General features: G+C 41.9%; 217 protein-coding genes, 1 tRNA gene and 2 pseudogenes (1 of these 220 running past the window's edge). 125 read left to right on the top strand and 95 right to left on the bottom strand.

Features of this window, described 5'->3' with window-relative positions; all coding sequences use genetic code 11:
• Nucleotides 1–301, bottom strand: partial view of an SsrA-binding protein SmpB gene (smpB, locus tag AAEY98_RS02670; RefSeq protein ID WP_011636568.1) — the 5' portion only. 188 nt of this gene lie to the left of the window's left edge; 301 of the gene's 489 nt are visible here — the first part of the coding sequence; it begins with the start codon at nucleotides 299–301; its stop codon lies beyond the left edge, outside the window.
• A gap of 252 nt (nucleotides 302–553) precedes the next feature.
• On the opposite strand from smpB, the gene AAEY98_RS02675 reads away from it, so the two are divergent.
• Nucleotides 554–988 carry an SRPBCC family protein gene (locus AAEY98_RS02675; RefSeq protein ID WP_162022595.1) on the top strand — a complete coding sequence of 145 codons (435 nt, stop codon included), beginning with the start codon at nucleotides 554–556 and terminating at the stop codon, nucleotides 986–988.
• Nucleotides 981–1,316: an RnfH family protein gene (locus tag AAEY98_RS02680; protein ID WP_101085549.1), complete on the top strand. Its 336-nt coding sequence runs from the start codon at nucleotides 981–983 to the stop codon at nucleotides 1,314–1,316. Before AAEY98_RS02675 ends, AAEY98_RS02680 begins: the two co-directional genes overlap by 8 nt.
• A 115-nt stretch (nucleotides 1,317–1,431) precedes the next feature.
• Here AAEY98_RS02680 and AAEY98_RS02685 read toward each other — a convergent pair whose 3' ends face one another.
• The gene (locus AAEY98_RS02685; RefSeq protein ID WP_101085547.1) at nucleotides 1,432–1,941 is read right to left on the bottom strand and encodes an outer membrane protein assembly factor BamE; all 510 of its coding nucleotides are present in this window, start codon (nucleotides 1,939–1,941) and stop codon (nucleotides 1,432–1,434) included.
• A 318-nt stretch (nucleotides 1,942–2,259) separates the two neighbouring features.
• On the opposite strand from AAEY98_RS02685, the gene AAEY98_RS02690 reads away from it, so the two are divergent.
• The 6 genes from AAEY98_RS02690 (at nucleotide 2,260) to AAEY98_RS02715 (ending at nucleotide 11,746) form a co-directional block, all read left to right on the top strand.
• On the top strand, nucleotides 2,260–3,096 hold the full coding sequence (locus AAEY98_RS02690) for an SAM-dependent methyltransferase (protein WP_350999947.1): 837 nt from the start codon (nucleotides 2,260–2,262) through the stop codon (nucleotides 3,094–3,096).
• 313 nt (nucleotides 3,097–3,409) lie between these two features.
• Nucleotides 3,410–3,622: a hypothetical protein gene (locus tag AAEY98_RS02695; RefSeq protein WP_101085543.1), complete on the top strand. Its 213-nt coding sequence runs from the start codon at nucleotides 3,410–3,412 to the stop codon at nucleotides 3,620–3,622.
• 7 nt (nucleotides 3,623–3,629) lie between these two features.
• A complete protein-coding gene (locus tag AAEY98_RS02700; RefSeq protein WP_157822770.1) occupies nucleotides 3,630–5,375 on the top strand; it encodes a GGDEF domain-containing protein in 1,746 nt (581 codons plus the stop codon).
• A gap of 1,333 nt (nucleotides 5,376–6,708) precedes the next feature.
• Complete coding sequence (gene aceB, locus AAEY98_RS02705) at nucleotides 6,709–8,361, top strand: malate synthase A (protein ID WP_351014834.1); 1,653 nt, start codon at nucleotides 6,709–6,711, stop codon at nucleotides 8,359–8,361.
• 90 nt (nucleotides 8,362–8,451) lie between these two features.
• A complete protein-coding gene (aceA, locus tag AAEY98_RS02710) occupies nucleotides 8,452–9,768 on the top strand; it encodes an isocitrate lyase (RefSeq protein ID WP_351014836.1) in 1,317 nt (438 codons plus the stop codon).
• 523 nt (nucleotides 9,769–10,291) lie between these two features.
• Nucleotides 10,292–11,746: an HDOD domain-containing protein gene (locus AAEY98_RS02715; protein ID WP_162024296.1), complete on the top strand. Its 1,455-nt coding sequence runs from the start codon at nucleotides 10,292–10,294 to the stop codon at nucleotides 11,744–11,746.
• A 117-nt stretch (nucleotides 11,747–11,863) separates the two neighbouring features.
• Here the strand turns inward: AAEY98_RS02715 and AAEY98_RS02720 are convergent, their stop codons facing one another.
• The 4 genes from AAEY98_RS02720 to AAEY98_RS02735 all read right to left on the bottom strand — a co-directional run bounded on the left by AAEY98_RS02720 (nucleotide 11,864) and on the right by AAEY98_RS02735 (nucleotide 14,832).
• Nucleotides 11,864–12,469 (bottom strand): nuclear transport factor 2 family protein, encoded by a 606-nt coding sequence (locus tag AAEY98_RS02720; RefSeq protein WP_101085535.1) that lies wholly within the window; start codon nucleotides 12,467–12,469, stop codon nucleotides 11,864–11,866.
• Nucleotides 12,470–12,518: 49 nt separating this feature from the next.
• Nucleotides 12,519–13,343: a M90 family metallopeptidase gene (locus AAEY98_RS02725; protein ID WP_351014838.1), complete on the bottom strand. Its 825-nt coding sequence runs from the start codon at nucleotides 13,341–13,343 to the stop codon at nucleotides 12,519–12,521.
• Between the two features lie 360 nt (nucleotides 13,344–13,703).
• A complete protein-coding gene (locus AAEY98_RS02730; protein ID WP_351014840.1) occupies nucleotides 13,704–14,126 on the bottom strand; it encodes a hypothetical protein in 423 nt (140 codons plus the stop codon).
• Complete coding sequence (locus tag AAEY98_RS02735; protein ID WP_101085529.1) at nucleotides 14,086–14,832, bottom strand: AAA family ATPase; 747 nt, start codon at nucleotides 14,830–14,832, stop codon at nucleotides 14,086–14,088. The genes AAEY98_RS02730 and AAEY98_RS02735 overlap by 41 nt, the downstream gene beginning before the upstream one ends.
• Nucleotides 14,833–15,579: 747 nt before the next feature.
• Between AAEY98_RS02735 and AAEY98_RS02740 the strand changes: the two genes are divergently transcribed.
• Nucleotides 15,580–15,792: a DUF3820 family protein gene (locus tag AAEY98_RS02740; protein WP_041413444.1), complete on the top strand. Its 213-nt coding sequence runs from the start codon at nucleotides 15,580–15,582 to the stop codon at nucleotides 15,790–15,792.
• A 223-nt stretch (nucleotides 15,793–16,015) separates the two neighbouring features.
• Here the strand turns inward: AAEY98_RS02740 and AAEY98_RS02745 are convergent, their stop codons facing one another.
• The 4 genes from AAEY98_RS02745 to AAEY98_RS02760 form a co-directional block, all read right to left on the bottom strand.
• On the bottom strand, nucleotides 16,016–16,519 hold the full coding sequence (locus AAEY98_RS02745) for a GNAT family N-acetyltransferase (RefSeq protein WP_351014842.1): 504 nt from the start codon (nucleotides 16,517–16,519) through the stop codon (nucleotides 16,016–16,018).
• A 57-nt stretch (nucleotides 16,520–16,576) separates the two neighbouring features.
• Nucleotides 16,577–16,879, bottom strand: coding sequence for a hypothetical protein (locus tag AAEY98_RS02750; protein ID WP_059747853.1), 303 nt, complete (start codon nucleotides 16,877–16,879; stop codon nucleotides 16,577–16,579).
• A gap of 174 nt (nucleotides 16,880–17,053) precedes the next feature.
• The gene (locus AAEY98_RS02755) at nucleotides 17,054–18,790 is read right to left on the bottom strand and encodes a bifunctional metallophosphatase/5'-nucleotidase (RefSeq protein WP_182743951.1); all 1,737 of its coding nucleotides are present in this window, start codon (nucleotides 18,788–18,790) and stop codon (nucleotides 17,054–17,056) included.
• A gap of 221 nt (nucleotides 18,791–19,011) precedes the next feature.
• Nucleotides 19,012–20,061, bottom strand: coding sequence for a CNNM domain-containing protein (locus tag AAEY98_RS02760; protein ID WP_351015122.1), 1,050 nt, complete (start codon nucleotides 20,059–20,061; stop codon nucleotides 19,012–19,014).
• A 147-nt stretch (nucleotides 20,062–20,208) separates the two neighbouring features.
• Here AAEY98_RS02760 and rlmN point away from each other — a divergent pair, with 147 nt between their 5' ends.
• From rlmN to AAEY98_RS02805, 9 genes are all read left to right on the top strand, one after another.
• Entirely contained in the window at nucleotides 20,209–21,330 is a 1,122-nt protein-coding gene (gene rlmN / locus AAEY98_RS02765) for a dual-specificity RNA methyltransferase RlmN (protein ID WP_011636587.1), read from the top strand.
• A 31-nt stretch (nucleotides 21,331–21,361) separates the two neighbouring features.
• The gene (pilW, locus tag AAEY98_RS02770) at nucleotides 21,362–22,147 is read left to right on the top strand and encodes a type IV pilus biogenesis/stability protein PilW (RefSeq protein ID WP_101085522.1); all 786 of its coding nucleotides are present in this window, start codon (nucleotides 21,362–21,364) and stop codon (nucleotides 22,145–22,147) included.
• Nucleotides 22,147–23,124 (top strand): RodZ domain-containing protein, encoded by a 978-nt coding sequence (locus tag AAEY98_RS02775; RefSeq protein WP_192114488.1) that lies wholly within the window; start codon nucleotides 22,147–22,149, stop codon nucleotides 23,122–23,124. Before pilW ends, AAEY98_RS02775 begins: the two co-directional genes overlap by 1 nt.
• 31 nt (nucleotides 23,125–23,155) lie before the next feature.
• Nucleotides 23,156–24,271: a flavodoxin-dependent (E)-4-hydroxy-3-methylbut-2-enyl-diphosphate synthase gene (gene ispG, locus AAEY98_RS02780; protein ID WP_101085518.1), complete on the top strand. Its 1,116-nt coding sequence runs from the start codon at nucleotides 23,156–23,158 to the stop codon at nucleotides 24,269–24,271.
• A gap of 95 nt (nucleotides 24,272–24,366) precedes the next feature.
• Nucleotides 24,367–25,641, top strand: coding sequence for a histidine--tRNA ligase (gene hisS, locus AAEY98_RS02785; protein ID WP_350999927.1), 1,275 nt, complete (start codon nucleotides 24,367–24,369; stop codon nucleotides 25,639–25,641).
• Between the two features lie 26 nt (nucleotides 25,642–25,667).
• Nucleotides 25,668–26,288 (top strand): tetratricopeptide repeat protein, encoded by a 621-nt coding sequence (locus AAEY98_RS02790; RefSeq protein WP_182743949.1) that lies wholly within the window; start codon nucleotides 25,668–25,670, stop codon nucleotides 26,286–26,288.
• A 12-nt stretch (nucleotides 26,289–26,300) separates the two neighbouring features.
• Entirely contained in the window at nucleotides 26,301–27,536 is a 1,236-nt protein-coding gene (bamB, locus tag AAEY98_RS02795) for an outer membrane protein assembly factor BamB (protein ID WP_101085512.1), read from the top strand.
• 103 nt (nucleotides 27,537–27,639) lie between these two features.
• Nucleotides 27,640–29,106, top strand: coding sequence for a ribosome biogenesis GTPase Der (gene der / locus AAEY98_RS02800; protein ID WP_101085510.1), 1,467 nt, complete (start codon nucleotides 27,640–27,642; stop codon nucleotides 29,104–29,106).
• 109 nt (nucleotides 29,107–29,215) lie between these two features.
• Nucleotides 29,216–29,425, top strand: coding sequence for a DUF3565 domain-containing protein (locus AAEY98_RS02805; protein WP_350999924.1), 210 nt, complete (start codon nucleotides 29,216–29,218; stop codon nucleotides 29,423–29,425).
• Between the two features lie 16 nt (nucleotides 29,426–29,441).
• On the opposite strand, the gene AAEY98_RS02810 is transcribed toward AAEY98_RS02805, so the two are convergent.
• Both AAEY98_RS02810 and AAEY98_RS02815 read right to left on the bottom strand, forming a co-directional pair.
• A complete protein-coding gene (locus AAEY98_RS02810; protein ID WP_351010662.1) occupies nucleotides 29,442–29,681 on the bottom strand; it encodes a hypothetical protein in 240 nt (79 codons plus the stop codon).
• Nucleotides 29,682–29,954: 273 nt separating this feature from the next.
• Nucleotides 29,955–30,143: a hypothetical protein gene (locus AAEY98_RS02815; RefSeq protein ID WP_335690142.1), complete on the bottom strand. Its 189-nt coding sequence runs from the start codon at nucleotides 30,141–30,143 to the stop codon at nucleotides 29,955–29,957.
• A gap of 136 nt (nucleotides 30,144–30,279) precedes the next feature.
• Here AAEY98_RS02815 and AAEY98_RS02820 point away from each other — a divergent pair, with 136 nt between their 5' ends.
• From AAEY98_RS02820 to AAEY98_RS02850, 7 genes are all read left to right on the top strand, one after another.
• A complete protein-coding gene (locus tag AAEY98_RS02820; protein WP_101085505.1) occupies nucleotides 30,280–30,846 on the top strand; it encodes a cytochrome b/b6 domain-containing protein in 567 nt (188 codons plus the stop codon).
• Nucleotides 30,847–30,960: 114 nt separating this feature from the next.
• Complete coding sequence (locus AAEY98_RS02825; protein ID WP_351014845.1) at nucleotides 30,961–31,473, top strand: TlpA disulfide reductase family protein; 513 nt, start codon at nucleotides 30,961–30,963, stop codon at nucleotides 31,471–31,473.
• 4 nt (nucleotides 31,474–31,477) lie between these two features.
• A complete protein-coding gene (locus tag AAEY98_RS02830; RefSeq protein ID WP_162022608.1) occupies nucleotides 31,478–31,717 on the top strand; it encodes a DUF4266 domain-containing protein in 240 nt (79 codons plus the stop codon).
• Nucleotides 31,708–33,006: a DUF3570 domain-containing protein gene (locus AAEY98_RS02835; RefSeq protein ID WP_351014847.1), complete on the top strand. Its 1,299-nt coding sequence runs from the start codon at nucleotides 31,708–31,710 to the stop codon at nucleotides 33,004–33,006. Before AAEY98_RS02830 ends, AAEY98_RS02835 begins: the two co-directional genes overlap by 10 nt.
• 56 nt (nucleotides 33,007–33,062) lie before the next feature.
• Nucleotides 33,063–33,959 carry an FAD:protein FMN transferase gene (locus tag AAEY98_RS02840; RefSeq protein WP_351014849.1) on the top strand — a complete coding sequence of 299 codons (897 nt, stop codon included), beginning with the start codon at nucleotides 33,063–33,065 and terminating at the stop codon, nucleotides 33,957–33,959.
• Nucleotides 33,960–33,975: 16 nt separating this feature from the next.
• Entirely contained in the window at nucleotides 33,976–34,635 is a 660-nt protein-coding gene (locus tag AAEY98_RS02845) for a response regulator (RefSeq protein ID WP_101085497.1), read from the top strand.
• 86 nt (nucleotides 34,636–34,721) lie between these two features.
• A complete protein-coding gene (locus AAEY98_RS02850; protein ID WP_351014851.1) occupies nucleotides 34,722–36,125 on the top strand; it encodes an ATP-binding protein in 1,404 nt (467 codons plus the stop codon).
• A gap of 119 nt (nucleotides 36,126–36,244) precedes the next feature.
• Here the strand turns inward: AAEY98_RS02850 and AAEY98_RS02855 are convergent, their stop codons facing one another.
• The 4 genes from AAEY98_RS02855 to AAEY98_RS02870 all read right to left on the bottom strand — a co-directional run bounded on the left by AAEY98_RS02855 (nucleotide 36,245) and on the right by AAEY98_RS02870 (nucleotide 40,309).
• Nucleotides 36,245–37,765, bottom strand: coding sequence for a DUF3300 domain-containing protein (locus AAEY98_RS02855; RefSeq protein WP_351014853.1), 1,521 nt, complete (start codon nucleotides 37,763–37,765; stop codon nucleotides 36,245–36,247).
• 179 nt (nucleotides 37,766–37,944) lie between these two features.
• A complete protein-coding gene (locus tag AAEY98_RS02860; RefSeq protein WP_351014855.1) occupies nucleotides 37,945–39,273 on the bottom strand; it encodes an ATP-binding protein in 1,329 nt (442 codons plus the stop codon).
• Complete coding sequence (locus tag AAEY98_RS02865) at nucleotides 39,266–39,949, bottom strand: response regulator transcription factor (protein ID WP_059747866.1); 684 nt, start codon at nucleotides 39,947–39,949, stop codon at nucleotides 39,266–39,268. Before AAEY98_RS02865 ends, AAEY98_RS02860 begins: the two co-directional genes overlap by 8 nt.
• Nucleotides 39,950–39,952: 3 nt before the next feature.
• The gene (locus AAEY98_RS02870; RefSeq protein WP_242445092.1) at nucleotides 39,953–40,309 is read right to left on the bottom strand and encodes a PepSY domain-containing protein; all 357 of its coding nucleotides are present in this window, start codon (nucleotides 40,307–40,309) and stop codon (nucleotides 39,953–39,955) included.
• A gap of 341 nt (nucleotides 40,310–40,650) precedes the next feature.
• Here AAEY98_RS02870 and AAEY98_RS02875 point away from each other — a divergent pair, with 341 nt between their 5' ends.
• Both AAEY98_RS02875 and AAEY98_RS02880 read left to right on the top strand, forming a co-directional pair.
• Nucleotides 40,651–41,532 (top strand): choice-of-anchor H family protein, encoded by an 882-nt coding sequence (locus tag AAEY98_RS02875; RefSeq protein ID WP_351014857.1) that lies wholly within the window; start codon nucleotides 40,651–40,653, stop codon nucleotides 41,530–41,532.
• Between the two features lie 102 nt (nucleotides 41,533–41,634).
• A complete protein-coding gene (locus tag AAEY98_RS02880; RefSeq protein ID WP_162022615.1) occupies nucleotides 41,635–42,312 on the top strand; it encodes a YiaD family glycine zipper/OmpA-like lipoprotein in 678 nt (225 codons plus the stop codon).
• Nucleotides 42,313–42,564: 252 nt separating this feature from the next.
• Here AAEY98_RS02880 and xseA read toward each other — a convergent pair whose 3' ends face one another.
• Nucleotides 42,565–43,905 carry an exodeoxyribonuclease VII large subunit gene (gene xseA, locus AAEY98_RS02885; protein WP_101085484.1) on the bottom strand — a complete coding sequence of 447 codons (1,341 nt, stop codon included), beginning with the start codon at nucleotides 43,903–43,905 and terminating at the stop codon, nucleotides 42,565–42,567.
• A gap of 118 nt (nucleotides 43,906–44,023) precedes the next feature.
• On the opposite strand from xseA, the gene guaB reads away from it, so the two are divergent.
• The 3 genes from guaB to tadA all read left to right on the top strand — a co-directional run bounded on the left by guaB (nucleotide 44,024) and on the right by tadA (nucleotide 47,840).
• Nucleotides 44,024–45,490, top strand: a complete 1,467-nt coding sequence (gene guaB, locus AAEY98_RS02890) for an IMP dehydrogenase (RefSeq protein WP_101085482.1) — start codon at nucleotides 44,024–44,026, stop codon at nucleotides 45,488–45,490.
• 104 nt (nucleotides 45,491–45,594) lie between these two features.
• The gene (gene guaA, locus AAEY98_RS02895) at nucleotides 45,595–47,172 is read left to right on the top strand and encodes a glutamine-hydrolyzing GMP synthase (protein WP_192115363.1); all 1,578 of its coding nucleotides are present in this window, start codon (nucleotides 45,595–45,597) and stop codon (nucleotides 47,170–47,172) included.
• A gap of 188 nt (nucleotides 47,173–47,360) precedes the next feature.
• On the top strand, nucleotides 47,361–47,840 hold the full coding sequence (gene tadA, locus AAEY98_RS02900; RefSeq protein ID WP_206780909.1) for a tRNA adenosine(34) deaminase TadA: 480 nt from the start codon (nucleotides 47,361–47,363) through the stop codon (nucleotides 47,838–47,840).
• A gap of 315 nt (nucleotides 47,841–48,155) precedes the next feature.
• On the opposite strand, the gene mltF is transcribed toward tadA, so the two are convergent.
• On the bottom strand, nucleotides 48,156–49,586 hold the full coding sequence (gene mltF / locus AAEY98_RS02905; RefSeq protein WP_192115362.1) for a membrane-bound lytic murein transglycosylase MltF: 1,431 nt from the start codon (nucleotides 49,584–49,586) through the stop codon (nucleotides 48,156–48,158).
• Between the two features lie 355 nt (nucleotides 49,587–49,941).
• On the opposite strand from mltF, the gene purL reads away from it, so the two are divergent.
• From purL to AAEY98_RS02930, 5 genes are all read left to right on the top strand, one after another.
• Nucleotides 49,942–53,823, top strand: coding sequence for a phosphoribosylformylglycinamidine synthase (gene purL, locus AAEY98_RS02910; RefSeq protein ID WP_351014859.1), 3,882 nt, complete (start codon nucleotides 49,942–49,944; stop codon nucleotides 53,821–53,823).
• A 1,139-nt stretch (nucleotides 53,824–54,962) separates the two neighbouring features.
• Nucleotides 54,963–56,519, top strand: a complete 1,557-nt coding sequence (locus AAEY98_RS02915) for a cytochrome ubiquinol oxidase subunit I (RefSeq protein WP_351014861.1) — start codon at nucleotides 54,963–54,965, stop codon at nucleotides 56,517–56,519.
• A gap of 15 nt (nucleotides 56,520–56,534) precedes the next feature.
• Complete coding sequence (gene cydB, locus AAEY98_RS02920; RefSeq protein ID WP_351014863.1) at nucleotides 56,535–57,674, top strand: cytochrome d ubiquinol oxidase subunit II; 1,140 nt, start codon at nucleotides 56,535–56,537, stop codon at nucleotides 57,672–57,674.
• Nucleotides 57,675–57,691: 17 nt separating this feature from the next.
• A complete protein-coding gene (gene cydX / locus AAEY98_RS02925) occupies nucleotides 57,692–57,802 on the top strand; it encodes a cytochrome bd-I oxidase subunit CydX (RefSeq protein ID WP_011636618.1) in 111 nt (36 codons plus the stop codon).
• A 363-nt stretch (nucleotides 57,803–58,165) separates the two neighbouring features.
• On the top strand, nucleotides 58,166–58,615 hold the full coding sequence (locus AAEY98_RS02930) for a host attachment protein (RefSeq protein ID WP_192115360.1): 450 nt from the start codon (nucleotides 58,166–58,168) through the stop codon (nucleotides 58,613–58,615).
• A gap of 164 nt (nucleotides 58,616–58,779) precedes the next feature.
• Here the strand turns inward: AAEY98_RS02930 and AAEY98_RS02935 are convergent.
• The 4 genes and pseudogenes from AAEY98_RS02935 to AAEY98_RS02950 form a co-directional block, all read right to left on the bottom strand.
• Nucleotides 58,780–59,565: pseudogene (locus tag AAEY98_RS02935) on the bottom strand (efflux RND transporter permease subunit); the annotation flags it as partial.
• A 108-nt stretch (nucleotides 59,566–59,673) separates the two neighbouring features.
• Nucleotides 59,674–62,124 carry a 6-hydroxymethylpterin diphosphokinase MptE-like protein gene (locus tag AAEY98_RS02940; protein ID WP_351014865.1) on the bottom strand — a complete coding sequence of 817 codons (2,451 nt, stop codon included), beginning with the start codon at nucleotides 62,122–62,124 and terminating at the stop codon, nucleotides 59,674–59,676.
• A gap of 125 nt (nucleotides 62,125–62,249) precedes the next feature.
• The gene (locus AAEY98_RS02945; protein WP_351014867.1) at nucleotides 62,250–65,297 is read right to left on the bottom strand and encodes an efflux RND transporter permease subunit; all 3,048 of its coding nucleotides are present in this window, start codon (nucleotides 65,295–65,297) and stop codon (nucleotides 62,250–62,252) included.
• Nucleotides 65,294–66,415 carry an efflux RND transporter periplasmic adaptor subunit gene (locus AAEY98_RS02950; RefSeq protein ID WP_351014869.1) on the bottom strand — a complete coding sequence of 374 codons (1,122 nt, stop codon included), beginning with the start codon at nucleotides 66,413–66,415 and terminating at the stop codon, nucleotides 65,294–65,296. Before AAEY98_RS02950 ends, AAEY98_RS02945 begins: the two co-directional genes overlap by 4 nt.
• Before the next feature lie 244 nt (nucleotides 66,416–66,659).
• Here AAEY98_RS02950 and AAEY98_RS02955 point away from each other — a divergent pair, with 244 nt between their 5' ends.
• Both AAEY98_RS02955 and AAEY98_RS02960 read left to right on the top strand, forming a co-directional pair.
• Nucleotides 66,660–67,310, top strand: coding sequence for a TetR/AcrR family transcriptional regulator (locus AAEY98_RS02955; RefSeq protein ID WP_182757330.1), 651 nt, complete (start codon nucleotides 66,660–66,662; stop codon nucleotides 67,308–67,310).
• 106 nt (nucleotides 67,311–67,416) lie between these two features.
• Nucleotides 67,417–68,361, top strand: a complete 945-nt coding sequence (locus AAEY98_RS02960) for a DUF6268 family outer membrane beta-barrel protein (protein ID WP_182742828.1) — start codon at nucleotides 67,417–67,419, stop codon at nucleotides 68,359–68,361.
• A 122-nt stretch (nucleotides 68,362–68,483) separates the two neighbouring features.
• Here the strand turns inward: AAEY98_RS02960 and AAEY98_RS02965 are convergent, their stop codons facing one another.
• The gene (locus AAEY98_RS02965) at nucleotides 68,484–68,930 is read right to left on the bottom strand and encodes an LPP20 family lipoprotein (RefSeq protein ID WP_351014872.1); all 447 of its coding nucleotides are present in this window, start codon (nucleotides 68,928–68,930) and stop codon (nucleotides 68,484–68,486) included.
• Nucleotides 68,927–69,637, bottom strand: a complete 711-nt coding sequence (locus AAEY98_RS02970) for a FlgO family outer membrane protein (RefSeq protein WP_273057959.1) — start codon at nucleotides 69,635–69,637, stop codon at nucleotides 68,927–68,929. Before AAEY98_RS02970 ends, AAEY98_RS02965 begins: the two co-directional genes overlap by 4 nt.
• Before the next feature lie 269 nt (nucleotides 69,638–69,906).
• Between AAEY98_RS02970 and AAEY98_RS02975 the strand changes: the two genes are divergently transcribed.
• A complete protein-coding gene (locus tag AAEY98_RS02975; RefSeq protein ID WP_235781922.1) occupies nucleotides 69,907–71,115 on the top strand; it encodes a flagellar assembly protein FlgT in 1,209 nt (402 codons plus the stop codon).
• A 69-nt stretch (nucleotides 71,116–71,184) separates the two neighbouring features.
• Nucleotides 71,185–71,260, top strand: a tRNA-Arg gene (locus AAEY98_RS02980).
• 380 nt (nucleotides 71,261–71,640) lie between these two features.
• Here AAEY98_RS02980 and AAEY98_RS02985 read toward each other — a convergent pair.
• The 5 genes from AAEY98_RS02985 to AAEY98_RS03005 form a co-directional block, all read right to left on the bottom strand.
• The gene (locus AAEY98_RS02985; RefSeq protein ID WP_351014875.1) at nucleotides 71,641–72,474 is read right to left on the bottom strand and encodes a helix-turn-helix domain-containing protein; all 834 of its coding nucleotides are present in this window, start codon (nucleotides 72,472–72,474) and stop codon (nucleotides 71,641–71,643) included.
• An 84-nt stretch (nucleotides 72,475–72,558) separates the two neighbouring features.
• Nucleotides 72,559–72,954 (bottom strand): hypothetical protein, encoded by a 396-nt coding sequence (locus tag AAEY98_RS02990; protein ID WP_351014877.1) that lies wholly within the window; start codon nucleotides 72,952–72,954, stop codon nucleotides 72,559–72,561.
• A gap of 148 nt (nucleotides 72,955–73,102) precedes the next feature.
• On the bottom strand, nucleotides 73,103–73,294 hold the full coding sequence (locus AAEY98_RS02995; protein WP_351014879.1) for a helix-turn-helix domain-containing protein: 192 nt from the start codon (nucleotides 73,292–73,294) through the stop codon (nucleotides 73,103–73,105).
• Nucleotides 73,295–73,386: 92 nt separating this feature from the next.
• Nucleotides 73,387–73,896: a hypothetical protein gene (locus AAEY98_RS03000; protein ID WP_351014881.1), complete on the bottom strand. Its 510-nt coding sequence runs from the start codon at nucleotides 73,894–73,896 to the stop codon at nucleotides 73,387–73,389.
• Nucleotide 73,897: 1 nt separating this feature from the next.
• Nucleotides 73,898–75,175: a tyrosine-type recombinase/integrase gene (locus tag AAEY98_RS03005; RefSeq protein ID WP_351014883.1), complete on the bottom strand. Its 1,278-nt coding sequence runs from the start codon at nucleotides 75,173–75,175 to the stop codon at nucleotides 73,898–73,900.
• A 454-nt stretch (nucleotides 75,176–75,629) separates the two neighbouring features.
• Here AAEY98_RS03005 and AAEY98_RS03010 point away from each other — a divergent pair, with 454 nt between their 5' ends.
• The 13 genes from AAEY98_RS03010 (at nucleotide 75,630) to AAEY98_RS03070 (ending at nucleotide 87,040) form a co-directional block, all read left to right on the top strand.
• A complete protein-coding gene (locus AAEY98_RS03010) occupies nucleotides 75,630–76,823 on the top strand; it encodes a UDP-N-acetylglucosamine 4,6-dehydratase (RefSeq protein WP_351014885.1) in 1,194 nt (397 codons plus the stop codon).
• Nucleotides 76,824–76,831: 8 nt separating this feature from the next.
• Nucleotides 76,832–77,989 (top strand): LegC family aminotransferase, encoded by a 1,158-nt coding sequence (locus AAEY98_RS03015; RefSeq protein ID WP_351014887.1) that lies wholly within the window; start codon nucleotides 76,832–76,834, stop codon nucleotides 77,987–77,989.
• Between the two features lie 24 nt (nucleotides 77,990–78,013).
• Nucleotides 78,014–78,766, top strand: a complete 753-nt coding sequence (locus AAEY98_RS03020; protein WP_351014889.1) for a class I SAM-dependent methyltransferase — start codon at nucleotides 78,014–78,016, stop codon at nucleotides 78,764–78,766.
• Complete coding sequence (locus AAEY98_RS03025) at nucleotides 78,759–79,691, top strand: ATP-grasp domain-containing protein (protein WP_351014891.1); 933 nt, start codon at nucleotides 78,759–78,761, stop codon at nucleotides 79,689–79,691. The genes AAEY98_RS03020 and AAEY98_RS03025 overlap by 8 nt, the downstream gene beginning before the upstream one ends.
• Nucleotides 79,688–80,341, top strand: coding sequence for an HAD family hydrolase (locus AAEY98_RS03030; RefSeq protein ID WP_351014893.1), 654 nt, complete (start codon nucleotides 79,688–79,690; stop codon nucleotides 80,339–80,341). Before AAEY98_RS03025 ends, AAEY98_RS03030 begins: the two co-directional genes overlap by 4 nt.
• Entirely contained in the window at nucleotides 80,328–81,494 is a 1,167-nt protein-coding gene (neuC, locus tag AAEY98_RS03035; RefSeq protein WP_351014895.1) for a UDP-N-acetylglucosamine 2-epimerase, read from the top strand. The genes AAEY98_RS03030 and neuC overlap by 14 nt, the downstream gene beginning before the upstream one ends.
• Before the next feature lie 24 nt (nucleotides 81,495–81,518).
• On the top strand, nucleotides 81,519–82,190 hold the full coding sequence (locus AAEY98_RS03040) for a PIG-L deacetylase family protein (RefSeq protein ID WP_351014897.1): 672 nt from the start codon (nucleotides 81,519–81,521) through the stop codon (nucleotides 82,188–82,190).
• Complete coding sequence (gene neuB / locus AAEY98_RS03045) at nucleotides 82,187–83,263, top strand: N-acetylneuraminate synthase (protein WP_351014899.1); 1,077 nt, start codon at nucleotides 82,187–82,189, stop codon at nucleotides 83,261–83,263. Before AAEY98_RS03040 ends, neuB begins: the two co-directional genes overlap by 4 nt.
• A 10-nt stretch (nucleotides 83,264–83,273) precedes the next feature.
• The gene (locus AAEY98_RS03050) at nucleotides 83,274–83,897 is read left to right on the top strand and encodes an acetyltransferase (protein WP_351014901.1); all 624 of its coding nucleotides are present in this window, start codon (nucleotides 83,274–83,276) and stop codon (nucleotides 83,895–83,897) included.
• A 6-nt stretch (nucleotides 83,898–83,903) separates the two neighbouring features.
• Complete coding sequence (locus AAEY98_RS03055) at nucleotides 83,904–84,956, top strand: nucleotidyltransferase family protein (RefSeq protein ID WP_351014903.1); 1,053 nt, start codon at nucleotides 83,904–83,906, stop codon at nucleotides 84,954–84,956.
• The gene (locus tag AAEY98_RS03060; protein ID WP_351014905.1) at nucleotides 84,956–85,645 is read left to right on the top strand and encodes an acylneuraminate cytidylyltransferase family protein; all 690 of its coding nucleotides are present in this window, start codon (nucleotides 84,956–84,958) and stop codon (nucleotides 85,643–85,645) included. Before AAEY98_RS03055 ends, AAEY98_RS03060 begins: the two co-directional genes overlap by 1 nt.
• A gap of 274 nt (nucleotides 85,646–85,919) precedes the next feature.
• Nucleotides 85,920–86,399, top strand: coding sequence for a DUF2947 domain-containing protein (locus AAEY98_RS03065; protein WP_351014906.1), 480 nt, complete (start codon nucleotides 85,920–85,922; stop codon nucleotides 86,397–86,399).
• An 80-nt stretch (nucleotides 86,400–86,479) separates the two neighbouring features.
• Complete coding sequence (locus AAEY98_RS03070; RefSeq protein ID WP_351014908.1) at nucleotides 86,480–87,040, top strand: chalcone isomerase family protein; 561 nt, start codon at nucleotides 86,480–86,482, stop codon at nucleotides 87,038–87,040.
• A gap of 160 nt (nucleotides 87,041–87,200) precedes the next feature.
• On the opposite strand, the gene AAEY98_RS03075 is transcribed toward AAEY98_RS03070, so the two are convergent.
• The 3 genes from AAEY98_RS03075 to flgA form a co-directional block, all read right to left on the bottom strand.
• On the bottom strand, nucleotides 87,201–87,674 hold the full coding sequence (locus AAEY98_RS03075) for a flagella synthesis protein FlgN (protein WP_351014910.1): 474 nt from the start codon (nucleotides 87,672–87,674) through the stop codon (nucleotides 87,201–87,203).
• 101 nt (nucleotides 87,675–87,775) lie between these two features.
• Complete coding sequence (gene flgM, locus AAEY98_RS03080; RefSeq protein WP_011636631.1) at nucleotides 87,776–88,105, bottom strand: flagellar biosynthesis anti-sigma factor FlgM; 330 nt, start codon at nucleotides 88,103–88,105, stop codon at nucleotides 87,776–87,778.
• Nucleotides 88,106–88,179: 74 nt separating this feature from the next.
• Nucleotides 88,180–88,887 (bottom strand): flagellar basal body P-ring formation chaperone FlgA, encoded by a 708-nt coding sequence (flgA, locus tag AAEY98_RS03085; protein WP_335690240.1) that lies wholly within the window; start codon nucleotides 88,885–88,887, stop codon nucleotides 88,180–88,182.
• 369 nt (nucleotides 88,888–89,256) lie between these two features.
• On the opposite strand from flgA, the gene AAEY98_RS03090 reads away from it, so the two are divergent.
• The 6 genes from AAEY98_RS03090 to flgE all read left to right on the top strand — a co-directional run bounded on the left by AAEY98_RS03090 (nucleotide 89,257) and on the right by flgE (nucleotide 94,278).
• A complete protein-coding gene (locus tag AAEY98_RS03090; RefSeq protein ID WP_162022644.1) occupies nucleotides 89,257–90,177 on the top strand; it encodes a chemotaxis protein CheV in 921 nt (306 codons plus the stop codon).
• 72 nt (nucleotides 90,178–90,249) lie between these two features.
• Entirely contained in the window at nucleotides 90,250–91,083 is an 834-nt protein-coding gene (locus AAEY98_RS03095) for a CheR family methyltransferase (protein WP_101085440.1), read from the top strand.
• A gap of 136 nt (nucleotides 91,084–91,219) precedes the next feature.
• Entirely contained in the window at nucleotides 91,220–91,618 is a 399-nt protein-coding gene (flgB, locus tag AAEY98_RS03100; protein WP_101085438.1) for a flagellar basal body rod protein FlgB, read from the top strand.
• Between the two features lie 2 nt (nucleotides 91,619–91,620).
• Nucleotides 91,621–92,037 carry a flagellar basal body rod protein FlgC gene (gene flgC / locus AAEY98_RS03105; RefSeq protein ID WP_101085435.1) on the top strand — a complete coding sequence of 139 codons (417 nt, stop codon included), beginning with the start codon at nucleotides 91,621–91,623 and terminating at the stop codon, nucleotides 92,035–92,037.
• Between the two features lie 24 nt (nucleotides 92,038–92,061).
• Nucleotides 92,062–92,844 carry a flagellar hook assembly protein FlgD gene (gene flgD / locus AAEY98_RS03110; protein WP_351014913.1) on the top strand — a complete coding sequence of 261 codons (783 nt, stop codon included), beginning with the start codon at nucleotides 92,062–92,064 and terminating at the stop codon, nucleotides 92,842–92,844.
• Nucleotides 92,845–92,904: 60 nt separating this feature from the next.
• Complete coding sequence (gene flgE, locus AAEY98_RS03115) at nucleotides 92,905–94,278, top strand: flagellar hook protein FlgE (RefSeq protein ID WP_351014914.1); 1,374 nt, start codon at nucleotides 92,905–92,907, stop codon at nucleotides 94,276–94,278.
• Nucleotides 94,279–94,285: 7 nt separating this feature from the next.
• Here flgE and AAEY98_RS03120 read toward each other — a convergent pair whose 3' ends face one another.
• Nucleotides 94,286–94,408, bottom strand: coding sequence for a hypothetical protein (locus AAEY98_RS03120; RefSeq protein WP_351014915.1), 123 nt, complete (start codon nucleotides 94,406–94,408; stop codon nucleotides 94,286–94,288).
• Between the two features lie 121 nt (nucleotides 94,409–94,529).
• Between AAEY98_RS03120 and flgF the strand changes: the two genes are divergently transcribed.
• The 44 genes from flgF to AAEY98_RS03340 all read left to right on the top strand — a co-directional run bounded on the left by flgF (nucleotide 94,530) and on the right by AAEY98_RS03340 (nucleotide 139,188).
• Nucleotides 94,530–95,273, top strand: coding sequence for a flagellar basal-body rod protein FlgF (gene flgF / locus AAEY98_RS03125; protein ID WP_351014916.1), 744 nt, complete (start codon nucleotides 94,530–94,532; stop codon nucleotides 95,271–95,273).
• Between the two features lie 11 nt (nucleotides 95,274–95,284).
• Nucleotides 95,285–96,073, top strand: coding sequence for a flagellar basal-body rod protein FlgG (gene flgG / locus AAEY98_RS03130; RefSeq protein WP_351014918.1), 789 nt, complete (start codon nucleotides 95,285–95,287; stop codon nucleotides 96,071–96,073).
• Nucleotides 96,074–96,082: 9 nt separating this feature from the next.
• A complete protein-coding gene (flgH, locus tag AAEY98_RS03135; protein ID WP_101085425.1) occupies nucleotides 96,083–96,757 on the top strand; it encodes a flagellar basal body L-ring protein FlgH in 675 nt (224 codons plus the stop codon).
• A 10-nt stretch (nucleotides 96,758–96,767) separates the two neighbouring features.
• On the top strand, nucleotides 96,768–97,874 hold the full coding sequence (locus tag AAEY98_RS03140; RefSeq protein ID WP_351014920.1) for a flagellar basal body P-ring protein FlgI: 1,107 nt from the start codon (nucleotides 96,768–96,770) through the stop codon (nucleotides 97,872–97,874).
• A 17-nt stretch (nucleotides 97,875–97,891) separates the two neighbouring features.
• Nucleotides 97,892–99,049, top strand: coding sequence for a flagellar assembly peptidoglycan hydrolase FlgJ (gene flgJ / locus AAEY98_RS03145; RefSeq protein ID WP_351014922.1), 1,158 nt, complete (start codon nucleotides 97,892–97,894; stop codon nucleotides 99,047–99,049).
• Nucleotides 99,049–100,968: a flagellar hook-associated protein FlgK gene (flgK, locus tag AAEY98_RS03150; RefSeq protein ID WP_351014924.1), complete on the top strand. Its 1,920-nt coding sequence runs from the start codon at nucleotides 99,049–99,051 to the stop codon at nucleotides 100,966–100,968. Before flgJ ends, flgK begins: the two co-directional genes overlap by 1 nt.
• A 10-nt stretch (nucleotides 100,969–100,978) precedes the next feature.
• Entirely contained in the window at nucleotides 100,979–102,181 is a 1,203-nt protein-coding gene (gene flgL / locus AAEY98_RS03155; protein ID WP_351014926.1) for a flagellar hook-associated protein FlgL, read from the top strand.
• Nucleotides 102,182–102,263: 82 nt separating this feature from the next.
• Nucleotides 102,264–103,085, top strand: a complete 822-nt coding sequence (locus tag AAEY98_RS03160) for a flagellin N-terminal helical domain-containing protein (RefSeq protein ID WP_351014928.1) — start codon at nucleotides 102,264–102,266, stop codon at nucleotides 103,083–103,085.
• A gap of 277 nt (nucleotides 103,086–103,362) precedes the next feature.
• The gene (locus AAEY98_RS03165) at nucleotides 103,363–104,181 is read left to right on the top strand and encodes a flagellin N-terminal helical domain-containing protein (RefSeq protein ID WP_351014930.1); all 819 of its coding nucleotides are present in this window, start codon (nucleotides 103,363–103,365) and stop codon (nucleotides 104,179–104,181) included.
• Between the two features lie 112 nt (nucleotides 104,182–104,293).
• Nucleotides 104,294–104,686, top strand: coding sequence for a flagellar protein FlaG (locus AAEY98_RS03170; RefSeq protein ID WP_351014932.1), 393 nt, complete (start codon nucleotides 104,294–104,296; stop codon nucleotides 104,684–104,686).
• 82 nt (nucleotides 104,687–104,768) lie between these two features.
• The gene (fliD, locus tag AAEY98_RS03175) at nucleotides 104,769–106,133 is read left to right on the top strand and encodes a flagellar filament capping protein FliD (protein WP_351014934.1); all 1,365 of its coding nucleotides are present in this window, start codon (nucleotides 104,769–104,771) and stop codon (nucleotides 106,131–106,133) included.
• A gap of 12 nt (nucleotides 106,134–106,145) precedes the next feature.
• Nucleotides 106,146–106,472, top strand: coding sequence for a hypothetical protein (locus tag AAEY98_RS03180; RefSeq protein WP_351014936.1), 327 nt, complete (start codon nucleotides 106,146–106,148; stop codon nucleotides 106,470–106,472).
• A gap of 6 nt (nucleotides 106,473–106,478) precedes the next feature.
• A complete protein-coding gene (fliS, locus tag AAEY98_RS03185) occupies nucleotides 106,479–106,883 on the top strand; it encodes a flagellar export chaperone FliS (RefSeq protein WP_162022656.1) in 405 nt (134 codons plus the stop codon).
• A gap of 726 nt (nucleotides 106,884–107,609) precedes the next feature.
• Nucleotides 107,610–109,040 carry a sigma-54 dependent transcriptional regulator gene (locus AAEY98_RS03190; RefSeq protein WP_162022657.1) on the top strand — a complete coding sequence of 477 codons (1,431 nt, stop codon included), beginning with the start codon at nucleotides 107,610–107,612 and terminating at the stop codon, nucleotides 109,038–109,040.
• A gap of 383 nt (nucleotides 109,041–109,423) precedes the next feature.
• Nucleotides 109,424–110,653 carry a sensor histidine kinase gene (locus AAEY98_RS03195; protein WP_351014938.1) on the top strand — a complete coding sequence of 410 codons (1,230 nt, stop codon included), beginning with the start codon at nucleotides 109,424–109,426 and terminating at the stop codon, nucleotides 110,651–110,653.
• Nucleotides 110,646–111,995, top strand: coding sequence for a sigma-54-dependent transcriptional regulator (locus AAEY98_RS03200; RefSeq protein WP_351014940.1), 1,350 nt, complete (start codon nucleotides 110,646–110,648; stop codon nucleotides 111,993–111,995). The genes AAEY98_RS03195 and AAEY98_RS03200 overlap by 8 nt, the downstream gene beginning before the upstream one ends.
• Before the next feature lie 260 nt (nucleotides 111,996–112,255).
• Nucleotides 112,256–112,597: a flagellar hook-basal body complex protein FliE gene (gene fliE, locus AAEY98_RS03205; RefSeq protein ID WP_101085397.1), complete on the top strand. Its 342-nt coding sequence runs from the start codon at nucleotides 112,256–112,258 to the stop codon at nucleotides 112,595–112,597.
• A gap of 71 nt (nucleotides 112,598–112,668) precedes the next feature.
• Nucleotides 112,669–114,348: a flagellar basal-body MS-ring/collar protein FliF gene (fliF, locus tag AAEY98_RS03210; protein WP_351015125.1), complete on the top strand. Its 1,680-nt coding sequence runs from the start codon at nucleotides 112,669–112,671 to the stop codon at nucleotides 114,346–114,348.
• The gene (gene fliG / locus AAEY98_RS03215; RefSeq protein WP_101085394.1) at nucleotides 114,341–115,396 is read left to right on the top strand and encodes a flagellar motor switch protein FliG; all 1,056 of its coding nucleotides are present in this window, start codon (nucleotides 114,341–114,343) and stop codon (nucleotides 115,394–115,396) included. Before fliF ends, fliG begins: the two co-directional genes overlap by 8 nt.
• 162 nt (nucleotides 115,397–115,558) lie before the next feature.
• A complete protein-coding gene (gene fliH / locus AAEY98_RS03220; RefSeq protein WP_351014942.1) occupies nucleotides 115,559–116,842 on the top strand; it encodes a flagellar assembly protein FliH in 1,284 nt (427 codons plus the stop codon).
• Nucleotides 116,823–118,163, top strand: coding sequence for a flagellar protein export ATPase FliI (fliI, locus tag AAEY98_RS03225; RefSeq protein ID WP_101085390.1), 1,341 nt, complete (start codon nucleotides 116,823–116,825; stop codon nucleotides 118,161–118,163). Before fliH ends, fliI begins: the two co-directional genes overlap by 20 nt.
• Before the next feature lie 5 nt (nucleotides 118,164–118,168).
• Nucleotides 118,169–118,615, top strand: coding sequence for a flagellar export protein FliJ (fliJ, locus tag AAEY98_RS03230; RefSeq protein WP_011636660.1), 447 nt, complete (start codon nucleotides 118,169–118,171; stop codon nucleotides 118,613–118,615).
• A 306-nt stretch (nucleotides 118,616–118,921) separates the two neighbouring features.
• A complete protein-coding gene (locus AAEY98_RS03235) occupies nucleotides 118,922–120,415 on the top strand; it encodes a flagellar hook-length control protein FliK (RefSeq protein WP_351014944.1) in 1,494 nt (497 codons plus the stop codon).
• A gap of 93 nt (nucleotides 120,416–120,508) precedes the next feature.
• A complete protein-coding gene (gene fliL / locus AAEY98_RS03240; RefSeq protein ID WP_351011322.1) occupies nucleotides 120,509–121,030 on the top strand; it encodes a flagellar basal body-associated protein FliL in 522 nt (173 codons plus the stop codon).
• A 29-nt stretch (nucleotides 121,031–121,059) separates the two neighbouring features.
• Nucleotides 121,060–122,088 carry a flagellar motor switch protein FliM gene (gene fliM, locus AAEY98_RS03245; RefSeq protein ID WP_011636663.1) on the top strand — a complete coding sequence of 343 codons (1,029 nt, stop codon included), beginning with the start codon at nucleotides 121,060–121,062 and terminating at the stop codon, nucleotides 122,086–122,088.
• 11 nt (nucleotides 122,089–122,099) lie between these two features.
• Nucleotides 122,100–122,483, top strand: coding sequence for a flagellar motor switch protein FliN (gene fliN / locus AAEY98_RS03250; protein WP_011636664.1), 384 nt, complete (start codon nucleotides 122,100–122,102; stop codon nucleotides 122,481–122,483).
• A gap of 93 nt (nucleotides 122,484–122,576) precedes the next feature.
• On the top strand, nucleotides 122,577–122,978 hold the full coding sequence (fliO, locus tag AAEY98_RS03255; RefSeq protein ID WP_242445114.1) for a flagellar biosynthetic protein FliO: 402 nt from the start codon (nucleotides 122,577–122,579) through the stop codon (nucleotides 122,976–122,978).
• Nucleotides 122,978–123,739, top strand: coding sequence for a flagellar type III secretion system pore protein FliP (gene fliP / locus AAEY98_RS03260; protein ID WP_162022664.1), 762 nt, complete (start codon nucleotides 122,978–122,980; stop codon nucleotides 123,737–123,739). The genes fliO and fliP overlap by 1 nt, the downstream gene beginning before the upstream one ends.
• Before the next feature lie 12 nt (nucleotides 123,740–123,751).
• Nucleotides 123,752–124,021 carry a flagellar biosynthesis protein FliQ gene (fliQ, locus tag AAEY98_RS03265; RefSeq protein ID WP_011636667.1) on the top strand — a complete coding sequence of 90 codons (270 nt, stop codon included), beginning with the start codon at nucleotides 123,752–123,754 and terminating at the stop codon, nucleotides 124,019–124,021.
• Between the two features lie 3 nt (nucleotides 124,022–124,024).
• Nucleotides 124,025–124,828, top strand: a complete 804-nt coding sequence (gene fliR / locus AAEY98_RS03270) for a flagellar biosynthetic protein FliR (RefSeq protein ID WP_162022665.1) — start codon at nucleotides 124,025–124,027, stop codon at nucleotides 124,826–124,828.
• A 9-nt stretch (nucleotides 124,829–124,837) separates the two neighbouring features.
• A complete protein-coding gene (gene flhB, locus AAEY98_RS03275; RefSeq protein WP_351014947.1) occupies nucleotides 124,838–125,971 on the top strand; it encodes a flagellar biosynthesis protein FlhB in 1,134 nt (377 codons plus the stop codon).
• Between the two features lie 116 nt (nucleotides 125,972–126,087).
• On the top strand, nucleotides 126,088–128,187 hold the full coding sequence (gene flhA / locus AAEY98_RS03280) for a flagellar biosynthesis protein FlhA (protein WP_011636670.1): 2,100 nt from the start codon (nucleotides 126,088–126,090) through the stop codon (nucleotides 128,185–128,187).
• A 29-nt stretch (nucleotides 128,188–128,216) separates the two neighbouring features.
• Nucleotides 128,217–129,602, top strand: a complete 1,386-nt coding sequence (gene flhF / locus AAEY98_RS03285) for a flagellar biosynthesis GTPase FlhF (protein WP_162022667.1) — start codon at nucleotides 128,217–128,219, stop codon at nucleotides 129,600–129,602.
• A gap of 4 nt (nucleotides 129,603–129,606) precedes the next feature.
• On the top strand, nucleotides 129,607–130,488 hold the full coding sequence (locus AAEY98_RS03290) for a MinD/ParA family protein (RefSeq protein ID WP_011636672.1): 882 nt from the start codon (nucleotides 129,607–129,609) through the stop codon (nucleotides 130,486–130,488).
• A complete protein-coding gene (locus AAEY98_RS03295; RefSeq protein WP_101085378.1) occupies nucleotides 130,481–131,200 on the top strand; it encodes an RNA polymerase sigma factor FliA in 720 nt (239 codons plus the stop codon). Before AAEY98_RS03290 ends, AAEY98_RS03295 begins: the two co-directional genes overlap by 8 nt.
• 44 nt (nucleotides 131,201–131,244) lie before the next feature.
• A complete protein-coding gene (gene cheY / locus AAEY98_RS03300; protein ID WP_011919599.1) occupies nucleotides 131,245–131,628 on the top strand; it encodes a chemotaxis response regulator CheY in 384 nt (127 codons plus the stop codon).
• 13 nt (nucleotides 131,629–131,641) lie between these two features.
• The gene (locus AAEY98_RS03305; protein ID WP_101085377.1) at nucleotides 131,642–132,379 is read left to right on the top strand and encodes a protein phosphatase CheZ; all 738 of its coding nucleotides are present in this window, start codon (nucleotides 131,642–131,644) and stop codon (nucleotides 132,377–132,379) included.
• A 15-nt stretch (nucleotides 132,380–132,394) separates the two neighbouring features.
• Nucleotides 132,395–134,608, top strand: a complete 2,214-nt coding sequence (locus AAEY98_RS03310; protein WP_182743867.1) for a chemotaxis protein CheA — start codon at nucleotides 132,395–132,397, stop codon at nucleotides 134,606–134,608.
• Nucleotides 134,609–134,638: 30 nt separating this feature from the next.
• Nucleotides 134,639–135,835 carry a protein-glutamate methylesterase/protein-glutamine glutaminase gene (locus AAEY98_RS03315; RefSeq protein WP_182743866.1) on the top strand — a complete coding sequence of 399 codons (1,197 nt, stop codon included), beginning with the start codon at nucleotides 134,639–134,641 and terminating at the stop codon, nucleotides 135,833–135,835.
• Nucleotides 135,828–136,292, top strand: a complete 465-nt coding sequence (locus tag AAEY98_RS03320) for a membrane anchored protein in chemotaxis locus (RefSeq protein WP_351014950.1) — start codon at nucleotides 135,828–135,830, stop codon at nucleotides 136,290–136,292. The genes AAEY98_RS03315 and AAEY98_RS03320 overlap by 8 nt, the downstream gene beginning before the upstream one ends.
• 45 nt (nucleotides 136,293–136,337) lie before the next feature.
• Nucleotides 136,338–137,132, top strand: coding sequence for a ParA family protein (locus AAEY98_RS03325; RefSeq protein ID WP_351014952.1), 795 nt, complete (start codon nucleotides 136,338–136,340; stop codon nucleotides 137,130–137,132).
• Nucleotides 137,116–138,198: a chemotaxis protein CheW gene (locus AAEY98_RS03330; RefSeq protein ID WP_101085372.1), complete on the top strand. Its 1,083-nt coding sequence runs from the start codon at nucleotides 137,116–137,118 to the stop codon at nucleotides 138,196–138,198. Before AAEY98_RS03325 ends, AAEY98_RS03330 begins: the two co-directional genes overlap by 17 nt.
• A 2-nt stretch (nucleotides 138,199–138,200) precedes the next feature.
• On the top strand, nucleotides 138,201–138,695 hold the full coding sequence (locus AAEY98_RS03335; RefSeq protein ID WP_011636681.1) for a chemotaxis protein CheW: 495 nt from the start codon (nucleotides 138,201–138,203) through the stop codon (nucleotides 138,693–138,695).
• A 94-nt stretch (nucleotides 138,696–138,789) separates the two neighbouring features.
• Nucleotides 138,790–139,188: a DUF2802 domain-containing protein gene (locus tag AAEY98_RS03340; protein WP_059747932.1), complete on the top strand. Its 399-nt coding sequence runs from the start codon at nucleotides 138,790–138,792 to the stop codon at nucleotides 139,186–139,188.
• An 87-nt stretch (nucleotides 139,189–139,275) separates the two neighbouring features.
• Here the strand turns inward: AAEY98_RS03340 and AAEY98_RS03345 are convergent, their stop codons facing one another.
• Together AAEY98_RS03345 and AAEY98_RS03350 are read right to left on the bottom strand one after the other, a co-directional pair.
• Nucleotides 139,276–140,652, bottom strand: coding sequence for an RsmB/NOP family class I SAM-dependent RNA methyltransferase (locus tag AAEY98_RS03345; RefSeq protein ID WP_351014954.1), 1,377 nt, complete (start codon nucleotides 140,650–140,652; stop codon nucleotides 139,276–139,278).
• Nucleotides 140,653–141,095: 443 nt separating this feature from the next.
• Entirely contained in the window at nucleotides 141,096–141,767 is a 672-nt protein-coding gene (locus AAEY98_RS03350; protein ID WP_101087736.1) for a DUF2461 domain-containing protein, read from the bottom strand.
• A gap of 470 nt (nucleotides 141,768–142,237) precedes the next feature.
• On the opposite strand from AAEY98_RS03350, the gene AAEY98_RS03355 reads away from it, so the two are divergent.
• The 4 genes from AAEY98_RS03355 to AAEY98_RS03370 all read left to right on the top strand — a co-directional run bounded on the left by AAEY98_RS03355 (nucleotide 142,238) and on the right by AAEY98_RS03370 (nucleotide 146,666).
• Entirely contained in the window at nucleotides 142,238–142,669 is a 432-nt protein-coding gene (locus AAEY98_RS03355; protein WP_011636685.1) for an ATP-dependent zinc protease family protein, read from the top strand.
• Between the two features lie 3 nt (nucleotides 142,670–142,672).
• Entirely contained in the window at nucleotides 142,673–143,578 is a 906-nt protein-coding gene (rimK, locus tag AAEY98_RS03360) for a 30S ribosomal protein S6--L-glutamate ligase (RefSeq protein ID WP_101087737.1), read from the top strand.
• Nucleotides 143,578–144,591, top strand: coding sequence for a succinylglutamate desuccinylase/aspartoacylase family protein (locus tag AAEY98_RS03365; protein ID WP_101087738.1), 1,014 nt, complete (start codon nucleotides 143,578–143,580; stop codon nucleotides 144,589–144,591). The genes rimK and AAEY98_RS03365 overlap by 1 nt, the downstream gene beginning before the upstream one ends.
• 491 nt (nucleotides 144,592–145,082) lie before the next feature.
• Nucleotides 145,083–146,666, top strand: a complete 1,584-nt coding sequence (locus AAEY98_RS03370) for a methyl-accepting chemotaxis protein (RefSeq protein WP_182743861.1) — start codon at nucleotides 145,083–145,085, stop codon at nucleotides 146,664–146,666.
• Between the two features lie 106 nt (nucleotides 146,667–146,772).
• On the opposite strand, the gene AAEY98_RS03375 is transcribed toward AAEY98_RS03370, so the two are convergent.
• Entirely contained in the window at nucleotides 146,773–148,809 is a 2,037-nt protein-coding gene (locus AAEY98_RS03375) for a methyl-accepting chemotaxis protein (RefSeq protein WP_351014956.1), read from the bottom strand.
• A 372-nt stretch (nucleotides 148,810–149,181) separates the two neighbouring features.
• Between AAEY98_RS03375 and AAEY98_RS03380 the strand changes: the two genes are divergently transcribed.
• Nucleotides 149,182–149,874 (top strand): fumarylacetoacetate hydrolase family protein, encoded by a 693-nt coding sequence (locus tag AAEY98_RS03380; protein WP_351014958.1) that lies wholly within the window; start codon nucleotides 149,182–149,184, stop codon nucleotides 149,872–149,874.
• A 92-nt stretch (nucleotides 149,875–149,966) separates the two neighbouring features.
• On the opposite strand, the gene AAEY98_RS03385 is transcribed toward AAEY98_RS03380, so the two are convergent.
• The 21 genes from AAEY98_RS03385 to AAEY98_RS03485 form a co-directional block, all read right to left on the bottom strand.
• Nucleotides 149,967–150,224, bottom strand: a complete 258-nt coding sequence (locus tag AAEY98_RS03385; RefSeq protein ID WP_162022676.1) for a hypothetical protein — start codon at nucleotides 150,222–150,224, stop codon at nucleotides 149,967–149,969.
• Nucleotides 150,225–150,287: 63 nt separating this feature from the next.
• Nucleotides 150,288–151,916, bottom strand: coding sequence for an eicosapentaenoate synthase subunit PfaD (gene pfaD / locus AAEY98_RS03390; protein ID WP_351014960.1), 1,629 nt, complete (start codon nucleotides 151,914–151,916; stop codon nucleotides 150,288–150,290).
• A 20-nt stretch (nucleotides 151,917–151,936) separates the two neighbouring features.
• Entirely contained in the window at nucleotides 151,937–157,849 is a 5,913-nt protein-coding gene (locus tag AAEY98_RS03395; protein ID WP_351014962.1) for a hotdog fold thioesterase, read from the bottom strand.
• A complete protein-coding gene (locus AAEY98_RS03400) occupies nucleotides 157,846–159,939 on the bottom strand; it encodes a PfaB family protein (protein WP_351014964.1) in 2,094 nt (697 codons plus the stop codon). Before AAEY98_RS03400 ends, AAEY98_RS03395 begins: the two co-directional genes overlap by 4 nt.
• Complete coding sequence (locus AAEY98_RS03405) at nucleotides 159,936–167,894, bottom strand: SDR family NAD(P)-dependent oxidoreductase (RefSeq protein ID WP_351014966.1); 7,959 nt, start codon at nucleotides 167,892–167,894, stop codon at nucleotides 159,936–159,938. Before AAEY98_RS03405 ends, AAEY98_RS03400 begins: the two co-directional genes overlap by 4 nt.
• Nucleotides 167,878–168,759 carry a COG3415 family protein gene (locus AAEY98_RS03410; protein WP_350996342.1) on the bottom strand — a complete coding sequence of 294 codons (882 nt, stop codon included), beginning with the start codon at nucleotides 168,757–168,759 and terminating at the stop codon, nucleotides 167,878–167,880. Before AAEY98_RS03410 ends, AAEY98_RS03405 begins: the two co-directional genes overlap by 17 nt.
• Before the next feature lie 375 nt (nucleotides 168,760–169,134).
• Nucleotides 169,135–170,139, bottom strand: coding sequence for an AgmX/PglI C-terminal domain-containing protein (locus AAEY98_RS03415; protein ID WP_351014968.1), 1,005 nt, complete (start codon nucleotides 170,137–170,139; stop codon nucleotides 169,135–169,137).
• A 1-nt stretch (nucleotide 170,140) separates the two neighbouring features.
• A complete protein-coding gene (locus tag AAEY98_RS03420; protein ID WP_101087747.1) occupies nucleotides 170,141–170,674 on the bottom strand; it encodes an ExbD/TolR family protein in 534 nt (177 codons plus the stop codon).
• Nucleotides 170,671–171,237, bottom strand: a complete 567-nt coding sequence (locus AAEY98_RS03425; RefSeq protein ID WP_351014970.1) for a biopolymer transporter ExbD — start codon at nucleotides 171,235–171,237, stop codon at nucleotides 170,671–170,673. Before AAEY98_RS03425 ends, AAEY98_RS03420 begins: the two co-directional genes overlap by 4 nt.
• 5 nt (nucleotides 171,238–171,242) lie before the next feature.
• On the bottom strand, nucleotides 171,243–171,896 hold the full coding sequence (locus AAEY98_RS03430) for a MotA/TolQ/ExbB proton channel family protein (protein ID WP_351014972.1): 654 nt from the start codon (nucleotides 171,894–171,896) through the stop codon (nucleotides 171,243–171,245).
• A 153-nt stretch (nucleotides 171,897–172,049) separates the two neighbouring features.
• A complete protein-coding gene (locus AAEY98_RS03435; RefSeq protein ID WP_351014973.1) occupies nucleotides 172,050–172,403 on the bottom strand; it encodes a hypothetical protein in 354 nt (117 codons plus the stop codon).
• 1 nt (nucleotide 172,404) lies between these two features.
• Nucleotides 172,405–173,196, bottom strand: coding sequence for a tetratricopeptide repeat protein (locus AAEY98_RS03440; protein ID WP_351014974.1), 792 nt, complete (start codon nucleotides 173,194–173,196; stop codon nucleotides 172,405–172,407).
• A complete protein-coding gene (locus tag AAEY98_RS03445) occupies nucleotides 173,183–176,248 on the bottom strand; it encodes a tetratricopeptide repeat protein (protein ID WP_351014975.1) in 3,066 nt (1,021 codons plus the stop codon). Before AAEY98_RS03445 ends, AAEY98_RS03440 begins: the two co-directional genes overlap by 14 nt.
• The gene (locus AAEY98_RS03450; protein ID WP_351014977.1) at nucleotides 176,248–178,476 is read right to left on the bottom strand and encodes a tetratricopeptide repeat protein; all 2,229 of its coding nucleotides are present in this window, start codon (nucleotides 178,474–178,476) and stop codon (nucleotides 176,248–176,250) included. Before AAEY98_RS03450 ends, AAEY98_RS03445 begins: the two co-directional genes overlap by 1 nt.
• 6 nt (nucleotides 178,477–178,482) lie before the next feature.
• Nucleotides 178,483–179,043 carry an AraC family transcriptional regulator gene (locus AAEY98_RS03455; RefSeq protein WP_351014979.1) on the bottom strand — a complete coding sequence of 187 codons (561 nt, stop codon included), beginning with the start codon at nucleotides 179,041–179,043 and terminating at the stop codon, nucleotides 178,483–178,485.
• Nucleotides 179,044–179,097: 54 nt separating this feature from the next.
• A complete protein-coding gene (locus tag AAEY98_RS03460; protein WP_242445187.1) occupies nucleotides 179,098–180,252 on the bottom strand; it encodes a DUF3570 domain-containing protein in 1,155 nt (384 codons plus the stop codon).
• Nucleotides 180,239–180,499, bottom strand: a complete 261-nt coding sequence (locus tag AAEY98_RS03465; protein ID WP_137226525.1) for a DUF4266 domain-containing protein — start codon at nucleotides 180,497–180,499, stop codon at nucleotides 180,239–180,241. Before AAEY98_RS03465 ends, AAEY98_RS03460 begins: the two co-directional genes overlap by 14 nt.
• Nucleotides 180,500–180,503: 4 nt before the next feature.
• Complete coding sequence (locus AAEY98_RS03470) at nucleotides 180,504–181,007, bottom strand: TlpA family protein disulfide reductase (RefSeq protein WP_101087756.1); 504 nt, start codon at nucleotides 181,005–181,007, stop codon at nucleotides 180,504–180,506.
• A gap of 77 nt (nucleotides 181,008–181,084) precedes the next feature.
• Nucleotides 181,085–181,747: an outer membrane beta-barrel domain-containing protein gene (locus AAEY98_RS03475; RefSeq protein ID WP_220487248.1), complete on the bottom strand. Its 663-nt coding sequence runs from the start codon at nucleotides 181,745–181,747 to the stop codon at nucleotides 181,085–181,087.
• Nucleotides 181,717–182,457: an outer membrane beta-barrel protein gene (locus tag AAEY98_RS03480; protein ID WP_192115311.1), complete on the bottom strand. Its 741-nt coding sequence runs from the start codon at nucleotides 182,455–182,457 to the stop codon at nucleotides 181,717–181,719. Before AAEY98_RS03480 ends, AAEY98_RS03475 begins: the two co-directional genes overlap by 31 nt.
• A gap of 57 nt (nucleotides 182,458–182,514) precedes the next feature.
• Nucleotides 182,515–185,172: an HzsA-related protein gene (locus AAEY98_RS03485; RefSeq protein ID WP_351014982.1), complete on the bottom strand. Its 2,658-nt coding sequence runs from the start codon at nucleotides 185,170–185,172 to the stop codon at nucleotides 182,515–182,517.
• Between the two features lie 304 nt (nucleotides 185,173–185,476).
• Here AAEY98_RS03485 and AAEY98_RS03490 point away from each other — a divergent pair, with 304 nt between their 5' ends.
• The 5 genes from AAEY98_RS03490 to AAEY98_RS03510 all read left to right on the top strand — a co-directional run bounded on the left by AAEY98_RS03490 (nucleotide 185,477) and on the right by AAEY98_RS03510 (nucleotide 192,679).
• The gene (locus AAEY98_RS03490) at nucleotides 185,477–186,745 is read left to right on the top strand and encodes a hypothetical protein (protein WP_351014984.1); all 1,269 of its coding nucleotides are present in this window, start codon (nucleotides 185,477–185,479) and stop codon (nucleotides 186,743–186,745) included.
• A 2-nt stretch (nucleotides 186,746–186,747) separates the two neighbouring features.
• A complete protein-coding gene (locus AAEY98_RS03495) occupies nucleotides 186,748–189,186 on the top strand; it encodes a LamG domain-containing protein (protein ID WP_351014986.1) in 2,439 nt (812 codons plus the stop codon).
• Nucleotides 189,187–189,329: 143 nt separating this feature from the next.
• On the top strand, nucleotides 189,330–190,907 hold the full coding sequence (locus AAEY98_RS03500; RefSeq protein ID WP_182743844.1) for a general secretion pathway protein GspF: 1,578 nt from the start codon (nucleotides 189,330–189,332) through the stop codon (nucleotides 190,905–190,907).
• Nucleotides 190,908–191,887: 980 nt separating this feature from the next.
• Nucleotides 191,888–192,244 (top strand): hypothetical protein, encoded by a 357-nt coding sequence (locus AAEY98_RS03505; RefSeq protein ID WP_182743843.1) that lies wholly within the window; start codon nucleotides 191,888–191,890, stop codon nucleotides 192,242–192,244.
• A 111-nt stretch (nucleotides 192,245–192,355) separates the two neighbouring features.
• A complete protein-coding gene (locus AAEY98_RS03510; RefSeq protein ID WP_182743842.1) occupies nucleotides 192,356–192,679 on the top strand; it encodes a low molecular weight protein tyrosine phosphatase family protein in 324 nt (107 codons plus the stop codon).
• 496 nt (nucleotides 192,680–193,175) lie between these two features.
• Here the strand turns inward: AAEY98_RS03510 and AAEY98_RS03515 are convergent, their stop codons facing one another.
• Entirely contained in the window at nucleotides 193,176–194,219 is a 1,044-nt protein-coding gene (locus AAEY98_RS03515; RefSeq protein ID WP_140233305.1) for an IS110-like element ISShfr7 family transposase, read from the bottom strand.
• Nucleotides 194,220–194,698: 479 nt separating this feature from the next.
• Here AAEY98_RS03515 and AAEY98_RS03520 point away from each other — a divergent pair, with 479 nt between their 5' ends.
• From AAEY98_RS03520 to AAEY98_RS03540, 5 genes and pseudogenes are all read left to right on the top strand, one after another.
• Nucleotides 194,699–195,049, top strand: coding sequence for a hypothetical protein (locus AAEY98_RS03520; RefSeq protein WP_220487234.1), 351 nt, complete (start codon nucleotides 194,699–194,701; stop codon nucleotides 195,047–195,049).
• Between the two features lie 346 nt (nucleotides 195,050–195,395).
• Nucleotides 195,396–196,365 (top strand): annotated as a pseudogene (locus tag AAEY98_RS03525) (transposase).
• Between the two features lie 319 nt (nucleotides 196,366–196,684).
• A complete protein-coding gene (locus tag AAEY98_RS03530) occupies nucleotides 196,685–197,047 on the top strand; it encodes a hypothetical protein (RefSeq protein ID WP_351014989.1) in 363 nt (120 codons plus the stop codon).
• A 204-nt stretch (nucleotides 197,048–197,251) separates the two neighbouring features.
• Nucleotides 197,252–197,557 (top strand): hypothetical protein, encoded by a 306-nt coding sequence (locus AAEY98_RS03535; RefSeq protein WP_351014991.1) that lies wholly within the window; start codon nucleotides 197,252–197,254, stop codon nucleotides 197,555–197,557.
• Between the two features lie 4 nt (nucleotides 197,558–197,561).
• Nucleotides 197,562–197,693: a hypothetical protein gene (locus AAEY98_RS03540; RefSeq protein WP_351014993.1), complete on the top strand. Its 132-nt coding sequence runs from the start codon at nucleotides 197,562–197,564 to the stop codon at nucleotides 197,691–197,693.
• 596 nt (nucleotides 197,694–198,289) lie between these two features.
• Here AAEY98_RS03540 and AAEY98_RS03545 read toward each other — a convergent pair.
• From AAEY98_RS03545 to AAEY98_RS03655, 23 genes are all read right to left on the bottom strand, one after another.
• Nucleotides 198,290–199,030 carry a hypothetical protein gene (locus AAEY98_RS03545; protein ID WP_351014995.1) on the bottom strand — a complete coding sequence of 247 codons (741 nt, stop codon included), beginning with the start codon at nucleotides 199,028–199,030 and terminating at the stop codon, nucleotides 198,290–198,292.
• Between the two features lie 3 nt (nucleotides 199,031–199,033).
• Nucleotides 199,034–199,723 carry a hypothetical protein gene (locus AAEY98_RS03550; RefSeq protein WP_351014997.1) on the bottom strand — a complete coding sequence of 230 codons (690 nt, stop codon included), beginning with the start codon at nucleotides 199,721–199,723 and terminating at the stop codon, nucleotides 199,034–199,036.
• Nucleotides 199,723–200,223 (bottom strand): baseplate complex protein, encoded by a 501-nt coding sequence (locus tag AAEY98_RS03555; RefSeq protein ID WP_351014999.1) that lies wholly within the window; start codon nucleotides 200,221–200,223, stop codon nucleotides 199,723–199,725. Before AAEY98_RS03555 ends, AAEY98_RS03550 begins: the two co-directional genes overlap by 1 nt.
• A gap of 14 nt (nucleotides 200,224–200,237) precedes the next feature.
• Nucleotides 200,238–202,382 carry a phage tail-collar fiber domain-containing protein gene (locus tag AAEY98_RS03560; RefSeq protein ID WP_351015001.1) on the bottom strand — a complete coding sequence of 715 codons (2,145 nt, stop codon included), beginning with the start codon at nucleotides 202,380–202,382 and terminating at the stop codon, nucleotides 200,238–200,240.
• Between the two features lie 44 nt (nucleotides 202,383–202,426).
• Nucleotides 202,427–203,053, bottom strand: a complete 627-nt coding sequence (locus AAEY98_RS03565) for a hypothetical protein (RefSeq protein WP_351015002.1) — start codon at nucleotides 203,051–203,053, stop codon at nucleotides 202,427–202,429.
• The gene (locus AAEY98_RS03570; protein WP_351015004.1) at nucleotides 203,050–204,252 is read right to left on the bottom strand and encodes a baseplate J/gp47 family protein; all 1,203 of its coding nucleotides are present in this window, start codon (nucleotides 204,250–204,252) and stop codon (nucleotides 203,050–203,052) included. Before AAEY98_RS03570 ends, AAEY98_RS03565 begins: the two co-directional genes overlap by 4 nt.
• Nucleotides 204,252–204,593, bottom strand: coding sequence for a DUF2590 family protein (locus AAEY98_RS03575; protein ID WP_351015006.1), 342 nt, complete (start codon nucleotides 204,591–204,593; stop codon nucleotides 204,252–204,254). The genes AAEY98_RS03570 and AAEY98_RS03575 overlap by 1 nt, the downstream gene beginning before the upstream one ends.
• Nucleotides 204,590–206,338 (bottom strand): phage tail tape measure protein, encoded by a 1,749-nt coding sequence (locus AAEY98_RS03580; protein ID WP_351015008.1) that lies wholly within the window; start codon nucleotides 206,336–206,338, stop codon nucleotides 204,590–204,592. The genes AAEY98_RS03575 and AAEY98_RS03580 overlap by 4 nt, the downstream gene beginning before the upstream one ends.
• 45 nt (nucleotides 206,339–206,383) lie before the next feature.
• Nucleotides 206,384–206,506, bottom strand: a complete 123-nt coding sequence (locus tag AAEY98_RS03585; RefSeq protein ID WP_351015010.1) for a DUF6890 family protein — start codon at nucleotides 206,504–206,506, stop codon at nucleotides 206,384–206,386.
• A gap of 65 nt (nucleotides 206,507–206,571) precedes the next feature.
• Entirely contained in the window at nucleotides 206,572–206,835 is a 264-nt protein-coding gene (locus AAEY98_RS03590; RefSeq protein WP_351015012.1) for a putative phage tail assembly chaperone, read from the bottom strand.
• On the bottom strand, nucleotides 206,832–207,098 hold the full coding sequence (locus AAEY98_RS03595; RefSeq protein WP_351015014.1) for a hypothetical protein: 267 nt from the start codon (nucleotides 207,096–207,098) through the stop codon (nucleotides 206,832–206,834). Before AAEY98_RS03595 ends, AAEY98_RS03590 begins: the two co-directional genes overlap by 4 nt.
• Entirely contained in the window at nucleotides 207,098–207,667 is a 570-nt protein-coding gene (locus AAEY98_RS03600; protein ID WP_351015016.1) for a hypothetical protein, read from the bottom strand. Before AAEY98_RS03600 ends, AAEY98_RS03595 begins: the two co-directional genes overlap by 1 nt.
• An 8-nt stretch (nucleotides 207,668–207,675) precedes the next feature.
• Complete coding sequence (locus AAEY98_RS03605; protein WP_351015018.1) at nucleotides 207,676–208,224, bottom strand: glycoside hydrolase family 108 protein; 549 nt, start codon at nucleotides 208,222–208,224, stop codon at nucleotides 207,676–207,678.
• Nucleotides 208,221–208,421, bottom strand: a complete 201-nt coding sequence (locus tag AAEY98_RS03610; protein WP_351015020.1) for a TraR/DksA C4-type zinc finger protein — start codon at nucleotides 208,419–208,421, stop codon at nucleotides 208,221–208,223. Before AAEY98_RS03610 ends, AAEY98_RS03605 begins: the two co-directional genes overlap by 4 nt.
• A 15-nt stretch (nucleotides 208,422–208,436) precedes the next feature.
• Nucleotides 208,437–208,886, bottom strand: coding sequence for a phage protein (locus AAEY98_RS03615; protein WP_351015022.1), 450 nt, complete (start codon nucleotides 208,884–208,886; stop codon nucleotides 208,437–208,439).
• Nucleotides 208,887–208,917: 31 nt separating this feature from the next.
• Complete coding sequence (locus AAEY98_RS03620) at nucleotides 208,918–210,021, bottom strand: DUF2586 domain-containing protein (protein WP_351015024.1); 1,104 nt, start codon at nucleotides 210,019–210,021, stop codon at nucleotides 208,918–208,920.
• 2 nt (nucleotides 210,022–210,023) lie between these two features.
• The gene (locus AAEY98_RS03625; protein ID WP_351015026.1) at nucleotides 210,024–210,683 is read right to left on the bottom strand and encodes a phage virion morphogenesis protein; all 660 of its coding nucleotides are present in this window, start codon (nucleotides 210,681–210,683) and stop codon (nucleotides 210,024–210,026) included.
• Nucleotides 210,680–211,180, bottom strand: a complete 501-nt coding sequence (locus AAEY98_RS03630; RefSeq protein WP_351015028.1) for a phage tail protein — start codon at nucleotides 211,178–211,180, stop codon at nucleotides 210,680–210,682. The genes AAEY98_RS03625 and AAEY98_RS03630 overlap by 4 nt, the downstream gene beginning before the upstream one ends.
• Complete coding sequence (locus AAEY98_RS03635; protein WP_351015029.1) at nucleotides 211,177–211,632, bottom strand: head completion/stabilization protein; 456 nt, start codon at nucleotides 211,630–211,632, stop codon at nucleotides 211,177–211,179. Before AAEY98_RS03635 ends, AAEY98_RS03630 begins: the two co-directional genes overlap by 4 nt.
• 123 nt (nucleotides 211,633–211,755) lie before the next feature.
• Nucleotides 211,756–212,409, bottom strand: a complete 654-nt coding sequence (gene gpM / locus AAEY98_RS03640) for a phage terminase small subunit (protein ID WP_351015031.1) — start codon at nucleotides 212,407–212,409, stop codon at nucleotides 211,756–211,758.
• A 32-nt stretch (nucleotides 212,410–212,441) separates the two neighbouring features.
• Complete coding sequence (locus AAEY98_RS03645; RefSeq protein WP_351015033.1) at nucleotides 212,442–212,810, bottom strand: hypothetical protein; 369 nt, start codon at nucleotides 212,808–212,810, stop codon at nucleotides 212,442–212,444.
• 70 nt (nucleotides 212,811–212,880) lie between these two features.
• Nucleotides 212,881–213,888, bottom strand: coding sequence for a phage major capsid protein, P2 family (locus tag AAEY98_RS03650; RefSeq protein ID WP_351015035.1), 1,008 nt, complete (start codon nucleotides 213,886–213,888; stop codon nucleotides 212,881–212,883).
• 46 nt (nucleotides 213,889–213,934) lie between these two features.
• Nucleotides 213,935–214,837: a GPO family capsid scaffolding protein gene (locus AAEY98_RS03655; RefSeq protein WP_351015037.1), complete on the bottom strand. Its 903-nt coding sequence runs from the start codon at nucleotides 214,835–214,837 to the stop codon at nucleotides 213,935–213,937.
• 198 nt (nucleotides 214,838–215,035) lie between these two features.
• Here AAEY98_RS03655 and AAEY98_RS03660 point away from each other — a divergent pair, with 198 nt between their 5' ends.
• Together AAEY98_RS03660 and AAEY98_RS03665 are read left to right on the top strand one after the other, a co-directional pair.
• Nucleotides 215,036–216,829, top strand: a complete 1,794-nt coding sequence (locus tag AAEY98_RS03660) for a terminase large subunit domain-containing protein (protein ID WP_351015039.1) — start codon at nucleotides 215,036–215,038, stop codon at nucleotides 216,827–216,829.
• Entirely contained in the window at nucleotides 216,811–217,836 is a 1,026-nt protein-coding gene (locus tag AAEY98_RS03665) for a phage portal protein (protein WP_351015041.1), read from the top strand. The genes AAEY98_RS03660 and AAEY98_RS03665 overlap by 19 nt, the downstream gene beginning before the upstream one ends.
• Nucleotides 217,837–218,046: 210 nt before the next feature.
• Here AAEY98_RS03665 and AAEY98_RS03670 read toward each other — a convergent pair whose 3' ends face one another.
• The gene (locus tag AAEY98_RS03670) at nucleotides 218,047–218,892 is read right to left on the bottom strand and encodes a YEATS-associated helix-containing protein (RefSeq protein WP_351015043.1); all 846 of its coding nucleotides are present in this window, start codon (nucleotides 218,890–218,892) and stop codon (nucleotides 218,047–218,049) included.
• A 144-nt stretch (nucleotides 218,893–219,036) separates the two neighbouring features.
• Between AAEY98_RS03670 and AAEY98_RS03675 the strand changes: the two genes are divergently transcribed.
• On the top strand, nucleotides 219,037–219,288 hold the full coding sequence (locus AAEY98_RS03675) for an Ogr/Delta-like zinc finger protein (RefSeq protein WP_351015045.1): 252 nt from the start codon (nucleotides 219,037–219,039) through the stop codon (nucleotides 219,286–219,288).
• On the opposite strand, the gene AAEY98_RS03680 is transcribed toward AAEY98_RS03675, so the two are convergent.
• The 12 genes from AAEY98_RS03680 to AAEY98_RS03735 form a co-directional block, all read right to left on the bottom strand.
• Nucleotides 219,285–219,458 (bottom strand): hypothetical protein, encoded by a 174-nt coding sequence (locus AAEY98_RS03680; protein ID WP_351015047.1) that lies wholly within the window; start codon nucleotides 219,456–219,458, stop codon nucleotides 219,285–219,287. The two genes, AAEY98_RS03675 and AAEY98_RS03680, sit on opposite strands and share 4 nt — an antisense overlap.
• Nucleotides 219,459–219,632: 174 nt before the next feature.
• Entirely contained in the window at nucleotides 219,633–219,854 is a 222-nt protein-coding gene (locus AAEY98_RS03685; RefSeq protein WP_351015049.1) for a hypothetical protein, read from the bottom strand.
• Nucleotides 219,841–222,159, bottom strand: a complete 2,319-nt coding sequence (locus AAEY98_RS03690) for a replication endonuclease (RefSeq protein WP_351015051.1) — start codon at nucleotides 222,157–222,159, stop codon at nucleotides 219,841–219,843. Before AAEY98_RS03690 ends, AAEY98_RS03685 begins: the two co-directional genes overlap by 14 nt.
• Nucleotides 222,156–222,416 (bottom strand): hypothetical protein, encoded by a 261-nt coding sequence (locus AAEY98_RS03695; RefSeq protein ID WP_351015053.1) that lies wholly within the window; start codon nucleotides 222,414–222,416, stop codon nucleotides 222,156–222,158. The genes AAEY98_RS03690 and AAEY98_RS03695 overlap by 4 nt, the downstream gene beginning before the upstream one ends.
• Complete coding sequence (locus AAEY98_RS03700) at nucleotides 222,413–222,859, bottom strand: hypothetical protein (protein WP_351015055.1); 447 nt, start codon at nucleotides 222,857–222,859, stop codon at nucleotides 222,413–222,415. Before AAEY98_RS03700 ends, AAEY98_RS03695 begins: the two co-directional genes overlap by 4 nt.
• Nucleotides 222,856–223,167, bottom strand: a complete 312-nt coding sequence (locus AAEY98_RS03705; protein WP_351015057.1) for a hypothetical protein — start codon at nucleotides 223,165–223,167, stop codon at nucleotides 222,856–222,858. Before AAEY98_RS03705 ends, AAEY98_RS03700 begins: the two co-directional genes overlap by 4 nt.
• Nucleotides 223,164–223,406 carry a hypothetical protein gene (locus AAEY98_RS03710; protein ID WP_351015059.1) on the bottom strand — a complete coding sequence of 81 codons (243 nt, stop codon included), beginning with the start codon at nucleotides 223,404–223,406 and terminating at the stop codon, nucleotides 223,164–223,166. Before AAEY98_RS03710 ends, AAEY98_RS03705 begins: the two co-directional genes overlap by 4 nt.
• On the bottom strand, nucleotides 223,403–223,669 hold the full coding sequence (locus tag AAEY98_RS03715; RefSeq protein WP_351015061.1) for a hypothetical protein: 267 nt from the start codon (nucleotides 223,667–223,669) through the stop codon (nucleotides 223,403–223,405). The genes AAEY98_RS03710 and AAEY98_RS03715 overlap by 4 nt, the downstream gene beginning before the upstream one ends.
• A 2-nt stretch (nucleotides 223,670–223,671) precedes the next feature.
• Nucleotides 223,672–223,947 (bottom strand): hypothetical protein, encoded by a 276-nt coding sequence (locus tag AAEY98_RS03720; protein WP_351015063.1) that lies wholly within the window; start codon nucleotides 223,945–223,947, stop codon nucleotides 223,672–223,674.
• Between the two features lie 31 nt (nucleotides 223,948–223,978).
• Complete coding sequence (locus AAEY98_RS03725) at nucleotides 223,979–224,452, bottom strand: hypothetical protein (protein WP_351015065.1); 474 nt, start codon at nucleotides 224,450–224,452, stop codon at nucleotides 223,979–223,981.
• An 11-nt stretch (nucleotides 224,453–224,463) separates the two neighbouring features.
• Nucleotides 224,464–225,003 (bottom strand): phage regulatory CII family protein, encoded by a 540-nt coding sequence (locus AAEY98_RS03730; protein WP_351015066.1) that lies wholly within the window; start codon nucleotides 225,001–225,003, stop codon nucleotides 224,464–224,466.
• A 74-nt stretch (nucleotides 225,004–225,077) separates the two neighbouring features.
• Entirely contained in the window at nucleotides 225,078–225,287 is a 210-nt protein-coding gene (locus AAEY98_RS03735; RefSeq protein WP_351015068.1) for a DNA-binding protein, read from the bottom strand.
• 52 nt (nucleotides 225,288–225,339) lie between these two features.
• On the opposite strand from AAEY98_RS03735, the gene AAEY98_RS03740 reads away from it, so the two are divergent.
• The 4 genes from AAEY98_RS03740 to AAEY98_RS03755 all read left to right on the top strand — a co-directional run bounded on the left by AAEY98_RS03740 (nucleotide 225,340) and on the right by AAEY98_RS03755 (nucleotide 228,790).
• A complete protein-coding gene (locus tag AAEY98_RS03740; protein WP_351015070.1) occupies nucleotides 225,340–226,113 on the top strand; it encodes a helix-turn-helix transcriptional regulator in 774 nt (257 codons plus the stop codon).
• A 28-nt stretch (nucleotides 226,114–226,141) separates the two neighbouring features.
• Entirely contained in the window at nucleotides 226,142–227,032 is an 891-nt protein-coding gene (locus AAEY98_RS03745) for a BRCT domain-containing protein (RefSeq protein WP_351015072.1), read from the top strand.
• Nucleotides 227,033–227,054: 22 nt separating this feature from the next.
• Complete coding sequence (locus tag AAEY98_RS03750) at nucleotides 227,055–227,480, top strand: type II toxin-antitoxin system PemK/MazF family toxin (protein ID WP_351015074.1); 426 nt, start codon at nucleotides 227,055–227,057, stop codon at nucleotides 227,478–227,480.
• A gap of 278 nt (nucleotides 227,481–227,758) precedes the next feature.
• Nucleotides 227,759–228,790, top strand: coding sequence for a site-specific integrase (locus AAEY98_RS03755; RefSeq protein ID WP_351015076.1), 1,032 nt, complete (start codon nucleotides 227,759–227,761; stop codon nucleotides 228,788–228,790).
• Nucleotides 228,791–228,868: 78 nt separating this feature from the next.
• On the opposite strand, the gene AAEY98_RS03760 is transcribed toward AAEY98_RS03755, so the two are convergent.
• Entirely contained in the window at nucleotides 228,869–229,561 is a 693-nt protein-coding gene (locus tag AAEY98_RS03760; RefSeq protein WP_351015078.1) for a hypothetical protein, read from the bottom strand.
• A gap of 595 nt (nucleotides 229,562–230,156) precedes the next feature.
• Here AAEY98_RS03760 and AAEY98_RS03765 point away from each other — a divergent pair.
• Nucleotides 230,157–230,636: a hypothetical protein gene (locus AAEY98_RS03765; protein WP_123777028.1), complete on the top strand. Its 480-nt coding sequence runs from the start codon at nucleotides 230,157–230,159 to the stop codon at nucleotides 230,634–230,636.
• Nucleotides 230,637–230,686: the final 50 nt, after the last annotated feature.

Consider the following 230,686-nt stretch of genomic DNA (forward strand, 5'->3'; position numbering starts at 1 on the left):
CGGCAAGTTTGTCAATTTCACTGCGCTTTAATAGCAGTTTTTTGGTTCTGATTGGATCGCATATTACATGGGTTGAAGCGGTATTAAGTGGTTGAATAGTACAACCATGCATAAAGGCTTCACCCTCTTTAATATAGACATAACAATCAGATAAATTTACTTTACCCATGCGAATGGACTTAACTTCCCAGCCCATAAGTTGTAATCCCGCTTCGATTTTGTCTTCTATGCGGTATTCAAAGGTCGCGCGTTTATTGCGTGCGATGCTCGCTGAGGCGTTTGCTGATTTCTTTTTTACCATTATTATTACCGTTCTGATTGCCGTTATTGACCTGAAGGATGGTGCTGGACAACCCGCAGTGAGCCCATTTGATAAACTCTATTATGCTAATACTATTAACTAATAGATATGGGGGAGATTTTTGATATTTCAACGATTATACCCAGTTTCTTGGTGATTGTGTTATTTCCAACGTGATTTAACGCTCTCGGAGATGCCTTTTTTATTTAACGTGATAAAATCGCACTATTGTATTAACGATAGTGATGTCAGATGCCCAAGATTTCCAAAAGTATGCTGGTTAGATTTAGTGCCTTACAGATGTATGATTTAGTCAATGATGTTGAATCGTATCATGCTTTTCTACCGGGATGTGTCGGTGGTAAGGTGCTTGAGTTTGATGGTCAAACCATGGTGGCGTCGGTTGATGTTAGTAAGGCGGGGATCAGTAAAACATTTACCACCCGCAATCAAGTGATCCAAGCTAAATCGATTTCACTTGAATTGGAAAATGGCCCGTTTAAGTATATGCATGGCTTGTGGAAATTTACTGAGCTTACCGAAGATGCCTGTAAAGTTGAATTTGATTTAGACTTCGAATTTTCAAACATGCTGGTTGATATGGCGTTTGGCAAAGTGTTTAAAGATTTGATGTCGTCAATGGTAATGGCATTTACTGACAGGGCAAAGGTGATTTATCGTGATTAATGAAACAGAAAAGTTCTCGGTAGATGTTATTTATGCATTGCCAAAACAGCAGAAAATTATTTCGGTGATGGTGTCGCCAGGCACTACATTCATTGAAGCCGTTAAGCAAAGTGATATTGTTAAATTTTTTCCGGAGATTAACCTTGAAGAGGTTAAGCTTGGGGTGTTTAGTCGCCAGGCCAAACATGATGAGGTACTCGTTCCTGGGCAACGTGTTGAAATATATCGCCCGTTAATTGCAGATCCTAAAGATGTTCGTCGTAAGCGTGCCGAAAAAGCCAAAGACGAAGGTCGTATTAATAAAATCACCGGTGCTAAAGTCAATTAACTTACCACCAGTAAGGTGATGGATTAAGTTTTTAGGTGGTTATATAATAAAAAAGCAGGACTCTCGTTAGAGGTCCTGCTTTTTTATTGGCATAAATCACATGTTATCGTGTGGCTTATGTTGGTGCATTATCATTATCATTTTCGGCCTGGTTTTTTAACGCAGGACGTAGCTCTTCAACTAAAGGTTTCGCATCTGGACGAACTTCTGGTAATAAAGGCTTAAGATCCTGTTCGTTAACTGAAGGCAACGAGCTTTCATCAAGTGGAGTATTAAATTCTGCACTTAGGTCATAATCACCAGCAACACTTGAAATCTTGTCGCCATTAAAGTGAATGATCAACTCTTTATGAGTAATGCTAGCATCTCGACCACTTTTAAAATGGTACACATAATACCAAGTGTCATCGGAGAAGCTGTCGCGCAATACTGGACGACCTAAAATATATTCTGCTTGCTCTTTAGTCATGTCGACACGAAGTTTTTCAACTTGCTGTGTTTCCATGTAGTTGCCTTGTGGCACATCTGGCTTGTAAATCAACCAATCAAACACACTGCATCCGCTAAGAGATAATGAAAGCGCTACTGCGCTTACAAGGGTAAGACTTTGTTTTTTGTTTATCATTGTCTGCGCTACTTCCTAAATTCTGTCGGTCATCATACCCAAGCAGTCCCTATGCTGACAAGGGTCTATTAGAAGATGTTGTGGTTTTGAGTCAATTTAGCGGTTGAAGTTCCATTTTCTTCGATAAATAAATTTAGAGTAAATTTTCATTTTTATTTAACATTGTACAAAAAATGTTGGTAGGATGTTGCTCAATTTATGATTTAGATGCCCTAGTTAACGTTTAATAATGTCAAGTGCTATTAATGCATAAGTTATTGATAATTTTATTTTATGCTTTTATTTTGCGTTGTAATTATTTCAAAATAAGAAACCACGATGACGAGACAACAATCACCGATAGCAACATTAACCAGTGTAAAGAAAGGTAACCTTGTTTGTGTTGGCACGGGATTACAGCTTGCAGGGCAAATAGGTGCATTAAGTTTGAGTTATATAGAGCATGCTGATGTGGTCTTTTCGTTAGTGCCCGATGGTTTTTCTGAACGTTGGTTAATGTCGCTTAATTCAGATGTTCGCTCGCTTCAACCTTATTATGCTCAACACGATGAGGTAAAAAATCGTCGTGATACTTATGCCGAAATGGTTGACGCTATCTTAGACGAAGTTCGCTTAGGCAAGTTAGTTGTATGTGCCTTATATGGCCATCCTGGGGTATTTGCTTGCGTAGCGCATTGGTCGATTAAACAGGCCCGCAGTGAAGGTTTGGACGCTAGCATGTTACCGGGTATTTCAGCTGAAGCTTGTTTGTGGGCTGATTTAGGCATTGACCCAGGCAATAGTGGTCATCAAAGCTTTGAAGCGACTCAGTTCATGCTTTATCACCACGTTCCGGATCCTACAACGCATCTTTTACTTTGGCAGATTGCTCTTGCGGGTGAACATACCTTAACTCAATTTAGTAGCACTAAAGATAAATTACAGATTTTGGTTGAACACTTAAATCAGTGGTATCCGCTGAATCATGAAGTGATTATATATGAAGCAGCAAATTTGCCATTTCAATCACCTGTTATAGAGCGCATGCCGTTATATGTATTGCCAGAGGCTAAACTAACGACGATTAGCACATTGTTAATTCCTCCAGCGCGTCCAATGACGCTTAACCATGAGATGTTAGCCAAATTAGGTATCGCCGAAGCAGATATTGGCTAAGTATTTTTATGGCTGTTCACAAATGAGGTAATAAAGTAATAGTATGCTTTAAACCGCCGTACTTTTATCGACAAGCTATTAATGGTGATTATTGGATGTAAATGATTCAATCTTAGCGAAATTGATATAGTTTTTATTGATAAAAAGATGTTAATGGGCAATTTTGTGTAGAGATTTGCAATAAAACAATTGGTTACGACGTTTTTTGTCGACGGAACGACCCAGTAAAGTTAAAGTTGTTACCAATGATAATCACATAGATGTAAATTTAAGTCGCTAATTACAAATATAATCTAGAATATAAGGTTACGATATGTCTAACATGAATACATTTTTTACTAAGCTTGGAACGGACGCCGCTTTATTGGAAGCATATAAGCTTGATCCACGTGGTGTAATGAAATCAAATGGATTAACACAAGAAGAGATTGAAGCTGTGATGTCAGGAGATAAAGCACGTGTTAGCCAGTTGTCTGGTGATAAAGAAATGGCCATGTATATGATTATAAGTAATCCGACAGAGTAATTATTTTTTGCCTCAAATATTGATGTGTTTTTTTATTATCATCGTGTTGCTTTTTAGCCGCGCGGCGATAGCTGACAACATCGATTATGATAAAGAACTCGACACTATTGAACAATCTTTGAAGACTGATATTGGTTATGCCATTGAAAAGATTGATACCGCGTTATCCTCTGAATCGTTACTCACCTCACCACAGCATAGCCGTCTGTATATGTTGCTAGGTACAAAAGATCTTTATTTAGGTCATTTTGTCGAAGCAGATAAAGCTTTCGATGAAGCACTGACATACGGACCACTTGGTGAAGAACTCACCAATATTTATTTATTGAAAATCACTGCAAATATCGGCTTGAGTAATTATCAAAAAGCTTTTGCTCTTTTAGAGGATAACCTTTCTCGTATCGACAGTTATCAAGATCAAAGTATCAAAATAATGTCCTATATTCGCTTGATGAATGTGTATTTACAGCTTAACGCTTATGAGGAAATGCTACGTATCGCGCAATTAGCACTGAGTCTAAACCAAGGTAAAGACCCAAAAAGTGAATGTTTTTCGATGTTATATCATTCAGTTGCTCATTTAAAGCTAGCCCACTTTGATCAAGCCGAGACGTTCTTTAAAGACACTCAACTTTATTGTAAAAATCATGGTTTTCCATTGATTGAGATTATGTCAATTAAGGGGCAAGGTAATGTTTTGTTTGATAAGGGCTTATATGCTGAAGCAGAACCATTTTATCTAGTGGCTTTAGAGCGCTACCAGAAGTTTAAATTTCAAATTGAGATTAACGAAATACAGTCTTATTTGAGCTCGATATATTTCCATCTGGGTGATTATCAGCAAGCCGATATGTTTGCGCAGTTAGTTAATGCTTTACCCAATAAGCCCAGTAATATGCAGGTAAAAAAACGTGTTAGCGAAATACTGTCTTTAATTGCGGGTAAACGTGGTCAGTTCGATAAAGCATACCAATATCAAGTTGTTGCTTCTGCACTTGGTCAGCAATTACTTGATGAACAGAAAGTAAAAGAAAATGCCTACCAAATGGCCCGCTTTGATAGCGTTGAAAAAAATCGTGAGAATACCAGCTTGATCCAAGACCATGAACTTTTGATGAAACAAAAAGATTTATTCATGAAAGAGAAAAGTTCATCGATTATGTTTTCAACATTATTAGTTGGGCTTTCTGTTGGTTTATTATTGTTATTAATATCTGCTTGGATGCAGCGTAATCAATTTATGAAGCAAGCGCAGCGAGATGGATTAACAGGTATCTTTAATCGCCGTACAGGGCAAGAAATGGCAGAAAATGAATTTATTCAAGCTCAAATGCTTGGCGAGTCATTTTCTGTGCTGTTGATGGATTTAGACTTATTTAAAAATATTAATGATCAATATGGTCATGCTACGGGCGATTGGGTATTAAAAAAGGTCACACATGTGATTGGTGAAATGTTAAAGCCGACCCATATATTTACCCGAATGGGTGGGGAAGAGTTTGCTATTTTTATGCCAAAGCAAACTGAAGATATCGCGGTTGAATTTGCCGAACAGGTTCGCCATGCCGTTGCCAATATTAACACCCGTTTCTCAGGGCACGATTTTACTGTCACAGTAAGTTGTGGTGTGAGTAGCGTCGATAAGGATGACCTAAGCCTCGACCCGTTAATTCGCCGTGCCGATTTAGCGCTTTATAAGGCTAAACATAACGGTCGAAATTGCGTCATCTGTTATAACGACGCCATCAAATAACGATAACCCTCTAGCTGACTGTATATCCCTCCCGTGTATTACCTTGAGTAAAGTAAATCAACATATGCTAAACCAGCTTGTGATAGCAGCTAAACGCTGACACTACGGCAGTTGTGAACGTTACAGTGCACTGGACAAGGAAAGTTAATCAAAGCTTTTTTATCAGCGTAATTTGCGCTATTAATTTATCACAGACACGCCATAAGTGCGCCTTGTTAGTCGAGCAACGAGTAAGTTGGATAGTGCAGATTTGAAACAATCTCTTTTTATCGCGCAACCCCATCGTTTATTCTGAGTTAATATTATGCATTTATGGTCTGCACCAAATTGCTTCAAGGTAAAATCCTCCGCTACAAATGCTAACGCTATGTCCGTCTCATTTATCACTTACAACATGTGTTAACTCCATACATTCATCACCGTTTGCGTTACCTTGTTGGCCACTCTATTTGAGCTAGAGCTGAATCATTAGCGATTTATCAATAAACGACAATTAACATACTGTGAGCGAAGCTTGGTTATTATTGGCATATTCCGCCCAGAGCAGATCACCGTTTGTTACTTGTTGCTGCACCATTTTGGTTCTCTATTGCCCCATTTATGAAGTTTTTTCAATTATTTTTAAAAAAATTGAATTTTATTTAAAAAAAACCAATCTACTTGAGCTTGTTGATCGGGTGACGTAACTCACATTTTAAGCCGTCGCGGCGGCTTATTTTATTCCGTTTACGTAAACGTAAATTTAAAACAGTTGTTTAAATTTAATGGTTAATTACCTAATTTTAACTATCTGTTTTTAAAGATTAAAACCTTATTACGTATAGGTAAGCTAGAAACGTTACAAAATTGTTTAATTCAATAGCATAGACTAAAGTTTTGTAAATATAATTATACACCAAGTAATAATATTACAACCTTTTTTACCATTATCATTTGCTGGTCAATTGGTAAGATGAATTTCAGATGGCCAATTTAAAGTATAAGCTCTATTTTATTATTGTGTTTAATATCATTTATTTAAGTATGTATTTCTCGGTTGGTAAGACCATTTTATGTGATCTGTAACACTGGTTTTTAAGTCGTTTTGGTAAAGTGAAGACTGTTGCAATTACAAACGTTTTTGGTTAGTTTTTAGTACGAAACAGACATTTGAAAGTTTTTGGTAAACAGTCAGCTTCAGTTAAATGTTATTAGAAATGGTTTATTTGAACGCGAATATATACGCCGATGAGTTGGTATAGATAAGCGTGATAAGTAGACAGTAGATAACGTCACTACACAGTGAAGCATGACAACCGATATCAAAACAGACAGCATTTAGGGAGCCATTATTATGACGGCAGAACAATTAGTAGCTCAATACAGTAAGTCCACAGCAAATGCTGATGATTCGATTAAAACCGATCTCACGTTTATTGGTCCCACTGTCAACGGGCAAGAAGACGTTTTTAACTCTGGCGCTGTGGCTTTCCTTGATTCATTATGTGCAAAGTTTGTTGATGAAGTACCTGAGCTATTAGCTAAGCGTAAACAAAAACAAGCTCGTATTGATAATGGTGAGTTGCCTGATTTTTTACCTGAAACTCGTGCAATACGTGGTGGTGATTGGACTATCCGTGGCATGCCTGATGATCTCACCGACAGACGTGTTGAAATTACTGGCCCCGTTGACCGTAAAATGATCATCAATGCTTTAAACGCCAATGTAAAAGTGTTTATGGCAGACTTTGAGGATTCATTAGCACCGAGTTGGCAAAAAATTGTCGAAGGACAAATTAACCTTCGTGATGCCGTTCGTGGCGATATTGAACTAACCGTTCCTGAAACCGGTAAGCATTATTCGTTAAACCCTGACCCTGCAGTGTTAATTGCTCGTGTACGTGGTTTGCATCTTATTGAAAAGCACATTGAATACAAAGGCAAACCTATTCCTGGTGGGTTAGTCGATTTTGCTATGTACTTTTACCATAATTATCGTCAACTTTTAGCTAAAAAATCTGGACCTTACTTTTATATTCCTAAGTTAGAAAGCCATGTGGAAGCGCGTTGGTGGGCAAAAATGTTTGCCTTTGTAGAAGAGCGTTTTTGCTTACAGCCTGGCACGATTAAATGTACTTGTTTAATTGAAACATTACCTGCGGTATTTGAAATGGAGGAGATTCTTTATGAACTTCGTTCAAACATTGTCGCGCTGAATTGTGGTCGTTGGGATTATATATTCAGCTACATCAAAACCTTAAAGAACTATCCGGACCGTGTACTACCCGACCGTCAAGCGGTAACGATGGATACTAAATTTTTAAGTGCTTATTCACGTCTATTGATAAAAACTTGCCATAAACGTGGCGCATTAGCCATGGGCGGTATGGCAGCATTTATTCCTGCTAAAGATGAAGCGACTAACGAACTGGTACTGCAAAAAGTGCGTGGCGATAAAGAGTTAGAGGCTCGCAATGGCCATGACGGTACTTGGGTCGCACATCCTGGTTTAGCCGACACCGCAATGAAAATTTTCAATGATTACATCGGTGGCGATAGAACCAATCAATTACACATTACTCGTGATGTCGATGCACCAATTTTAGCCAGCGAGTTACTTGAGCCTTGTCAAGGCGAGCGAACTGAAGCAGGCATGCGTTTGAACATTCGTATTGCGTTGCAGTACATCGAAGCGTGGATCCAGGGCAATGGTTGCGTACCGATTTACGGTTTGATGGAAGATGCTGCCACGGCTGAAATATCGCGCACTTCTATTTGGCAATGGATCCAGCATGGTAAAAGTTTATCCAACGGCAAACTGGTCACTAAAGCATTGTTTAAAGACATGTTGAAAGAAGAAATGGCCAACGTGAAAGAGGAACTTGGTGCAGAGCGCTTTAAAGCAGGTGAGTTCGTCAAAGCGGCAACATTATTTGAACAAATTACTACCTCTGATGAGCTAGTCGATTTCTTAACATTACCAGGATATGAACTGTTAACGGCGTAATGTCGGATAACGATATTAATTACAACACTACTGAATTAGGCAAAGTTGAATGATTCACTTTGCCACCTTCATACAGTAAGGATCGACATTATGACTACACAACTTACTCGTCAGCAACAGGTTGATACAATTAAGAAAGATTGGGCTGAAAATCCACGTTGGAAATCGGTTAAGCGTCCTTTTACTGCAGAAGAAGTTGTTGCTTTACGTGGATCTGTTGTACCAGAAAACACCATTGCTAAAATGGGTGCAGCAAGATTGTGGGAATTGGTTAACGGCGGCGCTAAAAAGGGCTACGTAAACTCATTAGGTGCGTTAACGGGTGGTCAAGCAGTACAACAAGCAAAAGCGGGTATTGAAGCGATTTACTTATCAGGCTGGCAGGTAGCTGCTGACGCTAACTTAGCGGGCACTATGTATCCAGATCAATCACTTTACCCAGCAAACTCAGTGCCAGCAGTAGTGAGCCGTATTAATAACTCATTTCGCCGTGCTGACCAAATTCAATGGGGCAAAGAAGTAAATCCTGGTGATGACAACTACACTGATTATTTTCTACCTATCGTTGCTGATGCAGAAGCCGGTTTTGGTGGTGTATTGAATGCATTTGAACTAATGAAGTCGATGATTGATGCTGGTGCTGCAGGTGTTCACTTTGAAGACCAATTAGCGTCTGTTAAGAAGTGTGGTCACATGGGCGGTAAAGTGCTCGTACCAACTCAAGAAGCGGTGCAAAAGTTAGTTGCTGCACGTTTAGCGGCAGATGTTAGTGGCGTTGATACCTTAGTTATTGCACGTACTGATGCTAATGCTGCTGATTTAATGACTTCTGATTGTGATGAATATGACCGTGAATTTGTTACCGGTGAACGTACTAACGAAGGTTTCTACCGTGTTCGAGCTGGTTTAGACCAAGCAATCTCACGTGGTCTTGCTTATGCTCCTTATGCTGATTTAATTTGGTGTGAAACAGCTAAACCTTGTCTTGAAGAAGCGAAGAAATTTGCTGATGCCATTCATGCAAAATACCCCGATCAACTATTAGCTTATAACTGTTCACCTTCGTTCAACTGGAAGAAGAATTTAGATGATGTAACGATTGCTAAATTCCAGCAAGAGCTGTCTAACATGGGTTATAAGTATCAGTTCATCACGTTAGCGGGCATTCATAACATGTGGTACAACATGTTCGATTTAGCCTATGACTATGCACGTGGTGAAGGCATGAAGCATTATGTTGAAAAAGTACAAGAGCTTGAATTTGCTGCGGCTAAGAAAGGTTATACCTTCGTATCGCACCAGCAAGAAGTGGGTACAGGTTACTTTGATCAAGTGACAACGTGTATTCAAGGCGGTAAATCGTCAGTAACAGCGCTAACGGGCTCTACTGAAGAAGAACAGTTTTAATCGTTAGTCCCAACCGTTTTACAAGTTTGGTCACTTTGTGACTGTTGTAACCCCGTGCGGCTCACCTACAGGTCGTACGGGATTTTTATCCTCATATGATGGTTTATAAGCGAATGCTTAGTTGTTAAACCTGATTGTTTGGATACTTCCTACCCGTAAGTTTTTTCCAACCACACTATTGTGATTGCGGCTCTTGTGAGCCGTTTTTTTTTGCCCAATATTTATCGTTTATGTAGATGTCACTTTTGCGCCCAGATGAATCCCATTTATTTCGAACCACACTTGCTCAAAAATCGCTATTCCTGAATAAAGTGATGTAATAGCGATGTAACATGTCGCTTACTTGTTGTACTAGCATCAGCGAGATTAATTCATCAACCAGTAGGCGCTAGGATATGAGTATTGTTGTTTTGCTTTGATACGTGAGCTAGCTTGAGTGAATAGCAATATCTACAAGACACTGTGATGAAATTGAGTATACTGAAAACAATGTTTGTTATATTTAGGTTAATTTTTGAAGGCGATGACTCAGCAAAAAGGGGCTGATTACTGGACCAAGCGGATTAGTGATCAAGAAATGCCTGCATTATGTTCAACTGTGCGTGATTTAGAAAAGTTGGCAAAAGACGATGTGTCTTCGTTATCTTTGTTAGGTCGAAGTGTCATGCACGACAATGCACTCACCTCGCGTATTTTACGAGTGGCAAACAGCGCCACTTACAATAAAGGTATTAATCCTGTTTCGACCGTTAGCCGTGCAGCGGTAGTATTAGGTTTTGATACTATCCGCAACATATGCATTACCGCAAAACTACTCACCAGTTTACTTGAAAATAAGCACCTGAGCGAAGGTGTCTATCAACGTTTATTAAAACTGATGGCGCAATCTTTTCAAGCGGCGATGCTCGCCAGAATGATGATGAGCGACCGTGGAGAATCGCTACGTGAAGAGGTGTTTATTGCCTCGTTATTGTATCGAATAGGCGAAAGCGCTTTTTGGAGTATGGGCGGTGAATTGACCGAACAGCTTGATAATAAGCTGTTAGCCATTGACAATAAAATTGAACAAAACTCATTGATTCGAGCTGAACTAGGCACCTCTTTTACCCAGCTGACCCAAAGTATTGCCAGAAGCTGGGGCTTAGGTGAAGTGCTGATTAAGTCTTTAGCACAACCCGATGAGCGCATGCCTGAGATCCGTTGTATTTTTTTAGCCGATAAGTTATCAGAAATTGTGTCGCAGCCTAAAGTTAACCCTGAAGAACTGCATAAGCGCCTATCTCAAGCCGCAGAAATGCTAGACATCAGTGTGGATGAATTTACTGAAAAATTTATCGATTGCAGTAAAATAACCCATAAATTAGCCATTGAATATGGTGCCAAAGCCATAGTGTCTTATTTACCGAATACCGCAGACGTATTAGAACATGTCGACTCTCCTGTTGAGCCCACTGAAATTCGGCTAACCAATCAAGGTTATCAGTTAAGTAAATTGAGACAATTAACCCACTATGCAGTGGTTAAAACTGATTTTAATCAAATAATGCAAACCACATTAGAAGGGATGTTAACCGGAGTTGGCTTAGACCGTTGTGGTGTACTGTTACTCTCTCCAAGCCGTAAATTATTACAACCTAGGGTGATGATGGGGGATGGCGCTGAATTGTTGAAACAAGCCTTTGTGATTGAACTAGACGATCCTCGATCGGTTTTCACTCAATGTATAGGGCAAAAAAAGAGTGTGTGGGTCAATGCACCCACCAGTAAAGAATGCAAAGTACAAATTGATGATGTGCTAGTTGAACGCTTTTCTCAAAATGGCTTTTTATTAGCACCACTCTTTGTTGGCCATAAAGTGTTGGGATTATTTTATGCGGACAGGCAGGGATCTGGACGTTGTTTTGAGCAAGAGGATTTCGACAGTTTTACTCACTTTAGTGAACTCGCTAACGTGTGTTTTGGGGTGTCGATGACATAAGGTGGCTATTGAATAGTTTCCAATTCGCTACAATCTGTCTAGTGTCTAGTGAAGCGTTAACTATTCACTATTATGGCGGTCATCATACTCGACAATGGCCACCATATTGTTTAATGGCTATTGCATAATTAAGCTGGTAATACGTTTGGCTTTATCGTTTGGAATTGGAAAACTCAAATGATATTGCGCTATTTTCCATCCTTCAGAAGTTTGTACCAACGCACCAGTACCCCGGCTGATGCCATACGCCGGGCTATAGAGCTGCTCGTCAAATACAATGGTATCGTCAATTTGTAACAAGTGACGTGACTTTAAATCGTAACGCCAGCCTTTAGTGGGTTTGGCATAATGCTCAAATTCAACCATATTCCAACGCTCTGAATCATCGGTACCAATAAACACCGCTTGTGGATGATAAAGGCTAAAATAAGTGGTCCAGTCAGCAGCAGCTGCACTTTCATGTAATAAATTTAACAAGGCGCTGACTTCTTGGTTGTCTTTTTCTGATAAGCCTTGGCTATCAATTAACTCATTTTTTTGGCTAATGTCTTTTATAACAGCTTCACTTTCGGAGCTCACTTGCTGACTAACTTGTTTGTTTTTAGGCTCAGTTTGGCTCTGTTCAAGTGTTGATTCTTCGGCTTCACTTGCGTGTAGATCGAAGGCTGCCACTGTCGTCATTAACACGGCAATAAAACCGAGTCGGTGAATGATTGATTGCATAGTATTCCTGTTAACCTAGTAAATTATTATTATGTGTTTTAATACTTTTTTAATGCCAATTTATTGGATCTAGCTGATAAAACTGGCTCAATTCTTTATACAATTGTTGATGCTGTTGGTTAAACTCCACGGGTCGTTCAAAAAACGTTTCACTTATCACTGCAAAAAACTCCGCCGGATTGGTCGCGCCGTAATAGTTAAATAATGACGGGATATGGTGTTGAGCGCAATACTGAAGTTGCTTAAATTCTTGCCCCAATGTGCTAGACCATGAACGATATGAAGTGATATCGCGCAGTGGTGGTGCACCATTAGCTGTTCCATCTTCTTGATCAAGCTGGTGAGCGAATTCGTGTATAACAACATTGCTACCATCAAACGGATCGGCAGCGCCTTCTATAGTGCTGTTCCATGACAATACGACTTTGCCATATTCCCAAGATTCTCCAAGCAACACATTGCGTTGGTTTGATTGTACCCCAGCTAGATCCGTGCGGTTTTTCTCAACGATAAACGCGCTTGGATAGACTAAAATTTGTTTAAGTTTTGGGTAATAGTCAGTTTTACGGTTGAGTAATAATAAACATGCTTGGGCTGCAATCGTCACTTTTACTTCGTCATTGATTTCGAATCCGTCACAACCGATAAATTGTTTCTCATCAATAAATATCTGAATATGCTTTTTGAGTTGAAGTTGCAAATCCGTCGGCATGGCTTTGAAATAAGGAAAACGCTTTTTTAATATATGACGCCATTGAGTGGGAAATGGTTTGCTGGCGACAATGCTACGTTGACGGTTGAGGCGCCATTGGCTACTGACAATCCATGCCACAGCTGTTATTGATATAACGAGTAATATTACAATCGCGATCATAGAAGTGTCCTGGTAGTCGAAGAGGGCGTTAAGATTGTTATCTTAAGCTTATGTATTATCTGAGCTTGCAATTTTTAGCATGGCTCATTTATTTCATTCGCTAGTCGCTGTTTAATACCATGAGTATTTAATGGGGCAGTTTGTTAGCAAATTCAAGCTTTAGGAAAAACTAAATAGCAGTGGGAGCCATAAGTGATAACGTAGTTTGCTTAACGTGTAGGTTGGGATTTTGGTTAAATAAAAGCACTGGCTAGCAAATATTAGTCTCATATTTACTGCCAGTGAAAGGGCGGGGATAAAGTGGTCGTCGTTGTGTTTGGTTAAATTTATGTTCAATTAACTATTTGTCTGCAAAATTAACTATTGGTCTGTAAAGCTAACATCTAACCGTTTTTGTTGTTGTGGAGATAGACTAAAATATTGTGAAATCAACTGCCTGATAAGTTTTGATTTTGCAACTCCTCCCTGCTGACTGAGTAATGCGAGCTGGCTTATTGCCGTTTCACTTAAGGTATAGGTACAACGTCTAAAAGGTTGCGGTTTACTTTTATTGACCGATTTTATTGGCTCTACATGCTGTGGATATTTTCGTTGTAAAAAATCGATTATATTGTTTTGCTTACCTGCATCGCTTGTCATTAGCGTTTGCTTTTCCTCATGTTGAGGACGGTCTTGACCAGCAGCATATAAATCGGCTGCTGCAATAAAGTCATCAATTGATACTGCAATGTTATTGGTGCTTTTACATAACGAAGCGTTTTTCTTGAGATCGGCTAGTCCCATAATTTCCTCTCATCGTGGTCACGTTCGATGCAGTATTGCGCTGTTCAATGAGTTGCTTTGCATCAGTAATGTCGAGTAATTCACAGGCAATATTGCGCATTTCTTCTGCAGCTTTACCTTGGGGTTCTAACTCAAATACTGATAAGCCAGATTCTTCACTGTCGTCGTAAATATTGCGACTGTAGTTAACGGCATCTAATACATTAATGTCATAAGTACGACAGACATCTTTTGCTTCAGTAATTCTGCTTGCCTGGTTCGGTAAACTTGGGCATTGAGTGATCACAAATGATGCTTTCATTTTTGGGTTTATCATCAAACAAGTTGAGACGATATCGTCCATATGGCTGACGGTTTTTAAATCTCGTCGTTTTGGGCGCAATGGCATTAATACATAGGATGCAACTGACATGGTTGCTCTAAGCGCTAGATTATCTTGGCCACCACAATCGACAATAACATAGTCATAATGTTGCTCTAAGCTGAGCAAGTCATTACGAATTTTGCCATACAGCTGCACGCAGTTAATGGCCGGCAATTTTGGGTTGTTGTTCCGAGCTTGGATCCAGTCTGATGTGGTTCGTTGTGGATCGCAGTCGACCATAATCACGCTGGCTTGAACTTCATTGGTTAGGAAGACTGCAATATTTTGCGCAAGGCAGCTTTTACCACTACCCCCTTTTTCACCACCAACTAATATGATCATGGATGTTGCCCTCTCAATATGACTAACTTACACCGTTAAATGTAATTGATACTACACTGTAATAATGGTTATAGATTTAGTCAATTAGCTGATTTTTGACGGTTTTTTATTAATGTCTTTGAGGCGGTAATTTGACTATTTTGACCATAAAGGCAGAAAATTGACAGCAAAGGTTTGCATCCGCCAATGTTAGTGAAAGGTTAAATTTAATAATGACTTGCAGCTGTTATGTGCAAATAACATCGTTGTTTTATGAGGTGTTTTCAATGCATATAAAATATGAATACGTGTTTTATATGCATTAAATGACTATAAATCTATTTTGATATAGCTAATTGATATATTTTAGGGATGCAGCAAAACGAGTTATGTTAAGCTTATATTTGATTCAATCGGTTATTTTACGCTAACCAGTGGTCTTATTATTGTCCGATATAGTCAGTTACAATCGCTTTTGAACTGAGCCTGGGGTGAGTTTGAATAGAGGCGACGATTCATTCAGCATGAGTTTACTCAGGGTTGGTTGATTAATGAGCCGCTAACCTCTCATTAATTAACCCAGTATCAATCATTGTGCATTTCACTCGTTGTACTTTTTTGATGGCCCGTAATGTCAATCGCGTGCATTGTCAGTTCACTTTGCTTAACTTAAAGCAGTTTTGATAAAGGCTTTGAACTGATAAAATAGTTAATGTAATCGGTATTACATTAACCTAATCGATAAACAAAGGCGTGGAGCCATAAGTGATGAATGAGCAGCAATTGTTAGAAGCGATTAATCAAACCATGCCATTTGGTAAATATGCTGGTCGTAAATTACTGCAGTTACCAGAACCTTATTTGGTTTGGTTTCACTCTAAAGGTTTTCCTGAAGGCAAACTTGGTGAGCAACTAGCATTAATGTATGAAGTGAAGCTCAACGGATTGGAAGAAATGCTACAACCTCTGTTAAAGCGGTGAAGCTAGGTAGTAAGCGATGAAGCTGGTAACAAGCGATAACGAACGTAACAGCCTAGAGGCTAGATCGCTACGCTGCTAAATAAAGCGGTCAAAGCGGTCGCTCGTTATCGTCCTAGCTCTACCGCTGTTATAGAATCTAGCCGCGAAGCGTCTTAGCTCCTAGGCTTTTAACGCTCGTTATCGTTTTTATAGCATTCTCGCAGGACTAAGCCCGCCCTAGTAGCTAGTCTATTAACCGTTTTTTCATGTAAAAGCCGGTAAACGTTTGGCCACACTTTTGTTGATAGCTTGTTTGTTGCAAAACAAATCCCATAGCTTCAAACAACGGTTTAGATAAGTATGATGCATCAACACTGAGATAAGGATATGGTTGCTGAAGAGCCCAATGTTGTAAGTGTTTATAGAGTGCGCGGGCGATGCCTTGCTGCTGATAGTCGGGGTGAACGTATAAGCAGTCAATATACCCCTGGTGCTTAAAATGAGTTTCTAGACTAATAAAACCAATAACCTTTTGGTTATCAAGTGCTAACCAGGCTTTATTTCGTTTGTATCGTAGTTGCCAAAATTTAGCCGAACGGGGCGCTGATGACCACGCATTGAGTTTTAAGGTCGGGTATCTTGGATGAATAATGCCTTGTACAGCCGTATGGTATAATTCACTTATTTGAGTTGCATAGGATGCAGAAAAATCAACGATTTGATGAGGTTGATTTATTGAGTTTTTCATAAAAAAGACCAATCGATAAGATTGGCCAATTATGTAAGTTTTTTACGATAAAACGTACTATTTTTTATTAATATTGCCAACAAACATGATTTTATCAAAGGTTCTGTTTAGGCTTGAGCTTTTAAAGTCGCTCATCCACATTTGTTCAGACACTTCTACCTTATCGCCTTTAGCCACTTCAGTTTGCGGACCCGCAGCCCAATATGTTTTGTCAGCTTCTTTTAGTTGAACGTAGGTATAACCGCCACCATTCATGGTGTCGAGTACTTCGCCTTGATGCAAAGCACCTTGTGCCCATACAGAAGAAACACCCATAGCCAAAGTGGCAGCGGCAGCAAATGCAATTAATTTAGCTTTCATGTATGTATTCCTATTTTGCCAAAAATGATAATTAATGAGGATATTAATTCAACCTTTGAACTATTTAACCATCTCTGCTCATTATGGTCTGTGATCTACCGCGAATTATTGTCTTCTATCTGCTGTTAGGTGGTTTCTTTTAGGTATTGTCTTCTAAATATATGAAGTTGCCGTTTAATCGCGATGGCTAATGTAATGTACATTTGTAAACAGTTGTCCCGTAATGAGATGGCCATGTTGACTAACAAAATCGATAAAGGCTTCTGGCAGCGTTTGATTGCTCATCGGTTGCTGCCAGTGGGCATGCAATAATGCATCATAACCTTCCTTACCTGCTGCGGTATAAGAACTTGATACGCCAATATACAACTTATTAGATTCAAGAGTTTGCCATTGATCCTGCTTGTAGATATCAATTTGAGTGATCCGCTGGCCTTTAACTCGCTTACCATCATAGAAGTAGCGTAATCCATAGGGGTAGGGGAAACTGCCCGCACCTGTGCCGACAATACCATTATTGGTAGCGCTATTGATGGACGATTCTAAAGCTTCAATAATATGTTTACCCATAATTTGATACAAGGTTAGGGGTAATTCGAATGGCAAAATGCGGCCAATAACATCGGCAAGTGATAATTGCCCTTTATTGAGTGATTGCCTTACACCTCCCGCATTATGGAGTGCAAAATCGATATTTGGCTCAATGTATTTAGCCGCTTTATACATGCTACGACTCACCCAAGGGGCTATTTCACTGCCATGAGGCAGCTGTTTGCTGGGCAACCTAGTGTGGACAAAGTTTCGAGGTATATGAGCCAGTATTTGGTTTTCTAGCGCATCTAATGATGGGCGGTATTGGCTGTGAATCACCTGATGAATAGCATCATCATGCTTAGCGTCTTTTATGCTTGGGTGATTGAACAACTGCTCGATTAAATCTGCGGCAATAGTACTATCGGCAGGCTGTCCGTCTTTGGTGCTGACATGAATATTGTCATCAAGCATAAAATAGTTATTACCGATAAGTTCGGTTACTTTGCCATTTGAATCAAAATTGATTTGAGCAATACCCAGCGTTTCTGCATATTTTCCGGCATGCAAAATAGGCGTTGAGTTTATGGTTTCTGCGTAAGGAATATCGCTTAAGCCAATGTTGCTCATATTACCTTGGAGAGTATGAGAATGTCCGCCGACAATTAGACTTATGCCGTCGACACAGGCAGCAAGTTCTTGGTCTTGGTCTAAACCTAGGTGGCTTAGTACAATAATATGGTTAATGCCTTGCTGTTTCAGTTTTTGAACTGTTTTACGGGTAGTGTCGATAGCATTAACAAAGTGGGTATCGGGATCCGGCCTAGCAATTAAATGCATTTGATCTAAGGTAATACCAATAATAGCCATTTGGATATCGTGAAATGGCTTTATCAATACTTTTGCTGTCCCGGTGCTGTCATCAAAGTCGTACAACATCGGGTGGCCGTATAATCGACCTGTTTTCTGCCTATCTTCTGCGCTTAAATCCATATTTCCGGCTAATACCGGAAAGTCGATACGGTTCAAAAAGGCCTGCACAGGGCTGTTACCTGCATCGATTTCATGATTACCCAACACCATGGCATCAGGTTTGAGTAAGTTAAGAAGGTGTGCATTGGCCGCACCTTGAAACTCCCTAAAATATAAAGTGCCCTGAAAGCTATCGCCGCCATGTAAAAATAGAAATGGAGTTTGCTCGGCTGCGGCTTGCTGCCTTGTTTGTTCAATTTGGTAACCTAAACGCGCATAGCCACCTGAATGGCCTTCAAGTGTATAAGTGCGTTGCTGGGCTGTCAGGCTAAACTGGACTGGACTAGGTTCGAAGTTAGAATGAGTGTCATTAATATGAGCTATAGATAAACGATAAATATGTGACATTTTTTTCCTCAATATAATGTCACCATCTTATACTAATTTAGCTAAACATGTCATCACTGCGCGTTGTTGTGATCTTTATATTGCAGCTCAAACAACGGAAATGATGGTACTAGTTGGCTGGATATAGCCAATACAGTTTGTATTAAAAAATGCGACCAACAGAATGTTAATAATTGATTTTTTGATTATGTATCCGTGCGCAAGTGGCTTAATTAACCAAGTTAATTATCATCGTATATAACTAAACCTTTATTCTTGATTCGTCGTTGCCACAGCTTACGCGCCAGAGCTTGCATGTTGGGAGCTAAATCCTTTGAATCAACGATTTCTAAACCAATTAAGGTTTCGATGATATCTTCAATTGTCACTATCCCTTCACTTGAGCCATATTCATCAACCACTAATGCCATTTTAGCATTACGTTTTATCATTAATTGAAACAGTGGCAATACTCTTACGGAAGAGGGGACTACAAGTAACGTTTTTAAATGAGTGCCAATTTCGGTATCTGGTGCTTGGCGAGACAGAAGGATAATGTCATTACGATTGACATAACCAATCACATTATCTCGGTCACCTTGGTAAATCGGAAAACGAGTAAACGGGCTCGACAAATATTGGTCGATAAATTGCGCATGAGTGATGTGAGTCGATAATTTAAATATTACCGTTCTGGGGGTCATGATGTCGCTGACGTGCATGTCTTTCATCGATAACATTTGGGTTAAAATTTGTGATTCTTGTTCACTTAACTCACCACTGTCTTTACCCATTTTACTCATCGCGCCGAGCTCTTGACGAATGTATTGACCGTTATTATCTTTGCCTAACAGATTGGTGACTTTTTGAGACATCCAAATTAAAGGCATGGTCATTTTTTCCATCCAGAATAAGCATACCGATACCGATGGCGCCAATTTACGCCAATGATTAGCCCCTAGTGTTTTAGGGATGATTTCTGAGAGGAACAAAATTAAAAAAGTTAGAACAGCAGAGAATACCCCAAGCATTTGACTACCAAACACAATAGCCGCCTGTGCGCCTGCAATAGAAGCACCCATGGTATGTGAGATGGTATTTAGCGTTAGGATAGACACTAAAGGAGAGTCAATATTTTGCTTTTGCTTATCGAGCTGCGCAGCAATAAAGGGGTTAGTTTCTTTTAGGGTTGCGATATAACTTGGAGTGACAGATAAGAGAACTGCTTCAAAAATACTACACAAAAAGGAAATCAAAATAGCAAAAGAAACAATCAATAAAAGGGTTAACATAGTGTGAGTAAAAACTTCCTCGTAGAAGGCCATATAGCCTGCAGTAATACTAACATATCACTAGATGCAGATATACTGGCTAAAACGTGATGCTAACTGTATAATTCGCCGCCCTGTTACAGGTTTTGGTGTTTTGAGGTTAGGCGAATGAGTGTAAAGAAAATCAATTTATTAGATCTTGATCGTAAAGGACTACGGGCGTTGTTCAGTGAGATGGGCGAAAAACCGTTTCGTGCCGATCAGTTAATGAAGTGGGTTTATCACTTTGGTGTTACTGACTTTGAAGAAATGAACAACATAAACAAAGTGTTGCGTACCAAACTTGCAGCGAAATGTGAAATTGTTGCGCCTGAAATTGCGAGTTTTCAAAAGTCGAATGATGGCACTATTAAATTTGCTATCAATGTTGGCCAAGGCCAAGAAGTTGAAACCGTATATATTCCTGAAGAAGACCGCGCGACCTTGTGTGTATCGTCACAAGTCGGCTGCGCTTTAGAATGTACCTTCTGCTCAACGGGCCAACAAGGTTTTAACCGTAATTTAACGGTATCTGAAATTATTGGCCAAGTTTGGCGTGTATCGCAATTTTTAGGTTTCCATAAAGACACTGGCGATCGACCAATTTCTAACGTAGTGATGATGGGGATGGGTGAGCCTTTGCTGAACCTTGCTAACGTGATCCCTGCGATGGATATTATGCTGGATGATTTTGGCTTTAGTTTATCTAAACGTCGAGTGACGTTATCAACCTCTGGTGTAGTACCTGCACTTGATAAATTAGGTGACGCCATTGATGTCGCATTAGCGGTAAGTATTCACGCACCAAATGATGAACTGCGCGATGTGTTGGTTCCAGTTAATAAAAAATATCCATTACAAGAATTTTTAGCGGGTATTCGTCGTTATTTAGAAAAGTCTAATGCAAATCGCGGCCGCGTGACGGTTGAATATGTCATGCTTGATCATATTAATGACAGCACAGACCAAGCGCATGAACTTGCAATTCTAATGAAAGATACTCCATGTAAGATTAACTTAATTCCGTTTAACCCGTACCCTGGTTCTCCTTACGGTCGTTCTTCTAACTCACGCATAGATCGTTTTTCTAAAGTGTTGATGGAACACGGCCTAACTGTGATTGTTCGTAAAACTCGTGGTGATGATATTGATGCTGCTTGTGGCCAACTAGCTGGCGATATTCGTGATAGAACAAAGCGATTAGCAAAAAAACAAATGCAACAGAATCAGATTTCAGTCACAATGGAATAACTCGTTGTTTGCATAGATAATAGGCTTATAAATGAAGCACGGAATGCAAAAGGTTGTTCTGATTACTTTAGTGGCTTTGTCCGTCACTGCTTGTGTTACTGAGCGTACTTACAGTGGTACTGATACCCCTGTAGCAGAGCGTCGGTTTGATAAGCAGGGGGCCGCTAGAGAACGAATGCAACTTGGGTTAACTTATCTAAATCGTGGAAATAGTGAACAAGCCAAGTACAATTTAAATAAAGCTGTTGAATATGCACCGAATATCAGTGAAGTTCATATGGCAATGGCTTATTATTATCAAACAGTTGGTGATATAGAGCGAACAGAAGAGTCATATAAAAAAGCCATTAGCTTGAGTGATGTTACTGGTGATGCACGGAATAACTTTGGGGTGTTTTTGTGTCAGCAAAATAATTTTGTTGAGTCTGAGAAAATGTTTCTTGCGGCGATTGAAACACCTAAATATACCCGTACCGCATCGAGTTATGAAAACTTAGGCGTATGCAGCCGTAAAGCCGGTGATAAAGAAAAAGCGCGACAGTATTTTAATATGGCGTTAAAGTATGATCAAAGACGTAAAGTAACGTTATTAGAATTAACCGAGTTAGCCATGGAAGATGCTGACTACGGCAATGCGCGCGAACAACTCGCAAGATACCATCGAGTTGCTAGCGAATCAGCAGAAAGTTTAGCCTTAGGGATTAAGATTGAGCGGGCGGCGAATGATATAGAAGCCGTAAAACGATTTGGCATTTTACTTATTGCTAAGTTTCCTGCATCTCCACAAGCCAAAAATTATAGAGCTAACTTGAATTAATGACTAAAGAATTCGAAGTAGAACAAGACGTAGAAGAAACGTCATTGTTAAAGGATGTTGTTACTGCTGGCGCCATTTTAAAAGCGGCTCGCGAAGCAAAGGGACTCTCAATTGAGACCGTAGCAACCCAATTGCATTTACGTCCCAAGATTATCAATGATCTTGAAAATGACATTTTTGTTAATATTGCCTCTACCACATATGTTAGAGGTTATATTAAAAATTATGCCCGTGTTGTGAGTGCTGACATTAACCAAATTCAACAATGCTTAAGCCATCAGTTGCCTGAAATTGTTGCGCCTGCGATGCAAAGTTTTTCACGTAAAACGACTCATCAAGCTCGTAATAGTCGTCTTAATTTAGTGACTTATCTTATCGTTGCCGTATTGATTGCCATGTTAGTGTTGTGGTGGGTACAGAAATCATCGTTACTAACCAATGTTGATTTATCGCAGCCTACCGTTGAAGAGATTGCTGCTGAAAGCAACATGCCTGAACCGCAACAGATCATTCGAAGTGGCTCAGTGCAATCTACTGCTAATGATTTAGGTAACGAAGGCAATGATAGTGCAACAGATTCGGCTAACAAGGCAGCAATAGAAGCCGAAGATAAGCTGATTCAAACGGCACAAGATGCAGCCAGTACTGCACAACAATTAGCGGCTAGCAGCAGTGTTACAACTGCTAGTACTGAATCTTCATCAACAACAGACACCAGTTTAACCAGTGGCGAAAGTGTATTAACCATTGAGCTTACCGGTGACTGTTGGGTTAACGTGACTGATGCTAATGGCAAAGTGATGGTTGATGGCGTGAAGAATTCGGCACAACGAATTGAAGTTCGTGGAATAAAACCTTTTAAAGTGATTCTGGGTGCTCCTCAAGTAGCCAGCATCAGCCTCGATGGCAATAATGTCAGTTTAGCTGAGTTTGCCAACGGTCGAGTTGCAAGATTAACCCTGCCTAAAGCGTCATAATGCTTTAGCAACAGCAGTAGAGCATATTTGCATGTATAACGAATCCCCAATTATTCGCAGACCATCAACACGTATCTATGTGGGCAATGTCCCTATTGGTGATGGTGCACCGATTGCTGTTCAATCGATGACGAATACTAAAACTACCGATGTTGCGGCCACCGTGGCGCAAATTCTAGCATTAGAAAAAGTGGGCGCTGATATTGTACGTATTTCAGTACCGACAATGGATGATGCTGAAGCCTTTAAAATTATCAAACAGTCTGTCAATGTGCCATTAGTGGCCGATATTCATTTCGATTATCGTATCGCGCTTAAAGTGGCCGAATACGGTGCAGATTGCCTGCGTATTAACCCAGGTAATATCGGCAATGAAGAACGCATTCGCAGTGTGGTTGAGTGCGCCCGCGATAAAAACATTCCCATCCGTATCGGAGTGAATGGTGGCTCGCTTGAAAAAGACTTAATGGACAAATATCGTGAACCAACACCTGAAGCATTATTTGAGTCAGCGATGCGTCATGTGGATATTTTGGACCGTTTGAATTTCGATCAATTTAAAGTCAGCGTTAAAGCGTCAGATGTATTCCTGGCTGTCGCATCATACCGTCTGCTGGCTAAACAAATTCGTCAACCATTACATTTAGGTATTACCGAAGCCGGTGGGATGCGTGCGGGTTCAGTTAAATCAGCTGTCGGTTTAGGCATGTTATTAGCTGAAGGCATTGGTGATACTTTACGTATTTCGTTAGCGGCCGATCCGGTTGAAGAAATTAAAGTTGGTTTTGATATTTTAAAGTCATTACGTATTCGTAGCCGTGGCATTAACTTTATTGCTTGTCCTTCTTGTTCGCGCCAAGAGTTTGATGTGATTAGTACCGTCAATGAACTCGAACGTCGTCTTGAGGACATTACCACTGCAATGGATGTGTCTATTATTGGTTGCGTAGTCAACGGTCCAGGTGAAGCGTTAGTGGCTGATATCGGCTTAACTGGCGGCCATGCTAAGAGCGGTTATTATGATGACGGAGTGCGTCAAAAAGAGCGCTTTGACAATAAAAATATTGTCGATGGTTTAGAAGCAAAAATCCGCGCTAAAGCCAGCATGATGGCTAATCGCATCGCGATAATCGATAAAACTGAATAATCTTAATCCTGTGCATGGCAACCAAGAGTTGTCGATGTTGAGGGTATATTTACATTTTATTAGCGCAAGCTAATCAAGAAGTGGACACGTTAACAGTGGCAAAGCAAATCCAAGCTATTCGTGGAATGAATGATATTCTGCCTACTCAAAGTCCTTTATGGCAAAAAGTCGAAGCTGTATTGCGCTCATCAGTTAGTGCATTTGGTTACAGTGAAATTCGTACTCCTATTGTAGAAAGTACCGATCTTTTTAAACGCTCTATTGGTGAAGTGACCGATATTGTTGAAAAGGAAATGTACACCTTTGAAGATCGTAACAGTGACAGCTTAACCTTACGCCCTGAAGGCACAGCCTCAACAGTGCGTGCGGGTAACGAACATGGTCTGCTTTACAATCAAGAACAACGTTTATGGTATATGGGACCCATGTTTCGTCATGAGCGCCCGCAAAAAGGTCGTTACCGTCAATTCCACCAGTTTGGCGTTGAAGTTTACGGCATTGGTAGCGCCGATATTGATGCTGAAGTATTAATGTTATCTGCCCGTTTATGGGACTTGTTAGGCATTAAAGAACACGTGGCACTTGAGCTTAATACTTTAGGCGATCCGGCTGAACGTGCCGCTTACCGTGATGCCTTAATTGCATTTTTAGAGCAGCACAAAGACAAGTTAGATGAAGATAGTCAACGTCGCATGTATTCCAATCCATTGCGAGTGCTAGACAGTAAAGATCAGCAAGTGCAGACTCTTTTAGCTGATGCTCCCGCATTGATGGATTATCTTGGTGAAGAGACCAAGACACATTTTTCAACTTTATGTGAACTCTTAGACGCTGTTGGTATCCAATACACCATTAATCCGCGTTTAGTCCGTGGTTTAGATTATTATAACCGCACTGTATTTGAATGGGTTACCACTAGCCTGGGCTCTCAAGGTACAGTATTGGCGGGTGGGCGCTATGACGGCTTAGTCGGCCAACTTGGTGGTAAAGATACCCCAGCTGTTGGTTTTGCAATGGGCCTTGAGCGTATTGTACTATTGCTTGAAACACTTGAGTTAACCAGTGATATTGCCCCAGAAGTTGACGTTTATGTCACTGCAATGGGTGAAAATTGCGTCGTTGAAGCCATTAAAGTGGCTCAAGAGTTGCGTCAACAGTTACCAACACTTAAAGTCATGAGCCATTGCGGTGGTGGCAACTTTAAAAAGCAAATGAAACGTGCCGATAAAAGTGGTGCTCAGTTTGCGTTAATTATTGGTGAAAACGAAATGGCTAATAGCCAAGTCGCTATTAAACCGCTAAGAACAAACGATGAACAACAATTGGTTACGCGTAGTGAACTCGTAGCTAAAATTGCAGAACTGATTTAAGAACAGATTTTAAAGGGGAAGTGCAAGTGGAAATTTATAGCACAGAAGAACAACAAGTAGATGCTATCAAGCAGTTCTGGAAAGATTATGGTACCTCAATTATTGTGGGTGCCGTAGTAGGCCTTGGCGGTCTATATGGTTGGAACGAATATTCAGACATGAAAGTGGCGGCGGCTGAAGAAGCTTCAGAGTCGTTTCAGTCTATCGTGACACAGTCGGCTAACCCTGCTGCGTTATTGGTTCAGGCAGAAAGCTTTGCATCAGAACATGATCAGCAAGGTTATCAAGCATTGCTTGAATTGATGGTAGCAAAGTCAGCGGTTGAAGCGGGTGATTTAGCTAAAGCTGAAGCCTCATTTACTAAGATAATTGCTGCCCAACCAGGTTCTGGTTTGGGTATGGTAGCGATGATTCGTTTAGCACGTATTCAAGCAGAACAAAACAATATAGGCATGGCGTTAGCGACGTTAGATCAAGTGACTGATAAAGCATTTGCTTCACAACGTGAAGAATTGAAAGGCGACTTTTTAGTGCGTCAAGGTGATTTGGATAAAGCCAAATCAGCTTATCAAGCAGCAGTGGATAATGGTGGCGCGTTAGCCAGTCCAGCGCTGACCATGAAATTAGACAATCTAAACAAGGCATAAGGAATTTAGCCGATGAAGTCGTGGTGTAAAAATCTACTTGCCGTTGGGTTAAGTGTTGCTCTTATGTCTGCTTGTTCTTCAAGTGATGTTGAAGAAGAGCCAGTGAGTGAATTAGTTGATATACAAGCAACCGTGTTTCCTGAGATTACTTGGGATACCAGTGTCGGCGACGGTGTAGGGGATTATTACTCTCAACTTCGTCCTACCGTTCGTTACGGCAAGGTGTTTGTCGCCGATCGTAGCGGTATTGTGGTTGCCTTTGATGAAACAACCGGTGATGAGCTTTGGAAAAAAGACTTCAATGATGTCTTTGAAGATAAGCTTGAAACCAAAACCAAGGGTATTCTTTTAGCTGCAGGTGTTACCGCTGCACGTAATAAAGTGTTTGTTGGTGGCGAAACCGGTTTATTGGTTGCGCTTGACGAAGCAACGGGTGACGTTGTGTGGTCTGCGCAAGCAAATGGCGAGTTATTATCGGCACCAACAGTGGCAGAAGATGTTGTCGCGGTAAATACCAGTAAAGGCGCATTTGAAGCATTTGATATCGATAATGGTAAAAAGTTATGGACCTATGAAATGCAACTGCCAAATCTTACCTTAAGAGGTACAGGTTCTGCTGCGTATGAAGCGGGCGGGTTCTTTTTGGGAACAGCTGACGGTAAAGTCGCAGTTGTCGTTAAAAGTAATGGCCAAGCTGCTTGGGAACAAGCCGTTTTTAGTCCAACCGGTGCAAATGAGTTTACCCGGATGGCTGATATTGATATGACGCCATTAATACTGGGCGAAAATCTGTATGTTGCTAGTTACAATGGTAACTTAGTCTCTATGGAACTTCGTAGCGGTCGCGTAGTTTGGTCGCGTAAATATTCAAGCTTTAATGATTTAGCCGCTGCAGGTATTAGCCTGTATTTGGTCGATGATCATAGCCGTATTTACTCTGTCGATCGCCGTAATGGTTTAGAGTTATGGAGCACTTCAGTCCTTAAAAACCGTGAGTTAACAGCCCCTGCAGTAATTGATAATTATATTGTTGTCGGTGACTTTGAAGGTTACTTGCATTTTATTGACCGTAACAGCGGCGATATAGTTGGCCGAGTTCAAGTTGATAGTGATGGATTATATGCCCAACCTTTAGTGGTGGGTGACAAAATCTATGTTCAAGGCCGTAGCGGCAAAGTCGCGATTGTTACGTTGAACAAAGAAGAGCAAATGAATGTTGAGGAAGATACTGAAACTGATGCGGAATAAGTCATAGCACTATTTTTGCGTTAATTAAGGTATAATGTCCTTACTAGAGCCCCTGGAAGCGTTCCGGGGGCTTTTTATTGAAAAGTTTTTTAGAGGCAAAATCATGATCCCTGTTGTGGCCCTTGTAGGGCGACCGAATGTCGGCAAATCGACATTATTTAACCGTCTTACTCGTACTCGTGATGCGTTAGTCGCTGATTTCCCAGGTTTAACACGTGACCGTAAGTACGGCCGTGCATTTTTAGCTGGCTACGAGTTTATCGTTGTAGATACTGGCGGTATTGATGGCAGCGAAGAAGGGATCGAAACCAAAATGGCTGAACAGTCATTGGCCGCGATTGAAGAAGCTGACGTCGTATTATTTATGACCGATGCTCGTGCTGGTATGACCGCTGCCGATTTAGCGATTGCTCAGCATTTACGTAGCCGTGATAAAGTCACTTTTGTGGTTGCCAACAAAGTTGATGGTATTGATGCCGATTCAGCTTGTGGTGAATTTTGGTCTCTAGGTTTAGGTGAAGTCTATCAAATGGCTGCCGCGCAAGGTCGTGGTGTAACCAACATGATTGACTACGCACTAACGCCTTATGCCGAAGCTATGGGTATTGTTCGCGAACTCGACGAAGAAGGCGAGCAAGTTGAACGTGAATATACTGAAGAAGAAGCGGAAGCAGAACAAGAACGCCTACAAAACTTACCGATTAAGCTCGCCATTATTGGTAAGCCTAACGTGGGTAAATCAACACTGATTAACCGTATCCTCGGCGAAGAACGTGTCGTCGTTTATGACGAGCCAGGTACCACTCGTGACAGTATTTACATTCCAATGTCACGCGAAGGTAGAGAGTACGTGTTAATTGATACTGCTGGTGTTCGACGTCGCAGTAAAGTAAATGAAGTTATCGAGAAATTCTCGGTAATTAAAACCTTGAAAGCGGTTGAAGATGCTAACGTAGTATTATTAGTTATCGATGCACGCGAAGGTATTGCAGAGCAAGATCTTGGTTTATTAGGTTTTACCTTAAACGCAGGCCGTGCATTGGTGATTGCGATAAACAAGTGGGACGGTATTGATCAAAAAGTCAAAGACCGTGTTAAAAGCGAACTTGATCGCCGTTTAGGCTTTATCGATTTTGCTCGTATTCACTTTATTTCGGCATTACATGGCACTGGCGTTGGTCATTTATATGAGTCAATTGAAGAAGCCTACGACAGTGCGACACGTCGCGTAAGTACATCAATGCTAACGCGCGTTATGCAAATGTCGCAAGATGATCACCAACCACCATTGGTGAATGGTCGTCGTGTGAAGCTTAAATATGCTCACGCTGGCGGTTATAATCCACCAATCGTGGTTATTCATGGTAACCAAGTTAAGAAACTACCTGATTCGTATAAGCGCTATATGATGAACTATTTCCGTCGTTCATTAAAAGTAGTCGGTACGCCAATTCAGTTACGTTTCCATGAAGGTTCTAACCCGTTTGAAGGTAGAACTGAGAAGTTGACCGTGGGTCAAGAGCGTCGTCGTAAGCGTGCAATGAGCCACATTCGCGATCGTACTAAGTAACCTCGTTGTTATTTAAGTTACTTATTACTCAAAAAGCCTGACTTGTTCAGGCTTTTTTGTAGGTGTTTACCGTCTATTAGAATTGGTATTAAAGATTGGGTGAATTAGGATGCAGCAAAAAATTACCGGTTATCATTTGGATGAAGAACATCATTGGGTGGCAGAATTAGGTTGCGGCCATTTTCAACATGTACGCCATAATCCACCTTGGACTGTTCGCCCTTGGGTAATAACAGTAGAAGGTCGGCAACAGCAATTAGGAATGATCCTTATTTGTAAAAAATGCGATGTCGCGGCACCGCCAGATAGTCTTGGCTAAATTAAGTTTGCTTAGCTTAAGACGTTAAATCTGAAGTGGTTCGACAAAACCATAAATAAGCGGCGATGTAAGCACATATAATACTGTCCATTACCATTGATAGCCAAAAGCCATCGACAAAAGATTGATTGGCATTGCTCAATACTAGGCTAATAAAAAATAGCTTTTCAATTAGCGCAATGCAAAACAGTGGTTTTATCCAAGTTGAACGCACCATCGCAATAAAAAAGCTACACCCTACTAATACCAATTCCATTAATTATGTGCTCAATCAGAGCCACTCAGGTTTCCAGTTTGAGGCGCATTGTTGAAAGAATGGTTGTTCCCTTGTAAAACAATGCAACAAAGAAATGGAAACCCTGAGTAGCTCCCGCAGGGCGGGTTTCTGCACCTTCTATGCTGCTTATTGGCGTACGACTGCAAGGACGCAGGAGATAGAGCAACGCAGGAGCTGTTGCCGAGAACAACTATGTCTACAATCCTATTACTTGCCTAGAAGGCGCAGAACTTCCGCTGAATGACCAGATAATTATTGGAGTTGGTATTGCACCATAAATCCCCAATGCTGAATAAATATTGTGTCACTGGAGTGATAGGTTAACTGGTTAAGGTTTTCGACAGCCCACTGTGGGAATAAAGTATAAAGTCCGCCCAATGAAGTTCCTAAACCTGCAAGGAATAACGCCATTTGTCGGGTATTGTGCAGAAAATGAGTCATGTGTGAGTTCGTTCAAAGTTATTTTATCGCCATAGTGTCATGTTTTAGATTCTTTTTCGATTATTGTTATCCATAAGTGATTGTTAAGATTCCGGCGTGATAATGGCCCCATCATCGCAATCCTACCGAGGTTTATATGCAAACACAGACAACTTATCCATTATTCCATCGTCTTATTCATTGGGGGTTGGCCTTGACCATGATGGTGATGTTATTAACCGTATTACTAAGGCTTGGGTGGATGGAAAAAAACCATATGGCCGCCATAATTCACCAAGGCTTAGCGAAATTAGATGTCATTATTACCGATAAACAAGCGGTGAGCATTGCTAAAAGTATTCGTGGCGTTATGTTCCAGTGGCATATTTATTTTGGCTATGCGGTGGGCGTATTTGTTTTTGCTCGGTTTGTTTATATGGCTAAATTTGGTCTGCATTATCCGTCGCCTTTTTCGCGCCAAGCTACGACAAAGCAAAAGTTTCAGGCATGGGTGTATTGGGTATTTTATGCTGGCATAGCGTTCTCTGTAATAACAGGTTTGTTACTCAAGTTTGGTCCAGAGGCAATAGAAGAACAGGCTGAAACAATTCATAAGTTGGCACTGTGGTATTTCATCCCTTTTATAAGTTTACATTTAGCAGGGATTTTAGTGGCCGAGTCTGGTAACGATAAAGGCATCGTGTCGAAAATGATTGGAGGCTAATGTTATTTTCTTTTTTTAATGGCATAAATTGTCTTTACGATATCTTTACAATGCTTAAGTGAATCTTAAGATTGGTGGACTATGTTGTTTGCAATATGTTTATTAGGTGAAAATATGATGTCAATTGGGTTATTTTGTCATTTTCGTAACATTAAGTTTATAGCGTTAAGTTTAGCGATAGGGTTAGGTGTTAATGCCCAAGCTCATGCTGCTCCGTCATTAGAACATGATGTGTTAGATCAACAAGGTGCAAGTGTCAGTCTGCAACAATTTGCTGGCAAAGTGGTTTATGTCGATTTTTGGGCGTCTTGGTGTGCTCCATGCCGTAAATCATTTCCGTGGATGAATGCCATCCAGGCTAAATATCAACAGCAAGGTTTAGAGGTAGTCGCAATTAACCTTGATGTTGATACCGCATTAGCCCATGAGTTTTTGAGCAAACTGCCGGCAAAATTTAATCTTCGTTTCGACCCTGAAGGTGATATTGCCCAAGCCTTTGAGTTACAAGGTATGCCAAGTAGCTTTTTGTTCAATCGTAAAGGTGAATTAGTGCAAACTCACATGGGTTTTTTTACCGAAAACATTCCCGCCTATGAACAAGAAATCCAGATGTTGTTACAGGAGTAAATTGATGACAAAAGCATTTTATCAACCCTTTGCCAAAGCTGTGGTGGCATTAGCCATTGTCAGTAGTTTGGTTGGCTGTTCGAACTTAGGTGTACAACCTTGGGAAAAAGATCAATTAGCTCGTGCTGATATGGCGTTGAACAGCGAAAAACTTGATCTCGCGTTAGATGACCATATTTATTTTAGTAAAGAAGGTACTAGTGGTGGTCGCTCATTAGCGGGCGGAGGTTGTGGATGCAACTAACATCTAAGCAAAGTATTGCCAGTGCGTTGGCCATAGCAAGCTGTAGTTTATTAAGCCAACAGGCCAGTGCTGCAGAACCGATTCCTGCCAATGATGATTGGAAGGTTGATGCTGCCATTATGTATTATGGCGAGCAAGACCGTGTTCAAGCTGCAGAAGCGATTGGTAATGTACAAAAAGCCTTTGGTGACAGTTCGTTATTGGACCTTAAAATTGTGGTCGACAGTTTAACTGGTGCATCAGCTTCTGGTGCCGTTGCACAAAGTGACAGTCAAACTTTCACGCGTCCGTCAGGTGATGGCCAATATACTGTCAGTGCTGGCGAAACACCGCTAGATGATACCTTTCATGATACTCGTGTTCAGCTTAGCGCTAACTGGCAAGAAGTGCTTAATCAAGATTGGACCGGTAACGTAGGTGTGTACGGTTCAAAAGAGTTTGATTATCTTTCGATGGGCATTAACGCGGGTCTTGAACGTAGTTTTAATAAAAATAACACTACGTTGTCGTTATCGGGGGCATTTACCAATGATGTGGTTGACCCTGTTGGCGGTCGTCCTGTGGCAATGTCAGAAATGGTGTTTCGTGGCGATTATACCAGTGATGCCGATTATCAAGCAGCCTTTGATCAAACGCGTTTAGCGGGTGATGATACTAAACAAACCAGTGATATTATGTTTGGTGTGACTCAGATTATTAATCGTAATTGGTTGATGCAAGCTAACTATGGTTTATCAAGTGTGTCAGGTTACATGACCGACCCGTATAAGATCCTTAGTGAGGTCGATGTTAACGGTCAAACACAAGCTTACCGTTACGAAAATCGTCCAGACTCACGCCTTAAGCACAGTGTGTTTTTACTCACCAAAGGTGCACTGGATTCTGGCGTAGTCGATTTTTCATATCGCTATAGTACTGATGATTGGGATATTCAATCGCATACTTTAGAAACGCATTACAGATATAATTTCAGTCCAACTATGTACGCACAATTGCACTTACGTTATTACCAGCAGCAAGCCGCTGAGTTTTATCAACCATTCTTGATGAGTGGCGATGCAATACCAGAGTATGCCAGCGCCGATTATCGCATTGGTGATATGACGGCTTACACCATAGGACTTAAATTTGGCCAGCGTTTATCGGGTGGCCATGAATTAAGTTATCGTATTGAGTATTATCAGCAAAATCCTGAAAATAATGGTACTGAGATACCTGGTCAGCTACAAAACTACGATTTATTCCCAGCGGTGAAAGCGATAGTAGCTCAAGTGAGTTATTCGTTTTAAGATGAATGTGTCATCAATAAACAGAGTAATTTAACTTGCTTGAACCACTAACAACAATGTCAAAAGCCCCAAAAGTGATGAGCTTACAGCCTCGTCCTTGGGGCTTTTTAGGTTCATTTAATGCTATGGCTAGCCCATGTGAATTATTAATGGCAGTTGATGACGAGTATATTGCGAGGCAAATGCTGACTATTGCTTATGACGAAGCAAAGCGTATAGAACATAAATTCAGCCGTTTTACTGAAGCTAACGTGGTGTGGCAGTTAAATCATGCCCAAGGTGAAACGACCCCGATTGATGCCGAGACAGTGCATTTATTGCAATTTGCTCAACAATGTTTTCAATTAAGTGAATCAGCATTTGATATCAGTGCCTGTCCATTAATGGCGTTATGGCGTTTTGATGGTAACCATCGTGTGCCGTTACAAACTGATATTGATGCCGCTTTGCTTAAGGTGGGTTTTGATCGCATTGCATTGACGGATAAGACCGTTTGTATGCCTGCAGACATGAGTGTCGACTTTGGCGGTATCGGTAAGGAATATGCGGTGGATCGCACTGCACAAATATTAGCGAGTCGTTGGCCAAAGCAATCGGTATTAGTCAACTTTGGTGGTGATATTGCTTGCCCGATCACCAAAAGCGATGGCTGGCAGGTGGGGATTGAAAACCCTCATAAGCTTGATAACGCTGCGGCACTGTTAACCATTCGCCAGGGGGCGTTAGCCACTAGCGGCACTACTCGGCGCTATATAGAGGTGGACGGTAACCGTTATGGGCATATTATTAATCCTAAAAAGGGTTACCCTGTAGAGCAAGCGCCATTATCGGTCACTGTGCTTGCGCCCAATTGTGTTATGGCAGGAATGTTGGCCACAATGTCGATGCTAAAAGGAGCTGATGCTGAAGGTTTTTTACAGCAACAAGGTGTCGATTTTAAGGTGTTTCGTTAATGAATAAGGGTACTGAATGCGGGTGTTATTAGTAGAAGATAATAAGTTGTTAGCACAAGGCATCGTAATGAGCTTAGCTAAATCAGGTATTCAGGTCGATCATTTAGCATCATATAATCAAGCCCAAATCGCCTTAGAAAATGAAGATTTTAGCGCCATTATTCTCGATTTAAGTTTACCCGACGGCAATGGTGCAGACTTATTAAAACAGTGGCGTAAAAATGGTATCTCATTACCTATTATTGTATTAACAGCCAACACCGATTTCGACACCCGCTTAATGTGTTTAGATATTGGTGCCGATGATTATTTAAGTAAGCCTTTTGATGTGAGGGAATTAATTGCTAGGCTTAAGGCGATTATTCGACGCCAACATGGCCTAGATAATAACCAATTTAGCTATGGTGCTCTCAACATCGACTTTGCCCGTTGTGAAGTGCATTTTCGCGATGTGTTAGTGTCGCTTTCACGCCGTGAATATCAATTGTTACTCGAATTTGCTCAATCAGCAGGTCGCGTATTAACCCGTAATCAACTTGAACAGCTAACTTATGGCTGGGATGAAGTGGGCAGCAACTCGATTGAAGTGCATATTCATCATCTACGTAAAAAAACGGCCACTGAGCTGATCAAAACCGTGCGCGGTATAGGCTATATTTTAACTGAAACGGTATAGCTTTATTATGAGTTAGATAGGGTAGATGAAGTAAATGCTGGGCAGCCAAACAGCGGCTTAATTACACTTAATACAATAAGGATATTATGTTTTCATTACGATTATTATTAAGTTTGATTATGCTGGTGGGGATTGTTCTTACGGTAACTTTTTCGAGCATACTCAGTACGCGTGATGCTATGCATGAAGTCGAAGAATTGTTTGATGCGCAGATGGTGCAAACCGCCAAAATGTTGGAACAGTTTTATGTCGAACATTTAACAGAAGCTCAACTGGCACAATTGCTCCAGCAGCCAAGTTTGTTCCATGTTGCGGATTCAAAAATAGAAACCTTTGCTGATCAATCTAATCCTGTCACCTTGTCTTATGAGCATAAATTATCATTTCAATTACTATCCAGCTCGGGGCAGTTACTCGCGTATTCTGATAGTTCTGGCGAGCAACAACTAACCAATTTCATCCAAGGCTATGACACTCGTAGCATCGATAATGAGTTATGGCATGTGTACAGCTTTTTCTCATCGTCGCATCAGGTATGGATTGTAACCGCACAGCGTGATGATGTTCGACGAGAGATCGTGTCATTAATTATCAGCAACACTTGGCGCTCGCCGTTAATCATTACTCCTATTATGATGTTTTTCATGTTGTTGTTAATTTATTACTTATTTAAACCGGTTAAGTTATTAGAACGTCATTTAGATAACCGCTCAGCCCAAGACCTAACCCCTATCAATTTCACTTTACCGAAGGAGTTAGCATCAACGCAAAAAGCCCTTAACGGCTTCTTGCTGCGCATTAGCGAGACGATGATCCGTGAACGTCGTTTTAGTGCCGATGCCGCCCATGAACTTAAAACGCCATTAGCGATTATTAAGTTACACAGCGATGGCTTAAGCGATGTATTGTCTAGCCAAATGCCACAAATTCAGCAGGCAACGTTGCCATATATAGAAGCCATAGGCGAGGGTGTAAACCGCATTAGCCATACAGTGGAGCAGCTGTTGTTGTTATCACGAGTGGATGCGATAGAGGCGTTAAATAAAACCGATTGTAAGCTACAAGATATTATTGAGAATGTGATAAATCAGCTAGTACACGTCATTGCCGATTACGAGTGGTATATCGTTGTTCCTAAAGATATGAACATTAATGCCGATCCGTTTTACATCGAATTAGTACTGAAAAATATTATCGAAAATGCCTGTAAATACAGTCCTAAAGAATCCTTAATAACCATTAAGGTTACTCAGGACGAGCAACAGACAAAAATTTATGTGCTTGATCAAGGCCGGGGCATGTCAGATGAGGAAATCAGCTTAGCCAAAAACCGCTTTTATCGTGTTGATGAAAACGCTTCACATGGTGCGGGTTTAGGCTTATCAATTTGTCAGCATATTATCAGTTTACATCATGGTGAATTGACTTTTAGCCGAGTAGAACCTCATGGCTTAAATGTCTGTATTGTATTACCCCATGCTCAGGTTTAGCGTGAATACTGGCAATTTTATTGATTTTATATAGACAAAAAACAACATGAGAGACAAGACCTACTCATGTTGTTTTTGTTGTAGTTCGCGGCTTTTTTTTACTGTTTACTGTTTACTGTTTACTGTCTTTCTCTAGACGGTTTTTCTCTTGAAGGTCCGGTGTCTCTCGATTGGCTTGCACGGCGTGATGATGCATTATCACGTTGCTGACTCATTGATCGCGAAGCTTGCTGAGGCGTGGATCGAGTTGTTTCGCGAACTTGCTGCTTTTGTGGTTCACTCCTGCGTATTGGTTTCACTTGCTGTTGTGGATTGCGCATCGCGTTAACTTGCGGCTGGCGCGATGTTTCAACTCGAGTGTTACGTTGAGCTTGTTGTAATTCTTGAGTGCGCGGCTTGCTTGTTATGTTCGCCACTGGTTTTGTCTCATATTTAGGCTTAGTTTGGGCCACATCGCGTTGGCGACTGTAGTTTGACTTCATCGGCTCACCTTTGCGCTCAAATGATTTTACTTGTGCTGCTGGTTGACGTTGCTGGCTTAACTCGCGTTTTAGCTGGCTACTTTTGTGCTCAATCGGCTCATTGCGGCCTACACTTCTTAACGTTGATTTGTCACTACGCTTATCCTGCTTGCTGCTATGGTTTATGTCTTTACGCTGATCATTCACCTTGGTGGAATAATGACGAGGTTCATTGGCTTGCTGGCGTTTGGCTTCGCGTGAATAACTTACCTGCTTGTTACGTTTCTCATAATGGCCATTATAACGTTTGCTGATCACTTGGCTGTGGTAAGCCACACCTTTGCGATGCTTAGGTTTATGTTGCCAATGTTGGGCACCATGGCTGTAGCTTATTTTTCGTGGTGTGTAGTAACGGTAGTTTTGACGTACTGGTACCGCAATTACACGGCGATCATGCCAATGAAAACCACTAAAAAAGAAGTTAAAGCTAATACGTACTCCGCTATCCCAGTAAATAGCACTGTGGTTAGGGCGATAATGTACATAAGCAGGTGCATTCCAATAAACCGGTGGATAACGATTCCAGCGCCAGTTGCCATAAACGATACGGCTGTCGTAATAAGGCACGTAAACAATTTCTGGGCGAACTGATTCAATAATAATCCGGCGCTCAACCCGCGACACTTTTACTTGCTCAAGGTCGGCTAAGTTGTTGGCTTCATCAGCTTGTTGTCTTAATGATTGAATGGTGTCTAGCATGCGGCCTTCATCTTGCAAAAAGGCATCGCCTACGCTTTGAGTCCACGCTAAATCATCATTTAAACGCTGCAATACATTGGGAAATGCTACCAAGGCTTTTACACTTGGGTCCCAGTCTTGCGACTCTACCTCGGTCATAATTTGGTTGGTGTCGCGGTTACCTTGGTTTGATAACCAGCGTTTGGCTTGGACAATTTCTAATGGGTACGTTGATGCAATTAATATGTGGGTTAATAAACTGTCTGGATATAGCGCTATTGGCGCGAGCATTTGTGCCAACTCAGCATCACTCACTACATCATCTTCTGCTGTATAAGTGTATGAATTAGTTGGTTGCGCCGCGTGCACATTGGTTAATGGCATACAGACCAAGGCTAAGGCGAGCAATGCCTGAGCGGGTACGTGAATGGCTTTTTTCATGTTATCTCCAGCGTCATTGATGACTGTTAGGTTCATCATAACGGGCCGAAGATGAACATAAGCTGAAAGCTCATAACGGAAGTTAATACGCTAGAACTATGCGAGAGGAGTAAGCAAGAGCAATAAGCTAGATAGATAAACTAAACAAATAGAATATAGCGGCAATCTAAAGCAGGTGTTTATTGTTGGAAAGTAAACTCAAATTGAGCGCCACCCAATGATGCCGATTGGCCAACAGTAAGTTTACCGTGATAACTGTCGACAAGGTCTCTAACGATTGCCAGTCCGATCCCGTGGCCTTGAGTGTAAGTGTCTGCACGGATCCCCCGTTCAAAAATATGTTGCTGTTTATCTTTCGGAATACCTTCTCCATCATCTTCAATTGTCATGCATAGCTGACTATCTTGCTGTGTAAGGGTTAATGTCACTTTTGTTTTCGCGGCTTTGCAGGCATTGTCGAGCACATTACCAAGCATTTCTGTTAAGTCTGCTTCATCGCCTTTAAAGCGGGCTTGTTCGTTGGGGTGATACTCAATGGTGAGGTTTTGATGTTGGTATATCTTACTTAAGGTTCTGACTAATTTAACGGCAATACTGTCAACATTAACCCCTAAGTGCCAAGCACTGCCCGCCGCGCTTTGTGCCCGCTTTAGTTGGTAAGCAATAATTTGGTTTATACGGTTAATTTGTTCCATCGAGGCGTCGCTTAAATCAGCTTGAGTTTGGATTACCGCTAAAGGTGTTTTTAAACTGTGGGCTAAATCGGCTAACGCATTACGGTAGCGTTTACGTTGATTTTGTTCGGTTTGTAATAAGGTGTTTAACTGTTGCGCTACTTTTTGCAATTCCACAGGGTAGCGGGTACTGAGTTGCATTGATGTGCCTTGTTCTACCGCACTGAGTTCTTGGCTAAATTGGCCTAAAGGTTTTAGGGTCCATAGCAACCAGCTGAGCTGTACAATAACCAATAAGGTGGTTAACACTAGCAACCAAGTCCATAAGGTGTTAGAAAACTTTTGGATTTGTTGTAGGTATTCTTGTTGGTTTTTTATAATGTGCAGCGTCATGGTAAAAGGCTGTTCGCTGGTGGCAAAACTCACGCTAAAACTGTATATCAGCTGTGGCTTGTCATTAATCAATATCGAGTCGAAGGTACTTCTACCGGTTACGGGCTTGGGTAAGTTAATCGGGGTGTTGAGGCCGAGAAATGAGTTTGAGGTCCACAGTAGCTGATTATCTTTGGTGGTGATTAACGCATAAAGACCTGAACCAATCACATTGAATTGGTTTTCAAGTAAATGAGACGGCATTTGTAATTGGTTATCTTCCACTTCTGCCATGGCTAAAACAGAGTAAACATAGGCTTTTAACTGGTTTTTTGCCGCGACATTAATTTGGGTTTCAAAGGCGTTATTAACGGTTATGCCGATAATAGGCAATAATACCAAAATCAGTAATAACGCACTGATCACAATGCGGACTTTAAGCGAGCTGAGTAGTTTACGCATCAGGGTCTAATTGACGCAGTCGATAGCCCTGACCACGCAGTGTTTCAATTAATTGATATTGATTGTCGGGGTCGAGTTTTTTACGTAAACGACGGATAAACACTTCAATCACGTTGGAGTCTAAATCAAAATCCTGATCATAAATGTGTTCAATTAAACTGCTTTTGGAATGTACCGACCCTGGGTGCAGCATCAGGTATTCAAATAGTTTGTACTCAGAACCACTAAGGTTAATTATTTGCAGGCTCTTTTTAATTTCTAAACTGCGGGTATTAATGCTAAAGGGACCATTTTGAATCACTGGACTGGCTTTACCTGCGGAGCGGCGAATTAATGCATTAATTCGTGCGACAAGTTCTTCTAGCTGAAACGGCTTACTTAAGTAATCGTCTGCGCCGGCATCTAAACCGACCACTTTATCTTGCCAACTGTCTCGAGCGGTTAAAATAATGATCGGGTAGCTAATGTCTTGCTCACGTAACTTACTGATTAATGACAAGCCATCAAGCTTAGGCAAACCGACGTCGATAATGGCGACATCGTATTGATATTCTTGAGCCTGAAATAAGCCTTCTTCACCATCGCTGGCGACATCAACAGTATATTGCGCGTCGATAAGGTGCTGTTTGATGTTTGCTTGTAGGGCTAAATCGTCTTCGACCAGTAATAATCTCATGAGCTAGTTCCTTGTAACCGAGCCATTAGTGGCATCGACTAACACATAAAAAATGACTCCATCATTGGTGAGTAATTTAATTCGATAACCAGGATGTCCATTGACGTTAGCTGATTGCACTTTTAATACTTTACCTGAATAACTTCGTTGAGCCATTTGAACAGCTTGTTGAGCGCTATTAACCACCAGATTACTGTTCTGCTGGTTATTGTTTTGACGATTATTATTGGGGCCTGGGGAGAACTGAGCACCTGCTGATGAATGTAATGCAGCAGCATAGGACGGCACTGAGCACGCTAGTGAAAGTACCGCTAACATCAGGCCTAACATGGTGGCATTTACGTTGAGCATACGCTGCATATTGTGTTCCCTAATAACCTCATTATTGCCAGTGTAAAAGATCCCTTTCTATATAGAAACATCTACTTAATCTTATTGAGTAAATAGCCGTAAACGAAACATAAACGCCCGTAAGATATCAGTAAATGCCAATGTATCGATGATTTGACTTGGCAGTATAAGGGGGAGCAGATGAACATTAACTGAATGGTTTACCTCTATGGGATGTTTTCGCGGTATTGATTTATAACAGTGGCACTAAAGGGTAGCGATAACGGAAGTCTACCTTATTGCTATGTTCAGCTTACGTTCATTTTGATTAGGGTTAAATGGCCTCAATATCAAGACTGTGAGGAACTAACATGAAACATAATACTGCCAAGACAGCTAATCTATCGACAATTAATACCCAGCTAAAATGGGGCGTAAGTTTATGTATTGCCAGTGCACTCTGGTTAAGTTCGCCAACAGTACAAGGCGCCGAACGGATCTCTGAACAAGCTTTTGGTACATACAGTCAAGCAAGAGTCATTAATCCGCAAACGCCAGAAACTGAAGCGGACAAGCAGGCTAGGGTGAGCGCTTTACATGAGCAAGCTAAGTTGCAAGGTACCGTTACAACCCTGAATAAAAAAGTCACCCGTGAACAAGTGATGGCTAAAAATCAAAAAGCTGCCGCGACAACGGCCAACCAGCAACAACGAGCGTTGGCGCAGCAAAGTCAAGTTGTTTATTACGACTTTTCTTTCTACGGTGCAGATTCAAGTTTATTTGATGACTATGATTATGATGGTTTTTATCAAACCTTTAGTGTGACCTTTGATGCTGATATAACCAGCAGTGCGGGCGACATTCAGGCTGATGTATTTGCCGAGTTATATTTAAGCCAAGATGGTGGGCCGTGGATCCATTATTACTCAACCGACGTATTCACCCTCCACGCAGATTCTAGTAATGATGATTACGAAGTGCTCACTACGTTAGCCAGTGGTTATCAAGCCGATCACTATGATGTGTTGATCGATTTATATGAGCTAGGTTATGCCGATCCGGTTGCGACAATAAGTAGTGATGAGTCCAATGCCTTGTACGCGTTGCCACTTGAAAGTAGCGACCGTGATGCGGTCTATGTGGAAGAGGTGTATATCGAAACTGAACATTCAGGCGGGGCGTTATCTTGGTTAAGTATTGGCTTACTCGCCGGAGTGATGGGGTTTCGTCGACGTTTGATTAATAAAATATAACGTAAAATTTATGCTTATGTACCTTAGATCTACGTTAGAATGACGATTTTTGATTTTGTCAGTTTTTACTTATCCATATGGGATAAGTAGTTAGGAGTGTGTATGTCAGTAAAGTTAAATGCATCATTGTTATGCAGTTCATTAATCGGTTCGGCGCTGTTGTTGTCTGGTTGCCAATTACCTAATCCTTATACGGGCGAATCAGAAAATGCTAAAGCCACAAATGGCGCTATTATCGGTGGTCTTTCAGGCGCAGCCATTGGTGTACTTTCATCAAGTAAAAGCGACCGCGGTAAAGGTGCATTAATTGGTGCAGCATCTGGTGCGGCTCTTGGTGGTGGTATTGGTTATTACATGGATGTGCAAGAAGCAGAATTGCGTAAACAGTTAAAATCAACTGGCGTGAGTGTGACGCGCAACGGTGACAATATTGTACTGAACATGCCTAATGAAGTGACTTTTGCGGTTGATCAAACTGTCTTAAGTTCACGCGCTAAATCAGTGTTAAACAGTGTTGTATTAGTGGCTAAAGAATATGATGACACTCGCTTAAATGTGATTGGTTATACCGACAGTTCGGGTTCAGATTCTTATAACCTGCGTTTGTCACAAGTACGAGCGAGTGAAGTTGCGCAATATATGACGAGCCAGAAGGTTAGCGGTTCACGGGTATCTTCAACTGGTATGGGCGAGTCAAGCCCAATTGCCAGCAACTCTACCGAGCAAGGTCGTTCGCAAAATCGTCGTGTAGAAATTGTATTAACACCAATGGGTAAATAGTTTTATCCGTGAGTGTGGTTAACAAGCAATGCTTGTTAATCTGTAAATAAAAAAGCCATCGAAAGATGGCTTTTTTTGCTTAACCGATAACGGAGTTAGTGAACAATAATCTAGATGACTACATGTATTTGGCACAGATAATTTGGTATATATGGATGGTAAGTGATCTAAATAACAAGCATATATAATCGATAATCTATCCGTTTCACGTTACGTCCTTTTGCCACATTTCTATCATCGAAATCATGCTTGTTATTTAGTTGAAACATCTGTCACGGTGGAGGTGACACTTCCTTGCTTTAACCGAGTATGAATTACATCACCATTGCTTAATTGATTGGCATTTTCGATAACATGCTCATTGGTACTTGTGATTGAGTAACCTCGGCTCAAGGTTGCCAGCGGGCTGACGGTATCAAGTTTATGGGCGGCCTGTGAAACTCGTGATTCAGCCTGTTTAAAATAATCTTTACTGGCGTCGTTAAAGCGTTCAATTAAATACCCAAGCCGTTGTTTTTCTATGGTTAAGGTATTAATTGGTGAACGTTGTTGCAAGCGATTATGTAATTGCTGGTGGCGTAAGGTTAGGCGACTGAGTTTATGCTGTAAGGCATTTTCTAAGCGCATTTGCATTTCGTCAAATCGTTGTTCAAATTGCTGCAGTTTATGTTGCGGCTCATGGCGTTGGAGTTGGTGAGATAACTGAGTTAATCGTCCATACTGCTGCAATTGGTAATGTTTCATCCCTTGCTGTAAACGCGATAGCAATAGCGCCAACTTTTCAGCTTTATTGCCTTTGTCTTTCGATAATAATTCAGCACCGGCTGACGGCGTAGGGGCGCGTACATCGGCAACATAATCACTGATAGTGGTATCTATTTCATGGCCAACAGCGCTCACCACAGGCAGTGCGCTGTTGTAAATCGCATGGGCTAAATGTTCGCTGTTGAAGCACCATAAATCTTCTAACGAGCCACCACCACGGGTAAGCAACAGTACATCAACTTCCATGCGTTGATTGGCAGTAACAATGGCTTGGCAGATTAATTGACTGGCTGTAGCACCTTGAACTTGAGTGGGGTACACAACCACTTCGATTGAGGGATCTCGGCGTGCTAATACATGCAAGATGTCTCGCAACGCCGCACCCGTTGCCGATGTGATGACACCAATTCGTTGGATATTAGTTGGAATAGGGCGTTTGGTTTCTAGGGAAAATAGGCCTTCAGCGGCCAATTTTAGTTTTAATGCTTCAAATTCTTGTGCGAGTAGTCCATCACCTGCTGGCAACATTGACTCAAGTAGCAGCTGATAATCGCCACGAGGCTCGTAAACACTGATGGCGCCTTTAATCAACACTTGTTGACCATTGACGGGTTTAAAGCGCACAGATTGATTACGGCCCTTAAACATGGCACAGCGAACTTGTGAATGAGCGTCTTTTAAGGTGAGATACCAGTGCCCTGAACTTGGGGCCGAAAAGTTTGATATTTCACCATTTAGCCAAATTTTGCCGATTTGACCTTCAAGAATATGCCTCACTTCGCTATTTAATTGCGAAACACTATAAACATTGTTTTTTGTGGCACTCATGAGAGTTCTCATTCTAACGTTAATAAAAATCCATTTTCCATTTACCAACTGCAATATGCAAGGTATAATCTCGCCGCAATATTTCACCTCAAATCCTACTTACTAGGGAGATGTTGCCATGCTACGTTTACTGAAAGATGCACTAACCTTTGATGATGTGTTGTTGGTTCCTGCCCACTCGACCGTACTCCCTAATACCGCTGTTCTTAAAACTCGTTTAACGACTAAAATCGAATTAAATATTCCACTTGTGTCTGCTGCTATGGACACTGTGACTGAATCTCGTCTTGCGATCGCGATGGCGCAAGAAGGTGGTTTAGGATTTATTCATAAAAACATGAGTATTGAGCAACAAGCCGAAGAAGTCCGTAAAGTTAAAAGTTATGAAGCCGGTATTGTTCAAGATCCCGTTACTGTTACACCTACCACAAGCTTAACTGATTTACGTTTATTAACTGAACATAATGGTTTTGCTGGTTACCCTGTAGTCAATGATGCACACGAACTAGTGGGCATTATTACAGGTCGTGACGTGCGTTTTGTGACTGATTGGAGCAAAACCGTTGCCGACATGATGACCCCTAAAGATCGTCTAGTCACAGTAACTGAAGGTACTAAGTTAGATGAAGTACAAAAACTAATGCATTCTCATCGTATTGAGAAAGTCTTAGTGGTTGATAAAAACTTTAAACTTAAAGGCTTAGTCACCGTTAAAGATTTCGAAAAAGCTGAACGCAAACCAAACGCATGTAAAGACGAATTAGGTCGTTTACGTGTGGGCGCTGCAGTTGGCGCGGGTCCTGGCAATGAAGAGCGTGTTGACGCGCTCGTAAAAGCCGGTGTTGACGTGTTATTGATTGACTCATCACATGGTCACTCAGAAGGCGTATTGCAGCGTATTCGTGACACTAGAGCCAAATACCCTGATTTACAAATTGTTGGCGGCAACGTTGCCACCGCATCTGGTGCAATTGCGCTAGTTGAAGCGGGCGTTAACGCCGTTAAAGTCGGTATTGGCCCTGGTTCAATTTGTACCACTCGTATTGTAACGGGTGTCGGTGTACCACAAATCACTGCGGTATCTGATGCTGCTGAAGCAGTACTCGCCTTAGGCATTCCTGTTATTGCTGATGGCGGTATTCGTTTTTCTGGCGACTTAGCTAAAGCATTAGCTGCAGGTGCATCATGCATCATGGCGGGTTCTATGTTTGCTGGTACTGAAGAAGCGCCGGGTGAAACTGAACTTTACCAAGGTCGTGCTTATAAGTCATACCGTGGTATGGGATCTCTGGGCGCTATGGGCCAAACTCAAGGTTCATCTGACCGTTACTTCCAAAGTGACAACGCAGCAGACAAACTCGTACCTGAAGGTGTTGAAGGTCGCGTGCCGTACAAAGGTAAGTTGAAAGAGATCATTCATCAACACATGGGCGGCTTGCGTTCATGCATGGGCTTAACCGGTTGTGCCACGATTAAAGAGTTAAATGAAAAAGCACAGTTTGTAAGAGTGACTTCAGCAGGTATGGGTGAGTCACACGTTCATGACGTGACTATTACCAAAGAAGCACCAAACTATCGTTCGTAATTATGATAAGGGCGACGTTATGTCGCCCTCGTTTTATTAGCGTTAATTTGACCGCATCAATTGGATGCGAGTTATTACACTTAATTAATATGTAAAGGTTATTCATGAGTAATATTCACGATCATAAGATTCTAATCCTCGATTTTGGTTCTCAGTACACTCAACTTATTGCGCGTCGTATCCGTGAAATTGGTGTGTATTGTGAGTTATGGGCGTGGGATGTGAGCGAAGCGCAAATTCGTGAGTTTGCCCCAAATGGTATTATTTTAGCCGGTGGCCCTGAAAGTGTCACAGCAGACAATTCACCGCGTGCCCCTGAATATGTGTTTACTGCTGGTGTACCGGTATTGGGTATTTGTTACGGCATGCAAACCATGTCAGAGCAGCTGGGTGGCAAAGTGATTCAAGGCGTTGGCGAAGGTGAGTTTGGTTACGCACAAATTGAATTGCAAACCACATCAGCTTTGTTTAAAAGCATTGAAGATGCCGTTAGCGAAGAAGGCAAACCTTTGCTTGATGTGTGGATGAGCCACGGCGATAAAGTGTCTGCTATCCCTGAAGGTTTTGTGACCGTCGCTAAAACAGCAACTTGTCCGTTTGCTGCGATGGCCAATGAAGATAAAGGTTTTTACGGCGTACAGTTTCACCCAGAAGTGACGCATACTCGCCAAGGTCAGCGTATGCTAGAGCATTTTGCGCTAGACATTTGTGGCTGTAAAGCCAATTGGAAGCCATCATCAATTATTGAAGATGCTATTGAGCGTTTAAAAAAGCAAATTGGTGATGACGAAGTTATTCTGGGTTTATCTGGCGGGGTAGATTCATCGGTTGTGGCGATGTTATTACATCGTGCGATTGGCGATAAACTAACGTGTGTGTTTGTTGATAACGGTTTGCTGCGTTTGAATGAAGCGGATCAAGTATTAGAAATGTTTGGCGATCATTTTGGACTCAAAATTGTTCACGTCGATGCTGAAAACCGTTTCTTAGATGCGATGGCTGGCGAAGCAGAACCAGAAGCCAAACGTAAAATCATTGGCCGTGTGTTTGTTGAGATTTTCGACGAAGAATCAAAGAAATGCGCTAATGCCAAATGGCTAGCCCAAGGTACTATTTATCCTGATGTTATTGAATCAGCGGGCAGTGCAACGGGTAAAGCGCATGTGATTAAGTCGCACCACAATGTTGGCGGTTTACCTGCCAATATGAAGATGGGTTTAGTTGAGCCATTACGTGAATTATTTAAAGATGAAGTGCGTAAAATCGGTTTAGAGTTAGGCTTGCCTTACAACATGCTTTATCGTCATCCGTTTCCAGGACCTGGTCTAGGTGTTCGTGTACTTGGCGAAGTCAAAAAAGAGTATTGTGATTTATTGCGCAGTGCCGATGCTATCTTTATTGAAGAACTGCATAAAGCTGATTTGTATAATAAAGTCAGCCAAGCCTTTACCGTTTTCTTACCTGTTCGTTCGGTAGGCGTAATGGGTGATGGTCGTAAGTATGATTGGGTTGTATCGCTGCGTGCGGTAGAAACTATCGACTTTATGACTGCGCATTGGGCACATTTACCGTATGATTTCTTGGGTCGCGTGTCGAATCGTATTATCAATGAAGTCGATGGTATTTCACGTGTGGTTTATGATATTTCAGGTAAGCCACCTGCAACAATTGAATGGGAATAACGCTGTAGCGTGACTCCTTACTTTAAATAAAAAGACGCTGCGGCGTCTTTTTTATTTGCTAGAATAGCCGCGTATGACAATTACCTAGGTTTTATAGAGTGACAGATACCCCAAAAAAACACGTTTCCAGCGATACTTGCCCACTTTCTAATGCGCACAATGAGAAATCGAATCAGCTTCAGCGCGCCATTGATGAAAAGTGGATGCGTTTAGCGATGCAACTTGCCGAGCAAGCCGAGCTAAAAGGCGAAGTGCCAGTGGGTGCCGTATTGGTTAAAGACGATGTATTGATTGCCAGTGGTTGTAATTTAAGTATTGTGAATCACGATCCAACCGCTCATGCCGAGATGGAATGTATTCGTCAAGCCGGCAAGGTGTTAGAGAATTATCGTATGCTCGACACGACTTTATATGTCACGTTAGAACCCTGCACTATGTGCGCAGGTGCCATGGTGCACAGTCGTATTGCGCGGGTTGTTTATGGTGCAGATGATTTAAAAACTGGCGCGGCAGGTAGCGTGATTAATTTATTACAACATCCAGTTTTTAATCATCAGCTTGAAGTCAGTTCAGGTGTGTTGGCAGCAGAGTGTGGTGCGCAGCTAAGTGCATTTTTTCAACGACGTAGAGCAGAAAAAAAAGCACTCAAACAGTTAGCTATAAAATAGACTGATTGAGTGACTGGTTTTTATGTGGTTAACGGAAGATTAATTTTCAGTTTGTACCAATAAAAAATGAGCTCGTTGACGATTTTGAATGCGGCTTTTATGTACTTTAAGCATGACGCGACGACGTGACATGGTGTTGCTTATAGCTCTTCTTCTCATACCGTGATCCCTTAATATTGGCTAACCTCATCGAGGTTACTGATAAACCGCATACTTTAGCAGAATGCTTTCTTACGATAAATTCAGCACCATAGTACCTTATATTCGTGACAATTATCGGTCAGGTTTATGACGATAATCGTGTCAGCACAAAAATTAGTGTGCTGCTTCATGGATATTTTTTGAAGCGTCTTCAGCAATGATTTCAATTTGTTGAGGTTCTTCAATAATCTCCAACTTTTGGGTTTGATTATCGATCCACACTAAGGTGTCGTAATAACGACGAATACTGTCAACATAATGAACAGCTTCGCTACCACGGGCATAACCATATCGAGTTTGTTTATAATATTTAGATTGTTGCAGCAAAGGTAATACTTTTTTGACATCACGCCATGCGCTAGGATCCATTCCCATTGATTCAGTTAATCGTCGTGCATCTTCAACATGACCTAAACCGATATTATAGGAAGCCAGTGCGAACCAGATCCGTTGAGCTTCAGAGATGGTGTCAGGCAATCTCTCCATCATGTCTTTTAAATAAAATGCCCCACCACGTATGCTTTGTTCTGCATCTAAGCGATCATCTACACCAACATAAGCCGCTGTAGGTTGGGTTAGCATCATCATACCTCTCACCCCTGTTGGTGAGCGAGCACTCGGGTTCCAGTGTGATTCTTGATAACTAGCAGCCGCTAATTTACGCCAATCTAACTCTCCAGAATACTGCTCGAAAAAACTACGATATTCGGGCAGAATATTATCAATTGCGCGGATAAAGGCACGAGTATCAACGTAATCAAAACGCTTAACATGGCCAAAATACTTCTCGTTTAAATGCTCCAGCGTACCCGCACGCCTTTCTTTATGCCAAAAAGCCAATAGTTTACTCATTAAACGGTCGCTGTTATTCGGCGGTAATAGCCACACCACTTCGACCTTTTCTTCTAAAATCATCCCCGCGCGTAGTTCAGGTAAAAAACGCTGATTGATCAATAAACTATTTGAATCTGAAATGGTGTAGTTCAATTCACCGTTGGCAATTAATGCAAACAGTTCTTCATTGTCTTTGTCGTTGACTTGATTCCACATCAACTCAGGATAGTCTTTTTGTAATTTGGTTAAGGTATTGACTGAAGATGAGTTAGCCATGACAGTAATTTCACCTGACAGAGTGCTAATGTCTTTGGGCTCCGGAGTGCCTTCCTTATAAACCAATACTTGGTTGACTTTATATAAGGTGGGTCCGAGCTTAAATTGTTGACTACGGTTAGGGGTTTTAGCGATGCCAGCCGCAATAATATCAATCTTGTTTTCTTTTAATGCCGCGAATAATTGCTTGCGATTGGTGTACGGGATCATTTCTAAAGGAACGGCTAAATAGTCAGCAAAGCGCTGCGCCATTTCGAAGTCGAATCCGCTTTCACCCTGTTCTGAATTAAGATAAATCTGCGGGCCATATAATGTCCCTACCTTTAATACGGTACGCTTAGGTGCGGGGGCAGCAATATCAACATTTTGAATATCAACAGGTTGACAGGCGGATAACATCCCGCAAAGTAAGATTATGAATAAGGTTTTGATCATATTTATTAATTGGTTATCTTAAGTTGTTTCGTTAATGTCACCAGAGTGATGTGTAAAAACGAATGAAATACCGGTTGAATAGCCTTTAAATATGTAGGGGAGTTAGCTTATTTTTTGCTTACTTTATCAGTAGTTTTCCTAAACGCCTATAGTTGAGTAAATAAGCAGCATTTAGTGGTTGTTTTTTGTTAAAAGGTAAAGTGTTTATGTTATTCATTTTAGCATTACTTGAGTGGGATATTTTCCCTATCAGGAAACACTGTTTTCACCTGCGCTTGAAGGTGATTTGTAGTGTGCAATTCCCTATAATAGCGCCAATTCTGATCCTCCTATATTATAAAGGTGAATAGACGTGATGGAAATCATTCGCGGAGCCCCAGCACTATCTGCATTTAGAGTTCAAAAACTCATGGAGGCTTGCGAAAACGCAGCGCTTCCTGTATCGCAAATTTATGCTGAATATGTACATTTAGCCAATTTGAGTGAACCACTAGATGATAATGAACGTCTACAGTTAGAAACTATTCTTACTTATGGCCCAGCTATTGAGTCTCATGCCCCACAAGGCACTTTACTGTTTGTTACTCCTCGTCCTGGCACTATTTCTCCTTGGTCTTCTAAAGCAACTGATATTGCCCACAACTGTGGCTTAGGCAAAGTTAACCGTCTTGAGCGTGGTATTGCTTATTATGTTGAAGCGTCAGTATTAACAGCCGAGCAGCAAAAACTACTGCAAGGTTTATTGCATGACCGCATGGTTGAAGTCATGCTGCCGGCGTTTGAAGCTGCTGAAATATTATTTGCTCGTACAGAACCAGCAAAATTTAGCAGTGTGAATATTCTTGCTGAAGGCCGCCGCGCCTTAGAAGTGGCCAATATTAAGCTAGGCTTGGCCCTTGCCGATGATGAAATTGACTATTTAATTGAAAATTTTGTTCGTTTAAAGCGTAACCCTAACGACATCGAACTAATGATGTTTGCTCAAGCAAACTCGGAACATTGTCGCCACAAAATTTTCAATGCAGACTGGACAATCGATGGCGAAGTACAGCCAAAATCATTGTTCAAAATGATTAAAAACACTTTTGAAGTCACGCCCGATTACGTGTTATCAGCTTACAAAGATAATGCCGCAGTGATGACGGGTCCGGTAGCGGGTCGTTTTTTCCCTGATCCTGATGGTGTTTATAACTATCACACCGAACCAATGCATATATTGATGAAAGTAGAAACTCACAATCATCCAACCGCTATTAGCCCATATCCTGGCGCTGCTACTGGTTCTGGTGGTGAAATTCGCGATGAGGGTGCTACTGGCCGAGGTTCTAAACCTAAAGCGGGTTTATCTGGTTTTACTGTTTCTAACTTGAAAATTCCTGGTTTTGTACAACCATGGGAAGGGGATTACGGTAAGCCAGATCGCATCGTCACTCCGTTAGAAATCATGCTCGAAGGCCCTCTTGGCGGCGCAGCATTTAACAATGAATTTGGTCGTCCTGCCATTACCGGTTATTTCCGCACCTACGAGCAATTAGTCTCTAGCCACAATGGCGTTGAAGTGCGTGGTTATCATAAGCCGATTATGATTGCCGGTGGCTTAGGCAATATCCGAGAAGAACACGTTCAAAAAGGTGAGATTACCGTTGGCGCTAAGCTTATTGTGCTTGGTGGACCGGCAATGAACATTGGCTTAGGTGGCGGCGCCGCATCTTCTATGGCGTCTGGTCAGTCTAGCGAAGATTTAGATTTTGCCTCTGTACAACGTGAAAACCCAGAAATGGAACGTCGTTGTCAGGAAGTTATCGACCGCTGCTGGCAGTTAGGTGACACCAACCCAATTCAATTTATTCACGATGTGGGCGCTGGTGGATTATCTAATGCGTTCCCTGAGTTAGTGAATGATGCTGATCGCGGTGGGGTATTCAATTTACGTAATGTTCCTTCTGACGAGCCAGGCATGAGCCCGCTTGAAATTTGGTGTAATGAATCTCAAGAGCGTTATGTGTTATCGGTTGCACCAGAGAACTTACAACAATTTGCTGATATTTGTGCCCGTGAACGTGCACCATTTGCGGTGGTTGGTGAAGCGACTGCAGAGATGCATTTAACGCTTGCCGACAGTCACTTTAATAACAAGCCGATTGATTTACCGCTTGAAGTTTTATTAGGTAAAGCGCCTAAAATGAGCCGTGATGTGGTGACAGCCAAAGCAGTATCGCCAGCGTTAGATCAAACTAAAATTGAGCTAAAAGATGCCGTTAAGCGCATTTTAACCTTGCCAACCGTGGCTGACAAAACCTTCCTTATCACCATAGGTGATCGCTCCGTCACTGGTTTAGTTAATCGCGACCAAATGGTGGGTCCATGGCAGATTCCGGTTGCCGACTGCGCAGTAACCGCATCAAGTTATGACAGCTACTGCGGTGAAGCGATGTCGATGGGTGAGCGTACTCCGTTAGCCTTACTCGATTTCGACGCCTCTGCTCGTATGGCAGTTGCCGAATCGATTATGAACATTGCTGGTACTGACATTGGCTCGTTCAAGCGTATTAAGCTTTCTGCTAACTGGATGTCTCCAGCGGGTCATCCAGGCGAAGATGCGGGTTTATACCAGGCGGTTAAAGCGATTGGTGAAGACCTTTGTCCTGAACTCGGTATCACGATTCCTGTCGGTAAAGACTCCATGTCGATGAAAACCGCATGGGAAGAAAATGGTACTCAGAAAACTGTCACATCGCCTATGTCGTTAGTTATTACCGCCTTTGGTGTGGTGCAAGACATTCGTAAAACGGTAACGCCACAACTTCGCAGTGATAAAGGTGACAGCGCATTATTAATGCTGGACTTAAGCAATGGCCAAAATCGTTTAGGCGGTTCTTGTTTAGCGCAGGTTTATAGTGAGTTAGGCGATATTGCACCCACATTAGATAAAACCGCCAACTTAGCGGGCTTTTTTGAAGTGATGCAGCAGTTAGTCGCCGAGCAAGCGGTTATGGCTTATCACGATCGTAGTGACGGTGGTTTATTTACCACCTTAGTGGAAATGGCCTTTGCCGGTAATACCGGGTTAATGATTGATTTAGCCAGCTTGAATGGTACTGATTTAGAGCGTTTATTTAACGAAGAAATTGGTGCTGTAATTCAAGTCAGTGCTGTTGATGCCAAAGCCATTGCCGCACAATTTGAGGCTAAAGGTGTCACGTGTCATCACATTGGTGGCTTACAAGCGGCAAACAAGATTAGCATTAACGATGGCGAGCGAGTGATATTTGCTGACAGCCGTACTGCACTGCGTACCTTATGGTCAGAAACAACCTATCGCATGCAAGCGCTACGTGACAACCCAGAATGTGCGCGTGAAGAGTATGAGCTTAAACAACAAGCTGATGCGCCAGGATTAACGGTTAAATTAGGCTTTAATCCAAGTGAAGATGTGGCTGCACCTTATATTCTTAAAGGCGCTGCCCCTAAAATGGCTATTTTACGTGAGCAAGGCGTTAACTCTCATGTTGAAATGGCAGCCGCTTTTGACCGTGCCGGTTTTGAAAGCCGCGACGTGCACATGTCGGACATTTTATCTGGCCGTATTAGCCTTGAAGAATTCCAAGGCCTAGTGGCTTGTGGCGGATTCTCATATGGTGACGTGTTAGGTGCTGGTGAAGGTTGGGCTAAGTCGATTCTGTTTAATGACCGTGCTCGCGATGAGTTTAGCCGTTTCTTCGAACGTGATTCAAGCATCGCCCTTGGCGTGTGTAATGGTTGTCAGATGTTATCTAATCTGAAAGAAATTATTCCAGGAAGTGAGCATTGGCCGCGTTTTGTGCGTAACCGCTCTGAGCGTTTTGAAGCTCGATTCAGTTTGGTTGAAGTGCAACAAAATCCATCGGTATTTTTTGACGGTATGGTTGGCTCTCGTATGCCTATCGCTGTATCGCATGGTGAAGGCTTAGTGGAATTTGCTAATGCTCAAGCGTTAGCAAATGCAGAAGCATCGGGCACTATTGCACTGCGTTATGTTGATGGTCATGGTCAAATTGCGACCCAGTACCCAGAAAATCCAAATGGTTCTGCCAATGGCTTAACGGGTATTTGTACCACTGATGGTCGCGTAACCATTATGATGCCGCATCCTGAGCGAGTATTCAGAACTGTTGCTAATTCATGGCATCCAGATAACTGGGGTGAAGATAGCCCATGGATGCGCATGTTCCGTAATGCACGAGTGAAAATCGGCTAATCGCAAATTAAATTTTTAGTTTAGCTAAAGCACTTGATTTAGCTAAAACACTTAATTTATAAAGCAAAAGGCGACTCCTTTGAGTCGCCTTTTTTATTGGTTTCAATTTGTTTACCGCTGCTGATTTTATGTTGTCGTGATAAAGAAAAACCCCATAGATTTATTCTATGGGGTTTTCTGATTCGTTATCCTTGGATCATAACGATTACCGCTTAATATTATTTCTGCGCTAACAAAAACATTTACTAAACACGGTATAGATAAAAACGTGAGCTCGCTTATTTCACTTCTTTAGCAGTAAACATTTCAGTAAAAACACGTTTGTACAAGTTGGCAATATGTTCGAATAATTGAGTCATAGCACATTCTCTCTAGGTTAGGTCACTGGAATTAAGACAACGACTCATTGCACTACTTAGTGTTCGTCTTCTTAATTGTGCGCAAATTATACAATTGAACTAATGTATGCTCAAACGAGAAAAAATGATGTTTGACATTAGTTTATTTAATGAATTATTGTATTTTTTTAATTTAATTTTTAAAATAAATTTACTTATACTCAATACAAACAGTGAGTTATGTATTTCTTGGTGTATTGTTAATTGTAGAAATATTTATCTAATATTAATTTTTTGTGTATTTAACTACTTTTTATTAACAATCTGAGTGAGTAGGGTGTTTTGTCAAAAATAAGACATGCTTGCTTTTTATTCCTAGCAATTATCCATTTTTTGTCAATACCTCAAGATAGGGTGAAGATGGTTGTACAATTTTTATTACAACGAATACCACAAGTTTCTTGTTGAGTTGTGATCCATCTGACATCAAATGTGTATCGAATAGGTGTGAGATCGACTGTAAAGGACTGATTTTTTAAGTCAAAAAATTATTCATGCAAAAAATCTAATGCTTATCACATTTTTGACTAAAAAATATGATCTACAAAGTGAATTTGCCGTAAGATATAGGGCGTTTAGGACTGGACTTGAAAACACAGGCAAATAGATTAATTTATCATTTTTCACTCTTTGGTGAGTTGTCCACTGCTTCAATATTACCGTTTTCAGGTATAACATCATCATTATGGTAACCGAGTGTTGCTATGTCGTATTTGGTTGTACTGAAGTAAGGAGTCGCCAATGATTATCGAAGAGGTCGTTGAGCTATCGCGTTTTCAATTTGCGCTGACAGCCATGTATCATTTTTTATTTGTTCCACTCACCCTAGGTTTAGCCTTTATTCTTGCGATTATGGAATCACTGTATGTGATGACCAATAAGCAAGTTTATAAAGACATGACTAAATTTTGGGGTAAGTTGTTTGGGATTAACTTTGCCTTAGGCGTAACAACGGGTTTAGCGATGGAGTTCCAGTTTGGTACTAACTGGTCCTACTATTCTCATTACGTAGGTGACATTTTTGGCGCGCCTCTGGCGATTGAAGGCTTAATGGCGTTCTTCCTTGAGTCTACGTTAGTCGGGATGTTCTTTTTTGGTTGGGATCGCTTCAGCAAACGCCAACATTTAGTCGTCACTTGGCTTGTCGCTCTTGGCTCTAATATGTCAGCTTTATGGATTTTGATCGCCAATGGTTGGATGCAAAATCCAGTGGGTTCGGTGTTTAACTACGAAACTATGCGTATGGAAATGACTAATTTTGCCGAAGTGGTATTTAACCCCGTCGCGCAAGTTAAGTTTGTTCATACCGTCGCATCTGGTTATGTTGCCGGTGCCATGTTTGTACTTGCCATTAGCTCATATTACATATTGAAAGGCCGAGATTTACCTTTTGCTCGTCGCTCATTCGCTATTGCAGCAAGCTTTGGTATGGCATCCATTTTATCAGTCATCGTGTTAGGCGATGAATCGGGTTATGAAGTCGGTGAAGTGCAACGTGTTAAATTAGCGGCAATTGAAGCTGAATGGCACACTGAACCTGCACCAGCAGCCTTTACGGCATTTGGTTTCCCTAACCAAGAAACTATGCACACGGATTACGCCGTTAAGATCCCATATGCGATGGGTATCATTGCGACACGTTCTTTAGATGGAGAAGTAACCGGTATTAAGGATCTTATTAAAGATCACGAAGTACGAATTCGTAACGGTATGATTGCGTATGCTTTACTTGAAAAATTACGTGCAGGTGATAAATCGGTTGAGGTTAGAGAGCAATTTGAAGCAACCAAAATCGACCTAGGTTATGGTTTCTTGCTTAAGCGTTATACCGACAAAGTGGTGGATGCGACTGAAGAGCAAATTATTGCAGCGTCTTATGACTCAATTCCTACCGTGGCGCCTATGTTCTGGAGTTTCCGCTTAATGGTTGGCTCTGGGATGATAATGCTATTGGTGTTTGCTGCCGCCTTCTGGCAAAGCACTCGTCATCAAATCGCCGAGAAAAAGTGGGTACTTCGTGCTGCTCTTTACAGTTTGCCACTTCCATGGGTAGCCATTGAAGCTGGTTGGTTTGTGTCAGAGTTTGGTCGCCAACCTTGGACCATTTCTGAAGTGCTGCCAACATTCATGTCGGCGTCTAGTTTAACGACGGCGGATCTTTGGTTCAGTATTATTTCGATTACGGTGTTCTATACCATCCTGTTGGTGATAGAGGCTTACTTGATGTATAAGTTTGCTCGTCTTGGTCCAAGCAGCTTAAAGACCGGCCGTTACCATTTCGAAACCCAAGATGCTTAATCTGAGGACCTGATTATGTTTGATTATGAAGTATTAAGATTTATTTGGTGGGCGTTAATCGGCGTGCTGTTAATTGGTTTTACCGTGACAGATGGCTTTGATATGGGCGTAGGTATATTGTTACCCGTTATTGGTAAAGATGATACTGAACGCCGTATTATGATTAACACTATCGCACCACATTGGGACGGTAACCAAGTATGGCTAGTGACGGCGGGTGGTGCATTATTTGCTGCTTGGCCTATGGTCTACGCAGTATCGTTTTCGGGCTTTTATGTGGCAATGATGCTAGTACTATTTGCATTGTTTTTACGTCCAGTCGGTTTTGATTATCGCTCTAAAATTGAAGATCCAAGATGGCGTAAGTCATGGGATAGAGCATTATTTGTCGGCAGTTTTGTACCACCGTTAATCATTGGTGTGGCATTTGGTAACTTGCTTCAAGGCGTACCATTTAACTTTGATGAATATTTACGCGCCACTTATCATGGCGGTCTGTTGGGTTTATTGAATCCGTTTGGCTTATTAGCCGGTCTTGTGAGTGTCACTATGGTGATAATGCAAGGCTCTACATGGTTACAAATGAAGACCGACGGAGAGCTGCGCGTTAGAAGCGCTAAAGCATCGCAAATTTGTGGTGGTCTATTAGTGGTTCTGTTTGGTGCTGCAGGGGTTTGGCTTATAAACGGTATTGATGGTTATGTTATTACCTCAGCCCTCGACCTTGCTGGCCCGTCAAATCCAACTACTAAGACAGTGGCGGTTGAAGCGGGTGCTTGGTTAACCAACTATGATAAATATCCTCTTACCATGTTATTCCCGGTGTTAGGATTATTAATGCCAATATTGGTGATTTTTGCCAGTCGTTTAAATCGTAGTGGATTTGCGTTCTTTTTCAGTTCGCTTGCGGTTGCTTGTGTCATTTTAACCTGTGGTGCAGCAATGTTCCCATTTGTTATGCCTTCATCATTAGAGCCTAATGTGAGCTTAACAATGTGGGATGCTACAGCCAGTCAAATGTCACTAAAAGTGATGACCGTTGCCGCTATTATCTTCGTACCTACAGTATTAAGTTACACCATTTGGACTTACTACAAGATGTACGGCCGCTTAAATCGTGAGTATGTTGAAAACAACAAAAGCTCACTTTACTAAATTAAGGAGCAACGTCTATGTGGTATTTTGCGTGGATTTTAGGGGTATTGTTAGCGTGTTCATTCGGTATCATCAACGCGTTATGGCTTGAGAATACTGAAAATATGGATCGTAACAACGAACTATAAACGTTATATCGTTTGATATAAAAAAACCGCTTTAGTAATAAAGCGGTTTTTTATTGGCTACTCATCTTGTTTACAAAATTAAAATCGACCGGTTTTAACTTATGACTCAATCTAGCACTCATTAGCTTGTTACTTAGTGGCTGTTAACAAAGCCAATTTTATGTTCAGTCGCCGCCTTTTAAAAAGCCCAAAAAATATGTAGTACGCTCGCCACTGCTAAGTAAGATTTTTATTCAAAGATACCAGGAAATACAGCTCAATTCCCAAGTGTTAACAGAAATATTGTCTATAATTAATTAACGCTAATTGTTTGTTTTTTGAACATGGCAATTTGTTAATAATGCACTTAACGGGAGATATATAATGAGCAGTTGGATTTTAGTCGCGGATAGCGCACATGCACGTCTATTTAACGCAGAAACAGCAAAATCTACATTAATTGAGATTAAGAGCATGATCCATCCCGAAGCACAGCAGCATGAACAGGAACTAACCTCAGATCTACCAGGCCGTCAGGCTGGAGGAGCAACCAATAGTCATCATTCTGTCGGGGGGAAAACAGAGCCTAAAAAGAATGAGGCTGTCGAATTTGCCAGGGAGATCTGTCGATACCTTGAGGCTGAATATAATGCGCACAAATTTAGCCAATTGATTGTTGTTGCCGCGCCTCATTTTCTAGGTAACTTACGCAAAGAAATGAGCACTAATGTCACTAAAATTGTTACGCTGGAAATAGATAAAGATATTGTAAAGCAGGACATCGACTCGATTAGAGGTCAGCTGCCAATTATCTTACCTAGCTTAGCCACATAAGCTGAAATTTAGATAATTAGGTTCGTTTATTAAGCTGTCATCATCATTACTCGTATGTCGGCAGCTTAATGGGGTATTTTTGTTTTTTTGTCACTTTCATTAAACTGCTGATTGTTAATTAGTCGCTAATCGATGTAATTAAACTATGCGATTAAGCCATGTAATTAAACCTGGGGGGTTAATGCCATATTGGCTCCAGCTTTCGGCTTCATCAATAAGGTATACATTACCGGCACCCAAATCAGTGACAACATAGTAGCTAATAGCGTACCGCCTGCAATAGCGATAGCAAAGGGGGGCCAAAAGCCGCCACCGGCAATAATTAGCGGTAAAAAGCCGCCTATGGTGGTGATAGTGGTTGAGCCAATATGACGCCCACAACTGCTCACCGTACTAATGATTAGGGCCAAATTGCCATCGCGCGCCTCGGGAATATCCTCAAGTTCTGCCAAAATAACAATTGCGGCATTAATGGCTAAACCCATCAATCCCAATAAACCGATAATGACGGTAAACCCAAACGGATAGCCAAATACATACACGGATAACAAGCCTAAACCGGCCGATTGAAAAGCACTCAGTAAAATGATGGCGGTTAATCTAAACGAGTTAAACGACAACACCACTGTAGCTAATAATAAAGTGACTACGAGCACAATGTTTGACAATAAATTACCTACCGCCTCATTACGTTTTGCGCTTTCACCACCTATTTCGAGATGATATCCAGCTGGAATGGACAAATTAGCAATAGCATCTTTAACCTCGTTGAGTACTTGTGCAGGCAATACACCACTGGTGATATAAGCCTCGATGGTATTGACGCGTTCACCATTTCTGCGGGGGATTGCACCGCGACTGACATTGATTTCGTTATAAGACAATGCCGATAGTGGAATGCCTGACCCCGATGGTGACCCTGACCCTGAAACTAGATTAATCTCGGCTAAAGGCTGTAGAGCCCTACAATCAAAACCTTGACAGAACCAACGTCTGGAGTAGATATTAGATTATTTAAATGTTTAGTCTCCTGCAATGATGTAAAATTAATTAATGAGTTAATCTTTTAAATTATATTTTGCAGTGTGGTTTTTTGGATCGATACTTAGTACCTGCATAAACACAGACTTTGCACTTTCTACTTCGCCTACAGTCATTAGAAATGAGCCTAACTTAAGTAATGCAGGAATATCTTCAGGATACTTATCCAGATAATCTAAATATATATTTAATGCTTGTTGGTTTTTTCCTTGCAAAGTCATTATATGTGCATATTGAGGTTGATATTCATCATTTAGTTGAACTATTTTAGAAAGATATAACTCCGAAATTGAAATTTTATTTAACTTTAAGGTTAGTACAATGATGTGCTTAAGCACATTCTCCCTCATTAAGTCTTCAGGTATTTTTATTGCGGCAGCCAAAGAGGAGTTGAACTCATTGTTTAAATAATCTCTATAGCTGACCGCCAAGTAATAAATTTCAATATTTTCTTTATTTTTAGATGATTCAGTGTACTGTATCATTTTTTCTATACCAGTTATAAATTTTCTTTGAAAAAAATAATTCAATTTTAAGTAAGCTTTGTCATTTGAGCTATCTTCTTGGATTTCTTTTTCTTTTTTGTTTTCGTTTTTGAGAAGTAGAAGTTTAAATTTTTCAATATGGGATTGAATTTTTATTATATCATCTGTACTTAAGTTTTCTACAGCCTCTGTTTTGTTCTCAAGTAATAATTCTGCTCGTCCAAATTGTTGATCATCAGTCCACTGCTGTAATAGAGCCGTTACATTTAATGGAGACTCATGTTCTAAAATTCTACTCTCTAATCTATTTTGAGCATTTAAAAAATGTTGATTCAAAATTTTAGCTATATCATAATAAGTTTGATAGTAAAGTAAAGTTTGATTATTCAGGTATTCTTGGTCCCAATCATCATTTTTTTTAGTTGATAAGAACTTTGTAAACTCATAATACCCATAAAATTTAACTAGATAAGAAGCAGTTTTAAATTCTTTATTTACGAAATTTTCAATAGAATCTATTTTTTTGAAAAGTGAAATTCTATCGCCCCTATTTTTTTTGATTTTATGACATATAATAATAGCATTGTTTATTTTTTTTATTATTTTTTTGAATGATAATAATACTAATTCTATTTCATCACGTTTATTTAACAATTTTTCAATAGTAAATATTGATTTAATGTTGATTGGTGATATGGAATTTAGTTTATTTATATCAATAGGTTCAAGAATTATATTAGAACTATCTATGTGCTGGATACCTTCAACTCGTGCAGCATTAACCGATAAGTTAATATATTTTATATTAGAACTGTTTGCTACTTGAGCCGTTAATGATACTAATGCTTGGACAAGTTGATAAGGTGTTTCTGCCATATCACCTGAATATGTTTCAACCCATTCGTAAATAGAGCCAATACTATGTCCTTTTGGGATATATGTTCCAGTAGTATGTGACATACCTGACTTAGAATGACATAAATCAACACCAGATAAGATTATCTTAGAAAACCCCATTTCTTTTGCAATATTAATAGCTGAATTTGTAACCGTTGGACCGACTGTTGAAATATTATTTAAACTTAAGTTGTCATTTATTAACATATCGCCAGTGAACAGCATCGCACCCTTCCATTGAGATATAATATTTGAGTTTGTATAGTTAGAATGTATTAGTAAATTATTTTCACCTAAAAGCATTAGATCTTTATTTGCATCAAAACTTATATCGTGAGGATCTACCGTTACTATTATGTCAGATTCAATGCCGTTTGAAATTAGTTTGTTTACAATTCTGGACACTGAAATTACAAATAGGTTTTTCCGGTTTTTTTTTATCCAGTGTATATTATCATCTAATGAAGGTCCTCCACCCAATACAATACAGTTTTCTCCATTAAAAGTGTTTTTAAGTATCGATGCGGGCGTTATATTTTCCGTAATGTTTTTTATTTCATTAGTTAGGAATATTTTGTTGGTAAACAATACGTGACTATCAAATCTTATATGTTCAATTGATGTTTCAACTCGATAGTTCAATGATGTGTAGTCTTCATGCTCATTACCGGAAGCCGCTAATGAGTAATGTGTTTTATATTTGTTTTTTACTATATACAAATTCACTTCGGTACTTTTTAAAATAGTTTCTAGTTCGATTTCAGTGCAGATAAAAATATTTTTTTTTAATTTTTCAGGAATTGTTATAGATAATAACTTTATAACTTCAGGCAGTTCAATGAATAGATATTTGCTTCCCGATGTTATTTTTGATTTTATTATGAAGTTGACTAGTAGACCTGAGTCCATTCCTATAAAAATATGTAAGGTATCAGTGTTCTCTAGTTCTTTTGATTTAAATTTATTTGTATAAATTGTGGTCGAATCCATTTTTTCAAATATAAATTTATTTACGCTAGGTAAATAGTATTCATTATATGGGCTGATAGCGAAAATGTTTTTAATAGTTGATTTAGGTGAATTCATTTCTCTCTCCATTCTTATGTCTAAAAGTCCTAGAAGGAATAATTATGTGTCAATATTTTGTCATACATAATTATAACCACGTCAATGTTCAATCTAAGCATTTTTGGTGCCAATTTTCTTAATGGCTATATTGTTTTCACAGGTTTCATCAATAAGGTATACATTACCGGCACCCAAATCAGTGACAACATGGTGGCTAACAGCGTACCGCCGGCAATAGCGATAGCAAAGGGTGGCCAAAAGCCGCCACCGGCGATAATTAGAGGTAAAAAGCCACCGATGGTGGTGATGGTGGTTGAGCCAATATGACGACCACAACTGCTCACTGTACTAATGATTAGGGCTAAATTACCATCGCGCGCCTCAGGAATATCCTCAAGTTCAGCCAAAATAACAATGGCAGCATTAATGGCTAAACCCATTAATCCCAATAAACCGATGATGACGGTAAACCCAAACGGATAGCCAAATACATAAACAGATAACAAGCCTAAACCTGCCGATTGAAATGCACTCAGTAAAATGATGGCGGTTAATCTAAATGAGTTAAACGACAACACTACCGTGGCTAATAACAACGTTACTACGAGCACAATGTTTGACAATAAATTACCTACCGCCTCATTACGCTTTGCGCTTTCACCGCCTATTTCGAGATGATATCCCGCAGGAATAGACAAATTAGCAATAGCATCTTTAACCTCGTTGAGTACTTGTGCAGGTAATACACCACTGGTGATATAAGCCTCGATGGTATTGACGCGTTCACCATTTCTGCGGGGGATTGCACCGCGACTAACGTTGATTTCGTTATAAGACAATGCCGATAGTGGAATACCAGAACCTGAAGCCGAAACCAGATTGATCTCGGCTAAACGAGTGGCTTGTTCTCGGCTGTTGTCGCCTAAACGAACCCGTATTGGCAGTGATTCTGTTTGCTCTAAAATGCTGCCGCCAATGATACCGGTAGTCGCCATTTGAATTTGATTGGCAATATCACTCAAACTTAGCCCACTCATTAAGCTGGCATCTTCATTGACTTGCAACCACACTTTTGGCGCGCCAGAACTGAGCGTGGCACGGGTGTGGATTACATCTGGTGTGGCGACTAAAATCCCGCGTACTTGTTCGCCTAATGTTTTCAGGGTATCAAGATTAGGGCCATAAATACGCAGCTCAACCGGAGCGTTAAAGGGAGGCCCTTGTTCCAATTTTCGCACCAAAATCTGTGCTTGTGGAAATTGGGCATCAAACTCTTTTTGTAATTGTAAAATCAACCGATTGGCGGCGACGTAATCCGTCACTTTAATCATTGCTTGGGCGTAATTGGTTGCCCCTTGTTGCCGTTGAGTTAAGTTGTAATAGAAAGAGGGCGTATTACCGCCAACAACCCATGTAGCTGCAATAATATCGTCAATCTGTTGCAGCTTTTTATCAATCAGTTTGACCTGCTCGAGAGTGTTATCAATACTGACATGAGGTGCCAGGTAGACTTCAATTTGGAACATGTCTCGATCAGACGGAGGGAAAAATTGTTCAGTCATTTTGCCCGCGGCAAAAAAGCCAGCTATCGGTAATATTCCAATTACGATGGCGGTCAGTATTGGCCGAGATAACGCAAACTGTAAACTGGCGGTAAATGCTTGGCTAATTCTTGGGAATGCCATCCCTTGCTGATACCAAGCCGTTGGTTTTTCACTGCGACTGAATCGACCCGCAAGGCCAGCAATAATGGTATGAGAAATAATATATGAGCCGAGTAAGGCGAACATGACCGAAATGGCGATGCCACCCACAAACTCGCCCGCAGCGCCAGGCATTAATACAATAGGTGCAAAGGCTAGCATGGTGGTAATAGTCGACCCTGCTAGTGGTAGCCATAAATGGTGTAAGGTTTTTGATACCGCTTCCAGTTTGCTCATACCTTGTTGACGGCGTTGCGCAATGGCATCAACAATCACAATCGCGTTATCGACCATAATCCCCAGCGCAACCACTAAACCTGTTACTGACATTTGGTGGATCGGTAGTCCAGTATATTTCATGCAGGTGAGGGTAAATAATGCGGTTAATGGTAATGATATCGCCACAATCACTGCATTGCGCAGTCCTAATGTTAGCATCAGAACCACTAAAATAATCACAAATCCTTGTAGCAGATTAATCACTAAGTCACCTAATCGGTCACTGGTATAGCTTTGTTGGTCGAATAACCATTGCACCTTAATATTGGCCGGTAAATTAGCTGAAAAATCATCTATGGCGCTGCTTACATGCTGTTGCCACACATCGACTCGATTATTGTTGAGCATGCGTGCAGACACCAAAACGCCTTGCTGACTGTCGATTAAAGCGATACTCGATGCCGGAGTCTTGGCTTGGCGGCTAATATTGGCCACATCCCCTAAGCGAATAATTTGACCATAGTCGTCTACTTTTAACGGCACTTGGCGGATACGATTCTGCGAATCTAACTCACCAGAGACTTCAACTAAGGCTCTAAATTGGCTGTTATTAACTTCACCGGCTGAAATTTTGCTGTCGGCATTATTTAAAATAGCGGCAATACTGGCGGGGGTTAAATGCAATTGACTGATTTTATTGCCATCTAGCTCAACTAAAATCTCTTCTTGTGGTGCGCCATAAAGTTTAACAAAATCAGTACCACTGAGCAGTCTTAGACGGCTTTGTAATTCTTTGGCATAACGATTTAGAATATCGGTTCTTACAGGGCTATCGTCAGCCCAAACAAGTCCTAAAATGGCGGTATTGGCATAACCTAGTTGATCATCTAATACACTATTTTGTGCTTCTACTGGCAACAATGATTTACTGTCGGCGATAAGATCTCGAGCGCGCGACCACACCGGATCCGTCTCTGTGACCGTGTCTTTTAATTCTAGCTGGATAACCGAAATCCCGGGGCGAGAGGTCGACTGGACTAGCTTTAAATCTTCTAAACGGCGTAATTGATTCTCTAATACCTCAGTCACAAGTGCTTCAACCCGCTCTGCAGATGCACCAGGATATTGAGTGATAACAGACGAAAATCGGTTCGTAATATGTGGATCTTCGGTACGCGGTAGGCTTGAAATGGCACCTAATCCGGCAACAATTAATAATGCGATAAATAAACTGGTCAGGCGGCCATTTTCTAAAAATGCTTTAATCATAATGCCCCCGCTTTCTCAGTTTGAGCGAGAGTGACTTTCTGGTTAACGACCAATTTATGTAATCCTTGCGATACAATTAAATCGGTTGGTTTTATGGCACCTTGAATATACGCTTGTTGCTCATTGGTATAGATAATCTCTACATCGCGACGTTCAATAGTATAAAAACCTTGTTCAGCCTCAACTAAGGCAAACACATTCCATAACCCGCGCACGCCATCGGTTAATGCCGACATAGGCACCCAATAACCAGGGGCTTGCACGTCTTGTTGATAAGCCAAATAAGCTATTTCGCCATTGATTACTCTGGCTGAGTCGGGCAAATGAATACGCAACTGCACCGTGCGACTAATGGTATTGACCTCGGCACTAATACCGGCAATTTTAGCGGTAAAGGTTTGTTTACCTACACGGACATCTACCATCTGCTCGGCGGCTAACTGCTGTGCAATATCAATTGGTACCCCAATATAAGCTAAAGGCTCACTGTTACCCACTAAGGTAAAAACCGGACTGCCTAGCGCAATCACTTCGCCGACATTATGAAACCGCTGACTGATAGTGCCATTGAATGGAGCTAACAATGTCGATTTTTCAATTTTTAAATGGGTGGCACTTAAGCTGGCTTCTATGCGCTTTTGATTCGCTTGTAAGCTAATGACTTGTTGCTGGGTTTCATCAAGCTGCTGTTCAGACACATAATTTTGTTGTTTTAGTTTTTGAGTTCGAACTAAGGTGCTTTTGGCTAAATCGATGTCCGCTTGGGTTTGTAATAAACTGGCTTGCAGTTGCTGTTGTTCGGCCGTTAATAACTCGATATCAAGTAGGGCTAATGTTTGACCTTTAGTCACAGTATCGCCACTGTCGACTGAGATATTGTTGAGCTTACCCGCAAGCTCAAAGCCAATACCTGTGGTATTGGCTGAGCGAATCGTCCCAGTATAGGTTTGCATATGCTGGTAATGGTCATTTAACACTAAGCTTTGCGATAACACCGCTTGATAGTCAATTGTATGCGAGTGTTCTTTTACCTCAGAGCCACAACCGCTTAAAACGATTAAGCTTAAACTTAGCGCCCAGTATCGAATGATGGCAGTGAATGTCTTTGACGCGTTCATAAGTTTATTCCTTGCAAAGCAATTAATAGTGTCAATGTTGATTTATTTTTCGCCGTTGGCATGAAAGGCAATAAGCGCATAGATTTTCAGCACAACATAAAATGTAACTTTAATGTTAACTAGACTCGATAGTCTAATTTTATAAAACTAGACTGTCCAGTCTATTTTTGGTTACTATTAGGCTAAATGCTGATCAGCAATGCAGAGGCTTGATTTGCTTAATAAGCTAATTTATGGAACCAATATGACAAAACAACACACAGCGCTTAATCCCAGCGGGCAGATCCACATCAGCCGCAGTGAACAAAAGCGTGCTCAGGTGCTCGAGTCTGCGATTGATCTTTTTTGTCATCATGGTTTCCCTAATACCAGTATGGATGAAGTGGCCAAGCATGCCGGTGTATCAAAACAAACTGTTTACTCCCATTTTGGTTCTAAAGACGATTTATTTGTGTCTGCGATTGAATCGAAATGTGTTGTGCATCAACTCACCGATGATGCCTTAATTGATGCCAGCCAACCACAACAGGTTATTTTGTTATTTGCACAGCAGTTTGGCGAAATGATTGTTAGCAAAGAAGCCATGACAGTGTTCAAAACCTGTGTTGCTCAAGCCGATACTCACCCAGAAGTGTCTAGATTGTTTTATAATGCAGGCCCTAAGCATGTACTAGGATTGGTTCGAAACTACCTAACAAAAGTCAATGAACACAACGAATACTTTTTTGAAAACCCTCATGAAAGTGCGGTTAGATTGTGTTTAATGTTGTTTGGTGAGCTAAAATTACGCCTAGAGTTAGGCTTAGAAATAGAAGATTTAATCGTCACCAGACAACAATACCTGCAAGATACCGCCGACATGTTTTTACGAGCACATAAAGTGGGCGTAAAATAAACTCAACCTCAAGTTGAACTTAATTGGCCATATAGCAGTATTACTTGAGCAATTAAGCCAAAGTAATATTCAGTTTATTTCATTATTTGAAGGGAAGCAGATTAGTATGACGCTTTACAACACTAAGGTAATTTCTTCTCCGGCACAGAGTAAGTCACTGAATTTATCTGTACGGTCATTATTGTGCGTATCGGGTCTGCTGTTAAGTCAGCATGCTTTAGCGGCACCAGAACGATCACCGTTTTCACTCACTGTTGCTCGTACATCAACGGGCACCGCTAATGTAGGCGCAGAGAGTGCTAACCCTAATCAGTTGCAACGAGATACATGGAAAACCAGTTTTTCGGCAAACATGCCACTTAATCGTCAGTGGTCTATAGGGGCAAACTTAGGCTACGATAATCTCGATTATGACTGGGATATTAACCAAAACAGCCTGTTACGCAGCAATACTCAACCTTGGTCAACCATCCATCAGTACAGTGCCGGTTTATCACTATCGTATCGCTTAGATAATCATTGGATGTTTCTCATCGCACCCAAATTACAGTATGCCTATGCTGATACGGCATCATCTTCAAATGCACAAAGTTATGGTGTCGTCGCCTCGGGGATGTACCGCTTTGATTCGGGTAATATGCTTGGTTTCGGTGTGGCATATTTAAATGATATTTCAGAAGTGCGCACCTTGCCTTATTTAGCCGTGCGTTGGCAGATAAGCGATAAGTGGGTACTTGCTAACCCGTTCCAAGCTGGTTTTAGTGGCCCTGCAGGATTAGAGTTAAGTTATCAATATAATCGTGACTGGGATTTTGGCGTGGGCAGCTCAATGCGAACAGAGCGTTTTTTAATTGCTGACGATGACAAAACCATTGAAGTTGAAGAATGGGTAGGCTTTGCTCGCGCAGGTTGGCAAGCAACGACTAACGTTAGCCTTAATGCTTATGCTGGTTACTATTTTGGCGGTGAAATGCAGTTAAGTTATCCCGATGTCACTGAAGACATGGAGAACCAAGCCGCATTCGGTTTAGTGTTTAAACTGAACTTTTAACGATTAGTGGTAAACCATATAATAAAAAATGCCGCTGATATCAGCGGCATTGTTGTAAAAGCTAATCTAGCAACTCAGCATTTATCTAATTAAATCGTCTGAACTGCTAATGTGAATCGGCCCTAGAAGTAAGTCACTTCCTTTACCCTCTTAGGGCGATTTTGTTGCTCGTATAACTGCCATACTTGTTTAAAATCAAGTGCTAACTCAGTGATATAAAACTCACCGGCTGGGTAGGTTTTTACCACTTTAGCGCCGCGAATAATGCCACTAACGCTAGACTTAACGTTGTCGTCAGTTAATAACCACTCACTCACGTCGCTGTTTGCGGTAATCTTTTGGCCATACACTTGCTCTGCTAACTCGCGATATGCAGCAATTTTTGATGCTTGCATTGCCATTAAAATACGATGCGATGGTTCTTTGCTTGGCTGAGTCGCTAAGGGTGCATAACCAATTGCGGTTAGGGTAGGGAACGAGGCTGGAGCTTCGGTTTCCCACTGAACATATTTATCCTTGCTTACACAGCCAGTTAACAGTACCAGCACAATTAACATTAACGACTTCATAGCTTATCTCCTAATACGGTATAACGACTGTCGCCCTTATTTTCGTGGCGATACAGTAAACCATTACGCGATTCAATCATTTCAGAAGGTTGTAAATAACCCGATAAGCTCGACGCCGCCACAAATGATTGCACCGCAGAAACCACTCTATTATTGGTCACATTCACTATTCGGCCGTTAAAGACTATTCCTTCAGGTGTTAAGGTCATGGTTGATACCAAAACGTGCGCTACCGGTAAATCGGAACGCAACAGCTCCCAGTTTCGGCTCAACATAAATTCACCTTGCTCTGTTGCACGTAAATTGGTTGCGACGTTTAAATCAACCAAATTAAACTCATGGGCATGGAATGCAGCAAGCAATCCTTGCTGTAATTGAAGGCCTAACTCATTGGATGTATTTAAATTGCTGGCCATTACCGGCGTAGAAATGAGCAGTGGTTCATCTGGGCGAAGGGCATCATTTTGCAATACTAATTCGTTGACTAACTTTTCTGCCCACACATTGACCTGGCCCTTAGGCGATATTCCAACAGCTTGTATATCATAAGCTAGCTTGTGCTGATAAACCTGATCTTCATCGACCACTTTGACAAATTTACCGTTATTACTAAAGGCAAGATTATTGGCAGCATTAGGCGTTTGGGTGCATGCAACTAACGTCAATGACGCCAGTATGACCGTGGGGACAACAAGCCTATTAATCATAATAATTCCTCTTACAAAAATGCCGCAAGTCTTGGTATAAATGAGCCATTTTATCGCCTTATTTATCGGTAACTAAGGTCAATTTTTTACTCTTTAATATTCGTTCCTTTATATCGGCAAATGCGTTAGAAGCTTTACTATAATTACCCTACATCTAAAAAAAAACTATTAAAGCGGTTATAGGCACAATTTTTGCTTTGTAAAATATAGAGTAAGCTTAATTCATTTTATTAGGCCAAATAGACGTTTTTTTGACATTAGGACATCGTATGCTGATCCGACACAGCCCTACTAACCGAGCTAATCCCTTTAGTCATCTTGCTGTCATAGCCATATTATGTGCAAGTGGCTTGCTAGTGACAATGTCTGCATTTGCTGAACAAATTGAAGTGACTGGCAAAGCCAAAATTGTTAATGGCGATATTGATAAAGCTCGCGAAGACGCTATCAGCCAAGCATTAAATTATGCCAGTTTAAAAGCGGGAGTTAACTTCTCTAGCGAACAACAAATTAATCAAGGACGGCTTACTCAAGATACTTTTCAAATGCAGCGTATGGGCTCGGCCAATAATGTTGAATTAATGAGTGAAATGATAAGCGAGCATACTATTACTGTCATTTTACAGCTTGAGCTTAGCGAACAAGAGTCCGATGCCCAATGTAAAAGCCAATCACTCAAAGCTGCGATTATGCTGCCTCAAGCTTATTTACAAGAACGCGAACAATTACGCTATGGTCAATTAGCCCACTTTGAAGAGCGCATCACCGAACAATTAGGCAAAGCGATTAACGCGCAATCGCGTTACAGTTTTGCCAGGCTACATGCAGATGAGAAAATTGATAATACCAATCAATTGGTCAATTTTAGAGGTAACCGCATACCCAGTTGGTTAGGTGAACTCACCGACAGCCAATATTTGCTGCAGCCCGAAATTATTGATATTTCAACTGAACCAGTACAAAGCAGTTATTTGGGCTTTGTAGAAGATGATCCACTGAGGCAATTTATCCTTAAATTAACCCTTTATCATGGCATTAGCGGTGAAGTGGTCTGGTCGGAATCATTTGCGACATCAGCGCCTTGGGAATTTGAACGACAAGAAATAGTGTCACCAGCTAATCAACGCTTTTGGCGATCATCTTATGGCCAGGCGATCAGTGATATTTTACAACAAAGCGTTATGTCGTTAGATAAGCAACTCAATTGCCGACCATTACTAGGCCAAATTGTCGCAAGAGATGGTGATCGCATTATCATCAATTTAGGCCGTAAAAATGGCGTTAAAATGGGTGATAAGTTCCAAATCGTCCTACAGAAAAACATCCCCGACAGATTCAACTCTATGCGCGCTATCGCGACTAAAAGTCGGGCGAATGTGGTTATCGAACAAGTGACCGAAGACAGTTCAACGGCAATCTTTGACGGTATCGACAGTGCTTATAATATTCAAGTGAATGACATTGCGATTAAGAACTAGTTGGTTGTTAATTAAGCAATTAAATTTAAAAGGTTTAATTCAATTATAAACTCAGTATAATCACTGGGTCTCTCTATAGCTCAACAGGATAGAGCAGCCGCCTCCTAAGCGGCCGATCGGGGTTCGAGTCCCTGTGGGGAGACCAGTATTAAAATAAATCATTTTAAATCAGTGTTTTATATATCGCCCCAGGAATTTAACCACCTATAAACCACCTTGAGAGTCATTAGAATAAATTTAGTGATTTATTTTGATATTGCTAATGGTGCTTAAACCTTGCTCTAACCTTGACTCGACCTAACCAGATTTATCATAAAATTAGCTATCATTGTGAATTGCTTGCTTTACGTTATTTGTGTGTATTTCATAGTGAGTTCTTAGTGTTTAAATGGTTTTTACAGCCCCTAAAGATTGGCATTTGAGTTTGAACGTCTAGTTTTGTCAGCTTTTAGTTAAATAACCGCACCATAACCTACCTAATAACGCCCTATGATTTGTTTGATTGGGTAGGGGATTATTATTACTTCATTTTTCAGCTAACAATTTTACTTTTTCATTAGTCCAGCGTTCGGCATAACCTTCTGAACTAAGAATTCCATTTCTTTCTAAGTCGTCCATCTCTGAGCACATCAGCCAGCTAAGATTAACGGGCTTATCTCTTTTAAATACCTTTCGTTCTTGGTAGCGTCCATCAAGAAACTCTACAACCTGCTTTCTATTGGTAAAGCCTGCCAAAGTATCATTGCATAACAGCAGTTGAATAATTGAAGTGTTAGGCTTCTCAGGTATGGTTACATTGCTGACACACTCTGCCCATTGGCTTGCTATGTCATAAAAATTAAAAACCATATCATCAGGTTCAATATCTAGGTCTTTAGCTATCAATTCTTTTAAGTGATTCTTATAGAAAACTTCGGCATCATTTTCAAATGATGTTGCAGTTAAAACTTTATTATTAATAGCTTTACTATCCACTTCATTATTGGGTGACTCTGGTGTCATACCTGCCATGACATCTATGTCACTCCTAGGCATGACATCTATGTCACCCCTCAAAATTGCTAATGTGTTTGGGGTCGGTAATAGCTTTCTGCTTGTCCCATTAGTTGATTTTGACTTGTTCACATAAAGCCACCCTGAACACTCAAGTTCTTTTATGTATCGCTGTATTTGTCGAACACCTTTCCCCATTTTCTCAGCAAGGTAAGCATTGGAAGCGTGAAAGTCTCTTTTCGCTTTAAAGTAGGAAATTGCTGTGCTGACAAGCCACACATGATTCATTTCAAGTCCGTTTTGAATTACTGCTTGCTCTATTGATTCTGGTAGCCATGAGCCTTTTTCTTTTTTACTTTCTTTCATATAAGAGATACTCTTAAGAAATGGATAGCGGCTTAGTCGCCAAACTTGTACCGCTATCCATAGTTTTATGTAAAGGCTTTGAGCTTACTCCTCAGAGCCTTTTTGCTTTTCAAAGCTGTCATCATTTGCCGCTTGTTCATTTATTCGATTAATAAGCCAGTTAAGACCGCGCCACTTGATAGCTTTCTTTAGTTCTCGGTCAAGTCTTACCGTTTTCTTAGCGTAAAAATACGACTTTTCAGCCGCTATTTGTTCATCCCTGCAATGGTAATAACGGGCTATTTCGATTTTTGGAATAAACCAAGTCGTATCATTAGCTGATTGGTCGCATTCCCAAGGGATATAGGACTTTCTTAATTCGTCCATAACTCTACTTTGCTGCTCCCCAAAGCTAAAAAAACTGATTTGTTCTGCCGTTAATCGTTCACCATTTAGTAAACGTTTTAGTACCATTGATGTGCCGTATTTTCTATTGCTCATGATGTAACCTCGATTGTTGATTGACTTTAATATGTCGTTTGTTTCACTCGTTAAAGTGGTTAATAGGTGGCTAGATTTAACCTGATAAAATTAATAGCAATTTATTCGGGCAGTTTGATGCCATGTGTTATCCCTATAAGAGATAAAACTAAGCGGTTTTGGTTTGGGTTCTGCTATCTAAGAATGTGTTTAAGTCATTCAGTCTGTAACGCACTAAACGACCAACTTTTATGAAAGGGATTTGATAGCGCCCAGTAGAGCGCCATACCATCATGGTGCCCTCTGTAACGCCCAAATAAGCTGCTGCTTCGGAATTGTTTAGTAGATTTTGATTTTGCATGATATTCACCAGTTAAGTTTGATTTATTCTGGTAAGTATTACACTTTAGTTTATGTCGAATAAGTGGTGAAAAAGTATATTTTCTCAGATACTTATTCACCACCCCCTTTGTTTTCAATCCAATATTTGCTCATACCTTGTAGAATCTCTTCCAATTCGTGTGAGTCATGTATTTCACTTTTCATATTTAACAGATCTTTGTCAGTTAATTTAAATAATAATGCTACCTTTTTAATCCGACTTCTAATAGCACTGCGACTTAAGCCAAATTCTCTCCCCGCAGAACTGATCCCATTAGCCCTAGCAAATAGTAGAATTGTCACAGACTCATGAATATTAGATCGTGGTCTGTGGTTGTTTTTTTTTGTTGGTTTGTATCTTTTTGAAACTTTAGCAAAGGGGCTATCTTCACTAAGAACCATCTTCATAACAAAGTGCTTTGCAACGATCTCTTCATGTGTTGAGCTTTTCTCATCTGACCACTTCACAAGAAGTGATTGCAGGTTCCATGCAAGTTCCATTTCATCACTTGATGCAGCATCATTTTTGGGCTGTTCTCTCCAAATTAGGTTGACTAATAATCTGACTTTTTCTTCATCCATTCTAAAAGCCTCCTAGCAGTTCTTTTCGTTGTTCTGGCGTAAGTGCCTTTAACTGTTCTTTTAAGGTGTCTATCGTTGCTGGTGGCTCATTTCTGATATGTTCAAGACCAGCACGAACCTGACTTAAATCATGGTGAGCATAAGTGCGCTGTGTAATCGCTATTGAGCTATGACCAAGTGCCTTTTGAATGATTGCTAACTCAATGCCTGCTCTCGCCATTCTGGTGGCGGTAGAACGCCTTAAATCATGAAAGGTGAGGCGTTGTGCTTTGTTGTCGGAATATAGCCCTGCACGCTTTGTTACGCGTCTCCAAAACGAACCTTGCCCCGTTTTCTCTGTCACATAACCTAATTTGCTGCGCTTGTTTGGAAAAACAAACTTCTCGCCTTGTTCCGCTTGGCTGCTTCTTCTTTGTAGTATTTGCATAGCCTCTGGAATTAACGGAACGACTAAGCCTTTTTTTGATTTAGCTTTGCTTGCAGGTATTGCCCATATACGTTGCTGTGGGTCAACTTCTTCCCATTGCATAGATAGAACACAATTCTTTCGCTGACCAGTCATCAAAGCGATTAACACAATGTCTTTGTATATCTCTGGTTCATCATCAAGTGCCACCAGCAATCTAGTTTCTTCATCTGCTGTTAGGACTCGCTCTCTTGGTTGTTCTGCAAATTTTTTGGCAACAGCAAAGTGATTATCAGATATAAGACCTTCTTTTTTTGCGAAGTTAAAAATAGATTTGATTTGAGTTAAGCATTTATTACTGACGGCAGGGGTCTTTGCTGTTTTAAGGTCAGCAATGATTTTTCGCGCTTCATCGTTGGTTAGCTCTCGAACATCTTTCTTTTTGAATAGCGGGTTAGTGTGAAGCTTAAAGATTGACTCAGCATCTTCTAATGATTTTGGTCTACGTTCGCCAGCTTTAATTCTGACATTAAAATCAGCTTTATAGACCATGAATAGATCAGCAAAGGTGAAACTGCTTAGCCTACGGGCTTTCTTTGCAGCCTTTTGGGTATTAGGGTTTACGCCTTTTCGCATTAGCTCAAGGTTATCTAAAGCGGCAGTGCGCGCCTTTTCAACGGTCATTGATTCGAAGCTACCAAGGCTTACCGTGACCTTCTTACCTTCAAACTTTTTAATCAGCTTAAAAAATTGACCACCTTTTGAAGTGGTTTGAAAGCATAATTCTTTTATTTCGGAATCACTGCACCATACCGCAACACCTTTGTTTATAAGGGCTTCAATGCTTTTCTTAGTAAATTTTACTCGTTCCATTTAACCACCCCATAAACCACCTATAGACCACCCGAGAGATAAATAAAGGGTCATTTTGGTAGATATTCATTAAGGTTATCATAGCACCTGAAACGGCTTAAAGTCTTGCTGTATATAGATTTAGTAAGGTTTGTTAAGATAGGTCTATTAGTTAGGCTTATCCCCTGTGGGGAGACCATATATTTATCCTTTCTCATTTCATGTTTCAGTCTTAGTCTCTGTTTCGTTTATTTGACCTACTTTTACTGCCCCATTTATTATCTGGTTTATACTCATATAAGCGATATATTTACTGTACAATCAAGTAGTAAATTGTTTTCTAGTTTCTTATAGTATCTTTATCTTCATGTATTAATTACTTGGAATAATTATTGCTACATTTCAGATGTGATAATTTTTTGGCAGTGAATGTTTATAAACACGTCGGCTTTTGATTCAAAAAGGAGATCAACTAATGCAATTGTTTGATTTATCGTTAATTGGAAGAGAGTTTCCTTTACTAGATAGCGATGTGTCGAGATTAGCTAGCCAGCTAAACGCTATGGTTGCAAATTCACGTTTTTTGGTTTTAGGTGCTGCGGGTACCATTGGCCAGGCTGTGACAAAAGAAATTTTTAAAAGACAGCCAACTAAATTACATGTTGTTGATATTAGTGAAAATAATTTAGCTGAATTAGTCAGGGATATTCGAAGCACTTTTGGCTATATCGCGGGTGATTTTCAAAGCTTCGCGCTTGATATCGGTTCTCTTGAGTATGATGCATTTATCAAGGCTGATGGTCAGTATGATTATGTGCTTAATTTATCAGCCTTAAAGCATGTACGCAGTGAGAAAGATCCTTTTACTTTAATGCGTATGATAGATGTGAATGTGTTTAATACAGATAAAACCATTGAGCAGTCTATTCAATCCGGTGTCAGAAAATATTTCTGCGTTTCAACAGATAAAGCCACTAATCCAGTGAATATGATGGGGGCTTCTAAAAGAATTATGGAAATGTTTTTAATGCGCCGTAGCCATCAAATAAACATTTCTACTGCGCGATTTGCCAATGTTGCCTTTTCTGATGGCTCACTGTTGCACAGTTTCAATCAGCGTATTTTAAAGCGACAACCTATTGTTGCCCCTAATGATGTTCAGCGCTATTTTGTGACGCCGCAAGAGTCGGGTGAGCTTTGTTTAATGTCTTGTCTTTTAGGTGAGAATCGCGACATTTTTTTTCCTAAACAAACCCAGGCTTTACCATTAGTGTCATTCGCCGATATCGCCGTTAAATATTTAGTTCAGCTAGGTTATGAACCTCATCTTTGCCAAAGTGAAACCGAGGCAAGGGAGCTAGTTCATTCTTTACCTAACCTGGGGAAATGGCCTTGTTTGTTTACTCAAAGCGACACCACAGGTGAGAAAGATATTGAAGAGTTTTTTACCTGCAATGATGAACTTGATATGACACGTTTTACTCATTTAGGAGTGATAAAACCGCCTGTTGATTATGATGAGCCACTTTTGCAGATGTTTGGACATGAAATCAGTGCCATGAAACGCGAACAAGCTTGGAGCAAAACACAAATTGTTGCGCTGTTTAATAAAATGTTACCTGAGTTTGACCATAAAGAAACGGGCAAATACTTAGATGGAAAAATGTAGGAAACTAGATGAAAGCAGCTAATATTTGTCAGTTTATTCGAGATATTTATCAAACAGATCAGTTTATTCCTTTGCATGCCCCAACGTTTGCTGGCAATGAAAAACTCTATGTGGCAGATACCATTGACAGTACTTTTGTTTCGAGCGTTGGTAAGTATGTTGATGAGTTCGAAAACAAGATAGAACACTATACCGGTGCAGCTAAAGCGGTTGCGGTTGTTAATGGAACCGCTGCATTGCACACTGCACTTTACATGGCAGGAGTCAAACGTGGTGATTTTGTGATTACCCAAGCTTTAACTTTTGTGGCTACATGTAACGCTATACATCACATGGGAGCCGAACCTATTTTTGTTGATGTATCACCTGTGAGTTTGGGACTTTGCCCCAAAGCAATGGATGAATTTCTCTTTCAATATGCACAAGTGTCGGAATATGGTTGCATACATAAACTGAGCGGACGAGTAATAAAAGCGGTTGTTCCTATGCATACATTTGGACACCCTGTAGAGCTTGATGAGCTTATGCTGGTTTGTCAAAAGTGGAATATTGCTTTAGTTGAAGATGCAGCAGAAAGTTTGGGTTCGTTTTACAAAGGCCAGCATACTGGGACTTTTGGTGATTTTGGTGCTATAAGTTTTAATGGTAATAAGGTTATTACCACCGGTGGCGGTGGAGTGGTTTTATGTAAAACAGCAGAGCTTGGGGCACAAACAAAACATATAACGACGACAGCTAAAGTTCTACATCCATATGAATTTTCACATGATGAAGCTGGATTTAATTATCGAATGCCAAATTTAAATGCGGCTTTAGGTTGTGGGCAAATGGAAGTACTAACAGATTATATAACGCAAAAAAGGAAGCTAGCAAATCATTATAGAGATTTTTTTATGCTTAGTGATTATCAATTTTTTGTTGAACCCAAGTATGCCAAATCAAATTACTGGTTGAACGCAATTGTATGTCCATCAGTTGAAGACCGTGATGAATTACTTAAAATCACAAATATTACTGGTATTGTGACAAGACCCATTTGGAAGTTAATGCATCATTTACCGATGTACAAGAATGCTATACGGGGGAGCCTTAATTACTCTGAGCATTTCGAATCATTATTATTGAACTTGCCCAGTTCGCCAAGTAAAAAGTTAATTAATTTATAAATTGTTCAGTTTTGGAGAGCGTAAATGAAAATAAATGATAATGGCGAAGGTTTTATCCGTAGTGAAAAGGAATCAGATAGTTTGGATCGCCTTAAAAACATCCACTTGAATCTATTGCCAAAACTTGATGAAAATTGGAATCAACATTCCTTAGTAACTATGAGAAGACAGAGTATCTCTAGAGTTTTATATTTTGATTGGTTATACAAAAAGTTGATTGGTAAACCTGGCGTTATTTGTGAGTTTGGAGTTCAATGGGGAAGTGGGTTGAGCATATTACAAAGTTTGAGAGGAATGTATGAACCCTATAATCATCAACGTAAACTTTATGGGTTTGATACATTTGAAGGTTTTTCTAACGTTTGCGAGTTAGATCCTTTTGCAAATGTTGGAGATTATTCTACGGAAAAAGGTTATGAGAAGGTCCTTCAACAAATTCTAGATGAACATGAAAAACAAAGTCCACTCAGTCACATAAAGAAAAATTATCTAGTTAAAGGGGATGTATCAATCACGATCTATAAATGGTTAGAGGACAATCCTGGATTGACTATAGGAATGGCCATTTTTGACATGGATGTTTATAAGCCTACACGTGATGTATTGGAGGCTATTAAACCCAGACTATTTAAAGGCTCAGTTCTTGTTTTTGATGAATTTAGTTGCGGTCATTGGCCTGGGGAAACTATAGCTGTTAATGAAGTTTTAGGTATTAATACTTTGAGGTTTGAACATTTCCCTCACCAACCAAATTGTGCAGTTGCTATTTATGAGTAAGCCCAAAAGCTATTTTGTACAAAAGAGGTTTTTATTAGAGGCTTCTGGAAGTCCTGTTAGTGCTTACTTGATTAAGGCGATACAAAAAGCAGGGCATACTGCCGTCGCATCTGATATTTCTAATGATTGTGCCGCAAGCATATTTGCCGATGAATTAATTATTTTTCCTAAAAAAGAAGATCCTCAACTTTGGAATAAAGTTGAAAAACTATTAATTGAACATGCTATCGATATCGTTATTCCTTCTTTTGATGAAATGCTTTTGGGGTGGTCAGAACGAAAAGAATCACTTGCTGATAAAGGTGTTAATGTACTTATTTCATCAACTGAAACCATTGAAGTTTTTCAAGATAAATGGTTAACTGCGAATTTTTTTGAAGAGCATAAACTCCCTTGTGCTAAATCATCACTTGAACCTATTTACCCACTAGTAAAACCGAGAATCGGTCGAGGAAGTGTAGGTGTCTATATCGAACAAAACTCTCAATTACGCAATGATAATTTTAAGTTAGGAGATATCTCTCAAACGGTCTTGGATGGTGAGGAATATACCGTCGATTGCCTTTTTGATCATCAACATCATCCCATTTATATTATTCCTAGAAAACGACTTGGAGTCGTAAATGGTAAGTCCACGGGTGGTATTGTTAAGCAAAACAAAATAATTGATGAGGTTGTTATACGGCTTTCAAAGTTAATTAAATTTGAAGGTCCTATTAATGTGCAGTGTTTTGTTGATAAAGATGAGGTATTTTTAGTCGAAGTGAATCCTCGAATTGCCGGAGGTATGGCTTTGGGATTTGCATCAAGTTGCAACTGGATACCACTGTTTATCAATATTCTTGATAAACAAGATATTACTCCGACATCAATACAGTGGGGAATGAAGATGTACCGCACATATCAAGAGTTCTTTCAGTTATGACGCATTTCGCAAAAAAACATTTAATTATTTGTGATTTAGACGACACTTTATATGATGAAAGTCATTATTTCTCAATTGTTTTTGAAGCGTTTGAGATAGCTAAACAAGTTCAAAGTGGTAGCTTGATGCATTCTTATTTGTTGATAGAACGCAAAAAAAGCGCTGATATTTTAAAAGATGTTTTAATGGGGTGTGGGCTTTTTTGTACCAGTAACCATAATTTTTTATTTGATATTTATACCAATATAAAGCGAGCAATATCATTACCACAAGCAACATTATTGTTTTTACATCGCTTAAAAAAAGAGGGATGTACTATTGCAGTATTAACTAACGGTGTAGTTAAGGTTCAACAAAATAAAGTGACTTTATTAGGTATAGAGCCCTTATGTGACAAAATATTTTACGCTAGAGATAATCATCAAGGTTATGAAAAGCCTGATCCCAGGTGTTTTCAATTTGTTTTAGATACTTTTCAATGTTGTGCTAGTGATGCAATTGTTATAGGTGACCATTACGACAATGATGTAAAAGGGGGTCAATCTTGCGGTATAGACTCACTGTGGCTTGGTGGTTTTGGGGCGGTAGGGATCGCTAAATTAGCAGACGCACTCCCCTATATTTTGGACACTAAAAATGAAAAAAATTAAACGCGTTATTGCCGTAACAGGTATTCGCTCTGAATATGATATTTTGTATCCAGTGATAAAACGTCTTAATGAACGTGATGATATTGAACTCAAAATAGTGGTCGCAGGTGCGCACTTATCTGACTGGCATGGAAATACTATAGAGTCGATTAGACATGATGGTTTTGTCATTGCCGACCGTATAGACACATTATTTTCGACAAACCGAACGACACAGCGTAGTAAAGCAGTAGGACAATTAATAACCGGCTTAACGCAAACAGTCGAACGTGAACAACCTGATTTATTAATAGTAGTGGGTGATAGAGAAGAAAGTATTGCTACTGCAGTAGTTGGTAATTATATGGAAGTCTTAGTCGCTCATATTGGTGGTGGCGACCCGGTTTGGGGAAATGCTGACGACCCTATAAGAATGGCTGTTAGCAAACTAGCACATATCCATTTTACGACAGCTAAACCTTATTCTGATAATTTGCTTAAAATGGGTGAGGATGATTGGCGTGTTACGTTTAGTGGTACTCCCGGTCTGGATAATATAAAGCATGAACCAGAATTAGATATTGGCCAAGTATCTAAATTTATAGGTACAGAATTAGATAATTTTATTGTTGTATTGAAGCACCCTTTATCTTCTGAGCATGAAAGTGCATATGAGCAAATGAAAGCAACGCTAACTGCAATTGATAGCGTTTGCCGAGCTAAAAATATGAAAGCTATTTGTATTACTCCAAATAGTGACCCTGGTTCCTTAGACATTGTCAAAGCATATAAGGAATTTGAGTCAGACTATATTCTACTAAAATCAACTTTGCCTCGTCATATTTTTATTAATTTATTACGTAAAGCTAAGGCATTAGTGGGCAATTCTAGTATGGGCATTTTAGAGGCGCCAATGTATAAACTACCTGTGGTGAATGTAGGGCATCGCCAACGAGGCAGACTCAATGCAGGAAATGTAAAGTTTGTTAGCTACAAGGTGGAAGAGATTGTTGAGGCAATTGAACAAGCTGTTTTTGAACCTACGTATCGTCATTTTGTTGCTCAATTAGATAATCCATATGGAACTGGTAATGCTGCAGAAATTATTGAGACATACTTAAGTCAAATTGATTTGGACAATCCTAAGTGGGCGGTTAAAAGTAAATTGATATAATCCTCATTTTTAACGGACTTTAAGATGACAAAAAATATACTAATAGTTGCTCCACATGCCGATGATGAAACTTTAGGTTGTGGTGGATCCATACTTAAGTTTGTTCAAGCTGGTTATGAGGTTCATTGGCTTTTGGTGACTGGGATGAGTAAATCTTCCGGTTTTACAACAACTCAAATTGCTACGAGAAAAAAAGAAATTGCGGCAGTAACGTTAGCTTATGGATTTTCATCTGTTCATGAGTTAATGCTACCATCTGGTAAGTTAGAGACTTTACCTATGCGCAATATCATCGGGCCTATTAGTGATGTTATTTCAAAGATTAAGCCTGAGCAGGTCTTCACTGTTTATCGAAATGATGCACACACTGATCATAAAATTGTATTTGATGCGGTAATGTCGGCCACCAAGTCATTTCGTTACCCGTTTGTCAAAAAAGTGCTGGCTTATGAGACTTTATCTGAAACAGATTTTGGTTTAAAACCTGAAGATGGAGGCTTTAAACCCAATGTCTTTATTGATGTGAGTTTACAGCTTGAGAAAAAATTAACTATTCTTGAAATGTATCCATCTGAAATCGCACCATTCCCCTTTCCTCGTTCACGTAAGGCTCTAGAGTCTTTAGCGTATGTTCGTGGTGTTCAAGCGAATGTTGAAGCTGCTGAAGCATTTGTACTCATCAAGGAAATACTATGACTCTAGTGATTGCAGAAGCCGGGGTTAACCATAATGGTTCGCTCGAAATGGCATTTCAGTTAGTCGACGTGGCCGTTAACGCGGGTGCCGATATTGTAAAGTTTCAAACGTTTAAAGCGACAAATTTAGTAACGGCAAGTGCCAGTAAAGCTCAATATCAAATTGAAACAACAGGCAATGATGAGTCGCAGTTATCGATGTTGACGCGTCTAGAGCTTAGTTATGGCGCGCACCATCAATTACTCGAATATTGTGCTTCAAAAAATATTGAATTTTTATCAACAGCATTTGATTTTGAAAGTTTAAATTTTTTAGTTGATGAAATTAAAGTGAAACGGCTGAAAATTCCTTCTGGTGAATTAACCAATAGCCCGTTTGTGTTAGCGCATGCTAGAACTGGATTAGATATTATTTTATCAACGGGAATGGCGACCTTAGAAGAAGTCAGAAACACCTTAGCAGTGATTGCTTTTGGTTATATTGCGCCACTTGATAGTCAACCTTCATTAGCTAACTTTGAACTCGCATTTCTATCTGATGTTGGTCAGCAAGTACTATCCGAAAAAGTGACCATTTTACATTGCACCACAGAATATCCTGCACCGTTTGATGAAATTAATTTAAATGCCATGGATACACTTAAACAAAGTTTTGGCTTATCAGTGGGCTATTCTGATCACAGCCAAGGAATTGCCATTCCAATTGCTGCAGTGGCTAAAGAAGCGGTGATTATTGAAAAACATTTTACGCTAGATTGCTCCTTACCTGGTCCAGATCATCGTGCCTCTATCGAACCTTTGCAATTAAAAATGATGGTAGAATCGATCAGGCAAGTTGAAAAAGCCTTAGGTAACGGTGTAAAAAAGCCCACTATTTCTGAGGCTAAAAATATAACTATTGCCCGAAAAAGTATTGTGGCACAAACAGATATAAAAAAAGGTGAGCCTTTTAATGTCAACAATTTGACAATAAAAAGGCCCGGAAGTGGTATGTCTCCGGATATGTTTTGGCAGCTTACTTCTGGCCAAGTTTCATCAAAATGCTATCAGCCAGGGGATTTAATCGATGAATAAGCCATTAATCATGATTGGTTCTGGTGGCCATGCAAGCGTATTAATGGATTTACTCCAGCTTAACGGCTGTAATGTTATTGCATATATTTCACCTGATAAAAATAATAATAATCAGATATTTGAATCAATACAGTACTTAAGTGATGATGACGATATAAGTCAATTTAATCCCGATGATGTGCTTTTGGTGAATGGGCTGGGTAGTTTACCTAAACAAAATAACCGAGTAAAAGTGACAGCGTTTTTTACTAAATTAGGTTTTAGTTTTGCAACGGTTATATCACCACACGCGATTGTATCTTCATCGGTATATTTGGCACAGGGTGTGCAAGTCATGTCTGGAGCCATTATCCAAACGGGTGCGTATATTGGCGAAAACAGTATCATTAATACTGGCGCTATTATTGAGCACGACTGTAATGTTGGTGCGAATAATCATATTGCACCTCGCGCGACACTTTGCGGCAATGTAACTACGCAAGATGATGTTCATATAGGCGTGCATGCCTGTGTTATACAGGGTGTTGATATTGGTAAAAATGTTGTTGTTGGTGCTGGCGCTACAGTTGTGACAAATGTTGAAGAAAAATCAGTTGTATACGGGCATCAGGCATTAATAAGAAAAAAGGAATGAAACGTTATGAAAAAGCATTGGAAAGATGTTGCTTTAGCACCGAAGCAGTCCATTCGTGATGCTTTAGAAATCATTAACCTTCATGCTCTGCAAGTTGCTTTGGTTGTCGATGAGAATGACCGATTACAAGGCGTGGTTACCGATGGCGATATTAGACGTGCTTTATTAAATAATCTTACGCTTGATCAATCTGTGGTTCTTGTTATGAACAAGAATCCGATTACGGCTGTTTTTGATATCCCAAAACATCAATTAATTCGTTTAATGGAGCAAAATAGTATTCTTGCTATTCCATTGATTCAAAATGGAAGTGTTGTAGGACTCCAAACGTTAAAGCAGGCTTTAAATCAACCTTACTATGATAATCCTGTACTGATTATGGCCGGAGGGTTTGGAACTCGTTTGCGTCCTCTGACTGATAATTGCCCTAAGCCAATGCTGAAAGTAGGTAACAAACCTCTTTTAGAGATGACGATTATTAACTTTGCTAAGGCGGGCTTTGTCAATTTTTATATTTCAACTCACTTTATGCCTGAGCAAATTACAGAGTATTTTGGTGATGGTAGCCGATTAAATGTCAATATTTCCTACATTCATGAAGATGAACCGTTGGGCACTGGGGGAGCACTCGGTTTATTGCCTGATGATATCCCACAACTGCCGCTTATTATGATGAACGGGGATGTGTTAACACAAGTAGATGTTCAGCGTTTATTGGAGTTTCATAATGAAAATAATGCCCAGGCCACTATGTGTGTGAGAGATTATGAATACCAAATTCCTTATGGTGTGATCAATGGTAACGGCAATGTTGTGGTCAGTATGGAAGAAAAACCAATACAACGTTTTTTTGTTAATGCTGGGATTTATGTAGTCTCTCCCGAGATTATTAAGCAAGTAAGTGTAAATCAAGTTGTTGATATGCCAACGTTATTAGAGGATAAAATTAAAGTCGGAGGTAAAGTGCTAATGTTCCCTCTACATGAGTATTGGTTGGATATAGGCCGATTAGATGATTTTAACCGTGCTCAAACTGATGTTAGTGTTTTAGGAATGTAATGATGATAGCAGGTAAAAAAGTGTTGGCATTAGTACCTGCAAGGGGAGGGAGTAAGCGTTTACCCAGAAAAAACATTCTTCCCTTAAATGGTAAACCTTTGATCAATTGGACTTTAGAATTGGCTTTATCTTGTAATGCAATCGATGAAGTGATTCTTAGTACTGATGACCATGAGATCGCTTCCGTAGCGAGCTGTGGCGTTAATATCCCAGAACTTCGCCCAAGTAAACTTTCAACGGATAACGCGACTACACTCAGCGTTTTGTTATATACCATTGAAAAATATGGGACAAACTATGACATTTTAATTGTTTTGCAGCCGACATCACCTTTGAGGTTGATGAAGCATATTGAAGAGTCTTTAAGTTTGTTTGTAGAGAGCGAAGCATTTTCTGTTGTATCTGTTACCCCTTGTGAACACCCACCTATTTGGTCAAATCATTTACCGAAAAGCGGTACTCTAGATGGTTTTATTAAACCTGAAGGGTTGAAAAGATCACAAGACTTGGGGGACTTTTATCGTTTAAATGGTTCAATATATATCTATAATATTCAGGAGTTAATGAAAGTGAGGCATGTTAATTTCACACAAAAAAGCTACGCTTATAAAATGGATAATTTATTTTCTGTTGATATAGATAATCAAATGGATTTAGATATGGCTGAGTTTTTCTTAACAAAAATATAGCATTAAATATTGCCATTGAAATTGCTATTAATCTATAAGACTTAGTTAATTTTAGTATCATAAAAGTAAAAATGATAATTGCAACAACATACTCAATTTTAAACAGTTTAGAAATAGTTGCTTAAAATGTTATTAATGCTTATGCACCTGAATTTCATCAATTAATTCAACAAATTCATCATTAAATCGTTCTCATTTTTCTCTCTTGCTATCGCAGTGTGCCTACCTTTAACGCTATAATTATAAATCATATTAAGTTGCTAGGAGCAGTTGTTTGTCACATTCATATATTCCGTTTGATCTTTATAAGCGTAAGTGGATTTTTACCCATAAAGATTTGCCTGTATCAGATGATGATAAGGCCTTTATTAAGCCATTGACCGAAAAAAGTGCCATGGAAGTGTGGGATAAGTGGATAAGCAATAAGAGCAGTCGTGCGGAATTGTTTGAAAAAGGTGATTGGCCAGCAAAGCAAGATGCTTGGACGGCAACTGATCACTGGCAATCTGCATGGGATTCTAATGACAATACATTACCTGATGCGATTATTGCGCATATTCAATGGCCTGATGATGCGGTGGTGTACTTTTGCTATGAAAAATACCAAATAGTTGAAACTCGCTGGGATGTGTTTGTGCGTAATTGGAAGTGCTTTTTATTTTTTGATGATGGTCCAATTTTAATCTCGCCAAAGCACAAGCAAGCATTGATGTTTCTACAGAATGGCCAATATAAATTAGGCGTTCGCGGTTAAATTACCCGACTTGAGTTGCGGTTGTTGGTTAAACGGCTGATGGTGTAGTCGTTGATATTGCAGTTTTTTAGAGAGTTTATATGAAATTATTAGCTTCAATTGGATTGAGCTTATCGTTAATGATGCCGTTGTTGGCGCAAGCTAGCATGATTGCAGATGTTGATGTAGCAGAGCAATTTACAGTAGCAGAGCAACCATTGATATTGAATGGCGCTGGTGTACGCAGTAAGTTTTTTATGGATTTATATGTGGGCAGTTTATATCTGCCGACAAAAGTGCACACTCTAGAAGATGTGCTTACTCAGCCGATAGCGGTGATCCAGCTAACGATTACTTCTGGGATGATCACTTCAAACAAAATGCGTGATGCCATTACTGACGGTTTTGAAGCTGCTACCGACAATGACACACACTCAATTGCCAAAGATATTGAACATTTTACCCAATTGTTTGCAGATGAAATTGTCGACGGTGATCAATTTACTTTTGTCACCCAAAAAGGCAAGGGTGTGAGCAGTATCAAAAATGGTAATGCTCAGGGAGATATTGCTGGAGAGGCATTTCGTCAGGCTTTACTTAAGATTTGGTTAGGTGAAACTCCGGTACAACAAAGTTTACGCCAGGCAATGCTAGCTCAATAAATCACCTGCTAGGTTCTAGGGCAGACTACTAGGTTCTAGGGCGGACTACGTCCTGCTAGGGTCGCTGTGCTTCTAGGGACAGCTGCGCTGCTAAGATTTTATAGCCTCTAGCCGCGAAGCGTCCTAGCAGCGTAGCGCTCTAGGCTGTCGCTAAGTTTTATTAGGCTGAAAAGTCATTGCCCAGCGTTGAAATGGTGGAGGTTTTACCTTTGTCATTGTAGGTCAAGCTTGAGGCATTGCGGCTGGCTTGTAATGCCTGGGCAAATCGATTGAGGCTGGCGATATTGAGCTCAATCAAGCTGGCATTCTGGCTGTTGATGTCTTTGCACTCGGCGAGAATAGCTTTAGCTCGTGAGACTTGTTGTACCAGTTCAGTATCGGTGGTGAGCAGATTGTGCTGTGGGTGGCTTGCCAGTTTTTCGTCAGTGGCTTTCATATTGAATAAGCACTGGGTTTTATCTTTGGAAAGCGCCAGCAGTTTGTCAGCATCTTGTTTGGATAATGCCGCTTTCTCTTCAACAATAAGCGATTTCAGCTGCATTAATGTCTGATTTTGACTATCAAGCAGTTGGTGTAGCTCTTTGTGTTGATCTTCGCTTGCTTGCTTGTGTAATGGCTGGTTTAACTCTGTCATAAATTACTCTTAGGTTTTTTTAACTAACACTTCTCTATGGTGCAAGTTTGCACCTATTATCTGTGTGTCGTTAAAACAAGTTAAAGAGTAACGTTTAACGGTTACTCTCTGTCAAACGATAAACCGCCTAGCTCTGCTTCAAAGCTGGCAATATTCGCTGCAAGCTTTTCTGGATCGACTTTATATCGTCCCTCAGAGATTGCTTGCTTAATTTCAGCGACCTTTTTTTGGTCTACTTCTGGTAACGATGCCATTTTTGTTTGCGCGCTCTGAAGCTGTTGAGCTTGAGAGGTAATGCTAACGGAATCTGTTTTAACCGGTGCAGCTGATTTAGGGGCTGCAGTAGTTGTAGATTGCGTAGCAGACTGCGTGTCACGTGCAGTGCGCATTTGTGTATTGGTAGCAGTGTTATGCTTAATATCAATTGCCATGGGAGGCTCCAGCGTAATGAATCAGGTTTTCCAATCAGGCTATCGGCACCCCAGGAAAAAACTTTAACGCTATTTTACATTCTTACTTCAACTTCGCCAACGCCAATTACAACCGCATCGAATTGTTTGCTAGTGTTACTGTTTTTTACTCTGATAACCTCATCGATATTGCCATCACGCAATGCTTCTCCAAGGGTTTTTATTTCTACATTAGTGGTTTTAGCATAAATAGAAACAGTGTCACCTTTGCAAACAAAGCACAGGTTATTACTTAATACTGGAGAGTCTTTCGCTACCCGACGTTTCACCCGCGAGCCGATTAATGTCGTGGTGTCGGAAAAAAACTGACCTTTTAAGCTATATTGGTCAACATACATGACTTGTAAATGATGTTCGCCAATAATTTGGTCAGGGGACAATAGTTGGTTAGCCACCACAACAGGGTATTGGATTTCGACTCGAACAGAGAGATACATTTGCCATGGATAGTCATAGTCTGGGCTATTACAACTGAGTTTTACCATGTTATTTCGACTAATAGCCCTTTCACTGGCAAGTTCGACATTAATCGGTGGGTAACAGGCTGGTGGACTGATTCTGCCCTCAAGGTTTTGTGGGGTTATTTGCACTTTAGCTTTTGAGTCAGCATCAATTTTTTTGGCTACCGCCTCTTTAGCTAACGCATAAATGGTCGATAGTGAAGGTGTGATAATTTCTTCGCTAGCAAATGCAGGCAAAGAAAATGTTATTGAACACAAAAAACATAAAAAAAATACTTTCATAATGAAGATACTAGCTTGTTTTGCCAGAATGCACCTATACTTTGAAAAACGAAAAATATGCGAGTAATCTCTGCATACACAATAAGCTAAAATAAATGGGCTAGGGGACATAAGAATAACATTATCCCTTCGTCAAAAAAGTGTCAGTTCACAGTGCGAGCTAATTTATACAAAATTAAAGCAAGTTGCATGCCCACTTTTTGATTCATTAAATTGAGATGTATTTGTTACATTGGTGATGGTTTACACTCAAATTGAGTGACCATCAGTAAAATATGTACTAACCGTATTATGCTAAACCAAGGTTTACTATAATTTCAAAGAACAATTTTTATCCTTTTGGGTGACAGTTAACTACAAGGCCTTGTTATGTCGAGCATTTTAGATTCAGTAAATAAACGTACCCAACTTGTCGGGCAAAACAGACTCGAGCTGCTATTGTTTAGGCTTAGCGGCCGTCAACGGTTTGGCATTAACGTGTTTAAAGTGAAAGAGGTTTTGCAATGCCCACCACTGACTACGTTGCCTAAATTAAACCGTTTTGTTAAAGGTGTTGCTCATATTCGTGGCTCAACCATTTCCGTTATCGATTTAAGTGCCGCAACGGGTGGACGCCCACTGACATCAACAGAAAATTGCTTTATTATCATTTCTGAATATAACCGAAGTATTCAAGGCTTTTTAGTCAGTTCAGTTGAACGTATTATCAACATGAATTGGGAAGCCATTATGCCTCCACCGCAAGGTTCTGGCCGCTCTTCTTATTTAACTGCTGTGACAGAGATTGAAGGTGAGTTGGTTGAGATTCTAGACGTTGAAAAAATTCTTGATGAAATTTCACCGGTTAAGACTTCTATCAGTAAAGAGCTCAATGAAGCATTAACTATTGATAGAGAACAGCATTATCATATTATGGTTATTGATGATTCTGCTGTAGCACGTAAACAAATTATTCGTTCGTTAGAGTCATTAAATCTGCAAATCGATACCGCTAAAGATGGTAGAGAGGCGCTGGAAAAACTGAAAAGTATTGCCGCAGAAATGGATGATGTTTCAGTTGAAATTCCGTTAATCATTTCTGATATTGAAATGCCTGAAATGGATGGTTATACCTTAACGGCTGAAATTCGTAATGATCCAAAATTAAAGAATATCAAAGTAGTATTGCACACATCATTAAGTGGTGTATTTAACCAAGCGATGGTACAAAAAGTAGGGGCTAACGACTTTATTGCTAAGTTTAACCCCGATGAGTTAGCCGCAGCGGTTAACAAACATTTAAGTTTATAAACCTTTTATTATTGCAAAATATTGCAAAATATTGGAGGTTGAGTTCATAGGCTTACCTATTAGGAAGATAATGTGACAGATAAATCACTTGCTGAAGCAGAGTACAATCAATTTAGGCTGTTTTTAGAACAGCATAGCGGTATTGTGTTAGGTGAGAACAAACAATATTTAGTCCGCAGTCGTTTAGCGCCTTTGATGGGGAAGCATAATTTGCCTTCTTTGTCTGAGGTAGTTAAAAAGTCGATGAAACCGATAGAACGACAACTGCGCGCTGAAGTGATAGATGCGATGACCACCAATGAAACGTTATGGTTTCGAGACCGTTATCCATTTGAATTACTGCACAATACTCTATTGCCTGAATACAGTAAGCTTGGCAGACCATTAAAAATTTGGTCGGCTGCGTGCTCTTCAGGTCAAGAACCTTATTCGTTGGCCATGACGGTGTTGGAATATCAACAACGTAAACCTGGTGCTTTACCAGGAGGCGCGACAATTCAGGCAACAGATTTATCACCTTCTATGCTAGATCGTTGTAAAAATGCTGAATATGATGGTTTAGCACTTGCTCGTGGTTTGTCTGAAGAACGTAAACGTCAGTTTTTTGATGCTTTACCTTCGGGTAACATGAAAGTTAAAGATAATGTGAAGCGATTAGTTAACTTTAGAGCCCATAATCTACTTGAAAGTTATAGCCTATTAGGTAAATACGATATTATTTTTTGCCGCAATGTGTTGATTTACTTTGCTCCTGAGGCAAAGGCTAAAATTTTGCGGCAATTTGCTGCCGCACTTAATCCTAAAGGTATTTTATTTTTGGGTGCGTCAGAATCTCTTGCGGGATTAACCGAAGAATTTAATATGGTTCGCTGTAATCCTGGAATTTATTATCAAAAGAAAACCTAGATAATATAATAGCTTAATCTATTTATCATGCCGGCATTCGTCGGCATGTTTGTTTTTATCTTTTATTCCCTCATAAATTAAATTGTTGGCATAACCTTTGCTTTATTTCTACCAGTTAGCTGATGGAGGCAATTTTATGGCGATTAATTTCGATAATGCATTAGGTGTTCACCAATACTCTTTGGGCATTCGAGCTCAAAGAGCAGAAGTGATTTCAAGTAATATCGCCAATGCCAATACTCCTCATTATAAAGCTCAAGATGTCAATTTTGCTTCTGCTATGCAAGCGGCAAGCTCGCATCAGACAGGCTTGAGTATGAGCCAAACCACAGAGAAACATTTTGATTTAACGGCGTTAAGTCAACAGCATGTTCAATATCGTATGCCAAATCAAGCTGATACTGGCGATGGTAATACTGTCGATACGCAGAAAGAGCAAGCAGCATTTATGCAAAATGCGCTCGAATATCAAATGTCATTAGGCTTTCTTGAGGGAAAATTTAGTGGCATGCGTAAAGCATTGCGAGGTGATTAATTATGAGTTTATTCAATATATTTAATGTTTCTGGCTCCGGGATGTCTGCACAATCTGTCAGGCTTAATACCACCGCCAGTAATATTGCCAATGCTGATTCTGTGTCTAGCAGTGTCGATAAAACCTATCGCGCGCGTCATCCTGTTTTTGAAGCCGAAATGCTAAAAGCCAATAGCCAGCAAAACAGTTCGCCTGGCGTAACAGTTAAAGGCATTGTCGAAAGTAATAAGCCATTATTAAAAGAATACTCGCCAGACCATCCCATGGCGGATGGTGATGGTTTTATCTATAAACCTAATGTCAATGTGATGGAAGAAATGGCGGATATGATTTCTGCATCGCGTTCTTACCAAATGAATGTTCAGGTAGCAGATGCCACAAAATCAATGCTGCAACAAACGCTCAGAATGGGTAAATAGTTTTGATTTTTCAAGGAGGCAGCTATGAGCCTAATTAATTCTTACAGTCAGTCTTTACCACAGACCTCTAGCAGTGTGTCAAATACTAGCGCAGTAACCAAGAGTTCAGTACAGAGCACTACTACGACAACAACGGGTAATTCGTTTCTTGATTCTATCCGCTTACCTGCAGAGAGCAGTGTTCCTGAAGCAAATGATCAGCTGTTAAAGCAGGAGGATTTCTTTGCTTTGCTCAGTCAACAGTTATCAATGCAAGACCCTTTTGAACCAGTAGACAATGACCAAATGATTGCTCAAATGGCATCATTCTCTACCGTTGATGGTATTTCAAATCTTAACGATGAGATTTTAAACCTCAATACGGTGATGAGCTCAAGCCAGGCATTGCAAGCATCGGGTCTTGTTGGTCGTAAGGTGTTGATCCCTTCTGACACAGGTGCTATTTCAGCTGAGAGTCCGACTATGAATGGGGTGATTAGTACGCCATCTGCCATCGACACGATTACCGTGAGTGTGCAAGATGCATCCGGACAGCTCATTAAAACCTTTAGTGTTGATGGCAGCGCCGGCGGGAACGTGGATGTGTCTTGGGATGGACTGGATAAAAATGGCTCGCCAGTAAAAGAGGGAATGTACTCTATTAAGGCGAACGGAAAAGTCGATGGCGAAGCCCAAGACTTAGCGGTATCTACTTATGCTCATGTTACCAGTGTGTCATTAGGCACTGTAGCAACTGGAGCAATATTGAATTTGCGCGGTGTCGGCGGTATTAAGTTATCTGACGTACTCGCCGTATCTGAAACTTAACATCATCTGTAGTTTACTAAATAAACTTGTTGATTATGAATAAAACCTTTGAGGTGAATTATGTCATTTAACATTGCATTGAGTGGTATCTCTGCCGCGCAAAAAGACTTGAACACAACGGCAAACAACATTGCCAACGTTAATACTGTCGGTTTTAAAGAGTCGCGTGCTGAATTTGCCGATGTGTATGCAAACTCAATTTTCTCTAACAGTAAAACTGCAGTGGGCGGTGGTGTAACCACTACTCAAGTTGCACAACAATTTCACCAAGGCAGTTTAGCCTTTACCAGTAACTCATTGGATATGGCAATCAGCGGCGGTGGATTTTTTGTTACCTCATCTGGAGTCGGTACACAAGATTTGTCATACACTCGCGCCGGTGCATTTAAAGTCGACTCAGACAACTACATGGTCGATGCTGCAGGTAATTTTTTACAAGGCTTTCCTGTAGATGACGATGGTAATTCAACCTCGGTTAGCTTAACGACTACTCAACCAATCCAAATCCCTGATACTGCAGGTAGCCCTGTTAAAACCAGCCTTGTTGAAATGCAAATGAATCTAAACGTAGGTGACGAAACTCTCGACCCTGCTAATTTTGATCCCGATAATTCTGACACCTACAATAATGCTACGTCGGTAACCATTTATGACTCATTAGGTGAGTCGCACATTATGACCACTTATTTTGTTAAACCTACAGGGGGGTCATATACCGGTGAAAGTAACTGGGTGGCATTTTATGCTGTTGACGGAGAACCCGTTGATGTCACCACTGCTGGAACTTATAGTACTGATACCACTGGTGATGGTGCTTCCGATAGTACCGCTACTGCAAGTGCAACAAACCCAGTAGATGGTACTGCCTGGAATGGTGCTGTGATTAAGTTTAACTCTGTTGGTGCTTACACTGGAAGCGACCCTGTTACGATTACAACAGAAGCTCTTGGAACTGCTGGTGCAGGTGTTTTAGACCCTGGTGCCGACGGAACCCAAACCCTTGAAGTTAGATTTGATAACCCAACTCAATACGCTTCGCCATTTGAAGTGACATCATTAAGCCAAGACGGTATTACCGTTGGCCGTTTAACCAATGTAGGCATTGGCTCTGATGGGTTAATTACGGCCAGTTACAGTAATGGCTCAACCGTGCCGTTAGCGCGTGTTGCGTTAGTACGTTTTGCTAACGAGCAAGGCTTAACTCAGGTGGGTAACACCTCATGGAAAGCCAGTTTAGATTCAGGTGAAGCGTTAGCGGGTGAAGCTAATAGCGGTACCTTTGGTAGCATTCAGTCTTCTGCGCTTGAACAATCAAACGTTGATTTGACCACAGAATTGGTTGATTTGATTACCGCTCAGCGTAACTTCCAGGCGAACTCGCGTACCCTAGAAGTGAACAACACTCTAAACCAAACGGTATTGCAGATCCGATAATTATTCATTACTCACCGTAATCGATAAGCAAGGTGTTGCCGTTGTCGGCAACACCTTGCCATTTAAGTAATATACCGCCACTACCACCATAAAACTCCTGTTTTTTTGACTCTAAATAATTCCCTTTCACTACCTCTACTCCTTTACATTCAGTGTGTTGAATATAACTCTCCTGCAATAAACTCCATTGGCACGATGTTTGCTTTAACTCTACATATATTCATTTTGCAGAAAGTTTGACGGAGCAAAAAATGGACAAATTTCTTTATATTGCCATGAGTGGCGCAAAGCAGGGGATGAATGCCCTAGCAGTGAGTGCGAACAATCTTGCTAACGCCAATACTGATGGATTTAAAGCTGACATGGTCCAAGCCCGTTCAATGCAGGCATTTGGTGAAGGCTTGCCTTCACGGGTATTTTCGATGATGGAAAGCCCAGGCAGTAATTTTAACGGTGGTCCTATTAAAACCACGGGTCGTGACCTTGATATTGCGGTTAAGGGTGATGGCTGGCTTGCAGTGCAAGCGGCAGATGGTTCTGAAGGATACACCCGTGCGGGCAGTTTAAAAATTGACAGTACAGGTTTGTTGTTAAATAGCAGTAACCGCCCTGTAATGGGAGCTTCGGGTCCTATTGTGTTACCCATCCCGGTTGAGAAAATAGAAATTTCGGCCAACGGTATTATTTCAGTCCGTCCACAAGGGGCAACCGCTGAAGTGATAGAAGAGGTCGCGAGGATTAAATTAGTTAATCCGGGTAACGAAAACCTAATGCGCGGTGAAGATGGTTTGTTTCGCCTTACAGCCGGTGGTAATGCGCCAAATGACCCCGGGGTTGAAGTTGAAAGTGGCGCAGTTGAAGGCAGTAATGTCAATTCCGTGCATGAAATGGTCGCTATGATTGATATTCAACGTCAATACGAAATGCAAGTCAAAATGATGAAGAACGCTGAAGAAATTGATCGGGCGTCCACTTCCTTGATGAGAATTAGTTAGGAGTAATTATTATGATTCCAGCGTTATGGATAAGTAAAACAGGTGTTGATGCCCAGCAAACAAACATCGCGGTCATTTCTAACAACGTGGCTAACGCCAGTACGGTTGGATTCAAAAAAAGTCGCGCTGTGTTTGAAGATTTGCTGTATCAAACCGTTAATCAAGCCGGTGGCGTCAGTGCAGACAACACCAAGTTACCCAATGGTTTAAACATTGGTGCCGGTACTAAAGTGGTCGCCACCCAAAAAATGTTTACCCAGGGCAGCATGCTCACCACCGACAACTCATTAGATTTAATGATTGAAGGCTCAGGCTTCTTTGAAGTGCAAATGCCAGACGGCACCGCAGCTTACACCCGTAATGGTCAATTTAGCCTGGATGATACCGGCCAAATTGTGACCCCAGGTTCAGGTTATGTGGTGCAACCCGCCATTACTATTCCAGATGATGCCACAAGTATTACCGTGTCAGCAGAAGGTGAAGTGTCGGTGCAAATTCCAGGTACTGCCGAAAGCCAGGTTATTGGCCAGTTAACCATGACCGACTTTATTAATCCGTCAGGATTAGACCCATTAGGGCAAAACTTGTATACCGAAACGGGTGCAAGTGGCACACCTATTCAAGGTACAGCGTCGCAAGACGGCTTAGGTTCTATTCGCCAAGGAGCACTAGAAACGTCTAACGTGAATGTAACAGAAGAGTTGGTCAACCTTATTCAAGGTCAACGTATTTACGAGATGAACTCTAAAGTTATCTCAGCAGTTGATCAGATGCTGTCTTATATTAATCAGAATCTCTAAGGAGCTAACATGATTAAATACATTGCGTTAGCCTCAGTAGTGTTATTGGCTGGCTGTAGTTCTACTGCCAAGAAACCGATTGCTGATGACCCATTTTATGCACCGGTATACCCAGATACCGTTCCTACGCAGGTGGCGCCAACGGGATCTATTTATCTTGATAGCCAAGCATCAAGCTTGTATTCCGATATTCGTGCGCATCGCGTCGGCGACATTATTACCGTGACCTTAAAAGAGTCTACTCAGGCGTCGAAAAGCGCCAATAACGAAATCAAAAAAGGCTCAGATTTAAGTGTAGAGCCCATTTATGCCGGCGGTAAAAATATTTCCATCAGCGGTGTCCCAATTGATTTGGGTTACTCCGACAGCATGAATACCAAGCGCGAGTCTGACGCCGATCAATCTAACAGTTTAGATGGCAGTATTTCGGCCAATATCATCCAAGTGCTCAGTAACGGCAACTTGGTGATCCGCGGTGAAAAATGGATTTCTATTAACAACGGTGATGAGTTTATTCGTGTCACCGGAATGATCCGCAGCGAAGACATTAATCCAGACAATACAATCGATTCGACACGAGTGGCTAACGCTCGTATTCAGTATAGCGGTACCGGTACGTTTGCTGACTCCCAAAAAGTCGGTTGGCTGAGTTCATTCTTTATGAGTGACTGGTGGCCTTTTTAAGGAGTAATGCATGAAAATTAAACTGATTGCGTCGGCTGTATCGATAGTCGCATCAATACTAATGCTAACCGCACCTGCACATGCAGAACGGATTAAAGACATCGCCAGTATTCAAGGGGTGCGAAGTAACCAATTAGTCGGTTATGGCTTGGTGGTCGGTTTGCCAGGTACTGGGGAAAAAACCCGTTACACCGAACAAACCTTCAGAACCATGCTCAAAAATTTCGGCATTAATTTACCAGACTCTGTCCGTCCTAATTCAAAGAACGTCGCTGTCGTTGCGGTGCATTCCGAAATGCCTGCCTTTATTAAACCGGGTCAAAATCTTGACATTACCGTGTCCAGTTTAGGCGAAGCAAAAAGTTTACGTGGCGGTACTTTATTACAAACCTTCCTAAAAGGAGTCGATGGCAATGTGTATGCCATTGCTCAAGGCAGTTTAATTGTCAGTGGTTTTAGTGCCGAAGGACTCGATGGCTCATTGGTGATCCAAAATACCCCAACAGTTGGCCGCATTCCAGGTGGTGCCATTGTTGAGCGCAGCGTTATTAGCCCATTTGCTAGCGGTGATTACCTTACTTTCAATTTACGTCGCTCTGATTTCTCAACCGCCAAACGCACCGCAGATGCGATTAACGATTTACTGGGTCCGGATATGGCAAAGGCCATTGACGCCACTTCTATTCAAGTGAGCGCGCCACGCGATGCATCACAGCGGGTGTCGTTTTTATCGGTATTAGAAAACATTGAAGTTATACCAGCAGAAGAATCAGCCAAAGTGATTGTTAACTCACGTACTGGCACCATTGTGGTTGGCCAAAACGTCAAGTTATTACCCGCAGCCGTCACTCACGGCGGATTAACCGTCACCATTGCTGAAGCCACACAAGTGTCACAACCCAACGCATTAGCCGGTGGTGATACGGTTGTTACCACAAATAGTACGATTGATGTGTCAGAAAAAGATCGTCGTATGTTTATGTTTAATCCTGGTACCACACTTGATGAGCTTGTAAGAGCCGTCAATCTAGTGGGTGCAGCACCATCCGATGTACTTGCCATACTCGAAGCGTTAAAAATGGCAGGCGCTTTGCATGGTGAACTTATCATTATCTAATAATTGTCGGAATGACTATGGAAAAGTTGTCAGCTTCATCGAACTTTCTGGATCTAGGAGGACTAGATTCACTTCGTGTCCAAGCCCAGAAAGACGAGAAGGGGGCACTTAAAGAAGCAGCAAAGCAATTTGAAGGTATTTTTATTCAAATGCTGATGAAAAGCATGCGAGATGCTAATGCTGCGTTTAAGTCAGACAATCCAATGAACAGTGAAACTACTGCGTTTTTTGAACAAATGCGCGATCAGCAAATGTCAGTCGATTTATCTAATAAAGGCATGTTGGGCTTGGCTGAGATGATGGTGCAGCAACTAGACCCAGATGATAGCCCCATTACGCCAGCTTCAGTATTGCGTGGCAATAGTGATTATAAAGTTAACCCAAGTATGTTTGTTGCTCCAGCAACAGAGTTAGATAAAGACACTCTCGATATTATTGCGCCAAAAGATCAAATAGCCGCATCGCATTCAGTAATCACTAATTCTGATACAGCCCATTCTGTTATAGATAGCGCCGAATCGATGCGACCAATGTCAGCCCAACTTACTAATGTGCTAGACGGTGAACAGTTAAACAGCGTATTACGCGGTGAGCAATTAGCCAGTCAAGCATTACAAGTAGGCAAGGTATTGCCGCAAACAGATTTTGCAGTTCCTAAACCTAAAGGCGTGGCAGTGAGCGAATTTACTAGCCCACAACATTTTATTTCAGTGTTGTATCCCCATGCTGAAAAAGCGGCTAAAACCTTGGGTACGTCAGCTGAAGTGTTAATTGCTCAGTCGGCACTTGAAACCGGTTGGGGTCAAAAAGTGGTTCGCCGTAACGACGGCACCATGAGTCATAACTTATTTAATATTAAAGCCGACAAACGTTGGCAGGGCGAAAAAACCTCGGTTAACACTCTAGAGTTTGAAAAAGGCATCCCTGTGCAACAAAAAGCAGACTTTAGAATGTACGACGACCTTGAACAAAGCTTTAGCGACTTTGTGTCATTTATTGGTCAAGGCGATCGTTACGAAGATGCGCGCAAAGTGGCTAGCGAGCCAACACAATTTATTCGCGCACTACAAAAGGCGGGCTATGCCACCGACCCACAATATGCCAACAAGGTGATTAACGTGATGAAGTCGGTAAAAGAAGGCCTTAAATCTGTATTACCCCTGGAGACTAAATAATGGCGATTGATCTACTTAGTATCGCACGCACCGGCGTTATGGCATCTCAGTCTCAACTTGGGGTAACCGGTAATAACATCGCCAATGCCAATACCGAAGGCTATAACCGCCAAACGGCAACGCAGGCTACGTTACAATCACAACGCCTTGGCGACAGCTTTTACGGTACAGGCACTTATGTGTCTGACGTAAAACGTGTTTATAACGAGTTTGCCGCACGTGAATTACGCATTGGCCAAACCAGCATGAGTGCGGCAGAAACCACATACTCAAAATTAAGTGAACTTGACGAGCTTTACGCGCAAGTCGGTAGCATGGTGCCTAATAGCATTAATGATTTTTTTGCCAGCATTAACAGTGTTGCTGATTTACCAACTGATTTAGGCATTCGCAGCAGCAGTTTGAGTTCGGCTGAGCAAATGGCCATTAACATTAATCAAATGCAGTCGCAGCTGGATAACCAGGTTAAACAAACCAACAGTCAAATTGAGTCTGTGACCACCCGCGTAAACGAAATCAGCAAAGAGTTGGCTAACATCAATTTAGAGCTAATGAAATCTCAAGGCGACAACAACGAGATTTTAGACAAACAAGACGCATTGATTTTAGAACTCAGCGAATACGCACAAGTGAACGTTATTCCACTAGATACTGGCGCCAAATCGATTATGTTAGGCGGTTCGGTGATGTTGGTGTCGGGCGAAGTGGCAATGAGCATGGGCGTCGGCGCCGGCGATCCATTCCCTAACGAACCCACACTCACCGCATCTATTTCTAATAAAACACTCAATGTTGACCCGAGTAAATTAGGCGGTCAATTAGGGGCGTTATTCGCGTATCGCGACGACACCTTAATCCCTGCAAGTAACGAATTAGGCCAGCTTGCATTAGGTGTTGCCGATACCTTTAATGAAATGCAATCCAGTGGTTTTGATTTAAATGGCCAAGTTGGCAGTGATATTTTTCGTGATATCAATAACCCGTTAATGGCAACAGGCCGTGCAGGCAGTTATTCAACTAACACCAGTTCTGCGGCTTTATCAGTCAATATTGACGATGTGGGCGCTTTATCGGGCAGCAGTTATGAGTTGAGTTATACCACTGCAGCAGGCTATTCATTAAAAGATAACCAAACGGGTGAAGTATCAACCTTAACATTATCGGGCACCGAACTTACCAGTAGTGCAGGTTTCACCATCAATGTCGCTAATGGCCCAATTGCTAATGGTGATAAGTTTGAAATCAGGCCCACAGCAGGTGCAGCTTCGGGGTTAAAAGTGGTAATGACCGACCCTAAAGGCATTGCCGCAGCAGGGTCAACCTTAACCGCCGCCACTGCAAATTCTGGTAATACGGCGATTAGCTTAAACAGCATGGACTCTAGTGTGGCTGGCTTTCCTGGCTCAGCAACGGGTTCATCAATTACGTTTACCATTGATACGGTTGCCAATACTTATCAAACATTTGATAGTGCTGGCGCTTCATTAGGCACAGGCGTTATTACCAATAACAACATTAATGCCTTTGGTATGGACTTTGATATTACATCAAGTGGCACTGCAACCGCCGACAGTTTTACGTTCGACCTCGCATTTGCAGAAGGTAATAACAGCAACGCGGTTGAAATGGCCAAGTTGTCTGACGTCAAATTAATGAACAACGGCACTGGCACCTTAACCAGCGTATTTGAAAACACCAAATTAGATATCGGCAGCCAAACCAAAGCGGCAGAAGTGCGAGTTGACTCAGCAACGGCCATTTATCAGCAAGCTTACGACAGGGTGCAAAGTGAGTCAGGCGTTAACCTAGATGAAGAAGCCGCCAATTTATTGCGCTTTCAACAATCTTATCAGGCCGCCGCGCGCATTATGTCTACTGCGCAAACCATTTTTGACACCTTATTAAGCTCGGTTCGCTAGGAGATAAGCCATGAGAATTTCTACCGGACAAATGTTTCAACAAAGCACTAACAGCATTTTAGAAAAGCAGTCTGCCACTAATAGCATCATGGGGCAGATTTCAAGCGGCAAAAGAGTTGAAACCGCAGGTGACGACCCTGTAGCGGCAATCGCTATCGATAATCTTAAGCAAAAGAATACCCTGGTTGAACAATATGAAAAGAACATTGATTACGCGACAAATCGCATAGGGCTTGCTGAAAGTAAAATTGGTAGCACAGAGTCTTTGATGGACTCAATGCGAGAACAGTTATTGCGTGGCGCTAACGGCAGCCTTAGTTCAAATGAGCGGCAAATGATTGCCGATGAAATGCGAGCTAGCCTCGAAGAATTACTCTCTATTACTAATAGCCAAGATGAATCGGGTAATTACATTTTTGCTGGTAATAAAACTAATTCTCAACCTTTTGCTTTTGATACGAATGGCGAAATCGTTTATAGCGGTGATTCAGGCGTTAGGAAAAGTGTTGTAGCATCTGGCATTACTATAGCGACGAATGTTCCTGGCGATACAGCGTTCATGAATGCACCAAATCCACTTGGTGATTATGGCGTCAATTATTTGTCTTCACAGCAAGGTGATTTCAATTTAACCGGCGCCAACATTACCGATGAAACTTCACATATTTCTGATATTTATACGTTTACGTTCATTGATAACGGTTCGGGCGTTGATCTGCAGGTGACTGATTCAGCGGGAGTGATTGCAACAAGTGTTGCTAATTTTGATCCAACAAATTCGGTATCTTTCAATGGCATTGAAGTGAAATTAACAGGAACACCCGCCGCCGGCGACTCTTTTACGATCGAGCCTCAAGAAACGGTGAGTATTTTTGATTCATTTAGCCAAGCGATTAACTTTTTAGAAAGCCCACAAGCAACATCTTCTGCACAAAATAAATCACAGTTGGCACAACTATTGAATGATATTGACAGTGGTCAAAATCAAGTCAGTACGGCAAGAGGGATCGCAGGCAATAATCTGAAAGGTTTAGAGAGTATTTCTTCAAACCATGCGGAAGAAAAGATTATTAATAGTAGCGCACTTTCCAAGCTTGAAGATTTGGATTTTGCAGAAGCTATTACTGAGTTCGAAAAGCAACAACTTGCACTTAATGCAATATCAAGTTTGTTTAGTTCGGTGGGTTCGCTTTCATTGTTTGATTACATCTAACAAAAAGCAATCACGTTAAATTGTGAAATATAGCCAAGCTCCACACAGTCTTGGCAACAAAACTAGGAATGAGGAATAACTTATGGCTATTACAGTAAATACCAACGTTACATCAATGAAAGCGCAAAAGAACTTAAATACATCAAGCCAGGCACTTAATACTTCGATGGAACGTTTATCGAGCGGGTTACGTATTAACAGTGCTAAAGATGATGCTGCTGGTTTGGCAATTTCTAACCGTTTGAACTCACAGGTAGGTGGCTTAGAAGTAGGAATGCGTAATGCTAATGATGCTATTTCAATTGCGCAAATCGCCGAAGGTGCGATGCAAGAGCAAACCAATATGTTACAACGTATGCGTGATTTGACTATTCAAGCAGAGAATGGTGCAAACAGTACTGACGATATAACAGCAATTCAATCAGAAATTACTGCGCTAGCTACAGAAATAACGGCTATTGGAGACTCGACCGCTTTTGGTGGTACTAAATTAATGTCTGGCGGTTTTTCAGCAGGCAAAACGTTCCAGGTTGGTCATCAGGCCTCTGAAAATATTACTGTTTCTGTAAAGAAGACAAATGCAAGTTCTTTAGGCGTTAGTGGCATGACTTTAACCACCGAAGCAGCTAGAACTTCATCGCTTCAAAAAATCGATGCAGCAATTAAAAATATCGATACTCAACGCGCTAATCTAGGTGCTGTGCAAAACCGTTTAGCCTATAACGTTAGCAACAGTGCCAATACTCAAGCAAACGTTGCTGATGCGAAAAGCCGTATTGTGGATGTTGATTTTGCAAAAGAGACCTCGACAATGACCAAAAACCAAGTGTTACAGCAAACAGGTTCTGCTATGTTGGCTCAAGCTAACCAGTTACCACAAGTTGCATTATCATTACTTGGGTAATATACATTCCCCGCTATTTAGCTGAATAGCTAAGTAGCGGGTATTTTTTTACTTCCTTTTGATTTTTTGCTCGTTAGTGATTCATTCACCTCCGACTTTTCAACAAATATTATCTCTATTTACTTATTGTTTTTTTTATTTTTTATAGATAAATGAAAAAAAAACTAAAGATATTAATATAAATGCCGTTAAATATATTGTAACGAGCAAGACCTGTCTGACTTGACATAAATCAAACAGGGATATCTCAAGTCAGAAACAATATGAGGAAGTAATCATGGCTATCACAGTAAATACGAATGTTACATCATTAAAAGCTCAGAAAAATTTAAATTCATCAAGCGGTGCACTTGCTACTTCTATGGAGCGTTTATCTTCTGGTTTACGCATTAACAGTGCTAAAGATGACGCTGCAGGTCTAGCTATTTCTAACCGTTTGAATTCTCAAGTTAATGGTTTGGAAGTGGGTATGCGTAATGCTAATGATGCTATTTCAATTGCACAAATAGCTGAAGGCGCAATGCAAGAGCAAACAAACATGTTGCAACGTATGCGTGATTTGACTATTCAAGCAGAGAATGGTGCAAACAGTACTGACGATATAACAGCAATTCAATCAGAAATTACTGCGCTAGCTACAGAAATAACGGCTATTGGAAACACGACCGCTTTTGGTGGTACTAAATTAATGTCTGGCGGTTTTTCAGCAGGCAAAGCGTTCCAGGTTGGTCATCAGGCCTCTGAAAATATTACTGTTTCTGTAAAGAAGACAAATGCAAGTTCTTTAGGCGTTAGTGGCATGACTTTAACCACCGAAGCAGCTAGAACTTCATCGCTTCAAAAAATCGATGCAGCAATTAAAAATATCGATACTCAACGCGCTAATCTAGGTGCTGTGCAAAACCGTTTAGCCTATAACGTTAGCAACAGTGCTAACACTCAGGCAAACGTTGCCGATGCCAAAAGTCGTATTGTCGATGTCGACTTTGCCAAAGAAACGTCAACGATGACGAAGAACCAAGTATTACAGCAAACGGGTTCGGCGATGTTAGCTCAGGCTAACCAGTTACCTCAGATCGCTCTATCGCTACTTTAGTAGGTTAGTTTTATACTATGCTTTAGGGAGATCCGAACTGGGTCTCCCTTTGTTGTTAAAGCGAGTTGTAAAAAAACTAATATGATGTTCCCAAGCAAGACTGAGGTGTATCATGGAAATCAATAGTTCTGTCCAATTTAAGAGTAATTCAAGTGCCAGTAAAGCTGAACAACAGATACAGCTAGTTTCAAGTAAACCTGAGCTCGAACAAAATATACTTAATGAAGCATCAATAGTCGAATCTGTAGGTAGCGCAACTAAAGCTCATGTTGCAGAAGCTGATACTGAACAATTACAACAAGTCGCTGTCGATTTGACCAATATGGTTGCCATGATGCAGAAAGGCTTAAAGTTTTCTGTAGATGATGATTCTGGTAAACAAGTCATCAAAGTTCAAGATATTGAATCGGGTGATATTATTAGACAAATTCCTAGTGAAGAAGCATTGCAGTTAGCGAAAAAAATTAGTGAAGTTTCAGGGGTGTTAATGCCCATTGAAGTCTAAGTTTTATACATTTTCTAACATGCTTTTTAGGCATGTTTAAATTTTTTGTTTATTATTAGTATAAACATATATCGGAGGTTTTATGGCATTAACAGCAACAGGTATCGGTTCTGGGCTTGATATTTCAAATATCGTCAGCGTACTTGTTGACGCCGAGAAAACCCCTAAAGAAACGTTATTTACCGCAACAGAAACTAAAATTAATGCCAAAGTATCTGCAATTGGTACGTTGAAAAGTGCTTTGTCTACGTTTCAAGATGCCGCTGAAAAACTGCAAAGTGGTGAATTTTTAAATATTCGCACTGTCTCTACAGGTAATAGCGATTTTTTTACTGCAACAGCTGACCAATATTCTCAGCCTGGAAGCTATTCCATTATGGTGGAGCAATTAGCTCAATCACAAAAATTGGCGGGAATAAATGTTAGTGATCCTACATCAGGTGTTGGTGAAGGAAGCTTAGATTTTTCTGTTAATGGTGAAAGTTTTTCTGTTGCAATTTCATCGACTGATAAGCTTTCTGCAATTGCAACGAAAATAAATAATGCTTCCGATAATTCTGGTGTAATCGCGACAGTCATTAAAAGTGATGCAGGTAGTCGATTGGTTTTTACGTCTAAAGAGACGGGAACAGAAAATCAAATTACCTTATCAGCAACAGATTCAACTGGAACCGGTTTATCAGATATGTTCAATGGGGCTAATTTAGAATCCTTACAAGATGCTAAAGATTCAATAATCTATGTCGATGGACAAAAGTTAACCTCTCCGGGTAATACTATTGATGATGCGATTACAGGTGTAACTTTATCACTAACTAAAGCTGATCTAGGTTCAACATCTACATTGACGGTTGCTCAAGATACTGATTCAGTAAAGAAAAATATCCAGAGTTTTGTTAGTTCATACAATGCACTGCTTACCTCTATGGATACGTTATCCTCTTTTGATGTCGACAAAGGGACTGCATCTGCTTTACAGGGTGATTCAATCATTCGTTCTTTGGAGTCACAACTACGAAAAACGGTTAGTGAGAGGGTTAGTGTTGATGGCGTTGAATCGGCTTTATATGAACTCGGTATCACCACGGATAGTGATGGAAAGCTTTCCATAGATGATACCAAGTTAAGTGATGCGGTATCTAATAATATGTCTCTTGTGGAAGGTGTATTTTCAACCAGCGATACAGGGTTAGCTTATCAATTCGATGATTTAGTTGAGAGTTATACTAAATCTGGCGGGATAATTGATAGCCGTAACAATACCTATACATCACAAACAAGCCGCTTAACGGATCAAAGAGAAGCTTTTACATTAAAAATGGAACAGTTGGAAGCTCGTCTACTTAAGCAGTTTAACGCTATGGATTTGATTGTTTCGCAACTTAATACACAGAGCTCTAGTTTGACAAGTAGTTTAGCTTCATTACCTGGGGTAGTTAGAGAGTAAAAGGGGTATAGATTGAACGCTGAACTTGAACTTATTAACGATAGTATTGAAGATACGTTAAATCAAATTGAGAAAATTCCTGCAGAAAATGAACAATCTGACAAGTTGGTCTCATTATTGCTTGACTCTATAGGTGCGCGTCAATTATATATAGATTCATTGATTAATAGTGCTGTCGATGACACATTTACTACCTTACTATCCGAACAGTTAATATTGACGAATAGTTTTAAAGATAGGGCTTCAAAAGTAATGTTTCATCGACAAAATTTATTAAATGTAAAGCGCGCTCATCAACGACAAATTAAGGTTTATCAAAATATTGATGCTAACAGGTAGGTTATTATGAGAAGTTCTTTACAGTCATATCGTAAGGTTTCGCTTGACAGCGAAATATCAGTCGCTTCGCCGCACCGTATTATTCAAATGATGTTTGCTGGTGGTCTCGAGAGGCTTGCTCAAAGTCGCTATGCCATTGAGAACCGAGATATGAATAATAAAGGTCTGTTTATTGGTAAAGCGATAGGCATTGTCAACGGCCTGAATAATAGTTTAAATATGGATGAAGGCGGTGAAATCGCTGGGAACCTTAGTCAATTGTATGATTTTATTATTATGAAAGTAACCGAAGCAAATTTAAAAAATGATACTCAAGCTATCGATGATGCTGTTGCTGTTTTAAGAACACTCAAAGAAGGATGGGATGCTATTCCGCAAGATAAACATCATTTAACATCTGAAGTAAATTAATCGTTATAGCATACTGTATTTAAACCAGAAAGACGCTTAGCGTCTTTTTTGCTGTCTGGCTTAGTTTTTGAGCCTGTAAATAATTTTATTACCTGCAATTCATGTATCAATGTTAAATACCTAATTTAAGCTAATTTATTAGCATCATCTATTTTCCGTGAGAGAGTTTCTTGAGAGTTGACCTGGTCAAGTCTATATTTAACCTCACCACCAAAACAAAACTTGCTCCATTAGAATTTTTGAATGAAAAATCACCATTTTCAACATAAAATGCTATCTGTTGTAGATAAAATGTAACTGATGCTTGCTTATAGTGGGCTGATAATACAATATTTAACCTCAACTCGGGTTAAGATGTGGGTTATGTAAGGCAAAATGACAGCATGCGGCCTATTTCATATCAAACTTGTCATTTGTTTTGCTAACAAGGCGCAGTCTCTTGTTACTAGTTGCGTCAATAGCTAGCCTATTGCAAGTCAATGCAACACAGTTAGCGAGACAAAGGGCTGTTTGATAACCATTTATTATCCCTAGCTGAGGTTATTTACCATTGAGTTCGTTTTTCTTCACTGTATTTAGCGGATTAACGATCCTGTTTTAGGAATAATGCTAGAATAATGGCAGTGCTGTTAGTTTTTATGACGGCAATGTACTTTGGTTTATGTGGCGATATGCGGCATAATCATCCCGAATCAATACCTATAACAAGAGCTTTTGGCCTTCTGAATGATGCAAATAGAACAAAGAATTTTAATTGTCGGTACCCCATCAGAGCGCGTGACTCGTTTGTGCTGCATTTTCGAATTCCTAGGCGAGCAGTGTGAAATTGTCTCTAATGAATCTTTTCTAGCCCTGATCGAGCAATCTCGGTATCGCGCTGTTGTCATTGTTGATGAAAACATTAGCGTCGAGAGTATTAAAAACATAGCCGCTATAGTGCCCTGGCAACCGATGTTGTTATTAGGCGATACCGATATCAATTTATCCAATATGCTCGGAACAATTGAAGAGCCGATAAATTACCCGCAATTGACAGAGCTGCTGCATTTTTGCCAAGTTTTTGGCCAAGCCAAGCGAGAACACACTTTAACCAGTGGCAACCAAACCAAACTATTCCGAAGCTTAGTCGGGCGCAGTGAAGGCATTGCTAAAGTCCGCCATTTGATTAACCAAGTATCAAGCTCTGATGCGACAGTATTAGTATTGGGTCAATCGGGTACCGGTAAAGAAGTTGTTGCGCGTAATATTCATTATTTATCTGAACGACGAGATGGACCGTTTATTCCAGTCAATTGTGGTGCCATTCCTGCTGAATTACTTGAAAGTGAATTGTTTGGCCATGAAAAAGGCTCTTTCACTGGGGCGATATCATCTCGTAAAGGCCGTTTTGAATTGGCAGAAGGTGGCACGCTATTTTTAGATGAAATTGGCGATATGCCGCTACAAATGCAAGTTAAGTTGTTACGTGTATTGCAAGAAAAGGTATTTGAACGTGTCGGTGGCAGCAAAACAATTGCTACCGATGTGCGTATTGTTGCCGCAACGCATCGTGACCTTGAAACCATGATTGTAGATAACACATTTCGTGAAGATTTATATTATCGACTCAATGTGTTCCCAATTGAGATGCCAGGTTTAAGTGAGCGTCGTGATGATGTGCCGCTACTGTTGCACGAATTAGTTAGCCGAGTATTTAATGAAGGCCGCGGTAAGGTTCGTTTTACTCAACGCGCGATTGAATCGTTAAAAGAACACCCTTGGTCTGGTAATGTGCGTGAGTTATCAAACTTGGTCGAGCGTTTAACCATCTTATTCCCTGGTGGATTAGTCGACGTTAATGATTTACCGCATAAATACCGTTACATTGAGGTACCAGAATATTGTGTTGAAATCAGTGAAGAACAATTGGAGCGCGATGCTTTAGCTTCAATATTCAGTGATGAAGAACCTGTTGAAATACCAGAAACGCGTTTCCCTAGTGAATTGCCGCCAGAAGGGGTTAATTTAAAAGACTTACTAGCGGAATTAGAAATCGACATGATCCGTCAAGCACTTGAGCAGCAAGATAGTGTTGTAGCAAGAGCCGCTGAAATGTTGGGTATTCGTCGTACAACATTAGTCGAAAAAATGCGTAAATATGGTTTGAGTAAAGACTAGACCATTATCTGAATTTTGGATTTTATAAAAACACACCCTCAGGTGTGTTTTTTCGTTTTATCAGTAACTGAAAAATTAATGATCTCATGTTTCTAGTGCTTCAGATAATAGCCTGGCACAGCAAATGTTTTTAACTTGAGAAGTAATATATTGTTACCGCTAGATAGTAGTGTGATTAAGTAGTGTGATTAAGTCGTTTTATTGCAAACTGACCTAGAAATTGGTTTTGTAAAATGTGGTAGGGCCAATGAACTAAACTCATAAGTATGTTGCTTTATCATTGGCTTAAAAACGTTCTGACGACGCTTCTATTACTATAGAAAATTGCTTGGCACAGTAAATGCATTCAGCTAATCAAATGTTATTTTTTTGACGGAGCGACCATGTATTTAGCACGAGCGTTAACACATACAGATCATTCAGACTATGAGTTACCTGCGTCAGCTTCGTCTATCACTACAACTGATACAGCGGCTAAGTCGCCATCTACTGGGGCTAATTCAGTACAGCAGCGTAATGTGAATTTTGCTACCAGCTTTGCTACTAACTCAGTCACTAACTTAGCCACTAATTCTGCCACTCCCGTTTTCAGTACTTATTCTAGTAAGGCCGCCAATATGTCAAATCAAATGGCGCATATTCTTCAAGCCATGCCATCTGGTGTGGTGATCCTTGATGGTGACGGTGTGGTTACGTTAGCCAATCCAGTTGCAACCGAACTATTAGGACGACCTCTGCAGGGGGCTCGTTGGTTTGATATTATTCATCGCGCTTTTGCCCCACAAGATGATGACGGCCATGAAGTGTCGCTTAAAAATGGTCGACGGGTAAAATTGGCTATTACGCCATTAGCGCCTGAACCTGGGCAGTTGATTGTGTTAACCGATCTCACTGAAACCCGTTTATTGCAGAAAAATCTGTCTCATTTACAGCGTTTATCGGCATTAGGCAAAATGGTGGCGACATTAGCACATCAGGTGCGCACCCCATTGTCTGCCGCTTTGCTGTATGCCTCTAATCTTGCTAGCCCTAAATTATCTGATTCTGCCCGGTCTAAATTTCAATCTAAATTGGTCGACCGGCTTAATGAGCTAGAACGTCAAGTTAATGACATGTTGCTAATGGCAAGGGGACGTCAAGATGGTATGGCTGAATCAGTCTCAATGGACGAAATAATTAGTCAAGTAATGGCCAGTTGCGAACCGATTGCCGATAAAAAACATTGCCAGCTTGTTGTTGAAGATACTTCACATTCATTGATGCTTGCCAATGCTAATGCACTTAGTTCTGCGGTGAATAATCTTGTGATGAATAGCCTTGAAGCAGGCGCAACAAAAATAAAAGTCAGTGCCAGCGAAACACCAGATGGGCTATTGTTAGATGTGATCGATAATGGCAAAGGGCTAGAGCCGTCTATGCAACAACAAATACTTGAACCCTTTTTTACCACTAAAAGCCAGGGTACAGGGTTAGGTTTAGCGGTTGTGCAGTCGGTAGTGCGTAACCATGGTGGACAAATTCAATTGTCGTGTAAGCCGGGTATGGGTTGCCATATTAGATTGAGCTTTCCACACATGAACAAAGCAAGTCATCAGGAGGTGAAGCGTGGCTGAAGCAAATATTCTATTAGTTGAAGATGATGCTGATTTACGTGAGGCATTGCTTGATACCCTCATGCTTGCCCATTACGACTGTATTGATGTAGGTAGCGCTGAAGAGGCCATTTTGGCCCTAAAAGCCAACCAATTTGATTTGGTGATTAGCGATGTGCAAATGGACGGTATTGGTGGCATGGGCTTGTTAAGCTATTTACAACAAAACCAACCTAAATTGCCAGTATTGTTAATGACTGCTTATGCCACTATTAACAGTGCCGTGAGTGCGATGAAATTAGGCGCGGTGGATTATCTTGCTAAACCGTTTGCGCCTGAAGTGTTATTGAATCAGGTGTCACGCTATTTACCTTTAAAACAAAATCATGATAAACCCGTGGTAGCAGATGAGAAAAGTTTAGCACTGTTGTCGCTGGCTCAACGGGTAGCTGTTTCAGATGCATCGGTAATGATCATGGGTCCTAGTGGCTCAGGTAAAGAAGTGTTAGCGCGCTATATTCACCAACATAGCCAACGCCATGATCAGCCGTTTATTGCGATTAACTGCGCCGCAATACCTGAAAATATGTTAGAAGCCACTTTATTTGGTTACGAAAAGGGCGCATTTACGGGCGCTTATCAAGCCTGCCCAGGCAAGTTTGAACAGGCTCAAGGCGGCACTATATTACTTGATGAAATATCTGAGATGGAACTTGGCTTACAAGCTAAATTGCTCAGGGTATTACAAGAGCGTGAAGTAGAGCGTTTAGGTGGCCGTAAAACCATTAAACTTGATGTTCGAGTGTTGGCAACCTCAAACAGAGATTTAAAAGCGATGGCAACATCAGGTGAGTTTAGGGAAGATTTATACTATCGAATTAATGTGTTTCCGTTAACGTGGCCTGCATTGCATCAGCGTCCTGCAGATATATTACCGCTAGCGCGCCATTTGCTGATTAAGCATGCTAAAGCATTTAATATGGCTTCAGTGCCTAAACTTGATGACGCTGCAACTCGTCGTTTATTAACTCATCGTTGGCCCGGTAACGTGCGCGAGTTAGATAATGTTATTCAACGAGCACTGATATTACGGGTTAATGATGATATTGGTGTCAATGACATTATTTTAGATTGTGCCGATGTGAATTTGGTTGCAACAGAATATGTTGATGCGGATAAACCTGCCGAAGTTGACGGTTTAGGTGACGAACTAAAAGCCCAAGAACATGTCATTATTTTAGAAACCCTAAATCAATGTCAGGGTAGTCGAAAAATGGTCGCTGAAAAACTCGGTATAAGCGCCCGTACGCTACGTTATAAAATGGCCAAAATGCGTGATATGGGTATTCAATTACCTGCGTAATGTAAATGCCTGTTAACTAATCGTTAGTTAACATTATGATTTTATAGTCTAATAAGTCTATTTTTTATCGTTCACCTACGTGAAAGTGACCTGTTTGTTTTAATGGATAGGTTACTTTTGCTTGTGCCTGTGCTTCTGCTTGTGTTCTCCCCCTCTTTTATCGCCGAATCTTTTACTAATTGTAATACTGGCATCTAAATTGCTTTAACTCCTTATCAGTTATTGTTGTCGTCAAAAAGTCGACGAAAGGGAGTTACACCATGCAGATTAGCGCAAATCCATTAATGCAAGAAATGCAATCGCTTCGCGGCGAAATAGCCCCTTCTATTGGTTCATCTATTCGTCCTAACCTTACCCAGCAAGTGAATAACACCACGGGTGCTGATTTCAGTCAGTTACTGTCTCAAGCGGTGGGTAGCGTTAATGAGCTGCAACAAGCATCATCAAGTTTAGCGACTCGTTTAGACATGGGCGACACCACGGTGACGTTGTCTGATACCGTTATTGCGCGTGAGAAAGCCGGCGTTGCCTTTGAAGCAACGGTGCAAGTACGTAATAAGCTCGTCGATGCTTATAAAGAAATTATGAGTATGCCTGTTTAGTCGCAGACGGTTTTGAGCACTAAATAACATAACAACATTAGATATAGCAGGTACGTATTGTGAGCACAGACATTATGGTAGGTTCGGGTTCAACAGCCGATGGCGGTGTCCAACAAGAGAACAAATCTGGACTTCTTGGTGGCGTTGGTGGTGCAGATATGATGCGCCAAGTCATCATGATTCTGGCATTAGCAATATGCCTTGCTATGGCTGTTTTTGTGATGATGTGGGCCCAAGAGCCTGATTATCGCCCGCTTGGTAAAATGGAAACGGCTGAGATGATTCTCGTCTTAGACGTGCTTGATAAAAACCAAATCGATTATCAAATTAACGTCGATGTGGTTAAAGTGCCTGAAGATAAGTATCAAGAAGTTAAATTACTGCTCAGCCGTGCCGGTATTCAAAGTAGTACTCAAGCAAATGATTACTTAAACCAAGATAGTGGTTTTGGTGTCAGTCAGCGTATGGAACAAGCACGCTTAAAACAAAGCCAAGAACAAAACCTAGCCAGAGCCATTGAAGAGTTAAAAAGCATTAGTCGTGCGAAAGTGATATTAGCATTACCAAAAGAAAATGTTTTTGCCCGTAATGCATCTAAACCCAGTGCCACAGTGGTCGTTAATGTACGTCGTGGTGGTTTAGGCCAGGAAGAGATTGATGCCATTGTTGATATCGTAGGCTCTGCTGTTCAAGGGCTTGAACCTACTCGTGTGACGGTAACCGATTCAAATGGGCGCTTACTCAATTCCGGTAGTCAAGATGGCGCGTCTTCTAGAGCACGTCGTGAGCAAGAGCTAGTACAACAGCAAGAGGCTGAATACCGTAAAAAAATCGAATCAATCTTAATGCCAATTTTAGGACCTGAGAATTTTACTTCTCAAGTCGATGTGAATATGAACTTTACCGCAGTAGAGCAAACCGCGAAGCGTTTCTCTCCTGATTTACCGGCGATTCGCAGTGAAATGATCATTGAGAGAAATTCGTCAGGTCAAAACTCTGGCGGTATTCCTGGTGCGCTAAGTAATCAACCACCGATGGAATCTGATATTCCGCAAGTGGCAGGTGGAGCAACAACCTCAACCATGTCTGGTGACTCATCAAAAGAAGCTACGCGTAATTATGAATTAGACACTACCATTAGCCATACCCGTCAACAAATTGGGGTGGTTCGTCGTGTTAGTGTGTCTGTTGCGATTAATTTTAAACCTGGCCAAGTTGATGAGAACGGCCAAGTCACTCGCGTGCCGAGAACAGAACAAGAATTAACTAATATTCGCCGCTTATTAGAAGGCGCGGTAGGTTTTAGTACCCAGCGTGGTGATGCGTTAGAAGTGGTAACGGTGCCGTTTATGGACCAGTTAATTGAAGTGCTACCTGAGCCAGATATGTGGGAGCAGCCTTGGTTCTGGCGCGCAATTAAATTGGCATTAGGTGCAATTGTTATTTTAGTGCTCATTCTAGCCGTAGTGAGACCTATGCTTAAGAAGCTAACCAATCCCAATGGCATCAACATGCCTGACGATATTCGTCCAGGACATGAGTTAGCTGAAATTGAAGATCAGTATGCAGCAGATACCTTAGGTATGCTTAATACCAAAGAGGCGGAATACAGTTATGCCGATGATGGGTCAATTCAAATACCTAATTTGCATAAAGATGATGATATGATTAAAGCAATTAGAGCGTTAGTGGCAAATGAGCCTGAACTTTCCACTCAAGTGATTAAAAACTGGTTACAAGACAATGGCTAATGAAAAAAAAGATAAAGCAGCTAAAGCAGAGAAATCAACAGCATTTGACCCCGAGTTAATTACTGGTGTTGAAAAAACGGCTATTTTACTGCTCAGCTTGAGTGAAGCGGATGCGGCGTCAATTTTAAAACACTTAGAGCCTAAGCAAGTGCAAAAAGTGGGTATGGCGATGGCAGCAATGGATGACTTTGGTCAAGAAAAGGTCATTGGCGTTCACCAATTATTTCTAGACGATATTCAAAAGTTTTCTTCCATTGGTTTTAACAGTGAAGAATTCGTCCGTAAAGCGTTAACTGCAGCATTGGGTGAAGATAAAGCCGGTAATTTAATTGAACAAATTATCATGGGCAGCGGAGCTAAAGGTCTGGATTCATTAAAATGGATGGATGCACGTCAAGTGGCCACCATTATTCAAAATGAACATCCGCAGATTCAAACAATTGTATTATCGTATTTAGAACCCGATCAAGCAGCTGAGATTTTTAGTCAGTTCCCTGAAAATACCCGTTTAGATTTGATGATGCGTATTGCCAATCTTGAAGAAGTTCAGCCTGCGGCATTGCAAGAATTAAACGACATTATGGAAAAACAATTTGCGGGTCAAGGCGGTGCGCAAGCGGCTAAAATGGGTGGCCTAAAAGCGGCTGCTAATATCATGAACTACCTCGATACCGGTGTTGAGAGTCAAATCATGGAAACCATGCGTGAGTCAGATGAAGAAATGGCGCAGCAAATACAAGACATGATGTTTGTGTTTGAAAACCTCATTGACGTTGACGACCGCGGTATTCAAGCATTGTTACGAGAAGTACAGCAAGATGTGCTTATGAAAGCACTCAAAGGTGCGGACGAAGCGTTGAAAGAGAAAATTCTGGGTAATATGTCTAAACGTGCAGCTGAATTGCTCCGTGACGACTTAGAAGCCATGGGGCCTATCCGTATTAGTGAAGTTGAAGTGGCACAAAAAGAAATTCTGTCTATTGCTCGTCGACTCAGTGACAGTGGTGAGATTATGCTAGGCGGCGGCGGTGGTGACGAGTTCTTGTAACCATGCGCATATTCATTAGTGTGACAGTACTGGCGGGTATTTCTATTTGGATATCTGTCAGCTATCTGTATTATTAGGTTGTTAGTAGTACTCTTAATATTGTGTACTACTGTTAATATTTTTGTTTTGAGCCAATGTTTTTAACAACACAAGTGATGAATTATGCCTGAATCAAAACCGCCTAAAGATGCACTCACTACCGATAGCGAGGCTGAATTTAGTCATTGGCAGCTACCTGATATTACCAAAGATAGCAGTCTAGAACCTTCAAATTTTTTTGGTCATTTCGCTGAAGCTCACACACCTAGTCCTGTTACTGGGGCTGAGAAGTCTATGGCGCCACCGACGATGGCGCAAATTGAAGAGATTCGTGCTGCAGCTGAGCAAGAAGGGTTTGAACAGGGTAAGCAAGACGGTCATCAACAAGGATTAGAGCAAGGGCGTTTAGAAGGACTAGAGCAAGGTCATCAACAAGGTTTTACTCAAGGCGAGCAACAAGGATTAGAAGCTGGGCAAATTAAAGCCAATGAACTTATTGCACAACTTAACCACATTATTTCCCAATTCGAGTTGCCATTATCCATCTTAGATAATGAAATTGAAGCGGAATTGTTGGCCATGACAATCAGTTTAGCCAAATCGGTTATCGGTCATGAGCTTAAGACTCACCCAGAACATATATTATCGGCGCTACGCCAAGGCGTTGACGCACTTCCATTAAAAGAACAGTTGGTTAAATTACGTTTTAATCAGGCTGACGCTGAACTTGTAAACCAATGTTACAGTGCCGAGCAACTGCAAAAAAATCAGTGGCAAATCGATATCGATCCGACGTTATCTAATGGTGACTGTATGATTGAAAGCGTTCGTTCTGCTGTCGATTTACGTGTAGAACAGCGTATTAGCCAAGTGTTTAGTGAGTTAGACGCCCAGTCGAATCAGTTAGTTAAAAATGTGCAGCAACAAAAATCAACTCATCCACAATATCAAACCACATCTGTCGATAATTTTAGTGAACATCAGCAAGCAGCTGAACTTGCTGGCACAACCGATAATACTGGTCGAGCAGATAAAGCGGATATTGGCCAAGATCATTTTACAGATCATCAGTCAGAGCTGGGTGCTGATGCGGTTACTGAACCGTTAGTTCAACAAATGGATACTTCTTCGGCAGTGTCAATCGATGCTGAAGACTCTGATGTTGTTGATTCTGATGCCGGTGTAACTCTCGATACAAGCACGACGTTCAATACAAGTGCGCCTCTTAATACAAGTGCACCTCTCAATACAAGTGCACCTCTCAATACAAGTGCACCTCTCAATACAAGTGCGCCTCTCAATACAAATGCACAAGCCGATACCTCAACAGCTGGTAAAGTCGCAGACGCTCAGCAACAGACGAAAGACCTATCTCAAGGAAATACCGATGAGCACTCGTCAACATAAACTACTGAACAAATTCGCTGTACATCATAAACACGTGTTACCGCTGCGACCAGTTGCAAGCGGCCAGTTAGTTAGAGTAGTTGGTTTAACGCTTGAAGCAACTGGATGCCGCGCGCCTGTTGGTAGTTTATGCTCTATTGAAACCATGGTTGGCGAGTTGGTTGCTGAGGTTGTCGGCTTTGATGACAAATTACTGTATTTAATGCCTATTGAAGAGCTCAGAGGCGTTTTACCTGGTGCCCGTGTAAAGCCTTTAGGTGAACAATCAGGATTAAATGTAGGCTTATCATTATTAGGCAGAGTATTAGACGGTAGCGGCGTGCCGTTAGATGGTTTAGGCCCGCTTAATACAGATCAACATGCATCGCGTCATGGTCCTTATATTAATCCATTATCTCGACGAGCGATTACTGAACCGTTAGATGTCGGCGTTCGTGCCATCAACTCGATGTTAACGGTTGGTAAAGGGCAGCGAATGGGCTTGTTTGCGGGTTCCGGTGTGGGTAAAAGTGTGCTGCTTGGCATGATGACACGAGGATCGAAAGCCGACATTATTGTGGTGGGATTAGTGGGCGAGCGTGGTCGTGAAGTTAAAGAGTTTATTGAAGAAATTTTAGGTAAAGAAGGTCGTGCGCGCTCAGTCGTTGTGGCGGCACCAGCGGATACTTCTCCGTTAATGCGCTTACGAGCCTGTGAAACTTCCACGCGTATCGCCGAGTATTTTAGAGATTTAGGTTACGATGTACTATTGCTGATGGACAGTTTAACGCGTTACGCACAAGCACAACGAGAAGTCGCTCTTGCTGTCGGTGAGCCACCTGCAACTAAAGGCTATCCACCTTCAGTATTCGCTAAGTTACCGCGTCTGGTCGAGCGAGCGGGTAATGGCGGTGCTGGACAAGGTTCAATTACCGCTTTTTATACGGTATTAACCGAAGGTGACGACCAACAAGATCCTATCGCCGATGCGTCTCGAGCAATTTTAGATGGCCATATTGTATTATCTCGTCAGCTTGCTGATTCGGGCCATTATCCCGCTATTGATGTAGAAGCATCGATTAGCCGTGTCGCGCCAATGGTGATAAGTGAAGAACATTTAGAAGCGATGCGTAAAGTTAAACAGATGTATTCGCTGTATCAGCAAAATCGCGATCTGATTTCAATTGGGGCCTACTCACAAGGCAGCGATCCTAGGATTGATAATGCCATACGCTTACAACCTGCAATGAATGCCTTTTTGCGGCAGGGGTTTAAAGACCCGGTGACGTTTGAAGAAAGCCGAGTCATGTTGACTCAAATTGCCGCACAGTGTCAGGGATAATATCAATGACTCGAACTGACCCACTACTGACGGTATTGAAGTTAGCTACCGCAGCAGAAGACCAAGCGGCATTACAGCTTAAGTCTGCGCAATTTGAAAAACAAAAACGCCAGGGGCAGTTGGACGCGCTAAACAACTATCGTTTAGATTATATGAAGCAGATGGAAGGGCACACAGGGACTACATTACGTGCTAACCAATACCATCAATTTCATCAATTTATTCGCCAAGTCGATAGCGCTATTACCCAGCAAGTTGCCGCGGTTAAAGATGCTGAAAAACAAGTCGGTTATCGTCAAATTCATTGGCAAGAAAAACAACAAAAACGCAAAGCGGTAGAGATGCTATTAAGCCAAAAAGCAACTAAAGCGATGGTGATAGAAGCTAAGCGCGAACAAAAAATGTCGGATGAATTTGCTATGCAGCAATATTTTCGCCGAAATCTTAAATAACACTACCTGCCAAATGACTCTCTAGTCCTAATATCGTTTTACGGTTAACTTTTTTCATTACTCTTTTTGTTTATTTAATCCACCGAAAAATTAACCAGTTAATGAGTATTGGCATTTAAATTGCTTATTATCAATAATTGAAATGAAAATCGTCAGCGAAGCGACAGTGAATTCCTATTTATAAGGTTTTCATGATGACCTTATTGATATAGCGAAATAAACCGTTATATGACGCATAAGGTTTGAATACTGAGCAATTTTTAGATGACCAATAACTTAACCTTGTTTGATTGAGTGGAGTAGATTATGCAGCAGATGAGCAATATCTTACTTGGCAGTAGCAGTAAATCTGCCGATGTGAGTACGAAGGGGAATGTACAAGATGTTGAAAATACATCATTCTTATCTGCTTTCAATCAGGCGAGTGAATCCGATCTTGTTATACGGCGCAGTGGTAATACAGCGCAGGTGTCAATGGATGCTGAAGTGGACAAAACCAGTGTTGCCTTAGCAAACGAGTTGTCTACCGAAGAAAATGCTGATGCGGAATTGATTTTTGCTCAACTTAATATGGCAGATTCATTTAATAAACGTCATTCCTCTGGCGGAAATGAATTGCCGCATGTCGATAAATCCGACGTTTATTTTGACGCAGCAGTTTCTACAGAACCTAAAAGCAATACCGTAGATGTAGATCTTCTTGAGCTTGAAGCTGATGTTTCTTCTATTAAAGATGTTCTTTCTCAGCTTAGTCCAGAAGAACTCGACAACTTAATGGCATTTGCTGATTTATCTGCACAAGATTTACAAGCTCTAGACAATCAAGATTTAAGCAAATTACTTAGTGACTTCAATTTACAAGCACAGGTTATGACTAGCAGTAATGAATCGCCTGATAGTGTGCTTAATAGTGAAGAACAGAGCCAAATTGATAAATCAGTTGCCACAAGTGTAGCTGTTCAAGGCCAAGTTAGTGCGACAAACCAGAGTTTAGCAACCGCTAAAGTCGATAAAACTGTTGCTTCTGGCGTTAGCAGTTCTGCAGCGTTAACTGGAGCTACATCAGCTATGACAATTGACCCTGAGACCATTTTAGGTGATAAAACTCGTATTGATGGCAACATCCAATTAGACACTGATAATGCCAAAGTACTAGCAAAAGCTGATTTTTCGGTGGTCCTAGATTCCTTAGCGGCAAAACGCGCCTCCGGTGATCCTTCAACCGCTGTAAATCAAACTAGTTTTGGATTAGATACTCTGGCTGACATCGGTGACACTGACAGTAAGGCGTTACAAAATCAGAGTAGTTTTACGCCAATTCATAAAAGTGATGTTCCACAATTTCAGCTATCGTTAAGACCACAGGGAGAGCCTGGTGCTCAGATGCAAGAGATGATCCAGCGTTTTTCTCCTGTAATGAAACAGCAGTTAATAACCATGGTCAGTAATGGTATTCAACAAGCTGAAATTCGTCTTGATCCACCAGAACTTGGACATTTAACGGTTAAAATTCAAATCCAGGGCGATCAAACTCAAGTACAGTTTCATGTAGCGCAGTCGCAAACCCGCGATATAGTTGAACAAGCTATGCCTCGATTACGCGATATGCTGGCTCAAGAAGGATTGCAACTGACAGACAGCCAAGTGTCCCAAGGTGATGGTGGTAGTGAACAACCGCATGAACAATCATCTAATCAAGGTGGGGGAGACAGTCAGTTGGATGAAATTTCAGCACAAGAGGTCAGCTTGATGACAAATCCATCAAGGAGTTTACATTCAGCTATAGATTATTATGCTTAAGCAGGTAACCTATAGCAATAATATGACTTTTCAATAAAAGCTGACTACTTAGCTAAGTTTCAATATTAATCACAATGTTGATTAGGAACCAGAATGCCTGAACAAGAATTAGAATTAAACGAACCCGCTGAAGGCGGTAAAAAAAGTAATAAGCTGCTTATCTTTGGTGGTATTGGTTTAGTGTTGGCTTTACTGATTGGAGGCGGATTGTGGTTTTTCATGGGGACGGATGAGCCAGCCCCTGTTGCTGTAAACGCTGATGACGCTACAGAAGCTGTTGCACCGGTCAATAATGCTCAAGCTGATTACGTTGGCATGCCTAGGCCTTTCCTATTTAATTTACCAGGTGTCGATCGAGCTAGATTAGTTGAAATAAAAGTCCAATTAATGGTGCGCGGTGAAGATGATAGTGTGCTTACACAAAAACATATTCCATTAATTGAAGATGCATTACTAACTACTTTTAGTGCAGCTGACGTACAAAAACTCAGTACCCAAGCCGGTAAAGATGAGCTGCGTCAGTTAGCCTTACTCAATGTTCAAAATACGCTGCAACCAATAACAGGTAAGAAAGTTGTTGAAAAAGTCCTGTTTACTGGTTTTGTAATGCAATAACCAAAAGCATTAACTGCTAAGGCGATGATGTGAGTGATTTATTAAGCCAAGATGAAATTGATGCGCTTTTGCATGGTGTTGATGATGTTGATGATGATGAGATAGAAGAGGACAGCGCTGATGCGCGTTCTTATGATTTCTCTTCTCAAGATCGAATTGTGCGTGGCCGTATGCCCACGCTTGAAATCGTAAATGAGCGATTTGCACGGCATTTACGCATCAGTATGTTTAACATGATGCGTCGCGCAGCCGAAGTGTCGATCAATGGCGTACAAATGCTGAAGTTTGGCGAGTATGTACATACTTTATTTGTGCCAACCAGTTTAAATATGGTGCGTTTCAGTCCACTTAAAGGCACTGCATTAATCACCATGGAAGCACGTTTAGTCTTTATTCTGGTAGACAATTTCTTTGGTGGTGATGGTCGTTTTCATGCCAAAATTGAAGGCCGTGAATTTACACCAACAGAACGCCGTATTGTACAGTTGTTGCTTAAAATTATTTTTGAAGATTATAAAGAAGCATGGGCACCAGTAATGGATGTGGAGTTTGAGTACCTCGACTCTGAAGTGAATCCTGCAATGGCGAATATTGTCAGCCCGACAGAAGTGGTCGTGATTAATTCGTTCCATATCGAAGTTGATGGCGGTGGTGGTGATTTCCACATTACCATGCCGTATTCGATGATTGAGCCCATTCGTGAATTACTCGATGCCGGTGTTCAAAGTGATAAACAAGATACTGATATGCGCTGGTCGCAAGCATTACGTGATGAAATCATGGACGTGCAGGTCGGTTTTGATGTCAATGTTGTTGAACATGAAGTGACATTACGTGATGTGATGGGGTTTAAAGCTGGGGATATTATCCCGATAGATTTACCTGAACACATTATGATGCGAATTGAAGGTTTACCGACTTATCGTTGTAAAATGGGTAAATCGCGCGATAATTTAGCATTAAAAATCAGTGAGAAAATTCCGCGGCCAGAAACGGTTAAAACAGAGATGCAATTAGTGACTCGCAAAGGCAAGTCGCGTGATATTTCAGATTTATAAGGTGAAGTAGAATGAGCACAGAAGATACAGGCGATGACTGGGCCGCAGCAATGGCAGAACAAGCTTTAGAAGAAGCTGAACACGTTGAGCTTGATGAATTAGTCGATGATTCCAGACCTATCACGAAAGAAGAAGCTGCCAAGTTAGACGGTATTCTAGATATTCCGGTAACGATTTCCATGGAAGTGGGTCGCAGTTTTATTAGTATCCGTAATTTACTCCAGCTCAACCAAGGTTCGGTGGTCGAACTTGATCGTGTAGCCGGTGAGCCTTTAGACGTTATGGTTAATGGAACCCTGATTGCTCATGGTGAAGTTGTGGTAGTGAATGACAAATTTGGTATCCGTTTAACGGATGTTATTAGCCAAACAGAACGAATCAAAAAACTTAAATAACTAAAAAATATAATAAACAATAATATAGCAAAGATTGGCGTGTGTTGAGCTTTGCTAAGTTGGTTGCACAAACAAGGAATAGCAGTGGCGAATATGATACTAATGCTGAGCATTATGAGTGAGGCGTTAAGCGTCCCTGAAGTGTCTAGTACTCTGGCTAAAAATGCCTCTGCTCATCCCGCTGAAGTGTCTAATGTGGCAACATTAGCCAACATGGTTGGTGGATTAATTGTCGTATTAGCGCTTATTTTTTTGTTAGCTTATATTGTAAAACGTCTTAAGTTAGTGCCATCTAATGGCGGTGTGATTAAAACGATTGCAGTAACTCCCATCGGTCAACGTGAAAAAGTGGTATTGGTGGAGGTCAATGGTCAGCAATATCTACTTGGTGTAACCTCGCAACAGATTAATCTGATTGATAAGTTAGCCACCCCCGTCGACGTTCCCATTTCTTCGTTTGCTAGCCGTCTAAAACAAGCCAAGGAACAGCAATAATGAATAAGTACACAACAGCATTGGTATTGGCGATGATGGCGCTAGTGGCAATGGTTTTATCGCCTTCAGCACTGGCTCAAGATGGGGTGTTACCTGCGTTAACGGTTACAACAGCTGCAGACGGAACAACTGAATATTCGGTAACAATGCAGATTTTATTGCTGATGACAGCAATGAGTTTTATTCCTGCAATGGTGATAATGCTCACTTCATTTACCCGCATCATTGTGGTGCTATCGATATTAAGACAAGCTTTGGGTTTACAACAAACACCCTCGAATCAGGTATTGATCGGCATCAGTTTGTTCATGACGTTTTTTATTATGGCACCAGTTTTTGATAAGATTTATGCTGAAGCTGTAGAGCCTTATATCAATGAAACCATGACCTTAACGCAAGCTTATGATGTTGGTAAAGAACCCATTAAAACATTTATGCTATCGCAAGTGCGTACCACAGACTTACAAACATTTATTGAAATTTCTGGTTACAAAGATATTCAATCTCCTGAGCAAGCACCAATGAGCGTGGTGATCCCAGCGTTTATTACCAGTGAACTTAAAACGGCGTTCCAAATTGGCTTTATGCTGTTTGTGCCTTTTTTAGTACTCGATTTGGTCGTCGCCAGTATTCTAATGGCCATGGGTATGATGATGTTGTCACCGATGATTGTGTCACTGCCATTTAAAATTATGTTGTTTGTACTCGTCGATGGTTGGGGCTTAGTGATGGGCACATTAGCGAATAGTTTCGGAATATAAGGCCGCGTATTTATGTCTCCAGAATCGCTCATTGATATCTTTCGAGAAGCACTGTCAGTTATCGTACTGATTGTGTCAGCGATTATTTTACCAGGCTTATTCATCGGTTTAATTGTGGCGGTATTTCAGGCCGCGACATCTATTAACGAACAAACCTTAAGCTTTTTACCACGTTTATTGGTGACGTTATTCGCGTTGATGTTTTTAGGCCATTGGCTAGTACAAACCATGATGGATTTTTTCTTTGAGATGGTTAATCTCATCCCACAGGTTATAGGTTAAGCCATGGATATTTTGTTTGATGAAATCAGTCAAACAATTGCCGCATATCTTTTGCCGTTTTTCCGTATTTCATCCATGCTCATGGTGATGGCGGTATTTGGCGCCAATACGACTCCCGCTCGAGTTCGATTGATGTTATCCGTGGCGATAACGATGGCCGTTGCGCCTATTTTACCTCCTATTGAAAATGTCGAGTTACTGGCATTGAGTTCAGTTTTTGTCATTGCTCAGCAAATTTTAATTGGCGTCACCATGGGATTTGTGACCTTAATGGTGATGCAAACTTTTGTATTAACAGGGCAAATAATTGGTATGCAAACCAGTTTAGGTTTTGCCTCCATGGTCGACCCCGGTTCTGGTGAGCAAACGCCTGTTGTGGGTAACTTTTTTCTATTATTGGCAACACTTATCTTTTTAGCTGTTGATGGCCATTTGTTAATGTTACGTATGCTGGTGGCCAGTTTTGAAACTATTCCCATTTCAAATCAAGGTATATCAATCGCCAATTATCGTGCGCTTGCTGATTGGGGTAGCTTTATGTTTGGTTCGGCATTAACAATGTCGATTTCGGCCATTGTGGCGTTGTTATTAATCAATTTATCCTTTGGTGTAATGACTCGCGCCTCGCCTCAGTTGAATATTTTCTCTATTGGCTTCCCTGTCACTATGGTTAGTGGTTTGTTGATTTTGTGGTTAACGTTAGCACCTATCATGGCGCATTTTGATGAAGTGTGGATGGCTGCGCAATTACTTATGTGTGACGTTTTGCAACTTCAATGTCAACTAAATGGCTCAGTGGTATTTTAAGGGGCACATATGGCAGAAAGTGACAGCGGTCAAGAACGCACTGAAGAACCCACAGGAAGGCGACTTGAACAAGCTCGAGAAAAAGGTCAAGTCGCTCGCTCTAAAGAGTTAGGTACCGCAGCGGTTTTGCTTGCTGCATCTGTTGGGTTTTCGATGACAGGTCCGGCTATTGCCAAAAGCCTCTATACCATTATGGAGCAGATACTTTCCATGGAGCGCGATCAGATTTTTGATACTAACTCCATGTTCCGAGTATGGGGGGTCGTCGGCAATGAGCTTGCAGGGCCATTAATTAGCTTTATTGCTTTGCTGGCGTTTGTGTCTTTCCTAGGCAATATTGTGTTAGGTGGCATGTCTTTTTCAGTCAAAGCGTTTATGCCTAAAGGCAGTAAGTTAAATCCCATGAACGGTTTTAAGCGTATGTTTGGCACCCAGGCATTGGTTGAGCTTACTAAGGGTATTGCTAAGTTTTCGGTGGTAGCATTATCGGCTTATTTTTTATTAAAATTTTATTTCTACGATATTTTGACTCTGTCCAGTGATCACCTGCCGGGCAATGTTTATCATGCTCTAGATTTGCTTATCTGGATGTTCATCTTACTCTGCAGCTCGATGTTATTGATTGTAATTATTGATGTGCCATTTCAAATTTGGAACCACAAAAAACAGTTAAAAATGACTAAACAGGAAGTCAAAGACGAATATAAAGACACTGAAGGTAAACCTGAAGTTAAAGGCCGGATAAGACAAATGCAGCAGGAGATGGCGCAACGACGCATGATGACCGAGGTGCCTAATGCGGATGTTATTGTGGTTAACCCAGAACATTATGCAGTGGCAGTTAAATACGATGTCAGCCGATCATCAGCCCCTTTTCTCATCGCTAAAGGTGTCGATGACGTAGCTTTTAGAATACGTGAAATAGCTCGAGAGCATAACGTTGCTATTGTATCGGCCCCGCCGTTGGCTCGTGCTATTTACCACACGACTAAAGTGGATCAACAAGTGCCAGAAGGCTTATTTACTGCTGTTGCGCAGGTCTTGGCTTATGTATTCCAGCTTAGGCAATATCAAAAAGGTAAAGGTCGTAGGCCAAAACCTATCCCGCTTAAACAACCCATACCAGATGATTTAAAGCACTAATAACTAATCTATTTTAGATAGATAACATTTATGGCTTAATTTTTGCTTTGTATGTTTATTCGCGTCAAATAACAGTCCATTGACGCCGTGATCTGACATAAAGGGTTCATCTTAATATGGATGCAAAAGCAGCTTTTGGCCAAATGAAACAAATGAAAGTATCTACTTTTAAAGGGATCGGAACGCCTTTATTAGTACTTGCTGCGTTAGGAATGGTGGTTTTACCTATTCCTGCTTTTTTGCTAGATATTCTGTTTTCATTCAATATTGCGTTGGCTTTAGTTGTACTCTTAGTTGCTATTTATGCTGACAGACCACTCGATTTTGCTGCTTTCCCTACCGTATTATTAATTGCAACGTTACTAAGACTCGCTCTAAACGTCGCCTCTACCCGTATTGTATTGCTTGAAGGTCATAATGGTGGTGCCGCTGCGGGTAAAGTCATTGAGGCTTTTGGTTCTGTGGTTATTGGCGGCAATTATGCCGTTGGTTTAGTGGTGTTTATTATCCTTATTATCATTAACTTTGCAGTAGTAACTAAAGGTGCGGGGCGTATTGCTGAGGTGAGTGCTCGTTTTACCTTAGATGCAATGCCGGGTAAGCAAATGGCCATTGATGCTGATTTAAATGCTGGCACATTAACCCAAGACCAGGCGCGGATCCGCCGTGCTGAAGTAACTCGTGAAGCCGATTTCTACGGTGCGATGGACGGTGCTTCAAAGTTTGTTAAAGGTGATGCCATTGCAGGGATCATGATCCTAGTCATCAATATGATTGGTGGATTTGTGATTGGTATGATCCAGCATGGATTAGACTTTTCTAGCGCGGTTGAAATTTATACCTTACTAACCATCGGTGATGGTTTAGTTGCACAAATTCCCGGTTTATTGCTGTCTATTGCCGCGGCTTTAATGGTGACGCGTCAAAACGAGTCAGGCGATATGGGCCAAATGATGTTCAGTCAGATGTTTGACAGTCATAAATCATTAGCCATTGCAGCTGGGTTACTCTTTATTATGGGTATTGTGCCTGGTATGCCTCATGTTGCGTTTTTGACATTTGCATTTATTACCGCTGGTGCTGCGTACTTTATTTACAAGCGTAACGTTGACAAAAAGCAAGCTGCACTAACGTTAGCAACTAAAGGGCCGGTTGAGAGCAAGGATAAAGAACCTAAAGATTTAAGCTGGGACGATGTGCGCCATGTTGATACTATTGGTCTTGAAGTCGGATATCGCTTAATTCCGCTGGTTGATAAGTCTCAAGGTGGTGAATTATTAGGCAGGATCAAAGGCGTACGTAAAAAACTGTCACAAGAATTAGGTTTTTTAGTGCCAGCGGTGCATATTCGTGACAATCTAGACTTATCACCTAATGCGTATCGAATTTCGTTAATGGGCGTCGTAGTGGGTGAGGCTGAAGTTAGGCATGATTGTGAATTAGCCATTAATCCTGGCCAAGTTTACGGTAAACTAGACGGTATTGAAACTCGCGACCCAGCTTTTGGTTTAGAGGCAGTTTGGATAGCGCCAGAGCAACGTGAACATGCACAAACTTTAGGTTATACCGTCGTTGATACTGCAACGGTTGTAGCGACTCACATAAGCCAGTTACTGAGTAATAATGCTGCTAAGTTATTAGGTTACGAAGAAGTCCAGCAGTTAATGGATATGCTTGCCAAGAACTCTCCTAAATTAGTGGATGGTTTTGTACCAGATGTCATGCCTCTGGGATCAGTTGTTAAAGTGATGCAGAACTTACTGAATGAAGGGGTATCGGTACGAGATTTACGCACCATAGTGCAGACACTATTAGAGTACGGTACTAAGAGCAATGACACTGAAGTATTAACGGCAGCAGTGCGTATAGCGTTAAAACGTATGATCGTACAAGAAATCTCTGGACCAGAACTCGAAATCCCTGTCATAACATTGGCGCCAGAGTTGGAACAGATGTTGCATAAGTCTATGCAGGCGACTGGCGGTGAAGGACCTAATATTGAACCTGGTCTTGCAGAGCGTATGCAGCAGTCATTATTAGACGCTGCACAGAAGCAAGAAATGGTAGGGCAACCAGCCATTTTATTAACATCGGGTATGCTTAGGTCAACGCTGTCAAGATTTGTTAAATACACTATTCCAAATTTACGAGTGATTTCATATCAGGAAATCCCGGACGAGAAACAAATTAGAATTGTTTCTGCAGTAGGCCAATAGTGATAACGTCAGTTTATAGAGGTGCATAAGTGAAAATTAAACGATTTTTTGCCAAAGATATGCGCGCTGCATTGGCTCAAGTAAAAGAAACCTTAGGTTCTGACGCTGTCATTATGTCAAATAAAAAAGTCACTGGCGGAATCGAAATTGTCGCTGCTGTAGATTATGATGAACCTAAAGCCGCCATCGCATCACAAGCGCCGACTACCGGTTTTATGGATGTTAGTGACGATAGGGTGTCATTAGGCGCTAAGCCTGTGATGAAAGCTCAATCAAAGGTGAACCCACCTCCTGAGGCCGACTCTTTACAAGCCTTACTTCAAAAACAACATAATCGCATGACACAACAAATGTCTGTCAGCCAAGATGAACCGGATTTACCAGAATGGGCCCGCCAATTACAAGGGGCAAAGTCTGCTAAACCAGCATCAACTTTTCAATCGCAAGCGGCACCAGAGCAAGCTAAAAAAACCAATAAAAATCAATCTGCTGATATGGATGCTCTGCGCGAAGAAATGGCTTCATTGCGTAACTTATTGACCCATCAAGTTTCATCGTTGATGAAAGATCAAAAAAAGCGTACCGATCCTGTTGGCGCAATGCTAGAAAGTAAATTGATTGCAGCAGAGTTTTCTCCAGCCGTTGCTGCTAAACTAGCGGGGCTAAGTCAACACTACACCCCAGCCGATTTAGTGAGAGCATTACCACAAAGTTTAGCCAATTTACTCGACAATCAAGGCGACGATATAGTTAAACGTGGTGGTGTTGTGGCGTTTGTTGGTCCAACCGGTGTAGGTAAGACAACTTCTTTAGCTAAAATAGCCGCTCGCTTTGCCGCCCATCATGGCCCAGAGCAGGTAGCATTGATTACCACAGACCATTATCGTATTGGTGCCTATGAGCAATTAGCGACTTATGGCAAAATAATGGGCTGTCCGGTTAAGCAAGCACATGATTTAACCGAATTAGAACAAATTTTATATCAATTTAGAAATCGTAAGTTAGTATTAATTGATACCGCAGGTATGGGACAGCGAGATATGCGCTTATATCAGCAACTGGATAATTTAACAGCAAATAGTAGGATCCCAATTCGGAGCTACTTAGTCTTATCTGCGACTGGTCAACGTCGTGTGTTACAAGATGCTGTAGAACATTTTAAACGAATTCCATTAGCGGGTGCGATTTTAACAAAGTTAGATGAATCGATATCAATTGCAGGTGCATTGAGCGTATTGATTCAAAATGAGTTACCATTAAGCTATGTTACTGACGGTCAACGTGTTCCTGAGGACATGAAAGTAGCAGATACGTTAGAGTTGGCTAAAAAGGCTCTCGCGGCGTTAAATGAAACAGAACAACAATCGTCACAAGACACAGTGTGGTCTAATGACACAGCCTATGCATTTGAGTAAAGATATGACTCGGGATCAAGCAAGTGGTTTACGTATGATGAATCAACCAAATAACGATAAAGTTAAAGTAATTGCCGTATCCGGTGGTAAAGGCGGAGTGGGTAAAACCAGTGTGTCAATTAATACTGCGGTAGCACTAGCTGAAAAGGGCAAACGCGTATTAGTGCTTGATGCCGATTTAGGTTTAGCCAACGTCGATGTCATGCTTGGGATACGTGCTGAGAAAAATTTATCTCATGTTTTGTCCGGAGATGCCGAATTAGATGACATCATTGTTCGTGGGCCTAAAGGTATTGGTATTGTTCCTGCCACATCGGGTTCTCAAGCGATGGTTGAGTTGTCGCCAGCACAACATGCTGGACTTATCCGTGCATTTAGTGAAATGCGAACTCAGTTCGATATTTTAATTGTGGATACTGCTGCTGGTATATCAGACATGGTGCTGAGTTTTTCTCGTGCATCACAGGATGTATTGATAGTCGTTTGCGACGAACCAACATCAATTACTGATGCTTATGCGCTGATTAAAATTTTAAGTCGTGAACATGGTGTGTTCCACTTCAAAATTGTGGCAAATATGGTACGTAGTTTACGAGAAGGTATGGAATTATTTGCTAAACTCAGTAAAGTGACGGATAGATTTTTAGATGTTGCTTTAGAATTAGTGGCAACAATACCATTCGATGAAAATTTACGTAAAGCTGTTCGTAAGCAAAAGTTAGTTGTTGAAGCGTATCCTAAGTCGCCTTCAGCTATCGCTTATCATGGATTAGCCAATAAAATTATGACTTGGCCAGTTCCACAACAGCCAGGTGGTCATTTAGAGTTTTTTGTTGAACGTCTTGTACAACGTAAGCCGATACAAGAAGGAAGAACGAGTGAATAAAGCCGCCGCGTATACTCAGTTCGATAACAAAACGTCTATTGTTGAACAGTATGCACCGTTGGTAAAAAGAATTGCTCATCATATGCTGGCAAGATTACCAGCATCGGTGCAACTTGATGATTTATTACAAGCTGGGATGATGGGGTTACTTGAGGCCTCATCTAAATTTGATAACAGTAAAGGGGCTAAGTTTGAAACCTTTGCAGGCATCAGAATTCGTGGTGCAATGATAGATGAAATTCGACGTGGTGACTGGGTTCCGCGCTCAGTTCATCGTAATAATCGTTTAGTAGCACATGCAATTGATGAATTGGGGCAACTGCTTGGAAGAGATGCCAATGATACAGAAATTGCTGAAAAACTTGATATGTCTCTCGATGAATACCATCATATCTTAAATGATGTTTCTGTTGGTAAAATCATAGGCATAGAAGACCTTGGCGTGTCGCAAGATGTGTTAATCACAGACAACGAAACGCCAGATGAAACCTTTGACTCGCTTGCTGAAATTCAATTCCAATCTGCATTGGTTGAAGCAATTAAGACATTGCCAGAAAGAGATGCATTAGTGTTGTCGTTGTATTACGACGAAGCATTAAATTTAAAAGAAATCGGTGCCATCCTTGAAGTTAGCGAATCGCGAGTAAGCCAGATATTAAGTCAGGCAATGCTCAGATTAAAAGCGAAACTCAAGCATTGGACACAAGAATAATAACTTATCTAGAGCAAACGAGTGTCAGCTCACCGGAGGAAACCTTGGACAAGAATATGAAGATTCTTATTGTTGACGATTTTTCAACAATGAGGCGTATCATTAAGAACTTGTTGCGAGATTTGGGATTTAATAATACCCAAGAAGCAGATGATGGCTCAACAGCCCTACCTATGTTACAAAAAGGCGATTTTGATTTTGTGGTAACAGACTGGAATATGCCTGGAATGCAAGGTATTGATTTACTTAGAGCAATCCGTGCAGATGATTCGTTAAAGCATTTACCTGTGCTAATGGTAACTGCAGAAGCTAAGCGTGAACAGATTATTGCTGCAGCGCAAGCCGGTGTAAATGGTTATGTCGTAAAACCTTTTACCGCAGCTACGTTAAAAGAAAAGTTAGACAAAATCTTTGAACGACTCGCATAAGCAAGGATAAGTCATGCAGGCATCAATATCGGGGTTAATCACTCTCGAACAGGCCCAAGAACTTGTTGAATTGCTTACCTTGGGTCAACAAGATAAAGCCGATGAAATGATCAGAGAGCTTGCAACGCCATTGCAGCGTGAGCTTTTTGAAGAAGTCGGTAAGCTAACTCGACAACTCCATAGTGCACTAAAAGATTTTCAAGTTGATAACCGTTTATCTGAATTAGCCAATACCGAAATACCAGATGCTAAAGAAAGATTGAACTATGTTATCGACATGACAGAACAAGCTGCAAATAAAACCATGGATGCAGTTGAAGAATGTCTACCTTTGGCCGATACCATCATTAGCAATATACAATCAGTGACGCCAATGTGGGATAAATTGATGCGTCGTGACATAGAAATGGGTGAGTTTAAGTCACTTTGTCATGATGTTCAGCAGTTTATGTTACATAGTGAAAATGATTCTAATCGTCTTCGCGAGTTATTAAATGAAATTTTGATGGCGCAAGACTTCCAAGATTTGACGGGGCAAATGATCCGTCGAGTGATTGATTTAGTTCGTGAAGTAGAAAGTAATCTGGTCTCAATGCTAACGGTATTCGGAGATCATACTACTGAATCATTGCCAACTATAAACGAAAATAAAATAGAAGCAGAAGGTCCCATCATGCATGCTGAACTGCGTGAAGATGTGGTGACAGGTCAAGATGAAGTAGACGATCTGCTATCAAGTCTGGGTTTCTAATTAGGAGTCAATTTAATGTCTTTTGATGTTGATGAAGAGATACTCCAGGACTTTTTAATTGAAGCTGGCGAGATTTTAGAGCTTCTACAGGAGCAGCTAGTTGCTCTTGAAAATAATCCTGATGACAGTGATTTACTCAATGCTATTTTCCGTGGATTCCATACTGTTAAAGGTGGGGCTGGTTTTTTAAGTCTAAAACCGATGGTTGACGTGTGTCATGAAGCTGAAAACACGTTCGATTTATTACGCACCGGTAAACGTGGCGTAAATGCAGAATTAATGGATATTATTTTGCAAGCGGTCGACGCAATTAATTCCATGTTTGCTCAAACTCAACAGGGAGAATCACAAGACCCTGCGGATTCTGCATTACTTGCTAAACTCAAATTATTAAGTTCAGGAGCGCCATTACCTTCAGAAATGTCGGCAGATGAGCCAGAACCAATTGAAAATATTGTTGAATTCAGTGATCCTGAATATGTCGAAGATATTAGCATTCCCTCAGCGGAAGCATCTGACACTGGCAGTATTGATGACATTGATGAGTTAGAATTTGAGGCGTTGCTTGATGCCTTACATGGTCCGGGTAAAAGTCCTGTTGCAGCTAAACCTTCTGAAGTAAAAAAAGACAATATTGATTCAAAGCCTGCCGCAAGTAGTAGCGATGAAATCACTGATGATGAGTTTGAAGCATTATTAGATGAATTGCATGGCTCAGGTTCATTTGAAGCTAAAACCAAACCTGCAGCTCCAACTAAGCCTGCTGCAACGCCTATTGTTGAACCCCTTGTTGATTCTGATGAAATAACTGACGATGAATTTGAACGTCTTTTAGATGAATTACACGGAAAAGGTACTGCGCCAGTTGCTAAATCGCAAACGCCTCCTCCAGCTCAACCTTCTAAAGCCGTTGCTCCTGTGCAAGCAGCAAAAGTTAGCCCAGCTCCTGTTGTTAAACCAGTAGCGACATCAGTCCCTGTAGTTGCTCCAAAGGTTGAACCTGTAAAAGACAAAACACCTGCTAAAGCGGCGTCTGTCCCACAAGGTGAAACAACGGTTCGTGTTGATACTGCTCGTTTAGATCAAATCATGAATATGGTTGGTGAGTTAGTGTTAGTGCGTAACCGATTGGTTAGTTTAGGCATTAATCGTGAAGACGAGGAGATGTCCAAAGCGCTAGCAAACCTGGATTTGGTTACGGCTGATTTACAAGGTGCGGTGATGAAAACCCGCATGCAACCGATTAAGAAAGTTTTTGGTCGTTTCCCGCGTGTTGTCCGTGATTTAGCCCGTACCTTAAATAAAGAAATTGATTTAATCATGATTGGTGAAGAAACCGATCTTGATAAAAACTTAGTTGAAGCGTTAGCCGATCCTTTAGTCCACTTAGTTCGAAACTCAGTCGATCACGGTATCGAAATGCCGATAACTCGTGAAGCTAGCGGTAAATCTCGAACCGGTACCATTACCTTATCGGCTAGCCAAGAAGGTGACCACATCCTGCTTAAAATTGAGGATGATGGCGCGGGAATGGACCCTGAGAAGCTAAAACAAATTGCGATAAGTCGTGGTGTGCTTGATGAAGATGCCGCTTCGAGAATGACCGATAACGAAGCTTACAATTTGATTTTTGCCCCAGGGTTTTCAACCAAAGTTGAAATTTCAGATATTTCAGGCCGTGGAGTAGGCATGGATGTGGTGAAAACCCGCATCAACCAACTTAACGGTACTGTTTATATTGACTCAATGAAAGGTAAGGGTACTGTTCTCGAAATTAAAGTGCCATTAACCTTGGCTATTATGCCGACATTGATGGTTGATGTGTCTAATCAAGTTTTTGCACTACCATTATCAAGTGTGAATGAAATCTTTAATTTAGATTTAACAAAAACCAATATAGTCGATGGTCAATTGACGGTGATTTTCCGTAATAAGGCCGTGCCATTATTTTACCTAGAACATTGGCTGCACAGTAAAAAATCAACCTTTAAACATGGTGATAAGAAGCATGGTCATGTGGTTATTGTTCAGCTTGGCACTATGCAAATTGGTTTTGTTGTAGATGCATTGATTGGACAAGAAGAAGTGGTCATTAAACCGCTTGGCAGTATGTTACAAGGTACTCCAGGTATGGCGGGTGCGACAATTACATCCGATGGTGGTATTGCACTGATTTTAGATGTGCCAGGACTGCTAAAACATTACGCTAAAAGCAAAAAAATAAAATAAAAATAAAAGTTCCATTATTTAAGGAATTAAATGGCCATAAAAGTACTAGTTGTAGATGATTCTAGCTTTTTTCGACGTCGAGTCAGTGAGATTGTCAATCAAGATCCTGATCTCGAAGTCGTTGCCGTTGCTGTTAATGGCAAAGAAGCTGTTGATATGGCTGCAAAGTTAAAGCCTCAAGTCATTACGATGGATATTGAAATGCCTGTGATGGACGGTATAACTGCTGTCCGTGAAATTATGGCTAATAATCCTACTCCCATTTTAATGTTTTCATCGTTAACTCATGATGGTGCTAAAGCGACACTTGATGCGTTAGAAGCCGGTGCACTAGATTTTTTGCCAAAACGTTTTGAAGATATAGCAACCAATAAAGACGATGCGATTCTTTTGTTACAGCAACGAATTAAAGCATTAGGTCGACGTAGGATATATCGGCCAAGTTCGTTAACACCTACTTCATTACCAGAATCTCGTCGTTCAACGATTGCGGCTCCAGATATCAACACGCCTCGTCGTCCGCTAAGCAGCCGTTTAGCTTCCACAACAACGCCTGTAGCGACTCGTTCCAGTTTATCCACAACCTTAGCAGATCGTCAGAGCGCTAATCCGACAACGTCTTCAATATCGTCTATTCGGGCCAGTGGTAAGCAATATAAATTGTTACTCATCGGGACTTCAACCGGTGGGCCAGTAGCATTACAGAAAGTATTAACTGCATTTCCTGCAAATTATCCTCATCCCATAGTGTTGATACAGCATATGCCTGCGGCGTTTACTCCAGCCTTTGCAGCTCGTTTAAATACCTTGTGTAAAATTGAGGTAAAAGAAGCTGAAAATGGTGATGCCATGCGCCCTGGTTGTGCCTATTTGGCGCCCGGAGGCATGCAGCTCATGATTGAGCGAAGCGGTATTTCTGGAAGACTTAAAGTCATTTCCGGAACCCAAGAAATGAACTATAAACCGTGTGTTGATATTACTTTTGCATCAGCATCCAAAGCTTTTGGCGGTGATGTTTTAGCGGTTGTATTAACGGGAATGGGCGCAGACGGTAGAGAAGGTGCCAGAATGTTAAAGTCTGTCGGTGCCACTATTTGGGCGCAGGATGAAGCAAGCTGCGTGGTATATGGTATGCCTCAAGCTGTAGCATCAACCGGTATCGCAACTCACTCTATTTCATTAGATAATATGGCTGAAGCTATTTTAAAAGAGTCTAGTCGTGGCTAAGCCAGAATACTCATTGCAGACCAAGCAAAAACTGGGATTTTTTTTGTCCTTTATTGCCATAGTAGTATTAGCGGGTTTGTATATTGACGCTGATCAAAAAGTGACGTTATTAGAGCAGGATGTAGCACGATTAACGGCGTCTCAAGTGTTATTGATGGTACCCGATGATCAGGCCGCGAATATTGCTAATTGGTTAACTCAACATCCTGAACAAACTCAAGCAATCATAGCGTCAGCAGGAAAAAAACAAGCACAAAGTGTGCTGTTTGGTCCGGGTTCTTTAGATGATGCACCGCTTACTGATATTGATAAGGTAGAGCACGATACTGATGTTTTTGCTGAACAAAATGATCAAGAAGTCATAGTGTCAGAAGATGCTCAGGGGGTTAAAGTGATCCGTTTACCTAATGGTGGCATCCGTGTAACAACCCGCGATGATAAACAACACAAGCAGTAGTCAATTTACCATAACAATATCATTATAATGAGTTGAGAGGCTTCTTTGAAAGTATGGACGGTAGCTAACCAAAAAGGTGGGGTAGGTAAAACCACCACAGTAGCCAGTTTAGCCGGAGCATTGGTTAAACGTGGCCAACGAGTGTTGATAATCGATACCGATCCTCATGCTTCATTGGGCTATTACTTAGGTATTGATTCAGACGAAGTGCCTTGCTCGCTTTATGATGTTTTTTTGAATCATCAAACACTGACCCAAGAGTTTATTTTACAAAATGTGCTTCCAACTCAAATTGAAGGGCTTGATATCATTCCGGCTAATATGGCGTTAGCGACACTTGATAGGTCACTAGGTCATCAAGAAGGAATGGGGTTGGTGTTACGTAACTTATTGTCATTGCTTGAAGATAAATATGATGTTGCTATTATCGATTGTCCGCCAGTATTAGGGGTGTTAATGGTTAATGCATTAGCAGCAAGTCATCACATTATTATTCCTGTTCAGACTGAGTTTTTGGCGATAAAAGGACTCGAACGTATGGTGAAAACCATGGAAATAATGGGGCGTTCTAAGAAAACCCGTTATAGCTATACCGTATTACCTACAATGTATGACAAGCGCACTAAAGCGTCCCCAATAGCGTTACAATTTTTGCAGGATAAATATGCTTCAACACTGTGGCCTAATGATGTAATACCTGTAGATACAAAATTTAGAGATGCAAGTTTGGCTCATTTACCCGCATCACATTATTCAACCAGTAGCCGAGGTGTAAAAGCATATAATCGTCTGCTGGATTTTTTATTTTCTCAGGAGTTTACTCATGTCAAAATCGGTTGATGAAACTGTTTTTGATTATTTCAGTCTTTTATTACAGGAATCGCCTAAACCGATTACTGAGCAAAGCCTTGAGGTAAAACCAAGTCTTTCTGTTAATTCCGTTAATGACATCACCGATAAAGTGTCAATTATTAACGACGACAAACCGACTCGTATGTCGGCTGAAATGACGTTATCGGCACATTATTCACAACTAACATCATCTAAAGCCTCTCCTGTCATTGCTAGGCAATATGCAGAGCCAACTACCAGTGTCGATAAACAGGCACTTGAAAAATTATTATCTGCTGTGTCTAAACCCAGAGTAGAAACCGATTTAACGCAACAGATTAAAGCCAGTGCAGAACGAGTTCGTCAGGCTATCACTCATATTGAGCCTGAAGTTGGCATTAGTCGTGCAAAAATACAACAAACAGAATTAACGAATAAAGAAATCAAGCCGTTAGTCGATATAAACAATAACGAAAGTTCACATGCTGATATAAAAGACGCTATTATTAAGCATGAACAGTTGGTAGAGAATTCGCCGACGCAAGAGCACAATGCGCCACAGACTCAGGTTGGACACCAACCGCCCAGTATTACTCATGATTTGCAAGAGTTACTTGAAGATGAATTTCAGGTGTTATTCTTCAATGTAGCAGGGTTAACACTCGCTGTGCCATTGGTGAGTTTGGGTGGGATTATAAAAATAGAGAAGATAAGCCATCTTATCGGTAGGCCATCTTGGTTTAAAGGGGTGCAAACCCACCGAGATACTAAAATAAATGTGGTTGATACGTGCGCGTGGGTGATGCCTGAAAAATATACTCCAGAATTAGCACAGACAGTAAATTATCAATATCTTGTTATGCTTGAAGATAGTCAGTGGGGATTAACGTGCGAATCGTTAGTTAACGCCGTTAAAATAGATAAATCACACGTCAATTGGCGTGAGAAACCGGGTAAGCGTCCTTGGCTTGCTGGGGTAGTAAAACAACAAATGTGTGGCATTTTACATGTTCAAGCATTAATCAAAATGCTTGATGCAGGTTTAGGTTGTCAGGATTCGATTGACCGAGGTTAACTATGAGCAATTCTAGAAGTGTAGCAGCGGCTACTGCAGCTAAAGACGATTTAGTATTACAATGGGTTATATTTAAGCTAGATAATGAAACCTACGGTATTAACGTAATGCAAGTTCAAGAAATATTACGTTACACCGAAATTGCTCCTGTACCAGGTGCACCAGATTATGTTTTAGGTATTATTAACTTACGCGGAAACGTGGTAACGGTTATCGATACTCGTTCACGTTTTGGTTTGCCATCAGCCGAACTGGATGATTCTACTCGAGTGGTTATTATTGAAGCTGAAAAACAAGTGATCGGGATTTTAGTTGATAGTGTCGCTGAAGTGGTTTATTTACGTCGCTCAGAAATTGATAACGCGCCGAATGTGGGCACTGAAGAAAGCGCTAAATATATTCAAGGCGTCAGCAACCGCGATAACGAATTATTGATTCTAGTCGACTTGGATAAATTATTATCTGATGATGAGTGGGTAGAGTTAACACAAATTTAATCGTAATCTGATGAAAAAAGCCAACCGAATTACTGTTGGCTTTTTGTTTTGGCTTTAATTTTGTTTTTTTGGTTGAAGCAACAAAGGTATGTTAATGGGTGATGAATTTCTAATTGCGGCTTTAGTGTATGTTATTGCATGTCTTGGTTTGGTACTTTACTTACAAAAACAGTCGAGTAAATTAAAGACTAAAGTTAATGCCCTAACAGTGCTAGTAAAAGAAAGCGACCGTCAGCGGGAAGCTGTTAAACGTGAACTACACGAATTGCGCAGTGGTACTATTGGTGTAGGAAGGCGAGTTGTCGAATTAGAGAAAAAACTCTCCAAGCAATTTGACATGTTGGAAGAAGCTAGCCAGCAAGACCCTCAAGCCAAATTATATTCTAGGGCAGTAAAAATGGTGGGTTTGGGGGCCGGTATTGAAGAGTTAATGCAAGAGTGTGAGTTACCTAAAGCAGAAGCTGAATTAATATTACGCCTACATCGAAAATAGCCCGTTAACCATTAGCTCGCAATAATAAAAGCCATCGACTTGATGGCTTTTTAGTGGGAAATTTTAATTCTCTTACGGCTAGGCGTACTATTTGCGGCGCATTTTTGCGACAAACATGCCATCACTGTTAGCTTGCTGAGGCCAAATTGTCAGCATATTACACGGTTGCCCAGTAAAAGGATGGATGACCGGTTCAAGTTCAAACTCGGATGTTTCTGATAAAAAGTCTTTTACAATTTGTTCATTTTCACTAGGTGATAAAGAGCACGTAGCATAAACCAATTTACCGCCTACTTTTACTGCCACTGCGCTACGTCGTAAAATGGCTAGTTGTAGCATCGGTTTATCTGTTACTGCACTGGCATCATCAAGCCATCGCATATCTGGATTTCTACGCCAAGTACCTGTGCAGCTACAGGGTGCATCGACTAACACTCCGTCAAAGGTATTCGCATCTACGGGCAATACGTCGCCTTTCCAAGGTGCAACACTAATATTATCAAAACCTGCACGTTTGGCACGCTTGCGTAGCTCTTCCAACGGTTTAGTTCGAATATCAGATGCAATAATACAGCCCGTTAAGGCAGAGCTTTGCTGCAACATTAATGAATATAATTGCAGTGTTTTGCCGCCAGCACCACTACAAGCATCCCACCATTTTTCATGGTTACTTGGTTGACAAATTTGACCAATTACTTGCGAGGCTAAATCTTGGATTTCAAGATAACCTTGTTTATAAACATTTATTTCATTTAGATTAATACTTTTATGACCTAAATTTATGGCATCAGAAAAGTAACTATTCGCTTTTGCTTCAACGCCCGCTTGTCGAAGAGATTCGATCACTTTTTCTGTTGATAATGTTTGTGCACGAGCCCAGATCGGAGGTCGACTGCTCATTGCATTAACAACAGCATATTGATCAACATCATCAATAGGGCAAAGTTGCCAAAACCATTTTGGTAACAACTGGGTTAGTTGACAGGTATCAATGCCACTTACATTAATAAAGGCGGTTAATTTGTCATTTAATGAAGGGGTATTTATCAGTTCAACCTGGTCCGGGCGGGTTTGAGGCCAACTTGCGAAGTCATTCCAGGCAGTAGTAACGTCATTCCATTCATGTTGTTCCAACATCGCGCATGTGCTTAGCTGTTGAAACCATGTAGTGTGTTTTTGGCTTGAATTTAATTGCTTTAACCAGCCCCACCAGCGAAATAGACCAAACAAACTTTCGCGGATCACTCGCCTATCTTTTGACCCATGTTTTTTATGTTCACGAAAATATTGGCCAATGATTCGATCGGCAGGCATGTTGGTACTCATAACCTGATTAAACAGTGTCTCAATAGTGGTTGAATAACTTAGGGCTCGCTTTTGTGCTGGTGTCGTCGCAGCTATTTCTTGCGCATGTGTCTCGTCTGATGTGGTTGCGTTAGACATGGCGGGAATATTATGACTCATGAATTGACCTGATATTGCCGCACAGCACATAACCGATGCTGTACAGGGGACTATTTCTTGCTAGTTTAACACGGCTTATCTAAATGATGAGCTAAAACTATGTTGGCCAAAATGACATCATACCTTAGCGACAATCTTGTAATAATAAATAATTCTCAAAGGTTATCACCCGCGTTCTGTGTTAAATAACCTGAGCTCGGGATAATAAACGCCTTTCAAACAGCCCTTTGTCCTGCTAATTGTGTTGAATCGACTTACTATAGGCTAGCTATTGACGCGTCAATTCGCCTTGCTAGCATAACAAATGACAAGCTTGAAAGTGAGCTTGGTTAACATGCTGATTTTAAATAGCTAAGTTCATTCCTTATCCCGAGTTCAGGTTAAATACGCTTATTCACGTCGTCGAAACGACGCTTCTATGATGATGTTATGATTCACTCTCACTAAAAGTCTAAATCTAATGCAAAACATAGATAGGCCATTAGCGCGCGGGTATGTTGATATTCTTGTGCACAAAATTCAACAAAATCAGCCTGACATACTTGTTCTGAACTAATTGGTTTGATGGCAATAAAGTCTTTTCGCCTGAGCTCGGCAATCATTGGGTGATGTTTATCAAATCCTCGTGGAGGTCTAATTAAACTATCTCCCGTTAATTCAAATCCTGCTTGTGATAGTTGAGTTAATGCTTTTTGATAAGCATTAGGGTTTTCATCAATACAATGACGAATGGCATTGAGATCTTTTGATTCTGGGTGCCAAATACCCGCGGCAATGAAGCATTCATCATTAGCGATGTGAACATAAAACCCCGGAGCATGGACATCTTTGGCTTGAAAGTGTTTAAACTGAATGCCGACATTGGTTTTATAAGGCGTTTTATCTTTGCTAAAGCGACTGTCGCGTTGTGGGCGCATTAGACTGCCGCCAACTTTTTTAGCCACGGCGATGAATCGTGGCGACAAACCTAAAATAGGCCCTTGCATGGCTTCTATAAACTGTAAAGCTGGCGTTCTCACTTGATCTTCGTATTGCTGTTGGTTGGCTTTAAACCATTCTCTATCGTTGTTAACTGCTAGACTGTTTAAAAAATCGAAACTATGTTGACTGAACATGACGGTACCTTTTTTTTACAATAGCGATGCAGATATTAATGTTATAATTTGGCTATCATGTTAAACAATGTCTACTCTGAGTGAAATAGCTAGGGTTGATTTAAGCCATTAATATTGTGCACGTTATTTGAACATTTAAATGTTAACTCTGTATTTTTTGTATTAAAAAACAAGGTAAACGTTAGTTTTTGGCGCTTTAGGTGTGGTCGTGTTGTTGTTGTAACTTACTGACATAGAAATTTTTTTTAGATATGTTGTTAATGTTAGTTTGATATAAATAAAGTGTTGGTGTTAAAATTGTTTTGAAGGCTATATTTTTGACAAAAACTTTGTCGGTTAACGTTTGGTTAACAAAGCGTATACGTTGAGCAGTGCAATCAAAAACTTAATTGTGGCGTCTGCTCAAATATTGAATTTATAGAAAGATAACACTTTGGAATGAATAATTCCTCTACAAGAAAGGATAGACCATGACTGAACATTCCCTCGGTATTGTGGGTTGGCGTGAATGGGGCACTTTTCCTGATATTGGCAACGAAAGAGTCAAAATCAAAGTGGATACTGGCGCAAAAACATCTTGTTTACATGCGTTCAAAATAAAACCGTTTCAAAAAGAAAACCAAAAATGGGTTCGAGTCTGGCTTCATCCTGACCAAGGTTCAGATCGTGAAGTCGTCTGTGAATTTCATGTATTTGATCGCCGAGATGTTAGTGACTCTGGTGGTCATGTAACGAAACGCTACGTGATAAAAACGCCGATCTTAATCGGTGATCAACTTTTTGACATCGAACTGACGTTAACCAATAGAGATCACATGAAATTTAGAATGTTATTGGGACGCCGCGCATTAGAAGGGCGTTTTTTGGTTAATTCAGCAGAATCATTTCTAGCAGGAGAATAACAAATGCATATTGCAATAATGTCGAGAAATAAGAATTTATACTCGACAAGTCGGTTAAAAGAAGCTGCTGAAGCTCGTGGTCATATTGTCAATATTGTTGACCCATTAAAGTGTTATATGAACATCAACATGAATGCGCCTAGCATCCATGTTCGCGGTGAAGAACTGCCAAAATTTGATGCGGTTATTCCGCGTATTGGCGCATCTGTCACCTTTTATGGCACCGCGGTATTGCGCCAGTTTGAGATGATGGGAACACATCCATTAAATGAGTCGGTCGCGATTACTCGCTCACGTGATAAGTTACGTTCATTGCAACTATTATCACGTAAAAATATTGGTTTACCAGTAACAGGTTTTGCCAATAAACCGGCAGACATCCCCGATTTATTAGACATGGTCGGTGGCGCCCCTTGTGTGATTAAGCTACTTGAAGGAACCCAAGGTATTGGTGTTGTCTTAGCTGAAACTCGCAAAGCGGCTGAATCTGTTATTGAAGCCTTTATGGGCCTAAAAGCTAATATCATGGTGCAAGAATATATCGCAGAAGCCGGTGGTGCAGATATTCGTTGTTTTGTTATTGGTGACAAAGTGATTGCCGCGATGAAACGCCAAGCATTACCTGGCGAGTTCCGTTCTAATTTACACCGTGGTGGTTCTGCTAGCATTGTTAAATTAACGCCTGAAGAGCGCTCAACCGCGTTACGTGCCGCTAAAACAATGGGTTTAAATGTTGCTGGCGTAGATATTTTACGTTCTAAACACGGTCCATTAGTGATGGAAGTTAACTCATCTCCTGGTCTTGAAGGTATTGAAAAAGCTACCGGCATTGATGTTGCTGAAAAAATCATTCAGTTTATTGAGAAAAACGTTAAATCCACCAGTTCAAAAACGAAAGGTGTTGGTTAATGGTAAAAAAGCATGAACCGTTTGTTATCGGTGATGTTAGCGTAGCGGCAGGCACTCAACAAAGTGTCAAATTGCCCGCAGCAAAACTGTATAACGATACACCGATGGATTTGCACGTTGAAGTGTTTCACGGCACTAAAGCGGGACCTGTTTTATTGGTTTGTGCAGCAATCCATGGTGATGAGTTAAATGGCATTGAAATATGTCGACGTTTGCTCGGTCGTGTTAATGCTAAAACCTTAACGGGAACCCTATTAATTGTTCCCATCGTTAACGTGTTTGGTTTTATTCAACAATCTCGTTATTTACCGGATCGTCGCGATTTAAATCGCTGTTTTCCGGGCTCTGCTAAAGGTGCGCTAGCGAGTCGTTTAGCCCATTTATTCAGCAGTATTTTAGTGAAACGTGCAACCCACATTGTCGATTTGCATACTGGTGCTATCCATCGCGATAATTTACCGCAGATCCGTTGTGACACCGACGATGAAGTGATGCTCGACATGGCAAATGCCTTTGGTGCTCCGGTGATAATGTCATCAAAAGCACGTGAGGGTTCAATGCGTGGTTATGCCAACAGCCTGAATATTCCTTGTATTTTATATGAAGCAGGTGAAGCACTGCGCTTTAGTGATATGTCGATTAAATCTGGCGTTAATGGTGTTATCAATGTGATGCGCTGTTTAAGTATGACTAAAGGCAAAATTAAAACTAAAAGTACCAGCGTCAATGCCAGCCGCAGTTATTGGGTCCGTAGTGAGTCTGATGGATTAGTAAATATTAAGCTTAAATTGGGTGAGCGCGTCTCTAAAGGGCAGGTGTTAGCCAATATCGTTAACCCTTTGGGTGGTGAACCATTGCCATTGCTAGCGCCGACAGACGGAATTATTATTGGCAACAGTAATATTCCCGTGACCAATGAAGGCGAAGCCTTGTTTCATATTGCGCAATTTAGCGGTGACGAGATAGAAATCATCAACGATAACCTTGACGATTTTATGCAAGAATACGCTTAATACATTTGTACATTGATGTTTGTTTTGTGTAAATGGCCCTGTTGCTGCTCAAATTGAATATTGTTAGCTGATTGAGAGCACGACTTGGATCATTTGAGCGTCAAATTAATATGTGGGGCAATACATTGCCTCACATATTAAGCCTTCACCACTATATCCCCTTAAGTAATAACTCACTTTTGCAGTTAACCTGTTAAGCTCTGCCCTGGGTAGTCGCTTGGGTAAATCGAGAGAAACGTCTTAGCAGAATTTATCTATATCACTGTGCGAGTGGTAAGTATTAGGGTTAAATTAATTATTTAATTGACAATTTTCAAATACATATCAAACTATAATGACTTATAATAAATAGGGATATGGCACACTCACATTAGTGATGACATTTCTCAACCACCTTATTAAATGGAAGTTCTGTCTATGCACCTTTGGTGTAACAGATAGCATTAATGAGTTTTCTTATTCACTATACCGAGACAAGGATGTCAGTGCCTATGCGCAATAATCAACCCATTACCCTTAATCAGTACCACTTCGATGATGATGTTCGTTTAATTTCAGGAACCGATCTGCGCGGTCATATTATCTACTGCAATGATGCTTTTGTTGACGTCAGCGGCTTCGACAAAAATGAATTGATTGGTAAGCCACATAATCTTGTGCGTCATCCTGATATGCCAAGTGAAGTATTTAAGGATATGTGGGCATGTATCTCTAGTGGTAAAGTGTGGATGGGGCTGGTTAAGAATCGCCGTAAAAATGGTGATTATTATTGGGTTAGTGCATTTGTTACGCCAGTATTTGATAATAATAAAGTCGCCGGTTACGAGTCCGTTAGGGTGACTGCATTACCAAGCGAAATTGCCCGTGCTGAAGCGGCTTATGCTAGAATAAAAGCTAAAAAGTCACCAAGACCACTTCATGCAAAAATAAAACATCAAGTCATTAAATTATTACCGGCTTGGTTACCCATGTTTATTTTTTCCCTTGTATTAACTGAATTTTGGGGCGTTCTCCCTGGTGCAATAGGGTTATTCACGCTTGTAGTATCAACGGCATGGTTGGGCTATAAACAGCAACAAGATTGGTATGAAGTGGTCCAACTTAATCCTAATTCGTTTACAGATCTCATTGTTGCAGAAACCTATTTTGCTGACTTTGGCGCCAAAGCGCAGGCAAAATTAGCGTTGGGTTGCGAAGTTGCCCGTTGTCGTACTGCGATGACGCGGATTGAAGATGCTGCAAAATCATTAGATGGCATTGTCGAACACACCCAAATAGAGGCTGAGTCAACGGCTAAAGCGGTGAGCTTACAAAGTGGAGCAACACAACAAATTGCCTCGGCAATTACCCAAATGTCCACTGCTATCCAAGAAGTGTCCGCGAACGTTGAACGTAATGCTTATAGTGCAAAAGAAGCGTTAGACAATGTTAATGCAGGGGCTCAACTGGCTAATGAAGCTAAGCAATCTATTGATGAGTTAAATCTCTCTGTCGCGGATATCGCCAAAACAGTACGCGAGTTATCTGAATCTACAAGTGAGATAGGACAAGCCGCCAGCCTGATTTCGAGTATTGCCGACCAAACTAATTTGTTGGCCTTAAATGCCGCGATTGAAGCTGCTAGGGCGGGAGAACAAGGTCGTGGCTTTAGCGTTGTTGCAGATGAAGTGCGCTCCCTAGCACTGAAAACCCGCGAATCCACCGACAGAATTCACAGCATTGTGAGCGTATTAACGAAGCGAGCCAGTAATGCCGTTCAAGTGTCGGTTAGTGGTGAACAAGCGGCCAGTAAAGGTGTTGAAATTGTTGATAAAACACGTAATGCATTAGCGTCGATTAACCAATCCGTTGAACAAATCACCCAACTTACTTTAGATATGTCTGCGGCGGTAGAGCAGCAGAGTGCTGTTGCTGAGCATATTAATCAGCAAATTATTGATATTGCTGATTCTGCAGAAATTACTAAAGCTTCATCAGAAAAATCGCTACATAACAGTAGTGAATTGGGCCAGTCAGTGTTAATGGTTCGATCTATTATCAGGCGCTTTGCTGTAGGGACCTTAGGTAAGAAATAGACGATACACCACAGCATCTTTTACAGAGTCAAAATAGGCCAGAAATCATTGCGATTACTGGCCTATTTTATTGTGTCTCTTACTAAAGATTTTATTACGCTACTGATTAGAGTGTAAAGCGTTCAACAGAGGTGGTAAGTGAGTGAGCTAATTGATTTAATTGCTGGCTTTGCTGTGTCATTGAAGCTGACTCATGGGCATTTTGTTCTGCTGAATCGGCTGTTTGAGTCATCGTTTGCTCTATTTGTTGGCTATGGCTTACTTGTTCATTGGCTGCATGAGTAATGCTTTGGCTCATGCCATTAATGGTGCTAAGCGCCGCCTCTATTTGTTCGATTGCATCATGCAACGACTGGCTTTGTTCTACACATTCACTGGCTTGTATTTGCCCTTGTGAGATGGCTGTCACGGCATAGGTTGTTTCTTGTTGTAAGGCACTAATCATGGTTTGAATTTCGGCGGTTGCTAATTGCGTTCTAGAGGCTAATGAACGCACCTCATCAGCAACAACGGCAAATCCACGCCCATGCTCACCGGCCCTAGCGGCTTCAATCGCGGCATTTAAGGCCAACAAATTAGTTTGATCGGCAATCGCACTGATGGTGGTTAAAATCCCACCAATATTATCACTGTGTTGACTGAGCTTTGCCATGGTCTCGACTGAGTCGCGCAAGCTGGTTGATAAGGCTTCAATACGGAAACGGTTATCATTAGCAATGGTTTTTATTTGTACTCCTTGCGAAGAGGCTAATTTAACATGTTGTTCAGATTCTGAAGCTTGCTCATTGACTTGATTTGAGCTGTGATGTATTTGCTCTGCAAGCTGCTTAGCTTGATTAATATTGTTAATTTGTCCGGCGGCCGAATGGGATATTGTCTCGCTTTGCGCTTGCGAGCGAAGAGCGGATTCATCTAGTAAGTGTGCATCACGACTAATGGCTTGCAATAAATTAGTTAGATCGTCAGACAGTTTATTGATGTTATCCATCAGCTCGCCAAATTCATCATTATTTCGTTTGGTTAATCGCCGAGATAAATCACCGCTGGCAATGCGCGATAATGCACTGTTAATGGCTTGTAGAGGGCCTAACATGGCTTTTGAGGTAAAGTAATAGATAAACATCGCCATTAACACAAACACCACTGCCATTGTAATAGCAAAAGTTTGTGCGGTACTCACTTCATCAATCGCAACCATTTGTAATTGATGGAACCTTTCATTGGCAAGCTTTACTAATTGATCTAACTGATTGTTAGTGGCATCAAAAAAGGTGTTGGCTTGCAGGTTACTATTCTCAGCTAAGCGCTGCTGATTGACGACATTTTGTTGCGCGAGATACAAGCTACCGGGGTTATCAGTGAAGTTTTTAATTCCTTGCAAGTTGGTGTCAAAATCTACAAATAGCGCAGTTGCCCCCAAAGGCTCTGCTTGTTGGGTTAAGTAGTTGCCATTAACCGTAATATTACCCAATAACATAGCCACATCTTGTTTATGAATATTAACGGTATCAACAGAGGTTAATCGGCCAAGTTCCGTCATGGTATTGCCCAGAGTAAATAGCATATCGTCGATGCGTACTCCGCCGCCAATGACTTCGTTTAATAACTGCTGCTCGCCCGACGGGGCTTCTATCAGTTCTAAATCAATCATATTATTACTGGCATTAATTCGAACATTATCAAATTGTTGTTTTAACGTGCTGAAGCTGCCGCGGTTTTGTCCTATTTCAAGTTTAGCGCTGAACATGATGTGCGATTGCTGTTCGTACTGCTGGTATGATTTTTGAGCTTGAGTTAATGACTGAAGCATTGTGGGTTGATCAGCAACTTTTGCCGATAATGTCTTTAATACCTCTCTGAACTCTAGTTGCAATTGCTTGAACTGCTTATAACTGAGGTCAATATTGTCATTATCGATTTGTGAATAAGCTAAACTGCCGGTTTTAGCCATTTTTAATAAGGTAATTTGTAAGGCATTTGACTGGTTTTGTACCGGTACTGCTAACGTTTCGATATTAATATTGGCTGTTTGAATTTTACTCAAGGAATGATAAAAAAAACTACTTCCAGCAAGCAGTAATAAGCCAATTGAGGCAAATCCTAATGCTATTTTTTGTTTGATTGTCAATTCGAATATTGTCATTTAGTCTCTCATATTGTTATTTTTTTGACGTCATTCTTACTGTATTAATACTTAATCAAGCATGATTTTTGTCCAATAGTGACAAACTCTAGAGTAGTTGGTTGTTAAAATAATGTAAATGGCATTGTGTAAAAATAGAAATATACCTTTGTTTTTATAGTTATATTTTACTTTTTCAATCCAAATAGATATTGAGCATGTGTGCCAATTGATTATGATTAATGAGCAATATCATTGAACCATTCACAATCTAATAGGCAAGCGATAATGCTTTGGGTATGATTTAAAAAGAGTCGTTGTTCTATTTTGAAATAATTCGCTTTATTGTTAGAAGGATTACTCTTATCACTATTTCAATTATTCGAGGTTAATGTGAGTTTACAATCCGTTTCGCTAACGCAATCAGATGGGCAAGTACGCCTCGTCTCGCCATCAAAAATCATTTGTATTGGGCGTAATTATGCTGAGCATATTGACGAACTCGGTAATGAAATTCCTGATGATATGGTAGTGTTCCTTAAACCAAACTCAGCCATTACCACTACTTTGTGTAGTCACTTAGGTGAGCCTTTACATTATGAAGCCGAATTATGCTTTATGGTGAATAATGGTCAGTTTAGTGCGGTTGGTGTTGGGCTTGATATGACTAAGCGTGAGCTGCAAACCAATTTAAAAACCAAAGGCTTACCGTGGGAGCGTTCTAAAGCTTTTGATGGTTCGGCGTTATTCAGCGAATTTATTGCTATAACCGCAGACATCAAAGATTGGTGCTTTCAATTAACCATTGATAATGCCGTGACGCAATTAGGTCATCAGCAATTAATGATGTACCAGCCACACGCTATTTATAACGCTGTCAGTGAGTTTATGAGCTTAAATGATGGTGACATTGTGATGACAGGCACACCTAAAGGCGTAGGCGTGGTGACGGAAAATACTACCTTTGAGTTGAGCTTATGGGCAAATGTACCATTTACTGTATTTGAGGCTGCGCTGTCGGGGGATAAACCGGTTGAACAGCTTTGTGGTAACCCAGAAATCGTTAAGCAATGGCTGGCTAAATAACGCTAGGTTTTGAAATAAAGAATGCTCGAAAAAAATGACCCTCTTACTAAAGAGGGTCATTTTTTTATGAAGACATTAAATGGGTATTAATGCTATTGCATTAACGCTACGGCTTCCATGTCTAGCTCGATATCAGTGCAACCTTTAGCGCAATAAATCCCTGGGGCTTTAGCGTTTTTTGGTGCCTTTTTAGTATTAGGCGGTAATTGCAGTGTTAGTGGTTTATTACAGTCGCTGCAAGTTGCGCTGTTGCCTTTGAGCATGCGTTTTATCAGATTTTTTTGTTGATTAAAGGATGCCAATGTCGGTTCATTAATCGCTGAAAAATCGAGTTTCTGTGTATCGCTCATGTCGGTTCCTGTCTATCTCGTTGAGCTCGCAATAAAGCGAGATCAATCTATTCACTTGGTCGATCACTTTACTTGATCAACTGGGCGCCAGCGTTGTAATGCTACCGGAAGGCTAACACCTTGTGCTGTTAATAAATTAACTCGGGCCAAATAAGCTGCGCCATGCATTAAGTGTTTGGCTAAGTCTACTGCATGACGCTGGGTGTAGTCATCTAAATAACTGCCTTTAGCCCATGCGTTAAATGCGCCGAGTGCCGGACCAGCCCAGATTTGATAATCCATCTCGCGACCAAGCTCACCAGTGTTTGACCAACGGCTAGACAGACCTAAGTACCAACGGAAAATCAGCGCCATTTTACGTTTAGGATTATCTTTAGCACGCTCGATTTGCTTTGGATCGCGCTCATTAAAATGCGCTACCGTGCCAGCCCAAATATCATCCAGGCTTGAGCGGAATACTTGTTTTTCAAGTTTTTCACGCTCGTCGCTTGGAATGGCTTCAATAGAGTCATAGCGGGTATAAATTTCGTATAACTTGTTGGCGCGCATTGGAAATAAGGTGCCACGTTTTACGACTTGCAGCTTAACGCCCATTTCGAACATATCGGCAGCAGGTGCCATCGTCACATCGGCCATTTCGGTGGTGGCCAGTAATTTGCGAGTATGCTCGCTGGCTCCCGCTTCTACACAAGCCTGGTTGATTGAACCGGTAACAATGTAGGCTGCGCCCATATGAAAAGTCGCCAGTGCTGCGTCAGGCGTGCCAACACCACCACCGGCACCAACCCGAATAGGGGTTTTATACTTGTACTGTGCTTGTACTTGATCTTTTAATGCCAAAATAGTCGGCAGTAAAGTGACTAATGGTCGATTGTCTGTATGACCGCCAGAGTCTGCTTCGGCAGTAATATCATCAGCCATAGGCACTAATTGAGCCAGTTCCATTTGTTCTGCGCTAATAAGACCTTCATCCACCAACTGTTGCAGTATTTTAACTGGCGCAGGTTGCATAAACTTAATCGCCACTTCAGTACGGCTAATTTTCGCAATTACTTTATTGTCTATTTGCACATCACCGTGTGCGTCACGGCTTAAGCCTGCTGCGCGGTAATAGACAATTTGTGGGGTTAAGCCTAAAAAGGCAGATGCCTCAACAGTACGCACTTTGTGTTTTAAAAATAGCTCGACACTGCCACGTTCAAGTGCGGGTTCACTTGGGCTGTGGATTAAATTAAACGCATAAGGCCCGTTTGGCAGCGCGGCTTGAATGCGGTTAATCGCTTGCTCAACTCGAGATGGAATTAACCCTGCTGCGCCAAATGAACATAAAATACCAGCCTGACCTAACGCAATAACCAGTTCTTCAGAAGAAATACCATTGGCCATTGCGCCAGCATGATAGGCGAATTTTACCCCATGCACGCGGCGGAAATTACTGTCACCTAAGCTTTGGGTGCCAAGGGCAGGGGCAAATGCGCTGACTGGCAGAGCATTTGCTGCAGTAATAGCATCGGTTACGACTTGGGCTTGCTGAGCAACGCCTAAGCCTTGTTGCGTGTCGTTAACCACATAACACGCTTGTGATAAATCTTTAAGCTTTTTGTCCATCCCAGTAGGGTCAAAACTGACGTGTTGCTGGCTAACTTGCCATGGCCAAGGAGAAAGCTTTTCGTTATGCACTTGTGTTGTCATTATTATTATTCCTATTTGGCCTAAGCTTCTTCAATACAGATGGCGATATCTTTGACTTCATAAATACGCAGACCATCTTTACTGAGGTTTGCGTCGCCTATTATGATGCGTTTACCGTCTTCATCTTTTACTGCACTGATATGTACATCAAGTGACATTTGTATGTTAAGTGGGTTAATTTGACCGCGATATTTCCATTTAATATCCGACAATATTTGGCCAAATTTTGGATTAGTGAAACCTTTACCTAGGTCTGTACTGATGGCATAAGTTTGCATCAACTCGATCACGGCTTCAACACCTAATGAACCGGGCATAACCGGATCTTGATGGAAGTGGAATTGGAAGAACCAATCACTTGGGTCAATAGTGCGTGACGCAGCAAGATAACCTTTACCGTATTTGCCGCCTGCTTCAACAATTTCGGCTTGGTCGATAAAGTTAAGCTGGCCGCCCGCTAAACAATAATGCGGTTGGCTAGTTGGCGGATTAAACACCCGTGACTGTTTATCCAATAAATTAACGCTGATGTCTGCCGCGACGTTATTATCAACATGCCATGGTTGGGTTATTTTACCGTTATCTATGCCTAACTGGTTTTTAAGCGCATCACCTTTAAAGTAACCAAATACCGCGCTACCGGTGTAAAACGGCTCGTTATCGACACTTAACTCAAAGGTGAAGCTTTGAATAATGTTACTGCCAGCAATGACGGTTGATAATAGCTTTGAATCATTGACGATAGTTTTGCCGCGTAAATCCACATGACGTAATAATTTTCCGCCACCGTCTAAGTTACGGAAAAATAGCTCTTGCCCAGGAAAGCCTAAGGTGGTGCCCATGTAGCCAGAAATAAAGCCATTGGGTTGTAATGAAATTTCCATTAACACCGAATAAGGCATTACCGCTTGGTGGCTGTTTTTTGCAAAGTACCAAGCATCTGCTGGCACTTCGTATTCTGCTATACATGATGATGGCTTTTTCAATTCGCCGCGTTTACCGTTAATTTCAACCACGCGAGTGGTTAACTGTAAGTCGCCACAAGGTGTGCGCGGTGGGATAAGTCCGCGGTAAATACTAAAGTCAGGACCAAAGCATTTTTCGATATCGCCAGTAGCAAACTCAAACATATGGTATGGGGTAAATGGCACGGTATCAGGCACGCGATTAGCGTACTTTGAATCGGCACTGACTATGGGCGCTTCAACGTGTTTTAGTGGAATAACGCCCTTGTTACTCGGGGCGTTTAAATCTGGAACTTGTGCCATTAACGGGGCTTTGTTGGTAATCACTTTACTGCTAGCGTTTGAATCAACGGCAGGGCTAGTGTTTGCTGTGTTTAACGAGATAAGCGGATAACGAGCACATTCGGCATCTTCTTTAATCATCACACCCAAGTTTTGGAAATCGACCACGACTTTACCATTGAGTAAAATATCAATATTGGCTTTAGCGTAAGGGCGGGGATGAATACCGATTTCAGTCACTTCCATGCGATAAGTCAGCTCAGCCGTTTGTGGTAACACTTGGCCACGACAGCGAACTTTTTGCGAAGCATTTTCCAATGGTTGGAATCGACCATTTTCTACTAGAGTATGCATGCCGATGTGGATCATAAAGAACTGTAATAGCTGGCCACAACCTTCTGCCATTAACGAGCCTGCCATCACTTGGTCGCCTTGGAAATGACAAGGGAAATACCAATGGTCTGGCGCAATGTGTTTATGACCTTCGAGTAAGCCTAAGCCCCACGTACCACCTTGTGTTTGTAATTGACTCACTCGCTCAATCATTAAGAACTTTTCAGAGGCAAAACAAAGCGATTTTTGCACCCCAGTTTGTAGCTGATGCGCGACATGGTCGCCACCAAAACAGCTGCCAATATCACCGGTCAGTAAATGATGAATTTGACCATAATCAAATGCCGTTTGGTTACAATGTAGTAATGGTGTAAAGGTTGGTTTATTCGGATTGTTGAGCACTTGTTGACGATGTTTTATTTCATCTTCAGTTTGAATAACGCCTTTACCATCGGCCAGCTCTTGGTCGGTAAAGAAGCCCGCACAGCCGCCATCCATTTTTAGGATCATCTTGTCGCCTACGAAACACTCGTAAGAGAAAAAGAATAATAACGTGTCGCCATTGCTGGCAAAGTTATTGATTTTAATGTCGTAACGCAGAGTGTCGCCGCCACGAGGTAAATCTTCTAAGAAGGTTAAAGTACAATCTAATAAGCGATAAACCCGCTCGCCTTTGTTTTCAAAATCGATACCTAAATAACTGATCAACATTAAATCGCACTGGCCCGATTCTACCGCGACAGCCCAAGGGATTTGACCATCCACTAAATACGGGGCATCGACGGGGATGTCGTATTCTGTAGTCATTGAACACGGTTTGTATTGATTCATGGTGGCATCGAGTTTAGTGACGCGTGACACCAATAAATAATCTGTTGTCGGTAAGCGAACTCGGCGCGAGTAACTGTCGATAATGGCGTAATCTGAGCCAAATACTTTAGCGATATCGCCTTCGGCATATTCAACTAAATCAGCGTAATTCCAAATACACGGTTTATTCGCCGGAATAGGTGCAGTGTAAGCGGGTACACAAGCATGATTAGGTTGGATTACCGCAACAGAGCTAATGGTTTCACTCTTAACCGCGGTTTGTACTGCAGCATTAACGGCATAAGTATTAGCCGCCGGAGACGCGACTTGAGTCGCAGTTGTCTGATGGCTAAAACCAGCCAATTGAGATCGTAATAAACTGTCGGCTACTTTCAAGCCTGCATCTCGGCTGGCCAAATAAGCTAAATGCGCTTGTTGTGCTAACCACTGATTTTGTTGAAATGCCGTTAAATGTGCAGGTGGGATAGCATGATTTGTCATACTGGCAACCCTTGGTTGCTTTGGAATTGTTTTATCGGGCATATTTTCTGACATAAGAGGCTCGGCGATATTCTCGCTATTATTGACGCTAAGAGGGTTATTATCACGAATAGTTGGTTGCTTACTTTCAATGGTGTTGACCACCGTTGGGGCGATATCTGCACATTGATTGATAATACTGTCGAGCGCATCAAGTGGGCTGTCGATAATGTGTTGGTAAATATCTCGACCACCTAAACTGACTTGTTTAATTAAACTTAACTTACTGCCCGTAGCCAGTTGTTGAGTTAAATTATTGCCCAGTCTAGCGTGCAATGCGTGTTGTTGCGCCGCAGAAACAGACAGATTAACTTGTGAGTATTGATTGTCGCTGCTGGTGAATACACTGGCATTGATAGACGGTTTATCGATGTGACGAGTTTGCACTAAACCGTGCAGCAAACTGGCCATGCCAGAAGCAGCAAATGTATGACCGAGAATATCATGAGCTTTACTCAATAACGGCGCTGAGCTGACCGCGATTGCAGCATCAGTTAATCCTTGGGCGAACTGTTGGCCTTGAGTTGTTAATATGCATTCAGGTGATTGGTTTAACTCAACAATGTCTGCTGATAACTCAGTTGGTAGTTGTGTTGGTAATTGTGACAATGGCGTAAAGTTGACGCTATCGATACTGGCATAGCTGTCAAGCTGAGTGTGTGCTGCATTGGTTTGTTGCAGCACGAGTGCGCCAGCCCCTTCACCTACTAACCAATCTGTTGAACTTAATCCTTTGGCGTTAAGTTTTGCGGTATTGAACAACATATTTTCAATGCTGCCAGACAGGTCTACAGCGGCAATAATGATTGCATCTAATGGCTCTTGTAACGAGCCTAACGCAAACAAGTTTTGCGCCACATCGATACAGCGGTTAACTGATTGCTCGCCTGCAGAAATGGTAAATGCTGGGCCGTTGAAATCCCATAATGAGGCTATCCGCGACGCCATAATATTACCAATAAAGCTGGTGTATTGGTTAAGCTTAGCGGCGTCGAGCACACTGTCCATCGCAATGGTTTCAAGGCTGTCATATTCCGCTGTAGATAATTGAATACCTTGAGCGTTAAGGCTTTGAGCTATTTGGCTGTGTAAGTTAACTCGACCGCGGAATTGATGAAGTTCAAGTTCGGTTTCCATGGCAACTAACACTGCGACTTTACTGCCTGGTGTCAGTTTTGCATCGGCGATAGCTTCATCGGCAACTTTGATCAACAGTAGTTGTTGTGAGATCAGCCGGTCATTTTCATTTGGTGGCACTTTAAACCGCAAGAAATCAAAATCGAACTGATCGATATACGCGCCTTGCGGCACTTGGGTGATGCCATATTGGGCTAATAGTTCAGGATGTTTGTCTAAACCTTTCCAGCGCTTACGGGGTAGCGGGCTAAAGATGGCCTGTTTGGCGATGATTTTACTCGCCAGTGCATCAATACTACTGCATTGACCAAAATGCGCCGCCATGCCGGTAATGTGCATCGGCGTTTCTGCATCAACTAACGTTGAGTGACGAGTTTTAGTGCTATTATTCAGAGTGCTGTCAGTGACAGCTTTAGCTTGATATGACTCAATCAATAAATGAGCGTTACACCCGCCAAAACCAAATACTGATACGCCAGCATGGCGGGCTTTATTGCCAACTTTATCGGGCCAAGGTAGCACTGCATTTGGCAAGGTCGCTTGACCAAATAAGCCGTTGGGCGAGGTAATAGGAGTACTAATATTAATACTCGGTGGCAACACGCCTTCACGCATCGCAAAAATCATTTTCATGATCCCTGGCATGCCTGCTGCGGTGAGTAAATGGCCTAAATTGGATTTTGCGGAACCAATTAATGGCGTGGCGCTACCTTGAAGTTTATCTTCAAAAAAACGCTCCATCGAGGTTAATTCAACTTTGTCGCCTAATGGTGTTCCCGTAGCATGACATTCAATCACTTCAATGCTGGCAGGGGTGATACTTGGATCGATTGCTGCTGCATCGCGATAAGCGCGCTCGAATGCTTGCACTTGGCCTTTGCTGTTTGGGCTTAACACAAACTGGCCTTTGCCATCGTTCGACAAGCCAATGCCACTGACCAAGGCATAAATATGGTCGCCATCACGCTCGGCATCTTCAAGGCGTTTGAGCACTAATACTCCCGCACCTTCGCCAGCGAATAAGCCTTTACTGTTACTATCAAATGGGGCGGAAATGCCGTGGTCGGGATAGGCATGAAATATCGAAAAGCCCATATTGATAAAGAACGGATCGGCTCCCGATACCGCGCCAGCCAGCATCATGTCTGCTTTGCCGGTATGCAAGTAGTCGCAGGCCAATTTTAATGCGTAAACTGAACTGGCACAGGCGGCATCTAAACTCAGTTGCGTACCACCTAATCCCAAAGCATCGGCCACGATTTTAGAGGCGTTATGGGCAATGGCACCATTACGCAAGTTAACCGTTTTTGGCATTACATTATTATTATTGTTATTGGCATTTTCTGCGGTATTGCTTTGCGATGCTTGATTAAACGATTGCAGACTAAAGTTTGGCTGTTGGAGTTTAGTCTGTAAGGCTTTTTCGACTGCGCTGTGATAAAGCGGCACAAATAGCTCGTTAGACTTGGCAGTAGGGAACGATAAGGTGCCCATGACAATACCAGTGCGCTGCAGCACGTTATGATTAAGGTCAATACCTGCATCAGTTAACGCATTTCGCGCTGTGTCGGTTGCCCACAAGAAACTGTCATCCAAACCAGTAAATGCGTCGGGTTCAATACGATAACCTTGAGGGTTAAATTGAAAGTCCTGAATGTAGCCGCCTTTATCACAATAAAAACGGTCCGACTCGCCTTGTACACCCAAGTAGTCACTCGGTGAAGCATTGAGTTTGCTCGCACTGATTTGGCTGCGTGAATCTTTTTTGTCTAATAAGTTTTGCCAAAATTTAGCCGGAGTATCCGCGTCGGGATACTGATTGGCTAAACCGACAATGGCGATTTTAGGGGTGGCTTGAGAACTCAATGAGGTTCTCCTTCTAATGATGTTTCACTGCAACGAGACAGTGGTGAGCCGCCGGCTATTGCCGTCTGCTGAGATAATGAGTTAATTGCATCGTCAAGGCTGCGAAAAAAGGGCGTTAATGACATCGGCACGCGATGCGCTATTAATTGTCCCAAACACTTGAGTAAACTGCTGACATCGTCGCCGCCCTTGGCATTAACAGCAATCGCCATCGCTGGGGACGTGTTACCACTCTGAGCATTGATTTTGTCTATTAAGGTGGTGGTTTGCCTATCGGCTCCGACTTCTACAAATAATCGGCAGCCTTGCTCTCGAGCATTGTGGATTAACTGAGTAAAATCCAACTGATGACAAAAAGTATCGGCAATCGATTGTGCAATAGCGTGCGAGTCTAGCGTGACAGGTGCTGTTTGAGCCGCCGAGATAAACTGCAATTGCTTGGGTAAATTTTCCAGCAGCGGTTGCTGATAAAACTGGCGTACATCGTCGACAATATTTAGCGCCGCTGGCGTATGCATTGCGGTAATTCGATTGGCTGTAATACCACGTTTACCTGCTTGCTTTAACAATGCTTTACAACTGGATTCACAACCTGCGATAACACAGGTATCACCTTGAATAATGGCAATATAAACGCGTGGATAATCCGTTAAATGGGGCGTGAGTTCATCAATACTGGCTCGAGTCACAAAGCTGTTCCAGACAATGGGTTCGTCATCGGTTAATTGCCATTGCTGGCGAACACAGCGAAGCTCTCCAGAGATATCTTGGGTAAAGATACTGCTGTTTTGGGTTGCTTCAATCATAGTGTGTGGCGCTTGCCAAACATCTAGACTCGCCCACATGGCCGCTTCGCCCATGGAGTAACCCAAGGCAAACCTGGGCTCAATGGCAAACTCTTGCTGCAACAGCTTGGTTAACACATAACTGGCGCCCACACCGGCAATGGCTAATTGGCTCAAGCTCATCTGTGCAGCACGGTTTTTATCCGTCGCATAAATAAACTCTGTTTGTAACATCGATGGCATGTCACCTTGGCTTTCGAGTTCGGCGTACACATTGGGGAACACTAAGCCCATTTGACTGAGCATGTTTGGATACACAGTACCGACGCCAGGGTAGACAAAACTTAAGCCATGATCACCCAGCGGCGCAGAATAGAAACAACTGCCAGCAGGGGTTTTATATTCTATCGGCGGGTTATCGTTAATGTCTGGCTGAAGGTGAGTCGACATTGTTGCCAACATCGCATTAATTTCTATGATTAATCCGTTACGATCCTGTGCCATTAACACTAAAGCTAGGGGCGCATCCGTTTGATAATCGGCCAATGTACTTTTGATAAGTTTAAGTAAGCTTAAATCGTCTGTCGCTGAATTGACCTGCGCAGAGAAAGCCATCAGTTTAGTGTGCAGTTGCACCAATGAAGTGGCACACAGTGGCAGCCATAAACGTTGGGGATTAACCAATTGCTTTGAGGCGACTAATGCACGTCCTTGGGTCAAGATCATTGCCTGAACACCGTTGGCACTTGGATAACATAAAGCTGCAACTCGACTTTGGTGAAGTGGGCTAAACCAATACTGGCTGTTGACTTTGTCTTGTGTTGGTATACAACGACTGGCGATAGACTCTACTAGGGTGGTCATTGCGGCCAATGCGGTTTGTGCATTATTGGCAATATTGGTTTTTGCATTGTTATCTAGCGCGACAATCTGCGGTCGAGTATGTAAACGTTTTGCATGATTCAGCGCCAGTGTTATTGCTTCAGCCTGATTGCTACCAAGTGCAACACCATTGAGATAAGCGTGCGCATTGACGCCATGTTTCGCGGCAAGTAGCCCCGGCATTATCCACAACCGATCGGCAATATTGATCATTTCATCTGCAGTGGATGATAGCCGCTCTATGCTGTGTAATAACGCCAGTTCAAAACCGTCGCTATGCTGAGTATCAATTGCAACCTTGTGCTCATTAACCGAGTTGATATTGGGTTTGCTGAGCAACAAAGCCAAGCGCATTGGCTTGGTTTGTTGCTGCAAAATACGCTCACTAATGGATTTTAGCGCCATGTTATCTGTGGCTGTCACACTGTGTCCTTGTGTGATAGTTCAGCAGAAGCTTGATGTGGAATAAATGCCCCATTCAAACTCTTACTAATGGTCACTTTAGCATTGAGCATTTGGCAACTCAGGCGGCCGTCTTGATGATATAAACTCACGTTAGCCACCAGCATTCTGCCACTGTGTTTAACCACATCAAGTTGAATATAACCTTTATCACCATTTGCAAATGGCCAAGCGGTAACACACTCACCGGTTGATGCCGGTAAACTTGCGGCATCGTATTTCAGTCTTGCCCATACCAGCATGGCTTGTAGTAGCAAATCTTCAGCGAAAATTTGGCTACCACCTAATACCGATGACGGGATAAAACCTTGGCAGTCTGCGGCATTAATCTGCGGCAATTGCACTCGGCACAGTAGCTGAGCATCATCAAATGCCAACACTTGAGCAATACCTTGCAAACGTGGGCCATGAAATAAGGTTCCGTTTTGGTATAGCTCGGCCCCTGAGAACAATGGCGTCATGTTAGCCCAATGAGCCAAACTACTGTCGCTAACAGTCGGTTTAGCAACATCAGCTGCCAATATCACATGATTGATCACCAATTGAGCTTGGTATTGCGGTTTCATGGCTGCGCTTGGATCGTTTACCAAACGAGAGGAGATCAGCGCGCTGATCCCTGCGTCAGTTTGCGTTAGTTCCAGTTGCAACAAATGTGGCTCATTGGTGTCAAAAATAACCCCTTTAAGCAATTTGTATTCAGCAATACTGACAGGCACATGACATAACGTTTCTGCCGCATCACGCATCCATTGCATGGCGCATACCGTCGGCAATACCGGATTGCCAGCAATACAATGATCGCTAACAAAAGGCATTTCAGCCGGGGTTAATACTCGAGTCAGCGTCTGACTGATAACATCAGCAGCCGATGTCTTAGTCGTAACTGCCTCAGTCGTAACTGCCTCAGTCGTAACTGCCTCAGTTGTAACTGCGTTAGCCGTAAATGCTTTAGTCACAAGTGTATTAGTAGCAAATGTCAGCGAACCCTTGGCCATAAGCAAAGCGTCCGCATTAAGCTTTTTTACAGCGTTGTCCTGCTCTGATGAACCTTGCATATCAGAGCCAATAAGCAGTTGTGCTCCTTGTGGGCTTAATAAACTGTGAGCAAATAGCTCGGCACCCGCTTGTAGCGGAATAACGTAAACGCCACGTTCAACAAACATTTTCTTTAATGCTGAACTGACCATACCGCCATCCCAAGGGCCCCAATTAAAACTCATCACTTTAGCTTGCGGTAAGGTGTGCGCTAGTTTCAGTGCGGTTTTATTAAGGATTTCATTCGACATAGCGTAATCACTCTGTCCGGTATTACCGTAAAAACCTGCCGCCGATGAAAACAGTGCAATCAGCTTAATCTGTTGTGGGTCGAGTGCATTAATGATGCTGGCAAGCCCAGTCACTTTGGTGTGGTATACGCGGTTAAGTTCATCCAAGGTTTTATCTTGAATGTGCTTATCGGCTAACACGCCCGCACCATGAATAACCCCATTAATGGTTAATGAGCCACCCTTGGCATTAGTCAGACTTTTAAGACTGGCAGCTACCGCGGTAGCGTCGCTGACATCCATCGAGACATATTGAGCACTGGCGCCGACCTTGCTGAACGCATTTAACGCAGCATCGATTTCTAGGCTACTGCTGATTGGCCACACTAGTGCATCAATCTGTTTTGGCGTCGGTTTGTTGCCTTGAGATTGAATATAAGCGATGGCGGCGACTTTTAATTCTGAAGCTTGTTTGCCTTGTGCCCATGCCGGTAAGTCGCTACCAAAATGTTGGCTACGACCTGCTAACACAAAATGTGATTGGCATTGTTTGGCTAAGGTGAGGGCGCATTCAAAGGTTACGCCTTTTGCGCCGCCGGTGACCAAAATAGTGTCATTTTTGTTTAGACTTGCCGGTGCAAACTTTTCGCTAGCGTCGGCAGCAACTAAGGTTACTCGACCTTGGCTACTGATTCCCACTTCATTAATGCGATCCGCGCTAGCATTGGCACCATCGATATCAAATAACTCAGCAACGATGGCATCGGCAAAGTTTGCTGTATCAATGTTGTTGGCAATGTCTAATGCGCGGCAAAACACCTGAGGCCATTCATGGCTTAGGGTTTTGCTCAGGCCAGATAAGGCTGCTTGGTTAAGCTCTGCTGTTGCTAGCTGAGAATTATCAAGATAACCAAATCCGCCGTCTAAACGGCTCACGGTAAAGTAGCATAAGCGCGAACCTTGAGCTGGTTTAGCAAATTCAGCATGAAGATGCTTAGCCCATAAAAACGCGTTGTCGACAGCGGCTTTTGCTGCAACAGTGCACGACATTAATTCGCTGCTGTTAGCGGTAGCTTGAGGCTGTAAATGAATAAAGCCTGCAATGGCATGTTCAGCGCCCAAATCGGCTTTAATATCGGCAATGACTTGTGCAATTTGGGCATCATCAATGCTGCTCAACGTATAGCTTTTAATATCGCTGCTTAATGGTGAATGTGCCACGCTAATGGTTTGTGGGTTACGAATAACGGCGACGGTTAATCCCTTTGCATTTAGCTTTTCAGCCAGTAAACCTGCATTGTGGCCATCGTCTGTGATGACAATACAAGAGTCTGTTGAAAAGCAATCTACGAGTTTATCCGCCGCTGGTAACTTTTTTAGCGCTACCTCGCTGTGTGGCGGTAATGCCGCGGTGTTAACGTCAGCCTTGTTTGCAGTTGATGCTGGTGCGACCGACGCAATAGCGGTTGCTGCAGGCAATTTGGTTTGCATGTAGCTGACGATTTCACCTAAGGTGCGACATTCGGCTAAATCTTCTGGGTTCAGCTCAGGTAAGCCTGGTAGTTCGTCTTGCACTGTACCTAGAATTTCAACGCGTTTGATTGAGTCGATACCTAAATCGGCTTCCATGTCCATGCTCAGTTCAAGCATTTCAGCAGGGTAACCGGTTTTGTTGGCTACCACTGACATCATGGTGCTTAATACGGTATCAGCATTTAAGCCAGTTGTTGCAGGTGCAGATACTGGAGCCACAGTGTTAGTTGCAGGCAATTTTGTTTGCATATAACTGACGATTTCGCCCAAGGTACGACACTCGGCTAAATCTTCTGGGTTCAACTCAGGCAAACCGGGTAGTTCGTCTTGCACTGTGCCTAGAATTTCAACCCGTTTGATTGAGTCGATACCAAGGTCTGCTTCCATGTCCATGCTCAGTTCAAGCATTTCTGCAGGGTAACCGGTTTTGTCGGCTACTACTGACATCATGGTGCTTAAAACGGTATCAGCACTCAAGCCCGTTGTTGGCGTTGCTGTTGCAGATGAAGATGAAGATACCGTTGCTACTGGAGCCAATGTGCTGACAGCAGGTAATTTAGTCTGCATGTAGCTGACGATTTCGCCTAAGGTGCGACACTCGGCTAAATCTTCTGGGTTGAGTTCAGGTAAACCTGGTAGCTCGTCTTGCACTGTGCCTAGAATTTCAACACGTTTGATTGAGTCGATACCAAGGTCTGCTTCCATGTCCATGCCCAGTTCAAGCATTTCCGTTGGGTAACCAGTTTTATCGGCAACTACAGCTAACATGGTGCGCTGGACATTTTCAGCGGTTAAGCCCGTTGCTGGCGCTGCAGATGCATTTGCCGATGTTGATCCCGTTGACGCTACAGCAACCGAGTTGGCCGCTGGTAATTTGGTTTGCATGTAGCTAACGATTTCGCCCAGGGTGCGACACTCAGCTAAATCTTCAGGGCTCAGTTCAGGTAAGCCTGGAAGCTCATCTTGTACTGTGCCTAAAATTTCTACACGTTTGATTGAGTCAATACCAAGGTCTGCTTCCATGTCCATGCCAAGTTCAAGCATTTCAGTTGGGTAACCGGTTTTGTCGGCAACCACAGCTAACATGGTGCGCTGAACGTTTTCAGCGGTTAAGCCCGTTGATGCTGGTACTGCAGTAACTACCGATGTTGATCCTGTTGACGCTACAGTAGTTGTGTTTGCCGCAGGCAGTTTAGTTTGCATGTAGCTAACGATTTCGCCCAGGGTGCGACACTCGGCTAAATCTTCTGGGCTCAGTTCAGGTAAACCTGGAAGCTCATCTTGGACTGTACCGAGAATTTCTACCCGCTTGATTGAGTCAATACCAAGGTCTGCTTCCATGTCCATGCCAAGTTCAAGCATTTCTGTTGGGTAACCGGTTTTGTCTGCGACCACATTGAGCATAGTGTCTAACACTTGTTGCTGTGTTAGTCCGGCTGTTGGTGCAGAAACCGCTGCTGAGCTAACTTGCTGAGCCACAGGAGCTTGAACAGGTATACTGGCTGTCGGTTGAGGTTGAACCGCTTGAGCGGTTTGAGGCATTTTAACTGGAGCCAGAGCCAGAGCCGGAGCCGGAGCAACAGGAGCGACGACAGGCGAAGCTATCATTGGGGCTTGAGCAACTTGGCTTTGCGGCACAAATGCAGGCTGTGCCACGGCAGCAGATACTGTTGCAGGCATTGGTGTTTGCCCTTGCAACATGGCTAACGCAGCTTGGCTTGCTTGTGCTTGCAACGTTAAGAATTGAGTATGACTTTGCAATGTTTGTGCTTGATGCTGGTGGAACATCTCCATCGAACGTTGCAAGCTTTCTGGAATGGCTAATCCCGATGACGCCATTTGCGCTTGGGCTGTCATCAGGTGAGCAAACGTGTCGCCATATTGCTGTGGTATGGCTAAAAACTGCTGATGTAATTCAGCGGTTTGTTGCTGCGCCGCAAAAAATGCACCGATACTATCGGTCGACGCTGACACACTTGAGCTAACTGGTTGAGCTTTAGCGATAGGAGCTGTTGCCGTTAAAGGTGCCGCTGTTGCAGATGCTGGCGCTTGAGCTGGTGCGGATGTTGCTGGCACTTCAATATATTCAGTTTTAATGACTTCTTTTTCCACAATTCTTTCCACAACTTTCTCGACAGGCACTTCCACTGTCTGGCTGGTAACGGTGCCGGTTTGCAATGACTTTTGCATTTTGGCTTGAGTGGCCGGACTAATATAATTACTCGCGGTTAACTTAACGTTCATCGGTGACACTTTGGCAAGCTCAGCGATAGGCGCTTGATAAGGATCAACCTCAGTTAATGCCACCCCTAATACCGCAAGCTGACACGCTGCTTGGCGCAGTTGAGTGTCACTATTGCCTTTAGGATTTGGGTTCAAGCTCACTACACTGACTGATTCTGCTTTATTGCCTAGGGTAGCCTCCACCAATTTTTGGAGGATGTTTTTAGGGCCAAACTCAACAAATACTCGAGCACCCGCATCATACATGGCGTTTAGTTGCTCGCTAAAACGAACCGATTGCAACATATGTTCACTAAATGCTGCTTGGATTGCTTTTGGATCATTAGGATGTGCTTTACCTGTGCCATTGGCATAAAGGCTTAGTTTTGGCTTAGCAAATTTAATCTTATTGATTGCCGCAGCAAAAGGTTGTTGAGCATGGGCCACTAATGGAGTGTGGAACGCGCCAGAAACCGGCAGGGCGATTGCTTTAAAACCAAGTTCAGTAGTGATTGCTTGTGCCGCTAAGGTACATGACGCTGTTGGCCCTGCAATAACCAATTGGGTTGGTGCATTGTAATTAGCCACCTTGACGCCTTCAAACGCACTAATGCACTGTTCAAGCTTTTCAACACCGTTGTCAACAGATTGAGCGGGGACAATAATGGCGTACATTACCCCAGCGTCTTGATCTTTAGGTGTAGCCGCCATTGCTTGGCCACGAGCAAAGGCCAATTGATAATAATCAGCTTGGCTAATAACGCCTGCCGCACATAATGCTGACAGTTCACCAAAACTATGGCCGGCAACCATATCAGCTTTAAAACCTGCTTGAGTCAATAATGCATATTGGCCCATGCTCACCGCACCAATAGCACTTTGGGCATTGGCGGTATTGGTTAATGCCGCCTGTTGCGCGGCAATATCTTCGGCTTCAAAAGCAGGATTTGGGTACATAATTTGCGATAGTGGCGTTTGTTTATGTTGGGCAAACACCTTATCTGCTTGCATCAGTTGCTGACGCATTTCTGGATACAAACAGGCTAAATCGGCGCCCATGTTCAGATATTGTGCCCCTTGTCCGGCAAATAATGCTGCCACTTTATGGCTTGCCGCTTCAGGATGAATCAATGCTGCTGCGCGATAACTGGTGCCAGAAGGCAACTGCCAGCTGTCGGCAGTATTTGAGCTTAACTGCGCCAGCGCCTGAGTCAGCTGAATGGTTAAGTCTGCTAATGAGGCAACCACTAAGCCTATACGGGCCGCGTTAGGGGCAATAGTATTTAAGGCAAAACGTTTACCAAAATCGGCTAACACAATTTCTTGGCGATTTTGCTGTGTGGTATCAACAGCCTTAATTTCAGTTTGCAGGGCAGTTAATTGAGCCTGTAATGCGGCTTTGTTTTCAGCATGGATCAATAGACTTTGTGGCACTGAACGTTGACGATACTTATCGCCTCGAACATGTTCTTGACGATATTCTTCCAACACAATGTGGAAGTTGGTACCGCCAAAACCAAAGGCACTAATACCCGCGCGGCGCGGTGTATTGTCAACTCTTGGTAACCATGGACGGGTTTCGGTATTTAAATAAAATGGCGAGTCCTGAATGTTTAATTTAGGATTCGGCTTACTGACGTTAATGGTCGGTGGCAACACTTTATGATGCAAAGCCAGAGCTGCTTTAATCACACCAGCGGTTCCTGCTGTTGATTTAGTGTGGCCAACTTGTGATTTAACTGACCCAAGAGCAATGTGCTGTTGAGTGTCATTACCGTCGGCAAACACTGATTTTAAACCATTGAACTCTGCGACATCACCAGCTGCAGTACCAGTACCATGGGCTTCAATTAAGCCAACAGTGTGCGGCGCAAAACCTGCGTCGTCATAAGCGCGTCTTAATGCTTTTGCCTGGCCTTCTGGGCGCGGTGCGTAGATACTTTTAAACTTACCGTCTGATGATGAGCCAATACCTTTGATAACAGCATAAATTCGGTCACCATCACGCTCAGCATCATCAAGACGTTTAAGCGCCATCATGCCAATACCTTCACCAATCATCATACCTTTAGAATCGATATCGAAAGGTTGAATGGTGTCGTTGGTGGTAAATGCCGGTGTTTTTGAAAAGCTCATGTACATAGAAGGCGAGTTATCGGTACACACACCACCCGTGAGCATCATGTCACTGCGGCCTTCAACTAACTCTGTAATCGCCATGCGCATTGCCGCTAAAGAACCTGCACAAGCTGCGTCAACCACGCAATTCATGCCGCCTAGATCAAAGCGGTTAGCGATACGCCCAGCAATCACATTGCCGAGTGAACCTGGAAATGAGTTCTCTTCCCAGTGAATATATTGATCCTGAAACTTTTTGATCAACATCTCAGTGTCTTCATCACTTAGACCACTATTTTTAAATACTTTTTTGAGTATTGGGTACTGCAAGCGACCGCTGAGACTGTGATTAATTTTTTGACCACCGCCGACGCCTAGTGTAATACCGATGCGATCGGTATCGTACTGTGCATCAATACCTGCATCAGCTAGCACTTCTTTGGCGACCACTAACGATAAAAGTTGTGAGGTGTCTGTTAGTTCGAGGATATTAGGGGGCAAGCCAAATTCCATTGGATTGAAATCGACTTCAGGTAAAAAACCACCGCGTTTACAGTAACTTTTGTCGGCCATTGATTTATCGGCATTGTAGTAATCTTCAGTATTCCAATGGCTTTCTGGAACGTCGATAATCGCATCAATTTTTTCGCTGATTAAATCCCAAAACTTGTTTAGGTAACGTGAGTTAGCAAAAATACTCGCCATGCCGACAATCGCGACAGGCATGTCTTTTAAGCGTTTGTTTAAACGCTTATCTTTATTACTGGATTGGCTCATATGAGTCTCCGTTTGATAACTGAGGTTCAGTTATCTGGTGTTGGGATCCAGCTGCATCAATGGTGCTAGTGGATACTGCGGCTGGTTGACTTGCTCCAGGAAAACGAGCAAGAAAAGTGTGATAATTGCGAACCAATAACTTACGTAAATGAAATGGTCCGTGCTTTAAGACATGCGTTATATAGCGATTACTCGCTTGGGTATGGCTGTCTTGATAAATATCGAGGTAAACCCAGTCAGACTTAAAATCGACTCCAAGCAAAACAGAATAGGCTTGCTGCTTCGTTAATTGAGGCGGAATACTTAACGACACTACTTGCACTACGTTGTCTGGATCTGGACTCGGCAGGGCTAAAGTGTCGGCTAATGTCTGCGGGTTAACGGTATAGGTTTGAATATCGGCGCCTTGAGTAATAGGCAGCTGATTGAAGAATTTTTCTGGCACAAAAGGGCTGTCAAATTCGTCTAGTTTAGAGACCCCAAAACGCTTTAAGCAGCGGGCAAGACCGGAGCGAGAGACATTGGGGTTGATAAATTCTTGGGTGACTTTTAATAGCCTATCTAAAGGCATTTTTAATTGATAACGCAAACCCAGCATCACGTACTCTTCCATCGGAGATAGTGTCGTGTTGAGTTTGTGCGGGGTATTTGGGGTGTTATCGATTGAGTCACGTTTACGCCACTTACGTACTGTAGCTTCGCTGATATTGAGGATTTTGGATAATTGACTGACGCTGTAATCGGATTGCTGAATAAATTGACGCATTTCAGGTGTTGTCGTCGCATTACGGTGTTGGACCGTTTTTGGGCGAGGCTTACCCTTAAATAGACCAGATTCTAAATGTGTGGTTATCTTTTTTGTCATCTAGACAGGAATTCCAAATAATCTATTGGGACTTTAGCGCATTTAAACTTACCGATACTTACTTAAGTCATACTTAAAGAAGATAAAAAATTAGTCTAAATATCCATTTATGCTTTTTTTAACACAAAGCAGATTACCTGAGGTTTCACTCCGATACAATCACCCGAGACTGAAAACAAGATATGAGGTGTAAAAAATGATTATCTGAGGAATGTGTCAAGGCATCTCTAGATCTAAAATTGCACTGAATTTACCTTGTTTTGGCGATTATTTTGTCAGTTAATCATTTGATATATTGCCCCAAATAAAAAGCAGGTAACGAGTTTTCTCATTACCTGCTTTTTTTGATCAATCGACATATAAGGTTTATGCCCATCAACTCGGGAAGAAGTCGATAGCCCAGATAGTAGTCATTAGCGCGACTTTTTCTGCTGGGAAGCTTATTGAACGTAATACCAAGGTTAATTGACGCTCTAACTTGGGGTTATTGAGTTCGCTTGATTTAATCGTTACCTTGCTGATATTGCCATTGGGTTGTATGACAATTTCAAACATCACTTTGCCTTTTAAAAACGGATCTTTTCGAAGTGCACGATTGTACAACGAATAAAGCCGCGATTTATTGGCCTCTAATGTTCGTCTTAATGCTGCTTCAGAACGTTGCCCACCTTGGCTAGCTTGACTGGCTTTTTCTGCAGAGGCACCTTGGGTAGCTAATATTTCTTCTTTTGCTAAACGTATTTGTTGAGTTTGGTTGCCACTTAACGATTCTGCTGCAACAGTTTTACTGATAGTTGATTTTGCCAAGCTGTCAGTTTGTTTATTGGCCGCACCAGCTAATAAATCACGTTTTACTTTGACTTCTTGAGACGTGGTTTGGTCAAGTTTGCGTTGCGCTGTAGGTTTAATATCAAAGGCTTCGCGCATTGAAAAAAGCTCATCTTTCATCGCCGCTAAGCCTGATGTGCTGGCTTTCTCTTTTGCAGCGTCACGTGTTACTGGTTGAACAACTTGAGGTTTTACAGCTTGTTCAACAGACTTTTCTGGTACTTTTTCATCTGGTGGTGCAGGCTCAGGCTTTGGCAGCGGTTCTGGCTCAGGCGGTTTCACCTCTGGCCTCTCTTCTGCTTTGGCCGGTGGCGGTAATTGCTTTTCTTGCAAGATGATTTTGGCTAATTGCGGTGGTACTTGCTCTTTTACTTCACGTGGAAGTTCAACTTGTTCAAGCATGGGCACTACGACCGCAAAGACGACATAAACTAACAGCAACAACCACAAAATCTGTTTAAACAGTTTGTCTTGTTTACTGGGTTTAAATAAGTCGCCTAAATCATTAAAGCTCTGATTGGTTTGGTGATGGTGTAAGGTTGCTGTTGTCATATTAGCCCTCACCATTAGCTTGTTTTGCTTGTTGTTCAACCGCCAACGAAATATCTCGGTAACCGGTTGCAGCACAAGCAGCCATAATTTGCTTAAGCACCACATAAGGTGTTGATGCATCGCCAATAATGGTTACTGCCCGGCCATTTTGTTGCTCGGTTTCGCTAAGCTCGCTGCGTTTACTGGCTTGATAGGTCAATTCGTTGGTTAAGGCATTAATAAACTCAGGATTTTGTTGTTCGGTTAAGCCTATTTCATCAGTACCTTTTTGCCATATAGGGCGCTCTTGCACTAATACGGTGTCGGTAAACACTGTAATCACCAGGTTTTCAACTGGCAGTACATCTGCAACAGACACGGGCAAACTGATTTTTTCGATATTTTGCAGTACTCGCACTTCAGATTGATTCACAATTAAGAAAAACACCAAAATGGTAAAAATATCCATTAATGCAACAAGGTTGAGCTTACTGCCAGCTTTTAAGCGTTTGTGGTGTTTAGCTAATCTGCGGCTTCTTGCCGATTGCTTCATCATGGCTTAGCTCCTACTGGTTTTCCAATAGTGGTCTGCGCCGGTGTGGCGATGTCTGCATCATTAACGGCAGGCGCATCACCTAATGAGATCATCGGAAACAATTCAGCATCAACTAAATTGGCTGCCACTACCGCTTTAAATGATCGCACAGTGTCCATGGCAGACACGATGGTTTGATAGTCAACCGCTGGGTCGAGTAACAATATGATGTCATTTTTTTCAATACCTTGTTGTTGAAATGTCAGCTTTAAGTCTTGTAGATAAACAGACAACGCGGCGAAATCATAACCTTTATCAGTCAGTTCAAAATGTTTAAGTGACATGCCGGCTGGGTAGTTTAGTGCTAAGCGAGCTGGGGTTATCACCAATTCGAGTATTTTAGGTTCTTGATCATCTTGTGCTTGCTCAGCTTCAGACAATACCGGCAATTGCAGATTCAAAATACGCACTTGTGAGAACACCAAGCTCAGCAGAAGTACTGGCACTAACACAATCATCAAATTCATGAATGAGGTGATATCCAGTTCTGCGTCTTGGGTATTAGGGCGACGACGGCGTCTCATACTCATTAGCCTCGGTTGTTATCCGTTTGCTTGTTAAATGACAATGAATTGAGCAGTTTGATGCCTGCCATTTCAATTGAGTCAACGATGGTTGCCGTTTTAGTCTGTAGGCTTGAGTGAAATAAAATCAGCGGAATGGCGGTAATCAAACCAAATGCGGTGGTGTTCATCGCAACCGAAATACTAGAAGACAATAAGTTGGCTTTTTCAGCTGGATCGGCGCTAGCCACTGCCGAGAATGCTGCGATTAAGCCCATAATGGTACCTAATAGACCCAATAAGGTGGCGATGTTAGCGAGCGTTGCTATAAATGGCGTACGCTTTTCAAGGCGTAACATGTATTCCATCACGGTTTCTTCCATGGCGTATTCTACGTCTTCACGGCGACTTGCACTTGATATACGGGCAATACCAGACTGCAACACGTCAAACACAGGCGCTTTATGGTTTTGTGCATGCTGACTAATGGTATTGATGTCACCTGTTTTTAAGGCATTTTTAATCAGCGCAAAAGCGTGCTGGTTACTACGATGTGCAGAGCTTAAATATAACCAGCGCTCAATGGCAATGGCCAAACCGACCACTAACACTAAGGCGATAGGATAGATAAATGGGCCGCCATTTTGTAAAAACGCAATGATATGGTCGGTAAAACTCATGTGATGTTCCTTCTCTTATTGTCGTATTGAACCCTGGCGTTAATGGCTACAGGTGTTCAATTATTTTTGTTAGGTGTTACTCAGTTTTTGGCTAGCATGTTGCTTATTTAATGGCTTATTTAATGGCTTATTTAAAAGCTTATTACAGGGTGTTTATTGATTATTTTCTGGTGTGCCGTTGGCAAAATCCCTGACTTGTTGTCGAAATACTTTTGGATTGATAGGCCTAAACTCAGGCAGCGTCAGTCGCATGCCTTCGTTGTTAATGTCTATCGGATTATTGATCCCTTGCCATGGCATAATATAAAGCACTTTGGGTTGCTCTTGTGAGCCCGTCACTTGGCTTTGAATGACGACAGGTTTGTTGCTCGCTGGTTTCACCGCTTGTTGCTTTTCAGTGTCATCATTGGCCGTAGCCTGAGCTGATACACTCAGTAAACAAGTGGCTAAAAACAGCGGCAATACGCCAAGACAACGCGTTGTTTGAAACACTTTTAGCATGGTCATTTTAGCCTGCTCCATTAGCATTGTCGGGTAATGTTAACCCTGCGCGTTGAATTTTTATTTCTACGCCAGCGAGCCAACGTTTGGCTTGTTCATCATTTGGCTGGTTAGCCAAATACGCCAGGTAGTATTGGCGGGCTTGCAACAACTTACCGCGATATAACTCTAATAAAATCGCCAAATTTAATTGTGCTTGTGGGTATTGAGGCCACAGAGTTAGCGCCGTTAAATAACCTTGCTCAGCCTGAGCATACTGGCCTTGTACCCTTGCGATATTAGCTTTAATTTGGTGCGCATAAGGATTGCTGTTATTAACCGCAATCGCTTTTGCGAGCAGTGTATCGGCTTGATCTAATTGCTGCTGATTTATCGCTATGATGGCTTTATTGACATAGGCGCCCGACAATTGAGGCTCTGCAACAATCACTTTATCAAACAAACTATTCGCCGCTTGCCATTGCTGGTTTTTCATTTGGCTAATGGCTTGCTGATATTGACTCAATACCGATGTGGGCACATCGGCTAACCGCTGTGAGGCTTGTTCAAGATACATATTACGGTTATCTGTTGAGCCAGCACTGATACTGGTGCTGTTATTGACACTTTTTGTATTGAGGCTAACTAAGTCGACAATGTCTTTGTCCATGCCCTTTAGGCTTGGGTCCGTAGTGGTTTGCTTGTTGGCGTTAGTGCCGCTAGGTGATGTACTACAACCGGGTAACAGCATAAGGCTTACTAGCGCGAATAGTGCCAGTTTCGGTGTCGATGAGGTAAATAATGACTTAATGGATAGCATCGATAACCTCATGCGTTAACTCTTGTTTTTGATAAAGGGCAGGGGACATTTGTGCCAAGCGTTCAAAGCTTTTTTCAATCCATTGATCGTATATATCATCCCATGCTCTCTGGGTGTTGCTGATGTGGATTTCGATGGCTTTTTCTTCAAATGGATAAGCCAGTTCTTCTAATAAAATCTCGTACTCTTCTAAAGCCAGTTCATCTAAGTCGCCTGGACGTTGTGAACTCATCATGTCGGTTGCCAGTTGGCGATACATTTCTGCGAGGTTGTATGTCGCATGGGGAACGAATTTAGCCAACTGAAAGTCGAGCACTTGTTGATAATAACCAATGGCTTTTTTCATCGCCTCTTGCTTGCGCTTTAGGCTTTTTTGTAAAGGTGCGTCGAGTTTAATTGCCGCAAAACTGCGTTGTTCAGCTTGTCCCAAGGAAAATGCTGCGATAGAGGCGAGTTCAATTTGGCGAGCTTGAATAGCATTTGCATCTTGCTGCAATTGTTTGCGATCGAAGCTAAGTATTTGCCTAAACCAGTAATATTGCTTATTGGCTTCACCGTTTTGGCGATAAAACTCACTCATTTTAAAGCGAACCTCTTGTGCCACATCAAACGGTTGTGGGTAGGTTTTTGCATAAGTTCTAAAGGTGCTGAGTGCGTTACTGTTATCGCCTGCTTTTAAATAATACTCTGCTGCCGTGTACAAGGCCTCACGCTTCAGCGCACCAGAATCTTCTTTGGCTACGATAATCAATAACTGCTCTGCGGCTAAATCCCACTGGGCAAGTGCTTCATAGGATTGAGCTAATTTTGCCGGAATAGCCGCACTAAACTGATGGTCGGGATTACGTTGTTGAAACGGCTTTAGTACGTCAACCGCTTCTTGCCAGCGTTGTTGTTCAAGCAACAGGTTTGCAGCGTCGAGTTCGGCATTAACCGCGTATTTTGATTCAGGCACTGCCTGAGCAACGCGTAATAACTGGCTTACGGCTAATTCTGGTTGTGTTTGTTTAACCGCTTGAGCCTGGAAGTAAATGCTAGAAGCTAACAGATTACGCATTTCAGACCATGAGCCTGTGCTCTTGTCTGTATATTGCAGCGCTAAAATGTAACCTTCTTCTGCCTGTGCGTATTGCTCTTGCTGATACAAGCTATTAGCATAAAGCTGGCTAACAAACTGCACTTGCTTACGGGCAGAGTCTGACAACGGCGTGGCAGTTTGCACTGAGCTTACCGCATTATTGATCGTGTGAATGTCGTGGGCTTGTAATACAAAATCAGTAAAGTATTTAAGGTCGGTGTAGTTTTTAGCATCAAACGAATATTGGGCGGCGTTACTGGCGAGCTGTAAGGCACGCTCGTCAGATGGATACTGATTGATAAAGTCTTTATCTAGCTGATTACGTTGTGAAATGAGTTTATTGTAATCATCAGTATTACTTTGACCACTTTGTTTTTGTTGGTTCTGACCTTGTTGGCTTTGATCATGTTGCGAAATGATTTCGCGTATGGTGACGGTTGTTGCGTAAGCCGATTGCTGTTGTATCTTACGCAAGGCTGCCGACGTTGCTGTGGTGTCATAGGCAATGGCGTAATAACTGGCAAGCGCTTGCTGATATTGTTTGGCTTCAAAATTGGCGTCAGCAAACAAGTACTCGTCATTAAGAATATCTTTAGTGAGTAACGTGCTGGCTTGAGGTAATTTGGCCAATTGTAAATAGGTCTTTAATGCGCTGGCAGCCTGTGCGAAAGCGCTAATTCGTTGTGCACCTTGCTGAGTTTGTGCATCGGCATACAAACGGCGGCTATGCTCGTCACTAAAGCTAAGCAGTTGTGGTAATAACTCTGCTTGCTGCGCTGTGCTGGCATTTACCCAAAAAGTGCTGCTAAGACCATATTGATTAACATAGTCATTTTTCAGCTGATGCATGGCTGCAAACTTGCCTTGACGCTGATAAAGGTCGAGCAAATCTAGCGAATAGCGAGCTGCCCAAATATTGTCTGAGGCTAAATCTATATATGCCTGATAAGTTAGCTCTGCATCATGGTCGAGTTTTTTATCGAGTAAAAATTGGGCCAAATTGGCAAACAATACATGCTGGTATAAGTTGATATTCGGCAAGGATTGATTCGCGTTAACTAAGGAAACTAACGACTGAGATTGCAGTTGTTGGCTTAAAGAAATGCTCAATACTCTTTGGGTATCAATCGCCAAATTTTGCGCGCGGCTGCCGAGCTTTTCAAAAGCAAAGTTGTCGGAGGTTAAGTTTGCAACATCACGATTACTTTGCTGGCCGGCCACTAAGGCTTCAAACACTTGCAAGAATGCTTTGTCGGCATTGGCAAGTCGATTGAGTTTAAATTCGGACCAGCCGAGCATATATAAACTGTTCAATTGGTATTTTTGATTATCATTAGCGGTTAATACTTGCTGATATGCTGTAATGGCTGCAGAGTAATTCTGTAAGTTGTAATAGATTTCACCGCGTCTAAAGTTAAGCTCGGCAAGATACATTGTCTGCGGATAGTGTCGCAGTAATGATTCAACCTCAGCCAAACTCGCATCCAACTTGCCTTGTAAATCGAGCGCTTTAGCTAGTTGATATTGTATGTGCTCGTTTTCAGGTCGCTTTGGATAACGCTGCAATAACTGTTGATATTCGTTAACTAATTTTTGCAATGCCGCATCGTTTTGCGTCAACTGAGCTAACACTTGGCTGTCTGGTTGCGACTCATCATCCAGATCTGTATAAGATTGTGTTTCAAATGATTCGGTATTGATTTGCGCTAAGCGATATTCAACGTGCGTCCGGATTTCAGGATCGGGCTCAAGTGTCAGCAATTGTTGATAAATATTAGCCAACTTGGCACTGCGTTGAGTTTGGCTCATTTCAACACTCGCCACCGTTTCGCTGCTGCGTTTGTTGGCCAAATCGCCTAAGCTAGTGCGTTTAGCTTGTTGAGCATAATCAGCCTGCCCACTGCTATAGCACCCCGATAATGCAATACCACTGATTAAGATTAATGCGCCTGATAAATAAGCCGATACTGACATTAGCGCGCTCCTTGTGCAGCTGACTCAACTACAGTGGAATCACTTTCAGTCGATTTGTTTACCGCCGATTCGTTTGCTGAGAAGGGATTGATTGGCGCAGTGTCTGCTTGTGACATTTTTTCTAATACATTGGCCATTTGGTGGCGAGTGGTGAGCAGTAGTTGCTGTAACGTATATTGTTGTTGCTGGGTAAAAATGCTCATTTTGCCACGAATATCTCGGTCGGTTTTGTCACGCAGTCCGGTAATATTAACGTTCGTGCTGTTAATGTCGGTTTGGGTTTGTTGTTGACGTAACTCAAAGTCAGATAACAAGCGGGTGTTACTCGACAATGCACTAAATCGATTGGCTTGTCGTTCAAGCTGTTCAAGTTGTGTTGTTAATTGCTTCAGGCTTTTTTTATGCTGCCAAAGTCGTTGTGGCAATGTTTGCTGTAATTGCCACTGCAACACCCCTTTAATCCTATCAAGTCTTTGTTGTTCGTCGTCGATATTACGTTGAGTCGCCAATGTAGTTAACCTGGCTTGGCTGGCATCAATACGGTCTATCCATTGTTGCTGACTTGGGTCGGCAAACACTTGGGCATTTTGTTCAGCTTCTGCTTGATCAATAATCTTGGCAATACGTTGTTTTTGCTCTGTGAGAGCGTTAATCATCTCTGTGTAGGCGAGCTGTTTTTGTTGTTCAATGACGCGGGCTTGGCGCTGGGTGTTGAGCGCTAAAGTGTCCTTTAACCATTGACTGTTAATCTGTTGTTTTTGCACATTGTCGCTAAGTAAATCAAGGCTTAATAAGGTGTGATAATCGGTCGCTAATTGCGGATCATTTAAGGCTTTTTTTAGCCAAGGCGAATCAGTGCTAAAACGTTCAGTAAGGATAAGTTCCAACGCGTCAGACTTGGTTGCCAAGGAAGGTGTTTGTTGATCTGCTGTCTTACTGGCAAAGTCGGTGACATTGCTAATGGTGCTAACTGTTTCTGCAAACCCTTTTATTTCGACAATTTTTTGTAAATACAGTTGTTCAGCTTGCTGATACAAGGTTAATCCTTGTGCTAAAGATTGCTGCTCACTGACTTGTTTTGCAGTTAACAACGCGGCTTGCCAGGCTAAATTTGAGTAGGGGTATTGCTGCTGCAATAGCGATAGCAACTTAAACGACATGTCATAGTGCTGTTGTTGCTGGGCCGAGTAGGCAAATAAAAACAAAGCGGATTCAGCATAAGGACTTTGCTCAGGAAAATCGCTCAGTTCGTTATAGGCTAAATCGTATTGTTTATTGGCGACATACAACTGTGCCAACAGTAACTTTGCATAATCATTGATGGCCTGTTGTTGCAACAAGGCGTCTTTAACTTCTGGCAATAACTCATCGTTATCGTCAAAAATGTCGGGTTCTGCAAAAGGGTTAAACAATTGCTGCCAAAAATTAATTTTGGGTGGCTGCCATTGTTGGCTTTTAAGCTCAATTAATATAGGTTGTGCCGCACTGTATTGCTGCTGCTTCATGTGCAACAACGCCTGGTTTAAGGCGATGTAAGCGGCAGATGAACTTGTTGGTGACTGGTCATCTTCTGATGTTGATTGCTGTACTTGGGCGGTTAATGGCGGCGTATCTGGCCAATAAGCTAATTGGTTTAATACATGATATTGCTCGACATAATCGGGCAGTAATGTGGTAATTCTGCCTAGCGTAAGTTTGGCTGTATCAATGTTGCCGTGTTCAATTTGCTGTTCGCTGAGCTGCAACAAAGCGATTAATAATAATTCAGTTGGCGATGTGGCTGACTTCGTTTTGCTGCTATTGGTATTAGTACTGTTATTCGCTGTGGTTTGGGTCGAAGTATTTACTTGCTGTTGTTCAAATTGTGCCAAGGTTTGGGTGGCTTGCTCGTGCAAGCCAATCGACACTTGTAGTCCGGCTTCGAACAATTGGCTGCGATCAGAATAGATCTCTTTGCGTTGACGGTTGAGGCTAATTTGCCTCAATGCTGCGCCATAATCGCCAGCAAAATAAAAGTACAATGCTTGGCGGTAAAATTTATCTTCTAGATCGGTTTTAGGCGCAGATACACTTACAGAGTTTTTTATTGATTTTTCTGCCGCTTGAAGCTCGGTAGTGTGCAAGAGGGTTAAGCAACTGCATAGCATGGCTGCACAGCCCAAAATTCGTGTGAGTTGGTTACCGATGTGAGCTAGCATAAGGCTAAATGATTGAGTGTTAACGGCCATTGTTGTTTACAATACCCACTGTTCGACTTTGATATCAGCCCGATAGCTTGATTCACTGTCTTCGACTTTGAGTTCTATCATTACTGTTTCATCGGTTTTATCAAAATTATGGCTAATGGCCCGTTGCACAGTACGACCTTCGGCATCATTGCCGGTAAATATGGCTGTTAACAGGTGAGGTCCCATCTTAATATTACCCAAGTAAATACGCTGAATACCGCCTTGTTCTAATGCTTTACGTTGACGCTCGGTATATAAAAAGCCGCTGACATTGTTGTCGTCAATTTTTAACTCAACACTGTCGAGTTTGAGAAATCGGCCCACATCAACCGATACAAATACCGCGATTTGGGTGCTGGCAGGAAACAACAAATCTTCTTCTAAAATAAATAAATCGCGATTGAGTTTTAGTACTTGGCTTTTAATGTCTTCAAGCTCACTGGCTAATGCACCATTGCCTTGTTTGGTATCTTCAGCTTGGGCTGGTAATGCAAATAAGCCAGCCATCAATAATGCTGCTGCGAATAACCGCGTTAAGAAAGAACCCCATTTACGGTTGGTTGTCATAGTTATGGCCTTGGCAATTACGTTGTTAAAAGTATCAATATTTAGGGCGATCAATTAAAAATACACGCTGACAAAAGCGCGGATGACATTGGCAGAGAAACCATAAAACGGTTCGTTGCCCACTCCGCCATCTGCGGTAGGGTCTCTAAAGTTATTGTATTGAAAGTCAATATAATCCCATTGCAGCGATGCTTCTGAACGCGTGTCGCCAAACGATACCGAGGCGGGTAATTGATAGGTAATGCCTATCCCGTAAGTGATGTCGCTAAAGTCACTGAGTTCTTTGTCGCGTGCAAGGTAGTTTTGCGCGTCGCGATAAGGAAACAAGTCACTGTAAAATTCAGCTTGAGTTTGCTGGTAATAACGCACTTTAAATTCTAATTCGATACTGTCGCCTAGTGGATGTCGATATCCAAGCTCTACATCACTGGCGGTGATTTCCCAGCTGTCGTTAAAGTGGCGGTAATGAAAAAACAAGGCTGCGCGATAAGGTAAAAAGTAACTGGCCGAGAACTTTGCTGCAAACGAGTTGCGGGTTTCTGGGTACACTTCTGCCTGATAAGCCACACCAGATGGAACGCTGTTGTCTATGTATCTCACTGTGCGGTATGGGTTATTTAAATAGCCGCTGTCTGCTATAGCTTCAACGTTAAAGCTTGCGGTAAGGTTGCGGGTTAATACTTGATTGATGCCAGCGCGAATCCGATATTGCTCGCTTTGCTCTTCAAACTGGTCGTCACCATTGCGGCGAATCTCATTATCGCCATAAGACAAACCCAGATTTAAATTGGTTAAATCGCCAAAGGTGTCTTGTGACACATTGATGCTAAATGATTGGGCTAAATAATCGTCTTCATCACTTTGACGCAGGTTAAACGACATCAAGGTTTTGTCATGCAGGTATTCAACCCCAAATTGTCCTTCGTTACGCTTTTCTGTGTACGCACTGGCAGTGCTGATAACGTCCACAGATGCGGATGAAATACTGTCTAAATAATAATATGCGGTAAATGCGACCGATTCAGAGGTCTTTTTTCTGAGTAACACTGACGGGCCATCAATGGTCATGCCGCCGCCTTCGTAGCTGTGATACAACACGTCAGCGCGATCAGGATCGAGCACTGCAGCTTGGGCAGACAAGCACGTCATACTGACAAGTAATGCCGTGAATAGCTTAATGCTTTTATTGAGCAAATTAGTTACAGCCACAACCACCACCTCCGGTTCCTTCAGCGCCACGGGCCGATTCACGACCTTCAAGTACGTGAGCCATATGCATGCTGGCACTTGGATGGCGATTTAAGCGCATGATGGGGTCGGCTAAATTTTGACGCTCGTAAGGTTTAACCCAAGGCTCAATGCCCATACTCGTGCAGCCACTCAAAGTAATTAAGCTTAATAGCGCAATGCAATTAAGCGATAAAGCAGTGATACGAGGAGATAAGGTTTTTTTCATCAATTTACTCCCTAATCAGCTGTTTAATAGCGGCAGCATACTTTTTATCAAAGCCGTCTTTATAGCCTTGAAATACAAAGCGCACATTACCATCGCGATCAATAATCACTGTGGTTGGCATGGCTTCAACTTGATAGGTCTTAGACAAAGAATTGGTTTGGTCGAAAAATATTGGGAAACGTAAATCAAGATCGGCTAGAAAGTCTTTGCCTGCTTGGTTTTCTTGTTCAACATTAATGCCCCAGACTTGAACGCCGAGGTCTTGATACTTGTCTTGTAATTTTTGCAAAATCGGCATTTCTTTACGGCATGGTCCACACCAAGATGCCCAAAAGTTGATCAAGATAATCTCGCCACGTTGCTCGGCTAAATTGAGGTTAGTCCCTTGCTGGTTTTTTAAGGTGAAGTCGGGTGCAGCTTGGCCAAGCGTGAGCGCCTGTACCTGCATCGACAACAATATTGCACCTAATGCAATAAGACATTTACCACTAAATCGACTGAACAACATTGTATTTCCTTATTGGTTTTTCACTTTTGCTACTCGAATATTCTATGGTCTCTTTTAACGACCACTATCGAGGTGGATTAAAAATAGAACGACACACCCGTAGCAAAATTCAGATTATGGGTTGTTTTAGACGCGCCAGTAACCTCAGTATTAAACAGGTAATCACTCATGCTTAAATCCCATGCTATCCAGTCGGTTAAAAATACCCGGTAGTTTGCTGTGAGGTTGACGGTAAATTGCTCGTCACCGGCAAACTCGGTACTGCCGCCACCTAATTCAATCGAAAAGACACTGTTAAACACCGTGTCTTTGCTGAAAAAGATCTCACCAGGCAGTAGGTTATAACCAATGTTTAAGCCGTAGTAAGTTAACTCGCGCTCAGCATCAGTTAACAATGGCGCCGCATTAGACAATTTTTCAAAACTGGTTTCACCCGCTTTGGCTTGGGCATAACGCGCTTTGACATAAAAATGTTCGCTGATGTGGTAACCCACATGCGCACTTATCCAAGGGTTTGATTCAAAATCTTCAATCGACAAAATACCGCCTTGAATACCCACTTCAACGTTTTCAGTATCGATAACATCATCAAGCACAGTGCGACGTTCTACATCGGCTTTGACGGTATTAGGAGCATCGTCTGCGGCAAATGCTGCTGAGCTTGGCATTAATGCGGTCAACGCTAAAGTACTAGCAGTGAACAAAGGCACTAAAAAAATACGCTGAATCCTATTTTCCATGTTTGGATCTCTTCATTTTCATCTCGGTCGGTTAAGGCTAACGAGAGTTTATATTCGGCCCGTAATAAAAAGTTACGTGCAAGGTGATATTTAATGCCAGCTGCCGCACTCATTATGGTGCTGCGGCGCGCTTCGGTGTCGGCTAACACACTATGGGGTTCGGTATTAATGATCCCCGCGCCAACGCCAATGTATGGCACGACAATTAACTCGGGTAAAAGTTGGCTAAACAGCATGACTTCAAATACGTCACTGTCTGAAATACTCCCCAGTGCTTTACCTGCTGATATTTCAGCGCTAAATACTGGGGTAAATGCATAACCCGCATAAATATTGTAGAAGTTGGCCCCTTCTAAATCGCCGTACATTACACCGGCTTCAATTTGGCGATTGATGACGTCTTGTTCTGTTATCAAGTTAACGTCAATGGCTTGGCCATCTTGGGATAAACCCTTTAGGTTGTCTTCATGAAACCAGCCTTCAACGCCACGTTTGTTTAGTACTTTTAACCAAGACGTTCGCTTAAGCAACACCGTTACCATTTCGTTTTGCTCGATAACTGAAACCACCGGATAGCCATCACTTGGCCCTGAATGCAGCTCAATAAAGGGCACATCGATCCGCAAACTTGGGTTGTCGTCGGCCTGTAATACGGGGCTTAAACACAGTATTGTCAGTAGCAAAAAGGTGTTTCGTAAATATGTTTGCATAATTCCCTATCGCAAAGTCATGAAGCAAACCTATGGTTTTGCTTGTGGCATGCTTTGTTAGTCCTGTGAGTAAAATGGCGTGTTGTAATATTGCGCGCCAATGTCTAACCATTCGTTAAGTAATTTGAGCTCATCGGCCGACAGCATATTTTGATGGGTGGTGTTATTCATCACCTCAAAAAATGTGTTACTTGAACGCGCGCCATTAGTCGATAAAATTGCCGGCACATTGACTGTGGTTAACACCGGGATAGGGTTACCGTCTGCGTCAAGAATAAGCTCACCATTACTGTCTACTTGATAAACTACGTTGCCATCGGCATCAAGCACTTCAACTAATTTGTCGATTAAAATACCATCGACTTCTTCTTGCTCAACATCGTTAAAAAACAGTTCACGGTATGAGGTTAAGTGTGCAGCTTGATCGCTTGAAGGTGAATTGATTAACGACAACTGTCCCGCAGGCACTTGCACCGCGCCATCGGCATCGACGATATTATGGCAATTGGTACAAGTGTTATCGGCAACGATTATTTGAGTTGTTGCGTCTATAACGGGTCGAGCTAAGTCCCACAGCGGTTGAATATGTTCAACATAATTGATTTGAATGCGGCAATAGGGAGTCCAATTGTCAAAGCATTCGCTGCCATTAGGCGCCGGTGTGGCCAAATTACTGTAACTGTATTCAACATTTGGATTAACGGCAGACAATACTGGGTTAGTCCAAATATCTTGATATTTAATACTGTCGCTAAGCTCGGCAAGGCCATTGACCATTTCATTGGCTTCGGCCATGGTTTGTCCTTGCGCAGGAATGATATTACTCGTGGCATTAGGGTAGGCAGAACCACCCGCGGCTCCGGTATTAATGCTAGGGGCTTGGGCGTCGAGTCGGCCATGAGGCAGTTGACTGTTAGCAGTATGACAGCCGGTACATTCTAGGGTTTCACCCGGCGTTAAGGTGATCCATTGATTGTGGCGTCCGCCAATACGCTGACCATTGATATCTAACACACTGATGGCCAATGGGACATTAGCAGGCACTTTTATTTTGACTGAACCATCGGGTTGAATTGGGCTATAACCGACAATTTCGCGCATGAGTTGGTTATTACTGCGGCCAAAATCGGTATTGGCAATGTCTCTAACATCGTCGGGTGGCATGGGAACACCACGCACAATCCGTAAAAAGCGAGCCGGTAAGTTGGCTGCGGGTGTTTGCGATGGGTCACTTAAACGGCTAATACCACCTACGTTGGCAGTGGTGTCGATACCATCAAAGTCATATACGCTGCGAATGTGGATAGAACCAGCCAATTCTTGACTTAGCTGTGAATCAAGTTCGTTGCCGACGACCTTGTCCGCGATAAAGGTTTTTGGTTGTGCGCTAGGTTGCATCACCACCGATTCGGTTAGCACCGTCCCTTGAGCTGTTGTGGCCACCAATTGTTGGGTGTTGTTGGCATTGTTGAGTAGCCATAGCTCGTATAAGGGATCGGCTTGAATCAGATTATCGTCAGCGAGTTGCTCCGCGGTGAGTTGACCGCAGGCGCGGACGATGTCATTTACAACAACACGACACAAATCCCAACTCATTAAAAAGCGCTGGCTGTTATCGGGTAGTGGGTATAAATGATTGATTCTACCTGTTTCTGATAATGCGGCAGAAAATGAGAAGTTAAATTCTGATAACGTGGCGTCTGTAATCGCTTCGCCTTGCGCGCCAGAATTGGCAGTGGCTTGCTGGGCATCAATGTAGTCGTCAATATTAATCAGCACCGGACGTTTTTGAATCCTGGTGTCGTCCTGTGATGAAAGCAACATCAATATTTCGCCGCTAGCTAATTGTTGTGGCTTGATAAAATCAATCGCTTCGGTTTGGCCGTCAAGGGTCAATTGATGCGAATGCCAGCCAAATACTAATTCGTTTTCTGTTCCGTCTGGATTCATACGGTACAGGTTAATTCCGTGGTCGCCGCCCATTCGATCCCAGCGGCTGTATAAAATCTTTCCGCTTTGCAGAACCAATGGGTAAAAGTCATGGCTTAAGTTAAAGGTTAACTGCTTAATGGCGCTGCCGTCTGGGTCCATTACATGGATGTTAAAGGTTTCATTAGCACGGCTTTCATCTAATGCTGTGTATTGTGGTTTACCTTCATCAAGCAAAATTGCCCGAGATAAACGCTGCCTGGTTGAGGCAAATATAATTCTGCCATCGGGCAAAAACGCCGGCATTAAATCATCGCCTTGCTCTGCCGTTATGTCACTGCTGATGATTCGTTCTAAGATTTGGCTTGCTACCGTATAACGCCAGATGTTCCATTTAGGTTGTTCATCGTCGTCAACACCGTCGATTTCAGGTGCGCGAATGGCCATAAGCAGTTGTTGACCATCATCTGACACCGACAAATCGCGAATATCAATCAACTGATCTTCAGCAAATAAGGAGGCTGTTAAATTCGTCGCAGGTGAATCAGCGAAGGCATTGCGTTTAATGAGCAGTTGCGCGCCAGGATTAAAATGGCCTGGATTAAGATCTTCAAATTGTGCAGGATTTTGATCGACCGCAGTTAAATTACGCTCAATATAAGCCACAGGATATTCAACAAGAACGGGATCAGGCTGTTGATCTTTAATTGCTGTTTCGGTGTTACATCCCAATAACAATGTAATTACCGTAAACATCATAATGTTATAGCCCAAAGTCGGCCTCATTTGTTTTCCTTAACGATTTATTATTTTTGTGAGTATCATAGCAAAACCCTATTGCGGCTGACATTATTGCTTTCTAGGCCCAGTGTTTCAACATTTTTTATTAAATATTTGAATACTTTATTTTGACACGGCAAGACGCTTTTTTGGCGCCAAGTTATTGGCTGCAAGTGTCAAAAAAATTAACAAAATAAAAACTTTTAATGTGAGCCGTTGAATGATTTAATCAGCACCATTCGATTTTTATCATGTCCAAATATCAATTTCAGTTCAATACCAGGCAGTCAAGTGCTAACAAGGAGACAGTATGAAGCAACGACTTCGTACGGTAAAAAGCTTCAGCTTATTATCTTATTATGGAAAAACGATGCATTTTAAGCCGTTTATGAGTGTATTAGCACTTGGTGTATTGAGCCTTTTGTCGGCCAATGTGGTTGCTGCCAGCTTAGAGCAAGCAAAACAATTGCATGACCGCATAGCTGGGGTTCCAGCTTCCGAAACCACATTGCAAAATATGGCAGCATTACTTGATGACGGCAAACCCATCGAAGCCGCCTACCTCGCAATGGAAACACCGGCATTTTATTCTACGACGTTGAAATTATTCGCCACGCCGTGGACCAATATTGATCAAGACATTTTTGCGCCGTTAAATGACTATTCAGCCACTGTGATTGGTGCGGTTAGAGACGATGTTGATTTTAGAGATATTCTGCAAGCAGACATGGTATATGTGGGTAAAAATAGTTTAAATTTACCCGGCTACAATCGCAACAATAATGACCATTATCAGTCATTAGAAGACCAATTTATTGATTTAAAAGATGGTTTAGAGCGCACCACTCAATCGAGTGTGAATGGATTACCTGCTGATGCAACGGCAGGGGTATTAACTAGCCGCGCCGCTGCGAAAGAGTTTTTCTATTTAGGCACTAACCGCGCGATGTTTCGTTTTACCTTAATGAATCATTTGTGTACCGATTTAGAGCCATTAAAAGACAACACCCGCCCAACCGATCGTATTCGACAAGATGTCAGCCGCAGTCCTGGTGGTGATAGCCGTTTATTTATCAATAACTGCTCAAGTTGTCACAGTGGTATGGATCCACTGGCGCAAGCGTTTGCTTTTTATGAATATGAGTTTAACCGTGACCAAGATCCAACGGGTGAAGCTGGAGCAATAGCTTACAACACCAGCGGTCAAACCGACCCCGCCACCGGCACACGAGTGCAAGGTAAGTATCATATCAATTCAACCAGTTTTCCTTTTGGCTATGCCACACCAAACGATAGATGGAACAATTACTGGCGCGAAGGCCCTAATCAAAAATTGGGTTGGGATAACAGTTTGTCTGGTCAAGGTAGTGGGGCTAAATCATTAGGGCAAGAGCTGGCAAACAGTAATGCCTTTGCCCAATGCCAAGTTAAAAAGGTGTTTAAAACTGTGTGTTTACGAGACGCAGAAAGCCAAGCTGATATTGCACAAATTAGTGCTACTACGGCTTCTTTTAAACAGAACTCTTACCAACTTAAGCGCGTTTTTGCTGAAGTTGGCAACTACTGTATGGGAGAATAACCGTGAAATATTTAATGGCTAAAGGCCTTGTTATTGCCTCATTAATCATCGGGCTTTCTGCTTGTGGTGGCGGCGATGTTGAAAAGAATCCGCCTGCGCAACAAACGCCACAATCTGACGTGTATACCGGCCCTGCAGCAGCAACGGCTGATATTCAAAAATACAAAGCATCGTTGTGGGATAACATCTCAACCCAAGACAAATGCGGTGCGTGCCATACAGAAGGTAATCAAGCGCCTTATTTTGCCAGTCGAAATAACGTTAACGATGCTTATGCTGCCACGAATCCATTGGTTGACTTAACCGACCCTAAAGATTCACGTTTAGTCAGTAAAGTCGCTGGTGGACACAATTGTTGGCTCGCAAGTGATTCAGCTTGTGGTGAAACCATGACCCAATGGATCAAGTTATGGGCCGATGAGCGTGTTAGTACGGTCAATACTATTGAGCTGACTGCACCGGTTATTCGTGATCCAGGTTCTAGTAAAAACTTCCCTGATGACAGCAGTTTATTCAGTCAGCACGTTTATCCCATCGTGAATCAATATTGTGTGTCTTGCCATAATGAAGCAGCACAATCTCCCCAGTCGCCATTTTTTGCCAGCACCGATGTGAGCCAAGCTTATGAAGCCGCCAAAGGAGTCATTAACTTAGACGACCCAGCGCAATCAAGGCTTGTGGTGCGTTTAGGTTCGGAGTTTCATAACTGCTGGAGCAATTGTGTAGACGATAGCATTGAAATGCGCGATGCGATTATGGCGCTCAGTGATGGCATTGAACTTGATGAGATTTCACCAGACATGGTGGTGTCAAAGTCATTACGTTTAACCGATGGCATTACCGCCTCAAGTGGTGGCCGTTTTGAAACTGACGTAATTGCTTTATATCAATTTAAAACAGGTGAGGGCAGCATTGCTTATGACACCTCAGGCATATCTCCAGCCGCTAATTTGACCTTAACCGGTGATGTAGATTGGTTGGGCAGTTGGGGCTTGTCGTTTACTAACGGTAAAGCGCAGGCGAGTACCGCTAACAGCAAAAAACTGCATGATTTAATTACCGCAACAGGTGAGTTTTCTGTTGAGGCTTGGGTGACACCTAATAATGTAACTCAAGAAGGTCCAGCCAGAATAGTGACCTATTCTGCGGGAGACAGCGCACGTAATTTTACCTTAGGCCAAACTCAATATAACTATGACTTTATGCTGCGCACTCAAGCATCTAGTACCAATGGCGAGCCAGCATTAAGTACACCAGATGCGGATGAGGTATTACAAGCCACATTGCAGCATGTAGTGATGACTTACAATGCCACCACTGGCCGCAGTATTTACGTTAATGGTCAATTGATTGATGTGGTCGATGAAGACATTGCGCCACTTGCCAATTGGGACGACAGCTTCGCGCTTATTTTGGGTACAGAAGCGTCAAACCAGCATGTATGGCAAGGCGATATTCGCTTATTAGCCATTTATAATCGGGTACTCGCACCTGAGCAAGTACAGCAAAATTATAATGTTGGAGTGGGTGAAAAGTTCTTTTTACTTTTCTCGATTAGTCATTTAATTGATCTTCCCAATACCTACGTCATGTTTGAAGTCAGTCAGTTTGATAACTACAGCTATTTGTTTAGTAATGCTGCTATTGTCAACATTGACGGTACGCCAGTAGCAGACAGCTTTGCGTTAAAAGGCTTACGTATCGGTATTAACGGTAAAGAAAGTGCTCAAGGCCAGTCATACGCGAATCTCGATTTATCAGTATCGGCAGGGCAAGCGATTGCAGAGCCGTTTTCTATCTCAGCATTGGGTACTATTATCGCCCTTGAAAAAGGCGCTAATCTGGATGAGTTTTTCTTAACCTTTGAACAATTAGGCGAACACACCAATGTAGTGTTACCTGGGGTATTTGTTACCCCTGCCGAGGTGCCAGCAACCACTCAATCGGCTCAAGTCGGTGTGCGTAACTTTGCTGAAATCAATCACAGTATGAGTATGCTCACGGGCGTTGACCAACAATCGACTAAAGTATTTAACACCTATCAGTTAGTTAAACGTCAATTACCGAGTCTTGAAAATATCGAAACCTTTATCTCTGCGCAGCAAATGGGCATCACCCAGCTTGCCATTGCCTATTGTGATACTGCGATTGAAGACAACACGATTCGCAGTAATTGGTTCCCAGATGTGGACTTTACTGCCGTACCTAGTGTGGCGTTAAATACCACTGAGCGCGCCAATTTATTGAACCCGTTAATTAACCAACTTATGCCATTATCGTTAGCCAGTCAGCCAAGTCAAAGTTCGGTTTACAATGAACTTGATAGCTTAGTGAGCGGTCTGTCGGTTTGTAGTGGCACCTGTACTGCAGAGCGCACCCGTACTATCGCTAAGTCTAGTTGTGCTGCCGTATTGGCCAGTGCCGTGATGCTAGTGCAATAGGGGTGACAGTATGAAACGATATTTACAGCGATTGATAGCATCAACCGTACAGCAGTCAAGGCAAACGGTTGCTGGATTGACGTTTTCACGATTAACCCATGCAACTGATATAGCCGTAATACGGGCACAAAAGGGATTCAACAATGACTAGACCTAAGCACCTTCATCCAGACAGTCCATTGTTGTTTGCTGACCATAGTAAGCCGATGACTAGGCGAGATTTTATTTCGACAGGCTTGTACAAAGGCGGCGCTGCAGTTGCCGGTTTATCGTTATTTAGCCTGTTTGCTAACCCTAACAATGCTCATGCGGCGCTATCACCCGATCTTGAAGCACTAAGAGACTCTTGCGGCATAAGCGTACAAGGGGCGGGCAAAATTCCGTTTATTAGTTTCGATTTAGCCGGTGGTGCCAATATAGCGGGCTCTAATGTGTTGGTTGGCGGCGCAGGTGGCCAGCAAGATTTCTTATCTACGGCCGGTTATAACAAGCTGGGTTTACCTGGTGATATGGCTCCGTCAATTGCTAATCCCAATGCGGGAATGTCTGATTTTATTAATACTGATTTAGGATTGGCATTTCACTCTGACTCGGCTTTTTTACGCGGAATTTTAGAGAAAGTATCATCTGATACCGCATCACGTATCAACGGTGCTGTGATCCCCAATCGCTCAGATAATGACACGGGTAATAATCCACACAATCCTATGTATGCCATTGCGGCAGCAGGGGCGAACGGTTCGTTAATGCCGTTAGTGGGCTCACGTAACTCAGATTCCGGCGGCAATTCAATGGCGCCCACCAACTTTATCGATTTAAGCAAACGGCCCACTAAAATTGATCGCCCTTCAGACGTAACGGGTTTAGTGGATGTAGGTGATTTATTCAGTTTATTGTCGCAACGTGATGCTGTGGCCGTAATGGAAAGTATTCAACGTATTAGCGCGCAAAAAATGGCGGCAGTGAACACGCAAGTTACCCGCGGTGATGTGATTAAAGATTTGGTTAATTGTGGTTATGTTAAAAGTGCTGACCTTGCCGACCGTTTTGGCGACCCATCAACATTAAACCCATTGTTAGATCCTGATATTGTCGGTCCTGGTGGCATTTTTGGGATTAATGAATTTGACTCTGAGTCTGAGTTCCAAAAAACAGCGTCCATTATGAAGTTAGTGGTTAATGGCTTTTCTGGTGCGGGCACGGTCACCATGGGGGGGTTTGACTATCACACTGGCGAGCGCGCCACCGGTGAGTTAAGAGATTTACGAGCTGGTCGCTGCATGGGCGCGTGTTTAGAATATGCTTCACGTCGCAATATGCCGTTAATGTTATACGTGTTTAGTGATGGCTCAGTTGCTAGCAATGGCCGCATCGATGACTCAATGGAAGGGCGCGGTAAAGGCGAATGGACTGGCGATAACTCATCAACAGGCGCGTCATTCTTTTTGGTTTATAATCCGTCTGGCAAACCACAATTAATGGGAGGCAGCGCCGACCAAATGGCCAGAAAACAACAAATTGGTTTTATGCGCAGCGATGCATCCGTTGATACCGCGTCAGCCCCGTCGGCCAATAACGTTAACTTGTTGGTAGAAACCGTATTGCTAAATTATATGGCTCTACATGGCGAACAAAGCCAATTTACCTCAGTTGCCCCAGGACAAGGATTAGGTAATGCCACTATGCTCGATTCGTTAACTGCGTTTCAACCGATAGTGTAGTGAATGTTTTTAGGCCAGAATTTTGTACTGGCGTATTAAAACCTTTTTGATATCTCGCTAGCTCGCATGGATGCGGCAAAATCGCCTCAAGTGCAAACGCTTCTGTGACAAGCAGCGAGTACATCTTTGTAAGCTCGGCCATGACGTCCATGTCATGGCCGGTCACTGCCGCGCTTATACTCGAGGCTCTATTTCTTTGTTGCTGGCTGTGTTTCGACACAAAAGTGCAGAGGATATTGGCTCATGGATGTGGCCTAATCACCTCAAGGGCAAACGCTTCTGTGACACGCAGCGAGTACATCCTTGTAAGCTCGGCCATGACGTCCATGTCATGGACGGTCACAGCCGCGCTTATACTCGAGGCTCTATTTCTTCGTTGCTGACGGATTGACAACTGTTAGTGATTGTTGATGTTGGTTCACAATGGATGTGACAGAATTACCTCAAGTGCAAACACTTCTGTGACATGCTGCAAGTACAATCTTTGTATGCTCGGCCATCTGTGCGTTTATCATAAAGTTTGATCATTTCTGTACCAAGGTGTATTCCAATGGGAGATAAACTCGGGCAAGGGGATACCCCTTAACCCCAAAAGCCACATGCTTCGCATGTGAAAATCAAAAGAATTAAAGAAAAATCAGCAGGCACACTTTTATGTGGCATGTACTAATTTTATGTACAGGTATAATAGTTTTTCATCGATTTACGCTAAAGAATGATTAAAAGTCGTTCTTTAGTTTTATCGGTTTATCAATATGAAAAACGTAATTATCTGATATTGTTATCTTTAGTTTTTTGTAAAGTGAAGGCAAATTCTACTTTACGCACAAGCTCGGTTTGTTTTTGTCTGTTAGATACATTTAATTACTTTACTTCAACAAGATAGCAAATGTAGGATGATATTAATCAATAACTTAAATGGCCGACTTTAAATTTATTTGGCCCTTTAATAAGCTGTTATACATCCTAGGGAAGTGGTTGTGCTAATACGAGCTATCAATAGCCAAAGAAAATTAAAACCTTACTTTTACTCGCAGTCTGCAAAGATTGGTGGTTTTGGTTGTCTGATTGGGTTTTCGGTAGCATATCCGTTGTTTTTTGCTATAGCCTCAAGCTTTGGGATTCAGTCAGATGTACCAATTCGTAGCTATGATAGTGGCACAGTATTGATGATGTTCACTGTGTGCCTTTTAGTTCTTTGCTTTTCTTTATATGTATTTTGCGTATTATTTGCTTTCATTTTTTATGGAATGAAGTTCAAAAAAGGACATATCGATAAGCAAGAGCTTATCAATATCGCTTTTAAAGGCATCTATCCAAAGCGATGGCAGCTATAACAAGGCCATTATGGCAGGGACGCAAAACGCTTGGCTGCGCCCCTTCGTCGCAAAGTATAGCCAAGCATTTTTGCGCCCCATATGGCGGCGTTATGTGTTCTTGGAGGCTCAGTGAAGAACGTATTGTTTCTATGCAGTAAGAATAAGCTAAGAAGTCCTACGGCAGAAGCTATCTTCAGCAACGTAGATGACTGGGAAGTTTATTCCGCAGGTGTTAGTAACGATGCTGAGGTTCATGTAAGTCTTGAGGATATTGAGTGGGCTGATTATATTTTCGTTATGGAAAAGGCTCATAAAAAGAAATTAAGCAGCAAGTTTGGTCGAGCAATAAAAGATCAGAAAGTAATCTCTTTAGACATACCAGATGATTATGAATATATGGATGAAAAACTGATCGAGATATTACAATCAAAAGTGCCGTCACTTGTTCAATAAAAATCACATAACACATATGAGCCTTCCACCAGTCAATAGGCGAGCCTAACTTATTTGACTGCTTTTGCAGTCAAATTAAAATCAATCAACAAATTCATCTACTTCGTCTGTCATTTAGCTGTCAAATCATCGTTTACAGCAAACACATATAGAGGCTCTCTTAGTGCGATCTTATCGCTGCCTGACGCTTTTCATTCCTTTGAAATGTCAGGGGCACTAGACATTTAACGGTTAACCCTAAGATGGCACTATTCAAGTCAGAGGTGCTTTTTGCACAGTTAGTTTCAGGCTCATTTAGGGTGTAAACGACTTTGTTGATTGTATTCATTAATGCGCGCCAATAAGGTGTCTAATCAAGGCGATGTAGCTTAAATAGCATTTGGCATAGTGATGATGGTGAGAAGTCATTGCTTCATTAGCCACATCATTCACGGTCATGCTCGCTTCTCTTTTTAAGAGTATCTAGTTAGACGTTCAGCTCACCTTATTGCGCGACTTATCCTTTTAAGAATCGTTGTTCATCAAACACCGTTTTGTTCTTCAGCATGAAATAGACGCAGCGGCCAAGCTTATGTGCCAGTGCAGACAACGCTTTTGCTTTACTCATTCGTTTTTGTAATCGATTAAGGTAGTTACGTGCTTTGTCATTACCACGTAGGTAAAGCACCGCTGCTTCGGAGAATGCCCATTTCAAATGAGCATTACCGATTTTATTGCCATTTGTGCCGTAGGTTTTACCGGCTGACTCCGCTTTGCATTTGACCAATCGAGAGTATGACGCAAACTTTTGTACTGATTCAAATCGACTGATATCACCGATTTCATAGAGGATTGTCAGCGATAAAATCTTACCAATGCCAGGTACTGTTTTAAGTAGTTCTAAATAGACGGGGTTATGGTTTTTGGCTTGTTTTTCGATGAACCATTCAACCTGTGCGAGTTCCTTTGCATAACAATCAAGTAGTGCCATGTCTAAATCAATGTTGCGCTGCACGATAGGGTCTTGATATTGCTCGCGTAGTTTTTGTCTTGCTGAAATATTTTTTAGATTTAACTCAGTGGCAGGTAAGTTGTATTGGCTATTAGTGTTAACCACATGACCTTTGAGCATAGCGCCGTGACGGACAATCTTCATTCTACGACGTAGTAGGTCACGTGCTGCGCGCATTTCACTTGGATAATCATAAGCTATTGGAAAGTTACCACCACGCAGTAGTGTGGCAATTTTAAAGGAATCGACTTTATCATTTTTGGTTTTACCACCGTGAATCGCCTTCATATAAAGCGCATGACCTAAGATAAAATCAATCCCAAGTTCAGCACACCAGTCAGACACCCAATACCAGCAATGCATGCACTCAACCCCGACAATCACATTGCCGATATAGGGTTCTAGAATGAGTAATAAGTCATCTTTATCAGCACCAATCTTTTTATGGATGACAACTTCCCCTTTAGAATCAATGATACAAACGTAAAGTAAACGTGCATGTAAATCGATACCACAGTAGTATGGATGTGAGTTATTATAAAATCTCATTGAGCTTTCTCCTGTTGGTTTAGTCACCTTAAGCATACCGCTGATGCGGCTTGCTAGGGAGGGGGCTCAATGAGTATCAAGGGCAAGCAACGGACTCGTCAAACTGTCACTTTTTGTGCAAAGGGCCGCACAAAAACCGCCAGTTCAACTCACCGCTGTTGCCGGCGTTGAACTAAGCCGCTGCGCGGAGCCAAATGCTGACTCAATCGAGTGTATTAACCTCATCGAATCAGTTAGACTTAAAAAAGATGTGATGGAACACCATAATGACAAGGGAATTTCAATGAAATACGTACAAACCAAGCCATATTACTCGTTCAAAACTGCTCTACAGCTCAGAGCCAGCATCAAAAAAAGCAAATTCCTATAGCATAAAGCGTACCAATTAACCTGGACTCGGCAACGGCCAAGTCCAACAAGCGATTTATGCTTTGCAAACAGCGCAACGCATAAATACTAAAACATTATATGCAGGTGCTATGAATAAAGTTGAAGCAATCTCCAAAATAAAGTTATCCCTATTAAATGGTGCTCAAGTTATTGCTCCTAAAACTGTAGATAGTGATAAATTTATTGAAGAGCAAGCGGTTAAGTTGCTAAGTAATGTAATTGAGCCTGTGATTGTTAAAATTACTAGTGCATGCTTTCCAGAATACGATTACGAAAAGTATTTATCTTCTGAGGTTTGGGCAATCGCACATGATCGTGATAGCTGGTTACTTACGTTAGCAGATGAAAATGAATTTGCACTTGGCTTCGGTGATTCGACTAATGAAATAATGATGCATGGTTTTTCGTCATCCAATGCTTTGGGTGAATGGTGTACGTAAGCATATAACTAATAAGGATAGGCCGCGCGAAGCCGCGTCCTTATCCCAAGTGTTGAACAAGCCCGAACACCTGAGAGTGACTCTTTATTATGTAATTAACAGCTCGAGAAAACGCGCTGTTTGATGTGATAGTTATCGTGCTAATTTTCTGTAGTCAGCAAGCTCCCTTAGCCCCTCTGCTAATTTTTTAACGCCATACTTTCAGTATCTTAAATTAACTCCTTTGGAATTAGCATGGCCACCCAGGATTAGTGGCTAAAGGAATTAGCATGACCACCCAGGATTAGTGGCTAAATAATAAGCAATGAACTACGCTTTATTTGCCCTTTAAAAATGGTAATTGAAGATGGCCAGACCAAGACAAACTATCGTTAGCTTAGATGACACACCTTATTATCACTGTTGCTCGCGTGTGGTACGCAAGGCTTTTCTTTGCGGGATTGATAATTCGACAGGCGAAAACTTTGAACATCGTCGAGATTGGGTGGATTCTCGAATTCTTGAACTGGCTACCATCTTTGCTATTGATATCTGTGCTTATGCGGTGATGAGTAACCATTTACATGTAGTGATAAAAGTTGATGCTGACAAAGCTAAGCACTGGTCAGATAAAGAGGTGCTGTTACAGTGGCATAAAGGTTTTAAAGGCACCTTACTGACGCAAAAGTTTGTTAAGGGGGAAGACTTAAACGAATTTGAACTCAACACTGTGAATGATTGCATTACCCAATACCGACAGCGCTTGGTTGATATTAGTTGGTTTATGCGCTCCTTGAGTGAGCCGAATGGCCAATAAAGAAGATAAGTGCACTGGCAGATTCTGGGAAGGGCGGTTTAAATCCCAAGCATTATTAGACGAAGCTGCAGTGCTAAGTTGTATGGCTTATGTTGACTTGAATCCTATCCGCGCCAAGATGGCTGTAACTCCTGAAACTTCAGATTACACCAGTATTCAACGGCGAATAACCTCAGCGATAAAAGGTGAGCAACCAACAGCGTTATTGGCTTTTGTTGGTAATGAGCGTCAGGATATGCCTAATGGACTGATGTTCAGCGTTAAAGACTATATTGTGCTGGTGGAAGATACTGGGCGAATTATTCGAGAAGATAAACACGGTGCAATTAGCTCAACTAGCCAAGATATTCTCAATAGACTAAATATTCCTGCTGACAACTGGCTAAAAATCGCTACTGAGTTTGGTTCATTATTCAAAGGTGCAGTAGGGTCTTTACCTGCATTAACGGAATATTGCGAACATCTAGAGCGAAAGCGAAGACAAGGTGCATCAAACTGTCAACGCTGGTTGTGTGCTTAAGGCTTAACTTCAAAACTAGAACTAACACTAAAAAAATAACCTGATTGCCAGCTTGATATCAATCAAGCGACTAGTGCTGTGTTGGATTTGCCGCATTGTTCACTATTTTCCATTTAGCGCTCAGTTTGTTGATAATTCCCATTCAATTTATACATTTGAATCGTGCAGAATATTATCGCTATCAAACCTAAAAGCAGTATGTTAATTATCATAAAAATGGGTGACATGATTAATCTGGGTGGCATGATTAATCTGATTAATCTCAATTAAATTTGGCTGCGAGATTTATTTTACAGTCTCGTTATATGCAAAGGGGCTTATGCGCGGTAACCTAATCAAATCACTTATCATTGGTTCAATTCTCGGGATTGTAATTGGAGTATCTAAAATAGATTCATCAAACATCGGACTTATGATTTCGTTGTGTTCATGCATCGTTTTAGGTTTAGTGACGGTAATGACTATCGACAACAAGCCTCATTTATATACACTGCCAGCTATATTCGTTTCAAGTTTATTCTTATGTGCATTTTATGGTTTTAAGTATGGGCTTGTTTATACCGCTGGGGTAGCAGGCATTTACGGTATATTCTCAGTGCAATTATTTCAGGCTATTTTTATTGCATCTGATAATGTAGGCTTTCTGGACGCGGGTTCAAGTCCCGCCGCCTCCACCAATTAAAACAAAGGGTTAGCCGAAAGGCTAACCCTTTTTCTTTGCCTAATGGCGACAAAATGGCGACAGCCGATCAAATGTTCTACTCATATAATCTGGACATAGTGGCAGAGGGCTAACAAACACATAAACTCGCTCGTTATTATAGCCTACGCATTTTTGCCCGTTATCCGTGCGTATATTTTTTAATTTTCGATAGGTAAGTTTTCAATGATAAATATCGCACATGTAGTTTTTGATCACCATAATAAGAATGTGGCCACAGAAAAAGAAAGTAATGCGTTTGTTGCATGGACAATGGGAAGTGTATTCAAATCTGATAATGCTATTCAATTTCAAATCGAATCAGAACAAGCACAAGAAAACCGACTAGCAGCTGATTTACGTACACTAGCTGAGTCGATTGTTACTTACTGTCCTGACGTTGGAAAGTGTTCATTCAACGAAGTAAAAGAACTTTCAGAACTGATATACTGGAGTTACGTAAAAATTAATAGAGACCAACAAGAGGCTTAGTTTTATGAAAACATTTATAGCAACAGATCAAAATGGAAAAACCATAACTGTCAGTGCCTATACAGAATCTGATGCCCGCCAACAAGCTGAGAGTATTCTTGGTTTTGGTAACGTTGTAAAGTTCGAAAAAATATAACATTTGTCCATCTCTTCGCGATTATAGTCAAACATTATTTTCTACTTAGCACGCGTTAACGACTTTCATAGTCATGCAGTTCCTAATAACAATAAGCTACACGCACGTCCAAAAATGAGTTAGATCGTTTAGTTAACTCATTTTTGACAACCGCACAAATTTCACTTCCAATCCAACTTAAACTATTGTTTTTATTAAACTGTATATATCCATCACTTTTATCCAGTTCTTCTCATTTCTCACAAAAAACAAACATAATCCCGTAGGAGTGCGGGCTACAAGCCATCCTATATTTTAGATATGCCAATTCAAACTGTAAAACAGTGAAATAAATCGCGATCTTTTCAGATCTTAGATCTTTTAAAAGACCTAGTATCTACGCTGGTTAGCCCTATGAACTGCATTATTGTAAAACTGAAAAAAAATTAACATAAAAAGCCCGCAGGAGGGTGAGGAAGAGTGCGGTTTTCGTGACGTGGTTTCTTTGTGGTCATGGTTTCCGTGAGTGGAACTTGATTAATGAATAGATAGGCACGACTGTGCTGCAGGCAACAAAAAGCCCAGCTTGTTGGCTGGGCGTTGTTCTTGCTGTGTGATTATTTGGTTATCGGATCTAGTCTTCCTTTCTGGGCGTTCGCTTGTGATGATTGGCCGCTAAAGTCGCTTGCTTGGTCTGATGTTGCACCATGGGCGTGGGTGTGATTTGCACATGTTGATGCTAGTGCGCTAACTGTTGCCATGAGTTCTGATAGTAGTTTCAGTACATTTTCGCCATCGCTGCCAATCCATGTTTTGGGGCTGCGGTGGTCTTGCTCTATGCTGGCTGTTACTTTGCGTGTTTTACATTGTAGTTCAGCAAGTTTACCTATTATGTCTTTTAATGATTCATCGGTTTTGTTTTCAAAGTTTCCGATGTCATCTATGTGCTGATAAACACCATCACGTACTTGGGTACGGGTTTCGCCCTCTTTGATTGCGGGTAAGTCCCAACCAAATGGTAATACTGTTCTGATGAATGGCTTATCTGGTCGGCCATATGCAAAAGCAATTTCGACAATTGAACCAATAGCCGGCGGTTCTAGTCGGCCTGCTTTATTGCCTGCACCTGGCAATGGTAATGGTACGGCTTGAAGTACCTTTGATTTGGTAGCTGTGCCGTTTTCGTCAAGCAGCTGCACATCAACTGCATAACGTGGATAAAATGGATCACTGCCGCGTTCACCGTCGACCGTTGGTAATTCTGGCAAAGCAACCACTTCACCCCATCTAGGCAAATGTAGCTTTGCGGTTAGTTCTGGGAATAAGCGGCGAATAATTCTATTGATTATGGTTTCCATATATCACCACGTTATGGTCATTTGAGTTTCTTTAAACTCAACGGTTTTAATACGACTACTATTGGCCAATACGTTTGGCCGAATCATTGGGGCTGCTGGTATGGTTGCCGTTCGTCCTGCTTGGTGGTTAGTCATTAAGTGTTTTGGGATAACAATTGGCTTATCTGCCCAAAAGCTGTCTTGATAGCTACCGACGTATATTTTACCGTTTCCTTGTTGTTGCCAGATAAAGTCATCAATCCGGAATGAACGACCTATGTTGTCTAACATGGCATAGCCTGAACTGTCGCAGTAAAAACACGGTATTGCGGTTTCGGCGTATGTTTTATCTGGTACCACAAATTCAAGCCCGGTTAATTGGCTTAGTTCGTCTAATACTTGTTTTAATGTTGGATGACGTAACATGACGCTGTAATTAAGAGCTAGCGATGCTGATAACTCACGACAAAATAAGGTATACCAGCCATTAACGGCGGGCATAACACGCTCAACATAACCGATAAATACTTTATCAATCATGTCGCCCCAGCCCAAATCGACTGATACAAGGGCAAATTGCTTTGCCTCTGTTTTAACGGTGATTTGGCAATTACCTGGCGTAGCTGATTGCAACACTACCCAATGATCCTTTATATCGATTTTTTGATTATCAATATAAGCTCTGGCAATAAATCGCGCGTTTGGTGTGCTCATTACGACCTCAATGTGCCAAAGTTATCAGTTAGGTTTTGTTGCAGTGATGCATATTCAAAACTAGACTCACTTGTGGTACTAGCCCCTTGCTGATTTGCTTCCGCATCCGGTTGGCGTTCTTCTACTTTTTGCGGCACACTTCGATATTCTTGCAAGGTAAAACTAACAGACCATTGACGGGTTGTTTGTTGTTCAACGGCTTCAATCTTGCTGGCAAAACGTACTTGCTTAACGCCCAATGCTTCGGCGGTTTTATTGCTGATGCGGTAAATCATACGGGCGCCGTTTTCGGTTGCTTCTGCCAGTCCAAATAATTGAGTTAGGTTTTCTGCTTGAGTAAATAATACATTACCACTGACCATTAGCATTTTTGCCTTAGTACCCGTTTCAGCTACATCTGTACTTGAGCTTTGGCCACTGGCGTCATCACTAGCAAGCTCTTGGCTTGCAGTGATGCGTAGGGATTTGAGTCTGATTGCGGTTGCGTTAAGAGTTAGCATATTTATCACTTCATTTATGCCGCCAAGCTAGGCATTGCTTTAAATACTGGTGGAGTTCCTGCGAAGTCACCTCCCGTCACACACATCCACCCCATACTACCGCCAGCCACAACACCAAGATTAAACACCACGCTACCGCGCGCCCATTTCCCTTCGGTCGGTAATGACGCTAACCAAAACATTTTATTTTGACCCACGCCCACGCCTACCACGGCTGTGTTGCCTAGCTGTATAGTGTTGTCTAGCTCTGTGTAAGCGCCATTACCTATGCCAGTAGTATTAACTGCGTCAATTTTCTGGTTTGCGTGGTATCCTGCGCCATATCCTAAAAATGTATTCGAATCACCGAAAGTTATAGAATAGCCACTATAACCACCATCCGCCGTGTTTTTGCTTCCTTTCGCGTTATATAATGAATAGTCACCCGATGCAGTATTCCAATCACCACTTTCGTTATTATATAAAACCGCGTATCCCGTCCCCACGTTGTGCTCGCCGTCTATATTTTTAAATAGTGCTTGGTTGCCAAATCCGCTTAAGTAATTACCGCTGGTATTAGAACGCACTGACCTGTAACCAAATGCCGAAATAAATTTTCCGTCGACATTAAAACGGCATGAATCAGTTCCGAATGCGCTATTATCTGACTCGGCTAATTGCTCTGAAAAAACATAAGAACCATATCCACAATTACCATTCCCCTCAGTGGCTTTAGATAAAATGTTATATCCATGTATGGTGTTGTGCAGCGCACCGTTTAGATACAGACCTGCGTATTGACCACCAACAATGTTAAAATGGTTATTATCGCCATATTGCAAACCATCTATCGCCATTACCGTGTTGTAAGTGTTATGCAGCCCAGCTCGTAAAGCATTTTGACCACCTGCCAGATTGTGGTGCCCGTCCTCGTTTTCCGCTAGGACGTCAATACCGATACCGGTCGACCTGTTTCCCGTTTTATTTTTTCGCATACATTGGGTGCCTATCGCGACCAAGTCGAATCCCTCTGTATTATCGCGTAAACAGCCACGACCAGATGCGAATATGTTATATCCTGTGGTATTGCTTACTAGACAATCAACACCAGATGCGTGGATATTATCATTGCCCGAACTAACATAAATGGGCATAGAATATTTTTTGACTACTCCACTAATTAAATAAGAACCATCAGGAATATAATTCCCATCTTCCTCCAGCCATTTATTCCACGCGATAGTATCATCGGTAATGCCGTCTCCAATCGCACCAAAATCCTTTAGGCTTATTGTTTCTTTTATCTTTAATTCTATATTTCCTACTTTTTGTACTAAGCCATCTACATTACGCAAATCTTCTACCATATCTGCTGCAGTAATTCGCGCCAACTTAAACACATAATGTTGCTTTCCATTTACATCAATATAGTCGTCCATTTCGGTGTTGGTCACGGTAAAAGCTGTTTGGCCTTTCCATACGCTGTTACTGTCTCCATCAAACCATGCATCGACGTAAATAAACTGAGGATAAGATTGCAGTGTTAAAATATGGTCTTCAGCTAATTCAACACGTAAGCCTGATACATAACCTGCACCTGCGGTAACTTTAAAGCTGTTCAAAGTTGAACGTGGTACTACTTTAAACCCATCGTCAATAAACCAATCTTTACCGTTCATGTCGGCGGCTAACTGGCGAGTTAATTCATCCATGCCGTTTAATCGGGAGGTGTAGTCCAATTGCCATGTTTCGGGCGCAACCGATATTCCCGTCAAGTCAGCAATGCCAGAATACTCAATACCAAAGTTACGATTTAGCGTATTACCAGCTGAACCTGGTACCGTGATAGTTTTACTCACATTTGGAATATGACTAACGGCAATCAATGTTTGGTTTACAGACGAATACAAGCCAACCCAGTTAAAATCAAATGGGCCTGTTAAGCTGTCCAGTACGGTTGAGTATATAACTACGTTATCGTTTACACGGCCGACTTGCTGCACTATCTGTTGATGCACTTGTTGCCCTACTGGCGGCACACTTTCATTTCTGTCAATGGTGGCATTTGGGTCTTGTCCTGGCACGTTGGCAAAAATGAACGTATCAATGTCTAACTGCTCATTGTTCTGTGCTTTAAGTGCAAATAAACGTTCGCCTGCAATGGTGATCACTTGTGCCATGGTATTAGTTCCTCTGTTCTCTTCTATATCTGTTTAGCTTTTATTTAAAGCTGCTTAATTGCGGCGACTAGGAAGCTAGATTCGCTGTCCATTGTCATTAGTCTTTTAGCTGGCAACAAATTGGTATTTAGAGTGGCCATACTTAAATCGTTGTGGTTATCAAAGTTTTTAGGTGGTGACATGACTGCCATTTTTGCAATGGTGGTGTATTGATAACGCCTTGTTGTGCGGCCATATTGGCGGCAAATGTAACTAATTAGGTTTTGATTACTGCCAACATCTGAATCAAGTAGCTGTAAATCCACTACGTCCCAATCTGTTTCACTGAAACGCTCATCTATAGTTATCCACGGCATGCCGAGCTTTTTAAACATATCTATCCAACCGCTTTTACTGCCTGCACCTTTGGCGAACGGCAACGCATATTTCACTCTGGTGCGATACATCAATTCAGTTTCACTGGGTATCTGTTCAATATCTCTTTCCCATGCCAGTAAATGCACAATTTCAAGATCTGCAGTCATTGGGTCGAGTTGTTTAGACGGAAACGCCAGCATGTCGGCAACGCGCTGCCAAAATTGCATGGCACCTTTGCGCAATTTATCCAGTTCGCTGCCTTGCCTTGCTAACCAGTAAGGCATTTTGGTTAGGTCGCTCCAATCAATGTTCATGCGTCGTTACCATTGGTTATGGTTAGCGTATCGATACGAGGCACATTGTTGGCGTTAGTAATGTCTGTTTGGTGCCAGTTAAGTGACTCTAACCCAGTGAATTCTTTGTGTAGTTCTTGGCTTAAACGACTAAAGCTAAAGCGTGTTGCTGGCTCTGTTCTGGTAGCGGTGTAGTTGGTGTTTTCACGAAATGCGCAGCGAATAAAGTCTTCTATGCCATTCAGTAACGTAATCACTTCTGCTGCTAATAATTTAGGGTCTGGGTAAACCGTTACGCCTATGTTGGTATCAACACCTGGCAACGGTAAAATAAGTACATCATCACCATGGCCGTGGTAGCCCTTATCCATTACATATTGATTTAAGTCGGTGATAAGTTCGCTTGATGGTTCTCCGGTATCTAGCAAAATATAAGCGTTTGCAGTACCTGGACCCCGTGGTGCGTCATGTTCAAAAAATATGTTGTCTTCGTCTAGTCCTGCGCGTTCGGTAAGCATTGCGCGATAAACAGCATTAATATGCCAAGGTGCGGCCGCAGTAAAGGCGTTGCGAGTGCGTAGTTTTAAATCGTCATTGGTTTCAGCATCAGCGCCTAATGTGTCTATCCAATCAGCGTCATTGGTCACGCTGCCAATTCCGGTTACTGACTCAGGTAAAACGTGGTAATAACCTGCGCCTAGGTTGTATGCTGCGCCTGCTTTTTCTGCAATAACGGGTATTAATACGCTTAAGCTATTTTGGGGCAAAATCACATCATCAGTGGTTATCACGCGGTAAACCGTGCCGTTAATGGCATCGGTTTGAATAACGGTTGCTGCAGGTATTAACAAACTAGGGCCACTGGCTGCGGCGCGATTAAAGCGCACTTTACCCTTGGCAAATTCGTCTTCTTTGCGGGTTAAGTCGTGTTCCCATGCTTTGGCTTCTATAAACGAATCGTCGTTTGCTGTTAGCAAAAACAAATTTGGCAATATTGCGTCAATAAGTACCTTGTTAACAATCCACGTTGCAGGCTTGGCAACAATGGCGGTGATCACACGCCAAAACGGTGAGTAAGGCGAGTCATTAGCAATAATGCTGCCCTCTGCCTCTACATCTTGTTTAAACAATGCTTTCCAGCCGTCTTCAGTGGTTGGTATGCCTGCAGCCTCTACGATTTTGGCAAAGTCGATTGTTGGCACATCTATTTTTTCAGCCATTAACTTGCTCCTGTAGTGGTTTGGATTATTGACGACGAAATAGGCCCAAAGTTTATGGTGTCGGCAAATACCCACCATTGTCCTGATGACACTTGTTCAATACGCACTGTGCCTGGCATGATACGAACGTCATCTTCTACCAGTAATTTGAGTTTTATTTGAGTGTCTGCTGTTACGCCCGTTCCACGATCGCTAACTAAAAGATGCGCTAAGCCGGTGTCTAAAATGGCGTGCACTATGTCTTGAGCAATTACGGCGCGGTCGGTTAAATAAACAGGATTGAGCCCCGCATCCAATACCACGTCACCATTGTTAATATGCAAGTCTATAAACTGGCTCATGCATGCATCTCCGCAAAATTCATGAAGTTAGTTTCGCCTTTGGCTGGGTACACGTTGACGGTGCCCACGGTGGTTGATTTTTGTTGGTTGGCCGTTGATAGGTTTTGGGTAATGCCACCTTTGTTAACGCGTGATTGAACAGGGGCAATAGCGGCCACGCTTGGGATAGCTGCGCTCGACACGTTAGCGTCAATATCAACACCTGGGATCATGTTTAGTTTGTCGATAATCCAATTCATGGTGTCATTGAAAATGGATTTAACGCCGCCCCACACTGTGGCAAATATTCCGGTGATAGCTTTAACCCATCCCCAATCAGACATTGCGGCTTTTAGGTCGTCCCAGTAATAAATTAATGCACCAATGGCGATAACGGCTGCAGCAATCCCCGCGACAATTAAGCCAATAGGGTTGGCATACATGGCTATATTCACGGCCAACATTACCCCGCGTAATACACTTAATCCGGCGGTTAAGCCTGCATTAATGCCAGCCCACACCATGGCGGCGGCGCCCCATGTGGTCATTATCATTTGGCCTGCGCCCATTACTACGGAAAATAACCCCCCTGCAGCAACAAGCCCTAGTAATCCTATGGCTGCGAATCCCATGTATTTAGTTAGGTCTGGATACAGTTGAGTAAATTCCATCACATCGCGGCCCATGTCGGCAATCCAGCCTACAAAACTATTGAATGCGGGTAATACTGCAGTGCCGAACGCCGCGCGGATCACGTTCCAACTTTGGGCAAGTCGTTCACTTTGGTCGGTCATTGCCGCGGCCATTTTTTCGGCCTGCTCCATGCCTTTAACTTTTCCTAGGCTATCAATCGAACCGCTCAAGCCATTCACGTCATTCAGTAATAACTTGACCATTGATACGGCTTCTTGTGACCCGAACGCCGTGGCTAAGGCATCACCTTCGGCTACGTCGATAACGTCGCCGTATTTGCCTTTTATCTTATTGAGAATATCGACAATGGGTAGCATGGTGCCGTTCGCGTCGGTAAATTGCAGGTTAAGTGCTTTTTGTGCTTTACCTACACCCGCTAAAAACGATTTGTATTTGGTTGCTGACTCACTGCCCTGCATGGTGGCTTGCAGTGTGCCCATAATTGCCATTTGTTCTTGCAGTGGTACAAGCCCTGCCGAGGCGCCCAAGGCACCAAAGGCGTCAGCCATTTTTTTACCGTCTGTTTTAAAGACTTGTACTGCCGTTGCTGTCATACCTGTTAAGCGTTCTACCCAAGCACCTTCGCCCATTTTCATGGCATCATTTTTAAAGATGCCGTACATGGTACCCATATAGTCAGTAACGGTTGCCGCGTCTGCTTTAGTCGCTGCAGCCAATAGGTTACTAGACAAGGTAAACGCCGACAGGTCGGCATCATTAAGTCCTGCAATAGCCGATTGAATGTTGTAGCTCGACTTAACAAAGTCTGTTGCAGACTTGCCATATTTAAGCGCGTATTCGTAAGATGTATCAGTGAGCATTTTTAGTGCTGACTGACGCACCCCAAGCGATTTAACCTCACCTAGTGCTCGGTCCATTTCAATGGCTGGCATTAGGGCGTTTTGCAGTGCATAACCACTGGCCGCAATGCCACCAATACCGGATGCCATTTTCATGGTTCCGGCTTGATAATTGGAAGCTAGGCCATTAAATTGCTGGCTGATTTTTGCAATCGGCTTAGTAATTTGGTCTATCAATCCAACGGTAAACATTAACGGTGCGGGTAAGCTCATGCTATTCCTACTTTGTTTTACGAACCGCTGACGGCTCTACCTTCTCTATTTACCACCAAACGCCTTACATACGGCGTTGGTGACAATGGCTTCTAAATCTTCGCGCTGTCTGGTGAGTAACCAAGCTGCGCGGGCAATGCTTATTTCGCTGTCATCTTCATGTGGCAATAAATGGCGGCGCGTTATCAGTAATTGCTCAAGCTGGTTGTTGCCAATGGCGTCAACCAGCGCATTTATTTTTTTACGCTAATGGCAATCGACGGCGCGAACTCCTGAGTTAACAAACCTGCAATTTGCAGTGCTGCACCCGGTGATGTGTCTAAAATGCCGCGTAGTTCTTCTTTTTGTTCAGCATCAACAGTTCGCATCACTAGGTTGTGAGCTGGTGCCACTTTGTTGTCTGGCATGATTTCGTTTAAATAACTGTTGTAATCGTCCGTTGTCATGGTGAAACCAATGGTTAATGCGGCGATTGTTAATGTGATTTGCTTTTTCATACTGAGTCCTTATTTTTACTGTTTGTTAATAGTTCTTTTAGGTTGTCGAATCCGGCTTGCATCTGGCGCTCCATCCTGTCACCAAGATCTTTCACGTCATTTTTGGTGGCGTAGTTTTCCGCAACATGGGTTTTATGGTTGCTCAGTTCGGCGCGGGTTTTGTTGGCCACACTGTTTAAATAGGCAACTAACGGCACCGCTATTGTGAGTAACACACCAACAATGCCGATGATCACAACAAGCCAATTGATTAATTGTTCCATTAGCTCGATTCCTTGTTGTTAGCTAACGTGGGCGTGTTGCTTTGCTTTAATAAGCCCATCACCTTGTCTTTGTCGCTGGACTCTTTGGTTGAACTCACCCAGTACGTCACGGCGCCCGCTACTAAGGTGAATAAGTTACCCACCAAATACACAATCAAATCTCGGTTGCCTTCAATCACTGGGCCGTAAAATAACGCCCATAACACGGCGGCAAACAGCCCAAGCAACACAAGCGTTAATGTGGCAGGCATCCAATGATCTTTATGTTCACTTCTGGCGTTTTGTCTGTCGGCTAAATCCGCTTTGTATTCATCTAAGGCAATGCGTTGCAGTTCGATGTTGGCTTGGCGAATTTGCTCACGTTCTTGCTGGGCCCACTCTTGCAGTTTTAGTGCTGCGTTTGGGTCATTACGCAAGGCGGCTTGCACGGCTTCTGGTGTATTGTCTGTACCTAATGCACCCGCTATTTGACTGCCAATGCTCACTGCTAGGCCAATAGGGCCACCCAGCAACGGGGCGACTGCTCCGGCTATGGTGCCAACGGTTCCGCTAATTGATTTCCAGTCCATATACAGTCCTATAAATTCACGATGCGAGTTAACCAACCAAAGCTGTACTTTTCTTGGCTTTCGTCGTTGGCGGCAATATCGACGCAAAACGCAATGCGTTTACCACGAACGGCCTCAACTAACACCCGCAAACCAGTTTGTTTACGGTGTGTAATATATTGTTGTAATGCAGATATGGTGCGGCTACCTAGTGCGCCATCTACCATTAAATCTGGGTATATTTTTTGCTGTTGATTTAATACATTCAGCAAGGTTTGCAGTTGCTTTGCTGCTGTTGCCACGCCTGAGTTAACCCCAAAGTCAAACAGCTGCTCGGTTAAGTCTTCACTGATAGCGTTGATAGCATCAAGTTTGAGTGGTGACCAAAAGCGGTCTTGGTAAATCTTGAATACCAATTCATACGGTAAGTGGCGCATTTCACCTTTGTAGCCATAGTCTCGGGCCACTTTTACGGTAATGCCGTAGTTAGTTTCACCGCCGCGATCAGTTGGGTCGTTTACATAACCCCCTTCACGTTCAATTAAGCTTTCAATTAGGCGGTTCTTTAACTCACTCATCGCTTGTTCTCACTTAATGTTTGGCATTCAACACATAACTGCACACCTAGCAAAAATTGGCGGCGCTTTTCAGGTATTACGGTTTCACATTCAATACACTGTGTGGCGCTTGGCCGACTCGGCTGTGTTGTTCGCTTGGCTAAAAAGGCTTTTTCAAGGCGTTCTTGCTCAATGCCTGCTCTGTCGGCGTCATCCATTTCGTATACCTATCTCTACTGAACAATGTTTTCAATTTCGTCAGGGCGTAAATATGGCACCCCATCGATGTGAACAAAGTCTGGCGAGGTGACATCAAACGGTATTTTGAACAGTGAGGATTGACCGCCTTTTTTATCTACATCCAAAAGGTCACTTAACTTAATGCGACAACCAAAGGCTTCTACTTTCATTTCATCTTTCGATGTTTTGCCATAAAACATGATGTCGAAATTAGGCATTGCGCGCCAAGAACCGGCTGATTTAGCTGCCTGACTGATCAACTTAAAGTTGCTAGCGTTAACACTAAGTTCGCCACTTGCTGACACGTCGCCGTCTACTGCACCATCGGGTACACCGCCAGTTTGCGACACGCCACTGTTGTCGGTAATGGTTAACGATGCGGTGTCAACTTGAACCATGATGTCGCCTAGGTTGACGTTAAAATTCATTCCAGATAAACGCATGTTTGCGATTCCTTATGTGTTGCGACTTAAGTTAATTGCTTAGGTCAAGCATGATGTTGACTGTGATGGCTTTCGGGCTGTTATATGGACGAACAACCATGTAAATCACCACGCTTTTGTTGGTTGGCCACACTATTTCAATATCACCTTCAATCGGTGGGGTAATTTCACCTGGGAACGATGTACCTAAAATAGTGAAGCTTTTACTCATGGTGCGCAGTGGCTTCATAAAGTAACTTTTGTTTAGCTCAATGCTGTTTGGTGTTGAGTTAAGCGCGCGGTTACCAATGCGGCGAATGGCGAGAATACGCACTTCACGGCTGGCTTTATGCACTACACGAATGTTTTCAATGTATTGATAGTCACCGCCTGCAGCGTCTAATGTTGAACCGTCACCCCAATAAATCCCTTCAAAGTCTGGATACCATTGCGGCACACTAAAACGGGCTGTGGCTAAGGTGTTTAATGTAGCTAACTCTAATGGTTTTTCGGCACTGTCTACTGGCGCACTGCCTAACCCCATAACGCTGCCTGTTGCTACACGCATTGGGCTGTCGGCAATACTTACGGCGTAGTTACATAAACGACCGGCTAACACGCCAACGTTGTTACCATGCAATTGCGGCACTGGGATCGCTAAGTAGTTTGCTAGCCCTGCCACTAATGCCACTTGCGCAGCTTCATATGCTGACCATGTTTGGGTGGCTGCATCGATACCCGCCACGGCAACTAACCCTGATACAAAACGCCCAAGTGTTGCTTGCAAACTAAATAAGTAATCGTGCTTGGCGGTGATTTCTTCTGCGGTTTTACTGATGTCACAGAACACGACAGTTTCAAAGCTTTGCACTTCATTAGCGCGGTCGATGGCTTCAAATACGTCTTCATCACCTGCTAATGGATAAACTGCAGCGGTCCAGTTTTGACCCGCATTTAATTGCGCGGCAATCACTTGATCACGCAGGTCACTGTCTGCCAATGCGTCTTCTAAATCAGTTTGAGCGTTTACGCTAAACAGTTGGCTTTCTTCACCTACTGCGCCCGCTAGACCAATAAAAAGAAAGTGGCGTTCGATGGCGGTAATGTCACCTTGGCCGAGATTCAAATTGTTAACTTGTACTTTACCTAGTGACATGGTTAGCCTCTTTTGCTGTTGATATTGTCAATGATTTTTACTAATTCACGTTGTACGTTTGGGGTTGTGTCACCCAAGAACGGACGCGCTTTAACGGGTATTTGCCAGCGGTTTTTTATTTGCTTGTCGCGTAACAGCGACAAAATCAGACCCGCTTTACCTTGACTTAAGTTGTCCGTTATTTCGCTAATGGTGGCGCGACGGTAACCACTGCCTTTGGCTTTTTTGGTTTTATAACCCAATGCAATAAGCGCTTTGGCTTGGCTACGTGTAGCTGATGCCTTGTAATCTGGTTGTCCATGAATACGAGCCATACGGCTGGCGCTCATTGATTCTGTGCCACCGTCTTGATGTAGAGCAGCAATTCGGCCTGTTAACGCGGCTTTATGTTTAAGCTCTAATCGGTTGGCGTTTTTTACATAAGGTTCTAATGTTCTGCCCATGCGTTTTAGCATCTTGGCTTTTTTACCATCGGCGCGGCTGGCCATGTGGGTGCCGTCAACCGTGGTTTGGGTACGTATCCGTTTACGGGCTAGCGCGCGTTCGTGGCGACCCAGCGTTTTTAAAATTCTTACCCGCTTGTTAGCTGGTAATGACTGCAACAACAATTGATGCTTAACGCTCAATACTTGCTGTTTGTTTGGGGCAATGCTTAAGCTCATACATCAGCCCCTTTTTGCTGCACATCAACGGTTTCCGCTATGTTTAATGGCACTAACGACACACGGTAATTTTCACCGTTAAATAATACTGGGCCGTTGGGGTCTGGTAGCAGCTCAATGTTGTCTATCAGCTGCACTTCAATTAATACTGTGGCGTGGTCTTTACTCACCACGTCGATGTCCAGTTGTGGATCATCTAAGCCGTATTCGTCACGCTGCCAATCGCTGTCAATTAAAAAGGCGGCAACCATGGCTAATAAGTTATAAGGGTTAATGCGGCGGTGTGGAAAACGCTCTAATGCAATCACAGCGTTATGTTTCCATTTGGCGACTTGATAGCCGTCACTGCCTTTGTCTTCGCCATTTAAAATTAACGTGCCATTTTCTTGCCATGCATCCAGATCATTGTTTTTAACGATTGGCGATAAGCTTTGCAGTAAAAACGCTGTTAATTGCTGTAATTGGGTTGTTGTTTGAGTTGGGGTTTCAGTGCTCATAGTGAATGCACTCCCGCACGGCCAAGGCCAAGCAGCAAACGCAAGGCACGGTTTGACTGTGCAAAAATTGCGTCTTGTTGTGTTTCATCTTGGGCTTTGTTGTTGCCCGCTTCTTTTTGGTCAACAGCAGAAAAATAGCCCAGCAAATCAGCATGAGAACGGGCATACACTGCACCGCGGTAAATGCTAACTTGCTGCACGCTGAAATCAGGCGCTAGACTAGCGTCTAAGGCAAAAGGGGCTTCCGTTCCCGGTGCTGTCATGATGAATTCGAGTAATTGCTGCTGTATTTCTGCCACACTACGATTAAGCGAATCGGCTAGTGCTTGCTCTTCAAAATACTCAGGGATACGGCGATGCTTGCGAAAATCTCCAGTTGATAATGCAGGCCAGCCACTATCTGTGTCGATAGCAATGCTTTCTTGTTCTCCTGCATTAAATCCAAAGCTCATACATCACCTGTTTATATCTTTGCGTTAATTGGGTTCAGTTCGGTTAGCGTCACAGTGGTTATTAACAGTCACCTGTTAAACACTCAGCTAGCGAACTGGAGGGTTGGGAGTTGGTCCCTTGCGTTATTGGCCTTGTTCTTGTGAGCCATAGGCTTCTAACGCACGTATTCGCATATCAATTTTATTTCTTACTGTTTTCACCTGGGCATGCTTGTGCAAACTGGCCGCTTTTTCGAGTAACGCATCAGCTTGTTGCAACCGGCTAATGTCGCCAACCTGTGTCGGTTTAACGTCGCCATTCGCGCTACGTAACAGCGCCAGCCCCGCGAACTTGTAAAACTTTGCGGTAACCGGTTCTGGCAGTTTCCAATCGTTAACCACGCGCTTAAACACCATGCTGAAATACGGTTCAATACTGTTGCCGTTTTCTGCTTGTAGTTCAGCCCAATCAAATACCGTGTCGGCAATAAAACCTGCCCATTGGCGGCGAATGCTGCCCGCCATTGGTTGCCCCAGTTCGATGGCGCGAAACGCCAGTTCAATAGCTCGGCTAAGCTCACCAACATCAAACAGCCACACAATGCAGTAAGCAAAAATAGGATGGTCATTTACTTTGTCCTTTTGGTTGTTAGCGTCTAGCTTTGCTAAATAGTCGGTGGTAATGGGTAGCCACTTGGGCAGCAACACATCACTTTTATGGCTTACCTTGTCGCTGCGTCTTGCAAAGGCTTTTAGCCGTTTTAAATCTGTTTCAAGTTCAATCAGTTGTAAGTGCAAACTTGGTGCGTATTTGGCGTCACCTGTCTGGCTTACTTTTTCGAGTTCTTTTTGGGCTTGGCGGCTTTCTTTGAACGCGAGGATTTTGGCACCGCCGACGGCTTTTTTAACTCTGCGGTCGCTTCTTTAATGTCGTTGGCTGCATTGGCAATGCTGTCAGCGCTATAAGCTAAATCGCTGGCACTGTCGTCAATGGCGCTGGCGCTTTGTTCTACTTTGTCAGCTGCTCCGGTTACTGAATCGGCGGCATCGGTTACTTGTTCTTGTTCTGGCTTAATACTGGTTAATGTTTCAACTAGTTTTACACCAACATCAGCATTGATTTTTTGCTGTTCGCTGGCTTTATGTTTTGTCGCTTTTTCAGCTTCACGGCGTTTTTTAAAATTGGCAATTACAGACATATCCCATCCCCTAATTGTTGTTATATAAGTGAATAGCTAGGCACTGATTAAGTGCCTAGCCTCGGCATGATTAAACTTTGGCGCCAATGTGTATGTTGGCTTCGTCGATGGCTGCATAGCCCTCAAACTCTTCAATGGCATAACCTTCCATGCGCCAATATTTGTCTTCGTGCTGCTTGCGGTCTTCGACATTTTCAGACTTACGTGAACGCGTACCTTTTTGGGTGTAAAGGTGCAAGTTAGACGCTAATGTCACGACAATACGTTTACCTGGGAAGAACGGCGGTGTGTAAGCGCGCAAGCCACCAATGTTTTTATCCATTTGCTGAGCCGCCACTTTTTCAGTGGGCTTGTCTGCTTGGTTCATCATGTGGGTTTGTGCTGCTGCGGTTAAGTCGCTACCCACTAACACCACTAGACGTGGATCACTGCGTAACGTTTTGTGAATAAGAGTGTTTTTCAACTCGGTAACAATGGCGTCAAGGGTTTTGTAATCGCCTGCGCCGTCTGGGTCAAAGTACAGATCATCAACCACAATTTGGTCTGGGGCTTTTTCTTTAACAATTTGGTGCCAACCTTTGTTAACGTCTTCGCCCATTGGGTTAGCAATAGGGTCTGATGTTTCCGCAATCGATGTGCCGTTAAAGCCTACGCGTAACATGTCTAGCGCAAAACGCTGTGTCGCATTTTGACTCATTAGCTGCATGAATTGGTTAGTTGACCCCGCGTTTGCCCAAACCGCTAATGTCGCCCAAGGCACTGACGCGCACGAGTCGGTTTCAGTTAATTCGTAGTTGTGGCCATCAACACCGTTGGTGGTATTAAAGCGACCGTCTTTTTTGCGACCAGTGGCAATGCCATAGTTACCCACCTTAACGACTTGGCCTTTAATTTGGTCAACGTCCATCATGGTGATCATGGATAAAAACTCAACAGAATTTAGCAATGCTTCTTTCAGTCGAGTTTCCATTGGACCAGTAACCGCAAACTGTTTAGTTACGTCTGATGTTTGATAATTTGTTGCCATGTTTGTGTTGTATGCAAGCAAACAGGCTTTTGCTAATTCTGTTAAGTTCATGTGGCTTTCTCGCTGCTAATTGGTGAATTAAGTGGTTTAGTGGTGATTAAACCACTTGGAACGAATCGCCTTGGCCTGCTGGGTCTGGCTCTTGACCATCAACTTCAGCACTTAATTTGTTGAACTTGGTTTCCATCGTGCCTAGCTTTTCAGTTAGGCCAGTGAGTAATGTTTCAACTTTGCTGAACTGTTCAGCACTAACACCTGGCGCTTCTGTTTTATCAGTCGCAGCTGGTGCGGCAGGTTCTACTACTGGTTCAATGCTGGTGTCGGATTCTGGCTGTTTGCCAAAGGCTTCAACTTTGCTTTCAAGCTCTGTTAGCTTGGTGCCAAAGGTTTCAAATTTGCCCATTAAGGCATCGAATTGCTGTTGGTCCATTGGAGGTTCCTCGGTTGGGTCGGTTGCCGCGTTTGGCTTATTAAAGTAATTGCGTAGCATGGCAAACAAGCCCTGTTCCGTAGGCGTTGCTTGTTCCGTAATGAAGTCGCTTTGTTGCAACTCTTCTAATTTGCTGTATTCGTGGTCGTGGTGGTTTTGACCTACTGAAAACTTAAGGCGGGTTGTACCTGTTGATGCTGGCGAGTCAGTAACGGCAATGCCTTGTAAGTAGGCTTTACCTGTTGCTTTGTAATCAATGTTTGGCTCAATTGACATAAACAACTTTTGGCCGTCTTTGTTGGCTTCAAGTAAGTAATCGTTGGCGGTTAATTTGACGTATAAACGCAGTTGTCCGTCTTTTTTAGCGGCTTTTACTTCATCTACTGTGCCCCAGTTTTTACCCTCAAACGGTGCCCATGATGAACGGAAGTGTTCAGGCCAAATCATGGCGGTATATTCATCCACTGAATATTGTGCGGCCATGTCTTCAATCCACTGTTTGGTAATAGTGCGTCCGTCGACTGTTGCGCCTTCGGTTGCTGCGATAACCCACCCAGTTTGCTTGCCCATGTGTTTGCCTGCCTAAAGTCGTTAAATGCGTAAATGCTGTTTAGGCCTACAGCTTACGGCTTTGGCAAGGTGCAATCACTTGGCAAAGTTCGGCGCAATTCCGATTTTTGCATTATCGGAACTGAGCCGATATTTAGTCCGTTATGAGTGCCGCGATAGCCAATACACTGGCAACATTAATCATTAACCCTAAGTGATATGGCCTACTCTCCTGAAATTCGTGAAGCCGCAAAACGGCTTTATTTACGCAGACACACACCTGATGAAATTCGGGACGAGTTAGCCCTGCCCAATAATCGGGTGGTGTACTACTGGGCTGATAAATACGGTTGGCGTGATTTACTGCGTGAGGAAGAAGTAGACGAGGCAATTGCACGACGCATTGTGATGCTGTCTGATATTCAGGATAAATCGGGTAATCAAATAAAAGAGCTCGACATGCTGATTGAAAAGCATGTGAAGTTGAAAAAGCAGCGCCTAATCAGCGAGGGGCATTCGTTTGGTTCCGGTTCTGGTTCCAAATCGGGTAATAAAGGTAATAACGCTAAAGGTGGCGAACGTGCAGGTAATGACGATAAACCACGTAAAGGCCGCAAGCGCAAAAACGATGTAAGCCATTTAGACGCTGATGATTTTGCTAGCTGGTATGCATCGCTGTTTGAATACCAAAAAACCATGCACAAAAATTTGCATCAACGTATTCGTAATATTTTAAAAAGCCGTCAAATTGGCGCTACCTATTACTTTGCGGGGGAAGCATTTGAGCAAGCAGTATTAACCGGGGATCCGCAAATATTCTTGTCGGCGTCACGTTCGCAAGCTGAAGTATTCCGCAGTTACATTATTGCTATCGCTCAAGAGTTTTTCGAAATTGAATTAACCGGCAACCCGATTGTGTTGCACACCAAGCACGGTGATGCCGAACTGCGATTTTTAAGTACCAACAGCAAAACCGCGCAAAGTTATCACGGCCACGTCTATGTGGACGAGTATTTTTGGATTGGCAAGTTTGATGTATTAAACAAATTAGCCTCTGCCATGGCAACCCATAAAAACTGGCGTAAAACCTACTTTTCAACCCCATCGACTAAAGCCCATCCGGCTTACTCATTTTGGACTGGCGACCATTGGCGCCAAGGTAAACCCGACCGTGAAGAGGTTGAGTTTCCCACTTTTAATGCCATGCGCGACCGTGGCCGATTATGCCCAGATAAACAATGGCGGTTTGTGGTTACCATTGAAGATGCATTGGCTGGCGGCTGCGGCTTGTTTGATATTGATGAACTACGCGATGAATACAATGGCGATGATTTTGCCAACTTGTTTATGTGCGTGTTTGTTGATGATGCCGACAGTGTATTTAAGTTCAGCGACCTTGAAAAATGCATGGTTGATGCGGCGCGATGGCAGGATCACAAACCCAATACACTGCGGCCGTTTGGTAACCGTGAAGTGTGGCTAGGTTATGACCCATCACGCACCCGCGATAATGCGACTTTGGTTGTGGTTGCACCAGGTGAAAAGAAAGGTGAAAAGTTCCGCGTATTAGAAAAACACTATTGGCGAGGGCTTAACTTTGCTCATCACGTTAGCGAAATTCAAAAGGTCTATTCACGTTACCGGGTGACCTACATTGGCGTTGACACTACAGGCATCGGTGCTGGGGTATTCGACTCTATTAGTACCTTGTTCCCCCGTGAAGCGACCGCGATTCATTATAGTGTTGGCAGTAAAACCCGCTTGGTGTTGAAAATGATTGATGTCATTGAAGGTGGCCGCATTGAGTGGGATGCCTCACACAAAGATATTGCCATGAGTTGTTTAGCCATACGCCGCACCACTACCGATACAGGCGGGGCCATTACTTTTAAAGCAAGCCGCGATAACACCACAGGCCATGCCGACGTATTCTTTGCGATTGCCCACGCGGTGATCAACGAACCTTTAAATTATGAACACAAGAGATCATCATCATGGACAATGCAACACTAACTGTCGCGAACGACGATACAGCAAACGAGACTGAGCAACCTAACAGTAATGCACCTGTAGTGTTTAGTTTGCCTGAACAGGTTATGCCTCACATGTGGCTAACCGATTATGACTCGCTGTTTTATAACCAAATGGATGAATATTGGGAACCACCCATTGACCGTTATTTACTGGCTAACCTTACCCGCCGTAATGCGCAACATGGTGGCATAGTACAAAGCCGCGCCAATATGGCAGCGGCACGTTTTGTGTCTGGTGGTATGAGTGCCCAAGAAATTGGCGCTTCGTTTTTAAATCTTATTCAATTTGGTGATGTGGCATTAGTGAAGATCCGCAACGGCTTTAAGCAAACCGTACGGTTGTTTCCGTTACCCAGCTATCGAACCCGCGTGGCTGAAGATGGTGGCGCAGTGGTGTTAGAACGTGACCAACAAGTTAAGCGTTATAAGGCCAAAGACATTATTTGGGTTCGCCAGTATGACCCAGTGCAGCAGGTATATGGTTGCCCAGATTATTTAGGCGGCTTACAAGCAGCATTATTAAATGAAGATGCCACACTGTTTAGACGTAAATATTACATCAACGGCGCCCACATGGGTTTCATTATGTATGCGACCGACCCGAACTTGGACCCTAATGTTGAAAAAGACATTAAAGAGAAAATTCAGGATTCAAAGGGTGTGGGTAACTTCCGTTCACTGTTTGTCAATATCCCCAACGGTAAAGAAAAAGGTTTGCAGATTATTCCCGTGGGTAATTTTGAAAGCAAAGACGAGTTTATGAACGTTAAAAACGTGTCTGCTCAAGACGTATTGAACGCACACCGTTTTCCACCTGGACTAGCCGGTATTATTCCCACCAATACGTCTGGACTTGGTGACCCTGATAAATACGATGGTGTTTATTTTAAAAATGAAACTAAGCCGTTAATCAATAATTTGGTTAATGCGATAGCGCGTGATCCAGAAGTTGGCGGCAAGTTAAAGTTGGTTTTTGATTTGGAGTAAATTTAGACATAAAAAAACCGCCTAAATGGCGGTTTACGTTTGAGTCATGGTTATCACAAGATAGGTGGCTCTCTATCTTGTACTTGTTTTAATTTATTCATAAGCATCTCCAAACGATATATACATGGTTTAAAGTAAATTTCATGCGGCTTTATACACTATGCAGCAGATTTCAACAATAAAAATTACCACATTTTGTGGTAAGTCCTATTAACTTACCTTGTTGGTACTCATAAAGTCAACAAACTGTTGCTCATCTTTAATGTTGTTAAAGTCGCCTTCACCTTCAAGCTTTAGCTCTTCAAGTATAGCAGACTTCACATCTTGTGAATCTAAAACATAAGCTTTTTGCAATGAGTCAATTATTTGTTCAATAGGCTTTTTAAGAATGGCCATGTAGCAAGCTTTGTTGAAGTGTAAAATAGCATTTGGTTTTTCGGCGTGTTGAATCGCTGCATCTATTTCTTTCAATGCTCTTGATACTCTACCGATTCGTTTTAAACAATATGCTTTCCTGAAGAGTGTTCTAGAGTCTTTAGGATTGTGCTTCAAATACTCGTCCATAAGCAATAACGCTTGGTCAAACTCTTTTCTCATCATAAAAAGTGAGCCTTGAATTTTCAGTTGTTCAATTTCAATGGATAAGGTTTTTTCCGAAACTTGTTTTGCTGCTTTGGTTGCGGAATCTGCTTTATCACTAGCTTGTTGAATCATTTTGTCAGAAATAGAAGAAGCAAATTTTTGTGCAACAAAAGCAGCAGCACTACACATGCCAAGAAAAACATAAAAAGGACTATTATTGGGGGAAATTTCTTGTAAAAGGTTACTGCCAATCATTTGAAGGAATAAAGGCACCATAAAAGTTGCTAAAACGCCAGTGACTAAGTTTCTTGCGAGCCGTCTATGGCAGTACTTTTCATCATAATCAGTATTTAGCCAAGATAACCAACCTCCGAGCAAACCAATCACTAACATAAGCACAAACGGTGAATGAATGGCCCCAACTGAACTTATTGCATCCGATGCAACCAATGCCGTATTTGAACTATCAGCCATACAATCTATCACCCTTTGTTTTTAATGTTATCAATGTTACAGGGTTTATAAATAGCTGTCACTTAAATGACTGTTTAAAAAAACAGTACTATGGCGTAAACTAAACTGATTAAACATTAGCGTTTTAACGATTGGGAGATCGACATGCGGGTGTTATGTACTAGTTGTGGTAAAAAAGCAGTTATCGGTAAAACTGACAGATTAAGTCTGGCACATGCTAATTTATATTGTTCATGCTCTGACCCAGAGTGTGGCCACACGTTCGTGGCAAATGTATCGTTTAGTCACACTCTGAGTCCTTCATCTAAAAACACAACTGAAGTTGTGTCAGCATTAGTCAAATCATTGTCACCATCTCAACGTAAAGATCTACAACAAGAACTTGCTTTGTTTTAGTCTGATATACTTTTATCTATTACTTCGCAGTCAACTACCTTCGCAAAAATCGATACCGCAACATCTTTTTTAGACTCACTGGTTTGCATAGCATACATATCAATCAGCATCTGTAATTGCTCAACTAAAATCATTTTGTCATCCATTTTCATGTTCTCATAATTAGGCACACCAATAGCGGTGCCTTACTTATTCTCCACACATTTTCAATCGCGCAACCTTTCAAAAATTCAAAAGCTCAAAACAAAAAATGACTTTTTTTTGTGTTAGGGATAATTTACTAACATGATGCCCAAAACGCGCAACCTATTATTAATCAACACCTTAACCATACTCATAAATATTCATTTTCTACGTCGCATAACCATAATGTTATTTAACGTCACTCGGCACTTTTCGCGCTGTTCTATTGGCAGGCGTTCTAACCACTGGCGAACGGCTTGCTTGTTTAATGTGTCTAGTTGTTTTTTACAAAGCTGATAGCGTTCAAAGCATTCGACGGTAAATTGCTGCGCTTCGGCTATGGCCTTTAGGTCTGCTGGATTATTTCGGTCAAAAATAGGCATCGTCGTCCTCCACTTCATCAAATGCAGTGCTGACTTCCTTGGGTTGATAAACATAAGGCGAGGCGTACTTTTCTTGCTGCTGCAGATCAACCACATGTTGCAACTGCTCTAGTGCAAGTTTTGCCATATCTGGCGACATATCTTGCAGCCAGACATCAACATCTAACTGTTTGTCGACGACTCGCCATGCTTGGGCATTTAATACTTTTTTGTTGGCATTGATGCTTTCGCGGTTATAGGCATCAAATTGTGAATTAAGGGCTGCATCATCCCAATCACTATGGGCTTGATGGCTATTGGGTGGCCTGCGGCTAACAAACAACATGCCCTGACGTAATGAAATATATTGGTCATTACCATTTACAACAGAGTTAATAATGGACCCCGCACGTAGGCGTTTAAGATCCTCGTTGTCTAACCCTAACTTTCTGCCCTCGATAATTAACAGCTGATCACCTTTGGCGATCTTTTTGCTAGTTTTGATCGACTGCGTACAGTTATTGTCAGAACTCCAAGGTGCGCGGCTGTCGCCGCTTTTAGAAGCAAGATCAACAGACAAATCAAAAGCCACATCAAAAGCGCGTTCGTCTGGTGTTGGCACGTACATATCGGCCTGCGGCTTGCGGATTTCCCAACCATCTAACCTGGTATTAATTGTGGTGTGGTTTTCCTGTGACAGTACGCCCATAATTTTAGAAACTTCTTCACCGTAAACATTGCCGGTGTCTTGAATGGCTTTAGCCAGTTGCACTGGTCTGTCAGCACGTTTACAAAATGTGCCGCCCATTACTTCAACATAGCGTGACCAATTACTGCTATCAGCTGCATTGCGGGCACGTTCAACCACATCGTCAAAATCAATGGCCTCACGTAAACGACGCAGCTCACGCCACACGGTTACCGACGGGCCACCAATTTGTTGAAACTGTCTAATGTTCCAAGTGCTTGACCACGCAGCAACATTTTGCGCACCATCTTTGCCGCTGGTTTCAGCTTCATGATCATCATCTACCATATGACCATCGATGTTTTTTGCGATGTATTTGGCGATATAACCGGTTGCCGACCCCTTGGCAGGATCAATGGTTTTAAAATCGAAACGAGGTTTATACCCTTGGTGGCGTACACTCTTTTTACCTTTGGCTGGTGCAAGGTCGTGCTTGTCATGCTGTAAGGCATAACGGCGCATAATCGAACGGGCTAGGCGCAGTTGTTCTGGTTTAAAAAACAGTAATAAATGCCAGTGAGGTGTGCCGTCATGGTGTGGTTCGACTACGCGAAAACCAAACACTTCAATATCTTCACGGGCAAATTTAGCGCGACATTTTGCCCACTGGCTACAAAGGTAGGCTTGGGTTTTTTTTGGGGTGGCACCATCGTATTTTTTATTTGAGTAAGACGGGCCTTTAATGCTTTTTTTCCAACTGTGAAAACGGCTTGGCGCGGTCCACGTATAAAACTCCCCAACATAGCCTTGCTCAATGGCTAGGTCTTCAAACCCGCGCATACGCACCATAAGTTCAGCGCGGCGCACTTCTGGATTAGCCACTGACGCGGCAACTGCATCGGCTAACGTAAGTTCTAGCCCATGTTCGTCATTAACCACTTGCATTTCGTTTAGCCACAACTTTGCGGCTTGTTTACGTTGTTGCCATTCTTTAAAAGCGTGATTAGATACATAAGGCGATACGCCGCTGCGCACTCTACCCACAACAATGGCGGTGTGTTCTTCATAATGCGAATAGGCTCTATTGAGTTTGCGCAGCCACCAGTTTTCATCGGTTAACCTGGCGATAGCTCCTGCAATAAGGTTGTACATCACTGGGTATTCGTCAAAAACACCACTGTCTTTCTTTTCTTCATAATCATTAAAATCAGGTAATGCTGGGCAAAACCCCCACTGATCGGCTGGCTCTTTTATAGCTAATAACAGTTCAAGCGCATCAATCTGTTTGTTGCCGTAATCTGTCATGTTATTCAACACGCCCGTGCAACGGTCTGCCCACTCGGTGGCAATCGCTTCACGGCGGTCTTCGGTGTTGATGTGAAATACAGGAATAGGGAATTGATTAACCATTTCGGTGATGGTGGCAACACGTTTACGCAGCCAAATGTTTGGGCTACGGCCATTGTTTAAGGCGCGCCGTTTATAGCAATATTGGCCGAATAACGTCACGGCCACATGCTCTGGCAAGTCGGCAACCAGTTTGGCCGACCATTCCAAATCAATTTTGGCGTGAAAGGTGGTAAAAAAAGCGGCCGTATCAAGGCCGACTTTACGGATAAGGTCTTCTTGGTTAATCACAAATAATCAACCTGAACGTGTGCTTTTAGTTTATGGGTATAACGGCGAATACCTTTTCCAAGATTAACAAGACCATTGCCCATTGCCTGCCAATAAAGGCAGTCTAAAGCGCCGACACATCTGGCTAATGCAAGTTCATATGCGTGGTTGTCCCCTTCATATAAACTGGTCGAATTTACAGAAAATGTTTGCTTAACGATGCCTTTGGTGGCACGAAAATGGTGAAGCAAATGTTTAAAAGCGGCTTGTTGTTTCATAGGCCACCCAATTTGTTTATTTCGCGCTGTAATCCTCTGGCTAGCCGTGCCCACTCAATTGCATCAACTTTAAAGAAATGACTATCAACGAAATCACCAAAATCAACATTTGAGTTCATAACGGCTTTAGATCGCTGCATTTCGTTTAATGCAAATTCACGAATAAAATCGATATTCACCGGCTTCATTTTTTGAATGGCTGTGTAGTGATTAAACTCTTCTCGAGTCATCCATACAAGATCTGCTGACGGTTCTTCTATTACGTTCACGATTTCGAACTTCTTGTTCTTTTTCTTAAGCTGATTAACAATTACTTCTGGGATTTGGCGTGACAAAAACAACTTAGCACCTGCAATCGACCATGCAGTCTTGATGCTTCCATCTTTACCAAAGCCGCAAAAATAACGTTCGCCTATTTTTATCGCTACTGTTTTATCGCTCATATCGCCCCCATATCTTGCTGTGATAACCCGTAAGATCTCGCCATGTGAATATCTTCAATGCTGCGACGAACGCGCAGTTTTTGAGGGTTAACATTCTTTGGTTGCTCTATTCGCTCCGGCGCAAACAAACGTTTTGCACTAATCGTGCTATTAAAATCCTTATTCACGATGACAACTTTCTCCACTTTTTTAGTGGGTGATACAGTTGATTTAACTGAATGCTGGGCGCGTTTTTGGGCACAGATTTTTTCTTTATTCGCTTGATAATAAGCACGGGCTTTAATTTGCTTTTCAGTTAACTGACTCATGCAACTTTCTCCGTTGGGCGGCTTATACGCAGTTTTCCTTCTGCTACTTCGGCAAAGAACTCGGCATCGGCCTGTTCAAAAATCTCTACTTCGATGGCATTACAGGTTTTGGTTATCCCCCAGCCGCTGTAGTTGCTTGGCTTATAGGTCACTTCTACTTGCTTTTCATCAACCCCAAACATTGAAAAGGGTTTAGACATAGCTACGCCACCGAACTTAGTTGTGAATACTTTGCTCATGCTGCCACCTCTTTCCTTACGATTGAGTCCATGCCTTGTAAAGAACACGTCAATTCAAAACAGAGCTGGTGCAGCGTGTGATCAGCCAACACATACAAGGCCACCTTCTCTAAACCTTGCGCCATGCCTAAATACCTAAGGGCCATTAGCGGTAAACCTTGTGCATTTGCTTCAACATGACGCGCATAAACATTCGCCATCAGTTTGCGCATAGCGACATGCTGAGGATTGGTTAAATCGAATTGAACAGTTGAGTTAGCCATGATCACACCTCCACTTGGTTTACTTGAATGTTGTTGCGAATAGCAATCAAACGAATGTTGAGCGTTTTAGCCAACTGTGGTGATGTGGGTTCCGCAATGGCTTTTAGTGATTCAAGTACAGACTCAACCGCAGTGCGATCAGCTGGCTTTGGTAACTTCAGTGTGCGAATAACGCGATTGGCTTCTGCTGCAATCACTTGCGCAAAAGTATTGGGTTCTGTTAAGCTTAATTCCATCATTTTGTAATCTCCAAAAATTACCGATTTGATACGAGCCATTACCGTTCCAGCGGTTATGGCTTTTTTGTATCTAGTGCTTAAGGTCATTGTCTAACTCGCTCATTAATTCCCGCGCCAACTGACTGATAGAGTTAAGTTCATCATCAACATGCTTTGATACAACTTCACATTCAGAATTTTGTGCTACTAACTTTGTTTTACGTGGTGCAATAAACTGCTCTCGGCTTAATGGCATATTACTAAAAGCTTTGCCCAAATCGATTAATGCTATTAGTGATTGGCGAACGGCTTCACGCTCGTTGGTTGATAAGCTGAGTAATGGACGGTTTAAGTATTCGCTTGGCTTAAGTCGTGCAGCAAAAAATACTAGTGCGCGTTGTTGTGCGGTTAACTTATCGAACTTGCTAGCGGCACTGGTTTTACCTAACATTTTGCGCATTGCGGCTATGGCCTCACGCCCAACATCACCGTGTGGTTCATTTGCTGCTGGTATTGCGCGATTGTTTATCGTGTTAGATAACGGCTTTTTTATTGCTAAAGACATCTTCAATTCTCCTAAAATGCACCAGGCATCGGCATAGTTTGCACTGCATCAAACGCTACCGATAACACTGGCACCGCTTGAAATTTTTGTTCAACGTCATGCATAAAAATGGCTAACTCGGTCATCACATAACTGGCGCGTCTAATGGTTTCGTTGCGCATTCTTGCTGTAACTTTGCGTTGTGTTTTGGCATCTAAAGCCAACGAACCTAACTGGGCAGTATTGGCATTAATGTCTAACGCTCTATCTGTTAACGTCATCTTGTCTGCATCTGCAAAATCATCAGTACAAACTGACGGCATACAGTTCAAATCCAATAACACCCCATCAATTAAGCAACGGTTTTTGCTTGCTTTAGAGATAGCGACTAACTCATGCACGGTTAATTGGTGCGGCTGTTCAGGCAAAAGCTTGTTACGTAATACCTGACTGCTTCTAATCCCTGCTTTACTTGCAACGTCTTTCAGTAATTCATCATTGGCAAACTGGCGCATGGCACCAACTACATGTGGCTGTGATGCAAACTGTGTGTTGCTTAATTGTGTATACATGGCGGCAAAACTCCTTTTTGCTAACATTCAATTGAATGTAAAAGCATTCAAATGACGACCTAAACAAATTAACGCTATCGACTGATAAAGGCTTGTGAGTCGGCTTCTTTAATCAGCGCTAACATATTGATAAACGGTTTTTCTTGTGGTTTGTTTTTAGGGCGAATTGGAAGGCGACCATCACGCACTAAATGGCGTACTGTCGCTAAGGGGATGCCGCTCAGGCGGGCGTACTCTTCAAATGAAACATAGGGTGCTGCAATTTGAACTGCAAAAGTGTTCATGTGGTGATATCCTATTAATTAATTGTGATTTGCTATCAGGCGCTGTGAGAGGTTGGCTGATAACAAACATTACATTTCGATAGGATTATTGATCAATATGTCAGGATACGTCAAGTACAAACATGACAAAAGGTTTGAAAAACTAGACAAACCGATTGAGTGCGAAGGTGGAAAAGAGCTCATAGAGCGCTTGATGCAACTTTTCGAAGTCAACACGCGCATAGAATTGGGCGATTTAATTGGAGTTACTGCTGGCACGCTTTCAACTTGGACCACTAGGAACACTACACCTTACGAATTGTTGATTCGAGTGCATCTTTTAACTGGCTGGCCAATGGAATACCTATGCTTTGGTGTTGGTGATCTATCGAAAATAAAAGGCAAAACAAACTCTCACTTTTCAGAACGAGCTAATGAAGTGGCACCGCCAACACTTAGTTATGAACGTGGCGTGTTACAGGTTTACACCATTGATAATGGGCATTTGGCGCAATACGAAAAAATAGAGGCCACAGTTAACCTATTGCAATACTGCAATGTGCGCGGCAACGAAAACGACTTAATAGTAAAAGACGGTTTTGATTTATTATTTATAAATACTCGTGAAAACCAAGTTAATCAGGGGCGGTATTTATTTAAGGTTAACCAAACCCATCAGCTAGGCATGATGAAGTTATACCCTGATGGTAAAATTTATCTATTAGAGGAAGAAGAACGTTATCTGGTAGATGAATCAGTGACACAAATTGTGGGCAAAGTCGCTGCTACTTTAAAGCAAACCCCAATTAGTCTAATAAGGCCTAGAGGGTATAAGGCCAGAACATAAATTTATTTAACAACACAAGGAGGTGAATATGACAACAACTCAACTAGATAAAGACGGCCAACCCTATAATCGCAGCAACTTTAAAGGTAATAAGCAAAAAGCACTTTGTTCTTTAAAAGGGTTGCTTACAGGTATCGTCTGCGATACTCAATTAAAGCCAACTGAATTACTCTTTTTGAATGCTTGGTTAAAAGACCATGAGTTTTTACAAGACGACCCTGATTCGGTTGATTTAATTGATGCGCTAGAAGATGTTCTTGAAGATGGTATTATGACTGATGAAGAACATGAAGATATTTTTTGTTTAGTCGAAGATGTGATCAGCTATAAAGAACTAGATGACTCATGTTGTAAGGACCATATCAATGTATTGCTTGGTATTTTAAAAGGAATTACAGCGGATAAAGAAATTAATGAAACAGAAGTGTTATTTTTATCTAAATGGTTAATTGATAATGCAGACATTGCCGATATTTGGCCTGTGCCACAGATTATAATAAAAATAACCGACATTCTTGACGATGGTATTATCACCAAAGATGAATGCAAAGAGCTTTATCAGCTAGTGAATCAAATAACGGGTAATGAGTTCAATGACACTGGCGACGCATCAGATACACCAACCCAACAGTTTGACTCACCTAATTCTATCACTCATTCAAATGTAGGTTTTTGCTTTACAGGTAAATTCCGAACTGGCACACGCGCTGATATTGAAAAAAAAGCTAAATCATTAGGGGCTTTTGTTACGCCAAAACTACCTACGCTTGCAACTAAGTATCTTGTAATCGGTTCATTATCTAGCCGCGACTGGGCATACTCAAGCCATGGCCGAAAGATAGAGCATGCAAAATCAATGCAAGCAAAAGGTCATGAGATTTTTATTATTAGTGAAGACCAATGGTTAGCGGCTATTTAACCGTAATTTTTGGAGATAAAAATTGGCAATAAGTTATTCACCAAAAGTCGGACAAATCTTGATGTGTGATTTCACAACAGGATTTATTGAGCCAGAAATGGTAAAAAAACGCCCTGTAATAATATTGGCTACTAGACCTAACGGTCATAAACTTGTTACAGCGGTTTGTTTAAGTACCGTCAAGCCTGAGCCACAACAACCTCACCACATGCTTTTAGAGCAAGCTCACCTACCTAAATTAAAGTTTTTCGAATCAGGTAAGGAAACCTGGGTTAAAGGAGATATGATTTACTCTGTGAGTTTTGACAGGCTTGACCTTATTTTGACCGGTAAACAAAATGGTAAACGAGTATATTTTATTAACCGTCTTAGCCGAGAAACAATGAGGAATGTATATAGTTGTACTCTCAATGGTTTAAACCTCGGAAAATTAAGCCAGCATCTTTAGCATGATATCGGCGCATATACGCACAATAGCGCACAATGTGACACCTTATAACTATTTAATCTTGCGTATAGGCAATTTTTTGTTAAGATGGGCTTGTTACAGCTTCACTAGTAAATCTAGTACGGAGCACTTGAGACTACTACTTGTGAGTAGCCAGCCCATAAATGGCGATGACAAGCCCTATGGCGCTGCTGATAGCCCTCTTTTTTGGAGGGCTTTGTCATTTTTATCACTCCCAAAATATCTTCATCCCTCAAAATTCTCATTGATAGGTCTTTATGTCAGTTAGAAATCTAAAAGACGGTAGCGACAAACCTTGGATTTGTGAGTGCTATCCTAATGGCCGTGATGGTAAACGTATCCGCAAGAAGTTTGCCACTAAAGGTGAAGCGACAGCTTTTGAACTGTACACCATGAAAAAGGTGGACGAAAAGCCGTGGTTAGGTGAAAAAGTCGATAATCGTAAGTTATCGGAATTGATTAAACGCTGGTATGACTTGCATGGCCAACAACTCGCGCAACCTGAAACCCGTTTACGAAAGCTACAATTAACCTGCGATGGCATGAACGACCCCATTGCCAGCAAAATCACCGTTAACGACTTTGCCAATTATCGCCAAATGCGACTTGATGGTGAGATAGAAGATTTTCAAGGTAAAAAGACCAAGGTTAAACCGAACACGATTAACCACGAACATGCCTATTTGAACGCTGTGTTTTCAGAGTTAAAGCGTTTAGGCGAATGGACTCACCCAAACCCGCTTGAGGGGTTACCTCAGTTCAAAATTGAAGATACTGAACTGGCCTACCTTTACCCAGAAGAAATACCTATAGTATTGGACGAATGCCGCAATGCAGAATATGAACACCTGGTAACGATAGTAATGGTGTGTTTGGCAACAGGCTGCCGATGGTCAGAAGCTGAAAATCTAAAAGGCAGTCAAATAGCCCATAACCGCATTACCTTTGTAAAAACCAAAGGTAAGAAAAACCGGACAGTACCAATAGCGCAAGAACTGGCAAACATGTTACCAAGAGTACGCGGCCCATTATTCAGACCATGTCGCAGATCATTCGAACGTGCAATAAAACGAACCGGTTTAATATTCCCAGAAGGCCAAATGACCCACATTTTACGCCACACATTCGCCAGCCATTTTATGATGAACGGTGGCAATATTTTGGTGCTTAAACAAGTATTAGGGCATTCAGATATTAAAGACACAATGCGCTACGCCCACTTCGCACCAGATCACCTGGACGACGCGATTACCAAAAACCCAATAGCAAGTCTATTGGGTAAAAGATGATTATCAACCTCAACCAAAGCCAGAAAGGATCTCGAGGCTAGTAGATTTTTGCTATGTGATTAAATTTATTTTCGATGATTATCTTCGAAAATTCCCATTCCACTTTTCGGCTCCAGCTAGGGGCTCAGCAACAATAACATTGCAGGTCCGGTACAACGAGTGCATATTTGCCATGCCCATTATGTCTACGTGAGTGGTTTTATTCTCAGAGTTCTTACCAAATTTTGAAATATACGTATCATCGCCTAAGCATATTGCCCAATGCTTAATTGAGCTAGGTAATTTATCATCAGTACTGAGACAAACGACATCACCAATTTTTGGCTTATCTTCATTAAAATTGAAATTTGGGGCCTCGGGAACACAACTTATATCTACCAAAAAACATGCAAACGCATGACAGTCAAAACCCTCATTCAACGTCAAGTTATCCTTAAAATAAGCCAATAATCTGGAAGATATTATTTCTGGAATAATAACCTCTGATTCCAGGCTTGAAATACATTTCGTAATTATGACTTTTTCTACCTCACTAATACCTTCAAGAGGCACTTTCTGATTGTCATCGTTGAGTATCCACGCTTGAGCCAAAGAGCAAGAATCTTGGAAATAATTAAGTGGACAAATAATACTCTTACCCTGACTAGGAATAAATATATGTACCTCAAGACGATTAACGGTTCTTCCATATACCGTCATTACACCATCTACAAATGAGTTAACATGAATTTGCATAACCAAATTCTTTGAAGAAGAAAAATTTGTAACCATGATGTTCCTTAATTCTCACATAAAAGTTTATTATACGGCCTCACAAGGTACTCTATCTCATAATGTGGAGGACTACTATGTACTGCATACATAAAGTACTAACAAAATTTATTTCCAACCTTTATCACTCAAAAACAATACGTTATGCTTTAATGCAGCGATCTTGAAACCCTTCACACTCTATAACATTTACGTTGAACAAATGTGGTTACAGATTATGATTTCAGCGAACCCATAGTTCATAAAATAGAACTGATACATGTGATCACATAGATTGTTATGACGACTATATCTATTGTTAATAATGGCGGCGGAATGGCGGCAACTATTTAGAAGGACTGACACTCTCTAACAGATACATAAACATAACTAGCTGAAAGTCTTAATATCAACCCGCACGACTGACTATTAGATAGGATGTAAGGTATTTAGTCGAAAAACTCTTTAAAAAGAAGTAGTTTTCATATAACAAACGCCTAAACTCCGACAATGATTAGTTGCCATGGTATTGGCAAAACAACGCAAAAAACCACGCCAACACATTGCGTGTTAGGCTGGCGTTAGTGTTACTTAAGATTGAGTTTTCAAATTTAAGATGAATGAAGAGAACGAAAATTACTTTATAGCAAAGTATGTGGCTGGTGCTTGTGATACTGATGATTTGGTCAATTATGCAAATTATAAGTTAAACAGTGGCATCTATTCTGACGGGTTACTGGGTATCATTGATGCAGAACCTAAATGTTGGGATATCGTTTCACCTCTTTTTGAAAAACTGATTGCTCAACTTCCTTCATTTGATGATTCAATTCATTTAATAATCAAACATCACTTAAAGTTAATTGCTAGTGAAAAAATCGACCCATTCATTCAATTTAGGCAGCTGCTCAATGATATTGATAATTTTGATCTACATGAAAATGTGACTAAATATGTTGGTGATAATGTAGGCATCGAGCATCTATATGGGTTGTATTACGCTAGAGATGATTTGGAAGTAAATGACAATTATGGTGTTGTTGAAATAGGAGCCCTAATGCAAGAAGAATCTATCAAGTGGCTATCGGAACATTAACAAACGACTAAACCCCGAAAAATTAACATAGCCATATATGGACCTTCCGG

The organism is Shewanella sp. AC91-MNA-CIBAN-0169, from assembly GCF_040310165.1.
Classification (GTDB): domain Bacteria; phylum Pseudomonadota; class Gammaproteobacteria; order Enterobacterales; family Shewanellaceae; genus Shewanella.

Coding starts and splice junctions, on each gene's coding strand:
- AAEY98_RS02675 (WP_162022595.1), top strand. CDS start 554: ATGCCCAAGATTTCCAAAAGTATGCTGGTTAGATTTAGTGCCTTACAG.
- AAEY98_RS02685 (WP_101085547.1), bottom strand. CDS start 1,941: ATGATAAACAAAAAACAAAGTCTTACCCTTGTAAGCGCAGTAGCGCTT.
- AAEY98_RS02690 (WP_350999947.1), top strand. CDS start 2,260: ATGACGAGACAACAATCACCGATAGCAACATTAACCAGTGTAAAGAAA.
- AAEY98_RS02695 (WP_101085543.1), top strand. CDS start 3,410: ATGTCTAACATGAATACATTTTTTACTAAGCTTGGAACGGACGCCGCT.
- aceB (WP_351014834.1), top strand. CDS start 6,709: ATGACGGCAGAACAATTAGTAGCTCAATACAGTAAGTCCACAGCAAAT.
- aceA (WP_351014836.1), top strand. CDS start 8,452: ATGACTACACAACTTACTCGTCAGCAACAGGTTGATACAATTAAGAAA.
- AAEY98_RS02715 (WP_162024296.1), top strand. CDS start 10,292: ATGACTCAGCAAAAAGGGGCTGATTACTGGACCAAGCGGATTAGTGAT.
- AAEY98_RS02720 (WP_101085535.1), bottom strand. CDS start 12,469: ATGCAATCAATCATTCACCGACTCGGTTTTATTGCCGTGTTAATGACG.
- AAEY98_RS02725 (WP_351014838.1), bottom strand. CDS start 13,343: ATGATCGCGATTGTAATATTACTCGTTATATCAATAACAGCTGTGGCA.
- AAEY98_RS02730 (WP_351014840.1), bottom strand. CDS start 14,126: ATGGGACTAGCCGATCTCAAGAAAAACGCTTCGTTATGTAAAAGCACC.
- AAEY98_RS02735 (WP_101085529.1), bottom strand. CDS start 14,832: ATGATCATATTAGTTGGTGGTGAAAAAGGGGGTAGTGGTAAAAGCTGC.
- AAEY98_RS02740 (WP_041413444.1), top strand. CDS start 15,580: ATGAATGAGCAGCAATTGTTAGAAGCGATTAATCAAACCATGCCATTT.
- AAEY98_RS02745 (WP_351014842.1), bottom strand. CDS start 16,519: ATGAAAAACTCAATAAATCAACCTCATCAAATCGTTGATTTTTCTGCA.
- AAEY98_RS02750 (WP_059747853.1), bottom strand. CDS start 16,879: ATGAAAGCTAAATTAATTGCATTTGCTGCCGCTGCCACTTTGGCTATG.
- AAEY98_RS02755 (WP_182743951.1), bottom strand. CDS start 18,790: ATGTCACATATTTATCGTTTATCTATAGCTCATATTAATGACACTCAT.
- AAEY98_RS02760 (WP_351015122.1), bottom strand. CDS start 20,061: ATGTTAACCCTTTTATTGATTGTTTCTTTTGCTATTTTGATTTCCTTT.
- rlmN (WP_011636587.1), top strand. CDS start 20,209: ATGAGTGTAAAGAAAATCAATTTATTAGATCTTGATCGTAAAGGACTA.
- pilW (WP_101085522.1), top strand. CDS start 21,362: ATGAAGCACGGAATGCAAAAGGTTGTTCTGATTACTTTAGTGGCTTTG.
- AAEY98_RS02775 (WP_192114488.1), top strand. CDS start 22,147: ATGACTAAAGAATTCGAAGTAGAACAAGACGTAGAAGAAACGTCATTG.
- ispG (WP_101085518.1), top strand. CDS start 23,156: ATGTATAACGAATCCCCAATTATTCGCAGACCATCAACACGTATCTAT.
- bamB (WP_101085512.1), top strand. CDS start 26,301: ATGAAGTCGTGGTGTAAAAATCTACTTGCCGTTGGGTTAAGTGTTGCT.
- der (WP_101085510.1), top strand. CDS start 27,640: ATGATCCCTGTTGTGGCCCTTGTAGGGCGACCGAATGTCGGCAAATCG.
- AAEY98_RS02805 (WP_350999924.1), top strand. CDS start 29,216: ATGCAGCAAAAAATTACCGGTTATCATTTGGATGAAGAACATCATTGG.
- AAEY98_RS02810 (WP_351010662.1), bottom strand. CDS start 29,681: ATGGAATTGGTATTAGTAGGGTGTAGCTTTTTTATTGCGATGGTGCGT.
- AAEY98_RS02815 (WP_335690142.1), bottom strand. CDS start 30,143: ATGACTCATTTTCTGCACAATACCCGACAAATGGCGTTATTCCTTGCA.
- AAEY98_RS02820 (WP_101085505.1), top strand. CDS start 30,280: ATGCAAACACAGACAACTTATCCATTATTCCATCGTCTTATTCATTGG.
- AAEY98_RS02825 (WP_351014845.1), top strand. CDS start 30,961: ATGATGTCAATTGGGTTATTTTGTCATTTTCGTAACATTAAGTTTATA.
- AAEY98_RS02830 (WP_162022608.1), top strand. CDS start 31,478: ATGACAAAAGCATTTTATCAACCCTTTGCCAAAGCTGTGGTGGCATTA.
- AAEY98_RS02835 (WP_351014847.1), top strand. CDS start 31,708: ATGCAACTAACATCTAAGCAAAGTATTGCCAGTGCGTTGGCCATAGCA.
- AAEY98_RS02840 (WP_351014849.1), top strand. CDS start 33,063: ATGTCAAAAGCCCCAAAAGTGATGAGCTTACAGCCTCGTCCTTGGGGC.
- AAEY98_RS02845 (WP_101085497.1), top strand. CDS start 33,976: ATGCGGGTGTTATTAGTAGAAGATAATAAGTTGTTAGCACAAGGCATC.
- AAEY98_RS02850 (WP_351014851.1), top strand. CDS start 34,722: ATGTTTTCATTACGATTATTATTAAGTTTGATTATGCTGGTGGGGATT.
- AAEY98_RS02855 (WP_351014853.1), bottom strand. CDS start 37,765: ATGAAAAAAGCCATTCACGTACCCGCTCAGGCATTGCTCGCCTTAGCC.
- AAEY98_RS02860 (WP_351014855.1), bottom strand. CDS start 39,273: ATGCGTAAACTACTCAGCTCGCTTAAAGTCCGCATTGTGATCAGTGCG.
- AAEY98_RS02865 (WP_059747866.1), bottom strand. CDS start 39,949: ATGAGATTATTACTGGTCGAAGACGATTTAGCCCTACAAGCAAACATC.
- AAEY98_RS02870 (WP_242445092.1), bottom strand. CDS start 40,309: ATGCAGCGTATGCTCAACGTAAATGCCACCATGTTAGGCCTGATGTTA.
- AAEY98_RS02875 (WP_351014857.1), top strand. CDS start 40,651: ATGAAACATAATACTGCCAAGACAGCTAATCTATCGACAATTAATACC.
- AAEY98_RS02880 (WP_162022615.1), top strand. CDS start 41,635: ATGTCAGTAAAGTTAAATGCATCATTGTTATGCAGTTCATTAATCGGT.
- xseA (WP_101085484.1), bottom strand. CDS start 43,905: ATGAGTGCCACAAAAAACAATGTTTATAGTGTTTCGCAATTAAATAGC.
- guaB (WP_101085482.1), top strand. CDS start 44,024: ATGCTACGTTTACTGAAAGATGCACTAACCTTTGATGATGTGTTGTTG.
- guaA (WP_192115363.1), top strand. CDS start 45,595: ATGAGTAATATTCACGATCATAAGATTCTAATCCTCGATTTTGGTTCT.
- mltF (WP_192115362.1), bottom strand. CDS start 49,586: ATGATCAAAACCTTATTCATAATCTTACTTTGCGGGATGTTATCCGCC.
- purL (WP_351014859.1), top strand. CDS start 49,942: ATGGAAATCATTCGCGGAGCCCCAGCACTATCTGCATTTAGAGTTCAA.
- AAEY98_RS02915 (WP_351014861.1), top strand. CDS start 54,963: ATGATTATCGAAGAGGTCGTTGAGCTATCGCGTTTTCAATTTGCGCTG.
- cydB (WP_351014863.1), top strand. CDS start 56,535: ATGTTTGATTATGAAGTATTAAGATTTATTTGGTGGGCGTTAATCGGC.
- cydX (WP_011636618.1), top strand. CDS start 57,692: ATGTGGTATTTTGCGTGGATTTTAGGGGTATTGTTAGCGTGTTCATTC.
- AAEY98_RS02930 (WP_192115360.1), top strand. CDS start 58,166: ATGAGCAGTTGGATTTTAGTCGCGGATAGCGCACATGCACGTCTATTT.
- AAEY98_RS02940 (WP_351014865.1), bottom strand. CDS start 62,124: ATGAATTCACCTAAATCAACTATTAAAAACATTTTCGCTATCAGCCCA.
- AAEY98_RS02945 (WP_351014867.1), bottom strand. CDS start 65,297: ATGATTAAAGCATTTTTAGAAAATGGCCGCCTGACCAGTTTATTTATC.
- AAEY98_RS02950 (WP_351014869.1), bottom strand. CDS start 66,415: ATGAACGCGTCAAAGACATTCACTGCCATCATTCGATACTGGGCGCTA.
- AAEY98_RS02955 (WP_182757330.1), top strand. CDS start 66,660: ATGACAAAACAACACACAGCGCTTAATCCCAGCGGGCAGATCCACATC.
- AAEY98_RS02960 (WP_182742828.1), top strand. CDS start 67,417: ATGACGCTTTACAACACTAAGGTAATTTCTTCTCCGGCACAGAGTAAG.
- AAEY98_RS02965 (WP_351014872.1), bottom strand. CDS start 68,930: ATGAAGTCGTTAATGTTAATTGTGCTGGTACTGTTAACTGGCTGTGTA.
- AAEY98_RS02970 (WP_273057959.1), bottom strand. CDS start 69,637: ATGATTAATAGGCTTGTTGTCCCCACGGTCATACTGGCGTCATTGACG.
- AAEY98_RS02975 (WP_235781922.1), top strand. CDS start 69,907: ATGCTGATCCGACACAGCCCTACTAACCGAGCTAATCCCTTTAGTCAT.
- AAEY98_RS02985 (WP_351014875.1), bottom strand. CDS start 72,474: ATGAAAGAAAGTAAAAAAGAAAAAGGCTCATGGCTACCAGAATCAATA.
- AAEY98_RS02990 (WP_351014877.1), bottom strand. CDS start 72,954: ATGAGCAATAGAAAATACGGCACATCAATGGTACTAAAACGTTTACTA.
- AAEY98_RS02995 (WP_351014879.1), bottom strand. CDS start 73,294: ATGCAAAATCAAAATCTACTAAACAATTCCGAAGCAGCAGCTTATTTG.
- AAEY98_RS03000 (WP_351014881.1), bottom strand. CDS start 73,896: ATGGATGAAGAAAAAGTCAGATTATTAGTCAACCTAATTTGGAGAGAA.
- AAEY98_RS03005 (WP_351014883.1), bottom strand. CDS start 75,175: ATGGAACGAGTAAAATTTACTAAGAAAAGCATTGAAGCCCTTATAAAC.
- AAEY98_RS03010 (WP_351014885.1), top strand. CDS start 75,630: ATGCAATTGTTTGATTTATCGTTAATTGGAAGAGAGTTTCCTTTACTA.
- AAEY98_RS03015 (WP_351014887.1), top strand. CDS start 76,832: ATGAAAGCAGCTAATATTTGTCAGTTTATTCGAGATATTTATCAAACA.
- AAEY98_RS03020 (WP_351014889.1), top strand. CDS start 78,014: ATGAAAATAAATGATAATGGCGAAGGTTTTATCCGTAGTGAAAAGGAA.
- AAEY98_RS03025 (WP_351014891.1), top strand. CDS start 78,759: ATGAGTAAGCCCAAAAGCTATTTTGTACAAAAGAGGTTTTTATTAGAG.
- AAEY98_RS03030 (WP_351014893.1), top strand. CDS start 79,688: ATGACGCATTTCGCAAAAAAACATTTAATTATTTGTGATTTAGACGAC.
- neuC (WP_351014895.1), top strand. CDS start 80,328: ATGAAAAAAATTAAACGCGTTATTGCCGTAACAGGTATTCGCTCTGAA.
- AAEY98_RS03040 (WP_351014897.1), top strand. CDS start 81,519: ATGACAAAAAATATACTAATAGTTGCTCCACATGCCGATGATGAAACT.
- neuB (WP_351014899.1), top strand. CDS start 82,187: ATGACTCTAGTGATTGCAGAAGCCGGGGTTAACCATAATGGTTCGCTC.
- AAEY98_RS03050 (WP_351014901.1), top strand. CDS start 83,274: ATGATTGGTTCTGGTGGCCATGCAAGCGTATTAATGGATTTACTCCAG.
- AAEY98_RS03055 (WP_351014903.1), top strand. CDS start 83,904: ATGAAAAAGCATTGGAAAGATGTTGCTTTAGCACCGAAGCAGTCCATT.
- AAEY98_RS03060 (WP_351014905.1), top strand. CDS start 84,956: ATGATGATAGCAGGTAAAAAAGTGTTGGCATTAGTACCTGCAAGGGGA.
- AAEY98_RS03070 (WP_351014908.1), top strand. CDS start 86,480: ATGAAATTATTAGCTTCAATTGGATTGAGCTTATCGTTAATGATGCCG.
- AAEY98_RS03075 (WP_351014910.1), bottom strand. CDS start 87,674: ATGACAGAGTTAAACCAGCCATTACACAAGCAAGCAAGCGAAGATCAA.
- flgM (WP_011636631.1), bottom strand. CDS start 88,105: ATGGCAATTGATATTAAGCATAACACTGCTACCAATACACAAATGCGC.
- flgA (WP_335690240.1), bottom strand. CDS start 88,887: ATGAAAGTATTTTTTTTATGTTTTTTGTGTTCAATAACATTTTCTTTG.
- AAEY98_RS03090 (WP_162022644.1), top strand. CDS start 89,257: ATGTCGAGCATTTTAGATTCAGTAAATAAACGTACCCAACTTGTCGGG.
- flgB (WP_101085438.1), top strand. CDS start 91,220: ATGGCGATTAATTTCGATAATGCATTAGGTGTTCACCAATACTCTTTG.
- flgC (WP_101085435.1), top strand. CDS start 91,621: ATGAGTTTATTCAATATATTTAATGTTTCTGGCTCCGGGATGTCTGCA.
- flgD (WP_351014913.1), top strand. CDS start 92,062: ATGAGCCTAATTAATTCTTACAGTCAGTCTTTACCACAGACCTCTAGC.
- flgE (WP_351014914.1), top strand. CDS start 92,905: ATGTCATTTAACATTGCATTGAGTGGTATCTCTGCCGCGCAAAAAGAC.
- flgF (WP_351014916.1), top strand. CDS start 94,530: ATGGACAAATTTCTTTATATTGCCATGAGTGGCGCAAAGCAGGGGATG.
- flgG (WP_351014918.1), top strand. CDS start 95,285: ATGATTCCAGCGTTATGGATAAGTAAAACAGGTGTTGATGCCCAGCAA.
- flgH (WP_101085425.1), top strand. CDS start 96,083: ATGATTAAATACATTGCGTTAGCCTCAGTAGTGTTATTGGCTGGCTGT.
- AAEY98_RS03140 (WP_351014920.1), top strand. CDS start 96,768: ATGAAAATTAAACTGATTGCGTCGGCTGTATCGATAGTCGCATCAATA.
- flgJ (WP_351014922.1), top strand. CDS start 97,892: ATGGAAAAGTTGTCAGCTTCATCGAACTTTCTGGATCTAGGAGGACTA.
- flgK (WP_351014924.1), top strand. CDS start 99,049: ATGGCGATTGATCTACTTAGTATCGCACGCACCGGCGTTATGGCATCT.
- flgL (WP_351014926.1), top strand. CDS start 100,979: ATGAGAATTTCTACCGGACAAATGTTTCAACAAAGCACTAACAGCATT.
- AAEY98_RS03160 (WP_351014928.1), top strand. CDS start 102,264: ATGGCTATTACAGTAAATACCAACGTTACATCAATGAAAGCGCAAAAG.
- AAEY98_RS03165 (WP_351014930.1), top strand. CDS start 103,363: ATGGCTATCACAGTAAATACGAATGTTACATCATTAAAAGCTCAGAAA.
- AAEY98_RS03170 (WP_351014932.1), top strand. CDS start 104,294: ATGGAAATCAATAGTTCTGTCCAATTTAAGAGTAATTCAAGTGCCAGT.
- fliD (WP_351014934.1), top strand. CDS start 104,769: ATGGCATTAACAGCAACAGGTATCGGTTCTGGGCTTGATATTTCAAAT.
- fliS (WP_162022656.1), top strand. CDS start 106,479: ATGAGAAGTTCTTTACAGTCATATCGTAAGGTTTCGCTTGACAGCGAA.
- AAEY98_RS03190 (WP_162022657.1), top strand. CDS start 107,610: ATGATGCAAATAGAACAAAGAATTTTAATTGTCGGTACCCCATCAGAG.
- AAEY98_RS03195 (WP_351014938.1), top strand. CDS start 109,424: ATGTATTTAGCACGAGCGTTAACACATACAGATCATTCAGACTATGAG.
- fliE (WP_101085397.1), top strand. CDS start 112,256: ATGCAGATTAGCGCAAATCCATTAATGCAAGAAATGCAATCGCTTCGC.
- fliG (WP_101085394.1), top strand. CDS start 114,341: ATGGCTAATGAAAAAAAAGATAAAGCAGCTAAAGCAGAGAAATCAACA.
- fliH (WP_351014942.1), top strand. CDS start 115,559: ATGCCTGAATCAAAACCGCCTAAAGATGCACTCACTACCGATAGCGAG.
- fliI (WP_101085390.1), top strand. CDS start 116,823: ATGAGCACTCGTCAACATAAACTACTGAACAAATTCGCTGTACATCAT.
- fliJ (WP_011636660.1), top strand. CDS start 118,169: ATGACTCGAACTGACCCACTACTGACGGTATTGAAGTTAGCTACCGCA.
- AAEY98_RS03235 (WP_351014944.1), top strand. CDS start 118,922: ATGCAGCAGATGAGCAATATCTTACTTGGCAGTAGCAGTAAATCTGCC.
- fliL (WP_351011322.1), top strand. CDS start 120,509: ATGCCTGAACAAGAATTAGAATTAAACGAACCCGCTGAAGGCGGTAAA.
- fliN (WP_011636664.1), top strand. CDS start 122,100: ATGAGCACAGAAGATACAGGCGATGACTGGGCCGCAGCAATGGCAGAA.
- fliO (WP_242445114.1), top strand. CDS start 122,577: ATGATACTAATGCTGAGCATTATGAGTGAGGCGTTAAGCGTCCCTGAA.
- fliP (WP_162022664.1), top strand. CDS start 122,978: ATGAATAAGTACACAACAGCATTGGTATTGGCGATGATGGCGCTAGTG.
- fliQ (WP_011636667.1), top strand. CDS start 123,752: ATGTCTCCAGAATCGCTCATTGATATCTTTCGAGAAGCACTGTCAGTT.
- fliR (WP_162022665.1), top strand. CDS start 124,025: ATGGATATTTTGTTTGATGAAATCAGTCAAACAATTGCCGCATATCTT.
- flhB (WP_351014947.1), top strand. CDS start 124,838: ATGGCAGAAAGTGACAGCGGTCAAGAACGCACTGAAGAACCCACAGGA.
- flhA (WP_011636670.1), top strand. CDS start 126,088: ATGGATGCAAAAGCAGCTTTTGGCCAAATGAAACAAATGAAAGTATCT.
- AAEY98_RS03290 (WP_011636672.1), top strand. CDS start 129,607: ATGACTCGGGATCAAGCAAGTGGTTTACGTATGATGAATCAACCAAAT.
- AAEY98_RS03305 (WP_101085377.1), top strand. CDS start 131,642: ATGCAGGCATCAATATCGGGGTTAATCACTCTCGAACAGGCCCAAGAA.
- AAEY98_RS03310 (WP_182743867.1), top strand. CDS start 132,395: ATGTCTTTTGATGTTGATGAAGAGATACTCCAGGACTTTTTAATTGAA.
- AAEY98_RS03315 (WP_182743866.1), top strand. CDS start 134,639: ATGGCCATAAAAGTACTAGTTGTAGATGATTCTAGCTTTTTTCGACGT.
- AAEY98_RS03330 (WP_101085372.1), top strand. CDS start 137,116: ATGTCAAAATCGGTTGATGAAACTGTTTTTGATTATTTCAGTCTTTTA.
- AAEY98_RS03335 (WP_011636681.1), top strand. CDS start 138,201: ATGAGCAATTCTAGAAGTGTAGCAGCGGCTACTGCAGCTAAAGACGAT.
- AAEY98_RS03340 (WP_059747932.1), top strand. CDS start 138,790: ATGGGTGATGAATTTCTAATTGCGGCTTTAGTGTATGTTATTGCATGT.
- AAEY98_RS03345 (WP_351014954.1), bottom strand. CDS start 140,652: ATGAGTCATAATATTCCCGCCATGTCTAACGCAACCACATCAGACGAG.
- AAEY98_RS03350 (WP_101087736.1), bottom strand. CDS start 141,767: ATGTTCAGTCAACATAGTTTCGATTTTTTAAACAGTCTAGCAGTTAAC.
- AAEY98_RS03355 (WP_011636685.1), top strand. CDS start 142,238: ATGACTGAACATTCCCTCGGTATTGTGGGTTGGCGTGAATGGGGCACT.
- rimK (WP_101087737.1), top strand. CDS start 142,673: ATGCATATTGCAATAATGTCGAGAAATAAGAATTTATACTCGACAAGT.
- AAEY98_RS03365 (WP_101087738.1), top strand. CDS start 143,578: ATGGTAAAAAAGCATGAACCGTTTGTTATCGGTGATGTTAGCGTAGCG.
- AAEY98_RS03370 (WP_182743861.1), top strand. CDS start 145,083: ATGCGCAATAATCAACCCATTACCCTTAATCAGTACCACTTCGATGAT.
- AAEY98_RS03375 (WP_351014956.1), bottom strand. CDS start 148,809: ATGACAATATTCGAATTGACAATCAAACAAAAAATAGCATTAGGATTT.
- AAEY98_RS03385 (WP_162022676.1), bottom strand. CDS start 150,224: ATGAGCGATACACAGAAACTCGATTTTTCAGCGATTAATGAACCGACA.
- pfaD (WP_351014960.1), bottom strand. CDS start 151,916: ATGACAACACAAGTGCATAACGAAAAGCTTTCTCCTTGGCCATGGCAA.
- AAEY98_RS03405 (WP_351014966.1), bottom strand. CDS start 167,894: ATGAGCCAATCCAGTAATAAAGATAAGCGTTTAAACAAACGCTTAAAA.
- AAEY98_RS03410 (WP_350996342.1), bottom strand. CDS start 168,759: ATGACAAAAAAGATAACCACACATTTAGAATCTGGTCTATTTAAGGGT.
- AAEY98_RS03415 (WP_351014968.1), bottom strand. CDS start 170,139: ATGACAACAGCAACCTTACACCATCACCAAACCAATCAGAGCTTTAAT.
- AAEY98_RS03420 (WP_101087747.1), bottom strand. CDS start 170,674: ATGATGAAGCAATCGGCAAGAAGCCGCAGATTAGCTAAACACCACAAA.
- AAEY98_RS03425 (WP_351014970.1), bottom strand. CDS start 171,237: ATGAGACGCCGTCGTCGCCCTAATACCCAAGACGCAGAACTGGATATC.
- AAEY98_RS03430 (WP_351014972.1), bottom strand. CDS start 171,896: ATGAGTTTTACCGACCATATCATTGCGTTTTTACAAAATGGCGGCCCA.
- AAEY98_RS03435 (WP_351014973.1), bottom strand. CDS start 172,403: ATGACCATGCTAAAAGTGTTTCAAACAACGCGTTGTCTTGGCGTATTG.
- AAEY98_RS03440 (WP_351014974.1), bottom strand. CDS start 173,196: ATGCTATCCATTAAGTCATTATTTACCTCATCGACACCGAAACTGGCA.
- AAEY98_RS03445 (WP_351014975.1), bottom strand. CDS start 176,248: ATGTCAGTATCGGCTTATTTATCAGGCGCATTAATCTTAATCAGTGGT.
- AAEY98_RS03450 (WP_351014977.1), bottom strand. CDS start 178,476: ATGGCCGTTAACACTCAATCATTTAGCCTTATGCTAGCTCACATCGGT.
- AAEY98_RS03455 (WP_351014979.1), bottom strand. CDS start 179,043: ATGACAACCAACCGTAAATGGGGTTCTTTCTTAACGCGGTTATTCGCA.
- AAEY98_RS03465 (WP_137226525.1), bottom strand. CDS start 180,499: ATGAAAAAAACCTTATCTCCTCGTATCACTGCTTTATCGCTTAATTGC.
- AAEY98_RS03470 (WP_101087756.1), bottom strand. CDS start 181,007: ATGTTGTTCAGTCGATTTAGTGGTAAATGTCTTATTGCATTAGGTGCA.
- AAEY98_RS03475 (WP_220487248.1), bottom strand. CDS start 181,747: ATGGAAAATAGGATTCAGCGTATTTTTTTAGTGCCTTTGTTCACTGCT.
- AAEY98_RS03480 (WP_192115311.1), bottom strand. CDS start 182,457: ATGCAAACATATTTACGAAACACCTTTTTGCTACTGACAATACTGTGT.
- AAEY98_RS03485 (WP_351014982.1), bottom strand. CDS start 185,172: ATGAGGCCGACTTTGGGCTATAACATTATGATGTTTACGGTAATTACA.
- AAEY98_RS03490 (WP_351014984.1), top strand. CDS start 185,477: ATGAAGCAACGACTTCGTACGGTAAAAAGCTTCAGCTTATTATCTTAT.
- AAEY98_RS03500 (WP_182743844.1), top strand. CDS start 189,330: ATGACTAGACCTAAGCACCTTCATCCAGACAGTCCATTGTTGTTTGCT.
- AAEY98_RS03515 (WP_140233305.1), bottom strand. CDS start 194,219: ATGAGATTTTATAATAACTCACATCCATACTACTGTGGTATCGATTTA.
- AAEY98_RS03520 (WP_220487234.1), top strand. CDS start 194,699: ATGAATAAAGTTGAAGCAATCTCCAAAATAAAGTTATCCCTATTAAAT.
- AAEY98_RS03530 (WP_351014989.1), top strand. CDS start 196,685: ATGCGCGGTAACCTAATCAAATCACTTATCATTGGTTCAATTCTCGGG.
- AAEY98_RS03535 (WP_351014991.1), top strand. CDS start 197,252: ATGATAAATATCGCACATGTAGTTTTTGATCACCATAATAAGAATGTG.
- AAEY98_RS03540 (WP_351014993.1), top strand. CDS start 197,562: ATGAAAACATTTATAGCAACAGATCAAAATGGAAAAACCATAACTGTC.
- AAEY98_RS03545 (WP_351014995.1), bottom strand. CDS start 199,030: ATGGAAACCATAATCAATAGAATTATTCGCCGCTTATTCCCAGAACTA.
- AAEY98_RS03550 (WP_351014997.1), bottom strand. CDS start 199,723: ATGAGCACACCAAACGCGCGATTTATTGCCAGAGCTTATATTGATAAT.
- AAEY98_RS03555 (WP_351014999.1), bottom strand. CDS start 200,223: ATGCTAACTCTTAACGCAACCGCAATCAGACTCAAATCCCTACGCATC.
- AAEY98_RS03560 (WP_351015001.1), bottom strand. CDS start 202,382: ATGGCACAAGTGATCACCATTGCAGGCGAACGTTTATTTGCACTTAAA.
- AAEY98_RS03565 (WP_351015002.1), bottom strand. CDS start 203,053: ATGAACATTGATTGGAGCGACCTAACCAAAATGCCTTACTGGTTAGCA.
- AAEY98_RS03570 (WP_351015004.1), bottom strand. CDS start 204,252: ATGGCTGAAAAAATAGATGTGCCAACAATCGACTTTGCCAAAATCGTA.
- AAEY98_RS03575 (WP_351015006.1), bottom strand. CDS start 204,593: ATGAGCCAGTTTATAGACTTGCATATTAACAATGGTGACGTGGTATTG.
- AAEY98_RS03580 (WP_351015008.1), bottom strand. CDS start 206,338: ATGAGCTTACCCGCACCGTTAATGTTTACCGTTGGATTGATAGACCAA.
- AAEY98_RS03590 (WP_351015012.1), bottom strand. CDS start 206,835: ATGAAAAAGCAAATCACATTAACAATCGCCGCATTAACCATTGGTTTC.
- AAEY98_RS03595 (WP_351015014.1), bottom strand. CDS start 207,098: ATGGAACAATTAATCAATTGGCTTGTTGTGATCATCGGCATTGTTGGT.
- AAEY98_RS03600 (WP_351015016.1), bottom strand. CDS start 207,667: ATGGACTGGAAATCAATTAGCGGAACCGTTGGCACCATAGCCGGAGCA.
- AAEY98_RS03605 (WP_351015018.1), bottom strand. CDS start 208,224: ATGAGTGAGTTAAAGAACCGCCTAATTGAAAGCTTAATTGAACGTGAA.
- AAEY98_RS03610 (WP_351015020.1), bottom strand. CDS start 208,421: ATGGATGACGCCGACAGAGCAGGCATTGAGCAAGAACGCCTTGAAAAA.
- AAEY98_RS03615 (WP_351015022.1), bottom strand. CDS start 208,886: ATGCGTTTATCTGGAATGAATTTTAACGTCAACCTAGGCGACATCATG.
- AAEY98_RS03620 (WP_351015024.1), bottom strand. CDS start 210,021: ATGTCACTAGGTAAAGTACAAGTTAACAATTTGAATCTCGGCCAAGGT.
- AAEY98_RS03625 (WP_351015026.1), bottom strand. CDS start 210,683: ATGAGCTTAAGCATTGCCCCAAACAAACAGCAAGTATTGAGCGTTAAG.
- AAEY98_RS03630 (WP_351015028.1), bottom strand. CDS start 211,180: ATGAGCACTGAAACCCCAACTCAAACAACAACCCAATTACAGCAATTA.
- AAEY98_RS03635 (WP_351015029.1), bottom strand. CDS start 211,632: ATGAGCTTTGGATTTAATGCAGGAGAACAAGAAAGCATTGCTATCGAC.
- AAEY98_RS03645 (WP_351015033.1), bottom strand. CDS start 212,810: ATGTCTGTAATTGCCAATTTTAAAAAACGCCGTGAAGCTGAAAAAGCG.
- AAEY98_RS03650 (WP_351015035.1), bottom strand. CDS start 213,888: ATGAACTTAACAGAATTAGCAAAAGCCTGTTTGCTTGCATACAACACA.
- AAEY98_RS03655 (WP_351015037.1), bottom strand. CDS start 214,837: ATGGGCAAGCAAACTGGGTGGGTTATCGCAGCAACCGAAGGCGCAACA.
- AAEY98_RS03660 (WP_351015039.1), top strand. CDS start 215,036: ATGGCCTACTCTCCTGAAATTCGTGAAGCCGCAAAACGGCTTTATTTA.
- AAEY98_RS03665 (WP_351015041.1), top strand. CDS start 216,811: ATGGACAATGCAACACTAACTGTCGCGAACGACGATACAGCAAACGAG.
- AAEY98_RS03670 (WP_351015043.1), bottom strand. CDS start 218,892: ATGGCTGATAGTTCAAATACGGCATTGGTTGCATCGGATGCAATAAGT.
- AAEY98_RS03675 (WP_351015045.1), top strand. CDS start 219,037: ATGCGGGTGTTATGTACTAGTTGTGGTAAAAAAGCAGTTATCGGTAAA.
- AAEY98_RS03685 (WP_351015049.1), bottom strand. CDS start 219,854: ATGCCTATTTTTGACCGAAATAATCCAGCAGACCTAAAGGCCATAGCC.
- AAEY98_RS03695 (WP_351015053.1), bottom strand. CDS start 222,416: ATGAAACAACAAGCCGCTTTTAAACATTTGCTTCACCATTTTCGTGCC.
- AAEY98_RS03700 (WP_351015055.1), bottom strand. CDS start 222,859: ATGAGCGATAAAACAGTAGCGATAAAAATAGGCGAACGTTATTTTTGC.
- AAEY98_RS03705 (WP_351015057.1), bottom strand. CDS start 223,167: ATGAGTCAGTTAACTGAAAAGCAAATTAAAGCCCGTGCTTATTATCAA.
- AAEY98_RS03710 (WP_351015059.1), bottom strand. CDS start 223,406: ATGAGCAAAGTATTCACAACTAAGTTCGGTGGCGTAGCTATGTCTAAA.
- AAEY98_RS03715 (WP_351015061.1), bottom strand. CDS start 223,669: ATGGCTAACTCAACTGTTCAATTCGATTTAACCAATCCTCAGCATGTC.
- AAEY98_RS03720 (WP_351015063.1), bottom strand. CDS start 223,947: ATGGCTCGTATCAAATCGGTAATTTTTGGAGATTACAAAATGATGGAA.
- AAEY98_RS03725 (WP_351015065.1), bottom strand. CDS start 224,452: ATGTCTTTAGCAATAAAAAAGCCGTTATCTAACACGATAAACAATCGC.
- AAEY98_RS03730 (WP_351015066.1), bottom strand. CDS start 225,003: ATGTATACACAATTAAGCAACACACAGTTTGCATCACAGCCACATGTA.
- AAEY98_RS03735 (WP_351015068.1), bottom strand. CDS start 225,287: ATGAACACTTTTGCAGTTCAAATTGCAGCACCCTATGTTTCATTTGAA.
- AAEY98_RS03745 (WP_351015072.1), top strand. CDS start 226,142: ATGACAACAACTCAACTAGATAAAGACGGCCAACCCTATAATCGCAGC.
- AAEY98_RS03755 (WP_351015076.1), top strand. CDS start 227,759: ATGTCAGTTAGAAATCTAAAAGACGGTAGCGACAAACCTTGGATTTGT.
- AAEY98_RS03760 (WP_351015078.1), bottom strand. CDS start 229,561: ATGGTTACAAATTTTTCTTCTTCAAAGAATTTGGTTATGCAAATTCAT.
- AAEY98_RS03765 (WP_123777028.1), top strand. CDS start 230,157: ATGAATGAAGAGAACGAAAATTACTTTATAGCAAAGTATGTGGCTGGT.